Source organism: Citrobacter sp. Cs237, assembly GCF_030332325.1.
Lineage (GTDB): Bacteria > Pseudomonadota > Gammaproteobacteria > Enterobacterales > Enterobacteriaceae > Citrobacter_A > Citrobacter_A sedlakii.
In genome coordinates, this window is the sequence record NZ_JAOWIB010000109.1 from 57,672 (window position 1) to 285,920 (window position 228,249).

230 protein-coding genes, 2 tRNA genes, 1 other RNA gene, 1 pseudogene and 1 other annotated feature (2 of these 235 running past the window's edge) are annotated in these 228,249 nt (G+C 53.8%); of the genes and pseudogenes, 106 read left to right on the forward strand and 128 right to left on the reverse strand.

Features of this window, described 5'->3' with window-relative positions; all coding sequences use genetic code 11:
- Together OGY07_RS20345 and OGY07_RS20350 are read left to right on the forward strand one after the other, a co-directional pair.
- Positions 1-177 carry the 3' portion of a type II toxin-antitoxin system RelE/ParE family toxin gene (locus OGY07_RS20345; protein WP_286602794.1) on the forward strand. It extends 27 nt beyond the left edge of the window, so the window shows 177 of its 204 coding nt (coding positions 28-204); its start codon lies off the left edge, out of view; the stop codon is at positions 175-177.
- Entirely contained in the window at positions 164-478 is a 315-nt protein-coding gene (locus tag OGY07_RS20350) for a hypothetical protein (protein ID WP_042282983.1), read from the forward strand. The genes OGY07_RS20345 and OGY07_RS20350 overlap by 14 nt, the downstream gene beginning before the upstream one ends.
- Positions 479-1,059: 581 nt before the next feature.
- On the opposite strand, the gene OGY07_RS20355 is transcribed toward OGY07_RS20350, so the two are convergent.
- From OGY07_RS20355 to pdxR, 9 genes are all read right to left on the reverse strand, one after another.
- The gene (locus tag OGY07_RS20355) at positions 1,060-1,551 is read right to left on the reverse strand and encodes a FidL-like protein (RefSeq protein ID WP_286602795.1); all 492 of its coding nucleotides are present in this window, start codon (positions 1,549-1,551) and stop codon (positions 1,060-1,062) included.
- A gap of 3 nt (positions 1,552-1,554) precedes the next feature.
- Complete coding sequence (locus OGY07_RS20360) at positions 1,555-2,448, reverse strand: winged helix-turn-helix domain-containing protein (RefSeq protein ID WP_286602796.1); 894 nt, start codon at positions 2,446-2,448, stop codon at positions 1,555-1,557.
- Between the two features lie 216 nt (positions 2,449-2,664).
- Positions 2,665-3,816 carry a fimbrial protein gene (locus OGY07_RS20365; RefSeq protein ID WP_286602798.1) on the reverse strand — a complete coding sequence of 384 codons (1,152 nt, stop codon included), beginning with the start codon at positions 3,814-3,816 and terminating at the stop codon, positions 2,665-2,667.
- A gap of 69 nt (positions 3,817-3,885) precedes the next feature.
- The gene (locus OGY07_RS20370; RefSeq protein ID WP_286602800.1) at positions 3,886-4,980 is read right to left on the reverse strand and encodes a fimbrial protein; all 1,095 of its coding nucleotides are present in this window, start codon (positions 4,978-4,980) and stop codon (positions 3,886-3,888) included.
- Between the two features lie 53 nt (positions 4,981-5,033).
- Positions 5,034-7,436 carry a fimbria/pilus outer membrane usher protein gene (locus OGY07_RS20375; protein ID WP_286602802.1) on the reverse strand — a complete coding sequence of 801 codons (2,403 nt, stop codon included), beginning with the start codon at positions 7,434-7,436 and terminating at the stop codon, positions 5,034-5,036.
- Between the two features lie 98 nt (positions 7,437-7,534).
- Positions 7,535-8,242, reverse strand: a complete 708-nt coding sequence (locus tag OGY07_RS20380; protein WP_286602804.1) for a fimbrial biogenesis chaperone — start codon at positions 8,240-8,242, stop codon at positions 7,535-7,537.
- Positions 8,243-8,296: 54 nt separating this feature from the next.
- The gene (locus tag OGY07_RS20385) at positions 8,297-8,827 is read right to left on the reverse strand and encodes a fimbrial protein (protein ID WP_286602806.1); all 531 of its coding nucleotides are present in this window, start codon (positions 8,825-8,827) and stop codon (positions 8,297-8,299) included.
- A 32-nt stretch (positions 8,828-8,859) separates the two neighbouring features.
- Positions 8,860-9,456, reverse strand: a complete 597-nt coding sequence (locus OGY07_RS20390) for a helix-turn-helix domain-containing protein (protein WP_286602808.1) — start codon at positions 9,454-9,456, stop codon at positions 8,860-8,862.
- Between the two features lie 808 nt (positions 9,457-10,264).
- Positions 10,265-11,743: a MocR-like pyridoxine biosynthesis transcription factor PdxR gene (pdxR, locus tag OGY07_RS20395; protein WP_286602810.1), complete on the reverse strand. Its 1,479-nt coding sequence runs from the start codon at positions 11,741-11,743 to the stop codon at positions 10,265-10,267.
- A gap of 108 nt (positions 11,744-11,851) precedes the next feature.
- Here pdxR and OGY07_RS20400 point away from each other — a divergent pair, with 108 nt between their 5' ends.
- Both OGY07_RS20400 and tam read left to right on the forward strand, forming a co-directional pair.
- Positions 11,852-12,583, forward strand: a complete 732-nt coding sequence (locus tag OGY07_RS20400; protein ID WP_286602812.1) for a GNAT family N-acetyltransferase — start codon at positions 11,852-11,854, stop codon at positions 12,581-12,583.
- A gap of 158 nt (positions 12,584-12,741) precedes the next feature.
- A complete protein-coding gene (gene tam, locus OGY07_RS20405) occupies positions 12,742-13,500 on the forward strand; it encodes a trans-aconitate 2-methyltransferase (RefSeq protein ID WP_286602814.1) in 759 nt (252 codons plus the stop codon).
- A 44-nt stretch (positions 13,501-13,544) separates the two neighbouring features.
- Here tam and OGY07_RS20410 read toward each other — a convergent pair whose 3' ends face one another.
- From OGY07_RS20410 to sad, 8 genes are all read right to left on the reverse strand, one after another.
- On the reverse strand, positions 13,545-14,459 hold the full coding sequence (locus tag OGY07_RS20410; RefSeq protein WP_286602816.1) for a bestrophin family protein: 915 nt from the start codon (positions 14,457-14,459) through the stop codon (positions 13,545-13,547).
- Between the two features lie 211 nt (positions 14,460-14,670).
- Complete coding sequence (locus OGY07_RS20415) at positions 14,671-16,122, reverse strand: tagaturonate reductase (RefSeq protein WP_286602818.1); 1,452 nt, start codon at positions 16,120-16,122, stop codon at positions 14,671-14,673.
- Between the two features lie 106 nt (positions 16,123-16,228).
- Positions 16,229-16,756 carry a GNAT family N-acetyltransferase gene (locus OGY07_RS20420; RefSeq protein ID WP_042282968.1) on the reverse strand — a complete coding sequence of 176 codons (528 nt, stop codon included), beginning with the start codon at positions 16,754-16,756 and terminating at the stop codon, positions 16,229-16,231.
- Positions 16,757-16,841: 85 nt separating this feature from the next.
- Positions 16,842-18,278: a GGDEF domain-containing protein gene (locus OGY07_RS20425; RefSeq protein ID WP_269535867.1), complete on the reverse strand. Its 1,437-nt coding sequence runs from the start codon at positions 18,276-18,278 to the stop codon at positions 16,842-16,844.
- Positions 18,279-18,458: 180 nt separating this feature from the next.
- Positions 18,459-18,818, reverse strand: a complete 360-nt coding sequence (locus OGY07_RS20430) for a DUF4186 domain-containing protein (protein WP_042282964.1) — start codon at positions 18,816-18,818, stop codon at positions 18,459-18,461.
- Positions 18,818-19,744 carry a glutaminase B gene (glsB, locus tag OGY07_RS20435; RefSeq protein ID WP_286602822.1) on the reverse strand — a complete coding sequence of 309 codons (927 nt, stop codon included), beginning with the start codon at positions 19,742-19,744 and terminating at the stop codon, positions 18,818-18,820. The genes OGY07_RS20430 and glsB overlap by 1 nt, the downstream gene beginning before the upstream one ends.
- A gap of 63 nt (positions 19,745-19,807) precedes the next feature.
- Positions 19,808-21,385, reverse strand: coding sequence for a methyl-accepting chemotaxis protein (locus OGY07_RS20440; protein ID WP_211935760.1), 1,578 nt, complete (start codon positions 21,383-21,385; stop codon positions 19,808-19,810).
- A gap of 148 nt (positions 21,386-21,533) precedes the next feature.
- Positions 21,534-22,922 (reverse strand): succinate-semialdehyde dehydrogenase, encoded by a 1,389-nt coding sequence (sad, locus tag OGY07_RS20445; protein ID WP_286602825.1) that lies wholly within the window; start codon positions 22,920-22,922, stop codon positions 21,534-21,536.
- 99 nt (positions 22,923-23,021) lie between these two features.
- On the opposite strand from sad, the gene ptrR reads away from it, so the two are divergent.
- Positions 23,022-23,891, forward strand: coding sequence for a putrescine utilization regulator PtrR (gene ptrR, locus OGY07_RS20450; RefSeq protein ID WP_286602827.1), 870 nt, complete (start codon positions 23,022-23,024; stop codon positions 23,889-23,891).
- Here the strand turns inward: ptrR and OGY07_RS20455 are convergent.
- Positions 23,888-25,105, reverse strand: a complete 1,218-nt coding sequence (locus OGY07_RS20455) for an MFS transporter (protein ID WP_286602829.1) — start codon at positions 25,103-25,105, stop codon at positions 23,888-23,890. The genes ptrR and OGY07_RS20455 overlap by 4 nt on opposite strands.
- A gap of 170 nt (positions 25,106-25,275) precedes the next feature.
- The gene (locus OGY07_RS20460) at positions 25,276-26,412 is read right to left on the reverse strand and encodes an alpha/beta hydrolase (protein WP_199957276.1); all 1,137 of its coding nucleotides are present in this window, start codon (positions 26,410-26,412) and stop codon (positions 25,276-25,278) included.
- A 172-nt stretch (positions 26,413-26,584) separates the two neighbouring features.
- Here OGY07_RS20460 and OGY07_RS20465 point away from each other — a divergent pair, with 172 nt between their 5' ends.
- The gene (locus tag OGY07_RS20465; RefSeq protein WP_042282949.1) at positions 26,585-27,469 is read left to right on the forward strand and encodes a LysR family transcriptional regulator; all 885 of its coding nucleotides are present in this window, start codon (positions 26,585-26,587) and stop codon (positions 27,467-27,469) included.
- A gap of 137 nt (positions 27,470-27,606) precedes the next feature.
- Here the strand turns inward: OGY07_RS20465 and OGY07_RS20470 are convergent, their stop codons facing one another.
- Complete coding sequence (locus tag OGY07_RS20470; RefSeq protein WP_286602833.1) at positions 27,607-28,395, reverse strand: PhzF family phenazine biosynthesis protein; 789 nt, start codon at positions 28,393-28,395, stop codon at positions 27,607-27,609.
- A 194-nt stretch (positions 28,396-28,589) separates the two neighbouring features.
- Between OGY07_RS20470 and OGY07_RS20475 the strand changes: the two genes are divergently transcribed.
- The gene (locus OGY07_RS20475) at positions 28,590-29,786 is read left to right on the forward strand and encodes a sugar transporter (protein ID WP_286602835.1); all 1,197 of its coding nucleotides are present in this window, start codon (positions 28,590-28,592) and stop codon (positions 29,784-29,786) included.
- Between the two features lie 56 nt (positions 29,787-29,842).
- On the opposite strand, the gene OGY07_RS20480 is transcribed toward OGY07_RS20475, so the two are convergent.
- The gene (locus OGY07_RS20480; protein WP_042282942.1) at positions 29,843-30,508 is read right to left on the reverse strand and encodes a MarC family NAAT transporter; all 666 of its coding nucleotides are present in this window, start codon (positions 30,506-30,508) and stop codon (positions 29,843-29,845) included.
- Positions 30,509-30,765: 257 nt separating this feature from the next.
- On the opposite strand from OGY07_RS20480, the gene marR reads away from it, so the two are divergent.
- Genes marR through marB form a run of 3 tightly spaced genes read left to right on the forward strand, consistent with a single transcriptional unit; the run spans position 30,766 to position 31,852 of the window.
- Positions 30,766-31,200: a multiple antibiotic resistance transcriptional regulator MarR gene (gene marR / locus OGY07_RS20485; protein ID WP_042282939.1), complete on the forward strand. Its 435-nt coding sequence runs from the start codon at positions 30,766-30,768 to the stop codon at positions 31,198-31,200.
- 20 nt (positions 31,201-31,220) lie between these two features.
- Entirely contained in the window at positions 31,221-31,601 is a 381-nt protein-coding gene (gene marA / locus OGY07_RS20490; protein WP_148365360.1) for an MDR efflux pump AcrAB transcriptional activator MarA, read from the forward strand.
- A gap of 32 nt (positions 31,602-31,633) precedes the next feature.
- Positions 31,634-31,852 carry a multiple antibiotic resistance protein MarB gene (marB, locus tag OGY07_RS20495; protein WP_042282936.1) on the forward strand — a complete coding sequence of 73 codons (219 nt, stop codon included), beginning with the start codon at positions 31,634-31,636 and terminating at the stop codon, positions 31,850-31,852.
- Between the two features lie 30 nt (positions 31,853-31,882).
- On the opposite strand, the gene OGY07_RS20500 is transcribed toward marB, so the two are convergent.
- The gene (locus OGY07_RS20500) at positions 31,883-32,494 is read right to left on the reverse strand and encodes a LuxR family transcriptional regulator (RefSeq protein WP_286602839.1); all 612 of its coding nucleotides are present in this window, start codon (positions 32,492-32,494) and stop codon (positions 31,883-31,885) included.
- Between the two features lie 328 nt (positions 32,495-32,822).
- Here OGY07_RS20500 and OGY07_RS20505 point away from each other — a divergent pair, with 328 nt between their 5' ends.
- Positions 32,823-36,950: an autotransporter outer membrane beta-barrel domain-containing protein gene (locus OGY07_RS20505; protein ID WP_286602841.1), complete on the forward strand. Its 4,128-nt coding sequence runs from the start codon at positions 32,823-32,825 to the stop codon at positions 36,948-36,950.
- Between the two features lie 40 nt (positions 36,951-36,990).
- On the opposite strand, the gene eamA is transcribed toward OGY07_RS20505, so the two are convergent.
- Complete coding sequence (gene eamA / locus OGY07_RS20510; protein ID WP_286602842.1) at positions 36,991-37,890, reverse strand: O-acetylserine/cysteine exporter; 900 nt, start codon at positions 37,888-37,890, stop codon at positions 36,991-36,993.
- Between the two features lie 205 nt (positions 37,891-38,095).
- Here eamA and ydeE point away from each other — a divergent pair, with 205 nt between their 5' ends.
- The gene (gene ydeE / locus OGY07_RS20515) at positions 38,096-39,307 is read left to right on the forward strand and encodes an efflux MFS transporter YdeE (protein ID WP_286602845.1); all 1,212 of its coding nucleotides are present in this window, start codon (positions 38,096-38,098) and stop codon (positions 39,305-39,307) included.
- Here the strand turns inward: ydeE and urtE are convergent.
- The 6 genes from urtE to OGY07_RS20545 all read right to left on the reverse strand — a co-directional run bounded on the left by urtE (position 39,300) and on the right by OGY07_RS20545 (position 46,080).
- Entirely contained in the window at positions 39,300-39,998 is a 699-nt protein-coding gene (gene urtE, locus OGY07_RS20520) for an urea ABC transporter ATP-binding subunit UrtE (protein ID WP_042282932.1), read from the reverse strand. The genes ydeE and urtE overlap by 8 nt on opposite strands.
- A 9-nt stretch (positions 39,999-40,007) precedes the next feature.
- On the reverse strand, positions 40,008-40,805 hold the full coding sequence (gene urtD / locus OGY07_RS20525) for an urea ABC transporter ATP-binding protein UrtD (RefSeq protein ID WP_042282931.1): 798 nt from the start codon (positions 40,803-40,805) through the stop codon (positions 40,008-40,010).
- Positions 40,805-41,878, reverse strand: a complete 1,074-nt coding sequence (gene urtC / locus OGY07_RS20530) for an urea ABC transporter permease subunit UrtC (protein WP_200033193.1) — start codon at positions 41,876-41,878, stop codon at positions 40,805-40,807. The genes urtD and urtC overlap by 1 nt, the downstream gene beginning before the upstream one ends.
- Positions 41,878-43,452 carry an urea ABC transporter permease subunit UrtB gene (gene urtB, locus OGY07_RS20535; protein ID WP_286602849.1) on the reverse strand — a complete coding sequence of 525 codons (1,575 nt, stop codon included), beginning with the start codon at positions 43,450-43,452 and terminating at the stop codon, positions 41,878-41,880. Before urtB ends, urtC begins: the two co-directional genes overlap by 1 nt.
- A 45-nt stretch (positions 43,453-43,497) precedes the next feature.
- Positions 43,498-44,769: an urea ABC transporter substrate-binding protein gene (gene urtA, locus OGY07_RS20540; protein ID WP_286602851.1), complete on the reverse strand. Its 1,272-nt coding sequence runs from the start codon at positions 44,767-44,769 to the stop codon at positions 43,498-43,500.
- 207 nt (positions 44,770-44,976) lie between these two features.
- The gene (locus OGY07_RS20545; protein WP_042282925.1) at positions 44,977-46,080 is read right to left on the reverse strand and encodes a cobalamin-independent methionine synthase II family protein; all 1,104 of its coding nucleotides are present in this window, start codon (positions 46,078-46,080) and stop codon (positions 44,977-44,979) included.
- 440 nt (positions 46,081-46,520) lie between these two features.
- Between OGY07_RS20545 and mgtS the strand changes: the two genes are divergently transcribed.
- Both mgtS and OGY07_RS23520 read left to right on the forward strand, forming a co-directional pair.
- The gene (mgtS, locus tag OGY07_RS20550; RefSeq protein ID WP_000901367.1) at positions 46,521-46,616 is read left to right on the forward strand and encodes a protein MgtS; all 96 of its coding nucleotides are present in this window, start codon (positions 46,521-46,523) and stop codon (positions 46,614-46,616) included.
- Positions 46,616-46,741, forward strand: a complete 126-nt coding sequence (locus OGY07_RS23520; RefSeq protein ID WP_420247951.1) for a Rieske (2Fe-2S) protein — start codon at positions 46,616-46,618, stop codon at positions 46,739-46,741. Before mgtS ends, OGY07_RS23520 begins: the two co-directional genes overlap by 1 nt.
- A gap of 100 nt (positions 46,742-46,841) precedes the next feature.
- Here the strand turns inward: OGY07_RS23520 and OGY07_RS20555 are convergent, their stop codons facing one another.
- Both OGY07_RS20555 and OGY07_RS20560 read right to left on the reverse strand, forming a co-directional pair.
- Positions 46,842-47,939 carry a serine hydrolase domain-containing protein gene (locus tag OGY07_RS20555; RefSeq protein ID WP_407208843.1) on the reverse strand — a complete coding sequence of 366 codons (1,098 nt, stop codon included), beginning with the start codon at positions 47,937-47,939 and terminating at the stop codon, positions 46,842-46,844.
- 272 nt (positions 47,940-48,211) lie between these two features.
- Positions 48,212-48,604 carry a YdeI family stress tolerance OB fold protein gene (locus OGY07_RS20560; RefSeq protein ID WP_042282922.1) on the reverse strand — a complete coding sequence of 131 codons (393 nt, stop codon included), beginning with the start codon at positions 48,602-48,604 and terminating at the stop codon, positions 48,212-48,214.
- A gap of 139 nt (positions 48,605-48,743) precedes the next feature.
- On the opposite strand from OGY07_RS20560, the gene OGY07_RS20565 reads away from it, so the two are divergent.
- From OGY07_RS20565 to OGY07_RS20575, 3 genes are read left to right on the forward strand one after another with little or no spacing between them, the layout of a single operon-like run.
- Entirely contained in the window at positions 48,744-49,253 is a 510-nt protein-coding gene (locus OGY07_RS20565; protein WP_286602858.1) for a hypothetical protein, read from the forward strand.
- Between the two features lie 9 nt (positions 49,254-49,262).
- A complete protein-coding gene (locus OGY07_RS20570) occupies positions 49,263-49,715 on the forward strand; it encodes a DUF421 domain-containing protein (RefSeq protein ID WP_042282918.1) in 453 nt (150 codons plus the stop codon).
- A complete protein-coding gene (locus tag OGY07_RS20575) occupies positions 49,715-50,236 on the forward strand; it encodes a 2-oxo-tetronate isomerase (protein WP_286603408.1) in 522 nt (173 codons plus the stop codon). Before OGY07_RS20570 ends, OGY07_RS20575 begins: the two co-directional genes overlap by 1 nt.
- A 37-nt stretch (positions 50,237-50,273) precedes the next feature.
- On the opposite strand, the gene dcp is transcribed toward OGY07_RS20575, so the two are convergent.
- Positions 50,274-52,316: a peptidyl-dipeptidase Dcp gene (gene dcp / locus OGY07_RS20580; protein ID WP_286602860.1), complete on the reverse strand. Its 2,043-nt coding sequence runs from the start codon at positions 52,314-52,316 to the stop codon at positions 50,274-50,276.
- Between the two features lie 137 nt (positions 52,317-52,453).
- Between dcp and ydfG the strand changes: the two genes are divergently transcribed.
- From ydfG to ydfZ, 3 genes are all read left to right on the forward strand, one after another.
- Positions 52,454-53,200, forward strand: a complete 747-nt coding sequence (gene ydfG, locus OGY07_RS20585; RefSeq protein WP_042282911.1) for a bifunctional NADP-dependent 3-hydroxy acid dehydrogenase/3-hydroxypropionate dehydrogenase YdfG — start codon at positions 52,454-52,456, stop codon at positions 53,198-53,200.
- A gap of 87 nt (positions 53,201-53,287) precedes the next feature.
- Positions 53,288-53,974: a GntR family transcriptional regulator gene (locus OGY07_RS20590; RefSeq protein ID WP_181823206.1), complete on the forward strand. Its 687-nt coding sequence runs from the start codon at positions 53,288-53,290 to the stop codon at positions 53,972-53,974.
- Positions 53,975-54,158: 184 nt separating this feature from the next.
- Entirely contained in the window at positions 54,159-54,362 is a 204-nt protein-coding gene (gene ydfZ, locus OGY07_RS20595; protein WP_042282907.1) for a putative selenium delivery protein YdfZ, read from the forward strand.
- Between the two features lie 103 nt (positions 54,363-54,465).
- Here the strand turns inward: ydfZ and OGY07_RS20600 are convergent, their stop codons facing one another.
- From OGY07_RS20600 to OGY07_RS20630, 7 genes are all read right to left on the reverse strand, one after another.
- The gene (locus OGY07_RS20600) at positions 54,466-55,932 is read right to left on the reverse strand and encodes a mannitol dehydrogenase family protein (protein WP_286602866.1); all 1,467 of its coding nucleotides are present in this window, start codon (positions 55,930-55,932) and stop codon (positions 54,466-54,468) included.
- A 161-nt stretch (positions 55,933-56,093) separates the two neighbouring features.
- Entirely contained in the window at positions 56,094-57,638 is a 1,545-nt protein-coding gene (locus OGY07_RS20605; RefSeq protein ID WP_286602868.1) for an MFS transporter, read from the reverse strand.
- Positions 57,639-57,660: 22 nt separating this feature from the next.
- Complete coding sequence (gene uxaC, locus OGY07_RS20610) at positions 57,661-59,067, reverse strand: glucuronate isomerase (protein WP_286602870.1); 1,407 nt, start codon at positions 59,065-59,067, stop codon at positions 57,661-57,663.
- A 32-nt stretch (positions 59,068-59,099) separates the two neighbouring features.
- Positions 59,100-60,314: a starvation-sensing protein RspA gene (gene rspA / locus OGY07_RS20615; RefSeq protein ID WP_042282900.1), complete on the reverse strand. Its 1,215-nt coding sequence runs from the start codon at positions 60,312-60,314 to the stop codon at positions 59,100-59,102.
- Positions 60,315-60,493: 179 nt separating this feature from the next.
- Positions 60,494-61,867 carry an MFS transporter gene (locus OGY07_RS20620; RefSeq protein WP_060569738.1) on the reverse strand — a complete coding sequence of 458 codons (1,374 nt, stop codon included), beginning with the start codon at positions 61,865-61,867 and terminating at the stop codon, positions 60,494-60,496.
- 75 nt (positions 61,868-61,942) lie between these two features.
- Entirely contained in the window at positions 61,943-62,962 is a 1,020-nt protein-coding gene (locus tag OGY07_RS20625) for a Zn-dependent oxidoreductase (RefSeq protein ID WP_181823211.1), read from the reverse strand.
- A 105-nt stretch (positions 62,963-63,067) separates the two neighbouring features.
- Complete coding sequence (locus OGY07_RS20630; protein WP_205611989.1) at positions 63,068-63,394, reverse strand: YnfA family protein; 327 nt, start codon at positions 63,392-63,394, stop codon at positions 63,068-63,070.
- A gap of 153 nt (positions 63,395-63,547) precedes the next feature.
- Here OGY07_RS20630 and OGY07_RS20635 point away from each other — a divergent pair, with 153 nt between their 5' ends.
- Together OGY07_RS20635 and speG are read left to right on the forward strand one after the other, a co-directional pair.
- Positions 63,548-63,889, forward strand: coding sequence for a DUF1283 family protein (locus OGY07_RS20635; protein ID WP_181823213.1), 342 nt, complete (start codon positions 63,548-63,550; stop codon positions 63,887-63,889).
- Positions 63,890-63,922: 33 nt separating this feature from the next.
- Positions 63,923-64,483 carry a spermidine N1-acetyltransferase gene (speG, locus tag OGY07_RS20640; RefSeq protein ID WP_042282890.1) on the forward strand — a complete coding sequence of 187 codons (561 nt, stop codon included), beginning with the start codon at positions 63,923-63,925 and terminating at the stop codon, positions 64,481-64,483.
- A gap of 16 nt (positions 64,484-64,499) precedes the next feature.
- On the opposite strand, the gene OGY07_RS20645 is transcribed toward speG, so the two are convergent.
- Positions 64,500-65,210, reverse strand: a complete 711-nt coding sequence (locus OGY07_RS20645; protein ID WP_286602877.1) for a YnfC family lipoprotein — start codon at positions 65,208-65,210, stop codon at positions 64,500-64,502.
- Positions 65,211-65,316: 106 nt separating this feature from the next.
- Between OGY07_RS20645 and OGY07_RS20650 the strand changes: the two genes are divergently transcribed.
- From OGY07_RS20650 to clcB, 7 genes are all read left to right on the forward strand, one after another.
- Positions 65,317-65,622: a DUF1161 domain-containing protein gene (locus OGY07_RS20650; protein ID WP_407208844.1), complete on the forward strand. Its 306-nt coding sequence runs from the start codon at positions 65,317-65,319 to the stop codon at positions 65,620-65,622.
- Between the two features lie 138 nt (positions 65,623-65,760).
- On the forward strand, positions 65,761-66,375 hold the full coding sequence (dmsD, locus tag OGY07_RS20655) for a Tat proofreading chaperone DmsD (protein WP_181823215.1): 615 nt from the start codon (positions 65,761-65,763) through the stop codon (positions 66,373-66,375).
- Positions 66,376-66,678: 303 nt separating this feature from the next.
- Positions 66,679-67,389, forward strand: a complete 711-nt coding sequence (gene osmY, locus OGY07_RS20660; protein WP_042282882.1) for an osmoprotectant ABC transporter permease OsmY — start codon at positions 66,679-66,681, stop codon at positions 67,387-67,389.
- A gap of 28 nt (positions 67,390-67,417) precedes the next feature.
- Complete coding sequence (gene osmX, locus OGY07_RS20665) at positions 67,418-68,320, forward strand: osmoprotectant ABC transporter substrate-binding protein OsmX (RefSeq protein WP_060569730.1); 903 nt, start codon at positions 67,418-67,420, stop codon at positions 68,318-68,320.
- Positions 68,321-68,329: 9 nt separating this feature from the next.
- Complete coding sequence (gene osmW, locus OGY07_RS20670) at positions 68,330-68,977, forward strand: osmoprotectant ABC transporter permease OsmW (protein WP_042282879.1); 648 nt, start codon at positions 68,330-68,332, stop codon at positions 68,975-68,977.
- Positions 68,977-70,125 carry an osmoprotectant ABC transporter ATP-binding protein OsmV gene (osmV, locus tag OGY07_RS20675; protein WP_286602883.1) on the forward strand — a complete coding sequence of 383 codons (1,149 nt, stop codon included), beginning with the start codon at positions 68,977-68,979 and terminating at the stop codon, positions 70,123-70,125. The genes osmW and osmV overlap by 1 nt, the downstream gene beginning before the upstream one ends.
- Positions 70,126-70,240: 115 nt before the next feature.
- Positions 70,241-71,530 (forward strand): voltage-gated ClC-type chloride channel ClcB, encoded by a 1,290-nt coding sequence (gene clcB, locus OGY07_RS20680; protein WP_269535883.1) that lies wholly within the window; start codon positions 70,241-70,243, stop codon positions 71,528-71,530.
- On the opposite strand, the gene bioD is transcribed toward clcB, so the two are convergent.
- The 3 genes from bioD to ynfL form a co-directional block, all read right to left on the reverse strand.
- Positions 71,486-72,181 carry a dethiobiotin synthase gene (gene bioD, locus OGY07_RS20685; RefSeq protein WP_042282874.1) on the reverse strand — a complete coding sequence of 232 codons (696 nt, stop codon included), beginning with the start codon at positions 72,179-72,181 and terminating at the stop codon, positions 71,486-71,488. The genes clcB and bioD overlap by 45 nt on opposite strands.
- 125 nt (positions 72,182-72,306) lie before the next feature.
- Positions 72,307-73,527, reverse strand: a complete 1,221-nt coding sequence (gene mlc / locus OGY07_RS20690; protein ID WP_286602887.1) for a sugar metabolism global transcriptional regulator Mlc — start codon at positions 73,525-73,527, stop codon at positions 72,307-72,309.
- A gap of 128 nt (positions 73,528-73,655) precedes the next feature.
- Positions 73,656-74,555: a multidrug efflux transcriptional activator YnfL/SxtR(Kp) gene (ynfL, locus tag OGY07_RS20695; RefSeq protein WP_286602889.1), complete on the reverse strand. Its 900-nt coding sequence runs from the start codon at positions 74,553-74,555 to the stop codon at positions 73,656-73,658.
- Positions 74,556-74,676: 121 nt separating this feature from the next.
- On the opposite strand from ynfL, the gene ynfM reads away from it, so the two are divergent.
- The 4 genes from ynfM to OGY07_RS20710 all read left to right on the forward strand — a co-directional run bounded on the left by ynfM (position 74,677) and on the right by OGY07_RS20710 (position 77,406).
- The gene (gene ynfM / locus OGY07_RS20700) at positions 74,677-75,930 is read left to right on the forward strand and encodes a multidrug efflux MFS transporter YnfM/SxtP(Kp) (protein WP_199957299.1); all 1,254 of its coding nucleotides are present in this window, start codon (positions 74,677-74,679) and stop codon (positions 75,928-75,930) included.
- 135 nt (positions 75,931-76,065) lie between these two features.
- The gene (gene asr / locus OGY07_RS20705; RefSeq protein ID WP_286603410.1) at positions 76,066-76,314 is read left to right on the forward strand and encodes an acid resistance repetitive basic protein Asr; all 249 of its coding nucleotides are present in this window, start codon (positions 76,066-76,068) and stop codon (positions 76,312-76,314) included.
- A gap of 89 nt (positions 76,315-76,403) precedes the next feature.
- Entirely contained in the window at positions 76,404-76,484 is an 81-nt protein-coding gene (ydgU, locus tag OGY07_RS23525) for a small membrane protein YdgU (protein WP_455580437.1), read from the forward strand.
- Between the two features lie 100 nt (positions 76,485-76,584).
- Positions 76,585-77,406 (forward strand): trypsin-like serine peptidase, encoded by an 822-nt coding sequence (locus OGY07_RS20710; RefSeq protein ID WP_042282864.1) that lies wholly within the window; start codon positions 76,585-76,587, stop codon positions 77,404-77,406.
- 35 nt (positions 77,407-77,441) lie between these two features.
- On the opposite strand, the gene mdtI is transcribed toward OGY07_RS20710, so the two are convergent.
- The 3 genes from mdtI to OGY07_RS23530 all read right to left on the reverse strand — a co-directional run bounded on the left by mdtI (position 77,442) and on the right by OGY07_RS23530 (position 78,402).
- Entirely contained in the window at positions 77,442-77,771 is a 330-nt protein-coding gene (gene mdtI, locus OGY07_RS20715; RefSeq protein ID WP_042282862.1) for a multidrug/spermidine efflux SMR transporter subunit MdtI, read from the reverse strand.
- Positions 77,758-78,123 (reverse strand): multidrug/spermidine efflux SMR transporter subunit MdtJ, encoded by a 366-nt coding sequence (gene mdtJ, locus OGY07_RS20720; RefSeq protein ID WP_286603413.1) that lies wholly within the window; start codon positions 78,121-78,123, stop codon positions 77,758-77,760. Before mdtJ ends, mdtI begins: the two co-directional genes overlap by 14 nt.
- Positions 78,124-78,231: 108 nt before the next feature.
- On the reverse strand, positions 78,232-78,402 hold the full coding sequence (locus tag OGY07_RS23530) for a protein YdgV (RefSeq protein WP_080949895.1): 171 nt from the start codon (positions 78,400-78,402) through the stop codon (positions 78,232-78,234).
- A 136-nt stretch (positions 78,403-78,538) separates the two neighbouring features.
- Between OGY07_RS23530 and OGY07_RS20725 the strand changes: the two genes are divergently transcribed.
- Entirely contained in the window at positions 78,539-79,573 is a 1,035-nt protein-coding gene (locus tag OGY07_RS20725) for an AI-2E family transporter (protein WP_181823221.1), read from the forward strand.
- 84 nt (positions 79,574-79,657) lie between these two features.
- On the opposite strand, the gene pntB is transcribed toward OGY07_RS20725, so the two are convergent.
- Positions 79,658-81,046 carry a Re/Si-specific NAD(P)(+) transhydrogenase subunit beta gene (pntB, locus tag OGY07_RS20730; protein WP_286602893.1) on the reverse strand — a complete coding sequence of 463 codons (1,389 nt, stop codon included), beginning with the start codon at positions 81,044-81,046 and terminating at the stop codon, positions 79,658-79,660.
- Positions 81,047-81,056: 10 nt separating this feature from the next.
- Positions 81,057-82,586 carry a Re/Si-specific NAD(P)(+) transhydrogenase subunit alpha gene (pntA, locus tag OGY07_RS20735; RefSeq protein WP_199957302.1) on the reverse strand — a complete coding sequence of 510 codons (1,530 nt, stop codon included), beginning with the start codon at positions 82,584-82,586 and terminating at the stop codon, positions 81,057-81,059.
- A 527-nt stretch (positions 82,587-83,113) separates the two neighbouring features.
- Here pntA and ydgH point away from each other — a divergent pair.
- The 3 genes from ydgH to folM all read left to right on the forward strand — a co-directional run bounded on the left by ydgH (position 83,114) and on the right by folM (position 86,433).
- Complete coding sequence (ydgH, locus tag OGY07_RS20745) at positions 83,114-84,058, forward strand: DUF1471 family protein YdgH (RefSeq protein ID WP_042282850.1); 945 nt, start codon at positions 83,114-83,116, stop codon at positions 84,056-84,058.
- A 211-nt stretch (positions 84,059-84,269) separates the two neighbouring features.
- Complete coding sequence (locus tag OGY07_RS20750) at positions 84,270-85,652, forward strand: amino acid permease (protein ID WP_042282848.1); 1,383 nt, start codon at positions 84,270-84,272, stop codon at positions 85,650-85,652.
- A 58-nt stretch (positions 85,653-85,710) separates the two neighbouring features.
- Complete coding sequence (gene folM, locus OGY07_RS20755) at positions 85,711-86,433, forward strand: dihydromonapterin reductase (protein WP_042282846.1); 723 nt, start codon at positions 85,711-85,713, stop codon at positions 86,431-86,433.
- On the opposite strand, the gene OGY07_RS20760 is transcribed toward folM, so the two are convergent.
- Positions 86,430-86,765: a GlpM family protein gene (locus tag OGY07_RS20760; RefSeq protein WP_060569721.1), complete on the reverse strand. Its 336-nt coding sequence runs from the start codon at positions 86,763-86,765 to the stop codon at positions 86,430-86,432. The genes folM and OGY07_RS20760 overlap by 4 nt on opposite strands.
- Before the next feature lie 126 nt (positions 86,766-86,891).
- Between OGY07_RS20760 and rstA the strand changes: the two genes are divergently transcribed.
- The 3 genes from rstA (at position 86,892) to tus (ending at position 89,943) form a co-directional block, all read left to right on the forward strand.
- Positions 86,892-87,626 carry a two-component system response regulator RstA gene (gene rstA / locus OGY07_RS20765; protein ID WP_042282841.1) on the forward strand — a complete coding sequence of 245 codons (735 nt, stop codon included), beginning with the start codon at positions 86,892-86,894 and terminating at the stop codon, positions 87,624-87,626.
- 12 nt (positions 87,627-87,638) lie between these two features.
- Positions 87,639-88,940, forward strand: a complete 1,302-nt coding sequence (gene rstB / locus OGY07_RS20770; protein WP_286602898.1) for a two-component system sensor histidine kinase RstB — start codon at positions 87,639-87,641, stop codon at positions 88,938-88,940.
- Between the two features lie 73 nt (positions 88,941-89,013).
- Positions 89,014-89,943 (forward strand): DNA replication terminus site-binding protein, encoded by a 930-nt coding sequence (gene tus, locus OGY07_RS20775; protein ID WP_199957305.1) that lies wholly within the window; start codon positions 89,014-89,016, stop codon positions 89,941-89,943.
- On the opposite strand, the gene fumC is transcribed toward tus, so the two are convergent.
- Positions 89,940-91,343 (reverse strand): class II fumarate hydratase, encoded by a 1,404-nt coding sequence (gene fumC, locus OGY07_RS20780; protein WP_042282834.1) that lies wholly within the window; start codon positions 91,341-91,343, stop codon positions 89,940-89,942. The two genes, tus and fumC, sit on opposite strands and share 4 nt — an antisense overlap.
- Before the next feature lie 139 nt (positions 91,344-91,482).
- A complete protein-coding gene (gene fumB / locus OGY07_RS20785) occupies positions 91,483-93,129 on the reverse strand; it encodes a class I fumarate hydratase (protein ID WP_060569717.1) in 1,647 nt (548 codons plus the stop codon).
- Positions 93,130-93,345: 216 nt separating this feature from the next.
- Here fumB and manA point away from each other — a divergent pair, with 216 nt between their 5' ends.
- Positions 93,346-94,521 carry a mannose-6-phosphate isomerase gene (manA, locus tag OGY07_RS20790; RefSeq protein ID WP_286602902.1) on the forward strand — a complete coding sequence of 392 codons (1,176 nt, stop codon included), beginning with the start codon at positions 93,346-93,348 and terminating at the stop codon, positions 94,519-94,521.
- Positions 94,522-94,622: 101 nt separating this feature from the next.
- Positions 94,623-96,125, forward strand: coding sequence for a YdgA family protein (locus OGY07_RS20795; RefSeq protein ID WP_286602904.1), 1,503 nt, complete (start codon positions 94,623-94,625; stop codon positions 96,123-96,125).
- A 30-nt stretch (positions 96,126-96,155) separates the two neighbouring features.
- On the opposite strand, the gene OGY07_RS20800 is transcribed toward OGY07_RS20795, so the two are convergent.
- The gene (locus tag OGY07_RS20800) at positions 96,156-97,184 is read right to left on the reverse strand and encodes a Mal regulon transcriptional regulator MalI (protein ID WP_286602906.1); all 1,029 of its coding nucleotides are present in this window, start codon (positions 97,182-97,184) and stop codon (positions 96,156-96,158) included.
- A 177-nt stretch (positions 97,185-97,361) separates the two neighbouring features.
- On the opposite strand from OGY07_RS20800, the gene malX reads away from it, so the two are divergent.
- From malX to add, 3 genes are all read left to right on the forward strand, one after another.
- Complete coding sequence (gene malX / locus OGY07_RS20805) at positions 97,362-98,954, forward strand: PTS maltose transporter subunit IICB (protein ID WP_042282825.1); 1,593 nt, start codon at positions 97,362-97,364, stop codon at positions 98,952-98,954.
- Between the two features lie 10 nt (positions 98,955-98,964).
- Positions 98,965-100,137, forward strand: a complete 1,173-nt coding sequence (locus tag OGY07_RS20810; protein WP_286602910.1) for a MalY/PatB family protein — start codon at positions 98,965-98,967, stop codon at positions 100,135-100,137.
- A 103-nt stretch (positions 100,138-100,240) separates the two neighbouring features.
- Positions 100,241-101,242: an adenosine deaminase gene (add, locus tag OGY07_RS20815; protein ID WP_286602912.1), complete on the forward strand. Its 1,002-nt coding sequence runs from the start codon at positions 100,241-100,243 to the stop codon at positions 101,240-101,242.
- An 87-nt stretch (positions 101,243-101,329) separates the two neighbouring features.
- On the opposite strand, the gene OGY07_RS20820 is transcribed toward add, so the two are convergent.
- Positions 101,330-102,370 carry an oxidoreductase gene (locus tag OGY07_RS20820; RefSeq protein ID WP_286603416.1) on the reverse strand — a complete coding sequence of 347 codons (1,041 nt, stop codon included), beginning with the start codon at positions 102,368-102,370 and terminating at the stop codon, positions 101,330-101,332.
- 241 nt (positions 102,371-102,611) lie between these two features.
- Here OGY07_RS20820 and blr point away from each other — a divergent pair, with 241 nt between their 5' ends.
- From blr to gstA, 12 genes are all read left to right on the forward strand, one after another.
- Complete coding sequence (gene blr, locus OGY07_RS20825) at positions 102,612-102,737, forward strand: division septum protein Blr (RefSeq protein WP_042284684.1); 126 nt, start codon at positions 102,612-102,614, stop codon at positions 102,735-102,737.
- A gap of 297 nt (positions 102,738-103,034) precedes the next feature.
- Positions 103,035-103,250 (forward strand): transcription modulator YdgT, encoded by a 216-nt coding sequence (ydgT, locus tag OGY07_RS20830; protein WP_042282818.1) that lies wholly within the window; start codon positions 103,035-103,037, stop codon positions 103,248-103,250.
- Between the two features lie 78 nt (positions 103,251-103,328).
- Positions 103,329-103,769: a DUF2569 domain-containing protein gene (locus OGY07_RS20835; protein ID WP_042282816.1), complete on the forward strand. Its 441-nt coding sequence runs from the start codon at positions 103,329-103,331 to the stop codon at positions 103,767-103,769.
- Positions 103,770-103,845: 76 nt separating this feature from the next.
- Complete coding sequence (gene rsxA, locus OGY07_RS20840; RefSeq protein ID WP_042282814.1) at positions 103,846-104,427, forward strand: electron transport complex subunit RsxA; 582 nt, start codon at positions 103,846-103,848, stop codon at positions 104,425-104,427.
- A complete protein-coding gene (rsxB, locus tag OGY07_RS20845; RefSeq protein ID WP_042282812.1) occupies positions 104,427-105,005 on the forward strand; it encodes an electron transport complex subunit RsxB in 579 nt (192 codons plus the stop codon). The genes rsxA and rsxB overlap by 1 nt, the downstream gene beginning before the upstream one ends.
- Complete coding sequence (gene rsxC / locus OGY07_RS20850) at positions 104,998-107,136, forward strand: electron transport complex subunit RsxC (protein ID WP_286602917.1); 2,139 nt, start codon at positions 104,998-105,000, stop codon at positions 107,134-107,136. The genes rsxB and rsxC overlap by 8 nt, the downstream gene beginning before the upstream one ends.
- Positions 107,137-108,195: an electron transport complex subunit RsxD gene (gene rsxD, locus OGY07_RS20855; protein ID WP_286602919.1), complete on the forward strand. Its 1,059-nt coding sequence runs from the start codon at positions 107,137-107,139 to the stop codon at positions 108,193-108,195. It abuts the gene before it with no gap.
- Between the two features lie 3 nt (positions 108,196-108,198).
- On the forward strand, positions 108,199-108,819 hold the full coding sequence (gene rsxG / locus OGY07_RS20860) for an electron transport complex subunit RsxG (RefSeq protein WP_042282807.1): 621 nt from the start codon (positions 108,199-108,201) through the stop codon (positions 108,817-108,819).
- Between the two features lie 3 nt (positions 108,820-108,822).
- Entirely contained in the window at positions 108,823-109,521 is a 699-nt protein-coding gene (locus OGY07_RS20865) for an electron transport complex subunit E (protein ID WP_042282805.1), read from the forward strand.
- Positions 109,518-110,153, forward strand: coding sequence for an endonuclease III (gene nth / locus OGY07_RS20870; protein WP_060569707.1), 636 nt, complete (start codon positions 109,518-109,520; stop codon positions 110,151-110,153). The genes OGY07_RS20865 and nth overlap by 4 nt, the downstream gene beginning before the upstream one ends.
- A gap of 606 nt (positions 110,154-110,759) precedes the next feature.
- Entirely contained in the window at positions 110,760-112,265 is a 1,506-nt protein-coding gene (gene dtpA / locus OGY07_RS20875; protein WP_042282802.1) for a dipeptide/tripeptide permease DtpA, read from the forward strand.
- A gap of 105 nt (positions 112,266-112,370) precedes the next feature.
- Entirely contained in the window at positions 112,371-112,976 is a 606-nt protein-coding gene (gene gstA, locus OGY07_RS20880; protein ID WP_181821383.1) for a glutathione transferase GstA, read from the forward strand.
- A gap of 58 nt (positions 112,977-113,034) precedes the next feature.
- Here gstA and pdxY read toward each other — a convergent pair whose 3' ends face one another.
- The 5 genes from pdxY to anmK all read right to left on the reverse strand — a co-directional run bounded on the left by pdxY (position 113,035) and on the right by anmK (position 117,615).
- Positions 113,035-113,895 carry a pyridoxal kinase PdxY gene (pdxY, locus tag OGY07_RS20885; RefSeq protein ID WP_042282799.1) on the reverse strand — a complete coding sequence of 287 codons (861 nt, stop codon included), beginning with the start codon at positions 113,893-113,895 and terminating at the stop codon, positions 113,035-113,037.
- Positions 113,896-113,961: 66 nt separating this feature from the next.
- Positions 113,962-115,236 carry a tyrosine--tRNA ligase gene (tyrS, locus tag OGY07_RS20890; RefSeq protein WP_042282796.1) on the reverse strand — a complete coding sequence of 425 codons (1,275 nt, stop codon included), beginning with the start codon at positions 115,234-115,236 and terminating at the stop codon, positions 113,962-113,964.
- Positions 115,237-115,361: 125 nt separating this feature from the next.
- A complete protein-coding gene (gene pdxH / locus OGY07_RS20895) occupies positions 115,362-116,018 on the reverse strand; it encodes a pyridoxamine 5'-phosphate oxidase (protein WP_286602926.1) in 657 nt (218 codons plus the stop codon).
- A gap of 58 nt (positions 116,019-116,076) precedes the next feature.
- Complete coding sequence (mliC, locus tag OGY07_RS20900) at positions 116,077-116,400, reverse strand: C-type lysozyme inhibitor (protein ID WP_042282791.1); 324 nt, start codon at positions 116,398-116,400, stop codon at positions 116,077-116,079.
- 93 nt (positions 116,401-116,493) lie between these two features.
- Entirely contained in the window at positions 116,494-117,615 is a 1,122-nt protein-coding gene (gene anmK, locus OGY07_RS20905) for an anhydro-N-acetylmuramic acid kinase (protein ID WP_042282790.1), read from the reverse strand.
- Between the two features lie 269 nt (positions 117,616-117,884).
- Here anmK and slyB point away from each other — a divergent pair, with 269 nt between their 5' ends.
- The gene (slyB, locus tag OGY07_RS20910) at positions 117,885-118,352 is read left to right on the forward strand and encodes an outer membrane lipoprotein SlyB (protein WP_042282788.1); all 468 of its coding nucleotides are present in this window, start codon (positions 117,885-117,887) and stop codon (positions 118,350-118,352) included.
- 42 nt (positions 118,353-118,394) lie between these two features.
- On the opposite strand, the gene slyA is transcribed toward slyB, so the two are convergent.
- On the reverse strand, positions 118,395-118,835 hold the full coding sequence (gene slyA / locus OGY07_RS20915) for a transcriptional regulator SlyA (protein ID WP_082636795.1): 441 nt from the start codon (positions 118,833-118,835) through the stop codon (positions 118,395-118,397).
- A gap of 194 nt (positions 118,836-119,029) precedes the next feature.
- On the opposite strand from slyA, the gene OGY07_RS20920 reads away from it, so the two are divergent.
- The 3 genes and pseudogenes from OGY07_RS20920 to OGY07_RS20930 all read left to right on the forward strand — a co-directional run bounded on the left by OGY07_RS20920 (position 119,030) and on the right by OGY07_RS20930 (position 122,200).
- Positions 119,030-119,266: a DUF1656 domain-containing protein gene (locus OGY07_RS20920; protein ID WP_120714876.1), complete on the forward strand. Its 237-nt coding sequence runs from the start codon at positions 119,030-119,032 to the stop codon at positions 119,264-119,266.
- Between the two features lie 2 nt (positions 119,267-119,268).
- Positions 119,269-120,126, forward strand: coding sequence for an efflux RND transporter periplasmic adaptor subunit (locus OGY07_RS20925; protein ID WP_286602931.1), 858 nt, complete (start codon positions 119,269-119,271; stop codon positions 120,124-120,126).
- Positions 120,127-122,200 (forward strand): annotated as a pseudogene (locus tag OGY07_RS20930) (FUSC family protein).
- On the opposite strand, the gene sodC reads toward OGY07_RS20930, so the two are convergent.
- From sodC to OGY07_RS20945, 3 genes are all read right to left on the reverse strand, one after another.
- The gene (sodC, locus tag OGY07_RS20935; RefSeq protein ID WP_042282781.1) at positions 122,143-122,664 is read right to left on the reverse strand and encodes a superoxide dismutase [Cu-Zn] SodC; all 522 of its coding nucleotides are present in this window, start codon (positions 122,662-122,664) and stop codon (positions 122,143-122,145) included. The pseudogene OGY07_RS20930 and the gene sodC sit on opposite strands and share 58 nt — an antisense overlap.
- A gap of 79 nt (positions 122,665-122,743) precedes the next feature.
- A complete protein-coding gene (locus OGY07_RS20940; RefSeq protein ID WP_181821389.1) occupies positions 122,744-123,640 on the reverse strand; it encodes an aldo/keto reductase in 897 nt (298 codons plus the stop codon).
- Between the two features lie 49 nt (positions 123,641-123,689).
- Positions 123,690-123,929 carry a DUF1289 domain-containing protein gene (locus tag OGY07_RS20945; RefSeq protein WP_042282778.1) on the reverse strand — a complete coding sequence of 80 codons (240 nt, stop codon included), beginning with the start codon at positions 123,927-123,929 and terminating at the stop codon, positions 123,690-123,692.
- Positions 123,930-124,031: 102 nt separating this feature from the next.
- On the opposite strand from OGY07_RS20945, the gene OGY07_RS20950 reads away from it, so the two are divergent.
- The 4 genes from OGY07_RS20950 (at position 124,032) to rnt (ending at position 127,039) form a co-directional block, all read left to right on the forward strand.
- Positions 124,032-124,631 carry a TetR/AcrR family transcriptional regulator gene (locus OGY07_RS20950; RefSeq protein ID WP_286602935.1) on the forward strand — a complete coding sequence of 200 codons (600 nt, stop codon included), beginning with the start codon at positions 124,032-124,034 and terminating at the stop codon, positions 124,629-124,631.
- A gap of 58 nt (positions 124,632-124,689) precedes the next feature.
- The gene (locus OGY07_RS20955) at positions 124,690-125,787 is read left to right on the forward strand and encodes an alkene reductase (RefSeq protein ID WP_042282773.1); all 1,098 of its coding nucleotides are present in this window, start codon (positions 124,690-124,692) and stop codon (positions 125,785-125,787) included.
- Between the two features lie 97 nt (positions 125,788-125,884).
- On the forward strand, positions 125,885-126,292 hold the full coding sequence (gloA, locus tag OGY07_RS20960) for a lactoylglutathione lyase (protein ID WP_042282771.1): 408 nt from the start codon (positions 125,885-125,887) through the stop codon (positions 126,290-126,292).
- Between the two features lie 102 nt (positions 126,293-126,394).
- Positions 126,395-127,039, forward strand: a complete 645-nt coding sequence (rnt, locus tag OGY07_RS20965; RefSeq protein ID WP_042282769.1) for a ribonuclease T — start codon at positions 126,395-126,397, stop codon at positions 127,037-127,039.
- 106 nt (positions 127,040-127,145) lie between these two features.
- On the opposite strand, the gene grxD is transcribed toward rnt, so the two are convergent.
- Positions 127,146-127,493: a monothiol glutaredoxin 4 gene (gene grxD, locus OGY07_RS20970; RefSeq protein ID WP_042282768.1), complete on the reverse strand. Its 348-nt coding sequence runs from the start codon at positions 127,491-127,493 to the stop codon at positions 127,146-127,148.
- A gap of 334 nt (positions 127,494-127,827) precedes the next feature.
- Here grxD and OGY07_RS20975 point away from each other — a divergent pair, with 334 nt between their 5' ends.
- A complete protein-coding gene (locus tag OGY07_RS20975) occupies positions 127,828-128,658 on the forward strand; it encodes a C40 family peptidase (RefSeq protein WP_199957323.1) in 831 nt (276 codons plus the stop codon).
- A 125-nt stretch (positions 128,659-128,783) separates the two neighbouring features.
- A complete protein-coding gene (sodB, locus tag OGY07_RS20980; protein ID WP_286602942.1) occupies positions 128,784-129,365 on the forward strand; it encodes a superoxide dismutase [Fe] in 582 nt (193 codons plus the stop codon).
- Between the two features lie 54 nt (positions 129,366-129,419).
- On the opposite strand, the gene OGY07_RS20985 is transcribed toward sodB, so the two are convergent.
- Both OGY07_RS20985 and cydH read right to left on the reverse strand, forming a co-directional pair.
- Entirely contained in the window at positions 129,420-130,586 is a 1,167-nt protein-coding gene (locus OGY07_RS20985; protein ID WP_042282763.1) for an MFS transporter, read from the reverse strand.
- A gap of 168 nt (positions 130,587-130,754) precedes the next feature.
- On the reverse strand, positions 130,755-130,844 hold the full coding sequence (gene cydH, locus OGY07_RS20990; protein WP_086512609.1) for a cytochrome bd-I oxidase subunit CydH: 90 nt from the start codon (positions 130,842-130,844) through the stop codon (positions 130,755-130,757).
- A 294-nt stretch (positions 130,845-131,138) separates the two neighbouring features.
- On the opposite strand from cydH, the gene purR reads away from it, so the two are divergent.
- Positions 131,139-132,164, forward strand: coding sequence for an HTH-type transcriptional repressor PurR (purR, locus tag OGY07_RS20995; protein ID WP_042282761.1), 1,026 nt, complete (start codon positions 131,139-131,141; stop codon positions 132,162-132,164).
- Here the strand turns inward: purR and punR are convergent.
- Positions 132,161-133,093, reverse strand: coding sequence for a DNA-binding transcriptional activator PunR (punR, locus tag OGY07_RS21000; RefSeq protein ID WP_042282759.1), 933 nt, complete (start codon positions 133,091-133,093; stop codon positions 132,161-132,163). The two genes, purR and punR, sit on opposite strands and share 4 nt — an antisense overlap.
- A gap of 123 nt (positions 133,094-133,216) precedes the next feature.
- Between punR and punC the strand changes: the two genes are divergently transcribed.
- Both punC and cfa read left to right on the forward strand, forming a co-directional pair.
- Entirely contained in the window at positions 133,217-134,422 is a 1,206-nt protein-coding gene (gene punC, locus OGY07_RS21005) for a purine nucleoside transporter PunC (protein WP_286603420.1), read from the forward strand.
- Between the two features lie 290 nt (positions 134,423-134,712).
- Complete coding sequence (cfa, locus tag OGY07_RS21010; RefSeq protein WP_060569696.1) at positions 134,713-135,861, forward strand: cyclopropane fatty acyl phospholipid synthase; 1,149 nt, start codon at positions 134,713-134,715, stop codon at positions 135,859-135,861.
- A gap of 37 nt (positions 135,862-135,898) precedes the next feature.
- Here the strand turns inward: cfa and OGY07_RS21015 are convergent, their stop codons facing one another.
- The gene (locus OGY07_RS21015) at positions 135,899-136,540 is read right to left on the reverse strand and encodes a riboflavin synthase (RefSeq protein ID WP_042284678.1); all 642 of its coding nucleotides are present in this window, start codon (positions 136,538-136,540) and stop codon (positions 135,899-135,901) included.
- A gap of 216 nt (positions 136,541-136,756) precedes the next feature.
- Here OGY07_RS21015 and mdtK point away from each other — a divergent pair, with 216 nt between their 5' ends.
- The 3 genes from mdtK (at position 136,757) to OGY07_RS21030 (ending at position 138,449) form a co-directional block, all read left to right on the forward strand.
- The gene (gene mdtK, locus OGY07_RS21020) at positions 136,757-138,130 is read left to right on the forward strand and encodes an MdtK family multidrug efflux MATE transporter (RefSeq protein ID WP_199957325.1); all 1,374 of its coding nucleotides are present in this window, start codon (positions 136,757-136,759) and stop codon (positions 138,128-138,130) included.
- A 151-nt stretch (positions 138,131-138,281) separates the two neighbouring features.
- Positions 138,282-138,358, forward strand: a tRNA-Val gene (locus OGY07_RS21025).
- A gap of 14 nt (positions 138,359-138,372) precedes the next feature.
- Positions 138,373-138,449: transfer RNA gene (locus OGY07_RS21030), tRNA-Val, on the forward strand.
- A gap of 157 nt (positions 138,450-138,606) precedes the next feature.
- Here OGY07_RS21030 and OGY07_RS21035 read toward each other — a convergent pair.
- On the reverse strand, positions 138,607-139,077 hold the full coding sequence (locus OGY07_RS21035; protein ID WP_084588962.1) for an Hsp20 family protein: 471 nt from the start codon (positions 139,075-139,077) through the stop codon (positions 138,607-138,609).
- A gap of 228 nt (positions 139,078-139,305) precedes the next feature.
- Positions 139,306-140,049, reverse strand: coding sequence for a sulfite exporter TauE/SafE family protein (locus tag OGY07_RS21040; protein WP_181821396.1), 744 nt, complete (start codon positions 140,047-140,049; stop codon positions 139,306-139,308).
- Between the two features lie 107 nt (positions 140,050-140,156).
- Here OGY07_RS21040 and OGY07_RS21045 point away from each other — a divergent pair, with 107 nt between their 5' ends.
- The 4 genes from OGY07_RS21045 to OGY07_RS21060 all read left to right on the forward strand — a co-directional run bounded on the left by OGY07_RS21045 (position 140,157) and on the right by OGY07_RS21060 (position 143,814).
- Positions 140,157-141,041: a LysR substrate-binding domain-containing protein gene (locus tag OGY07_RS21045; protein WP_286602953.1), complete on the forward strand. Its 885-nt coding sequence runs from the start codon at positions 140,157-140,159 to the stop codon at positions 141,039-141,041.
- Positions 141,042-141,207: 166 nt separating this feature from the next.
- The gene (locus OGY07_RS21050; RefSeq protein ID WP_042282750.1) at positions 141,208-142,326 is read left to right on the forward strand and encodes a mechanosensitive ion channel family protein; all 1,119 of its coding nucleotides are present in this window, start codon (positions 141,208-141,210) and stop codon (positions 142,324-142,326) included.
- Between the two features lie 32 nt (positions 142,327-142,358).
- On the forward strand, positions 142,359-142,664 hold the full coding sequence (locus OGY07_RS21055; protein WP_042282748.1) for a monooxygenase: 306 nt from the start codon (positions 142,359-142,361) through the stop codon (positions 142,662-142,664).
- A gap of 160 nt (positions 142,665-142,824) precedes the next feature.
- Positions 142,825-143,814 (forward strand): SDR family oxidoreductase, encoded by a 990-nt coding sequence (locus OGY07_RS21060; protein ID WP_042282747.1) that lies wholly within the window; start codon positions 142,825-142,827, stop codon positions 143,812-143,814.
- On the opposite strand, the gene OGY07_RS21065 is transcribed toward OGY07_RS21060, so the two are convergent.
- Together OGY07_RS21065 and OGY07_RS21070 are read right to left on the reverse strand one after the other, a co-directional pair.
- On the reverse strand, positions 143,811-145,439 hold the full coding sequence (locus OGY07_RS21065) for an alpha-amylase family protein (protein WP_286602957.1): 1,629 nt from the start codon (positions 145,437-145,439) through the stop codon (positions 143,811-143,813). The genes OGY07_RS21060 and OGY07_RS21065 overlap by 4 nt on opposite strands.
- Positions 145,440-145,486: 47 nt before the next feature.
- Entirely contained in the window at positions 145,487-146,278 is a 792-nt protein-coding gene (locus tag OGY07_RS21070; RefSeq protein ID WP_042282742.1) for an MBL fold metallo-hydrolase, read from the reverse strand.
- Positions 146,279-146,561: 283 nt separating this feature from the next.
- Here OGY07_RS21070 and OGY07_RS21075 point away from each other — a divergent pair, with 283 nt between their 5' ends.
- A complete protein-coding gene (locus OGY07_RS21075) occupies positions 146,562-146,702 on the forward strand; it encodes a hypothetical protein (RefSeq protein WP_120714875.1) in 141 nt (46 codons plus the stop codon).
- A 123-nt stretch (positions 146,703-146,825) separates the two neighbouring features.
- On the opposite strand, the gene ydhT is transcribed toward OGY07_RS21075, so the two are convergent.
- The 11 genes from ydhT to OGY07_RS21130 all read right to left on the reverse strand — a co-directional run bounded on the left by ydhT (position 146,826) and on the right by OGY07_RS21130 (position 156,242).
- Complete coding sequence (ydhT, locus tag OGY07_RS21080; protein WP_286602960.1) at positions 146,826-147,635, reverse strand: protein YdhT; 810 nt, start codon at positions 147,633-147,635, stop codon at positions 146,826-146,828.
- Between the two features lie 3 nt (positions 147,636-147,638).
- On the reverse strand, positions 147,639-148,424 hold the full coding sequence (gene phsC / locus OGY07_RS21085; protein WP_060569689.1) for a thiosulfate reductase cytochrome B subunit: 786 nt from the start codon (positions 148,422-148,424) through the stop codon (positions 147,639-147,641).
- Complete coding sequence (locus tag OGY07_RS21090) at positions 148,421-149,089, reverse strand: 4Fe-4S dicluster domain-containing protein (protein ID WP_072014927.1); 669 nt, start codon at positions 149,087-149,089, stop codon at positions 148,421-148,423. The genes phsC and OGY07_RS21090 overlap by 4 nt, the downstream gene beginning before the upstream one ends.
- Positions 149,090-149,138: 49 nt before the next feature.
- A complete protein-coding gene (locus OGY07_RS21095) occupies positions 149,139-149,786 on the reverse strand; it encodes a YdhW family putative oxidoreductase system protein (protein WP_286602963.1) in 648 nt (215 codons plus the stop codon).
- Between the two features lie 10 nt (positions 149,787-149,796).
- Positions 149,797-151,899 carry an aldehyde ferredoxin oxidoreductase gene (locus OGY07_RS21100; RefSeq protein WP_042282735.1) on the reverse strand — a complete coding sequence of 701 codons (2,103 nt, stop codon included), beginning with the start codon at positions 151,897-151,899 and terminating at the stop codon, positions 149,797-149,799.
- A 20-nt stretch (positions 151,900-151,919) separates the two neighbouring features.
- Positions 151,920-152,546: a ferredoxin-like protein gene (locus tag OGY07_RS21105; protein WP_060569687.1), complete on the reverse strand. Its 627-nt coding sequence runs from the start codon at positions 152,544-152,546 to the stop codon at positions 151,920-151,922.
- A gap of 464 nt (positions 152,547-153,010) precedes the next feature.
- Positions 153,011-153,220 (reverse strand): fumarate hydratase FumD, encoded by a 210-nt coding sequence (gene fumD, locus OGY07_RS21110; protein WP_042282732.1) that lies wholly within the window; start codon positions 153,218-153,220, stop codon positions 153,011-153,013.
- Between the two features lie 158 nt (positions 153,221-153,378).
- The gene (locus OGY07_RS21115) at positions 153,379-154,191 is read right to left on the reverse strand and encodes a MetQ/NlpA family ABC transporter substrate-binding protein (RefSeq protein WP_286602967.1); all 813 of its coding nucleotides are present in this window, start codon (positions 154,189-154,191) and stop codon (positions 153,379-153,381) included.
- Positions 154,192-154,210: 19 nt separating this feature from the next.
- A complete protein-coding gene (locus OGY07_RS21120) occupies positions 154,211-154,879 on the reverse strand; it encodes a methionine ABC transporter permease (RefSeq protein WP_181821403.1) in 669 nt (222 codons plus the stop codon).
- Positions 154,872-155,894: a methionine ABC transporter ATP-binding protein gene (locus OGY07_RS21125; protein ID WP_060569684.1), complete on the reverse strand. Its 1,023-nt coding sequence runs from the start codon at positions 155,892-155,894 to the stop codon at positions 154,872-154,874. The genes OGY07_RS21120 and OGY07_RS21125 overlap by 8 nt, the downstream gene beginning before the upstream one ends.
- A gap of 144 nt (positions 155,895-156,038) precedes the next feature.
- Positions 156,039-156,242 carry a hypothetical protein gene (locus tag OGY07_RS21130; protein WP_131729035.1) on the reverse strand — a complete coding sequence of 68 codons (204 nt, stop codon included), beginning with the start codon at positions 156,240-156,242 and terminating at the stop codon, positions 156,039-156,041.
- Between OGY07_RS21130 and ynhH the strand changes: the two genes are divergently transcribed.
- From ynhH to lpp, 3 genes are all read left to right on the forward strand, one after another.
- Positions 156,216-156,410, forward strand: a complete 195-nt coding sequence (gene ynhH / locus OGY07_RS21135; protein WP_248316086.1) for a protein YnhH — start codon at positions 156,216-156,218, stop codon at positions 156,408-156,410. The two genes, OGY07_RS21130 and ynhH, sit on opposite strands and share 27 nt — an antisense overlap.
- Positions 156,411-156,417: 7 nt before the next feature.
- Positions 156,418-157,830, forward strand: coding sequence for a pyruvate kinase PykF (gene pykF, locus OGY07_RS21140; protein ID WP_042282731.1), 1,413 nt, complete (start codon positions 156,418-156,420; stop codon positions 157,828-157,830).
- Between the two features lie 309 nt (positions 157,831-158,139).
- Positions 158,140-158,376, forward strand: coding sequence for a murein lipoprotein Lpp (gene lpp, locus OGY07_RS21145; RefSeq protein ID WP_001082307.1), 237 nt, complete (start codon positions 158,140-158,142; stop codon positions 158,374-158,376).
- Positions 158,377-158,444: 68 nt separating this feature from the next.
- On the opposite strand, the gene ldtE is transcribed toward lpp, so the two are convergent.
- The 8 genes from ldtE to OGY07_RS21185 form a co-directional block, all read right to left on the reverse strand.
- On the reverse strand, positions 158,445-159,440 hold the full coding sequence (ldtE, locus tag OGY07_RS21150) for a L,D-transpeptidase LdtE (protein ID WP_286602975.1): 996 nt from the start codon (positions 159,438-159,440) through the stop codon (positions 158,445-158,447).
- A gap of 131 nt (positions 159,441-159,571) precedes the next feature.
- Positions 159,572-159,988, reverse strand: coding sequence for a cysteine desulfuration protein SufE (gene sufE, locus OGY07_RS21155; RefSeq protein WP_286602977.1), 417 nt, complete (start codon positions 159,986-159,988; stop codon positions 159,572-159,574).
- A gap of 12 nt (positions 159,989-160,000) precedes the next feature.
- Positions 160,001-161,221 (reverse strand): cysteine desulfurase SufS, encoded by a 1,221-nt coding sequence (gene sufS, locus OGY07_RS21160; protein ID WP_060569681.1) that lies wholly within the window; start codon positions 161,219-161,221, stop codon positions 160,001-160,003.
- Entirely contained in the window at positions 161,218-162,489 is a 1,272-nt protein-coding gene (sufD, locus tag OGY07_RS21165; protein ID WP_286602979.1) for a Fe-S cluster assembly protein SufD, read from the reverse strand. The genes sufS and sufD overlap by 4 nt, the downstream gene beginning before the upstream one ends.
- Positions 162,464-163,210: a Fe-S cluster assembly ATPase SufC gene (gene sufC, locus OGY07_RS21170; RefSeq protein ID WP_060569680.1), complete on the reverse strand. Its 747-nt coding sequence runs from the start codon at positions 163,208-163,210 to the stop codon at positions 162,464-162,466. The genes sufD and sufC overlap by 26 nt, the downstream gene beginning before the upstream one ends.
- A 9-nt stretch (positions 163,211-163,219) precedes the next feature.
- Positions 163,220-164,707 carry a Fe-S cluster assembly protein SufB gene (gene sufB / locus OGY07_RS21175; RefSeq protein ID WP_060569679.1) on the reverse strand — a complete coding sequence of 496 codons (1,488 nt, stop codon included), beginning with the start codon at positions 164,705-164,707 and terminating at the stop codon, positions 163,220-163,222.
- An 8-nt stretch (positions 164,708-164,715) separates the two neighbouring features.
- Entirely contained in the window at positions 164,716-165,084 is a 369-nt protein-coding gene (gene sufA / locus OGY07_RS21180) for a Fe-S cluster assembly scaffold SufA (protein ID WP_042282717.1), read from the reverse strand.
- Positions 165,085-165,547: 463 nt separating this feature from the next.
- The gene (locus tag OGY07_RS21185; RefSeq protein WP_286602983.1) at positions 165,548-166,429 is read right to left on the reverse strand and encodes a LysR family transcriptional regulator; all 882 of its coding nucleotides are present in this window, start codon (positions 166,427-166,429) and stop codon (positions 165,548-165,550) included.
- A gap of 122 nt (positions 166,430-166,551) precedes the next feature.
- On the opposite strand from OGY07_RS21185, the gene OGY07_RS21190 reads away from it, so the two are divergent.
- Entirely contained in the window at positions 166,552-167,400 is an 849-nt protein-coding gene (locus tag OGY07_RS21190) for a Vmh family MBL fold metallo-hydrolase (protein ID WP_286602985.1), read from the forward strand.
- Between the two features lie 72 nt (positions 167,401-167,472).
- Here the strand turns inward: OGY07_RS21190 and OGY07_RS21195 are convergent, their stop codons facing one another.
- From OGY07_RS21195 to ydiJ, 3 genes are all read right to left on the reverse strand, one after another.
- Positions 167,473-167,661 carry a YdiH family protein gene (locus tag OGY07_RS21195; protein ID WP_042282711.1) on the reverse strand — a complete coding sequence of 63 codons (189 nt, stop codon included), beginning with the start codon at positions 167,659-167,661 and terminating at the stop codon, positions 167,473-167,475.
- A gap of 99 nt (positions 167,662-167,760) precedes the next feature.
- Positions 167,761-168,171: a 1,4-dihydroxy-2-naphthoyl-CoA hydrolase gene (menI, locus tag OGY07_RS21200; protein WP_060569676.1), complete on the reverse strand. Its 411-nt coding sequence runs from the start codon at positions 168,169-168,171 to the stop codon at positions 167,761-167,763.
- Positions 168,168-171,224 carry a D-2-hydroxyglutarate dehydrogenase YdiJ gene (gene ydiJ / locus OGY07_RS21205; RefSeq protein WP_269535916.1) on the reverse strand — a complete coding sequence of 1,019 codons (3,057 nt, stop codon included), beginning with the start codon at positions 171,222-171,224 and terminating at the stop codon, positions 168,168-168,170. Before ydiJ ends, menI begins: the two co-directional genes overlap by 4 nt.
- A 213-nt stretch (positions 171,225-171,437) precedes the next feature.
- Between ydiJ and ydiK the strand changes: the two genes are divergently transcribed.
- Positions 171,438-172,550, forward strand: coding sequence for an AI-2E family transporter YdiK (gene ydiK, locus OGY07_RS21210; RefSeq protein WP_042282704.1), 1,113 nt, complete (start codon positions 171,438-171,440; stop codon positions 172,548-172,550).
- Positions 172,551-172,736: 186 nt separating this feature from the next.
- Positions 172,737-172,844: antisense sRNA RprA (gene rprA, locus OGY07_RS21215), an RNA gene on the forward strand.
- On the opposite strand, the gene OGY07_RS21220 is transcribed toward rprA, so the two are convergent.
- Both OGY07_RS21220 and OGY07_RS21225 read right to left on the reverse strand, forming a co-directional pair.
- A complete protein-coding gene (locus OGY07_RS21220; RefSeq protein ID WP_286602991.1) occupies positions 172,841-175,210 on the reverse strand; it encodes a glycoside hydrolase family 3 N-terminal domain-containing protein in 2,370 nt (789 codons plus the stop codon). The genes rprA and OGY07_RS21220 overlap by 4 nt on opposite strands.
- Before the next feature lie 6 nt (positions 175,211-175,216).
- Positions 175,217-175,435, reverse strand: coding sequence for a hypothetical protein (locus OGY07_RS21225; RefSeq protein ID WP_060569673.1), 219 nt, complete (start codon positions 175,433-175,435; stop codon positions 175,217-175,219).
- A 291-nt stretch (positions 175,436-175,726) separates the two neighbouring features.
- On the opposite strand from OGY07_RS21225, the gene aroD reads away from it, so the two are divergent.
- Complete coding sequence (aroD, locus tag OGY07_RS21230) at positions 175,727-176,485, forward strand: type I 3-dehydroquinate dehydratase (RefSeq protein ID WP_042287424.1); 759 nt, start codon at positions 175,727-175,729, stop codon at positions 176,483-176,485.
- Positions 176,486-176,536: 51 nt separating this feature from the next.
- Here the strand turns inward: aroD and ppsA are convergent, their stop codons facing one another.
- Positions 176,537-178,915, reverse strand: a complete 2,379-nt coding sequence (ppsA, locus tag OGY07_RS21235; protein WP_042287426.1) for a phosphoenolpyruvate synthase — start codon at positions 178,913-178,915, stop codon at positions 176,537-176,539.
- A gap of 335 nt (positions 178,916-179,250) precedes the next feature.
- Here ppsA and ppsR point away from each other — a divergent pair, with 335 nt between their 5' ends.
- From ppsR to hemP, 3 genes are all read left to right on the forward strand, one after another.
- On the forward strand, positions 179,251-180,084 hold the full coding sequence (gene ppsR / locus OGY07_RS21240; RefSeq protein ID WP_060569670.1) for a posphoenolpyruvate synthetase regulatory kinase/phosphorylase PpsR: 834 nt from the start codon (positions 179,251-179,253) through the stop codon (positions 180,082-180,084).
- Between the two features lie 155 nt (positions 180,085-180,239).
- A complete protein-coding gene (gene aroH, locus OGY07_RS21245; protein ID WP_205611951.1) occupies positions 180,240-181,286 on the forward strand; it encodes a 3-deoxy-7-phosphoheptulonate synthase AroH in 1,047 nt (348 codons plus the stop codon).
- A gap of 139 nt (positions 181,287-181,425) precedes the next feature.
- Positions 181,426-181,617, forward strand: a complete 192-nt coding sequence (hemP, locus tag OGY07_RS21250; RefSeq protein ID WP_199957342.1) for a hemin uptake protein HemP — start codon at positions 181,426-181,428, stop codon at positions 181,615-181,617.
- Between the two features lie 44 nt (positions 181,618-181,661).
- Here hemP and selO read toward each other — a convergent pair whose 3' ends face one another.
- From selO to thrS, 14 genes are all read right to left on the reverse strand, one after another.
- Positions 181,662-183,104, reverse strand: a complete 1,443-nt coding sequence (gene selO, locus OGY07_RS21255; protein ID WP_286602997.1) for a protein adenylyltransferase SelO — start codon at positions 183,102-183,104, stop codon at positions 181,662-181,664.
- 61 nt (positions 183,105-183,165) lie between these two features.
- Positions 183,166-183,879, reverse strand: coding sequence for an EAL domain-containing protein (locus tag OGY07_RS21260; RefSeq protein WP_286602999.1), 714 nt, complete (start codon positions 183,877-183,879; stop codon positions 183,166-183,168).
- A 223-nt stretch (positions 183,880-184,102) separates the two neighbouring features.
- The gene (locus OGY07_RS21265) at positions 184,103-184,567 is read right to left on the reverse strand and encodes a C40 family peptidase (RefSeq protein WP_042287438.1); all 465 of its coding nucleotides are present in this window, start codon (positions 184,565-184,567) and stop codon (positions 184,103-184,105) included.
- A 78-nt stretch (positions 184,568-184,645) separates the two neighbouring features.
- Positions 184,646-185,395 carry a vitamin B12 ABC transporter ATP-binding protein BtuD gene (gene btuD / locus OGY07_RS21270; RefSeq protein WP_200033095.1) on the reverse strand — a complete coding sequence of 250 codons (750 nt, stop codon included), beginning with the start codon at positions 185,393-185,395 and terminating at the stop codon, positions 184,646-184,648.
- Positions 185,395-185,946 (reverse strand): glutathione peroxidase, encoded by a 552-nt coding sequence (locus tag OGY07_RS21275; protein ID WP_042287441.1) that lies wholly within the window; start codon positions 185,944-185,946, stop codon positions 185,395-185,397. The genes btuD and OGY07_RS21275 overlap by 1 nt, the downstream gene beginning before the upstream one ends.
- Positions 185,947-186,008: 62 nt before the next feature.
- Entirely contained in the window at positions 186,009-186,989 is a 981-nt protein-coding gene (gene btuC / locus OGY07_RS21280; protein WP_286603004.1) for a vitamin B12 ABC transporter permease BtuC, read from the reverse strand.
- Positions 186,990-187,097: 108 nt separating this feature from the next.
- Complete coding sequence (ihfA, locus tag OGY07_RS21285; RefSeq protein ID WP_001229265.1) at positions 187,098-187,397, reverse strand: integration host factor subunit alpha; 300 nt, start codon at positions 187,395-187,397, stop codon at positions 187,098-187,100.
- Positions 187,398-187,401: 4 nt separating this feature from the next.
- Positions 187,402-189,789, reverse strand: a complete 2,388-nt coding sequence (gene pheT, locus OGY07_RS21290; protein ID WP_286603009.1) for a phenylalanine--tRNA ligase subunit beta — start codon at positions 189,787-189,789, stop codon at positions 187,402-187,404.
- 15 nt (positions 189,790-189,804) lie between these two features.
- On the reverse strand, positions 189,805-190,788 hold the full coding sequence (gene pheS, locus OGY07_RS21295) for a phenylalanine--tRNA ligase subunit alpha (RefSeq protein WP_181821420.1): 984 nt from the start codon (positions 190,786-190,788) through the stop codon (positions 189,805-189,807).
- 230 nt (positions 190,789-191,018) lie between these two features.
- Positions 191,019-191,142 (reverse strand) — a sequence feature (Phe leader region).
- Positions 191,093-191,137: a pheST operon leader peptide PheM gene (gene pheM / locus OGY07_RS21300; RefSeq protein WP_001386830.1), complete on the reverse strand. Its 45-nt coding sequence runs from the start codon at positions 191,135-191,137 to the stop codon at positions 191,093-191,095. (Overlaps the previous feature by 45 nt.)
- A gap of 120 nt (positions 191,143-191,262) precedes the next feature.
- Positions 191,263-191,619, reverse strand: coding sequence for a 50S ribosomal protein L20 (gene rplT, locus OGY07_RS21305; RefSeq protein ID WP_000124849.1), 357 nt, complete (start codon positions 191,617-191,619; stop codon positions 191,263-191,265).
- 117 nt (positions 191,620-191,736) lie between these two features.
- Positions 191,737-191,934, reverse strand: coding sequence for a 50S ribosomal protein L35 (gene rpmI, locus OGY07_RS21310; RefSeq protein ID WP_001124225.1), 198 nt, complete (start codon positions 191,932-191,934; stop codon positions 191,737-191,739).
- 98 nt (positions 191,935-192,032) lie between these two features.
- Positions 192,033-192,575 (reverse strand): translation initiation factor IF-3, encoded by a 543-nt coding sequence (gene infC / locus OGY07_RS21315; RefSeq protein ID WP_042287453.1) that lies wholly within the window; start codon positions 192,573-192,575, stop codon positions 192,033-192,035.
- 3 nt (positions 192,576-192,578) lie between these two features.
- Positions 192,579-194,507 (reverse strand): threonine--tRNA ligase, encoded by a 1,929-nt coding sequence (gene thrS, locus OGY07_RS21320; protein ID WP_042287456.1) that lies wholly within the window; start codon positions 194,505-194,507, stop codon positions 192,579-192,581.
- 302 nt (positions 194,508-194,809) lie between these two features.
- Between thrS and yniD the strand changes: the two genes are divergently transcribed.
- Positions 194,810-194,920 (forward strand): small membrane protein YniD, encoded by a 111-nt coding sequence (yniD, locus tag OGY07_RS21325; RefSeq protein WP_120714873.1) that lies wholly within the window; start codon positions 194,810-194,812, stop codon positions 194,918-194,920.
- A 144-nt stretch (positions 194,921-195,064) separates the two neighbouring features.
- Here yniD and OGY07_RS21330 read toward each other — a convergent pair whose 3' ends face one another.
- Together OGY07_RS21330 and OGY07_RS21335 are read right to left on the reverse strand one after the other, a co-directional pair.
- Positions 195,065-195,298, reverse strand: coding sequence for a YdgH/BhsA/McbA family protein (locus tag OGY07_RS21330; protein ID WP_042287459.1), 234 nt, complete (start codon positions 195,296-195,298; stop codon positions 195,065-195,067).
- Between the two features lie 264 nt (positions 195,299-195,562).
- Entirely contained in the window at positions 195,563-196,321 is a 759-nt protein-coding gene (locus tag OGY07_RS21335) for a DUF481 domain-containing protein (protein WP_042287461.1), read from the reverse strand.
- 287 nt (positions 196,322-196,608) lie between these two features.
- On the opposite strand from OGY07_RS21335, the gene pfkB reads away from it, so the two are divergent.
- The 3 genes from pfkB (at position 196,609) to OGY07_RS21350 (ending at position 198,896) form a co-directional block, all read left to right on the forward strand.
- The gene (pfkB, locus tag OGY07_RS21340) at positions 196,609-197,541 is read left to right on the forward strand and encodes a 6-phosphofructokinase II (protein WP_042287463.1); all 933 of its coding nucleotides are present in this window, start codon (positions 196,609-196,611) and stop codon (positions 197,539-197,541) included.
- A 97-nt stretch (positions 197,542-197,638) separates the two neighbouring features.
- On the forward strand, positions 197,639-197,947 hold the full coding sequence (gene ghoS, locus OGY07_RS21345) for a type V toxin-antitoxin system endoribonuclease antitoxin GhoS (protein WP_060569664.1): 309 nt from the start codon (positions 197,639-197,641) through the stop codon (positions 197,945-197,947).
- 88 nt (positions 197,948-198,035) lie between these two features.
- Positions 198,036-198,896, forward strand: a complete 861-nt coding sequence (locus OGY07_RS21350) for a fructosamine kinase family protein (protein WP_286603027.1) — start codon at positions 198,036-198,038, stop codon at positions 198,894-198,896.
- 67 nt (positions 198,897-198,963) lie between these two features.
- Here the strand turns inward: OGY07_RS21350 and OGY07_RS21355 are convergent, their stop codons facing one another.
- A complete protein-coding gene (locus OGY07_RS21355; RefSeq protein ID WP_060569662.1) occupies positions 198,964-199,500 on the reverse strand; it encodes a YniB family protein in 537 nt (178 codons plus the stop codon).
- Between the two features lie 126 nt (positions 199,501-199,626).
- On the opposite strand from OGY07_RS21355, the gene hxpB reads away from it, so the two are divergent.
- From hxpB to tcyP, 4 genes are all read left to right on the forward strand, one after another.
- Positions 199,627-200,295, forward strand: a complete 669-nt coding sequence (hxpB, locus tag OGY07_RS21360; RefSeq protein ID WP_181821422.1) for a hexitol phosphatase HxpB — start codon at positions 199,627-199,629, stop codon at positions 200,293-200,295.
- Positions 200,296-200,443: 148 nt separating this feature from the next.
- Positions 200,444-201,205 (forward strand): 2-dehydro-3-deoxy-D-gluconate 5-dehydrogenase KduD, encoded by a 762-nt coding sequence (kduD, locus tag OGY07_RS21365; protein ID WP_060569660.1) that lies wholly within the window; start codon positions 200,444-200,446, stop codon positions 201,203-201,205.
- A gap of 95 nt (positions 201,206-201,300) precedes the next feature.
- The gene (locus OGY07_RS21370; RefSeq protein ID WP_042287473.1) at positions 201,301-201,888 is read left to right on the forward strand and encodes a metal-dependent hydrolase; all 588 of its coding nucleotides are present in this window, start codon (positions 201,301-201,303) and stop codon (positions 201,886-201,888) included.
- A gap of 134 nt (positions 201,889-202,022) precedes the next feature.
- Positions 202,023-203,414, forward strand: coding sequence for a cystine/sulfocysteine:cation symporter (tcyP, locus tag OGY07_RS21375; protein WP_286603031.1), 1,392 nt, complete (start codon positions 202,023-202,025; stop codon positions 203,412-203,414).
- Between the two features lie 61 nt (positions 203,415-203,475).
- Here tcyP and cedA read toward each other — a convergent pair whose 3' ends face one another.
- Complete coding sequence (gene cedA / locus OGY07_RS21380; protein ID WP_072014981.1) at positions 203,476-203,730, reverse strand: cell division activator CedA; 255 nt, start codon at positions 203,728-203,730, stop codon at positions 203,476-203,478.
- Between the two features lie 201 nt (positions 203,731-203,931).
- Between cedA and katE the strand changes: the two genes are divergently transcribed.
- A complete protein-coding gene (gene katE / locus OGY07_RS21385; RefSeq protein ID WP_286603042.1) occupies positions 203,932-206,190 on the forward strand; it encodes a catalase HPII in 2,259 nt (752 codons plus the stop codon).
- A gap of 50 nt (positions 206,191-206,240) precedes the next feature.
- Here the strand turns inward: katE and chbG are convergent, their stop codons facing one another.
- The 7 genes from chbG to osmE all read right to left on the reverse strand — a co-directional run bounded on the left by chbG (position 206,241) and on the right by osmE (position 212,148).
- On the reverse strand, positions 206,241-206,999 hold the full coding sequence (chbG, locus tag OGY07_RS21390) for a chitin disaccharide deacetylase (protein ID WP_269535927.1): 759 nt from the start codon (positions 206,997-206,999) through the stop codon (positions 206,241-206,243).
- 11 nt (positions 207,000-207,010) lie between these two features.
- A complete protein-coding gene (locus tag OGY07_RS21395; protein WP_042287485.1) occupies positions 207,011-208,366 on the reverse strand; it encodes a 6-phospho-beta-glucosidase in 1,356 nt (451 codons plus the stop codon).
- Between the two features lie 121 nt (positions 208,367-208,487).
- On the reverse strand, positions 208,488-209,336 hold the full coding sequence (gene chbR / locus OGY07_RS21400; protein ID WP_082636792.1) for a transcriptional regulator ChbR: 849 nt from the start codon (positions 209,334-209,336) through the stop codon (positions 208,488-208,490).
- 7 nt (positions 209,337-209,343) lie between these two features.
- Positions 209,344-209,694, reverse strand: a complete 351-nt coding sequence (gene chbA, locus OGY07_RS21405; RefSeq protein WP_042287495.1) for a PTS N,N'-diacetylchitobiose transporter subunit IIA — start codon at positions 209,692-209,694, stop codon at positions 209,344-209,346.
- 52 nt (positions 209,695-209,746) lie between these two features.
- On the reverse strand, positions 209,747-211,105 hold the full coding sequence (chbC, locus tag OGY07_RS21410; protein ID WP_042287498.1) for a PTS N,N'-diacetylchitobiose transporter subunit IIC: 1,359 nt from the start codon (positions 211,103-211,105) through the stop codon (positions 209,747-209,749).
- A gap of 82 nt (positions 211,106-211,187) precedes the next feature.
- On the reverse strand, positions 211,188-211,508 hold the full coding sequence (gene chbB, locus OGY07_RS21415) for a PTS N,N'-diacetylchitobiose transporter subunit IIB (protein ID WP_042287501.1): 321 nt from the start codon (positions 211,506-211,508) through the stop codon (positions 211,188-211,190).
- 298 nt (positions 211,509-211,806) lie between these two features.
- On the reverse strand, positions 211,807-212,148 hold the full coding sequence (osmE, locus tag OGY07_RS21420) for an osmotically-inducible lipoprotein OsmE (protein WP_042287504.1): 342 nt from the start codon (positions 212,146-212,148) through the stop codon (positions 211,807-211,809).
- 219 nt (positions 212,149-212,367) lie between these two features.
- Between osmE and nadE the strand changes: the two genes are divergently transcribed.
- The gene (gene nadE, locus OGY07_RS21425) at positions 212,368-213,195 is read left to right on the forward strand and encodes an NAD(+) synthase (RefSeq protein WP_042287506.1); all 828 of its coding nucleotides are present in this window, start codon (positions 212,368-212,370) and stop codon (positions 213,193-213,195) included.
- A gap of 120 nt (positions 213,196-213,315) precedes the next feature.
- Positions 213,316-214,203: an excinuclease Cho gene (gene cho / locus OGY07_RS21430; RefSeq protein WP_181821429.1), complete on the forward strand. Its 888-nt coding sequence runs from the start codon at positions 213,316-213,318 to the stop codon at positions 214,201-214,203.
- A gap of 113 nt (positions 214,204-214,316) precedes the next feature.
- On the opposite strand, the gene spy is transcribed toward cho, so the two are convergent.
- From spy to astC, 6 genes are all read right to left on the reverse strand, one after another.
- Positions 214,317-214,802, reverse strand: coding sequence for an ATP-independent periplasmic protein-refolding chaperone Spy (gene spy / locus OGY07_RS21435; protein ID WP_042287508.1), 486 nt, complete (start codon positions 214,800-214,802; stop codon positions 214,317-214,319).
- Positions 214,803-215,151: 349 nt separating this feature from the next.
- Positions 215,152-216,120, reverse strand: a complete 969-nt coding sequence (astE, locus tag OGY07_RS21440; protein WP_286603047.1) for a succinylglutamate desuccinylase — start codon at positions 216,118-216,120, stop codon at positions 215,152-215,154.
- Entirely contained in the window at positions 216,113-217,456 is a 1,344-nt protein-coding gene (gene astB, locus OGY07_RS21445) for an N-succinylarginine dihydrolase (protein WP_286603049.1), read from the reverse strand. The genes astE and astB overlap by 8 nt, the downstream gene beginning before the upstream one ends.
- On the reverse strand, positions 217,453-218,931 hold the full coding sequence (gene astD / locus OGY07_RS21450) for a succinylglutamate-semialdehyde dehydrogenase (RefSeq protein ID WP_286603051.1): 1,479 nt from the start codon (positions 218,929-218,931) through the stop codon (positions 217,453-217,455). The genes astB and astD overlap by 4 nt, the downstream gene beginning before the upstream one ends.
- Complete coding sequence (astA, locus tag OGY07_RS21455; protein ID WP_042287518.1) at positions 218,928-219,962, reverse strand: arginine N-succinyltransferase; 1,035 nt, start codon at positions 219,960-219,962, stop codon at positions 218,928-218,930. Before astA ends, astD begins: the two co-directional genes overlap by 4 nt.
- Positions 219,959-221,179 (reverse strand): succinylornithine/acetylornithine transaminase, encoded by a 1,221-nt coding sequence (gene astC, locus OGY07_RS21460; protein ID WP_286603053.1) that lies wholly within the window; start codon positions 221,177-221,179, stop codon positions 219,959-219,961. The genes astA and astC overlap by 4 nt, the downstream gene beginning before the upstream one ends.
- A 202-nt stretch (positions 221,180-221,381) precedes the next feature.
- On the opposite strand from astC, the gene OGY07_RS21465 reads away from it, so the two are divergent.
- The 7 genes from OGY07_RS21465 (at position 221,382) to OGY07_RS21495 (ending at position 227,814) form a co-directional block, all read left to right on the forward strand.
- Positions 221,382-221,519 carry a hypothetical protein gene (locus OGY07_RS21465; RefSeq protein WP_286603055.1) on the forward strand — a complete coding sequence of 46 codons (138 nt, stop codon included), beginning with the start codon at positions 221,382-221,384 and terminating at the stop codon, positions 221,517-221,519.
- Positions 221,520-221,622: 103 nt separating this feature from the next.
- On the forward strand, positions 221,623-222,429 hold the full coding sequence (gene xthA / locus OGY07_RS21470) for an exodeoxyribonuclease III (RefSeq protein ID WP_286603057.1): 807 nt from the start codon (positions 221,623-221,625) through the stop codon (positions 222,427-222,429).
- 9 nt (positions 222,430-222,438) lie between these two features.
- Entirely contained in the window at positions 222,439-223,113 is a 675-nt protein-coding gene (locus OGY07_RS21475; RefSeq protein ID WP_042287524.1) for a TVP38/TMEM64 family protein, read from the forward strand.
- Between the two features lie 2 nt (positions 223,114-223,115).
- Entirely contained in the window at positions 223,116-224,279 is a 1,164-nt protein-coding gene (locus tag OGY07_RS21480; RefSeq protein ID WP_286603061.1) for an ABC transporter substrate-binding protein, read from the forward strand.
- Positions 224,252-225,787 carry an ABC transporter permease family protein gene (locus tag OGY07_RS21485; RefSeq protein WP_286603063.1) on the forward strand — a complete coding sequence of 512 codons (1,536 nt, stop codon included), beginning with the start codon at positions 224,252-224,254 and terminating at the stop codon, positions 225,785-225,787. Before OGY07_RS21480 ends, OGY07_RS21485 begins: the two co-directional genes overlap by 28 nt.
- Complete coding sequence (locus tag OGY07_RS21490; RefSeq protein WP_286603064.1) at positions 225,787-226,419, forward strand: ATP-binding cassette domain-containing protein; 633 nt, start codon at positions 225,787-225,789, stop codon at positions 226,417-226,419. Before OGY07_RS21485 ends, OGY07_RS21490 begins: the two co-directional genes overlap by 1 nt.
- A gap of 87 nt (positions 226,420-226,506) precedes the next feature.
- On the forward strand, positions 226,507-227,814 hold the full coding sequence (locus OGY07_RS21495) for a rhodanese-like domain-containing protein (protein WP_286603065.1): 1,308 nt from the start codon (positions 226,507-226,509) through the stop codon (positions 227,812-227,814).
- A gap of 42 nt (positions 227,815-227,856) precedes the next feature.
- On the opposite strand, the gene OGY07_RS21500 is transcribed toward OGY07_RS21495, so the two are convergent.
- Positions 227,857-228,249 carry the 3' portion of a CDP-alcohol phosphatidyltransferase family protein gene (locus OGY07_RS21500; protein ID WP_286603066.1) on the reverse strand. 231 nt of this gene lie beyond the right edge of the window, so the window shows 393 of its 624 coding nt (coding positions 232-624); its start codon lies beyond the right edge, outside the window; the stop codon is at positions 227,857-227,859.

Sequence of the window (228,249 nt, forward strand, 5' to 3'; positions counted from 1 at the left end):
ATCGGTGAATACAGGATAAACTGGGGCGCCGGTTTGCGTGTGTATCTGATGCAGGACGGCGACGAAATTGTCATTTTACTGTGTGCCGGTTTCAAGGATCGGCAAAATAACGATCTGGACGCCGCCGAAAAATACCGCGCTGACTATCTTAGGAGTAAAAAACATGGCCGCGCATGACATCGAAAAAATGTGGGAAAACCTGCTTAAAGAGGATATCGGGTCGCGTGTTCAGATTATCCAGGAGATACACGAATTAATACTGTCCGGTGAAATCGAAGTCGCCAAAGGTATGCTGCGCACGCTGATTAAGGTCACGTGCGGTTATCCTGCGATTTCTGACGAGGTCGGCAGAAATTCCAAATCAATTATGCGCATGTTGTCGCCTGATGTGGATCCGGGTGTTAAAGCGTTTATGGCCGTTGTCAGAGCAGCCGAACGTCAGTCAGAGAAAGCAGCGGCCCAGGGGAAAATCCACTGAGTCGAAACGCGACGCAACGAACCGGTCACAATGGCCGGTTTTTTTACGCCTGCGCGGTGTGCTGCGTGAAATCCTGTGCAGGATAACGGGTGCAAATCTGCAGAATTCGCGCAGCGTCACGACAGGGAAGGGATCAAACGGGTTGCAATGTCATTACCACTTGCGCAGTGCTATACATCACAAAGCAATGTAGTAATACATGTGTAGAGTTTTTTTTAACATGCACCAATCCAAGCGCGTTAACACGTCTTTTAACAAGCTCTGATTGATTTAACATAATATACATTATGCGCACCAAGGTTGTAGTGGCTAAATTGAGATGTCCGTCTCTGGCCAAATGCGCTACAGTCTCACGGCAGCGATCACTGCTTCCAAAGGATGAGACTCATGACGGCATACGGAACGGAGCTTTTCTCAATGAACGATGTAAACCGACTCAGGATCTTTCAGGACGTTATCGACCGTCGTCTTACCACACGGCTTCCAGCCACCTGTTTAGTGATGGTAATTTTCCTGTTATACAGGATCAAAACCTTGTGCCATGGAGACTTCTGAATGGATGACATCCGATTGTCATTGATTCACGTTTTCGCACATATAAAGAGCGGCTCATTTATTGAACTAATCACATGGGCATCCTGAGAAAGAGGTTTGATAAACAGCATCATTTTTTCCGTTCCCTGTTTTACCGCTGGAATAACTCTTCTGAATTCATTCTCACTTGCATTATCGGCAACTCCTTTTACTGTCCTGATTTTCTCAAGAAGATACTCCTTCACTTTACCAGACTGCTTCACTTTATAATCAAAAAAAATATACCTGTTTGTTCTTATATTATCGCTTTCAGGTTTAATAAAACCATCCGCATGAAAATACCCGCTCCCGTCTTTATTTATATCTAATGTATAACGCCCCGTAAAATACATAGGCGTGTTTTTATTACCAAACCGGGTGATTTGCGTTGAACAATGTAAATCGGTGGCAATATCAATCGTTTTTATTGCATATATTGTCAGAGAGAATATAAACAGACAAAGAGACAAGCATAAAAATAACTGACTTTTCTGTATCATAACTCATATCCAGTTTTCATAATAATAGTTCTCACAATAGCCCACAGGATTCTTTCCGCGACTGGTGCACTGGGTTAATAAAGTTTTCCCAAGCCCTTTTTTTTTGATTCTGGAATGATTATAAAAAAAGAATTGGGTATTATTTGCACACCCAAGATCAAGATTTTTATTTACTGCCATAAAGTCACTGCTCATTTCCTGTACATAAGAAGGACGCACCTCTTCCAGAGCAACAACATGACACCCTGACACTGGCAACTTACTGTAAATAATCTCATTATCTTTTGTATGCTCCTGAAGATACAGCATCAGTAACAACGAAAACGAAAAAAGTATAATAAACAGACTTAGAACATAACAACGGGCCGATGAAGATGGAATCAAATTATGGTATATATATTTCCAGCAAAACCTGTTACTTTGAGCTAATCTATATTTCTTAATTGTAACCTTATGGGCTCTCAGTAAAAAACGCTGTTCTTCGGAAGGTTCGTTAACCACCCTTTTTAATCCCGGTGCTAATATTGCTCCATTCTCCGCCCGCCCCTCTGAAGCAACAGACGTAACGCTGATATCTGGATTTAACTGATATCCTTTTCGTGGTACAGTTATCACTATGTTAACCAGTCCCAGTTGACGAAATGACCGTCGTATGATACTCAGATATTGATTAAGGCTACTATAAGATCCCTGTTGCCCCTGTGCATCCCAGACTTTTTCAAGTAAAGTATTTCGTGAAATAACTCCCTGCTCTGTAAGAAGCGTTACCAGCAGAAGGCACGCTGTGCGCGTTAGCTGAATCATTTCGCCGTTATCTGAAATTAAATAACCCTCACCGGCATCAAACTGAATTTTTTGCTGTATAAGGTACTTCATTTGTAAGGTCTCATATTTCATTCGAAATGAATGTCGCCCTGCATTGTATAAAATGCAATCACTTGTTACTGGCGACAATAATCATTATCATTTTATCAATAGTGTTACCGGGTGTTTATTGACATACAGATATAGCGACAATATACCCTGATTATTGTGCGCTGTCATATTTATTGTTTTTTCTTTACAGTAAATATACATTAAAAATAGTTTGTGCAGAACTTCTGTACTTTGTTATCATCTGTAATTAACTGTTAAAATAACCACGCCGTTAGCTACTCCAGGGGTTATTCTCTTTTCTGTTTGTATATAACGCCCCCACAAAGGGATTGTAAAAGAATCCCCCTCCAAAATTCTCGCTCGCCATTCTTGATCAAAATCAAAAAAATCATTATATATATCTGAGTGCGCCAGCTGTATACCAACCCCCGTTGCAGACTGGCTGCCGGGCTGGATATTGATAATCCCTTTTTTTCTGTCAATAATCCCATTCTGTGGATTCAGTGATGCTATCCACTCATTTCTGACTAAATTTTTATCTAAGACTCTGCCTGTATTAGCGTACAGCTGTCTGGAATTCGCGGGGCCATAAAACGTATCACATCCGGTGAAACGAATGGAGGCATTACGCCATTCGGTTGCTTTATCAGGACCTTTAAAGTCATTGATATCCCACTTCCCCATTTGTACCTGAACGTCAGGCGTGGTGCATGTGGGTTTATTAATAGTCACCGTTCCAGTTAAAGTTATATAGGCTATGGGTACCATGGAGTCTTGTTGCCCGGCCAGGACAGTGAATTGTGGAAGAGAACTGGCGCGAAATATGCCTGGCTGTATTGCAGTATCGCCGTACTTAGCAAGACTGACACGCTCGAGTAATACATAAAAAAAATCTTTTGGCTGATTAAAAAAACATGTATCCGAATAAGGACAATATTTTAAATACGTCTTGTCTATTTGGGGAGAACGCAATGCCAGGCCTTTATATCCAATGTCATATAACATATTGGTTAAAGCCGGGTATGGTGTAGTATTCGGAAGTGAAGTTAATGATTTAGAGCTTCTCACTTCCCGAAAAAAATCACCTGGTTTATCGCAGGATATTTTGTGTGTAGAACTCCCCTCTAAAGTAACCACAAACGATATAAACTCCACTCCAGGGTCAGCATTATAGGGGGCTATGGAGGCACCCATGGTCATGTCACCATTTATTATGAACGGCGCTGCAGGCTTGCTATCACTTGTCTGCAACTGACATGCCGCCTTCCCGTCCATCATCCACAGGGAGCCTGATAATAACAATAATCCATTACATGCCTTTTTCATTTTCGCTTGAACTTTCTGTAATTTGGCAATATAACATTTTAAACTGTCAGTAAGGCCACTCATGCAGGAAATACCTCAGCTGTTGTCGCTTCTTTTCTGATATGGTTTGTACAAAATTTCTGTACTTTGTTATCATCTGTAAGTGAAGGTTATTGTCGCTCTTCCGTCAGCGATGCCGGGGGTTATGCTATTTTCTGTCTGAATATATCGTGCTAAAAACTGTATTCTAGGACGATCAGTTGGAGTAGGAATTTCGCTAGACCACTCCTGTTCAAAATCAATAACCTTTATCACCCCAAGCTTGTTCGTTGCTAACTGTATTCCCACTCCCGTTGCAGACTGGCTCCCGGGCTGAATATTGATAATACCTTTTTTTCTGTCAAAAAAACCATTCTGTGGATTCAGGGTTTTTACTAAGAACTGGGGACCCCAGGAATACTGCCGCCAGCCTGTATCAACGAATAAACTAATATATCCCGTTTTTTCGTAAAACATACCACATCCCTCAAGATAATAATTAACATATTGCCATTCTGTTGCTTTATCCGGACCTTTGAAATCATTGATATCCCATTTCCCCATTTGTACCTGAACATCAGGCGTGGTGCATGTGGGTTTAGTGATTGTAAAGGCTCCGGAAAAGGTTACATATCCTATAGGTATCATAGAGTCTGGTTGCCCGGCCAGGACAGTGAATTGTGGAAGTGAACTGCCATGAATAATACCTGGCTGTACTACTGCCGGTTTTGCTTTACTGCCATTTGCTACAAAAGCGGCCTGCAGATAAAATACTCTGTTCTCACCTTCTAAGTTATTAAAAACACATTCCTTCCCCTTACTTCCGATCCGATTACACTGAAGTAACCGAGGGGTATCTAATGTGAGAGGCACAAAAGCAACATCCTTAAGCTCTGTAGCATAATACCCGTCGTGTTCAGAAGGAAGCGGAATTAACGGTTTAGAGGTTTTATATTCTCTAAATATATAATCCTCCTTATCACAGGATATTTTGTGCGTATTTGCTCTTTCAAGATCAATTTGGATGAATCCGAGTTGCTCACCACTTTCATGATAAGTGGTAAAAGAAGCATTACCGGTTATATCAAGATTTGCCACAAATGGTGCTGCAGGCTTGCCATCTATTGTCTGTAACTGGCAGGCCGCCTCTCCGTCCATCATCCACAGGGAACCGGTTAATAGCAGTAACCCATTACATGCTCTTTTCATTTTCACTCCAGAGTTATGTCATAGCCGTATCATGTTTTATGCTGTTACGTCGGTTATGTGCGGTCATTCAGGCAGGACGTAACTCTGCTGATACTCGTTCCTTTTTTATTTACAGACGTTCCCTTATAAGTTAACCGGCACTGCTGCTCTTTCCCCGCACCCCATTTTATGGTCAACGTGTCCTCCGGCTTACTGACCAGAGCATATAACTGGCCTGACTGCCCGGTATACCCCACGATAATCCCTGCAGAGTCCGTCACTGTTGAACCAAACGGAACGGGCGTTCCGTCACCACGCCGGATCTCAAGCAACAGCGTATTTCCCACTTTTGTACCGAAATCCAGCTTTACAATTGAGCCCGAATACGGGGCCACTTTCTTACGGGTGGTGCTGAATTCAACGCCGTCTGCCGCATCTTTTGGATCAATATTCACATTATTAATCTGGTACGGCGTCAGGTTTGGAACCAGTGCATATCCGCGACTGTTAATGCTTACCCCGGGCAGGCCATTAACTGTTGCGCCTTCAGCACCCCGGGCCTCAACCAGAGCAAAAGTTTCACTCCTGTACGGTGATAAACTGATGCCATTTCTGTGTCCAACCAGAGTCCCGCTCAGGCCTGCTGAAATGCTCTGGTAATCTCTGCTATGGCTATAACCTGCCGACACTGATGTCCAGGAATTCCGGTAGCTGGAAGATAGTGTGCCGGCACTGTTGCCGTAAGGATCTCTCCGCGCATCCAGGCTATAGCTGAACTGTTGCGTATCGCCCAGATTTCCTGACAGGGAGAGCTGCTCACTGGTTCCTCCTGAATCCCGGCTTATGCTGCTCATCAGCCATGGGATTCGACGGTTATTCGTATTTCCCAGTGGCATGCTGAGACTCAGCATCCAGGCATTATTGAATCTGCCGGTATAATCCCTGGTCCGGGTTAAGGACAGCCCCCATGTCAGACTCCCCGTACTGACAGAATATCCAGCCTGATACTGCTGGTCATGCCCGGCTCTTCCCCAGTAATCCTGAACCGAGCCGCTTAAATAAAACTGACCCCAGTCACCTAACGTCTGGTTAAACGTTAATGTGGCCCGGTTTCGGGGACGGATACGTGTATCAGCCGGAACATTATAATCACGCAGATACATGGCATCCTGAACGCTGAAATACCCCTGCGTTGAGTAGCGGTAGGTTGCTAATGAAAAATTACTGCCGGTCTCTGGCAAATATTTACTGTATGTGAGCCGGTAACTCTGCCCCTGCTGATTGTCCCCCTGCTTCATATGCAGCCCACTTTGGGTGATATCAGCCGACACCGCGCCAATGCGGGTGCTGATGGCGACACCGGCCAGTAAGGCATAATATCCCGGGGCAAGCTGGGCACCTCCATAGCCTGTAAGGCTGTTTGTCATTCCCTGCTGCCATGTCAGCTCGGCAAAACCCGGTTTCGTTTTATAAAAGCCGCCCCGAAGGTAGCCGCCAGTAAAGCTGTAGCGCGAATTACCCGGGCGTAACAGCTGTGCAACCGCAGCATAGGGAACTTCAAACCGTTGCACTCGCCCGTCAGCCTCCTGAACGGTGACATCGAGTGTTCCGCCGTATCCTGTGGGATACAGATCGGCGATGACAAACGCCCCCGGGGTGACGGTCGTTTCGTATATAACCTGTCCATTCTGACGAACACTCACCAGGGCATTTGTCTGCGCGATTCCTCTGATCTCAGGCGCATAGCCGCGAAGTGACTGTGGTAACATGCGCTCATCACTGGTCAGTGACGCACCTGTAAACGATACAGTATCAAAAAGGTTTCCCGGGGTGCTGCTTTCCCCGATGATTAATCTGCCGTTAAGCGCCGGAATATCGCGTTGCAGGTATGTGTTAATTGCCTCATAAGACTGTTTACCGTTCTTATTCCTCTGATAGCTGCCATTGTGCCGGAGATACCATGCACCTGTATTGATGCCGGAATTAAGTGTTCCAAATACCTGCTGATAATTCGTACCGTACGATTTGTTCGCCCAGAACCCCAGGTTATATCCCAGCATTGCGGCAGTAATACCGCTGTCCCACTCTGACGGAGGAACAGTCCCTGCCGGAATATTGCGGACCATAATTTGCGGCAAAGTCAGATCCAGACGCTGACGGCTGCTGTCATAATCCCTTGACGCCTCCGGAATACGTACCTGTAAGTCCTGGCAGTGGGTTTCAGTCGCAGGTTTCAGTACCCCTTCTGCAAGCGGCAACGAGAGTAAAATGTTCTCAGGAACACAGATAAACATTCCACCGTCGGGTCTGTCCTTAAATATAATCTTGTCGGTAATAATAAACTTTCCATTTAACCAGACATCAACGTCATATTCACCTGGTAAAAATGAGGCACCCTTATTGAAACGGGAGAGATCTATTTGAGCCGGATCCTTCAGCCTGAGAAACTCAGGATCAAATTCCACGATGTCAGCCATATTCGCCATAACACTACAGGGTAACAGTAATGCACCGCATGCTAGACTTATAGTAAACAGGCATGTCTGGTTACGGGGATGCATTTTCCTCTCCTCTGTTATTTGCCTGTATATTCCCGGATGGCGCCATAATCATTGACGCTGTACCATCTGGTGACGTTGCCGGCCTGACCGGGTGCGGTGGTGAAGGCCCGGGTACTGTATGGCGAAACAGTATCTGCTTCAGTCACAAACCTTTTCCCCTGAGCCGAGGTTTCAACCTCAACCAGTGATACATGCCAGGGACTATCATTCGTGGCAATTAACTGGTTTCCACGTACCTGCCAGCGCAAATGTTGTGCCGCTTCTTCAGGGGAACCCTGTAAATTTTCTGGCCGGAAGAACAGTTTGATGCGCGAGCGAAAGGCCATCTGGAGCAAATTACTGTCTGTACGCTCCTGTACTTTGGGTGGGATCTCCAGGGCGTTGAACCACAATAATGACTCTCTGTCTTTTGGTAATTCACTGCCGGCATAACGGATGCGAATGGACTGGCTTTTGCCGGGATCAAGCCGGTTAACCGGCGGTGTCAGCACGAAAGGAACTTTAATGGTATCCGGTAATTCATCTATTTTTCCGCTGTCGATCCAGGTCTGCAACAATACGGGACCCCGCCCCTGATTGCTGATTTGCACAGTGACCTCTCTCTCTTTAGCCGGATAAATAATTCTGGTTGCCGAAATTACCGTTGCCGATCTGACTGGCGGAGCCAGGCACACTGAAATACATAAAAAAACTGGTAACAGAAATGCATATCCATATTTCATTCGCTTTCCCCGGGCAATTCTGATATGCGGGTATAAATACCCGCATGCTGATAATTATTTATACTGAATACTGTAAGTAACTGCAGTTTGTACCGTGCCGGGGTCCGATTTTCCGGTTGCATAATAACGAGAAATATAAGGAACCAGAGCTGAACCGCCAGCAACATCCACATAGCCTGCATTATTGATTTGTTCAGGACTACCAATGTTTATGACTGAACTATTTTTAGTGACATCCAGCAACTGGATATCAACATTTTTAGCGCTTCCGGTATTGGTAAGGCGGCCATTGGTATTGACATTGGTTCCTGCCTCAAAAAACGCAGAAGCTGTTTTCAGTATCCCCGTACAATTACTTAATGAAATGTAAAAAGCCGTATCACCGGCGGTTTTTGCATCTGCATCCAGATTTGCGGCAGAGATAGTGGGCATAGTAATCGTTGCGCTTGGACCATTACCGTCAATATCAACGTCACAGGTGCTGGCTGTTATTTCACCCGTAAAAGTTATTGTTCCGGTACTGGCGCTGACGCCAAATGAAAATGTTGTAGCGATAAGTAATGAAAGTATTGATAACTTATGCATAATTAAATCCTATCTTAAATCAAAATATATATTCATCTGCATATATTGACAGGGGGAATTCTAAGTTCCTCAATGTCCCTGAAGAGCAACAGAAACCTGTTATTGACCTTTTCCATTCCAATTTTCAACTTTGCTGTCCTCTTGAGGTTAAGTACTGTGTCTGTTTTAATGTTCAGTAAGCGCGCAATAAAATTTGCGTGGCAACCCGCACTCAACAGCCTGAGTACGTTAACTTCAGTTAAGGATAAATCATTGAGTGTCCTCCTTAGTTTATTGTGACGAATAACATAATCGATATCATCAATAATACTTTCAAGTGGTGATGTTGACGACAGAATCCCGACAGACCGTCCTCCTGATATATTATACTTTTTATTATCAATGATAAGGCAGAGCCCTGTCCTTTTCATTCTGATGATTTTTATTACTGATTTTAATAAGCGCGCGCAGGAAACAGCGATAACCAGTACATCATGTGGTTTTAATTCAGATAATATCCTTGCGGATTCTGATAATATGCAGGGTAACACCACCACCGTTCTTTGCTCGCGCCTTAAAAGCGAGGACAGACCTGATGAAAGAAAGTTATCGTCACTCAGGACATATGTCATCGTTGTCGTTGTCGTCATCGTCTTACTCTTCCAGCCTGATCGTGTGGTTCCCGCTTCTTAAGCCCGGTTGTTATTATGCCAGCAACAAACCAATCCGGAACAAAATACTTAAAAAATAGGCAAAAACAAACATAAACACCAAATGTGGTTGTTTCGTAATCTTATTTTTAGTTGTTATATCTATAAGTTAGATGGCGATAATCGGTTTTACCTGGAAGGAGGGACGCTGTATTCAGACCGTTTTTATTAAAAGACATGTAAGTGCGGAAATAGTGAATAGTAACAAAGGAAAATATACATGTGAGGCAACCATGAGAAGCGTTAAATGGCGGTGGTATAATACTCTATCTCGAATGAAGCATTTCAGGCGTAAGCGCTGATATTAATTTATGTGATAAGGTATACTCATGTTCTGAGAGTCTGCGTTCTTGGCTATTTCACTGAAAGTCTATAATCTGTTGTTTTCTATTCAAACAACAGAGTATTCATGACTCCCTATGCCTAATGAACAGTTAGAAATTTTTCAGCTTTCTGGCCCTACTCTTCTTCAAGTTATTGGGTTTGTGATTCATTTGTAACTCATACCTGAAGGGAAATCCTTCCTGAAATTGATATTTTCATTTCTGAACATCATACTTACCAGCAAAAATTTTTATGTTTAAGCATAAGTTTATATCTGGATAAATATCTTCATCCATTATATAAATATCAATGTTGTCAGTGCCTGGGGAGGTGTGGTTTTCCCTCTGAAACTTAATCAGACTTCTGGAGTTTTTCAAATTCTGAGTGCAAAAAAATAATGGTATTCTAGGGCCTTAACTTTCGTTTATACGGCTGAGCTGAAGCGACGTTCCTGTTTGCTTAGGGCTGCCAGCACACTAACAGCCTCTGGGATAACCTCCGCTGGCGTATTTCCATAGCCGATAACCAACCCTGCGGCGGCATCGTTGCTGACGCTGTATGAAGAAAAGGCCTGAACACCTATGCCATGCTGTCGTGCGAGTGAGACAATTTTCTTATCGTCGGTGCCAGGTGCAAGCAAAAGCGTCAGATGCATACCTGATTTCCCGCCAAGCACTTGTTCCGGTGAAAAATGTTCTGTCAGGGCCTGCCGCAAGATCCGCTGACGCTCACGGTAAAGTCGGCGCATACGGCCCAGGTGACGACCAAACTCACCACTTTTCATAAAGTCTGCCAGGGCAAGTTGCTGAAGCTGCTGACCACTGCGCATAATTTCATTCAGCACCGTGCTGGCCTGCTTCATCACGTTCGGCGGAAATACCACATAACCGAGCTTTAGCGACGGAAACATTGTCTTACTGAACGAGCCGATATAAAAAAACACAGGTGCGTCTTCCGTAAGGCCCTGCATGCTGGCAATTGGGCCACCGGAGTGCCTGAAGTCGCCGTCATAGTCATCTTCAATTAGCCAGGCGTTCTTCCTGGCTGCTTGTGTAATCAGCGACAGCCTTCGTGAAACAGATAAGACGGCGCCGGTGGGATACTGATGAGCAGGTGTAAGGTAGATAAGTTTTGGCGCACGGTTCTGCCAGGCATCCTCCGGTATACATACCCCTTCCCCATCCACCTTCATCATTTCCATGTGCAGATTACCTGCAGAAAATGCCGCTTTAGCGCCCCGGTAGCCAGGTTCCTCCATCCAGACCGTGTCTCCCGGATCTGTGAGCAGGGTCACGCAGAGTTCCAGCGCCTGCCTGGCACCTTCTGTAATGACGATCCGGTGCGGATCGCAGCGGACTCCTCGCGCAACATGAAGATGCGTCGCTATAGCGTCACGCAAGGCGTACTCGCCAGTTGGAGCGCCATAACCCAGCATGCGAGGCATAAACTGCCGGTTTGCCCGCTCGATGGCGCGACGCCAGACAGTAATCGGAAATTCTTTTATCGCGGGCATACCGGGAGATAGCAACGCATCAGACTCCGGTTGCAATGGATTAGTGATAAAGGGAGTCAGACGGGTAGCAAGCTGAACAGTACCGGGTCTGGATTGCATTGGTGCAGTGGCCTTACTGGCCAGGCCGGATACAGGCGCCACGCGCGTGCCCTGCCTGTCAGCCAGAATATACCCTTCAGCCGCAAGGTGCTCATAGACATTCACCACGGTGTTTCGCGATATGCCGAGCTCTTTCGCCAGCGCGCGGGAGGACATCAGCCTGGTGTCTGCAGGCAAGTAACCGCTCAGTATCGCCTGCTGTATACGTTCGGTCAGTTGCTTCTGTAGGGATACCGGCCTGCCGTCCGGGCTGATGGCATCTGGCTTCAGGGGCTCGGTAATATCAAACATGTATCGTGGACCTGTAAAAAATAGATCTTGTGGACCTTTCAAGAGTACCACAAGAACGTCATGATCCCGCGACGGTAACATTTATTGGTTGAGGAGCAGACAATAGTCATGACACAGAGACTAAATACTTTTAATCAACCGGTAGGCGTGGAGCTTACGGGTTGGAAAGGTGCCATTTTCCCTGACGAAAGACGCCTTGAAGGACGCTACTGCCGACATGAGCGCATCAACACCGCCCGCCATGCGGCAGAGCTTTATGCGGCCTACCGCGAAGCGCCTGACTGGCGTGACTGGACCTATCTTCCTTCAGGGCCTTTTGAAACGTTTGATTCTTATCGCGCTTATTTGCTGAATATTGAAAAAAAGACGGATCCGATGCATTACGCCGTGATTGATTCCACCAGTGGCAAGGCGGTGGGTACGGTTGCCCTTATGCGGATTGACGCTTACAACGGTGTAATCGAGATAGGCAGCGTGACGTATTCACGACACATGCAGCGCACGCGCATTTCTACCGAGGTGATGGCGCTTTTTTTGCGCCACGTGTTTAAGGATCTCGGCTACCGTCGATTTGAGTGGAAATGTGACTCGCTGAATGCCCCGTCCCGGGCGGCTGCGGAGCGTTTTGGCTTCCGGTTTGAAGGTATTTTCCGGCAGGCGTTGGTTTACCACGGACGTAACCGTGATACTGCCTGGTACTCAGTCATTGACAGCGAATACCCTGCGCTGCGCGTTGCCTATGAAAAGTGGCTCGCACCCACCAGTTTCGATGAAAATGGATGCCAGCGGGAAAAGCTCAGCCAGCTTATTAATGAGGCACGCGCTAGGGATAGCGTCTGAAAATTTTTCAGATCATCTCTTTCTGTCAACTTAACGCCGATTATTTTTAACAAGCGTATAAAATTACAGAATGAAGGGCTGACAATTTCAGATAAAGGTCCAGGGTTTAAGTGTAGGAACAAACATCAATCACTCATCTCATCTACAGGAGACTGCCAATGTCCGACTGGAATCCTTCGCTCTATATGCAATATGGCGCTGAACGTTCGCGGCCTGCGGCAGAACTGTTGACGAGAGTAATGCATGAGCACGTCCAGTCAGTTGTCGATTTAGGATGTGGACCGGGCAATAGCACCGCTCTACTTCGCCATCGCTGGCCAGAAGCCGGGATCGTTGGCGTGGATAGCTCACCGTCGATGCTGAACGAAGCGCGAAAAGCGTTGCCGGATTGTCAGTTTATCGAAGCCGATATCCGCGACTTTCATGCTGCCACAGCGCCTGATGTGCTGTATGCCAACGCTTCGCTTCAGTGGATCGACGATCACTACACGCTGTTCCCCCGCCTCGTTTCTTTGCTTAATTCACATGGCGTCCTGGCCGTGCAAATGCCCGATAATACGCTGGAGCCATCGCATGTTCTGATGCGCGAAGTGGCTTATGAGCAAAATTATCCCAACCGCGGACGCGAACCGCTTCCTGGCGTTCACGCTTATTACGATATCCTAAGCGAAGCCGGTTGCGAGGTGGATATCTGGCGCACAACCTACTACCACCAAATGCCATCCCATCAGGCGATAATCGACTGGGTCAGTGCGACCGGGCTGCGGCCCTGGTTACAGGATCTTAATGAGCCAGCGCAAAAACGCTATCTTGCCCGCTATCACGCGCTGTTACAGGAGCAGTACCAGCTTCAGGAAGATGGGCAGATACTGCTGGCATTCCCACGATTGTTCATGGTCGCCCGTCGCCTGACATAACGATCGAGCGCGCGCCGCGTTTAACAACGATACAGCCAGGAAGGTTATGTCAGTTGATAGTGCTTGTCCGGAACGTGCTTCGCCGGAATGGCTGTTTCATTGTTCATTTGAAGCAGATCGATCTCGATGGCATTACAGATAGCATCAAGCGGCAAGTCGTTGTTTTCCGTACCGAACGGATCTTCCAGTTCTTCCGCCAGCGCATCCAGGGAGATAAAGGTATAGGAGATCAGTACCGAGATAAACGGCGTCATGTAATGCAGGTCAACAACCAGCGCAAACGGTAGCATGATGCAAAACAGGTACACCGTGCGATGCAGGATCAACGTATACGCAAATGGCACCGGCGTATTGGCGATTCTCTCGCATCCTGCCAGCACCGCTGACATATCGTTTAACCGATTGTTTGAACTGTGAAATAATATATCAGACAAACGTCCGTCGCGCCGACGAACAGCCAGCCACTCCCCCATCAGCAGCAGAATGCGGTTTGCCGGAGAGTGCGCGGCGAAGACCTGTTTCAGATCTTCCCCGTTGAGGTATTTCGCCAGAGGTTCGGCCTGCGGTTTTCGCCGCAGCGTCATGCGCAAACAATGGGCAAAGGCAATTTGCAGGCGAACAAATTCTCCAGACTGCGTGTCGTCCGGGAGCGTGGTTTTGACTTCCCGCAACAGCGACCGTGAGGCAATCATTAACTGTCCCCACAGTTGTCTCGCTTCGACGTAACGTGCGTAGCAGGCGTTGTTGCGAAACCCTAAAAATATCGCGATGGCCACACCAAGGATGCTGAACGGCGCAAGCGTGAACTTGATACCGAGCATGGTGTACCACGGAAGCATGATGATAACAGCGATGGAAAGCAGGAAATTCAGCAGTAAACGGGAAGAGATTTTAGCTAAAACGGAGCCATGCCAGACGAATATCAGGCGTAGCCAATGCTGTTGAGGACGAACAATCATGACGGTTTTCAGAAAAGAAGCGAATCCCGTTATTAAACGTGATCTGGATCAAACTTACAACTTTCTTGAAACGGGCCCTGATATATCTGTCAGACTGTTAACGGCTCAGGAGTCACAGATCGACAGGTATAAAAATAGATTGTATGTTGTAACTAATGAGCATAAACAATAAACCCGGCCTTCGCCGGGTCAATCTTATCGCACACTTATTTTAGCATAGCGGTTTTACCGCTTCGCGCATGCCTTTGCTCAGGATGTTGTCGAGATCGCTGGTCACCTGCTCCACCAGTCCAGGGACATTGGTCAGGTCCTGCTCCCAGTGTTCCTCTGCGGCCAGAACGGCGCTAACCAGTTGCTGCGTACTCACTTGGCGATCGCCATGCTGGCTCCAGAGCTGCTGGAAACGGGTGATCCAGTGCGCGTCATCCTGCACCGGATACGCTTCACCGCCACGTTCCCCGCGGTAGAAGGCAATCAGCGCGGCTAAAGCAAACGTCAAACGCGCCGGTAATTTACCGTTGGCCCTCTGCCCTGCCAGCAGTTGCGGAAGAATACGGGTGCGGAATTTCGTCATGCCGTTCAGAGCGATCGACAGTAACTGATGCTTAATGTACGGGTTACGGAAACGTCCGGTGACCGCGCTGGCGAACGATTCCAGCTCATCACGCGGCAAATCAAGCACTGGAATGATTTCCTGATAGACAGCCTTTTCCACAAAAGCGCAGATGTCGCTATCATTCATCGCCTCGCCGACCGTATCCAGACCCGCCTGGAACGCGACCGGAACCAGCGCGGTGTGCGCGCCGTTCAGAATGGCTACCTTACGCTCTTTATAAGGCTTGATATCATCGACGATCAAAACATTCAGCGGGTATTTGTCGAGGCGTAGCTCGGAAGCCAGGGTCTTCGGTCCCTGGATAACAAACAGGTAGAAATGCTCGGCGGTATCCAGGAAGCCATCGTGATAACCCAGTTCTGCTTCCAGTTGTGCCACTTCATCTCGTGGGTAACCCGTAACAATACGGTCCACCAGCGTCGAGCAAAACACATTAGCCTCATCCAGCCAGGTAACAAAGGCCGCCGGCAGTGACCATTCCTGCGCATAGCGCAGCACCAGTTCACGCAGCGCGTCGCCGTTATAGTCGATCAGCTCACAAGGAATAATAATCCAGCCTTTATCCTGCGCGCCGTTGAAATGACTAAAGCGCTCAAACAACAGGCGCGTCAGCTTCGCCGGATAGCTCACCGCCGGGGCATCATCGAACTTATCGCCCGCATGGTAGCTGATGCCCGCTTCGGTGGTGTTAGAGAAGACAAAACGCATGTCCGGGTTGTGCGCCAGCTTCAGGAACGCATCGTACTCACCATAAACACTGATCTCACGGTTCACTGAACGAATCAAACGCGCATCGCTGACGGCCTCGCCCTGCTCATTCAAGCCGCGAATGATTGTTGTATAAAGCCCATCCTGCGTGCTGAGCGATGGCGGGAAAGCGCTGTCGATGGGACGGACAATCACCACACCGGCGTTCAGATCGGTATGTTCATTGAGCAGATCGATCTGCCAGTCAACAAAGGCGCGCAGAAAGTTACCTTCACCAAACTGAATGATGCGTTCAGGATAGTGGGCACCGGGAAAATCGCTACGGTTTAGAGTTTTCACAATGGGTTCCCTTTCGATTAGTCATACAACCTGATTAAATTGGTAGAACAGGTTAGCAAAACTTTACGCCAGTAAAACCCCGTTTTGATCAAGTGATAGCGATAAATCAAAGCGCTTTGTAGAAAACTGTGGTGCCGGTCAGCGTTCCATCAGGCATTAGCGCATAATCAGGTATCACACCCGCTTTTTGCCACCCGCACGAGTGGTAGAACAACTCGGCGTCGCTACCGGTGGCGGTGTCCAGCACCAGTTGTGTTTTACGCTGTTCCCGTGCGCACGTTTCAAGCGCCTGCATCAGATGGCGGGCCAGTCCCTGCCGCCGCGCCGAAGAGTGAACGAGCAGTTTAGCGACATCCGCCCGATGAGGCTGGTTTTCGGGTTGCCGGGTAATAAGCTGCACGGTGCCGACAATCACGCCCTGCTGATTTTCAATAACGAGAACCTGTCGCTCGCCTCTGCCCACGCTTTGGGCGACATCGTTCCAGAAAACATTCGCTTTTTGCCGATCGAAGGGGGAAAGAAAACTGACCGACGCGCCGCGATTGACGCAGTCAGTCAGAAGATCACTGAGTTCATCCTGTCGCGCGAGAAGCGTCTCAGCGCTCAATAACATACAGGGGGGTAATGGCATTATAAGGGCTCCTTGAGTAGACCTTGATACCATGCACTTAACATTGTGATAACACAACATGCCGGTCATAGCAGTTTGTTATGACGTCTTACGCCAGATCGCTTTCCGACAGTATCGCCAGGTCAGCCTGGCGAGCGCTGGTACGATTACGCCCCTCTCTCTTCGAGCGGTAAAGACACTCATCCGCTTCCACCATCAGCGTGTTGAAAAGCTCCGTCAGCGTGCGTCCTGCCACCCTGCCGTTCCCCAGACCAATACTGACCGTCAGATAGACGCTTTGCTGTTGCCAGTTGAAAGGTTGTAGCGCTACGGCTTTACGGAGAGTTTCAGCGATACGCATTCCTTCTTCAGGATGCAGTGTCGGCATGACCACAGCAAATTCTTCGCCGCCCATGCGGGCAATGAGTCCTTTGCCGCCAACAATTTTTTGCAGTTGTTGAGCAAACACCCGCAGCACCCGATCGCCACATTCATGACCGTGGCTGTCATTGATGCTCTTGAAGAAATCGATGTCCAGAAGCATAACGGTAAAATGCTGCGTTGCTGGCGCATCCTGCCGCTTCAGCGCCTCGTAAAGGCCCGAGCGCGAGTAAACCTGAGTCAGAAAATCAAAATCGGCGCGTAAAGAAACCTGCTTCATCAGGGAATTAATTGCCGCTACGCTAACTGAAACCATAATGGGGCAAATGGCCATGGTGGCAATCCCCAGCCTCGCGGAAAACATTTGCGGGATCGAGAATGGCGACGCAACGGCGATATCGATAATTGAATTTGCCACCAGCACGATTTCCACCGCACCGGTAATAAAAGTTAACAGACAGGTCACCTGAGGCGTATAGCGTACGGCGCACCAGATAAGCGCAGGAAGGGGAAAGGCAAGGCTCCCTGCTCCGCCAATGATCACCGAGGCCAACACCGAGACGATCAGCGCGATAACCGGCATCATCTGTTCCGGCTTGAAGCGTGTAACGACGCCCGGCATGCCGAGAGTCAACATACAGGGGATAATTAACACGCCCGTTGAAAATTGCTCGCTAAACCAGTCAGCAAACAACGGCCAGAAAGAAAGACGATCAATGCCTACCGATCCTGTCGCGCCGACCAGGGCACAGATCAATGCGGCGATCAGACAGTAATTAAATAAGCGTAAAGCGCTAATCGGCTGATATTTATTTTTCCCCAGTCGTTTATCACGAATGACCAGTTGGGCGACAATAACAATAAACACCATATTGGAGAGATTAATCACCAACGACACCCAACCCCATTGCGTGGTGAGCGCATCATAGCCAAGCATCGCAACATAACTTACCGCGTAATAATGCAGTCGGTTTAACCAGACGAAGCGAGCAAAAATCCCGGCCAGTACGCCATTTAGCGGCCAGAACAGCGACAGTTCATGAATCAGGCGCAGCTCTGCGCCGATAAAATAGAACAGTGTGGTGAACGCAAATACCGCGACCGCATTACGCAGTGGACGATCTTCCTGAAACAGGCGGAAAGAAGGAATGGGAAGTGATTGCATTAACTCTCTGTCCATATCACTGCCGGGGGCAATTATCTCTGCGGCGTAATGGTAATCTTTTGAGAATAGCATGAATTATTCTCAAAGATAGTCATTACCGGCAGCGTTAACCTGTTATTTTCCCGGCTGGAATAAAATAAACCGTGGCAATTTTACGGTTTTACACTACGCCGTTAATTATCAGGTTTTATTCATTTGAATAACCAGCCAGTGATGAATAACCGCAACAATATAACGTTGTTGCTCTTCAGTCAGCGCGTCGCCTTGCGGGATCGCATGCCATTTAGCAAGACAGCCGCGACAGCAGGTCGCCGTGGCATGCTGGGCAATAAAAACGGGATGGCCGCGCATCGGGGTTTGTTTGCCGTCGTTCAGCGGAATGGCGGGCGCAAGTCGTTTTGCCACAAAGTCTGCGGCGTGCTGGTCAATAACCTCTGCGCCTTTATCCCAGCAGTACTGCCGCTCTTTCGGCCCGAGACGAAAACGGGAGCGAAACGTTGAACGGGAAAGTCGTGCAAACAGGGAATCAAATGTATTCATCAGTACACCGAACGACCTAACCGCTTTGTCAGTTGCTCCAGCGCGGCGATGCCCGCCAGCGAATTACCGGTCGGGTCCAGCTCAGGACTCCAGACGGCTATTGCCATTTCGTGGGGAACGATCGCCACGATCCCGCCGCCGACGCCCGACTTCGCCGGTAGACCGACGCGCCAGGCAAATTCGCCGGCGTTCTGATACATTCCACTGGTCGCCATCAGCGCATTGATCTGCCGGGCCTGTAAAGGCGTCACCACCGGTTCATCAAGGTGAAACGCCTTTCCCTGATTTGCAAGAAAGACAAAGGTCCGCGCGAGCTCAACGCAATTCATCTTTAGCGCGCAGTAATGGAAGTAATTTTGCAGCACCGTCGTGACGTCATGATGGAAGTTACCGAAGGACTTCATCAGCCAGGCGATAGCGGCGTTACGGGCGGAATGCTCGAATTCAGAACGAGCGACCACCGTATCGTAACCGACGTCCGAAACGCCGCTCAGCGCACGGACAATTTCCAGCATGCGCTGACGCGGCGCGCTCAGCCGCCCCTGTAACATATCGCAGACCACCAGCGCGCCCGCGTTGATAAACGGATTGCGCGGGATCCCCTGCTCCATCTCCAGTTGCACCAGCGAGTTAAACGGCGAACCGGAAGGATCTTTTCCAACGCGCTGCCAGATCTCATCTTCCGCATAGTGGCGCATCGCGACCACCAGACTGAGCACCTTAGAGATAGATTGAATCGAAAAGCGTTCAGTCGCGTCCCCCGCCTGCCAGCGCTGACCGTCAACGGTACAAATCGCAATGCCCAGCCGGGCGCCGTCAACGGAGGCGAGCGCAGGGATGTAGTCAGCCACTTTTCCCTGGCCGATCAGTGGACGAACCTCAGCCAGAATGGTCTCTAAAATTGAATTGTCCAGGGCGATTACCACCGTCTGCTCCTTGCCTGCCAGTCAGAAAAGGCCTGGGAGTATAGCAGAGCGAAATGTGTCACGTCAGGCCGGAAGGCGAAATCGCGCCACGGCGTTGATCAACTGATGTGACTCCGCATGCAATTGCTGTGAGGATGCCGACGCGGTATCCACCAGCTCCCGCGTATCGCTCGCCGCCCGGTTAAGCGCCTGCAACTGACGCGTCATCTCATGAATGCGGCTACCCTGATGCAGCGTGGCGGTAGAAATATCCTTTAACGACGCGCCCAGGTTATCCACCAGAGCCATCACCTGCTGAAGGTTTTTTTCCAGATGGTTTACCGCATCGGAACCCTCTTCAATCCCCTCCAGCGAATGATGGATCAGCGCCTGGATATCCTGCGTTGACTGACTGCTCTTACGCGCCAGCAACCCCACTTCCCTGGCGACGACCGCAAAGCCTCGCCCCTGCTCCCCGGCATGTGCCGCCTCAATTGCCGCATTCAGCGCCAGAATATTGGTCTGGAACGCAACGTTATCGATAAGCGCGACAATCCCGCGCATTTCTGAAGAGCGATCGACAATCGCCTGCATCGAACGGTTGACCGTATCCATCATTCTGTCGCCGCCGGCAGCAATCGTCCGCGCGTCTTCCGCGCGCTGATTTGCCCGCTGCGCGATCCCGCTGTTATCTTCAACGTGATTTTCCAGTACAGACACCTGCGCCGTGACGTTGTTCAGTTCTTCGCTTTGCCGGGCGGACTGCTGGTACAGCCGCTGATTGTTCTGCGCCAGTCGATCAATGTTATCCGCCATTGCCGCCGTCGCATCGCTCACCTGTTGAACAAGCTCGCGAAGTCCCTGCTGCATTGCGCCAATACGTTTCGAAAGCTGTGACACTTCACGATTAAACTGCGGCACCGCGGGTACTGTCAGAGAAAGATCGCCTGCCGCCAGAATATTAATATGCCCGATAAGCTGACGCAGCGGCGTTATAACCCAGCGTGACATTCCCCACCACACGGCCACCGCAATCACCAGCAGCATGACAGGCAGCGCCCAGAACAGGCGCTGAAGGTTAAGCAAGCGATCAAGCAACTGCTGGCGTCCTTGCTCTCTCGCTTGTGCGTTAACCTTTTGCACCCGACTATAGTTTTCATTGAAATCGGCCTGGAATGCCTGTACCGGCACCGCAAAGAAGGCATCGATCGATTGTGTTTCGCTTAATCCCTCCACCTGCTCCGCTATCCCGCCGCTGAAGCGCTGATAGCTTTCCACCAAACCGGTATCCGCACGCGGATCCATCTTTCGCCAGGCGTCCCACGCCGCGCCGGACTGCTGAAGCGCCAGCCTTGCCTCATCAATAAGCGCTTGCCAGCTTCCTTCTGAGCCTGTCGCGGCATCCTGCATAAAGTACACTCCCGCGCGGTTAAGCAGGTCGCTTGCCGTCAGCAACGCGATACGCGACGCCTCCAGCGTTGCCTGCTGGCGTAGCGCCAGTTGATTGTGCTGTTCGTTCTCCCGCGCCTGACTGACGGAAAATGACAGCATCAGCGTGGAAGTCACCTGCAGCACGCTGAATAGCGCAATAATGCAAAAAATGCCGGTAAGCAGGCCAAACTGACGGCGGACAACACGGCGTAAAATTTGAGTTAAGTTCATAATATTCTTCAGTATCAACACGTTACACGCGAGTCTACGAAGCGTAAATGACAAAACTATGGCAGAAATATGACAGGTCGAATTGGATTACGCAGACGCCGGGTAGGCAGTGCTACCCGGCTGAGACAGGTTAGCTAACGCAGCGGGATTAAACGCGGTTCTTCCACACCGTCTGGACGTTGCAAAACTCATGCAGGCCAAAGTGAGAAAGCTCGCGACCAAAACCGCTCTTTTTCACGCCTCCAAACGCCACGCGGGCATCGCTGGCGCTGAAGCCATTAATAAAGACGCCGCCGCATTCAAGGCGAGCGGCCATTTCCCTGGCGCGAACCTCATCCGCCGTAAAAAGGGTCGCAGACAGGCCAAAATCGCTATCATTGGCCAGTTCCAGCGCGTGTTCAGCATTTTTCGCTACAGTAATGGCGGCAACCGGCCCGAACAATTCCTCACGGAACGCGGTCATTTCAGGCGTGACGTTAGCCAGCACCGTCACCGGGTAATAATTCCCCTTTCCGGCCATTTTCTCACCACCCAGCAGCAGTTGCGCCCCCTGCGCAAGCGAGGCCTGTACTTGCTCATGCAACTCGTCACGCAGATCGAAACGCGCCATCGGGCCAAGATCGTTGTGCTCGTCAAGCGGATTCCCCATTTTCAGCGCCGCGGCAGCGGCCACAAAACGTTCGGTAAACGTATCGGCAATCCCTTCTTCGATAATAAAACGTTTCGCTGCCGCGCAAACCTGCCCGGTATTCTGGTAACGTCCGGCCACAGCCGCTTTCACCGCCAAATCCAGATCGGCGTCGTTAAGGACAATAAACGGATCCGAACCGCCCAGTTCAAGTACACATTTTTTCAGCGCCGCCCCGGCCTGAGCGCCGATTGCCGCGCCGGCGCGAACGCTTCCCGTGACGGTCACAGCGGCAATTCGTCGGTCCTGGATGACAGCGCTGACGCCAGCGTTATCGGCGTTCAACCAGCCATAAACGCCCGTCGGGATCTCCGCTTCCGCAAACACTTGCGCGATGATTTGCGCGCAGCCCGTCACGCATGGCGCGGGTTTTAACAGGTAGCCATTCCCCGCCAGCAAAATCGGCACCGCCCCGCGCAGCACCTGCCAGAGCGGAAAGTTCCAGGGCATCACCGCCAGAATGGTGCCGAGCGGTCGGTACTCAATCACCGCCTGCTGATTTTCCACCAGCGTCGGCTCGGTCGCCAACATCGCCGGACCGTGCTCTGCATACCAGTCGCAAAGCGCCGCTGACTTAGCGACTTCGGCGCGCGCCTGTTTAACAGGTTTGCCCATTTCACGGGTAATGCACTGTGCCATTTCTTCACCATGGACACGCAGCGCCTGACCGAGATCACGCAGCTTTTGCGCGCGAAACGCCACACTGGTGCGCTTCCATGTCGCGAAGCCCTGCTCAGCAAGCGATAAAGCCCGCTCGATATCGTGCTGGCTGGCCCACGGTAACGCGGACAGCTGTTCGCCAGTATCGGGATTAACAGAAATGGCATGTGTTGCAGATGAAATCGTCACAGGGTTTCTCCATTGTTGGTTTTATCATCATCATGGACGCGTTTACTCTTTCCTTAAAATGAATAATATTGAGCAGGGTATTCACAAAATGAGAAAACTATGGACCTGACGCAACTGGAAATGTTTAACGCAGTGGCCGAAACGGGCAGTATCACGCAGGCTGCAGCCAGGGTGCATCGCGTGCCGTCGAACCTGACCACCCGGATACGCCAGCTTGAAGCCGATCTTGGCGTCGATCTGTTTATTCGCGAAAACCAGCGCCTGCGTCTTTCTCCCGCCGGGCATAACTTTTTGCGCTACAGTCAGCAGATCCTGGCGCTGGTCGACGAAGCGCGAATGGTAGTGGCAGGCGATGAACCGCAGGGCCTTTTTACCCTCGGTTCGCTGGAAAGCACCGCCGCGGTACGCATTCCGGCGACGCTGGCGGAATTTAACCAGCGTTACCCTAAAATTCAGTTCTCGCTGGCGACCGGCCCTTCCGGAAAAATGCTTGACGGCGTACTGGAAGGTCACCTTAACGCCGCGTTTATTGACGGTCCCGTTCCCCACCCGGGACTGGAAGGCATTCCTGTGTATAAGGAAGAAATGATGGTGGTCGCGCCACACGGTCATCCGCCGGTATCGCGCGCCAGCGATGTCAATGGAAGCAACCTGTTCGCCTTCCGCGCCAACTGCTCGTACCGTCGGCATTTCGAAAGCTGGTTTCACGACGACCAGGCCATGCCGGGCACAATCCATGAAATGGAGTCATATCACGGCATGCTGGCCTGCGTGATCGCCGGTGCAGGGATTGCGCTAATTCCCCGCAGTATGCTGGAAAGTATGCCCGGTCATCACCAGGTGGAGGCATGGTCGTTGCCAGAAGAGTGGCGGTGGCTTACCACCTGGCTGATATGGCGGCGCGGCGCCATGACGCGCCAGCTGGAGGCGTTCATCACGCTCCTGAAAGGGACATCAACGCCGGGTTAGGGGTCAGTTTGGTTAAGGTGATTCTTTGTATCTGTGTTTTGGCGGGATGTGAGAACTGTCATCACTCCCGCCCCAAGAAGTAACACTGCGCTCAGGAAAAAAGTACTTTTCCATCCCATACTGTCGAACACAAGCCCTCCGACCGTTGAGCCAAGCGCAATTGAGAGCTGGATGACAGCAACCATGAGACCACCACCCGCTTCAGCATCTTCGGGCAGCGTTCGCGCTATCCATGTCCACCATCCCGTGGGCGCTGCCGTTGCAAACATCCCCCACAGGCTTAGCAATAAGGCAACTGTCCACGGGCGTTGTCCGGTCAGAAGCAATAAGCCGACAATGATAGCCATAAGTAACGGAATGGTGATTAATGTCGGGTAAAACCTGGCATTGAGGAAGGTTGACACGAGCATGGTGCCGATAAAACCAGCCACGCCAATGGACAGCAAAATCAGGGAGAGACCGGAAGTATTAACTCCGGTCACGGTTTCCAGAAAAGGCCGCACGTAGGTAAACAGGGCAAACTGCCCAGTAAAGAACAGCCCACAGGCTAGCAGACCCACGGGTACAACAGAAACGCGGAACAGGCGCAGCACAGACCTCTGCGGTTTTTGTTCTTTCGCGCTTTCCATTGATGGCAGACTGACGCATTGCCAGATGAACGCGGCTATCGCAAGGGGGACAAGGCACAAAAAGGCGCCTCGCCAGCCGATGTTTGCCCCCAGGTAGCTACCAAGCGGTGCCGCCAAAACGGTAGCCAGCGCGTTTCCGCCGTTAAATATCGCCAGGGCGCGGGGAACCTGGTGGTACGGCACTAACCGAATCGCAGTTGCCGCCGACATTGACCAGAATCCGCCAATGACGATACCAATCATCCCCCTCCCCAGCATATAAATCGGATAACCGGGCGCCAGTGCAATAGTAATTCCTGATATGGCCATCAACACTGTCAGCCCCAGCAGAAGATATTTACGATTCATACCTCTGGCGAGGCGAGAAATCGTCAGGCTGGTAAGCACCGCCAGTGCGCCAGAGATGGCAATACCTTGCCCCACCACCCCCTCCGTAACATTCAGATCGCGGGCTATGGGCGTAAGCAGGCTGACTGGCATAAATTCAGATGCAATGAGCACAAAAACGCAGAGCGTCATAGCAAAGATACCGCCCCAGTAAGCATGTGGTTTTGAATATGACGATGCAGGATTTAATACAGACATTATTAACTTCTCTTTATCACGTTCCGGGTAAATTCAGGCTCAGTAGGTATGGCGTTATTCAAGGAATAACGCCATCAAACGAGAGTGAAAGATGACATATTATTTTGAGTATCAGTCAGTTAAAAACCATCCGCCTATAGCGGATGGCCCGGCAACGTGTGCTCAGTGGATTATCTTAAGTTGGTCTTAAAGAACTGTTCAAATTTAGCAAATGGGATCTTACCCGCAGCGTTGTCGTATAAATCTACATGGTTTGCATTCGGAATAATCACCAGTTCTTTCTCTTTGCTGCCGATAGCCTTAAAGGCATCTTCCGCAAAATAGCGTGAATGGGCTTTTTCGCCGGTCACGATGAGTGTCGGGATAGTCACTTCATTGGCGTAACTCAGCAGTGGCATATTCATAAACGACAGAGGCATTGTCGCATTCCATGCGCCGGTTGAATTGACCGAACGCTCATGGAAACCACGCGGCATGCGGTAATAATCAAAGAATTCTTTTAAAACCGGGTTCGGATTAGCAGGCAAGGTTTCCGGCAAAATACGCTCAGAAGTGGTTGCCTGGCCCTTCTCGTCGACATAAATATCATGTCCGCCGGGAGCGACAGTGCCGTTTTCGGCGTCTTTCCAGCGCTGGGCATTCAGATACTGCAATACGGTACGACGATCGGCGGTCGTGTAGCGGTCTTTACCCTCCCCCACGCCATGCCCCATCGCGCGGCTCATGTCATACATAACGCTGGTCGCCACGGCCTTAACGCGGGTATCCATCGCGGCATCATTTAAGGCCATGCCGCCCCAGCCGCAAATCCCTAGCAGGCCGATACGGTTGCGATCCACCTCTTTTTGCAGCCCCAGGAAATCAACCGCCGCGCTAAAATCCTCGGTGTTGATATCCGGCGACGCGACGTTACGCGGTTGGCCGCCGCTTTCGCCCGTATATGAAGGGTCGAAAGCCAGAGTAATAAATCCCTTTTCAGCCAACGTCTGAGCGTACAGGCCACTGGATTGCTCTTTGACCGCACCGAAAGGTCCGCTTATGGCAATAGCTGCCAGCTTACGCTCGCCGCGCTCTTTCGGCACGTAAAGGTCCCCAACTAAAGTGATCCCGTAGCGGTTCTGAAAGGTCACCTTACGGTGATCGACCTTGGTACTTTCGGCAAAGGTTTTATCCCACGTATTGATAAGCGAAACGGGGCTGTTAGGGTTGGATGTGTCAGCATAACTCATCGTCGTTACTCCACTTAATGACGCACATAGCAGCATGGCGGGGATCGTGGCCGTTAGTTTTTTGGTGAAAATGGTCATCAAAATACTCCTGAAAACGTTTTAGAAAACAGGTTTCATACGGACAACTCTGCTGTGCTTTGTTGCAATGCGAATATTATAATCAGCATAATTAGTGCTGATTAGAGGTTAAAAATTGCTAAAATTAATACCATATTGTTATGAATAGTGATGATGTTACGAGGGTATAAAGGTGGCAAAACGAGAAAACTACAACGATCTCTACCTTTTTATGCTGGTTGTTCGGGAAGGGAGTTTTACCGCCGCAGCAAAGCGTCTTGGCCTGGCGCAATCAGGAATAAGCCGCTCTGTACGTGAACTTGAAGATCGGCTGGGTATCCGACTTCTTGTTCGCACGACACGGAAATTATCGCTTACCCATGCCGGTGAGCAGCTCTACCGCACTGTCGAGTCAGGATTCGATGCACTTGATATGGGGCTTGCCACGCTGGCCCACTACCGCCAGACTCCATCGGGTTTAGTGCGCATCAATGCCAGCCAGCACGCTATCGATAAAGTGCTCTTGCCGAAGCTTGCGGTGTTTAAGCAGCGCTACCCTGATATCAGGCTGGAACTCATCAGTGAAAGTCGGTTTGTAGATATCATTACAGAGAGGTTCGATGCGGGGGTACGTCTGGGGCCAGAAGTTGGCAGCGGCATGATTGCAGTGCGTATCTCTCCCGATATGGAGATGGCCGTTGTCGGTGCGCCAGAACACTTTCGTCGCTACGGGTTTCCGCACACCCCGGAGGATTTAGTGGTTCATCCCTGCATCGCCTACCAGTTCGGCGACGGCAGTTTGTATGACTGGGAACTCCATCAGGAGGGTAAAAAAATCACCCATCGGCCACAGGGACAATGGGCTTTCGCTGACAGTTATATGGAAGCCAAAGCCGCCAGACTAGGATTAGGGCTGGCTTATGTCCCCGAAGAACTGGTTTCCGATGATTTAGAATCGGGGACGCTCATCAGAGTCCTACAACGTTATAGTCAGCGTCTGGAAGGATCATTCCTCTATTATCCACATCGTAATGTGTCGCCTGCTTTACGAGCGGTGATTGATGCCTTGAGAATTTAAGGGGGAAAGAGGATAGTTAACACAAGGCCGGGACATGAACGGGTGAATAGCGTCCGTATTTGGCGCACAGTGGAAAGTAGAAAGGTCAAAAAACAACCTTAACGTACGATCATTTTCGATATCCAAACTGACCCCGGTTAACCCGTTATAATCTTACCCGTTAAATACGTTCTCGCCTTCCCGCCCATCAGTACCCGATCGTTTCGCCACTCGCATCGCACGTCGCCGCCGCGAGCGGAGACCTGACGGGCGAGCATTTGCGTTTTATTGAGCTTTGCGCCCCAGTACGGAATGAGCATCGTATGCGCAGAGCCCGTGACCGGATCTTCCCATACCGCCTCGCCAGGGGAGAAAAAGCGACTCACAAAATCATATTCGCCGTCACCTGCCGCGGTTACCGAGACTTTATGTTCGCCGGGTCGCATTGCGCCAATCGCCGGGGTGAGCGACTCCACCTGTTGACGGCTTGCCAGCTCAATCATCCAGGCGCGTCCTTTGCGGGCGTGGAGATACTGTTCTATCCCCAGCGCGTGAAGCATTTCCGGCGGCGGCGTCTGTTCTTCTGTCGCGCCAGCGGGAAAGTCCAGTGTTAACCATTCGTCGCACCGCTCCACGGTCAGACGACCGGAAAGCGTATCAAAATGAAGTCTACTATCAGGATAATTAAGGTGACTGAAAATGACATGCGCGCTGGCAAGCGTGGCATGGCCGCAAAGATTAACCTCATTACGGGTGGTAAACCAGCGCAGGGAAAAACCGCTTTGCTGGCGGACGATAAAGGCGGTTTCCGATTGATTATGCTGCTGCGCCATCTTCTGCAGGATGGCGTCAGGCAGCCAGCCATCAAGCAGACAAACTGCCGCGGCATTGCCCCCGAATGCGCTATCGCTGAACGCATCAACCAGATAAAAATCAATCTCTTTCATGCCGTTGCCCCGTCTATCATTGCTTTCTTGCAAAGTGGCATAAATACAGAATATTCACAAGCGTCGATCTCTTTAGTGTGACAACGTCACTTATCCAGTAAAAGGAGATCTGAATCACAAAATGATTGTCTTTTCGCCAATAAACGTTTTAAGATCGCCTTCTCATCCTTTCGCAACTAACCCGACTCATTTCTATGACAACTCACACTGTTTCCCGCAAGGTCGCGTGGCTACGGGTAGTTACGCTTGCCATTGCAGCGTTTATTTTTAATACCACGGAATTCGTCCCTGTCGGTCTGCTGTCTGATATCGCGCAGAGCTTTCATATGCAGACCGCCCAGGTCGGGATTATGTTGACCATCTACGCATGGGTCGTGGCGCTGATGTCGCTGCCGTTCATGCTGCTGACCAGCCAGGTTGAACGACGCAAGCTGTTAATTGGTTTGTTCGTGTTGTTTATTGCCAGCCATGTCCTGTCGTTTCTGGCGTGGAATTTCACCGTGCTGGTGCTTAGCCGTATCGGTATCGCCTTTGCGCATGCGATCTTCTGGTCGATTACCGCCTCACTGGCGATCCGTCTGGCCCCCGCCCGGAAGCGCGCGCAAGCGCTGAGCTTAATCGCCACCGGCACCGCGCTGGCGATGGTGCTTGGCCTGCCGATCGGACGCATTGTCGGTCAGTATTTTGGCTGGCGTTCCACATTTTTCGCGATCGGTATGGGCGCGTTGGTCACCCTCGTTTGTTTGATAAAACTGTTGCCGACATTACCCAGTGAACATTCCGGCTCGTTAAAAAGCCTGCCGCTGTTATTTCGCCGGCCGGCGCTGGTGAGCCTTTATCTACTGACCGTTGTCGTGGTAACCGCTCATTATACCGCTTACAGTTACATTGAACCGTTTGTTCAGACCGTCGCCGGGTTGAGCGCCAATTTCGCTACCGTGCTGCTGTTGGTGCTGGGCGGAGCAGGCATTATTGGCAGCGTCGTGTTTGGTAAGCTAGGCAACCAGCACGCGTCGGCGCTGATTAGCGTCGCAATCCTGTTGCTGACGGTATGTCTCTTGCTGCTGTTGCCTGCGGCGGGCAGCGAAATGCATCTCGCCGTTCTGAGTATTTTCTGGGGGATTGCCATTATGGTGATTGGTCTCGGGATGCAGGTAAAAGTGCTGGCGCTGGCGCCCGATGCCACCGACGTGGCAATGGCGTTATTCTCTGGCATCTTCAATATCGGCATTGGCGCTGGCGCGCTGCTGGGCAATCAGGTAAGCCTGCACGGGTCAATGTCGTCCGTGGGGTACGTCGGCGCCGTCCCGGCGCTGGCCGCGCTGATTTGGTCGATCATCATCTTTCGGAAATGGCCTGTCTCGCTGGAAGAACAACCTCAGCATAGCTGATAAAGCGTGAATCCGTCCTGACCGGAAGGACCGACCAGGACGGTATGACGTGCGCATTAGGGGTAGGTTTTAATAATTTCCAGAACGCCGTTAATAATAAACTGCACGCCCATACAAACCAGCAAAAAGCCCATCAGGCGGGAAATCGCTTCAATACCGCCCTTACCCACCAGGCGCATAATGGCGCCGGAACTGCGCAGACAGCCCCAGAGGATCACGGCGACGGCGGCAAAGATAATGGGCGGCGCAACGGTAATCACCCAGTCCGGGAAATCGGCGCCGTGGCGTACCGTGGATGCCGAACTGATGATCATCGCAATCGTTCCCGGACCTGCAGTACTCGGCATTGCCAGCGGCACAAAGGCGATGTTAGCGGTGGGCTCATCAACAAGCTCTTCCGACTTACTTTTCGCTTCCGGCGATTCATGCGCCTTCTGCTGCGGAAACAGCATCCGAAAACCAATAAACGCCACAATTAACCCACCGGCAATACGCAGACCGGGAATGGAGATGCCAAACGTATTCATCACCAGTTGACCGGCATAGTAGGCCACCATCATGATGGCAAACACATAAACCGAGGCCATCAGCGACTGGCGGTTGCGCTCTGCGCTGTTCATGTTTCCGGCGAGGCCAAGAAATAACGCTACGGTCGTTAACGGATTCGCCAGCGGCAGAATCACCACCAGCCCCAGTCCTATCGCTTTAAACAACTCCATCATAATGGCTTCAGTTCCTGTTTCGATCGTCTGGCGGCAAGTATAAGTGGAAACCCGTCTCCTTCGCCATTCCGCGGCTGTAAGCATTCATGAGCGTCAAAAACTCATAATGTCTAATTATCATTAACATATTTGAATGTGATGCAGATCACGCAAAACGGCTTTTAGCAAATCGTGTGATCGGCCAATTCATTCGTTTGACTTATAGTTGCCTGGGCAATATTATCTGCCGTAACTAAATACTTGCCAGGGCAACCATTGTGAAAAGCACCAGTGACTTATTCAACGACATCATTCCGCTGGGTCGCTTGATCTACATGGTTAATCAGAAAAAAGATCGCCTGCTGAACGAGTACCTCTCGCCGCTGGATATCACGGCATCGCAGTTTAAGGTGCTTTGCTCGATTCGCTGCGCAGGTTGTATCACCCCGGTTGAGTTGAAAAAAGTGCTGTCCGTCGATCTTGGCGCGCTAACGCGAATGCTCGACCGTCTGGTCTGTAAAGGCTGGGTCGACCGACACCCTAACCCGAATGACAAGCGCGGCGTGTTGGTCACACTGACCGAACACGGCGCGGCAATATGTGAGCAATGTCATCAATTAGTAGGGCAAGACCTGCACCAGGAATTAACAAAAAACCTAACGGCTGACGAAGTGGCAACGCTTGAGTATTTGCTCAAGAAAGTTCTGCCGTAAAAACAAAAAGAGGTATGACGATGTCCAGACGCAATACTGACGCTATCACCATTCATAGCATTTTGGACTGGATCGAAGATAACCTGGAATCGCCGCTCTCACTGGAAAAAGTGTCTGAGCGTTCAGGTTACTCCAAATGGCACCTGCAGCGGATGTTTAAAAAAGAGACCGGCCATTCGTTAGGTCAGTACATCCGCAGCCGTAAGATGACGGAAATAGCGCAGAAATTAAAGGAAAGTAACGAGCCGATTTTATACCTGGCCGAACGTTACGGTTTCGAGTCGCAGCAAACGCTGACCCGGACCTTCAAAAACTATTTCGACGTTCCGCCGCATAAATACCGTATTACCAATATGCACGGGGAATCACGGTATCTGCACCCGCTAAACCATTGTAGCTAAAATCGCCTGTAAACGACGTAATCGAGGAAATCATGAAACTGTTGTCTTCTGTAATGCTGGCCCTGCTGCTGGTTATTTCCGGCCAGAGCGTTGCAGAGCAACCTGCCCAGCTTTCGACATCAGATAATCGCGACACGATGCTGATTCCAACCGCTCAGGAACAGTCACCGTTCGATCTGAACCATATGGGCACGGGAAGCGACAAGTCCGACGAACTGGGCGTGCCTTATTACAACCGGCACCGACTCTGATTCGTCTTGCCCCGCCTGCGCGGGGCTTTTTTAGTCCTTCTCCTCAATCTTGTGATACAGTCCAGCCAGATTCTCCACCGCGAATTTTTTGTAGATATTCCTGCGATGATAGCAAACGGTCTTTTCGCTCAGATTAAACTGTCGCGAAATTTCTTTATTCTTCTTACCAAACATGATGTAAGGCAGCAGACTCACCTCTTTTTGTGACAGCTGGGCTTCCTTTTCCAGATGATACAATTTCATGTTTTTGGTAATGACGATTTTTTGATTTCCTTCTTTAAAATTCTCCAGAAAGCTGCTGATTTTTTTGATCACAGCCTTACAGTCGATACTGAATTCCGAGATTGAATTGATAATAATATTATCAATGGTGCTTTCGTAGCACCGCTCTCGGGTAATCAATACGATATAACTCTCAGGATAGTGAGATTTAAAATCGAACAATTCACTCAACAGTTGGGTATTGCTTTCGCCATAGTCCACAATAATGGCTTTGATCTTAGCAATACTTTTTTTGTGAATCTCGCGAATATGATTAACATAGCGGACTTCTGAAAATGAATGATGCTCTCTTCTGATTTCTTCAATAATATAGCCAAATCCTTTCTTAAAGTATCCACACGATGTGATAACAACAATCACGTTTCCATTCCTTTGACATGGTTTTTATAAAACTATTTACAGCATATTTTAAATGGCCCGCAAATCAGAAGGCTCCCGGCAGTATAAGATAATTCTTAATCCCGGAGTAACAAAATGTGCTACCACGCACAGTTTTGGTGATGAATTTAATTTTAAGAACCATATAAAACAAAGCGTTATGCCAATATTAGGATTTTTCTTAAGTCGTAATCTGACGTCCTATATCACTCATTCTCGTCGTTTGCTAAATTTCGAAATGTAACTAAGGGTAAATAGTTTCCTGGTTCACTACTTTTCAAGGTTCCTCAGCAACTGGATGGCAAATATTATGGAAAATAAATTAAGCCTTACCCCTCTGGCTAAAAGTATTAGCCTGATTGTCGGCAGTAGCATGGTGCTTTTTGCCGCGCCCGCAGCTGCTGATTGCACAACATACACGGACGGGATCTGTAATTTGAAAGAATTTCAGATGACCTCCCCTGTTAAGCCGACACCGACTGCCTGGTATTTTACGTTGCCTACCCAGGAGGCGGCCATCAATGCCCAGGCACAAAAACAAAACGTCTATTTTGCCAGCGGTACATCGTCGCGTAGCGCAAACGACATTCAGCATCTGGTCGTCGATGGCGCAAATTTAAGCGGTTATTACATTAACGCCAGTAAAAATGGTACAGCGGGAATTCACCTGGTAAATAACGCTACCGTTGACTGGCTGGAAGCGGGCGGGAGTCTCACAAATAAAACCAACGCGATCATCACGGTCGATAAATCCACATTGAATGGCGCTAATGCGAATACGGATTATGATGAGACGCAGAAAGCGCCCCAGCGCAGTAAATATTACGCCCGCGGTTCGGCGATCTACCTCTCGTATTACGATACCGGCGATAACACCATCGACATCCGCAACGGCAGTGTGCTGAATGGCCGGATCCTGACCGGTAGCGCAGGAAAAAATAGTATTTCGGTCAGCGACAGTGCGATCAACAAAGGCAATATCAACGTCGCCTACGCGAAAGACGATATCACCATTGCCGTAGATAACAGTGCGATCGATACCCGCGATGCAGCAATAGCTAATGAAAATGCGATTCTTATTTCCGGCGGCAATACCAATAAAACCAACAGCGTCACGCTGAAAAATAAAAGCCAGCTAACCGGCTCGCTGAAAATTGCCGCGACCGGCGGTCTGAATACGGTGACGGTTGATGACAGCACCTTAAAGGCCACCACTGCCGCAAATGCTATTGATATCGCCAAAGGTAAGACCCTCGACCTGACGCTGGCAAACAGCCAGGTGACAGGCATAACCGCACTGGCCGCCAGCGACCGTCTCAACGCAGCGCTGACGGCCAGTCAGATGACCGGCGATCTGCTGTTGAACACGGCTACAACCACTTCCGTCGGTCTGGTGGGCTCCGTGTTGACCGGTTCTGTTAACGCCAGCGCGCTTAGCGGCGAAGTGGATCTGCTGCTTAAAGACAGCCAGATCTCAGGCGACGTGACGTTAAAAGACGGGGATATTGTGCGTGGCAATGTGATTCTCGATAACGCCCAGGTCGGCGGACAGCTATATGGAAACGCCAACAGCACCCTGACGCTCATGGAATCGATGACTCAACTGCAGGGCGATAAATTCAGCCGCTTCGGTAAACTCAATGTGCGCGCCACCACCACCCTCGGCGGCGGTTTTAGCGACAATAACGTTGGAACCCTGCTGGAGGTTACAGGTGGCGTGATTAACGCGCCCGTGGCCCTCACCGCCGGCAAACTGATTTTTAACCAGGCCAGACTGATTGCCGATTCCCTCTCTTTGCGCGACAGCGCGTCGCTGGAGTTGACCCAAAACAGCCAGCTGGAAACCCACTCCAGCCAATTGTTCAGTACTGTCGCCAACGTTGATGGCGCAACGCAGTTTAATGAGACCGGCAGTCGCCTGACCCTGAGCGAGAGTACCCTGACCCTGACTGACGACACCTACCAACTTGCGTGGCTGAAGTCGGTTAACCAGTTGCTTGGCAGTCAGTCCAACGCCTCGCTTGTCATGACCGGGCAACTCATGAATAACGACACCGTCACCGGCGAAGCGACAGTGACTGACGCCGCCACCGCCGGCGCAGTTCTCGCGAACGTCGACGTCGTGGCGGACAAAAACCGGGTCGTTGTCGGTAGCGCACAGGCGATGTCAAACCAGGAAATCGCTGTCGCCAACAGCTTTGGCGCCGCCAGTCTGCGTCTTGAAGGCGCAGGCGATGCTTCCGTCGCTATCGTTGGTGGGAAGTCGTTAACCCTGACCGGCGCATCTGGCGGCTCGCTGATCAGCGTGGCGGGTAATCCCGACGCGGAGGTTAACGTTGACGTGGAAAGCGGAAGCCTGAATCTCGGTACGCTGGCCACCGCGAATACCACTGATTACCTTCGCGGACAGCTGAATATTGGTCAGGATGGCGCGCTGAACGTGGTGTCCGGCGATCATACGGTCACCAGCGCCGCCGCGTCGGGGATCGTCAGCCAGGGGGAAATCAGTATCGGGAATCAGGCTGTACTGCACGCGAACGTCGAGCTGGTCGGCAGCGGCGCAATGGCCGTTGACGGTACTCTCGACGCCGGGAAACTTCTCGCCACCGCCGACGCTGACGGACTCAGCCAGGCGAAAATCTTTGTCGGTCACGATGCTGCTGCGGGCAAATTGATTGCCAGCGAGGTGGATCTCCACGGCGCCAGCGTTTTCATCGACCCTCAATGGCAACAGAACGCCACCATCGACACGGCGTCTCAGGCCGCGTTTGGCGGGGAGAACGTTAACGGTCGTCTGACGGTCGGGCAAAACGCGTTGCTGGTGCTGGGCGACACCCGCCTGCAACCGGCGATCGATGACTTCGCCAGCACCGGGCTGGCATGGTCGCCAACCGGCGTCACCGCAGCGCTGGCTGTCGCAACGCCGCAAACCCTCATCGCCTCTCAGGGGGGGATACGGGTGGACGGTTCGCTCAGCCAGCCGTCCTCTGACTATGCCGCAACGCTGAACCGGGCGCAGTTTGGCGAACAGTCACTGCTGATGGTGAACAGCGAAAGCACAACGCGCGGTAACGCCGCGTTGAACGCCACCGACGGCAACCTGGACGTGGCCTCCTCCGCGCAATTGTATGTTAAAGACGCCAAAGCGAATCAGAACTACACGATTGCGCACGGTTTCAACAACATAGAGATCGCCGGTTCCGGCTGGCAGGACAATAACCTGATCCTCAATAAACTGCTGAGCGCGAAGACCACCTGGCAGGAAGGCGATGTGATTGTCAGCACAGTCGCAAAAGCGGCCCAGGACGTTCTGCCCGGCGTGGTGACAACATATGCGCTGGATACCATGATCGCTCAGGGCATCAACGACACGCAAAGTGGCGCTGCGGGATTGCGCTTCCTTTCACAGGCGGTAGAAAGCCCGCAGATTGGCGTCCAGGAGGTGGTAAACACCGTTAACAGCGCCGCGCAACTGGCCGTCGCCGCAGGGGTTCAGGCCACGACGCTGGCAACCGGACTTGCCGCTTCCCGGACGATACAGCAACGCATGTCGCTGGCCCATCCTGAATTCGCCGCCGGAGACGGTACCGTCTGGGTCCAGGCCCTCTACGGCAACCAGCGGGCGCGCGACTTTTCTGCCGGACAGGCGGACTATGGCTTTGATACCGACTACTACGGCGTGATGCTTGGCGGTGAAGGGTCCTGGGACTCCGCGATTGGACCAATGCGCACCGGGATCGCCGCCCATGCCGGTCGTGGTAACACTGATTCTTCCGGCGACTTCAACACCACGCATAACGACTTCGATTTCTGGGGCGTTTCGCTGTACCAGAACTGGCGTCGTGATGCGGTTAACGTCACCGCGGATATCGGCTTTAGCGCGAACAGTAACGATATCGAACAGGATCTGCCCGGCTGGATGAATCAGGGGCGCAAACTGAATGGCGATGTAGACTCACAGTTGCTGACCGCAGGCTTAACCGCCGAGTACCGCGTTGAAAATCAGGTTGTGGATGTCATTCCTTATGCAGGCGTACGTTACAACCAGCTTAAAACCAAAGGCTTTACTACACGGAACGCGAATCATGAAACGGTCTTTAAAACGGACGAAGAAACCCAGAACATCTGGCAGTTCCCGGCGGGGGTAAAATTGAGTAAAACCTTCGCCCTGGATTCAGGATGGGATCTGTCCACCCAGGCGGATGTCGCGGTCATCACCCGTGCAGGCGATACCCATTCTGACACCCGGATCCGTGCCCAGGGCATCAGCGCGACAGACGCCATTACGGCGAACATCACTGATAAAACCGCCTTTGCCGGACAGTTAGGCATGACGCTGCATAAAGGCGATATGGCCTGGGGCGTGGGTTACGGCGCCAATGTGTCTGACCATAGCAGCGATCAGAAAGTGATAGTCAGTTGGCAACTGACGTTCTGACTGGTAAGCCGCATGGAAACATGCGGCTTTTCTGCGTCTGCTATCCCCTGACCTGCGCGATATTGCGCCAGCGAAAACCAAACACGTTAATGTAGAGTCCCGCCATAATCAGCACCGCGCCCAGGCATTGCAGTCCGCTCAACGTCTCGTCAAGCAATACCGCGGCGCTCGCCAGGCCAACCACCGGCACCAACAGCGACAGCGGCGCCACGCGCCAGGTTTCATAACGCCCAAGCAGCGTGCCCCAGATACCGTAACCCACAATTGTGGCGACAAACGCCAGGTAGACCAGCGACAGGACCGTCGTCAGGTCAATGTCGACGAGGCTCTGGATCATGTGGGGCGCGCCATCAAGAAGTAATGACGAGACAAAGAATGGCATAATCGGAATGAGCGCGCTCCATACCACCAGTGACATCACTGGCGGTCGCGACGCATGCTGCATAATCTTTTTATTAAAGATATTGCCGCAGGCCCAGCAAAAGGCTGCCGCTAACGTCAGCATAAAGCCGAACAGCGCCACGTGCTGACCGTTGAGGCTGGCTTCAATCAGCACCAGCACGCCGAATACAGCAAGCGCGATCCCGGCGATTTGCCTGCCGTGTAAACGCTCGCCAAAGGCAAACGCGCCGAGCACGATGGTGAAAAAGGCCTGTGCCTGCAGCACCAGAGACGCCAGCCCGGCAGGCATACCAAAATGGATGGCGCAAAACAGAAACGCGAACTGGCCGAAGCTAATCGTCAGACCGTATCCCAGCAGCAGCGTGAGCGGAATGTTAGGCCGCGCAACAAAGAAGATCGCAGGAAAAGCCACCAGCAAGAAGCGTAACCCCGCTAACATCAACGGCGGCATATTGTGCAGACCCACTTTGATCACCACAAAGTTAAGCCCCCAGACCACCACGACCAGTAACGCTAACAGTCCGTCTTTTCGCGACATACCACCGCCCTGAAATATTAAATTTTTGTAAACAAGTTAAAGTAGCGTAAAACATTAGCACGCAACAGATCATTAATTCTGGTAGGGATAACAGTGCACGATCGAACAATTTATCCGCTATACATCACATTTTTGCCGTGCTATTCCTTAAAAGTCATTGAGCACAAAAATATAACGAAACGAGAACCCACTGTCGGGCATAGACATGAACAAAACGCTAAGACGATCCACCCTGGCTTTACTTGCTTCTTCCCTGTTACTGACGATTGGTCGCGGCGCAACGCTGCCCTTCATGACCATCTATTTGAATCGCCAGTATCATCTGAGCGTGGACGTGATCGGCTATGCCATGACCATTGCGTTAACCATCGGCGTTATCTTTAGCCTCGGTTTTGGCATTCTGGCGGATAAGTTCGACAAAAAGCGCTACATGCTGCTGGCAATCTCCGCCTTTGCCTTCGGTTTTATCGCTATACCGCTGGTACATAACGTGGTGCTGGTCGTGCTGCTGTTCGCGCTAATTAACTGCGCTTACTCAGTGTTTGCTACCGTTCTGAAGGCCTGGTTTGCCGATAACCTGTCACCCGCCGCGAAGGCGAAGATTTTCTCGCTTAACTACACGGTACTGAACATCGGCTGGACCGTCGGGCCGCCGCTCGGCACCTTACTGGTGATGCAAAGCATTAATCTGCCCTTTTGGCTTGCCGCAATCTGTTCCGCCTTCCCGCTGGTGTTTATACAGCTTTTGGTTAACCGTTCGACCGCGCGCGCTGAGGCAGATACCAGCGTGGCCTGGTCGCCGTCTGTACTGCTCCAGGATAAAGCCTTGTTCTGGTTTACGCTGTCAGCGTTTCTCGCGTCATTCGTCAGCGGCGCATTCGCGTCCTGTATCTCTCAGTACGTCATGGTGGTCGCAGACGGCGATTTTGCGGAGAACGTGGTGGCTGTCGTCCTGCCCGTTAACGCGACGGTGGTTGTCGGTTTGCAATATGCCGTTGGCCGCCGACTGACGCCCGGCAACATTCGCCCCCTGATGGCTTTCGGGACCGTCTGCTTTGTCATCGGTCTCGCCGGTTTCATGATCGCCGGCGAAAGTCTCTTGCTTTGGGGGATCGCCGCCGCAATCTTCACGCTTGGCGAAGTCATTTATGCGCCGGGCGAATATATGCTTATTGATAACATCGCGCCGTCGGGCATGAAGGCCAGCTATTTTTCTGCGCAATCGTTGGGCTGGCTCGGGGCGGCGGTCAACCCCCTCGCCAGCGGCGTGATCCTAACAGCCTTCCCCGCCTGGACGCTGTTTGCTGTGCTGATGGTGGCGATCGTCATCGCCTGGGCGCTGATGCTGAAAGGCATGCGCGCCGGACCCTGGGGCCAGCCTGCGCTGTGTAAATCACCTGCGGGCGGTATCAGATAGCGACCAGCCCGCGCACCCCCTCCGTTTCCATGTTTTCTCCGCGCCCGCGCTGAATAATGCTGCCCCGCGACATCAGCAAATACTGGTCCGCCAGTTCGGCGGCAAAGTCATAAAACTGTTCGACCAGCAGTATTGCCATATCACCACGGCGCGCGAGCTGGCTGATGACCTGACCGATCTCTTTTATCACCGAAGGCTGGATACCTTCCGTGGGCTCATCGAGGATCAACAATTGTGGACGACTCGCCAGCGCGCGTCCGAGTGCCAGCTGCTGCTGCTGTCCGCCGGAGAGATCGCCCCCCCGGCGATGCTTCATCTCATGCAGAACCGGAAAAAGCGCATAGATATCCTCCGGTACCGTTCTCGCCTCGCGCCCTGAAAAGCGGGAAAGTCCCAGTAACAGATTCTCTTCCACCGTCAGGCGCGGGAAGATCTCTCGCCCCTGCGGCACATAGGCCACGCCCGCCTGCACCCGCTGATGCGGCTTGCGATGGGTGATGTTTTTTTCCTGCCAGGTGACCGTACCGGTGCGCGCCGGGATCAGCCCCATCAGGCATTTCAGCAGCGTCGTTTTACCCACGCCGTTGCGCCCCAGCAGACAGGTCACTTCGCCGATTTTCGCCTCGAAGGACACGCCGCGCAGGATATGGCTTCCACCGTAGTATTGATTCAGTTCATTTACCTGTAGCATTTGCGTTCCTTAGCGTCCGAGATACACATCAATGACCTGTTCATTGGCCTGCACGTCGCGCAGACTGCCTTCCGCCAGAACGCGTCCCTGATGCAGCACCGTGACGCGATCGGCAATGGTTTCGACAAAGCCCATATCGTGTTCCACCACCATCAATGAATGTTTTCCCGCCAGCGTCCGGAACAGTTCCGCGGTGTACTCCGTTTCCGCATCGGTCATACCTGCCGCGGGCTCGTCGAGTAATAGCAGGTGCGGCTCCTGTACCAGCAACATGCCAATCTCCAGAAATTGCTTTTGTCCATGAGAGAGCCGCCCGGCGTGACGCCCGCGTTCAGTCCGTAACCGCAATAGCCCGAGCATTTCATCGATCCGATCATGTTGTTCGCTGTTTAGCGTGGCGCGCAACGACGCCCACACCGATTTATCGCTTTTCATCGCCAGCGCCAGATTGTCCGCCACCGTCAGAGCTTCAAACACCGTGGGTTTCTGAAACTTGCGGCCAATACCCTGGCGGGCAATGGCGATGGGATCCAGCGTCGTCAGATCCGTCGACTGGTCATACAACGCTTTTCCGCTTTGGGGCCGCGTTTTACCGGTAATTACGTCCATAAGCGTGGTTTTTCCAGCGCCGTTGGGGCCGATAATGCAGCGCAGTTCTCCTACGCCAATGTTCAGGGTGAGATCGGTAAGCGCCTTAAAGCCATCAAAGCTGACGTTGATGTTTTCCAGCTGTAATACCGGGTCGGTTTGCTGGCGATAGCGATCGCCCGGCACCTGGCGGGTGAAAAGCCCTTCGTCTGGCTGCATTATTTTTCTCCTTTACGAAACAGGCCAATCACGCCGCGCGGTAAAAACAAGGTGACAACAATGAAAATTAACCCGAGAAACAGCTGCCAGTATTCCGGCATGATGACGGTGAACAGGCTTTTCGCCCCGTTAACCAGTACCGCGCCAGTCACCGGCCCAATCAGCGAACCGCGTCCCCCCAGCGCAACCCAAATGGCGGCCTCAATGGAGTTGGTTGGCGACATTTCGCTGGGGTTAATGATGCCGACCTGTGGCACGTAAAGCGCACCGGCCAACCCGCAAAGCACAGCGGAAAGCGTCCAGACCAGCAGCTTGAAGCCCTTCGGATCATAACCACAAAACATCAGCCGATTTTCTGCGTCGCGAACGGCGGTCAGGATGCGCCCAAATTTACTCCGCGCCAGCGCGAATCCCAGCCACAGCGCCAGCACCAGCAGAAGCACCGTCGCCAGAAACAGCCCAATTCGCGTGCTGGTGGCGGTGATCGGCAGTCCCAACAGGGTCGTGAAGCCAGTAAAACCGTTGTTGCCGCCAAAGCCGGTTTCGTTACGAAAGAACAGCAGCATCCCGGCGAAGGTCAACGCCTGCGTCATGATCGAAAAATAGACGCCTTTGATCTTCGATCGAAACGCAAAGTAACCAAAGATGAGCGCCAGCACGCCCGGCGCCAGCACCACTAGCGCCAGCGCCCAGGCGAAATGTTGCGTTCCCCACCAGAACCACGGCAGCTCGGTCCAGGAAAGAAAAGACATAAACGCCGGTAATCCCTCCCCGGCGGCCTGGCGCATCAGGTACATCCCCATCGCGTACCCGCCCAAGGCAAAGAAAATTCCGTGTCCGAGCGACAGCATACCGGCATAGCCCCAGACAAGATCCAACGCCACCGCCACAATCGCATAGCAGAGGATTTTGCCGGCAAGCGTAAGCGTCCAGACGGATATCGCCAGCGGGTGGTCGGCAGGCAGCAGCGCCAGAAACGGCAGCGTCACCAGCATCAGCAGGACAAGCGAACCTGTCACGAGGCTGGCGCGCGGCGCTTTGCGCGCCAGCGTTAAGGTCATTGGCATAGTCATTAGTCAGCCACCCTCCCTTTTAAGGCAAACAATCCCTGGGGTCGCTTCTGGATAAACAGAATGATCAACACCAGAATGACGATCTTCCCGAGCACCGCCCCCATCTGCGGCTCAAGGATCTTATTAAATACCCCGAGGCCAAACGCCGCCGCCACGCTGCCAGCAAGCTGACCAACGCCGCCCAGCACCACCACGAGAAAGGAGTCGATGATGTAGCCTTGCCCCAGCTCAGGTCCGACATTACCAAGCTGCGACAACGCCACGCCGCCCAGACCGGCAATGCCCGATCCCAGACCAAACGCCAGCATATCCACCCTGCCCGTCGGGACGCCGCAGCAGGCCGCCATGCTGCGGTTTTGCGTCACCGCCCGTACCCGTAACCCCAGCCGCGTTTTAGCGAGCAGCAGCCAGGTAAAGACCACCACCAGCAGCGCAAAGCCAAACACCACTATCCGGTTCCACGGCAGTACGAGGTTCGCATACACCTGCACGCCGCCGGACAGCCAGGTCGGATTCGCCACTTCCAGGTTCTGTGCGCCAAAGGTCATGCGCACCAGTTGGATCAGCATCAGGCTAATACCCCAGGTCGCCAGCAATGTCTCCAGCGGACGACCATAAAGATGGCGGATCACCCCACGTTCGAGAATCATTCCCACGCTGGCGGTGAACAGAAAGGCTACCGGTAACGCGATGAGCGGATACATCGCCAGCCACTGCGGCATGAACTGCGCCATCAGGTGTTGCACCATCCACGTACAGTAAGCCCCAAGCATCAGCATTTCACCGTGGGCCATATTGATTACCCCGAGCAGGCCATAGGTTATCGCCAGGCCGAGGGCCGCCAGCAGTAACACCGAACCTAATGACAATCCCATAAACGCCTGCCCGAGCAGTTCGCCTGTCGCCATACGATGTTGAATCCGCGTCACGCTCTCAGTTGCCGCTTCACGTACGCTGGCGTCAGGCTCGTGCGCATGGTCGGTAAAGGGTTGCAGACGCGCCTGCATTTCCGGATCGCTGGAATCGCCGAGCAGCGTAATGGCCTGACGACGAACGTCCGCGGAAGGACTGGTCAGTTGTAGACTCGCCAGCGCGCCGGTCAGACGCGATATCACAACGGGATCGCTTTCTGCGGCCAGACGCTGCTGGATAAGCGGCAGCATGGCAGGCTGCGCGCCGCGCTGTAGCGCCGTGGCGGCGGCGCGCCTTTCCGTGACACTGTCACTTATAAGTTGATGCGTGGCCAGCGCGCCAGCCACCAAATTACGCAACCGGTTAGTCAAGCGCAGCTTTTTAAGTGTGCCGGTTGGCGTACTGGCTGCGCCCAGCGTCGTCAACTGTGTCCCGTTTTGCGTGAAAGCCCGTTTTTTGCTGTCAAGCAGCACACTTTCCTTGCTTAATGCCGCCAGCAACGGCAGCCGCTGCGGTTCAGGCGACGCCGTCCACTGCTCCAGCAACTGCGCCTGTTGGTTGCGGCTGGCGGCGACAAACGTGTCGGCATCGCTGGCCTGAACCAACCACGGCAGCAACCCCAGCGCCAGCACGACACCGTGAATAAAGCTCATGGCTTTCATGTCCTGTTCTCCCGTTATCCTGCCCTCCCGCCGGAGGGCGTCGTCTCAGTTACTCGCCGTTTTCACCGGCTGCTCTGATTTTTTATCGTTACCGGCAATGAAGGGACTCCATGGCTGGGCGCGGACCAGTTCTTCAGTCTGCCACACCACATTAAACTGACCGTTGCCTTCGATTTCGCCGATCATCACGGGCTTATGCAGATGATGGTTGGCGGCATCCATCGTCAGGGTAAAGCCTGATGGCGCCTGGAAGGATTGTCCTGCCATCGCCGCACGGACCTTATCAACATCGGTCGTTCCGGCCTTCTCAACCGCCTGCGCCCACATGTGCAGGCCGACGTACGTGGCCTCCATCGGATCGTTTGTAACGACCGTCCCGGCGTTCGGTAAATTGTGCGCTTTCGCGTAGGCGCGGTAGTCGGCGACAAACTTCTGATTTACAGGGTTATCGACGGACTCGAAATAGTTCCAGGCGGCAAGGTTGCCGACCAGCGGCCTGGCATCGATACCGCGCAGTTCTTCTTCACCAACCGAGAACGCCACAACCGGTACATCGGTCGCTTTCAGCCCCTGATTAGCCAGTTCTTTATAGAACGGTACGTTTGAGTCGCCGTTAATGGTGGAGACCACCGCCGTTTTGCCGCCAGCGGAGAATTTTTTGATGTTGGCAACGATAGTCTGGTAATCGCTGTGACCAAACGGGGTGTAAATCTCTTCGATATCTTTATCTGCCACCCCTTTTGAATGCAGGAAAGCGCGCAGGATCTTGTTGGTGGTACGCGGATATACGTAGTCGGTACCGAGCAGAAAGAAGCGTTTAGCGCTACCGCCATCTTCACTCAGAAGATACTCGACGGCGGGAATAGCCTGTTGGTTGGGCGCGGCGCCGGTGTAAAAAACATTCGGCGACATCTCTTCGCCTTCGTACTGTACCGGATAAAATAGCAGGCCGTTGAGTTCTTCAAATACCGGTAACACTGACTTTCGGGAAACGGAGGTCCAGCAGCCAAACACGACCGCCACCTTATCCTGGCTCAGCAACTGCCGCGCTTTTTCGGCAAACAGCGGCCAGTTGGACGCCGGGTCGACCACCACCGGTTCCAGTTTTTTCCCTAATACCCCGCCTTTTGCGTTGATTTCCTCAATCGTCATCAGCGCAACGTCTTTCAACGGGGTTTCCGATATCGCCATAGTGCCGGAAAGCGAATGCATAATGCCGACTTTAATGGTGTCGGCGGCCTGGACGCTGAAGCTAAGCCCCATGGCAACCACCGAGGCAGAGAGGGCAAAAGCTTTAAGTAATGTACGACGCTGCATAGTTTCACTCCTGAAAAGAAAGATGCTGTGCGATCCGACAAACAAAACGGCGCAAAAATGACGTTCAGGAGGAATAAGGCAAAAAAGATGCCAGAACGGCGAAGGAGAAAAAGACGCGCCGAGTGGCGCGATATAAAGGGGTAATGAACCACAATGGCACAGCGCTGCATTACGAGCGTGCAGCGTCGTGCTCAGTCATGAAGCAATTTACCAGACCTGCCGGGCAATTTCGGTGATTAGTTTAATTTTGCTCCATTGTTGGGCTTCCGTCAGCGTATTTCCTTCTTCAGTCGAGGCGAAACCACACTGCGGACTCAGGCAGATTTGCGCCTTGTCGACATAATGTGCGGCTTCCTCAAGGCGCGCTTTCACCCCTTGCGGATTTTCCAGTTCGCCGTGTTTGGTCGTGATCAGCCCCAGCACGACCTGCTGATGGCCAGGGCGAATAAAGCGCAGCGGCGCGAAGTCACCGGAGCGATCGTTATCGTATTCAAGGAAAAACGCATCCACATTCACGCTGCCAAACAGGATCTCAGCGACCGGCTCGTAGCCTCCTTCCGAAATCCAGGTAGACCGGAAATTACCGCGACAGACATGCAAGCCAATCGTCATATCAGCGGGCTTATCACGCAACGCGCGATTAATTACGTCGGCATAGATGCGCGCCAGGGCGTCCGGATCGTCTCCCCGCTCACGGATCTGTTGGCGCTGCGCATCGGAACATAAGTAAGCCCATACGGTATCGTCCAGTTGCAGGTAGCGGCACCCGGCAGCATAAAATGCGTGAATAGCATCACGCCAGGTGGACGCGAGATCGTCGAAATAAGCATCGAGGTGTGGATACACCGTCGCGTCAATGTCCTTACGCCCGCCACGGAAGTGCAATACGCTGGGGCTGGGGAGGGTCATTTTCGGCTGCGCATTGCCGCTGATGCTTTTCAGATAGCGAAAATCCTCCAGCATCGGATGATCGCCGAACGCCAGCTTCCCGGTGACGCGAACGCCGTGGGCTTTAGTCTGAACGCCGTTGAACTGAATACCTTGCGCTGCGTCGTAACGCTCTACGCCCTGCAGTCCGTCAAAGAAATCAAAATGCCACCAGGCACGACGAAATTCCCCGTCCGTCACAACGTGCAGGCCGCAGGCGCACTGTTGCTCTACCACGTGACGTATCGCTTCATCTTCAACCGCGCGCAGCTGACTGGCGCTTAACGCCCCGCGGGAATACTGTTGGCGAGCCTGTTTAATTTCATCCGGGCGTAAAAAGCTCCCAACGACTTCTGCACGAAACGGGGCCTGTTGTCTTTGCATGCGATCTCCTTTGTCATCCGGCAATGATTACCGGAGGTGATAGTTTCTTATTTGAACATTAAGACTTCTGGATGGCTATACGTCCAAACTGACATACCACAGGCCGTCGGGCAAACGAGAAAAATTCATGCCCGTTGAAATTAATTCAGGTTGTCGCCGGGGGAAAGCTAAAGCGCAGGTTACGTTCGCCCATCCGGAAGTGCCGCCTGTCATGCTTTTCACTGCCAGTCCTATGTTGCCCACAGCAACGCCGCGTGATTGCGCCACCCTTTTCGACATGCTTATGTCGACCCTCTCTCGCAATATCGTTAAAAATTTACTTTTATCGGGAAATAATCACCTAATTCAGCTTTTGTTTAGATTAGAGCTGCTAATATCTCTGTCATCAACCGAAATTAAGGTAAGCGAGGAAACACACAATCAAATAAACGGAGGCAAACATGCTGGGAAATATGAACGTATTTATGGCAGTTCTGGGAATTATCTTGTTTTCCGGATTTCTCGCCGCGTACTTCAGCCACAAATGGGATGACTAATGAACGGAGATAATCCTGCACCGCGAAGGCCCCTTGTCGCATTACAGCACAAGGGGCCACTTTTTTATCTGTCGCCAATAAAAAAAAACCGCCGGATAACCGACGGTGAATGCTTGCATGGATAGATTGTTTTTACTCTTTTCGTTGTCATGCGATTCCTTGCTCAACAACGAATCACAGCCAACTTACCACGCCTTTTCTCAATGGAAGTTAAACGGCGAAGATTTACCCGTCCGCCGGTCGCGTTTCTAATTTTGTCAAAATGGCGTGTCCAAAGTAATTACTCCAGTTGAAGCTGTTTTGCAAAACCACCACTGCATTTTGATTTTTCTTGTCGTAGCCAATATAGCTCGAATAGCCGCCAATATAACCAACCTGATAGGTAATGGTACGGTCAGGTAACGTATCACTCACCCATGCAATGTTTGCCGCCTCTTTTTCCTGAGCGAAATAAACGCGCGAAACCTCGGCGAACGCCGCGCTGAGCGCGACGGGTTGACCTGGGGCAAAATGGGCACGAGCATAGGTCGCCAGATCGCGGGCGCTGCTGTACAAACTTGCCGCCCCCACCATATTGTTTTTAAACACCCAGTCCGGCGTCAGATGACCACGCGATATAAACTTTGGCTGATCGCCTGCGTGACCGAGGGCGCGATAAGGGTATGCCTGAAGCTGCGCCGGAATGAAACTGCTGTTATTCATCGCCAGCGGCTGAAACAGTAGCCGGTTTGCCAGCGACTGGATGGTCTCCCCGGTTTTACGTTGCACACTGTAGCCCAGTAAGGCATAGCCAATATTCGAATACTGCGGTATTCGCGCGTCCGGCGCGCTGAAATCGGCGAGATAACGTAGCACATCGTCACTGTCCAGCTGCGTATAAAAGTTTTCGCCGTTGCTGAAATAGCGCAACACGTTTTCCAGCGTCAACAGATCGATAGGTTGTCTGGGTAAGCCCGACGTGTGGGTCGCCAGCTGTAACAACGTGATCTTTTTCGCATCGTCACTGAGCGGCGTGTTAACGGGTAAAAGCTGTTCCAGCGTGTCGTCCCAGCTAAACACGCCCTGTTGGACCAGCATGGTTAACACTTCTGCCGTTACCCCTTTACTAAGCGAACCCAGCGCAAACAAGGTGTCTGGTGTAATGGGATATCGATGACGCGCGTCGGTAACACCATAACAGTGAAATTCTACCGGCCCGTTATGCTGGATCACCGCGACAACCATGCCGGATACCTGCTTTTCCTGCATGTATCGGGTCACCATTGGGTCGATGCCGCGCGCGTAATAGCCCACCACGGCCTGCGCGCTTTTTTGCGCAGGCATATCCATCTGAGAAAGCGTACTGTTTCCGCAGGCGGACATTAAAAAGATCGAAGCGAGGATCAGCGGCTTGCCCGGATTCATCGTCAACCCGCCGCCCGTACAGTCATCGTATGCCACGGCGATGACGAAACAGAGAGCATGAGGGAAGAAAATGCGGACATAATGAGGACGGGCTCCAGAAAAAGAAGCCCGCATTGTACATCAGTCACCTGACGTATTGAATGTCAGCGTTGTCTTAATCCTTGACCTCCGCCGACATGACTAAGCGTGTTCTATTTTTGGAGACGGGTTACCCGCACGACTGGCGGCGTCGACTTTTTGTCCAAGCTGCCATTAATATTGATCATCTGGTCCGGCTGCACTTCACGTCCATCAAATACGGACGCAGGGATCACCGTATCGATTTGCCCCGATTTGTCGCGGAACACGTAGGTATCATTGCCTTTTTTGTCGATCAGATTGCCTCGCAGAGAGACCGTAGCCCCATCATGCATCGTTTTAGCAAATTCAATCGTCATTTTTTTAGCATCCTCCGCTCCGCGGTAGCCATCTTCAATCGCGTGAGGCGGTGGCGGCGCAGCATCTTTTTTTAACCCACCTTCATCAGCCGCTAACGCGTAAGGCATTATAAGAACACTCGTTAATACGATAATGTTAAATTTCATTTTTTCCCCTTTCGGCGTTCGGTTTGACTTATTAAGTCTGGTTGCTATTTTTAAATTTTACAAATTAGCGTCCTGCTGAGGAGTAGATTGGTGTGAAATCAAGCAGGTACGGCAACCTCAATTTACAGGCAGGTAGACTATGCCCGGTTCTGACGATACCAAACACCCTATTCCGTTTGTTGAAGAAAGTCGTAAGGCGCTTAACTTTGAAGATAAATTCAGACGAATCGGCTTTACATGTTTGCTGTTAATAATTATCGCGGCATTAAGCGGTTTATTTTCCAGCGGTTACTTTAGCAGCAGCAAACTCGTCGCCGATAACCCAAAGTTGCAGGTGGAATATGAAAAATTCGGACGTCTGAAGAAAGATGACACGCTCAAAATTAGCTTGCCTTCCCCACCTTCCGGCCCCCTTACGCTGCAATTAGGCAAGGATTTTACCGCTTCCTTCCAGATAGAAACCATCACCCCTGAGCCAGACAGCATGCGCAACGTCAACCATCAACTGGTCATGGAGTACGCATCAACGCCAAACGCGGAGACCACCGTCTGGCTAACGGTTAAACCGCTCCGACCCGGCTTTTTTCAGACCACTCTTTCGGCCAATTCCGGGGCGGAAAAAGTGATTTCTCAATTCGTTTATCCGTAGGAGACGCGTATGGACATGGTTCTCAGAGCGATCGCCATCTACCTGATTTTGCTGATCGTGATTAAAATTGCCGGTAGACGGACGCTCATGCAAATGACGAGTTTTGATCTGATCCTGTTGCTGATAATCAGCGAAGCGACACAACAGGCTTTACTGGGAGAAGATTTTTCCGTTACCGGCGCCATGCTAACCATTATCACCCTTGTGGTGGTTGATATTTTGTTTGGCTATCTGAAAAAGAAAATACCCGGCGCAGAAAATCTTATTGACGGCGCGCCCGTTATTCTGGTGGCTCACGGTGCCGCTAATCAGACAAAATTGCAGAAAGTCAGCGTATCGTGTGACGATATTATGCTCGCCGCACGTCAGAATCATGGCATTCTGGAAATGAAGGAAATTAAATATGCCATACTGGAAAGAAACGGACAAATTTCTATTATTCCAGAGACTGAAAAATCATGATGCCAATACCGACAAATAAAATTATTACGCTGCAAAATACCCAGACTGTCGCCGCCCTGACAAACCGCCTCGGCACGTTGCTCAGTCAACGACAATTACGCCTGACAACAGCGGAATCCTGTACCGGCGGGAAGCTGGGATCGGCGATCTGCGCAGCCGAGGATACGCCGACATTTTACGGCGTCGGCTTTATCACCTTTACCGATGAAGCGAAAACAAGGATCCTCGGCGTGGCGGAACGCACGCTGGAAATACATACTGCGGTCAGTGAGGCGGTCGTGGCGGAAATGGCGACGGGCGCGCGCGAACACGCCGATGTTGATATCAGTATCGCGATAAGCGGCTACGGCGGCCCGGAAGGCGGTGACGACGGAACGCCTGCGGGCACCGTCTGGTTTGCCTGGGATATAGACGGCGCGGTTTACACCGTTGTGCAACAATTTAGCGGGGAGTGCGAAGAGGTGCTGGATCAGGCCGTTCGTTTTGCTCTTGCCCAGTTGCTGCGTCTGCTTGAGGATTAAAAATGAGCGGTGCCCTCTGACGGGCACCTCCTGTTGGTTACGCCAACCCGCGATGTTTCAGCATCGGCGTGATGGTGGGTTCACTTCCCCGCCAGGCCGGATAAAGGCGGTCGAGGTCTTCACTGTTACCGCGTGAGAGAATCGCGTCACGAAAACGTTGCCCGTTCTCGCGCGTCAACCCGCCCTGCTCCTCAAACCATTGATAGCCGTCATCTGCCAGCATTTGCGTCCATAAATAGGCGTAATACCCTGCGGCATAGCCGCCGCCGAAAATATGGGCAAAATAACTGCTGCGATAGCGCGGGGGAACGGCAGGCAGGGCGAGATCCTCTGCAGCCAGCAACTGCGCTTCAAAATCGCCGACGTCCTGCGCGTCGCATGCGCCGGGTAAACTGTGCCACCCCATATCCAGCAGTGCGGCGCTGAGCAGTTCGGTCATGTCATAACCTTTGTTGAACAGGCTTGCCCTGCGCATTTTCTCCTGTAACGCTTCGGGCATTTTTTCCCCGCTGGCGTAATGGCGGGCGAAACGCGCAAACACTCCGGGATGGCTTGCCCAGTGCTCGTTAATTTGCGACGGAAACTCCACAAAATCACGCGGCGTATTCGTACCAGACAGTGTGGCGTAGCGTTGTGTGGCGAACAGACCGTGAAGCGTATGGCCAAACTCATGGAATAAGGTGATGACATCATCCCAAAAGAGCAGCGCGGGTTGTCCGGCGGCTGGCTTCTGATAATTACAGACATTGTAGATGACCGGGCGGCTATCAGTGAGCGTTGATTGCTCGACAAAATTGCCCATCCATGCCCCGCCGCTTTTCGAATCGCGCGCGAAGAAATCACCGTAAAACAGCGCCAGCCCGACGCCGTCATGGTCGAAGATCTCCCAGACGCGGACATCCGGGTGATACACCGGAATATCAAAGCGTTCAACAAACGTAATGCCAAAGAGTTGGTTCGCCGTCCAGAACACCCCTTCGTGAAGTACCGTGTTGAGTTCGAAGTACGGCTTAAGCTGAGACTCATCGAGGTCGTATTTCGCACGCCGGACCTGCTCGGCATAATACGCCCAGTCCCAAGCCTCGGCGGTAAACCCGCCCTGTTCCTCGTCGATGACCTTCTGAATATCAGCCAGTTCATTCTGCGCGCGTTGACGCGCCGCCGGGACAATGGCGCGCATGAAAGCCAGCGCCGCTTCCGGCGTTTTTGCCATTTGATCGGCGATTTTCCACGACGCGTAATCCGCAAACCCTAACAGTTTCGCCTGGGCGGCGCGAAGGCAGACCAGCCGCTGAATGATCGTCCGCGTATCGTTTTCATCTCCCTTCTCAGCCCGCTGCCATCCGGCGGTAAATAAATTCTGCCGTGTCTGGCGGTCACGTAACGCGCTGAGCGCCGGTTGCTGCGTCGTGTTCAACAGAGGGATCAGCCAGCCTTCATTCAGCCCTTTCTCCTGAGCCGCGTCGCGGGCAGCAGCGATTTCAACGTCGCTCAACCCATCAAGCTGGTGTGCATAATCCACCACCAGACCGCCGGACTTATTGGCCGCCAGCAGTCGTTGGTTAAACTGACTGGTCAGGGTCGCCGCCTCGGTATTAAGGGCTTTGAGCTGCGCCTTGTCTGAATCGCTGAGCCTTGCGCCCGCGAGAACAAAACGCTGATGGAGCACCTCAAGCAGCCGTCGCGACTCGCTATCCAGTTGCAGCGAGGCCCGCTGCTGCCAGAGGCTGTCGACGCGAGAAAACAGCGCTGCGTTCAGCCAGATATCATTCGCCAGCTCTGCCAGTTCAGCTGAAAACGCTTCGTCCAGCCGCTGTAATTCTTCGTTGGTGTGCGCGGAGGTCATGGCGAAGAAGACGCTGGTTACCCGGCTTAGCAACTCGCCGCTTTTCTCCAGCGCCACGACAGTATTGTCAAAGTCTGGCGCGGCATCGTTTTCAATAATGGCGGCAATTTCAGCGCGCTTCTGGCGCAGTCCTTCGTCAAAGGCCGGGCGATAATGCGCGATTTCTATCTGATCAAATTGGGGTGCCTGATACGGTAGCAGGCTCGGTTTGAAGAACGGATTCGTTAACGACATCTTTCACTCCTGAAAACGATTTGTTCACTAGAGTAGGCTTCCGTGGAAAAGACCGCAATCCTGTTAACGAGCATTACCCGCCAGCGTTGATCGCGTGCTATGGTAGTACGACGTAAAAAGCGTTGAGGAACAGTGAGATGATCGTTTTAGTAACCGGAGCAACCGCAGGTTTTGGTGAATGTATTACACGTCGTTTTGTTGAGAATGGGCATAAAGTGATTGCCACTGGCCGTCGCCAGGAACGCCTGCTGGAGCTAAAAGAGTCGCTGGGCGAAAACGTCCTGACTGCGCAACTGGACGTGCGCAACCGCGCGGCCATCGAGGAAATGCTGGCGTCGCTGCCTGCGCAATGGCGCGAAATCGATCTGCTGGTTAACAATGCCGGGCTGGCGCTGGGGATGGAACCGGCGCACAACGCCAGCGTTGAAGACTGGGAAACCATGATCGACACCAACAATAAAGGCCTGGTTTATATGACCCGCGCGGTCCTGCCAGGCATGGTTGAACGCAATCGCGGCCATATCATTAATATCGGCTCCACCGCCGGGAGCTGGCCGTATGCCGGAGGCAACGTTTACGGGGCGACTAAAGCCTTCGTTCGTCAGTTCAGCCTGAATCTGCGCACCGATCTGCACGGCACCGCCGTCCGCGTGACCGACATCGAACCGGGTCTGGTGGGCGGCACAGAGTTTTCTAACGTGCGCTTTAAGGGCGACGATCAGAAAGCGGGGAAAACGTATGAAAATACCACCGCCCTGACACCGGAAGATGTAACGGAAGCGGTCTGGTGGGTGGCGACGTTACCTGCTCACGTCAACATCAATACGGTAGAAATGATGCCCGTCACCCAGTCCTTCGCCGGACTGAGCGTGCATCGCGGCTAATTTCTTCTCCCGGCCTGCGGGCCGGGTATAGCGCATCACAAAAAAGTGGTAGAATTTGTGGGTTAACTTTCTAAAAAGTAAGAGCGAATGACCGTCGAAACGCAACTCAACCCTACACAGCCCGTAAATCAGCAGATTTATCGCATTCTTCGTCGTGATATCGTGCACTGCCTGATCGCGCCAGGCACGCCGTTATCAGAAAAAGAGGTCTCGGTTCGCTTTGATGTGTCACGCCAGCCGGTACGCGAAGCCTTCATTAAACTCGCGGAAAACGGATTGATCCAGATCCGTCCCCAGCGCGGCAGCTACGTCAATAAGATCTCTTTATCACAGGTACGAAACGGCTGCTTTGTCCGTCAGGCCATTGAGTGCGCGGTCGCGCGTCGCGCGGCAGCGATGATGACTGACAGCCAGTGCTATCAGCTTGAGCAGAATCTCAACCAGCAGCGCATCGCCATTGAGCGTAAGCAGCTCAATGATTTCTTTGAACTGGACGATGACTTTCATCAGAAACTGGCGCTGATTGCCGACTGCCAGCTGGCCTGGGACACCATCGAAAACATCAAGGCGACTATTGACCGCGTGCGCTACATGAGCCTCGATCACGTTTCGCCGCCGGAGATGTTGCTTCGTCAGCATCTGGATATTTTTGCGGCGCTGGAGAAGCATGACGCCGATGCGGTCGAAAAAGCGATGACGCAGCATTTGCAGGAAATTGGCGAGTCGGTGCAGTTGATTCGTCAGGAAAACAGCGACTGGTTTACTGAAGAATAATTCCTCTCCCTCACCCTCCAGGGGTGAGGTTTCACATTTACACCACTGCACGTCTGCATCAAAAAAGATGTGAGCTTGATCAAAAACAAAAAAACTCCGGACTGATGAGCGTATTTATATAGCGCCCGTTACGTGGGACCAGAGCCCACGGGCTTTGACGGTAAGTTAGAAAGGAGAAAACACCATGATGACATACGATCGTAACCGTAACGCAATCACCACCGGCAGCCGCGTCATGATCAGCGGTACCGGCGTCACCGGTCGCATTAAAGCTATCGCGACAGAGGGTCTGGACGCCGCGCAAATCCGTCGCGAAAAAACCGTGGAAGTGGAAGGTTGTGAAGGTAAGTTTGCGCCCGTCGAACTGATTCGTCTTGGCATGAACTGATGGTGTGAATGCCAGATGGCGTTTCACTTTTCCGGCCTGGTCTGAGTTTGGCTGAAAATCCCAGGTCGGATAAACAAAGCGCCATCCGGCAACCGCGTTGCTGTTACTTCAGATTTGCAGCATAGCGAGCCACGGTTTTTTTCGCCCCTTCCGCCAGCAGAGCCTGGTAGGCTTCTTTCACCGCGTTGGTGAACAACGCCACGTGTGGCAGTTCGTTTCCGAAGATCGCCTCAATCCCTAACAGGGCTTCAACGCGGCTTTCCCCTTCCGCACTGGTTTGCACCGCCTGTTGAATCACCGGCAGTAACGGATCGTTGACTTCAATCGCCTTCCCCTGTTCGTCCACACCGCCGACATAGCGCATCCAGCCAGCCACGCCCAGCGCCAGCAGGTCGAAACGGCTATTATGGGCCAGGTGCCAACGCACCGAGTCCAGCATACGCTGCGGCAGCTTCTGACTACCATCCATCGCGATCTGCCAGGTACGGTGGCGTAGCGCCGGATTGCTGTAGCGCTCAATGAGCAGATCGGCGTAGCGCGTCAGATCAACCCCCTGCACTTTTAGCGTTGGCGCCTGCTCATTGAGCATCAGCCCACGGGCCGCAATGCGGTAATGTTCATCCTCCATGCAGTCGTTAATGTGCTGATAGCCCGCCAGATACCCCAGGTAAGCGAGGAAAGAGTGGCTACCGTTCAACATACGGAGCTTCATTTCTTCAAACGGGATAACGTCAGCAACCAGTTCAGCGCCTGCTTTTTCCCATTGTGGACGCCCGGCGACGAAGTTGTCTTCAATTACCCACTGACGGAACGGCTCACACGCGACACCCGCCAGATCGCGCACGCCGGTCAGTTGTTCGATTTTATCCAGCGTTTCGGTGGTCACTGCCGGAACAATGCGGTCAACCATGGTTGACGGGAACGTCACGTGTTGCGCGATCCATTCTGCCAGCTCCGCATCAACCGCGCGGGCATAGGCCGTGACCACGTTTCGCATGACGTGTCCGTTCTCCGGCATATTATCGCAGGACATAACGGTGAAGGCGGGCAGCCCTGCCGCTTTGCGTCGCGCCAGCGCTTCAACCACCACGCCCGGTGCAGTTTTAGGCTGATGAGGATTCCGGAGATCGGCTGCGATCATTGGGTGATCCAGCATTAACTGCCCGGTGGCGGGAGAATGGCAATACCCTTTTTCGGTGATGGTCAGTGAAACAATCGCCACCTGCGGTTCGCACATTGCCGCTAGCACCGCTTCCAGTCCATCCACCTGGGCATGCAGCGCGTTCTTCACCACGCCAACCACTCTTGCCGTCCAGGCATCGGCAGACATTTCCGCCACGGTGTACAGGTTATCCTGCTGTTTCAAATCGGCAATTTGCTGCTCGCCGCCGATCAGGTTCACTTCACAGTATCCCCAGTCGCTGTTGTGCTCAGCCGCCAGGATGTCGGTATAAACGCCCTGGTGCGCACGATGGAACGCGCCAAAGCCGAGATGAACGATACGCGGAATCAACGTGTTGCGATCGTAGCCAGGTAACGTCGCTTTTGCCGTTAAGAGCTTGTTTTGCATTGTATGACCTATTTGGAATGAAATCAGGACCGTTTCAGAGTAACGCCTGTATGGTTGTATGTTTTGATTTGAATTAAGCTTTCGCTAATTGGTATAACATCATTTTTAAGTTATGTGACAGCCCTGACTTAACGTACGTTCTGCGACAGAGCTGCCCTCGTTTAGCTCACTGTTACCGTTGATTTCGCGGGGTTCGTGCCCTGTTGGGCTTCCTCGCACCATAATGTGTCATAGCTGTATCCCGTCAGGTCTTCGACGATCCGGCGTGTTTCAGGATCGACATCTTGTTTTGCGCCGTCGGCTTTAAGGCGATCGACCTCATCGACAAATATTTTATGGGTGCGCTTATTCAGGTGGAACGTCACAGCCTGCCAGAGCGCAATCAGCAATAGCCCCGCCGTACCAACAAACAAGAGAGTGGCAATCGTGTTAATGGCCTGTTCGGGCTGGACCTGGCTGCCTTTAACAAAGCCGCCGTTCTGTAACATGAGCCCAACGATAAATGTGGCGATGGCAACGGTCGTTTTGCGTGAGAATGTCATTACCGCCGCGAACAGACCTTCACGACGCTGCCGGGTAATCATTTCATCAATATCCGGAATGAAGGGAAATACGTTCCATGGTGTGAATTCCAGTACACAACGCCCAACCTGATATAGCGCCGCCAAGATCACCAGCAAGGTGACTTTATTTTCTGTCGGGAACTGGTACACCACAAACAGGCCGAGCAGACACAGCATCATCAAGGTGTAGGCGAAAACGTAGAGGCGTGACGGGCCATATTTGATGATCCCAACCCCTGCCAGCAACGTCACCGGCAGGCCCACAATACTCATCGACAGAAGCGTTCCCGCAAGCGACGAGGAAACATTCAGACAATAGACGCAAAAGAAGACGAAAACAGTGTTGTAAACATCTTTCGCCGTAAAGGAAAACAGATAGATTGCTAAGTGCTTACGAAAGGCTCGAACTTTAAGCGTTGAGGCATAATCTTTAAACAGCCGCCCTACTTTCGCCCATTTTTCCCCCAGCGTGGATGGTTGAACGCTACGTTCCAGTTCTTGCAGCATTTCTGGCGTTAAATCTCGTTCCCAGGTGACTTTCCAGGAAATAAATACACACAACATAAACATGACAGCAAAGACGACGCCGTTGATGAAATACGCATTTGGATCGTGCTCACCAAAATAACCAATTAGCAGCCCAGGAATAAATGTTGCTAAAAAGGTGCCGGAGGCTGATAGAAACATACGGCAGGTGGATAATTTTGTGCGGGAATTAAAGTCTTTTGTCATTTCAGAAGGCAATGTTTCCCACGGAATAAGTACCATCGCCGCAATAACTTCGAAAGCCAGATAAACGCCAAGATAAAACCAGAAGTTCATTCCGGTAACCCATAGCAATATATAAACCAGCATGAGCGGCGCACCAATAAGCAGAAAGAAACGTCTTCTTCCAAACCGCTTACCTAATGCATTTTTATAGAAATGATCGGTAAATGAGCCCATGAATAAGCTCACAATCGCATCCACTATCCTTGCAATAGCTACAATTGACGCTGCTTCGACCGGCGAAAGGCCCACGAAGGTTGTGTAAAAGAAAAGCAACCATGCGCCAATAACGGTAAACGCACCGCCCCCCATGATATCCGTCAGTCCATAACCGATACTGACTGGAATCGTTATTTTTCTGTTGGTACGAGTCATGTTCTATCCTCAGCAGATAGTATTAAAATTTAAAATAGTTTTTAGCATTATCGTGACAGATATTTCTAATCATTCGCGTCAGAATATCTTTATTGTTAGGTACTTCTCCTTTCTCAACCCATCCGCCAATAAGATTGCAAAGGATCCTGCGAAAATAATCGTGGCGAGTATAAGAAACAAAACTTCGTGAATCCGTTAGCATGCCGACAAAATGCATTAGCAATCCCTGATCGGCCAGGCTATTCAGTTGATTTTCCATGCCTCTACGAGTGTCGTTAAACCACCAACCAGAGCCAAACTGCATGGGCGATTTCACACCAAACTCCGCGCTCTGAAAATTGGCGATGGTAGTCGCGACAATATCGTTATAAATAGCGTTCAGGTTATACAAAATGGTCTTAGGCAACGCATTTTCTTGCATCATTGCATCAAACAAATGATTAAGCGAAGACGCCAGACGTGACTGATCATTAATGGAATCAAATCCGGTATTTATTCCCAGTCGGTGATGCATTCGGCTATTAGTATTGCGGATTGCGCCAAAATGAATTTGCATCGCCCAACCAAACGCTTTGTAATGCCCTGCCAGCATCACGAAAATGGCGCTATTGAGTTGACGCTCTTCTTCAGCAGTTAATGTCTCTGCTGACGCTTTACGGGAGAACAGTGCGTTAACACGTTCAGGCGTTGCTGCCTGATAGTCAATACAGGCAGGACCGTGATCGGAAATTCGGCATCCAGCGTTGTGAAACCAGGCAATGCGTTGTCGGATAGCTTCAGAAAACTGTGCAAATGTCTTCACCTCTTCGTCTGTACTCTGCGCCAGTTTGGTCGTGAATTCCGCAAACCGGGCGGGGTCATCGCTAAACACATCGTCAGGACGGAATGTCGGCAACACCTTAATACCAAAAGAGTTGTCCTGTCGTAATAACCGATGATATTCCAGCGAGTCGAGGGGGGCATCGGTAGTACAAACGACCTCCACTTTTGAACGTTCCATCAGGCGACGCGGAGTAAAATCCGGCTGCCGGAGCAGACGGTTACAGTATTCCATCACCTCACGCCAGTTATGGCTGTCGAGCGTTAGATGACAGTCAAAATAATGACTGAGCTCCAGGTGCGTCCAGTGATACAGCGGATTACCAAATGAGGCTTCGACGGTTTCTGCCCAGGCCTGGAATTTTTCTTCCGAACTCGCGTCGCCTGTTATGCATCGCTCATCAATCCCGTTCGCACGCATTGCACGCCACTTATAGTGATCGCCCGCCAGCCAGAGCTGGGTAATATCCTCAAACGCGTTATTCTCGTAAATATCTTTTGCTTCAAGATGACAGTGATAGTCGATGATCGGCAGATCTTTTGCGATGTCCTGATAAAGCCGAACACCGACTTCATTATCGATCATGAAACGATCGTTAATGAAGCCCATGTTTTTTCTCCTGATTGAGTTGCAATGCGCCTTTACCAGTTCCACAATGTGCCATCTTCCAGTCGGGCGACCGGCAGATAAGCGGGGTCATAGGGATATTTCGCCGCCAGCTTTTCGTCGAACTCAATGCCCAGTCCCGGTTTGTCGCCCGGGTGCATATAACCGTTGTCAAAACGCCAGTTATGCGGGAAAACGTCCAGCATTTGCTCTGAATAGCCCATGTATTCCTGAACGCCGAAGTTGGGCACCCAGAGATCAAAGTGCAGCGCCGCAGCCATGCACACCGGAGAGAGATCGGACGGCCCGTGGGAGCCTGTGCGAACCTGATAAAGCGACGCGAAATCGGCGATGCGGCGCATTCCGGTAATGCCGCCTGCATGGGTGATGGTGGTGCGGATATAGTCGATCAGCTGTTCTTCTATCAGTTGCTTGCAGTCCCAGATACTGTTAAAGACTTCACCGACAGCAATCGGCGTAACGGTATGTTGTCGAATCAGGCGGAAGCATTCCTGGTTTTCCGCAGGCGTCGGGTCTTCCATCCAGAACAGACGATAATCTTCGATGCTCTTTCCAAAACGCGCCGCTTCAATCGGCGTTAAGCGATGATGCATGTCATGCAGTAAGTGTTCATTGAATCCGAACTTGTCGCGAACGGCTGCAAACAGCTTCGGCGTGAAGTCGAGGTATTTCTCGGTAGACCAGAGCTGTTCTTCCGGCCACTGTCCCTTGGTTGCGGGTTCGTAGGCCAGCCCTTTCCCTTTGGACATACCGTAAGTGGTTTTCATCCCCGGTACGCCGCACTGCACGCGAATCGCTTTAAAGCCCATCTCTTTATGGCGAGCGTAATCTTCCAGCACATCGTCAACGGTATGTCCGGTGGTGTGGCAATATACCATCACCCCTTCGCGGGACGCGCCGCCGAGCAATTGATACAGCGGCATGTTTGCCGCTTTGGCTTTGATGTCCCAGAGCGCCATGTCGACAGCAGAGATGGCAGACATCGTTACCGGGCCGCGACGCCAGTAAGCACCCTTGTAAAAAAACTGCCAGATATCTTCGATACGGTGCGCATCGCGACCGATTAACTGTGGGCAGAGATGATCTTTCAGGTACGACGCGACAGAAAGCTCGCGCCCATTCAGCGTGGCATCGCCCAGTCCGGTGATACCGTCTTCGGTGGTTATTTTCAGCGTGACAAAGTTACGTCCCGGACAGGTGACAAAAACCTCAGCCCCTACAATCTTCATTTTTCTTCCTACCTCTATGTGGTGATATTAAGAATTTACGCTTTACGCATACTACCATACAAGTATTACGAACCTGATTCTCCACTGAGATCACAAAAATCAGCGTCCACTGACGTGGGGTTTGTGCCGATGCGCAAAAAAAGCGGTCCGTGAATACGTAACCGCTTTGAACGCAGGGGTTAAATGCGGCTGGCGCTGGGCAGCCTCTGTTTACTGCCTGTAACCTCTGCCGCATCCTCAGGAATACGCAGATCGCGATCGCAGACTTCCGGCATCAGCAGCGCGGAAATGAGGCCTATCAGGGAATAAATGACGATCATCACCAGGATCGGTAGCCAGTTGCCGGTCATGTTGCAGAAAATGCCCGCCAGTACCGGACCGAACCCCACCGCGACCAGTCCCCCGGCCTCCTTCGATATCGCCATGCGGGTGAAGCGGTTACGGGAGCCGAAGATCTCCGCCATGGTGATATTTTCAAGCGCAAACAGGCCAAGCACCGCAAAGTTATGAATGACAATCAGCGCCGTCATGATGATCCCGGGGCTGTACGTTTTATCCACGACAATCGACAGCATCGGGTAAGCAAGAATGATGGCCGAGATGTTTAACAAAATGTAGGGTAAACGGCGTCCGTATTTGTCTGACAACCAGCCCAGAAGCGGGATAGTGATAAAACCGATAATCGAGCTTATCATCAGCGCATCCGTGGGTATCGATTTGTTGAATAACAGCGTCTGGACGAGGTAACCGGCAAGAAACGTCTGGATCAATCCCGAGTTACCGGCTTGCCCAAAACGTAACCCCGTTGCCAGCCAGAACGATTTACTGGTAAACATCGCGCCCAGAGAAACATCTGCCGCCGTCGGCGCTGCGGTGGTTTCACCTTCGTTGACCTGCTCAAACACCGGGCTTTCTTTCAGATTCAGGCGCAGCCATATGGCAAAGATCATGACCACTACGCTTGCGAGGAACGGAATACGCCATCCCCAGGCCAGCAACGCTTCACGGTCAAGAGCGAAAAACATCACCGCCCAGATCGCCGTGGCGCTTAACGTACCGCAGTTGGTGCCCATCGCCACCAGAGATGAAATGATTCCGCGTTTCCCTTTCGGCGCGTATTCCGCCAACATGGTTCCGGCGCCAGAAATTTCCGCCCCCGCGCCTAGTCCCTGAATAATACGTAAAGTGACTAACAGCACTGGCGCAAAAATTCCGATTTGCGCGTAAGTCGGCAAAACGCCAATTAAGGTGGTGCAGATGCCCATCATGGTGATGGTGATAAAGAGCACTTTTTTGCGCCCTATTCTGTCGCCCATCTTGCCGAATATAAAAGCGCCGACGATACGAGCGATATACCCTGCGCCGTAGGTGCCCATCGCCAGAATAAGCGCCATAGCCGCGGATTGTTCCGGGAAAAATATCTCATGAAACACCAGCGCGGCGCCAAGAGAATATAACTGGAAATCCATAAATTCCAGGGCAGTGCCTAACCAACCTGAAACGGCGGCGCGCACCAGATCCTGCGTACTTCTTTCATGTTTTAATGTATTCATATTAGCTATCTCTGAAAAGGAGATGCGTACCACAAAATACCCGCCGAATCGGGCATTTACCGCATTGTTCGTCTGTTATGCAGAAAAGGTCAGTAATACTTTGCAGCACTGACGCTGATCTTTTTCGAATATTTCAAGGGCGTCGGTAATATGGTGATAGTCAAACTGATGAGTAATTAATTTTTCAGGATCGATAAATCCCTTTTCCATCCATTCGATGACGGTGGGAAATTTGTGCGCATTCAGTCGCGATGAAAAAATAGAAAGCTCTTTACCGGTAATGCCCTGCTGCGTAATCACGCACGGGTCGCTGGAAAAACCCATTAACACGATACGCGCCGCAGGTGACGCAAGGCCAATGGCTTCCGGGAGAATGGCTGGATGACAGGCCGCGTCAACAATCAGGGTCGGCTTGATTCCTTTTTCTTCGAGCCAGGACTGCAGTGTAAGCTCGCTATTATTCAGGATCACATCAGCGCCGCATGTTTTTGCCATCGCCAGACGTTCTTCAATGCGATCGGCCACAATCACGGTGCCAACGTTATAAACACCTTTTAACGCCTGTAAAGTGGTTAACCCCATCGGACCGGCGCCGTAAATGAGCGCAATATCATTTTCTGTCGGCTCAACCTGTCCGGTAACATTTGCGGCAATCGTAAAAGGTTCAACCATCACGGCGTGACGATCGGGGATCGTCTCCGGAATAACGTAGGCATTCCTGGCTGGCGCAGTCACATATTCACTAAAACCGCCGTCCCGGTGCACGCCTAATACCACTAATGACGTGCAAACATTGGGTTTACCAATTGAGCAGGGATAGCATTCCCCGCAGCTAATAACCGGATCCAGCGCCACACGTTCACCAATACGGCGGGTATCTACGCCCTCGCCCACTTTATCTATCACACCAAAAACTTCGTGACCGATAACGCGTGGATATTTCGCAAACGGATTATGACCGCGATAAATATGACTGTCCGATCCGCATATTCCGGCGAGTTTAACCCGAACGCGAACGTCTCCTTTTCGCGGTTCGGGTAATTCCCGTTGTTCAATCACCAGATTATTGGGTTGCTGAATAACGACACTTTCCATGCGCTTTCCTTACATCAAATTAGTGATGCAAGAAATTTATTCATTCCCGAACTACCATACAAGCATGGTGATCAAAAAACCGACGGGCGATCACAAAAAAGCGAACTACGTCCGTCCCCATCCCGCAACAATGATCAGCATGCCACACAGCGCAACGACGGCCCCTGTCCAGTCATAAAGACTAAGTTTAACGCCGTCCACTATGCGTAACCATACGAGCGCAGTACATACGTAGACGCCGCCGTAGGCGGCATATACGCGTCCGCTGGCAGCCGGATGGAGCGTCAACAGCCAGACAAACAGGGCCAGAGCAATGCCAGCGGGAACCAACAGCCAGATCGTTGCCCCGCGTTTTAGCCAGAGCCAGGGTAAAAAGCAGCCGACGATTTCACACAACGCCGTGGCAATAAAAAGAAGTGTCGTTTTGATCATGGTTGTCGTTTATTGAGCTGAGGTTAAATCATGATACGCGATAATCGTCGTCGCTTATCCATGACCTTCAGGCGGGTATGCCCTGCGCCGTGATTAGTGTAGAATTTGCCTACAAGTGATGATTTTATACCCCACTCATGAAAGGAATTTGCCATGAACATTACACTTAGCAAGCGTCTGGGCCTGACGGCAATGCTGCTGCTTGGTGCTGTCGTGTATACCGCGTCTGCTCAGGCTGAGACCAGCAGGCTGGTGATCGAGTCCGGCGACAGCGCGCTGAGCCGTCAGCAAGCGACAATGCAAAAAGAACAATGGAATGACACGCGCAATCTGCGCCAGAAAGTGAATAAACGCGCTGAAAAAGAGTGGGACAAAGCAGATGCCGCTTTTGATAACCGCGACAGCTGTGAGCAAAGCGCTAATCTCAATGCGTACTGGGAACCGAATACCCTGCGCTGTCTGGACCGCCGTACAGGCCGGGTTATCGCGCCTTAATGTCGTGATGCGAAAAGACGCTAAGGAATCGGTATGACAAGCGCCCTCAGTGTAAAGTTGCGCCCGCTGGAGCGTGAAGATTTACGTTTCGTCCATCAACTCGACAATAACGCCAGCGTAATGCGTTACTGGTTCGAAGAACCTTACGAGGCATTCGTTGAGTTGTCGGATCTCTACGACAAGCACATTCACGATCAAAGTGAACGCCGGTTTGTCGTAGAGTGCGACGGCCAGAAAGCCGGACTGGTTGAACTGGTGGAGATTAACCACGTCCACCGCAGAGCCGAGTTTCAGATCATTATTTCCCCTGAATTTCAGGGTAAAGGACTTGCTTCACGCGCGGCCAGGCTGGCGATGGACTACGGATTTACCGTACTTAACCTGTATAAACTGTATTTAATCGTTGATAAAGAAAATGAAAAAGCGATTCATATCTACCGTAAGCTGGGCTTTATGGTGGAAGGCGAGCTAATCCATGAGTTTTTCATCAACGGCGAATACCGCAACACCATACGAATGTGTATTTTCCAGCATCAGTATCTGACGGAACTGAAAACGTCCGCACCCGCCATGTTGAAACCGACCGCGCAGTAAACGCTGCGCGGCAACGTCAGTAATAATCGATGGTATTTTTAATGGTGTAGTTATGCTCAACGGCGGGCTTGACGCTTTGATCGATAATCACCAGCGTGCAATCTGTAGGATTGGCGTGACTGTCGTAGTCACAGGTCTGCTTCACATTGCCTAACGGGCGATCGTTCAGCAGACTTACTGCCGTATAGTCGAGCTTCTTACGCGGGTCCGATGAAGGTTTCGCTTCCACCGATAATGTCTGATCTTTCGTCACGGTGGTTTTCCCCAGTGGATACCCTTCGGAATCATAGCGATAATGTACTTTCATCTCTTTGCCAACGGCGGTGACAATAAACCCATTGTCATCGGTGTCCCAGACCACACCCGCAGAGGGCAGCTCCGCTAGCTGGCATTTCCCTTGCAGGCGCACCCGCTTTTCCAGCGTTTCCGCGTCGCGGTAATAGTTAGCATCCAGAACAAGGGCAACGGCGGTATTATTTTCCAGGTCGTGCAACTCCAGCGTATCAAAGCAGCCTTCCTCAGAAAGCGAGCCATTTACCCGTTTCGCCACTTCGCCCTTTTCATTGAGTAATGTCTGGCTGAAGTCTTTCACCGGGCCCCGCAGCGGGTCAAAGTCGAACTCATTTGAGAAGCTGGCCATTTCAGGCGTAAAAGAAAGCGGCAGCGTGTTAGTGTCGCATCCTGCCAGCACAAGGCCGCAAAGCAAAAAAAGGCACTGTTTTTTCACACATTCCCCGTCAACCATGGATGATTCCCAATCATATTAGCAAATACAGTTATTTACACTAAGGGTGCTATGCTTATTTTAGCGCATCTCATAAAAGGAGCAGATGATGAAAGTCACCCGAGGAATACTGATGTGTTTATTGTTGAGCGCGTCCCCGCTGGTTTTTGCGGTTCCGAACTCGTGCGAACGCGTTAAAAGCGATATTGAACAGCGCATCATTAATAACGGCGTGCCGGAAGCGAATTTTACGCTCAGCATTGTGCCAAACGATCAGGCTGACCAGCCGGATTCCCAGGTCGTCGGACATTGCGCCAACGACACCCACAAAATTCTGTATACCCGCACCAGCAGCGGCAATGCGCCGGCAAATACTGCGACTTCGCAGGATGGCGCCAGCGCCGAACCGCAATAATGCGACCCGATGTTACCCGCCTTTCCCGGTGGGTAACGTCCTTTTGATTTGGATTAATACCCGCCGCGCCTGAACGGGTACACTCTCGCCCACTGATGCACGCATCGTGCAATACACCTGCATTGTTGGATACTGTTAATGACTGAATTTACGCAACGTGACGATTTCGCCATGACGGCGCGGGTACTGGGCGCGCTGTTTTACTATGCGCCGGACAGCAATGAGGCCGCGCCGCTGGTCGCATTATTAAAAACAGAAGAGTGGCAGGCCCAGTGGCCGCTGCCCGCGCATAAGCTTGCGCCTCTCGGTCAGTTGCTTCAGCGCGACGCGGAAGAAACGCTGGCGCAGGCATGGCAGCGTCTGTTTGTCGGACCTTACGCGCTGCCTTCGCCACCGTGGGGTTCCGTCTGGCTGGATCGTGAAAATGTGCTGTTTGGTGATTCCACGCTGGCCCTGCGCCAGTGGATGCGCGACAACGGGATTCACTTTGCGATGCAGCAAAATGAGCCGGAAGACCATTTCGGCGCCTTGTTGCTTCTCGCCGCCTGGCTGGCAGAAAACGGGCGCCATACGCAGTGCGCCGAACTGCTGGCGTGGCATCTGTTGCCATGGTCGTCGCGCTTTCTCGATGTTTTTATCGACAATGCCGGACATCCGTTTTACCAGGCCGTCGGCGAGCTGGCGCGTCTGACCCTTGCCGACTGGCAGTCGACTCTGATCGTCCCGGTGGCCGTGAAAAAACTGTATCGGTGAGCATAAAACCTCACTTTACGCTGGCCGGAAAGCAGAAGGATGGCGCTTCCGGCCCGACACGATTGTGACAACGTCACTTTTTATTGCCGCTTTTAAGACAATTCTTTACAGAGCGAACCACCCGTTGCGCCATAAGGCCTGATCCCCCTTACAGATCAGCAGCCTGGTTCACTTTTTACGCCGTCTGACTGGCGGCCTTCTCCCCCTGTTGCTATAGCTCAAAACACCCTGCCGATACATGGCATAACAACACGCAGCGGCAACCCGCTGCCATAACGCATGCAAACAGGGAGACACACCGCAATGCACACTTCCGCGTTAAAACGCGTCGCCGCCTTCACTTTCGCCATTATCATTGTGCTGGCGCTGGTGGTCTGGGGAGTCGGCCTCGACACGCTCCAGGCCCGACAGGTCGATCTGCTGTATCTCGGTAAACAGCACCTGTTTTTAGTGTTCAGTTCAATGTTTTTGGCTCTGCTGGTGGGGATCCCGAGCGGCATTTTACTGAGTCGTCCAGCCGCCAAAGGCATTGCCGAATACGTCATGCAGATCTTTAATGTCGGCAACACCCTGCCTCCGCTGGCTGTGCTGGCGCTCGCCATGGTGATTATCGGCATCGGCGATATTCCGGCGATCGTCGCGCTGTTCCTGGCTTCGCTGTTGCCCATCGTTCGTAACACCTACGCGGGCCTCTGCTCCGTCCCGGCCTCGCTGATTGAAGCAGCGAACGGCATTGGCATGACCAAATGGCAGCGGTTGTGGCAGGTGGAATTGCCGAACGCATGGCCGGTCATGCTTTCAGGGATCCGGATCGCCACGGCCATTAACGTCGGTACCGCCCCGCTGGCCTTTCTGATTGGCGCCAGCAGCTACGGCGAGCTGATCTTCCCCGGTATTTACCTGAACGACTTCCCGACGCTTATTCTGGGCGCGACCGCCACGGCGCTTTTCGCCCTGATCCTTGACAGCCTGCTCGCATGGCTTGGCCGGGCCCTGAGTCCGCACACGGCCTGAAGACAATGATAAGAACATGGAGCGCTAAATGAAGATTAAAAGACACCTGTTGGGCTGGCTTGCCTGTGTGCTGATTTTCAGCGCGCAGGCGCAAGCCGCCCCGATCGTCCTCGCCACGAAAGGCTTTACCGAGCAGCACATTCTGTCGGCGATGACGGTGCTGTATCTGCAAAAGAAAGGCTTTCAGGTTGAGCCTCGTACCAATATTGCGGCCGTGATTTCGCGTAACGCCATGGTCAACAACCAGATTGATGTGACCTGGGAATATACCGGCACTTCGCTGATCATTTTCAACCGTATCGATAAACGGATGACGCCGCAGGAGTCCTACGACACGGTGAAGCGGTTGGATGCAGAGAAAGGTCTGGTCTGGCTGAAACCCGCCGATATGAATAATACCTACGCCTTTGCCATGCAGCGCAAACGCGCCGAGGCGGAAAACATCACCACGATGTCCCAAATGGTGGCGAAAATTGACCACATTCGCCAGACCGATCCGGATAAAAACTGGCTACTGGGCCTCGACCTTGAATTTGCCGGTCGTAGCGACGGTATGAAACCTTTACAGCAGGCTTACCAGATGAATCTGGACCGCCCACAGATCCGCCAGATGGATCCTGGTCTTGTCTATAACGCCGTTCGCGATGGTTTTGTTGACGCAGGGCTGGTGTATACCACCGATGGGCGAGTAAAAGGGTTCGATCTGAAAGTTCTGGAAGACGACAAAGGCTTTTTCCCCAGCTACGCGGTCACCCCGGTGGTGCGCAAACCGATTCTTGATGCCAACCCGGGACTGGAAGAGGCGCTGAATACCCTTTCCGCTCTACTGAACAACGACGTAATAAGTACGCTCAATGCGAAAGTGGATATCGATCATCAGTCGCCTCAGCAGGTCGCGCGTGAATTCCTGCAACAGAAAAAGCTGCTGTAAGGAGCCAATATGGACACGATTCATTTCATGATTGATAACGCGGGCTATCTCGCCAGCCTTACCTTCCAGCATTTATGGCTGGTGCTGTTGGCCGTCGGCCTGGCAATAGTGATTGGCGTACCGCTGGGCGTGCTGATTGTTCGCCACAAATGGCTGGCCACGCCGGTACTCAGCTTCGCGACCCTGATGCTCACCATCCCGTCTATTGCGCTGTTTGGCTTAATGATCCCGCTCTTTTCGCTGATCGGTCAGGGAATCGGCGCGTTACCCGCCGTTACCGCGGTATTCCTCTATTCATTGCTGCCAATCGTGCGCAATACCCATACGGCGCTGGACAGTCTGCCGCCGGGGCTGCGCGAGGCCGGTCGCGGTATCGGCATGACCTTCTGGCAGCGCCTGCGCTGGGTTGAAATTCCGATGGCGCTGCCGGTGATATTTGGCGGTATTCGCACCGCTGTGGTCATGAACATCGGCGTAATGGCGATCGCCGCCGTGATTGGCGCGGGCGGTCTGGGCTTACTGTTATTAAACGGTATCGGCGGCAGCGATATTCGCATGCTGATCGCCGGTGCGTTGTTGATTTGTATTTTAGCGATTGTGCTGGACTGGCTACTGCATCGCCTGCAGGTCGTTCTGACACCAAAGGGGATTCGATAATGATAAAACTGGAAAACCTCACCAAACAATTTTCCCAGAAGAAGGGCCAACCGCTGAAGGCGGTAGATAACGTTAATCTGAACGTTCCGGAAGGCGAAATGTGCGTTCTGCTGGGGCCGTCAGGCTGTGGCAAAACCACCACGCTGAAAATGATTAACCGCCTGATCACGCCCAGCAGCGGTAATATCTTGATCAACGGCGAAGACACCAGCGGAATGGATACTGTCACCTTGCGCCGCAATATTGGCTACGTGATCCAGCAAATCGGCCTGTTCCCGAACATGACGATTGAAGAGAACATCACCGTGGTGCCGAGGATGCTGGGCTGGGACAAGGCCTGCTGTCAACGACGCGCGGAGGAGTTAATGGATATGGTGGCAATGGATGCGAAGAAATTCCTCCAACGCTATCCAAAAGAGATGTCCGGGGGGCAGCAGCAGCGTATCGGCGTGATCCGCGCGCTGGCAGCCGATCCGCCGGTACTGCTGATGGATGAACCGTTTGGCGCCGTTGACCCCATTAACCGGGAAGTGATCCAAAACCAGTTTCTGGAAATGCAGCGCGCGTTGAAAAAGACCGTTATGCTGGTGAGTCATGATATTGATGAAGCCCTGAAGCTCGGCGATCGGATCGCGGTTTTCCGGCAGGGGCGAATCGTCCAGTGCGCCAGCCCGGATGAACTGCTGGCGAAGCCGGCTAACGAGTTTGTCGGCTCGTTTGTCGGCCAGGACCGAACGCTTAAACGTCTGCTGTTGGTTTCAGCGGGGGATGTCACCGATCAGCAGCCGACGCTGACGGCGCGTCCCACTACCCCGCTGCAGGAGGCCTTTGCCATCATGGACGATAACGATATTCGCGCGATCACCGTGGTGGATGCCGATGGAAAACCCGTGGGCTTCGTTAAGCGCCGGGAAGCGCGGAACGCCACCGGGGTCTGTTCGGATATCATTCATCCCTTCCGCATCACCGGAAAGGCGGAAGATAACCTGCGTATCGTGCTGTCGCGTCTGTACGAGAGTAACACCAGTTGGATGCCCATTGTCGATGAAGACGGCCGCTACAATGGTGAAATTTCCCAGGACTATATTGCCGATTACCTGAGTTCGGGACGCACCCGCCGGGCGTTGAACATCCACGACAGTCATTAACCGCGTAACCTGACAGAGGGTTGCTGATCAGGCTACCCCTTTTCGCACTCACGGCTTTTGCTTCTGTGCCCTTTTCACCGCAAAATAGACGGTTTCAGACTTCCTGTAACCGTTTATGCATCGTCTTCATGCCTGGCCCGATCTACGCGCCATGTTTCGCCGTCTGTGCTTTGCCGCCCTCGTCGGCATCTTCGCCGCGCTGGCGGTCGCCTGCTTCCGTCATGCGATGCTATTGCTGGAATGGGTATTTCTCAGCAATGACAGCGGCAGTCTGGTCAACGCCGCGACGGGTCTGTCACCCTGGCGACGCGTCCTGACGCCAGCGTTGGGAGGACTGGCGGCCGGTTTGCTGCTGTGGGGATGGCAAAAGCGCAGCCAGTTGCGGCCGCACGCGCCCACTGACTATATGGAAGCCCTACAAACCGACGGTCGGTTTGATTATGGCGCGAGCTTAATCAAATCCCTGGCTTCGCTACTGGTGGTCGCCAGCGGTAGCGCGATTGGTCGTGAAGGGGCGATGATTTTGTTGGCCGCGCTGGCGGCCTCTTGCTTTGCCCGCCGGTTCGCACCTCAGCACGAGTGGAAATTGTGGATCGCCTGCGGCGCGGCGGCAGGTATGGCCAGCGCGTATCACGCCCCGCTGGCGGGCAGCCTGTTTATTGCGGAAGTCCTGTTTGGTACGTTGATGCTGGCGTCGCTCGGTCCGGTCGTTGTTTCCGCCGTGGTAGCGCTGCTGATCACCCATGCGCTGAACGGGGGTAACGATGTGCTCTACACAGTTCATCTGTCGCGGTCGTTGCATCTTACCGAGTACGGACTGATCGTCAGCACAGGCCTGCTTGCCGGTCTTTGCGGCCCCCTGTTGATGGGGTTGATGTCTGCCAGCCACCGCGCATTTCTTCTGCTCAAACTGTCACCGCCGTGGCAACTGGCGCTGGGCGGGCTCATCGTCGGCTTACTTTCCCTGCTCACGCCAACGGTATGGGGCAACGGCTACAGCGTGGTGCAGTCATTTCTGCTTTCGCCGCCGCTGATGGCGGTTGTCATGGGGATTTTTCTTTGCAAGCTGCTCGCGGTGCTGGCCAGCAGCGGTTCCGGCGCGCCTGGCGGCGTATTCACCCCGACGCTGTTTATCGGCCTGGCCGTAGGGATGTGTGTTGGACGCCTTTGGGGAATGTGGCTTCCCGGTTCCGACGAACTGGCGGTCTTGTTAGGCTTAACGGGAATGGCGACGCTGCTGGCAGCGACAACGCATGCGCCCGTAATGTCGGCGCTGATGATTTGTGAAATGACCGGAGAGTATCGACTGCTCCCCGGCTTGTTGATAGCCTGTGTACTGGCCTCGGTGCTGTCGCGAACCTTACGCCACGACTCGATCTACCGCCAGCACGCTGCCGAGCATTGACAGGCGAATGTACTGACCCAGTTCGCGCTGCTCAGCGCGCGGCAGATAAGGCAGCTCGCCAATCAGCGGCGCGGGCAGTTTTTTGCTCAGCACGTCGATAATTTCGGCGTAGTGCGCGAGGCCCGGGTTGATGCGGTTAGCGACCCAGCCGATCAGCGGTAAGCCGTCATTGGCGATCGCCTGGGCTGTCAGCAGCGCATGGTTGATACACCCTTCCTGAATGCCCACCACCATCAGTACCGGAAGCTGTTCCTGAACCACCCATTCGGAGAGCGGGCGCAGATCGTTCATCAGGCTGCGCCAGCCGCCGGTGCCTTCTACCACAACGTGATCGACCTTTTCAGTCAGGCTGGCCAGCCCGTCAGAAATCAGGGTGTAATTAATGGGACAACTGTGGGCGACGCTGCTTTCATCTTCGCTCAGCGCGATGGGATTCACCGCTTCATAGGGCAAGTCCAGCGTAGAGACGCTCTGCAGCACCAACGCGTCTTTATTGCGCAGACCGTCCGGGGTCTCTTTACTGCCCTTGGCGACAGGTTTATAGCCAGCCACGCTTTTACCACCCGACGCTAACGCTTGTAGTAATGCGCGGGAAACCACCGTCTTCCCAACAGAAGTGTCTGTACCTGTAATAAAGAAACGCTTCAGCATCACTAACTCCACCGTTATGCTTCGAAAATATAAGCCAGGAAAATAATACAGTGGAGAAAGTCTAAGGTATGCCAGAATAGCTCAGCTTGCGTTAGCGCAAATTTTGGTAGATCAAATCAAAAATGTTAACCCTGTAATAGACGAATCAGTAAAGAACCGTTATACATCGCGTCTTTTACCAGTGCGGCGCCCGCCATGGTGCCCTGGTTAGAAAACTGCGTACTCTCGACAACCATATTTTTGCTGTAGGCGGGTAGCGCCTGCTGCCGAATGCTGTCCGCGATGGCCGGAAACAGCACATCAGCGGCTTTGCTCAGCGGCGAGCCAATCAGTATTTTTTGCGGGTTAAATAAATTCACCATGATCGCCAGAATGCGCCCTACATGGGCTCCAACGCCCGCGATAATATCTTTTGCCAGTAGATCGCCCTGTAGCGCGGCCTGACACAGTGAATCCACGGTGAGCGGCTGCCCGTGCAGCGTGGAACTCATCGACTGCCCCAGACGAAGCTGGGCCAGCTCAAGTACGCTCTCGATACTGGCGATGGTTTCCAGACAACCGTGGTTGCCGCAATAGCAACGTTTACCGTAAGGGTCGACCTGCGTGTGCCCGATCTCCACCAGGCTACTGCTCCCTGCGTGTAGCAAATGCCCGTCGGTGATGACCCCTGCGCCAACGTTATGGTCAATGACCACCTGAATCACATCGCGCGCGCCGCGAGACGCGCCAAACAGAGCTTCCGCCATCGTCCATGCGCTGATGTCATGCTGAATGTACACCGGCACTCCGGTGTGCTGTTCAAGCGTTTCCCCCAGCGGCATCTCTTTCACATCTTCATAAAAGGGCATCCGGTGCACGATACCGTTTTCGGTATCGATAATGCCGGGCAGAGTAATGGCGATAGAGGTCAGGCGTTCGAGCAACTGCTGATGACGGATGAAAAACTGGTCGATCAACGTGATGATACGTTCGAGTAACGGCTGTTCGTCGTCCAGCGGCAGTTCCAGACACTCTTCGACGACCAGCTTACTGCTGAGATCGCGTAATGCGAGAAAGATTTCGCCCCGGCTGATACGCAGAGATAAATAGTGCCAGGCCTCGGTCTCCACCACCAGCCCTACCGCGGGTCGGCCCCGGCTTCCGGCCTCTTTGATTTCCAGTTCCTGAACCAAATGCGCTTCCAGCATTTCACGGACAATTTTGGTGATACTGGCTGGCGCAAGCTGCGCGAGACGAGAAAGGTCGATACGCGATACCGGCCCCAGCTGATCAATCAGGCGATAAACCGCGCCCGCATTGGTCTGCTTTATTTGATCGATGTGCCCAGGCTGACTATCAGCAACCACCTCTGACTCCCTTTATTTTCGCGCTCCGAAATAATCTGTAGGCTATGGTGAAGTACTTCAATACGCAACGTCAACTTTTTACTTAGCCGTGTGATTTACCGCACATTTTTAGCCGTTATTAAATTAATTTAAGCGCTTCTCACTGCCTGAAGTAACTGCTGGCGAAAACGGATCGCTGCCTGACTGTGTTCACGGTGGCGGGACCAGACCAGCCACATTTCGGAAACGGCATCTTCTTCCGCCAGCGGCACCCAGCACATTTCATTAAGCTGCACCTTTTTGAACGACGCCGGAAGAATGGAGACGCCTAAACCTGCGGCAACCAGGCCGATGATGGTCATCGCTTCCCCCACCTCCTGCGTAATGACCGGAGAAAGATTATAGCGGCGCATTAACCCGAGAATGTCGTCATAAAGGCCCGTGCCGACATGCGGGTCGAAAAAGACAAACTGCTCTTTTGCCAGTTCCGCTAATGTCACCACGGGCTTTTGCGCCAGTCGGTGCGCGCGCGGAATCATGGCCATTAAAGGTTCATGCAAGATCACTTCGTATTGTAACGTTTCCGGTAGCGGCGTGTTGCGCATGAGCCCCAACTCCAGCGCCCCTTCGCCAAGCGGCGTGAGCTGCTCGCGAGTATTCATCTCCCGGGTCTGAAGGTGCACGTCAGGATAATGCTGGCGGAACAGGGACAGCGTATCGGAGACGGCGCGGATAAACGGCGCAGAGGAGGTAAAGCCGATGCGTAACTCCCCCGCTTCTCCCTGATGGAGCCGCGCCGCGCGAGCGGCGGCATCGTCCACTTGCGCGAGGATCTGACGGCTGTCAGCGAGGAATTGCTTGCCCGCCGCGGTCAGCGCCACGCTGCGATTGGTACGCGCCAGCAGTCGCGCGCCAACATGCTGTTCCAGCATCTGAATTTGCTGACTTAGCGGCGGCTGCGAAATATTCAGACGGGCGGCGGCGCGTCCAAAGTGAAGTTCTTCTGCAACAGCCACGAAATAGCGCAGATGACGTAACTCAATATTCATATCTTTAACATATTATTTGAGATAATTAATATATTAGACAGAATATTGAGATTTTCCTACCCTGATCGTCAGGGTTGCGCCCGTCCCTTTTCGTCACGGGGCTATTGAGCAAGGATTTCAAGTGAGTCGTACAACTACGGTCAGTGACGCGTCGGCAGGCGACATTGAACCACAGCGCATTTCTCAGCCGGTTCAGTTTATCAAACGGGGGACATCCTCCTTCATGCGCGTCACGCTGGCGCTGTTCTCGGCAGGTCTGGCGACCTTTGCCCTGCTTTATTGCGTACAGCCTATTCTTCCCGTGCTCTCTCATGAGTTTGGCGTGTCGCCTGCAAGCAGCAGTATTTCACTGTCGATCTCTACCGGAATGCTGGCCGTTGGCCTCCTGTTTACCGGTCCATTGTCAGACGCGATTGGCCGTAAGCCGGTAATGGTTACCGCCCTGCTACTGGCCTCCTGCTGTACGTTGCTGTCAACCCTGATGACAAGCTGGCACGGCATTCTGATCATGCGTGCGCTGATTGGTCTTTCGCTCAGCGGCGTGGCGGCGGTTGGGATGACCTATCTGAGCGAAGAGATTCACCCCAGTTTTGTCGCTTTTTCCATGGGGCTCTATATCAGCGGAAACTCCATCGGCGGAATGAGTGGGCGCTTGATCAGCGGTGTGGTAACAGACTTTTTCAGCTGGCGTATTGCGCTGGCCGCGATTGGCTGTTTCGCTCTCGCGTCAGCCCTGATGTTCTGGAAAATCCTGCCGGAATCGCGCCATTTCCGCCCGACCTCTTTACGGCCTAAGACGCTGTTTATCAACTTTCGCCTGCACTGGCGTGACCGCGGGCTGCCGCTGCTGTTCGCGGAAGGCTTTTTGTTGATGGGATCCTTTGTCACCCTGTTTAACTATATTGGCTATCGGCTGATGCTGTCCCCCTGGGAACTGAGTCAGGCGGTGGTCGGCCTGCTGTCGGTCGCCTACCTGACCGGCACCTGGAGTTCGCCGAAGGCGGGCGCCATGACCGTCCGCTACGGGCGAGGTCCGGTCATGGTGGTTTCTACGGGCGTAATGCTGGTTGGCCTGTTGATGACCCTCTTCAGTTCACTCTGGTTGATTTTCACCGGTATGCTGCTCTTTTCCGCTGGATTTTTCGCCGCCCACTCAGTGGCAAGCAGTTGGATCGGTCCGCGCGCCCGCCGCGCAAAAGGTCAGGCGTCGTCTCTGTATCTGTTCAGCTACTATGTAGGATCAAGCATCGCCGGGACGCTGGGCGGGGTATTCTGGCATAACTACGGCTGGAACGGCGTCGGTGGGTTTATCGCTATTATGCTGGTGCTGGCGATTGTTGTCGGTCTGCGCCTGCATCGCCGTCTGCACGTTTGACCTGGTAGAATTGCGCTGTACATAGGGTTACACGCCGATACCAATGACTCACGGACGTCCTCGATTATCAGCGATAAAGTATTTTCAACGGCCCCGCAGTGGGGTTGAATGAAAAACCAAATCGAGGGTATGAAAATGAAAAACGTATTAGCTCTGGTTGTTGCCGCTGCTATGGGTCTGTCTTCCGCCGCGTTTGCAGCAGAGACGACAACCTCTCCCGCTCCGGCAACGCAAAGCGCCCCGGCGAAAACCACTCATACTAAAAAGCATCACAAAGCGGCCCCACAGAAAGCGCCAGAGCAAAAAGCGCAAGCGGCTAAAAAGCACAGCAAAAAAACCGCCACGCATCAAGCCGCTAAACCGGCTGCCCAGCCTGCAGCATAATTTCCGTTAAAACGTCGGCGCGCCCCTTTGCGCTAACGTACGCTGGCGCTGGACGCCCTGTTCAGCGCCTTTCTTCGGAGGGCTTCAGCGTGGTTCGTTATCGTTTTGAGGTCATTCTTATTTCATTAATTTTCTGCGCGCTTATCGCTATCCGCTTCTGGTTCGCCTGATCGTAGTTCGCTGATTTTCCTCTCACTTCTCCGTCGTTACGTCTATAGTATTTACTGAGGGTTTTCTTTTAATAATCATAATTACCCACCAGAGTGTGATATGCGTAAAACCGTTGCTGTATTACTGGGCTCGTTTTGTTTTACATCGGGTATGGCGTATGCGGACAAACCTGACGCGCAAGCCGATACCAGTGAAGTCAAAACGCTATTTTTCGGTCAGGACGATCGTGTTCCGGTTGAGGATCCAACCGATGCGCCGTGGGATGCGATTGGCCAACTCGAAACCGCCAGCGGCAATCTTTGCACCGCCACGCTTATCTCGCCACACCTGGCGCTCACTGCCGGACATTGTTTATTAACCCCGCCCAGAGGCACACCGGATAAAGCCGTCGTGCTGCGTTTTGTGTCCAAAAAAGGGATTTGGCGTTACGAAATTCACGGGATTGAAGGTCGGGTTGATCCGGGGCTGGGTAAGCGTCTGAAAGCCGATGGCGATGGCTGGATTGTCCCCCCTGCCGCGGCATCATGGGATTTTGGTCTGATCGTACTGCGTTATCCCCCCTCTGGCATCACGCCTTTACCTTTATTCGACGGGGATAAAGACGCCCTGACCGCAGCGCTGAAAGAAGCCGGACGTAAAGTCACCCAGTCAGGCTACCCGGAAGATCATCTCAACACGCTTTATTCCCATCAGGACTGTATCGTCACCGGCTGGGCGCAAAAGGCGGTGTTGTCGCATCAGTGTGATACCCTTCCCGGTGACAGCGGTTCTCCTCTGATGCTTAAAACGGCGACGGGCTGGCAGCTCATTGGCGTACAGAGTTCAGCCCCTGCGGCCAAAGACCGCTGGCGGGCCGATAATCGCGCCATTTCGGTGACCGGCTTTCGCGATAAGCTGGATGCGCTGGCTGAACAGCCATAAGACAATGCCGCCCGCGCGAGGCGGGCGGCAGAACATCAGGCAAGTTTAATCATCACCATACCGACCAGCAGTAGCGCAACGCCAATCCATCCTTTAGGGTTCAAACGTTGACCAAACAGAATCCAACCGGCGGCCAGCGTCGCGGCGATACCAAAACCGCCCCACAGCGCGTAGGCTACCGACAGGTCAATGCCCTTTACCGCCTGGGAGAGCGCGCTAAACGCCGCTAATACGGCGGCCAGCGACAGAATACCGTAGAATTTACGCCGGAAACCGTCAGAGAATTTTAAAAAGACGTTAGCCATAATTTCCAGCACGATCGCCACGGCCAGCCACGCGGCATGAACCCATTCAAACTGCTGCATAGTTCACCTCCTTCGTCGTGCGGCGTGGCTTACGGGTGCCGGATTTAATCAGCACAATCCCCAGCACCAGCATCGTCAACCCCGCAATTTTCATCGCCGGGAGCGCTTCGTCAAATAGCAGCACGCTGAACAGCGTAATAAACAAAATGCCAATACCTTCCCATAGCGCATAGGCGACGCCGAGGGCGATTTTTTTTACGGCAAATGAGAGGAAAATATATGACAACGTAATCATCACCAGCATCAAAATAAATCCGCCGTTGCCATCGCTAACACTTGCCCATTTCATCGACAGCGTCCCGGTAATTTCTGCCACAATGGCCAGGCCTAATAAAATCCAGTAAAACATGATGCTTCTCCTGCTTGAGAATATAATCCATTGGGCTTGCTGAAGGCAGCAAACCTGAAAATAAAAACAGTCAGCTCAGCGCATGACGCGAGCGTAAGCAGAAGAAAGGGACTAAAGCGCGTTGCGCCAGTGCTGCTCACCGGCAAGCAGGAAAGAGGAAGACGTGCGTAAAAGAGTCTGGGTGGAAAAAAACGTCCTGAACATATTGTCCATAATATTACAATTATCCGCAGTGTTGCTTCTCGTCATCGCGGATGATAATTGTCCTCGGTAGTTGAACACGCCTGATTTGTACCACAGCCTAAGAATTAACTCAAAACCTTTTCACTTCTTTACCCTCCCCGTTTGATTTCTGCCAGGACGACGCGACAGAAATCACATTATTATATCCGGCAAGACAAAAATTTCAGGAAAACGCATGGCTAAGCCAATCATTACGCTGAACGGTTTAAAGATCGTTATTATGCTCGGCATGCTGGTGATCATTCTTACCGGCATTCGCTTCGCGGCGGATATTATCGTCCCGTTTATTCTGGCGATATTTCTTGCTGTGGTACTCAATCCGCTGGTGCAGCGGATGGTAAAACTGCGCGTTCCGCGCGTGATGGCCATTTCAATACTGGTGTTAATCATCGTGATGGCGATGGTGCTGCTACTGGCTTATCTTGGAACCTCATTAAACGAACTGGCGCGCACATTGCCGCAGTATCGTTCCTCGCTGGTCGTTCCGCTAAAAAACCTCGAACCCTGGCTGGTTCGTTTAGGCATTGGCGTTTCCGTTGATGAACTGGTGAAGTATATCGATCCGAATGCGGCGATGACGCTGGTGACCAATCTGCTAGCGCAGTTGTCCAATGCCATGTCGTCGATTTTTCTGCTTCTGCTGACGGTGGTATTTATGCTGCTGGAGGTTCCGCAACTGCCCACAAAATTCCAGCAGATAATGACCCGCCCGGTGGAAGGCATGGCGGCAATACAGCGCGCGATTGACAGCGTGTCGCATTATCTGGTGCTTAAAACCGCCATCAGCATCGTCACTGGCTTAGTGGTGTGGGCAATGCTGGCAGCGCTTGAGGTGCGTTTCGCGTTCGTCTGGGGACTGCTGGCGTTTGCGCTAAACTATATTCCCAATATCGGTTCCGTGCTGGCAGCGATCCCGCCAATCGCGCAGGTATTGGTGTTTGGCGGTCTGTACGACGCACTGGTCGTACTGGCGGGGTATCTGATGATTAACCTCGTGTTTGGTAACATTCTGGAACCCCGCATTATGGGTCGGGGACTGGGTCTATCGACGCTGGTGGTATTTCTGTCGTTGATTTTCTGGGGCTGGTTGTTGGGCCCGGTAGGCATGCTGCTTTCAGTGCCGCTGACGATTATCGTGAAGATTGCCCTTGAACAAACCGTTGCCGGACAGAGCATCGCCATTCTGCTTAGCGATGTGAATAAAGCGTAAACCAGTAAAAGAAAACGGCCTCCGCAGAGGCCGTCAGGAGATCGGCGGGCCTGATAAACACAGTGGCATCAGGCGCCCCATATCTTAAAGCGCTTTCAGAATCGCATCCACGCTGGCTTTGGCATCGCCAAACAACATATGGGTGTTCTCTTTGAAGAACAGCGGATTCTGAACGCCTGCATAACCGGTGTTCATTGAGCGTTTAAAGACGATAACGTTCTGCGCTTTCCAGACTTCCAGTACCGGCATGCCGGCAATTGGGCTGCCCGGATCGTCCTGCGCCGCCGGGTTGACGGTGTCATTAGCGCCAATCACCAACACGGTGTCGGTATCGGAGAAATCATCGTTGATTTCATCCAGTTCCAGCACGATGTCATAAGGCACTTTGGCTTCGGCCAGCAGAACGTTCATATGGCCAGGCAAACGTCCGGCGACCGGATGGATACCGAAACGGACCTTGATGCCGCGTGCCCGCAGCTTCTCAGTGATTTCCGCCACTGGATATTGCGCCTGCGCCACCGCCATACCGTAGCCGGGGGTGATGATCACGGTGTGCGAGTTTTTCAGCATTTCTGCGGTGTCTTCCGCGCTGATCTCACGGTGCTCGCCGACTTCTTCGTCACCACCCGATGACGAACCATCGGTGCCAAAACCGCCTGCAATGACGCTAATGAACGAACGGTTCATCGCCTTACACATAATATATGACAGTATCGCACCGGAAGAACCAACCAGCGCCCCGGTCACAATCAGCAGATCGTTGCTCAGCATGAAGCCCGCCGCCGCCGCCGCCCAGCCCGAATAGGAGTTCAGCATTGAAACGACGACCGGCATATCCGCGCCGCCGATGGAGGCCACCAGATGCCAGCCAAACGCCAGGGCGATGATGGTCATCACCAGCAGCGCCAGCACCTGCAGACCGACGCTCTCGGTACGGACAAAAACGAGCAGTAACAGGAAAGACACGACCAGCGCCGCGAGGTTCATTTTATGCCGGTTCGGCAGCATCAGCGGTTTAGAAGAGATCTTCCCGCGCAGCTTACCAAACGCGACAACGGACCCGGTAAAGGTCACCGCGCCGATAAAGATACCCAGGAACACCTCCGTCAAATGGATGTTCACCAGAACTGGATCCAGGCCCGCTTCGTGATACAGATAACTGTTAAAGCCGACCAGCACCGCAGCCAGGCCAACAAAGCTATGCAGAATCGCCACCAGCTCGGGCATTTCGGTCATTTCGACTTTCTTCGCCAGACGAATACCAATCGCGCCACCGATGATCATCGCCACCAGGATCCAGGCGACGTTGCCGGTATCGGGGCCGAAGATCGTGGCAATCAGCGCAATCGCCATCCCGGCGATACCGAGGTTATTTCCCTGTTGGGACGTTTCATGTTTTGAAAGCCCCGCCAGGCTGAAAATAAACAGGATCGCGGCAACAATGTATGCAGCTGTAACTAATCCTCCAGACATGTGTTACCCCTTAGTTTTTCCGGAACATTTTCAGCATGCGCTGAGTCACGGTGAAGCCACCGAAAATATTAATGCTGGCAATCAGCACCGCGATAAAGCTGAGGAAGCTCACCCAGCCGCCCTGGCCAATTTGCAACAGCGCGCCCACCACGATGATCCCGGAAATAGCGTTGGTCACGGACATGAGCGGAGTATGCAGCGCGTGGGAGACATTCCACACGACGTAGTAACCCACCACACAGGAGAGCGCGAATACGGTAAAGTGACCGAGGAACTCTTTTGGCGCGACATCAGCCAGCCAACCGAACAGGATAATCGCCAGCGCCATCAGCGCATATTTACGCCACGGCGACGCCGGTTTCTCCGGCTCTTTCACTTCCGGCGCGGCTTTGACCGCGGCTTTAGGTTGCGCGGAAACCTGAATCGGCGGCGCAGGCCAGGTAATTTCCCCGTCACGCACGACCGTCACGCCGCGCACTACAACGTCGTCGAAATCGACATTGATGGTGCCGTCTTTTTCCTTACAAAGCAGTTTCAGCAGGTTAACCAGGTTGGTGCCGTACAGCTGAGAGGACTGCGTCGGCAGACGCCCTGGCAGGTCGGTGTAGCCAATAATCTTCACGCCATTCGGGGTGGTGACCACCTCATTTGCAACGGTGTACTCGCAATTGCCGCCATTTTGCGCCGCGAGATCCACTATCACGCTGCCCGCCTTCATTGAATCAACCATTTCACGGGTGATCAGCTTCGGCGCGGGTTTGCCGGGGATCAGCGCGGTGGTAACAATGATGTCCACCTCTTTCGCCTGCGCGGCGAACAGCGCCATTTCGGCTTTAATAAACGCTTCGGACATCACTTTGGCATAGCCGTCGCCGCTGCCCGCTTCCTCTTTAAAATCCAGCTCGAGGAATTCCGCGCCCATACTCTGGACCTGTTCTTTCACTTCCGGACGGGTATCGAAAGCGCGGACAATCGCCCCCAGGCTGTTCGCCGCGCCAATCGCGGCCAGCCCCGCCACCCCGGCGCCGATCACCATCACTTTGGCCGGCGGGACTTTCCCTGCGGCCGTAATCTGACCAGTAAAGAAACGACCAAACTCGTGAGCCGCCTCAACGATCGCGCGATAACCCGCAATGTTTGCCATCGAGCTTAACGCATCAAGCGACTGGGCGCGTGAAATGCGCGGCACCGAATCCATCGCCATGACCGTCACATTACGCTCGGCAAGCTTCTGCATTAACTCCGGATTTTGCGCCGGCCAGATAAAGCTCACCAGCGTGGTGCCCGGGTTGAGTAACGCAATTTCATCGTCCTGCGGCGCGTTGACCTTCAGAATCACCTCGGATTGCCAGACTGCGCTGCTATCCACAATGTCAGCGCCCGCGTCAGCAAAAGCCTTATCGTCAAAACTTGCCAGTCCACCCGCGCCGCTCTCTACCGCGACGGTGAAACCCAGCTTCAGCAGCTGTTCCACCGTCTTCGGCGTGGCTGCGACTCGGGTTTCATTGGTAAACCGTTCTCTTGGTATGCCAATTCGCATAATGTTCCCTTCCATCGTTATTTTTGATGATGGTTTGTCAGTGATCGTGAAGTTGCGCACGCAATTTCACGCGGGAGGTAAAGTCTTACCCCGGCTCAATAAAACAGTAACAAACTCCATATAACGTACTGAAAATAGCGCCTGTGATCTAGCGCCAAAAATCAGTATTTGTTAGGTAATCTGCAAAATATGAACGATTCAGCCCTCTGACCGGGATAATGACCTTCAAATCCTTGCCAAAGGCCCATAATTCGCTCAAGCGAAGCGGCAAAACATGATTTAGCGCCATCGCAGATCAATTAATTAACATTAAATTAACTTATGAAATTCTGTCTGTTCATTAGTTTAGGCCGCGAAGCGCCCATTTTTTCGACATATCACATTTTGTTATCGGCCTTGTGACCGCATTCGTTATGTTGATTGAAAAATGACGCAGACATTCACCAGGTTTAAATGCAATAATCAGCCACGTTTCTAGTCAATAACAATACCAGTACCTGGTTTGCGCAAGGCGAAGGATTATTTTTATGAAGCTTAAGAACACTCTCCTGGCGTCCGCACTGCTCTCTGCGACGGCTTTTTCTGCGAACGCAGCAACGGAACTGACGCCGGAGCAAGCGGCTGCACTGAAACCTTATGACCGCGTTGTCGTCACGGGCCGTTTTAACGCGATTGGCGATGCGGTCAAAGCCGTCAATCGCCGCGCGGATAAAGAAGGCGCCGCCTCTTTTTATGTGGTAGACACCTCCGATTTTGGTAACAGCGGCAACTGGCGCGTTGTGGCCGACCTTTACAAAGCCGACGCGGAAAAAGCGGAAGACAGCAAAAATCGCGTAATTAACGGTGTAGTGGAGTTACCGAAAGCTCAGGCTGTTCTGCTGGAACCGTACGATACCGTAACGGTCCAGGGCTTCTACCGCAGCCAGCCGGAAGTGAATGACGCCATAACCAAAGCGGCGAAAGAAAAAGGCGCCTACTCCTTCTATATCGTGCGTCAGGTTGATGCGAACCAGGGCGGCAACCAGCGTATTACCGCGTTTATTTATAAAGAAGATGCGAAAAAACGTATCGTTCAGAGCCCGGACGCCATCCCGGCCGATTCTGATGCTGGACGCGCAGCGCTGGCCGCGGGCGGCGCCGCCGCGAAGAACGTTGAGATCCCGGGCGTAGCCACCACCGCATCGCCGAGCGCGGAAGTAGGCCGCTTCTTTGAAACCCAGTCAACCAAAGGTGGACGTTACACCGTCACACTTTCGGATGGTACCAAAGTCGAAGAACTGAACAAGGCCACTGCGGCAATGATGGTGCCGTTTGACAGCATCAAGTTCACCGGTAACTACAGCAACATGACCGAAGTCTCTTATCAGGTCGCGAAGCGTGCGGCGAAGAAAGGCGCCAAGTATTATCACATCACCCGCCAGTGGCAGGAACGTGGTAATAATATGACCATCAGCGCCGATCTGTATAAGTAAGTTCCCACAGGCCCGGTACGCGAAAGCGCTACCGGGCAAGAGTGATTAACACCATCAGGCCGACTTTTCGCACAATCAGTCACAAATCTTTCCGCGAACATTGCATACAGCCCCTTCTCTCCGTAAAATCCCGCGCCTTAGTGGCTTTCACCATTTTTATGCGTTTTGCCATAATAATTATTCTCCACCGTTCCTTTGAAACTGGATAATCATGGAAAAAAAACTGGGACTGAGCGCGCTCACTGCGCTGGTTTTAAGCTCGATGCTTGGCGCTGGTGTGTTCAGTCTGCCGCAAAACATGGCCGCTGTTGCCAGCCCGTCAGCTCTGCTGATTGGATGGGCTATAACCGGCGCGGGTATTTTACTGCTGGCATTCGCCATGCTGATTCTGACCCGTATCCGTCCCGACCTGGATGGCGGCATCTTCACCTATGCCCGCGAAGGCTTCGGTGAGCTGATCGGTTTTTGCTCCGCCTGGGGTTACTGGCTTTGCGCCGTTATCGCGAACGTTTCTTATCTTGTCATCGTGTTTTCAGCGCTCAGTTTCTTCACTGACACCCCCGCACTTCGCCTGTTTGGCGATGGCAATACCTGGCAGTCGATCGTCGGCGCCTCGGTTCTGCTGTGGGTGGTCCATTTTCTGGTGCTGCGCGGAGTACAGACCGCCGCGAGCATCAACCTGGTAGCGACGCTTGCCAAGCTGTTGCCGCTGGGGTTATTCGTCGTGTTAGCGATAATGGCGTTCCGTCTGGATACGTTTAACCTCGACTTCACCGGCATAGCGCTGGGCGTTCCTGTCTGGGAACAGGTGAAGAACACCATGTTGATTACCCTCTGGGTCTTTATCGGCGTAGAAGGCGCGGTGGTGGTGTCAGCCCGCGCCCGCAACAAACAGGACGTCGGTCGCGCCACGCTACTGGCGGTACTTGCTGCGCTTAGCGTTTATCTGCTGGTCACCCTGCTCTCGCTGGGCGTGGTTGCGCGACCAGATCTGGCCGAAATGCGTAACCCGTCGATGGCGGGTCTGATGGTGCAGATGATGGGACCGTGGGGCGAAATTATTATTGCCGCCGGATTGATTGTTTCTGTCTGCGGCGCGTACCTCAGCTGGACGATTATGGCCGCCGAAGTGCCGTTCCTGGCCTCGACCCATAAAGCGTTTCCACGTATTTTCGCGCGCCAGAATGCCCAGGGCGCGCCGTCGGCGTCGCTGTGGCTGACTAACATCTGCGTTCAGGTGTGTCTGGTGCTGATCTGGCTCACAGGTTCCGACTACAACACCCTGCTGACCATTGCATCAGAAATGATTCTGGTGCCCTATTTTCTGGTTGGCGCGTTCCTGCTGAAAATCGCAACGCGTCCCCTGCACCAGGCTGTGGGTGTCGGAGCCTGCATTTATGGCTTATGGTTATTGTATGCGTCGGGCCCGATGCACCTGCTGCTTTCCGTGGTTCTGTACGCGCCGGGTCTGTTGGTGTTCCTGTACGCGCGTAAAACGCATACACATGATACTGTTCTGAATCGTCAGGAACTGATTTTGATTGGACTGCTGCTGGTTGCCGCGGTTCCGGCGACCTGGCTGTTGGTGGGGTAATTGTCATCCCATCGTTTAACGCGAATTGCCTGGCTTGCAGGCGCATAAGGAGCTTTCGATGGGAAACAAACACCCTTTGCCGATTCTGATCACCGGGGGCGGACGCCGCATTGGGCTGGCCATCGCCTGGCATTTTATTCATCAGCAACAGCCGGTAATCGTCAGCTATCGTACACCTTATCCGGCGATTGACGGACTGGCGAAAGCGGGCGCACTCTGTATTCAGGCCGATTTTTCCACCAATGAAGGCGTGTTAGCTTTTGCTGACAACGTGAAAGAAAGCGCCCCCGGGTTACGGGCAATCGTGCATAACGCCAGCGCATGGATGGCGGAAAAACCCGGTACGCCCCTGACCGACGTGCTGGCATGCATGCTACAGATCCACGTCAATGCGCCCTATCTGCTCAACCACGCTCTTGAAGGCATGTTGCGCGGCCACGGTCATGCCGCCAGCGACATTATTCATTTCACCGATTACGTGGTGGAGCGCGGCAGCGATAAACATATCGCCTATGCCGCCAGTAAAGCCGCGCTGGACAACATGACCCGCTCCTTTGCCCGCAAACTGGCTCCGGAAGTAAAAGTGAACGCTATCGCCCCGTCGCTCATTTTATTTAATGAGGGCGACGACGCGGAATACCGTCAGCAGGCGCTGAATAAATCGTTAATGAAAACGGCGCCGGGTGAAAAAGAGGTGATCGATTTAATCGATTATCTGCTGACCAGTTGCTTCGTGACTGGCCGCAGTTTCGCCGTCGACGGCGGCCGCCATTTGCGTTAGTGCAGCCTGACCCAGCAAAAAATCAGCAGCCAGGCGCTCAGGCACCAGCAGATGACCGCCCCGCCGAGCGCCATCGGTAGCTTCATCACCCCGGTGAAATACCAGAGCGACAGAAGATACACGAAATAGGGAATGATCGACCACATACTGAATATGATGGTGGTTCTTAACGCTTCGATACCGCGCTCGCTGGCGACGATGTAATGCGCGATCAACGCGAAAGTGGGAAATAGCGGAATCAACCCTGCAATATAATAATTTTTCGTTTTTGCCAGTAAGCCGATCACCACAACGACCAGCGCGCCGAGAGCGGCTTTTATTACGAGTCCCATTGCCTTGCCTTAACACATCAATAACATCGGCTGTTAGCATAACGGAAGCGCTTCCGTTTAGGAAAGATTAATGGAAGGCGGCGCCGCCGCGGTGTATGTTGGCGTTTTTAGTCTGGCAATAATGGCATGAACACGATTGTATTTGTCGAAGACGATCCTGAGGTTGGCGCGCTCATCGCAGCTTATCTGGCAAAACACGATTTTGACGTAGTGGTTGAGCCGCGCGGTGATAAGGCGGAAGCGCGTATTCTGGAAGTGCAGCCCGATCTGGTCCTGCTGGACATCATGCTTCCCGGCAAAGACGGTATGACATTGTGTCGTGATATTCAGGGGCGCTGGCAGGGACCGATTGTGCTGCTTACCTCTCTCGACAGCGATATGAATCACATCCTTGCGCTGGAAATGGGCGCCTGCGACTACATACTGAAAACGACGCCCCCTGCCGTGCTACTCGCCCGCCTGCGCCTGCATTTACGTCAAAGCGAACACGCCACTCTGGCGAAAGGCATTCAGAGTGGCGGCGCGACGCCGTACAACCCTTTACGCTTTGGCTCGCTGAGGGTCGATCCGATTAACCGTTCAGTGTCGCTGGGCGGCGAACAGGTCTCCCTTTCCACCGCCGATTTCGAACTGTTATGGGAACTGGCGACCCATGCCGGACAGATTATGGATCGCGACGCGCTGCTGAAAAATTTGCGCGGAGTCAGCTACGACGGACTGGATCGTAGCGTGGACGTCGCAATTTCACGTCTGCGTAAAAAGTTGCGTGATAACGCCACGGAACCCTATCGCATAAAAACCGTGCGAAACAAAGGCTACTTGTTTGCGCCCCATGCCTGGGATGATGAAACCGCATACTGAGTGGAGAATGGAATGAAAAAACTCTTTGTGCAGTTTTATCTCCTGCTGTTTGTCTGCTTTCTGGTGATGACCCTGCTGGTTGGCCTGGTCTACAAATTCACCGCCGAGCGCGCCGGAAGGCAGTCGCTGGATGATTTGATGAAAAGCTCACTGTACCTGATGCGCAGTGAACTGCGGGAGATCCCGCCCCGTGACTGGGGTAAGACCATCAAACAGATGGATCTCAATCTCTCCTTCGACTTACGCGTTGAACCGCTGACCCACTTCCGGCTGGACGCGTCCTCAATGGAGCGCCTTCGCAGCGGCGACATTATTGCGCTGGACGATCAGTACACCTTTATTCAGCGTATTCCGCGCAGCCACTACGTTCTGGCCGTCGGTCCGGTGCCCTATCTCTACTACCTGCATCAGATGCGCCTGCTGGACATCGCGTTGATGGCGATCATCGCCATTTCACTCGCCCTGCCGGTGTTTATCTGGATGCGTCCTCACTGGCAGGACATGCTGCGACTAGAAGCTGCGGCTCAGCGTTTCGGTAAAGGTCATCTGGGTGAGCGACTGAACTTCAACAGCGGTTCCAGCTTTGAGCGGCTGGGCATTGCTTTTAACCAGATGGCTGACAACATCACTGCGCTGATCGCCAGTAAAAAACAGCTGATTGACGGTATCGCCCATGAACTGCGCACGCCGTTGGTGCGTCTTCGCTATCGGCTGGAGATGAGCGAAAACCTCAGTCACCAGGAGTCGCTGGCGCTTAATCGTGACATCGGGCAGCTTGAGTCGCTAATCGAGGAGCTATTAACTTATGCCCGTCTCGACAGGCCGCAAAATGAACTGCACCTTAGCGAACCGGACCTCCCGGCGTGGATAACGTCCCACATTGAAGACGTACAGAGCGTCACTCCGGAACGCACGCTAACCCTCTCTCAGGTCGTTCGCGGGCACTACGGCGCACTGGATATGCGTCTGCTGGAGCGCGTTCTGGATAACTTACTCAACAACGCACTGCGTTACTGCAAAACGACCGTTGAAATTAGCCTGCTGCGGGACGGACACCTCGCGACGTTGATTGTCGAGGATGACGGCCCAGGCATCGCGCCCGATGCCCGGCAAAAGGTGTTCGAACCTTTTGTGCGCCTCGACCCCAGCCGTGATCGCGCCACCGGTGGATGCGGTCTTGGACTCGCCATAGTCCACTCCATCGCGATGGCGATGGGGGGGACGGTGAGCAGCGGCGTGAGCCACCTTGGCGGCGCGCAATTTCGTTTTAGCTGGCCTCTCCGGGCCCCCCTCGCGCAAGAATCCCTTGCCTGACGACGACCGCATTGTAGCCGCCGACGAAAAGTTGTGCTATAAAAAAGTATGTTGTAACTAATGAGAATCGATCATGGCACGCTACGATCTTGTCGACCGACTGAACAGCACGTTTCGTCAGATGGAGCAGGCGCTCGCGGCGCTGACGGAAGCGCTCAGCCAGCAACCCCTGACGATTGCCCGCGTTTTTTCCCTGCCGGAGATCAGTAAAGAAGATGAGCATAACCCGCTGGAGACCATTGCGGTCAAACAGCATCTGGGTAAAGAAGCGCTGTCGCTGGCGTTAGCGCATTATCGCCACCTGTTCATTCAGCAGCAGTCGGAGAAGCGCAGCAGCAAAGCGGCGGTTCGTTTGCCCGGCGTGATCTGCTTTCGGGTGGATAACGCCAGTCAGCAGGCGTTACAGCGTCAGGTTGAACAGATAAACCAGTTGAAAACCACCTTCGAATATATCGTTACCGTGGAGTCAGGCTTACCCTCTGCAGCACGATTTGAATGGGTGCATCGTCATTTACCCGGGTTGATCACGCTCAATGCCTACCGCGCGTTGACGGTGATTAACGATCCGGCGACGCTGCGCTTCGGCTGGGCGAATAAACATATCATCAAGAATCTCACCCGCGACGAGGTGCTGGCCCAGCTTGAAAAAAGCCTCAACACCCCACGTAGCGTACATCCCTGGACCCGCGAGGAGTGGCAGGCAAAGCTGGAGCGAGAATACCAGGATATCGCCGCGCTACCGCAGCGGGCGAAATTGAAAATTAAGCGTCCGGTCAAGGTCCAGCCCATCGCCAGGGTCTGGTATAAAGGGAAACAGAAGCAGGTGCAACACGCCTGCCCGACCCCGCTGATTGCGTTAATCAGCACGGATAACGGCGCGGGTGTGCCCGACATCGGCGAACTGCTGAATTACGATGCCGATAATGTTCAGCACCGTTTTAAACCCCAGGCGCAGCCGCTACGGTTGATGATTCCCCGGCTGCACCTGTACGTGGCGGATTAACGGCCCGGCTTCATGCTGCCGACCATCTGCTCTGGCCGCACCCAGCGATCAAACTCTTCTTCACTGAGGTGGCCCAGCGCCAGAGCGGCGGCTTTCAGCGTCAGCCCCTCTTTGTGCGCTTTTTTGGCGATCTCTGCCGCTTTATCATAGCCGATGTGGGTATTCAGCGCGGTGACCAGCATCAGCGACTCGTTAAGCAACTGGTTGATGCGCTCGCGGTTCGGTTCAATCCCTGTCGCGCAATGGGCGTTAAAGCTTTCCATGCCGTCGGCCAGCAGACGCACAGATTGCAGGAAATTATGAATCACCATCGGGCGATAAACGTTGAGTTCGAAGTTTCCCGACGCCCCTCCTATGTTGATTGCCACATCGTTGCCCATCACCTGGCAGCACAGCATCGTCAACGCTTCACATTGTGTCGGGTTAACCTTGCCCGGCATGATCGAACTGCCCGGTTCGTTTTCCGGGATAGCGATTTCACCAATGCCGCAGCGCGGACCGGAAGCCAGCCAGCGCACATCATTGGCGATTTTCATCAGTGAGGCCGCCAGCCCTTTCAGCGCGCCGTGAGCGTGTACCAGCGCATCACAGGTGGCAAGCGCTTCAAACTTATTGGGTGCGGTAACAAACGGCGCCTGGGTTATCACCGCCAGTTCATCGGCCACGCGACGCGCATATTCAGGATGGGTATTCAGACCTGTACCAACGGCGGTGCCGCCAAGCGCCAGTTCCGCCACGTGCGACAGGCTGGCCTCCAGGTGTTTATGGTTATGCTCAAGCATTGCCACCCAGCCGGAGATTTCCTGACCGAGCGTCAGCGGCGTGGCGTCCTGTAGGTGGGTACGACCAATTTTGACTATGTCGGCGAAGGCGTGGGATTTCTCGCGCAGGGTCTGGGTTAATATCGTCAGTTGCGGAATAAGTTGCTTACGTAACGCCAGCAGCGCAGCCACATGCATGGCCGTCGGGAAAACGTCATTTGAGCTTTGGCTCTTGTTGACGTCATCATTGGGATGCACTTTGCGATCCATTCCGCGCACCCCGCCCAACAGCTCGCTTGCCCGGTTCGCCAGAACTTCATTCATATTCATATTACTTTGCGTACCGGAACCGGTCTGCCAGATAGCCAGAGGAAACTCATCGGCATGTTTGTCTGCCAGCACTTCGTCGGCGGCCTGCATGATGGCAGAGGCCTTCTCCGGCGACAGCAGCCCTAAATCCTCGTTAACCTTTGCCGCTGCACGCTTAGTGAGCGCCAGCGCGTGGATCAGCGCGACGGGCATTTTTTCGGTCGAAATACGAAAATGCTCCAGTGAACGTTGGGTTTGCGCGCCCCACAGTTTATCTGCCGGGACATCAATTGCACCCATCGAATCTTTCTCGCGGCGTACCGTTACCATTACCTTCTCCTTACTTAATGCGTTGATGAGGTTATGTTCGACATTGCCCACTTGCTTGCGGTCTTATGAGTATTAACGATGACGTAACCGTCGTTTGGTGGTTCGTGCGAAAAAAAACCGCCCCGTAGGGCGGCTGACGTTATTTCACGCAGCGTGCGCACTGCGACGTCTGAATCTGCTGGAAAAAGTCATTTCCTTTATCATCCACCAGGATAAAGGCCGGGAAATCTTCCACTTCGATCTTCCAGATCGCTTCCATGCCCAGTTCCGGGTATTCCACACATTCGAGGCTCTTGATGCTGCCCTGTGCCAGCACCGCCGCCGGGCCGCCAATACTGCCGAGGTAGAAACCGCCGTGCTTGTGACAGGCATCGGTGACCTGCTGGCTGCGGTTCCCCTTCGCCAGCATTATCATGCTGCCGCCGGCGGCCTGAAGCTGATCGACGTAAGAATCCATCCGACCTGCGGTAGTTGGGCCGAGCGAGCCCGATGCGTACCCTTCCGGCGTTTTCGCCGGACCGGCGTAATAGATGGGATGATCTTTCACATACTGCGGCAGGCCTTCGCCCCGATCCAGACGCTCTTTCAGTTTGGCATGGGCGATATCACGCCCCACAATAATGGTTCCGTTCAGAGACAGACGCGTGGAAACCGGGTACTGCGACAGTTGCGCCAGTATATCTTTCATCGGGCGGTTCAGGTCAACGCGCACCGCTTCCCCTTCGCCTGCTTTGCGCAGCGCCTCGGGAATATATTTACCCGGATTATGCTCCAGCTTTTCGATCCAGATCCCATCGCGGTTAATCTTCGCCTTGATGTTACGGTCCGCGGAACAGGAAACCCCCATCCCCACCGGACAGGACGCCCCGTGACGCGGCAGACGAATCACCCGGATATCATGAGCGAAATATTTGCCCCCGAACTGCGCGCCCAGTCCCAGATTTTGCGCTTCCACCAGCAGCTCTTTTTCCAGCTCAACGTCGCGGAAAGCCTGACCGTGTTCATTTCCTTCCGTTGGCAGCGCGTCATAATATTTCGCAGAGGCCAGTTTGACGGTTTTCAGGTTTGCTTCGGCAGACGTGCCGCCAATAACAAACGCGATGTGGTATGGCGGGCAGGCCGCGGTGCCCAGCGTGCGCATTTTATCGACCAGATAATTTTTCAGTTTACCCGGCGTCAGCAGCGCTTTGGTTTCCTGATACAGATACGTTTTATTCGCCGATCCCCCGCCCTTGGCGATACAGAGGAATTTATACTCATCGCCATCCACGCTATAAAGGTCAATCTGCGCTGGCAGGTTGGTGCCGGTATTCACTTCTTTATACATGTCCAGCGCGGCATTCTGCGAGTAGCGCAGGTTATCTTCGATATAGGTGTTATACACCCCGCGCGCCAGCGCAGCCTCATCGCCGCCGCCAGTCCACACGCGTTGCCCTTTTTTGCCGACAATAATCGCTGTACCGGTGTCCTGGCAGGTCGGCAAAATGCCTTTCGCGGCGATGTCGGAATTGCGTAGAAACTGCAGCGCAACGTACTTGTCGTTTTCGCTGGCTTGTGGGTCAAGCAGAATATCGGCGACCTGCTGCTGATGCGCCGGGCGCAGCATGAACGAGGCGTCATGGAAGGCCTGTTGCGCCAGCAGCGTGAGCGCCTGTGGCGCAACTTTCAGGATCTCTTGTCCTTCAAATTCGGCCACGGAAACGTGTTCACTGGTCAGCAGATAGTATTCGGTATCATCCTTTTTAAGGGGAAAAGGATCCTGATAAAAGAAGGGTTTGTTTGACATTGATCTCTCACTTACTGCTCGGTCTGATTATCTTAGGCTTCAGGGCAGATGTTCCTTTGCCCTCGTTAAAAGCGAGTTACACTATCCTACACAATTTTTTAACAAAAACTGAGACAAGTACGACTTTTTGCGTGCACAGGTTACATCCCGCGGGTTTCTTGGTTTAATAACCGCATTCATTTCCACCTCATTTTAAAATTGAAACAGGGCATTGAAATGCAAAAACTTATCAACTCGGTGCAGAACTATGCGTGGGGCAGTAAAACGGCGCTGACGGAGCTTTACGGCATGGCTAACCCGCAGCAGCAGCCGATGGCGGAGCTGTGGATGGGCGCGCACCCAAAAAGCAGCTCTCAGGTGGTTGATGCTAACGGCCAAACCGTGTCGCTACGTGACGTCATCGAAAAGCATAAATCCACCCTGCTGGGCGATGCGGTTGCTGAGCGTTTTGGAGAGCTGCCCTTCCTGTTTAAAGTCCTTTGCGCCGCACAACCGCTGTCCATTCAGGTGCATCCGAACAAACGTAATTCTGAAACAGGCTTTGCCCGGGAAAATGCCGCCGGGATCCCGCTGGATGCCGCCGAGCGCAACTACAAAGATCCGAACCATAAGCCAGAGCTGGTTTTTGCCCTGACGCCGTTCCTGGCGATGAACGCATTTCGCGAGTTCTCTGAGATCGTCTCCCTACTGCAACCGGTCGCTGGCGCTCACACCGCTATCGCGCATTTTCTGGAAACCCCCAATGCTGAACGGCTGAGTGAACTGTTCGCCGGTCTGCTGAATATGCAGGGGGAAGAAAAATCCCGCGCGCTGGCGATTCTGAAAGCCGCTCTGGAAAATCAGCAAGGCGAACCGTGGCAGACGATTCGTCTTATCGCCGAGTTTTACCCGGATGACAGCGGCCTGTTTTCGCCGCTGCTGTTAAACGTGGTGAAACTGAATCCGGGAGAAGCCATGTTCCTGTTCGCTGAAACGCCGCATGCCTATCTGCAGGGTGTGGCGCTGGAAGTGATGGCCAATTCCGATAACGTTTTGCGCGCCGGACTGACGCCAAAATATATCGATATTCCGGAACTGGTCGCCAACGTCAGATTCGACGCTAAGCCAGCCAACCAGTTGTTAACAACGCCGGAGAAAAACGGTGCGGAACTGGACTTCCCTATTCCGGTAGATGATTTCGCCTTCTCGTTGCACGACCTGTCCGCGCAGGAAACGCCCGTCGCGCAGCAAAGCGCGGCGATTCTGTTCTGCGTGGAAGGCGAAGCTGTGCTCAGCAAAGGCGAGCAACGTCTGGTGTTGAAGCCCGGCGAGTCTGCGTTCATCAGCGCTGCGGAGTCGCCGATCATGGCCAGTGGCGTGGGCCGTTTAGCGCGGGTCTACAACAAGTTCTAGCAACTTACTGAATTTTTTAACAACTCTTGCTAAGCTAGTAAGAGGTCTTTGCGTTCTCCAGGCGGCCCGGGCTGCCTGGTTTCATTTTATGGATAAACAATATGAAAAAATCGCTGGTAGCTGCGAGTGTCATCGTCGCACTCGGTATCGTCTGGACGGGCGGTGCATGGTACACAGGTAAGAAGCTGGAAACCCATCTTTCTGAGATGGTCAGTCAGGCCAATGAGCAAATTAAGCGCAGCGCGCCGCAGGCGAATGTGGAACTTGGCTATCAAAACTATCAGCGCGGCGTGTTCAGCAGCCAGCTGCAACTGGTGCTTAAGCCGGTTGCCGGCAAAGAAAATCCGTGGCTGAAAGCGGGCCAGAGCGTGGTTTTCAATGAGTCTGTCGATCATGGTCCTTTCCCCTTCGCGCAGTTAAAAACCCTGAATCTCATCCCGTCAATGGCCTCGGTGAAAACCACCCTGCAAAATAACGAGGTCAGCAAGCCGCTGTTTGATCTCGCCAAAGGCGAAGCTCCCTTTGAGATCAACTCCCGTATAAGCTACAGCGGCGATACGCGTTCGGTGATGGCGGTGAAGCCGCTGAATTACGAGAATGAGACCGATAAAGTTGCCTTTAGCGGCGGCGAGTTCATCTTCAACGCCGACAAAGAAGGCAAAGAGGTGTCGCTTTCCGGTGAAGCGCAGAGTGGTCTGGTGAACGCAGTAAACGAATATGGTCAGAAGGTTCAGTTCACCTTCAACAATCTTAAGACCGAAGGTTCCAGCACCCTCGCGAGCTTCGGCGAGCGCGTTGGCGATCAGAAACTGACCCTCGATAAAATGGCGATCTCTGTTGAAGGCAAAGAGATGGCGCTGCTCGAAGGTATGGAAATTAACGGCAAAACCGATCTGGTCAACGACGGCAAAACCATTAACAGCCAGTTGGATTATTCGCTTAACAGCCTGAAAGTGCAGAATCAGGATCTGGGTAGCGGTAAGCTGACGCTGAAAGTGGGCCAGATAGACGGCGAAGCATGGCATCAGTTTAGCCAGCAGTATAATGCGCAAACCCAGGCGCTGTTGACACAGCCGGAAATCGCAGATAACCCGGAACTCTATCAGCAAAAAGTGACCGAGGCGTTCTTCAGCGCCCTGCCGCTGCTGATGAAAGGTGAACCGGTGGTGACGGTCGCGCCGCTGAGCTGGAAAAACGCAAAAGGTGAAACCACCTTTAACCTGTCCCTGTTCCTGAAAGACCCGGCAACCGCGCAGGGCGAGCCGAAGACGCTGGCCGATGAAGTCGACCGTTCGGTGAAATCACTTGACGGCAAATTAGCCATCCCCATGGATATGGCCGTTGAGTTCATGACGCAGATTGCCAAACTGGAAGGTTACCAGCAGGAGCAGGCGGAAAAACTGGCTACGCAGCAGGTCAAAGGTCTGTCAGCCATGGGGCAGATGTTCCGGGTGACCACCCTGGAAGACAACACCATTGGCAGCAGCCTGCAGTACGCTAACGGCCAGGTGACGCTGAACGGGAATAAAATGCCGCTGGAAGAATTTGTCGGCTTGTTCGGCATGGCGTCATTGCCGGTGCCAGACGCACCGACGCAGCCGTAAGGCCCCCTCTGAACCCCTCGTCTGAGGGGTTTATTTTTGTATCACCAGCCGCGCCGATAACGTCTGGTTACGGTTGTGTCCGTCATCATGGCCGATGCGTTGCAGTATGCGTTCCGCCAGGGAATACCCCATTTCGCGCGCCGGCGTTGTGGCCCAGACAATAGGCAAATCATCCAGCGCGTTTTCCGGAACGTCGGCAAACGCCCCCAGTGAAATCTGCTGTTCAAAGTAACGATCGACGCCGACCTCGCCGCTCTGGCGACCGGCGCGCATCAGGCCAAACCACGCGCCCATGGCGATCACTTCGTTATAGCAGACCACGGCGCTGATGGTCGGATTTCGTCGTAGCAACGTGGTGATGGCCTCAGCCGCCTGTTTTTGGCTGGTGGCGCACTCCAGCACCCAGTCACTGTGAAACGGCAGACCATATTTCAACAGCGTGGCGCAGTAGCCGCCCACGCGTTCGGCCCGGGTCAAAGAGGAGCTTTGCCCGCCTAACCAGGCAATACGCTGATGGCCGTGGCGGATGAGATGCTCCGTCAGCAACTGTGCCGCCTGCATATTGTCGGGGCGCACAGTATCCACGTCGTCGGGATAGCTGGCGCGAGAGGCAAACACCACGGGAATGCCCTTTTCTTCCGCCATCACGCGTAGCGTCTCACTGCTCCCCGCAGCGCCGGCGATGATCACCCCATCGACACCCTGATTCAGTAACATCGTAAAACGCTGTTCCAGCTGTTCGCCGTCATGTCCGCCATGCAGCAGAAAGACCATCCGTCCCTGCGACTCCAGCGCTTCGGTCAAGCCCGCGGTGAGCTCCGCGTAAAACCGGGCGGATAAATCACGAACGATCAGCCCAACAACGCCGCTCTGTCCTCCCCGCAGCGCGGAAGCCTGACGGTTGCGCACAAAGCCCAGTTCTTCGATCGCCGCATTGACGCGCTCGCCGGTGGCGGTTGAAATACGTCCTTTACCGCTGAGCACCAGCGAAACCGTACTGACCGACACCCCCGCCGCCAGCGCCACATCGTGGATAGTGATTTTTTTGGCTATAGCCATGGAAACAACAAACTCCCCTGCTAACGTGACAGATAAAACGTTTTATCAATCACTTATATTTATACGCCCTATTATCCTTCGATAATGTGATTTGCGCCGCACTAAAATAAGGTAAAACGTTTTATCTTTCCGCTCAAATTTACGCGTTACCGATGGATTTTCACAAGGAGTCGTTAGATGACGGCAAAAACAGCACCCAAAATCACGTTATGGGAATTTTTCCAGCAGTTGGGCAAAACCTTCATGCTGCCCGTCGCTTTACTGTCGTTTTGCGGCATTATGCTGGGCATCGGCAGTTCGTTAAGCAGCCACGATGTGCTGACTCTGCTTCCGGCGTTGGGCAATCCGGTCCTGCAGGCGATCTTCACCTGGATGAGCAAAGTCGGTTCATTCGCCTTTAGCTTCCTGCCGGTCATGTTCTGCATCGCGATTCCTTTAGGTCTGGCGCGCGAAAACAAAGGCGTCGCCGCGTTCGCCGGTTTCGTCGGCTATGCGGTGATGAACCTTGCGGTTAACTTCTGGCTAACCGCAAAAGGCATTCTGCCCGCCACCGACCCGGCGGTGCTGAAAGCCAATAACATCCAGAATATCCTCGGGATCCCGTCCATCGACACCGGGATCCTCGGCGCGGTCATCGCCGGTATTATCGTCTGGATGCTGCACGAACGTTTTCACAATATTCGTCTGCCGGATGCGCTGGCATTCTTCGGCGGGACCCGCTTTGTGCCGATTATCTCTTCCGTGGTCATGGGCCTGGTGGGTCTGGTCATTCCACTGGTTTGGCCGGTATTTGCGATGGGCATCAGCGGACTCGGTCATATGATTAACAGCGCGGGCGACTTTGGCCCTATGTTGTTTGGTACCGGCGAACGTCTGCTGTTACCGTTTGGTTTACATCACATTCTGGTTGCGCTGATTCGCTTTACCGACGCAGGCGGTACCCAGGAAGTGTGCGGTCATACGGTGAGCGGCGCCCTGACTATCTTCCAGGCGCAGTTGAGCTGCCCTACCACACAGGGTTTCTCTGAAAGCGCAACCCGCTTCCTCTCACAGGGTAAAATGCCCGCGTTTCTCGGTGGCTTACCGGGAGCCGCATTAGCGATGTATCACTGCGCCCGGCCTGAAAATCGCCATAAAATCAAAGGACTGTTGATATCTGGCCTGATCGCGTGCGTCGTGGGCGGCACCACGGAACCGCTGGAATTTTTATTCCTGTTCGTTGCCCCGGTACTGTATGTGATTCACGCGTTACTGACGGGTCTGGGTTTCACCATTATGTCGGTGCTGGGCGTGACCATCGGCAACACTGACGGCAATATTATCGATTTTGTCGTGTTTGGTATTCTGCACGGCCTGTCGACCAAGTGGTATCTGGTGCCAGTGGTAGCCGCTATCTGGTTCGCGGTGTACTACGTCATTTTCCGCTTCGCCATCACCCGCTTTAATCTGAAAACGCCGGGTCGCGACAGTGACATCGCCAGCACGATAGAAAAAGCCGTTGCCGGCGCGCCGGGTAAATCGGGCTATAATGTGCCAGCCATTCTGGCGGCGCTGGGCGGTGCCGATAATATCGTCAGCCTTGATAACTGCATCACCCGCCTGCGTCTGTCGGTGAAGGATATGTCGCTTGTGAACGTACAGGCGCTCAAGGACAACCGCGCCATTGGGGTGGTTCAGTTGAATCAGCATAATTTGCAGGTGGTCATTGGTCCGCAGGTTCAGTCGGTGAAAGACGAAATGGCGGGTCTGATGAATACCGTTCAGGCATAAGGGCTACGCTATGTTCGATTTTTCAACCGTTGTTGACAGGCATGGGACCTGGTGCACCCAATGGGATTACGTTGCCGACCGTTTTGGTTCTGCCGATCTGCTGCCGTTTACCATTTCCGATATGGATTTCGCGACGGCGCCCTGTATCCTGGAGGCGCTGCACCAGCGCCTCGCTCACGGCGTACTGGGCTACAGCCGCTGGCAAAATGATGCGTTTCTCGGCGCCATCGCCTCCTGGTTCGATCAACGGCACAACACCACGATCGACACCGGTTCGCTGGTGTATGGCCCCTCGGTGATCTATATGGTGTCGGAATTAATTCGCCAGTGGTCCGCGCCGGGTGACGGCGTGGTTGTCCATACGCCTGCCTATGACGCTTTTTACAAAGCCATAGAGGGCAATCAGCGCACCGTGATTCCCGTCGCCCTGGAAAACCCCCGTGCGGGATGGATCTGCGATCGGGATAAACTGGAAGCGGCGCTGGCGCGACCGGAGAGTAAAATTCTGTTGCTGTGCAGCCCGCACAACCCGACCGGTAAAGTCTGGACGCGCGGTGAACTGGAGATCATGGCGGCGCTGTGCGAGCGCCACGGCGTTCGGGTTATTTCCGATGAAATTCATATGGACATGGTGTGGGGAGAACAGCCGCACATTCCCTGGTGCAACGTGGCGAACGGCAACTGGGCGCTGTTAACCTCCGGCTCGAAGAGCTTCAATATTCCGGCGCTTACTGGCGCGTATGGCCTGATACAAGATGAACAGAGCCGTACTCGTTATCTCAATGCGCTAAAAGGTCGCGATGGTCTGTCGTCGCCTGCCGTCCTGGCGCTGACCGCGCACATCGCAGCCTACGAGCAAGGCGCGCCCTGGCTGGATGCGCTTCGCGGTTACCTGAAGGATAATTTGCGTTATGTTGCCGATACGCTTAACGGCGCCTTTCCGGAACTGGCCTGGCAACCGCCGCAGTCAACGTATCTGGCGTGGATCGATCTGCGTTCGCTGAAGATTGATGATCATGCATTGCAGTCTGCGCTTATTCATCAGCAAAAAATCGCCATAATGCCCGGCTTTACCTATGGCGATGAGGGGCGCGGCTTTGTGCGTTTAAATGCCGGTTGCCCGCGTTCGAAACTTGAACAAGGCGTCTCCGGCCTGATAAAGGCGATTCGTGCCGTCCGCTAACGCACCGTTGCGCAATGAAATTAATCATTGCGCAACATAGCTTTTCACCGGGATTTGTTTTTATAATAGCGCGCACTTTTCTATTCAAATAATGAGTGCGACCATGATTGATACTTCCCTGCCGTTAACTGACATTCATCGCCACCTGGATGGCAACATCCGCGCCCAGACCATCCTCGACCTTGGTCGCCAGTTCAATTTGACGCTTCCAGCCCAGACGCTCGACACGTTGATCCCCCATGTACAGGTGACCGCGACGGAACCCGATCTGGTCAGTTTCCTCTCTAAGCTGGACTGGGGAGTCAAAGTATTAGGCTCCCTGGACGCCTGCCGCCGCGTGGCGTTCGAGAACGTTGAAGATGCCGCCCGAAATGGCCTGCACTACGTTGAACTGCGATTTTCTCCGGGTTATATGGCCATGACGCATAACCTCCCGATCGCGGGCGTGGTGGAAGCGGTCATCGCGGGTGTACGCGAAGGTTGCGAAGCCTTCGGCGTGGCGGCGCGTTTGATTGGCATCATGAGCCGCACTTTTGGCGAAGCCGCCTGTTTGCAAGAGCTCGAGGCGCTTCTGGCGCACCGCGATCAGATCACCGCGTTGGATCTCGCCGGAGATGAACTGGGCTTCCCGGGCAGTTTGTTCCTGTCGCATTTTAACCGGGCCCGTGACGCTGGGTGGCGCATTACCGTTCATGCGGGAGAAGCCGCGGGCCCGGAAAGCATCTGGCAGGCAATTCGTGAGCTGGGCGCAGAGCGCATCGGACACGGAGTGAAAGCCGTTGAGGATCCTGCGTTGATGGACTTTCTTGCGGAGCAGCGCATCGGAATTGAGTCCTGCCTGACATCAAATATACAGACCAGCACCGTGGCATCGCTGGCGGCGCATCCGCTGAAAACTTTCCTTGAGCACGGCGTACTGGCCAGTCTGAACACCGACGATCCGGCAGTACAGGGCGTAGATATTATTCATGAGTATACCGTCGCGGCGCCGGCTGCGGGTCTGACGCGCGAACAGATTCGCCAGGCGCAGATCAACGGTCTGGAAATCGCTTTTCTGAGTGCGCAGGAAAAACAGGCGCTGCGCGAAAAAGTGGCGGCAGCGTAAAGGACGGTGCCGGATGGCGGTGATGCCTTATCCGGCCTACTGCATAAGCCTGCCCGGCGGGCGATAGCGCCGCCGGGCAGATAGCTCTTACGTCAGACTCAGCGTCGAACGGTGTTTAGCCGACTCAATACCAAGCTCAATCAATTCCATAATCTGAATCGCCTGGCTTGCAGGTACCGGGTTTTCTCCATTACCGTTCAGCGCGTCGCGGATCCCGGCGTAATACGCCGGATAATTCCCCGGAACGGTCAGCCAGGTCTCTTCGACGCGCGTTTCGCCTTCCACGCGGGTAAGCACGCCGTCGCGCATGTCGTAGCCCCAGTCTTCCTGTGGCAGACGCTCGCCGTTTTTCAGCCGCTCTTCCTGCGGGTCAAGGCCATATTTCACATAGCTTCCCCGCGAACCGTGTACGATATAGCGCGCCGATTCCGCCGCCGCCAGCATCGTTCCATGCAAAATCACCCGACGCTGGGGATAAGAGAGCGTGGCGTGAAAATAGTCGGTTGACTGGGCCCCCGGACGCAGTTGCGCCAGATCGACGGTCATACTGACCGGCAGACCAAACAGATTGATTGCCTGATCCAGCAGATGCGGCGCCAGATCGTACCAGATACCGCTACCTGGCCCGCCCTGTTCGCGCCAGCGATCGCGGACCTGCGGGCGGAAGCGGTCAAAGTGAGACTCAAAATAGGCCACTTCCCCCAGCACGCCCTCTGACAGCATCGCTTTCAGGGTCAGAAAATCGCTGTCCCAACGGCGGTTATGAAAGACGGAAAGCACCCGTCCAAGGCTACGCGCCAGCGCATCCAGTTCGCGAGCTTGTGACAGTGTCACGGTAAAAGGCTTATCAACCACCACGTGCTTACCGGCTTCCAGCGCGGCTTTCGCCAGCGGGAAATGGGTGTCGTTAGGGGTGGGAATGACAATCAGGTCAATATTGGGGTCGTTAAACAAATGCTTTGGCTCAGAGACAACGGCCACGGCAGGCCAGTCCGCCTTCACCTTGGCTGCATCGCTGCTGGAAATGACGGCCAGTTCCAGACCGGGTGTACCATCAATTAACGGCGCGTGGAACGTCTTGCTGGCGTATCCATAGCCAATCAATCCTACGCGGATATTGTCACTCATCATGTTGCCTCTCGTTTCAGTCTGTGACCATTTCACACTATCCATAATCGTCTAACAATAGTTTACTTCGCCCCGCAGCAGAAAGGCGAAGAGTTAACTTAAGTCAAACAACCGTCATTTAAGCGCCGTCCGGGGTAATAAAGTGACTGAAACCGTTCCCGAAACCCTTGCTGGCTTAACTTTCGCTAAGTAAAATTCGCCGTCTGTGTTTAAGGATAAATCAAAGCAAATGTCGTCAGTGATCAATCGTATTATCGAATTAACGGGTTGGGTGGTTCTTGCATTTTCCGTGGTGCTGCTGGGCGTGGCTAATCATATTGATAATTACCAGCCGCCAGAGCAAACCGCAGTCGTTCAGAAAAAATGATGCTCTCCCGCCAGGCGGCTTGCGTCGTCTGGCGTTCAGCAACGGGCTTTTAAATACAGAAAAGGCTGAAAAAGTATCTGAAAAAGGTAAATCTGCCGCTTACCGCGCCTGCGCATATTGCCAGTTTCAATGAAGCAGGATAACCTTCTGGCCAGTGCCGTCTGGCACGGCTTTAGCTGTTAAGAAATCACTTATTTTGCATTGGTATCCCGGGCGACCTGGTCAGGGATCGTTTGTTTATTTTTTTTTACGTTCGCAACTCAATAGGCATTATTTTTATATTAGGGATCCCTGTTTATGACCGTTCAGGATTATTTATTAAAATTCCGCAAAATTAGTTCACTTGAAAGTCTGGAAAAGTTGTTCGACCATCTCCATTACACGCTTACCGACGATCGGGACATCATCAATATGTATCGCGCTGCCGATCACCGTCGCGCGGAACTGGTATCCGGCGGTCGCCTGTTTGATGTGGGTCAAGTGCCAAAGTCCGTCTGGCGTTACGTCCAATAAGAAAGTAGCGCTTGCCAGCAAAAGCTTTATAATAACCGCCCCAAAAAGAACGGTACGTCTGGCAATTCCGGAGATTTTATGACCACAACCCCGGCACAACGCATTGGAGGCTGGTTACTTGGCCCACTGGCCTGGCTTTTAGTCGCGTTGTTAAGTGCTTCACTGGCCCTTTTTCTTTACGCTACGGCGCTCGCAACGCCGCAAACGTTCAGAATGTTGTCAGAACAAAGCGGGGGCAATCTGGTTTTATGGGGCGTTTCTTTTCTTACCGCGATCGCCATGTGGTATTACACCCTGTGGTTGACGATTGCGTTCTTTAAGCGCAGACGTTGTGTGCCAAAGCACTATATTGTCTGGTTGCTGGTGTCGGTTTTGCTGGCGATCAAATCCTTTGCCTTTTCGCCCGTGCCCGATGCTCTTGCCGTACGTCAGCTGCTGTTTCCGCTGTTGGCGGCAGCACTGCTGGTGCCCTATTTCAAACGCTCTGCGCGCGTGAAATCGACTTTCGTGAACCCGTAATAACCATACAGTTAACCTGTTGTCGCCTGCTGTAGATTGTCAGATAATAGGCGGCTTTTTTATTTCAGGCCGAAATATGACTGATTACCTGCTGCTGTTTATCGGAACTGTGCTGGTCAATAACTTTGTACTGGTGAAGTTTCTGGGGCTTTGTCCGTTTATGGGGGTGTCCAAAAAACTGGAAACCGCCATGGGAATGGGCCTCGCAACGACGTTCGTGATGACCCTGGCCTCGATCTGCGCATGGCTGATTGATACCTGGATCCTGATTCCGCTCAATCTGATTTATCTGCGCACGCTGGCCTTTATTCTGGTTATCGCGGTTGTTGTACAGTTCACCGAAATGGTGGTGCGTAAGACCAGCCCGGCGCTTTATCGCCTGTTGGGGATTTTCTTACCGTTGATCACCACCAACTGTGCAGTACTGGGCGTCGCGCTGCTGAATATCAACCTTGGTCACACTTTTTTACAGTCGGCGCTGTACGGATTTTCCGCCGCCGTCGGTTTTTCGTTGGTCATGGTGCTGTTTGCCGCCATTCGCGAGCGCCTCGCCGTGGCGGATGTCCCTGCCCCCTTTCGCGGTAACGCGATTGCGCTGATCACGGCAGGGTTAATGTCTCTGGCTTTTATGGGCTTTAGTGGTTTGGTGAAGTTGTAATGAATGCTTTCTGGATTGCCGTTGCCGCCTTGAGCCTGCTGGGCCTGGTGTTCGGCGCCATTCTGGGCTATGCCTCCCGCCGCTATGCGGTGGAAGATGATCCGGTCGTCGAAAAAATTGATGAAATTTTACCGCAAAGCCAGTGTGGGCAGTGCGGTTACCCCGGCTGTCGTCCCTACGCGGAAGCTATCGGTAGCCAGGGTGAGAAAATCAACCGCTGTGCGCCCGGCGGCGAAGCGGTGATGCTTAAAATCGCTGAACTGTTGAATGTCGATCCGCAGCCGATAGACGGCGATGAACAGGCCATTGCGCCTGTGCGTATGCTGGCCGTAATTGATGAAGCCAACTGTATCGGCTGCACGAAGTGCATTCAGGCCTGCCCTGTTGACGCGATTGTCGGTGCGACGCGCGCCATGCACACGGTGATGAGCGATCTCTGTACCGGCTGCAATCTCTGCGTCGATCCTTGCCCGACACAGTGTATCGAACTGCGCCCGGTCGCCGAGACGCCTGACAGTTGGAAGTGGGATTTAAACACGATCCCCGTGCGCATTATCCCCGTGGAACAACATGCTTAAGTTATTCTCTGCTTTCAGAAAAAATAAGATCTGGGATTTCGATGGCGGTATTCATCCGCCAGAAATGAAATCGCAGTCCAACGGAACGCCGCTGCGTCAGGTCCCCCTGGCGCAGCGCTTCGTTATTCCCCTAAAACAGCACATTGGCGCCGAGGGCGAACTGTGCGTTGCTGTCGGTGAGCACGTATTGCGGGGACAGCCGTTAACCCGTGGGCGCGGAAAAATGCTGCCGGTACATGCGCCCACCTCCGGAACGATAGCGGCAATTGCCCCGCACTCCACCGCCCATCCCTCCGCCCTCGCTGAACTGAGCGTGATCATTGATGCCGACGGCGAAGACCGCTGGATTGAGCGTGAAGGTTGGTCGGACTACACCTCGCATAGTCGCGAAGAATTAATCACCCGCATCCACCAGTATGGCGTTGCGGGTCTTGGCGGCGCGGGCTTCCCAACCGGCGTAAAACTGCAGGGCGGCGGTGATAAAATCGAAACGCTGATCGTCAACGCGGCGGAATGTGAACCTTACATTACCGCTGACGATCGCCTGATGCAGGACTGTGCCGCGCAGGTCGTCGAGGGGATCCGCATCCTTGCGCATATCCTCCAGCCACGCGAGGTTCTGATTGGTATTGAAGATAACAAACCGCAGGCCATTTCGATGTTGCGCGCCGTGTTGGCCGACGCTCATGACATCTCCCTGCGCGTGATCCCCACTAAATATCCCTCAGGCGGCGCGAAACAACTTACCCAGATCCTGACCGGCAAACAGGTGCCCCACGGCGGTCGTTCTTCCGATATCGGCGTGCTGATGCAAAACGTCGGTACCGCCTATGCCGTTAAACGTGCGGTAATTGATGGTGAACCCATTACCGAACGCGTGGTGACGCTGACAGGCGAAGCCGTCAGTCGCCCCGGCAACGTCTGGGCGCGACTGGGTACGCCGGTGCGTCATCTTCTGAACGACGCGGGATTCTGCCCATCAGCCGATCAAATGGTGATCATGGGCGGCCCGCTAATGGGCTTCACTCTGCCCTGGCTCGATGTGCCGGTGGTCAAAATCACTAACTGTCTGCTGGCGCCTTCCGCAACCGAAATGGGCGAACCCCAGGAAGAAAAAGGCTGTATTCGCTGCAGCGCCTGTGCGGACGCCTGCCCGGCCGATCTACTGCCGCAACAGCTTTACTGGTTCAGTAAAGGGCAGCAGCATGATAAAGCCACCGCGCACAACATTGCTGACTGCATTGAATGCGGCGCCTGCGCATGGGTATGCCCGAGCAATATTCCTCTGGTGCAATATTTCCGTCAGGAAAAAGCCGAACTGAACGCCATAAGCCAGGAAGAAAAACGGGCGGCGGAAGCCAAAGCGCGATTTGAAGCACGTCAGGCGCGTCTGGAACGCGAAAAAGCGGCACGCCTTGAGCGCCATAAAAAAGCGGCGGTCCAGCCAGCGGCGAAAGACCAGGACGCCATCGCTGCAGCCCTTGCGCGAGTGAAACAAAAACAAGCTCAGGCAACTCAGCCGGTTATCATCCAGGCCGGGGAAAAACCGGATAACAGCGCGGTCATTGCCGCCCGGGAAGCGCGTAAGGCTCAGGCGCGCGCAAAACAGGCGGAAAATAGTGTCACCACGGATACCGACCCGCGTAAAGCGGCGGTCGAAGCCGCTATTGCCCGCGCGAAAGCGCGTAAGCTGACACAGCAGGCAACGGACGAACAGGCCGCGCCCGCCGAACCGGTGGACCCGCGTAAAGCGGCGGTTGAGGCCGCCATTGCCCGCGCGAAAGCGCGTAAGCTGGCGCAGCAGGCAACGGACGAACAGGCCGCGCCTGCCGAGCCGGTGGACCCGCGTAAAGCGGCGGTTGAAGCCGCCATTGCCCGCGCGAAAGCGCGTAAGCTGACACAGCAGGCAACGGACCAACAGGCCTCGTCCGCCGAACCGGTCGATCCGCGTAAAGCGGCGGTTGAAGCCGCCATTGCCCGCGCGAAAGCGCGTAAGCTGGCGCAGCAGGCAACGGACGAACAGGCCGCGCCCGCCGAACCGGTCGATCCGCGTAAAGCGGCGGTTGAAGCCGCCATTGCTCGCGCGAAAGCCAAAAAAGCCGCTCAGCAGCAGGTTGTCAACGAGGAATAAATGGTATTCAGAATCGCAAGTTCTCCTTACACGCATAACCAGCGTCAGACATCACGCATTATGCTGCTGGTTTTACTCGCCGCCGTACCGGGTATTGCCGCACAGCTGTGTTTTTTTGGCTGGGGCACGCTTTTTCAGATTGTGCTTGCAGGCATCAGCGCCGTTCTCGCAGAAGCCGCGGTGCTCAGACTGCGTAAACAGCCGGTTCTGTCCGTTTTAAAAGACAATTCCGCTGTGTTGACCGGATTGCTGTTGGCCGTCAGTATTCCGCCGCTGGCCCCCTGGTGGATGGGGGTTCTCGGTACCGTTTTTGCCGTGATTATCGCCAAACAGCTGTATGGCGGCCTGGGTCAGAATCCGTTTAACCCGGCAATGATTGGCTACGTTGTCCTGCTCATCTCCTTCCCCGTTCAGATGACAAGCTGGCTACCGCCACATGAGATTGCCGCGCTATCGCCAGGCCTGATGGATGCGCTTCAGGTGATCCTGACCGGTCATACCGCCAGCGGTAACGATATGAATAGCTTGCGGATGGGCATTGACGGGATCAGTCAGGCCACGCCGCTGGATACCTTTAAAACTGCGCTGCATGCGGGGCGCTCTGTTGATCAGATCCAGCAATACCCTATTTACCGCGGCGCGTTTGCGGGTGTGGGCTGGCAGTGGGTCAATCTGGCATGGCTGGCTGGCGGTGTCTGGTTGCTGTGGAAAAAAGCGATTCGCTGGCATATTCCGGTCAGCTTTCTGCTCTCGTTAAGTGTCTGCGCAACGCTGGGCTGGTTTTTCGCCCCCGACGCCCTGGCCTCACCGTCAATCCACCTGCTTTCCGGTGCGACCATGCTCGGCGCGTTCTTTATTTTGACCGATCCGGTAACGGCCTCGACCACAAATCGGGGTCGTCTGGTGTTCGGCGCGCTTGCGGGGCTGCTGGTTTGGCTCATCCGCAGCTTTGGCGGTTATCCGGATGGCGTAGCCTTCGCCGTGCTGCTGGCGAATATTACGGTTCCGCTGATCGATTATTACACCCGTCCGCGGGTGTATGGCCATCGCAAAGGATAATCCATGCTGAAAACGATTCGTAAACATGGCATCACGCTGGCGCTGTTTGCAGCAGGCTCAACCGGACTGACCGCCGCCATCAATATGATGACCAAAACGACCATCGACGAGCAGGCCGCTCTCCAGCAAAAAGCGCTTTTTGATCAGGTGCTGCCCGCCGATCGCTATAACAATCAGCTACAGAACCGTTGTTTCATCGTTAGCGCCCCGGCGCTGGGGAAAGGCGAGCACCGCGTTTATATCGCCGAGAAAAACGGCACTCCCGTCGCGGCGGTAATGGAAGCGACGGCGCCTGATGGTTACTCCGGCGCGATTCAACTGCTGGTTGGCGCAGACTTCAACGGCACGGTTTTAGGCACGCGGGTTACCGAACATCACGAAACGCCAGGGCTGGGCGATAAAATCGAACGGCGCTTGTCAGACTGGATCACGCATTTCAGCGGTAAATCGATCCAGGGCGCAAACGACAGTCGCTGGGCAGTAAAAAAAGATGGCGGCGACTTTGACCAGTTTACTGGCGCGACCATTACGCCTCGCGCAGTGGTTAACGCCGTGAAGCGCGCTGGACTTTATGCACAAACGTTGCCCGCGCAACTTTCACACCTTCCCGCCTGTGGAGAATAGACCATGAGCGAAATCAAAGACGTTATTGTCCAGGGGTTATGGAAAAACAACTCCGCGCTGGTTCAGCTGTTGGGCTTATGCCCTCTACTGGCGGTGACCTCAACGGCAACCAATGCGTTGGGCCTGGGACTTGCCACTACACTGGTGCTGACGCTCACCAACCTGACCGTTTCAGCGTTACGCCGCTGGACGCCAGCGGAAATTCGTATCCCGATTTATGTCATGATCATCGCGTCGGTGGTGAGCGCCGTGCAGATGCTGATCAACGCCTATGCCTATGGTCTATACCAGTCGTTAGGCATCTTTATTCCGCTTATCGTGACCAACTGCATCGTGGTGGGCCGCGCGGAAGCTTTTGCGGCGAAGAAAGGACCGGCGCTTTCGGCGCTTGACGGTTTCGCTATCGGCATGGGCGCCACTGGCGCGATGTTCGTGTTGGGGTCACTGCGTGAGATCCTCGGTAACGGCACCCTGTTTGACGGCGCGGACAGCCTGCTGGGAAGCTGGGCGAAAGTGCTGCGGATTGAAATTTTCCACACCGATTCCCCTTTCCTGCTGGCGATGTTGCCGCCGGGCGCCTTCATTGGGCTTGGCCTGATGCTGGCAGTGAAATACCTTATTGACGAGAAAATGAAAAAACGCCGCGCCAGCGTGGCGGTCGCAACGGAACTGCCCTCTGGCGAAACAGGGAATGCCTCATGAACAAAACGAAACGGCTGGAAATTTTAACCCGCTTGCGTGACAACAATCCGCACCCGACAACGGAACTGAACTTCAATTCGCCTTTTGAACTGTTGATCGCGGTCCTGCTGTCGGCCCAGGCCACCGACGTGAGCGTTAATAAAGCCACCGCGAAGCTTTACCCGGTCGCCAATACCCCTGCCGCCATGCTCGCGCTTGGCGTGGAGGGCGTTAAGTCATACATCAAGACAATCGGCTTGTTTAACAGCAAGGCCGAAAACGTCATCAAAACCTGCCGTATCTTGCTGGAAAAACATCAGGGTGAAGTACCCGAAGATCGCGCTGCGCTGGAAGCTCTGCCGGGCGTTGGTCGCAAGACCGCTAACGTCGTGCTTAACACCGCATTTGGCTGGCCCACCATCGCCGTAGATACGCATATTTTCCGCGTCTGTAACCGAACCCAGTTCGCGCCAGGTAAAAACGTTGAGCAGGTAGAAGAAAAGCTGCTGAAAGTGGTTCCCGCAGAGTTTAAAGTTGACTGCCATCACTGGCTGATTCTGCATGGCCGCTACACCTGCATTGCGCGTAAACCGCGCTGCGGCTCCTGCATTATTGAAGATCTTTGCGAATACAAAGACAAAGTCGACTTTTGACCGACCGGGGCGTCAGCCCGCCCCGTCATAACCCTTTGTTATCCTCTCCATGTCCGGTTCGTTGCCGACAATCCTATCGCCTGACATCCAGACCCTAATGGAATATGCGGGTGTTTAAACACTTATCCAGGTTAATCATTTTTTTGATAGCAAAAATTTCTATCCAATTGTGATCGCGATCAAACTGATAACCCTATGTAAATTATTTTATTCATTCTGGTTAAATTCAGCTGCAAATGCCCCGCTCAAAACTTTTATTGACAATACAATACACTGGCTATTTTTCAGATATTGGCCTATATCACTGCCTTAATCGTCAAATAGCAGAACATATTGCCACCGTCCCCTTTCACGCCCTCTTCATTAGCGTAAAAATCTGCCTTTTTACGATTAAAGAAATTTAACGCTGGATAACATTTCTTATGCCCGTTGAATTCACCACTTCAGATATATGTAACAGATTATTACAAAGGACTTGTCTGAAAGTGCAAGATAGTGAACATTACTTGCCGTTTCCCCTCCCACTATAACAATTTCACGGCTGCGTAAGACGCATCACGTGACAGAACACCCCCGTTAATATGGGATGTAAAAAAAGAGGTATAAGTGTCTACTGCAAACAATAAACCAACGGAAAGCGTCAGTCTGAACGCTTTCAAACAACCGAAAGCGTTCTATCTCATCTTCTCGATTGAGCTCTGGGAGCGTTTTGGTTATTACGGCCTGCAAGGGATCATGGCCGTTTACCTGGTTAAACAACTGGGTATGTCTGAAGCGGATTCTATCACCCTGTTCTCCTCCTTTAGCGCCCTGGTTTACGGTCTGGTCGCCATTGGTGGTTGGTTAGGGGATAAAGTACTGGGCACCAAGCGCGTGATTATGCTTGGTGCGATCGTGTTGGCTATTGGTTATGCGCTGGTCGCCTGGTCCGGTCACGATGCCGGGATCGTTTATATGGGGATGGCAGCCATTGCAGTGGGTAACGGCTTGTTTAAAGCCAACCCGTCTTCCCTGCTGTCTACCTGCTATGCCAAAGATGACCCGCGTCTTGATGGCGCATTTACCATGTACTACATGTCCGTCAACATCGGTTCATTCTTCTCCATGCTGGCGACACCATGGCTGGCTGCGCGTTACGGCTGGAGCACCGCGTTTGCACTGAGCGTTGTCGGTATGCTGATCACCGTTGTTAACTTCGCCTTCTGCCAGCGCTGGGTGAAAAACTACGGTTCGAAACCTGACTTCGAGCCTGTCAACTATCGCAACCTGCTGCTGACCATTGTTGGCGTTGTCGCGCTGATCGCCGTTGCGACCTGGCTGCTTCACAACCAGGAAATCGCGCGCATGGCGCTGGGCGTGATCGCCCTCGGTATCGTGATTATTTTTGCGAAAGAAGCCTTTTCCATGCAGGGCGCGGCACGCCGAAAAATGATTGTCGCCTTCATTCTGATGCTGGAAGCGATCATCTTCTTCGTTCTGTACAGCCAGATGCCAACCTCGCTGAACTTCTTCGCGATCCGTAACGTTGAGCACTCCATTCTGGGTATCGCGTTCGAGCCGGAACAGTATCAGGCGCTGAACCCGTTCTGGATCATCATCGGTAGCCCGATCCTCGCCGCTATCTATAACAAAATGGGCGACACCCTGCCGATGCCGATGAAATTCGCGCTGGGTATGGTGCTGTGCTCCGGTGCGTTCCTCGTGCTGCCGCTGGGTGCGAAATTCGCCACCGACGCAGGCATCGTCTCCGTTAACTGGCTGATTATTTGCTACGGCCTGCAAAGTATCGGTGAACTGATGATCTCCGGTCTGGGTCTGGCGATGGTGGCGCAACTGGTTCCGCAGCGTCTGATGGGCTTCATCATGGGGAGCTGGTTCCTGACGACCGCTGGCGCGAATATCATCGGCGGTTACGTCGCGAACATGATGGCTGTACCAGAAAACGTTACCGACCCGCTGATGTCTCTCGAAGTATACGGTCGCGTCTTCCTGCAGATTGGTGTGGCTACCGCCGTTATTGCAGCGCTGATGCTGCTTACTGCGCCGAAGCTGAACCGCATGACCCTGGACGACAACAACGACCAGAAAGCGTCTAAAACCGCTACCGCGTAAGACGTTGGGAAACACAAACGAGAGCCGCTAACTTTGCGTTAGCGGCTTTTTTTTTGTTCGCTCTCGCACTAGGATACGGTAAACCTCAGTTGAAAGGAGTAACCGATGAAACTGTTCTATAAGCCAGGCGCCTGTTCTCTTGCTTCCCATATTACCCTTCGCGAGAGCGGCAAAGATTTCACCCTTGAAGGGGTGGACTTGATGAAAAAGCGGCTGGAAAACGGCGATGACTTTTTCGCGGTTAACCCAAAAGGGCAAGTTCCGGCGCTATTGCTTGACGATGGCACTTTGCTGACGGAAGGCGTGGCGATCATGCAGTATCTCGCAGACAGCGTGCCGGATCGCCAACTGCTGGCGCCGGTGGGCAGTATTTCACGTTATAAGACGCTGGAATGGCTTAACTATATCGCTACTGAGCTGCACAAAGGCTTCACCCCGCTGTTTCGCCCGGATACGCCAGAAGAGTACAAACCCGCCGTCCGCGCTTTGCTGGAGAAAAAACTGCAGTACGTCGATGAATCACTCAAAGAGGGTCAGTGGATTTGCGGTCAGCGTTTTACCATTGCCGACGCCTATCTTTTTACCGTACTGCGCTGGGCAAGCGCGGTGAAGCTGAATATGGCGAGCTTAAACCATATTGCAGAGTATATGCAGCGAGCGGCAGAACGTCCGGCCATTGCCGCGGCGCTTAAGGCGGAAGGGTTGAAATAGCCGGACTGGCTTAGCCGGGTATCGCTAGCGCTTACCCGGCCTACGTTACGACAACCGCTTATAAGCGGGTCGCGCTGAAATAGTGCTCTGGTCTGGCGATACGATCCTGCGCCGCCACCACCTGCAGTTCATATTCCTGCATTTCCCGGGTTGCGATCATAATCTCATACACCGCCGCGGTGACATGTTCCAGCGCCTGCTGAAGGGTTGCTCCCTGCAACAGTTTTACCAACAGCAAACCGCTGGTGACGTCGCCAACCCCCACCGGCTGGCGCGTGCCGAAATCGACCAACGGACGGCTGATGTGCCAGGCTTCTTCTGCCGTTACCAGCAGCATTTCAAAACGCTCCATGCTGAAGCCTGCGCGCGCCAGATGTTTCACCAGGACAATCTGTGGACCCTGCGCGATTAACTCACGGGCTGCCGCGACAGCGTCTTCTACGCTGTTCACCGCATGTTCGCACAGGATTTCCAGCTCAATCAGGTTAGGCGCAATGATGTCGCTTGCGGGAAGCGCATGACGAACGTGAAACTCAGCGACGCCTGGCGCCACGATGCAGCCCTTTTCCGGGTGTCCCATGACCGGGTCGCAAAAATATTTTGCCGCCGGATTCGCCGCTTTCACCTGGCGGACGATCCCCAGAATATGCTCACCTTGCTCCGCAGATCCCAGATAACCGCTCAGCACTGCATCACAGCGCTTGAGCTGATCGATATCGGCGATACCCTGCACAATTTCGCTCAGATGCGACGGTGGCATAACACACCCCGTCCATTTGCCGTACTGCGTGTGATTAGAGAATTGTACCGTATTGAGGGGCCAGACGTTGGCGCCGAGGCGGCGCATTGGGAACTCCGCAGCGCTGTTGCCAGCATGTCCAAAAACCACATGGGACTGGATGGCGAGGATATTCTTCATTTTTTGCTTACCACAACCCTGAAAAAAGAAAGGGGCGTAGTTTCCCACGCCCCTGCTGACTTATTGTTACTTCCAGCACACCAGACAGTAATTCTTCTTGCCGCGACGCAGCAGCGTGTAGCGGCCATACAGACGATCGCTTTCCGCGAAGACATACTCCGGATCGGACTGCTTTGCGCCGTTAATGGTGATCGCGTTCGAGGCGATAGTTTTACGCGCCTGACCGCGAGAAGGCTGCAGCTCGGCATCCACCAGCGCCTGCATCAGATCCGCGCCCTTTTCCATCTCAACCATCGGAACGCCGTCCTGCGCAAGCTGTTCGAAGTCCGCTTCGCTCAGATCGCTCAGCGTCCCGTTGAACAGACTCTCGGTGATGCGTTTCGCCGCCACCAGACCTTCTTCACCGTGGACCAGACGCGTCACCTGCTCAGCCAGCACGTACTGGGCGCGAGGCGCTTTGCCGCTGTTTTTGTCTTCTTCTTCCAGCGCGTTGATCTCTTCAATATCCATAAAGGTGAAGAATTTCAGGAAGCGATACACATCGGCATCGGCGGTGTTGATCCAGAACTGGTAAAATTTGTAAGGACTGGTTTTCTTCGGATCCAGCCACACTGCGCCGCCTTCGGTTTTACCAAACTTGGTGCCATCGGCTTTGGTGATCAGCGGAACGGTCAGCCCGAACACCTGGTTCTGATGCAGACGACGGGTCAGGTCGATACCGGAAGTAATGTTGCCCCACTGGTCCGAACCGCCAATTTGCAGCGTCACGCCGTGAAGTTTATTCAGGCAGGCAAAGTCGTAACCTTGCAGAAGATTGTAGGAGAACTCGGTAAACGAGATACCCTGATCGTCACGATTCAGGCGCTGCTTCACCGCTTCTTTGTTGATCATCTGGTTAACGGAGAAATGCTTACCGATATCGCGCAGGAAGGTCAGCACGTTCATGTTGCCGAACCAGTCATAGTTGTTCGCTGCGATGGCGGAATTGTCGCCGCAGTCGAAATCGAGGAACGGCGCAACCTGTTTACGGATTTTGTCTACCCACTCCTGAACGGTGTCTTCCGTGTTCAGTTTACGCTCGGCGGCTTTGAAGCTCGGGTCGCCAATCAGACCCGTTGCGCCGCCAACCAGCGCGACGGGCTTATGACCAGCCTGCTGGAAGCGTTTCAGGCATAACAAGGGAACCAGATGCCCCAAATGCAAGCTGTCAGCGGTAGGATCGAAGCCGCAATAGAGCGCGATCGGGCCTTGCGCCAGTCGCTCTGCTAACGCTTCCTCGTCCGTCACCTGGGCTACCAGCCCCCGCTCTTGCAATTGTTTAATCAAGTTACTGCTTGCCATCAAAATCTCCATGTATAAAACGACTGCACCTTTGCCGGTACACGACTTTTCGCCAGACGCGAAAGCTCTATAGAATAAAGCGCCGGGGCACGCAGCGCTAGCGCTTAAAACAACATTTTCGGGGTTTACGGGGCGAGCCGATCAATTTTCCACGCGTTATTTTCCCGCTGATAGAGAAAGCGATCATGCAGACGGTGCTCACCACCCTGCCAAAACTCCATTTGCTCGATGCTGATGCGGAATCCGCCCCAGAAGCTGGGCAGCGGTACGTCGCCCTGTTGGAACTTCTGTTTCAGCTCAAGGAATTTACTTTCGAGGATCCCGCGTGCGGAAATTCGGCTGGACTGCTTAGAGACCCAGGCGCCTATCTGGCTGTCTCGCGGACGGCTGTGGAAATACTTGATCACTTCGAGCGTCGACAACCGTTCTGCCTGACCGGTAACCATCACCTGACGTTCCAGCATATGCCACGGGAACAGCAGGCTGACGCGCGGATTATTTTCAATTTGATGCGCTTTGCGGCTTCCGAGGTTGGTGTAGAAGACCAGCCCTTTTTCATCATAGTGCTTGAGGAGGACGATACGCTGGTACGGTTGGCCATTTTCATCGACCGTGGCGACGACCATCGCGGTGGGATCGGCCAGTCTGGCTTCACATGCCTGAGCCAGCCAGCGTTCGAAAAGGGTTAATGGTTCAGCGGGGAGATCGTGGCGACGCAGGCCACCTTTCGTGTATTCACGGCGCAGGTGCGCGATTTGCTGCAATTCGTCGTTATCAGACATGGTGTTCGCTACGGATTGTCAGTGGGTGGCGCTATTGTGCGCCGCCCTGTTGAAAATCTCAACGCTTCGGGTTTTGTAACTGACAGTTATTCAACACGATGCGGTCGCGCTTATAAACGGTGGCGCTGTCGCCCTTCGACCAGAAAACATAAATGCCGTCGGTGTACCGCGCGCCGGAGGCTGATACGCCCTGCTTGAGAGTCAGCAGCTTATTATCATAAATAAAGCTAACGTCCTGGCGGGTGTTATTCGATTTAACGGTTAGCGGTTTTTCGTCGCACTGGTATTCCAGCGTGTCCGTTTGCATCCGCTCGACAAACTGGTTATAGACGCTGCAGCCTGACAGCATAAGCGGAAGGCAGAGGAGTAAGAGTTTTTTCATAGCCGTATCCTGAAGACTTTCCTGGTCATGGAGGGTGAAAATACCCTCCCTAATGTTCCGATTGTAACGTCAGACGCCGCCAGAAAAATTCAGTTAACTCTGAGTTCGCGGGTTAGCCGGAAAAATCCCGCCCAGCACACTCGCTTCGCGCGCGCCGGTCACCGACGGTAAATTACCCGGCAGTCCGGCTACCGTTCGCCACGCCAGCCAGGCGAAAGCCAACGCTTCCATATCATCACCGCTGACGCCCGCGGTATCGGTGGTGGTCACTTCCGTTCCCGGCAGTAACGCAGCCAACCTCGCCATCAGCAGCGGGTTGCGGCTTCCTCCGCCACACACCATCAGACGGTCGCAACCCCCGTTCAGCAACACTTGTTCAGAAATTGTCACCGCGGTCAGCTCGGTAAGCGTCGCCTGTACGTCCTGCGCTTTCACGCCGGGAAAGGCCGCCAGTTGACGTTCTATCCAGCCATAGTTGAAATACTCCCGCCCGGTACTTTTCGGCGCAGGAAGCGCGAACCACGGATCGCTGAGCATCGCCTGCAGCAGAGGAATGATTACCGTTCCGCCGCGCGCCCATTCAGCATCTTTATCATATGGCTTCGCACACTGCCGCCAGATCCAGGCATCCATCAGCATATTGCCGGGCCCGGTGTCATGCCCGCGCACCGGCTGATCCGGTATCAACAGCGAGAGATTGGCGATTCCGCCGATATTGAGCACCATTCGCCGCTCCGTCGGATGCGCCAGCAGCGCCTGATGAAAAGCAGGGACCAGCGGCGCGCCCTGTCCGCCCAGCGCGATATCCCGACGGCGAAAATCGCCCACCACCGTAATACCGGTGCGCGCCACAATCTGGTTGTTATCGCCTATCTGCATCGTATGCGGGAATGCGCCCGTCGGCTCATGCCATACCGTCTGCCCGTGACAGCCAATCGCCACAATGTCCTGAGGGCGAAGCTTTTCCTGAGCAAGCAGTCCGTTAACCGCGTCAGCGAAGAGTTGGCCAAGTTGCACATCAAGCTGGCCTAACCGGGAAAGGGTCAGGGGCTGTCCCTGGCAAATGTCGAGAATCGCGTGTTTAAGCGCGACGGGCATCGGCCAGCTCACGCTCGCCTGTTGCGCCACCATTGTGTCATCTATCGTCGCCAGTACCACGTCAACACCATCGAGGCTGGTGCCTGACATCACGCCAATATAGCGGCCCGATTTCATACCTGTTCCTTATTAAGCCTGACTTTGCGTCACACTCCATCATAAACCCGCGGGCAATGCTACGCTTCATTAACGTTTTGTTCCGAAATTCCGTATAGCGTCCTTTTTAATAAACTGACTGAATAGTTCGTTTAAAGTTGGTTAACGAGCCTGTTATTATGATTTCTGTTTAGTCTGGACAGAATATGTGACCTCAAACGCACAAATGCCATATAATTGAACCATGGGAGATGCCTGGATGGCGTTTCATGGTGAACAGGAGATTTTAAATGATTAAACGTGTGCTGATCGTTTCACTGGCTGGCCTGTCCTTAGTGGGCTGTGCTAACACCGATAGCCTTTCAGGTGATGTGTATACCGCTTCGGAAGCAAAACAAGTGCAGAACGTCACTTACGGTACCATCGTAAACGTTCGTCCGGTTCAGATTCAGGCGGGTAACGATGAAAACGTGATCGGTGCGATCGGGGGTGCGGTTCTCGGTGGTTTCCTGGGTAACACCGTTGGCGGTGGTACGGGCCGTTCACTGGCTACCGCAGCAGGCGCAGTCGCCGGCGGCGTCGCAGGCCAGAGCGTTCAGGGTGCGATGAATAAAACCCAGGGCGTGGAACTGGAAATCCGTAAGGATGATGGAAATACCATCATGGTCGTACAGAAACAGGGTAACACCCGTTTCTCTGCGGGTCAGCGCGTGGTGCTGGCAAGCAACGGTCGTCAGGTTACCGTCTCTCCGCGCTAAACGAATTACGTGTGGTCAGGGCTGGCCACACGTCTCCCCACCTCAGTCTCGCGACTGTAACTCGATAATATTGCGCTCAAGTCGGGCGATGAGTTTAATCAGCAGATCAATTTCCTGCGTTGAAATCCCTTCCAGAATTTCACCACGCGTTTTGTTGATGACCGCTTCCATGTCGGCAATCAGCGGTTCAGCCTTTTCAGTCAGCTTGATACGTTTTGCCCGACGATCGCTGGCGCACGTCTGTCGTGAAATCAGGCCTTTTTCTTCGAGCTGATCCAGCGTACGTACCAGTGATGGCTGTTCAATGCCGATCGCTTTTGCCAATTGAATCTGTGATTGATCGGGCGGCAATTGGTGAATATTATGCAGCGTTACCCAGTGTGTCTGCGTCAATTCCAGAGGCTTAAGACGGTGGTCTATCAAAGCACGCCAAATGCGCACCAACCGTGCCAGATCAGAACCTAATGGCGATTCCAATTTCATCTCCTTATAATTAGCTTGCTAAGATATTATACTGATTTTAGAATAGTGTGCAGCATTTGCATTCCTAAAACAAATGTATTGCTGCATTTGCTTACGTGTTGACATATTTTTCAGACATTACGCGAAAAAAGCGCGTTCTGAGGTTTTTTTTGCTAAACCTGTAGTAACGCGACCTGACGCAAAGGATTTTTGCTGTGACCATCGCACTTAATGCAACGGGAATGCCCTTACAAGACATGGTGATTGGCGCATCCATTTATTTCCCTCCCCTTTTCAAAGCCTTTGCGCTGGGCTTTATCCTGTGGCTGTTCATTCATCGCCTTCTGCGCGACCGCCTCTATTCCGGCGAATACTGGCATCCTTTGTTGCTGGATCTCTCTCTTTTTGCCCTGTGCGTCTGCGCTGGCCTGTTATTGTTGGTGGTGTTCTGATTATGTCACTTAAAACGTTAAAATATTTTTCGACGATCGTCATCGCCACTGCCGCGGTGCTCGCCGGTTGGTGGATGTGGAATTATTACATGCAGTCTCCCTGGACGCGTGACGGTAAAGTCAGAGCCGAACAGGTCAGCGTTACCCCGCAGGTATCCGGGGCGATAGTCGACCTGAAAGTGAAAGATAACCAGTTTGTTCACGCCGGCGACCTGCTGTTCAGCATCGACAAAACACCTTTTCATATCGCAGAGCTCAATGCGCAAGCTCAACTGGCAAAAGCACAGTCCGATCTGGCTAAAGCCAATAACGAAGCCAACCGCCGTCGCCATTTAACCCGTAACGTAATCTCCGCCGAGGAGCTTGACACGGCTAACCTGAATGTCAAAGCCATGCAAGCAAGCGTTGGCGTCGCCCAGGCAACGCTGAAACAGGCCCAGTGGCAGCTCAGTCAGACGGAAGTACGCGCCCCGGTTTCCGGCTGGATCACCAACCTTTCCACCCGAACGGGGGATTTCGCCGCCACCGGACAGCCGCTGTTTGCGCTGGTCGACAGCCACTCTTTTTACGTGATGGGGTATTTTGAAGAGACCAAATTACGCCACATTCGTCCTGGCGCGCCTGCGCAAATAACGCTTTATAGCGGCAACGTAAAGTTACAGGGTCACGTTTCCAGTATCGGTCGCGCCATTTACGACCAGAGCGTGGAAAGTGATTCAGGTCTGGTGCCAGACATTAAACCCAATGTGCCCTGGGTTCGGCTGGCGCAGCGAGTGCCAGTGCGGATTGAATTTAACGCATTGCCGAAAGACCTGACGTTTGTCTCTGGCACCACCTGCAGTGTGGCGATTGGGCAGTAAATGACGTTCCCTCGTCTCTCACTGCGCAATACGCCATGGCTGAAAGCCACCGCCGGACAATGGCGCTATGCGCTGCGTAACACCCTTGCCATGTGCCTGGCGCTGACCTTTGCCTATTACCTGAATCTCGATGAACCCTACTGGGCGATGACCTCCGCTGCGGTTGTCAGCTTCCCGACCGTGGGCGGCGTGATCAGTAAAAGCCTGGGCCGTATCGCGGGGAGCCTGCTTGGCGCTACCGCAGCGCTGATTCTCGCCGGACACACCCTTAATGAACCGTGGCTTTTTCTGCTTAGCATGGCGGCGTGGATCGGCTTTTGTACCTGGGCCTGCGCGTATTTCAGCAATAATGTCGCTTACGCCTTTCAACTGGCGGGTTACACGGCGGCGATTATCGCCTTTCCAATGGTAAACATTGTCGAAATAACCCAACTGTGGGATATCGCCCAGGCGCGAGTCTGCGAAGTGATTGTCGGGATTTTATGCGGCGGCATGATGATGATGATCCTGCCCAGTACCTCAGACGGCACCGCCCTGTTGACGGCGCTGAAGAAGATGCATGCGCGCCTGCTGGAACATGCGAGTTTGCTGTGGCAACCGGACACAACCGATGCCATTCGCGCCGCTCACGAAGGGGTGATCGGGCAAATACTGACGATGAACTTATTGCGTATCCAGGCGTTCTGGAGCCATTACCGCTTTCGTCGACAGAACGCGCTGCTTAATGCCCTGCTGCACCAGCAACTGCGTCTCACCAGCGTCATCTCCAGCCTGCGAAGAATGTTGCTGAACTGGCCCAATCCGCCCGCCAATAGCCGGGAGATTATTGAGGCGCTACTGCTCGCCCTGGCCCGACCGCAAACTGACAGCTATACCGTCGCCAGGATCCTTGCCCCGCTTGCACCGCCAGATAGATCAGATTTTCGTCACGTCGCCTTCTGGCAGCGGCTGCGCTATTTTTGCCGTCTTTATCTGCAAAGCAGCCGCCAGCTACGGCTTCTGGAAACAGACACGCTACAGGCGCACATCAGCATCCCGCGGGTCCCTGCCCTTGCGCGCCATACTGACAGCGCGGAGGCAATCTGGAGCGGCCTGCGCACCTTCGCTACGCTAATGGCTATCGGCGCGTGGAGTATCGGCGCGCAGTGGGAATCGGGCTCGGGGGCGCTCACGCTGGCCGCCATCAGTTGTGTGCTCTATTCGGTAGTGGCGACACCGTTTAAATCGCTGTCGCTACTGATGCGTACGCTGGTGTTACTGTCGTTGTTCAGCTTTGTGGTGAAGTTTGGTTTGATGGTTCAGATCAGCGATCTCTGGCAATTTTTGCTGTTCCTGTTTCCGCTACTCGTCACCATGCAACTGTTCAAACTGCAAATGCCAAAGCTGGCGGGCCTGTGGGGACAACTGATTGTGTTTATGGGCTCATTTATCGCGGTGACGAACCCGCCCGTTTATGACTTTGCCGATTTTCTTAACGATAATACGGCCAAAATTGTTGGCGTCGCCCTGTCATGGCTGGCATTCGCCATTCTGCGTCCCGGTTCTGATGCGCGTAAAAGCCGGCGGCATATCCGCGCGCTGCGTCGCGATTTTGTCGATCAGTTAAGCCGTCGCCCCTCACTCAGCGAACATGAGTTTGAGTCGCTGACTTATCACCACGTCAGCCAGTTAAGCAACAGCCAGGACGCGCTGGCGAGGCGCTGGCTTCTGCGATGGGGAGTGGTGTTACTGAACTGTTCACACGTTGTCTGGCAACTGCGCGCCTGGGAATCGCGCTCCGATCCGCTGTCGCGGGTGAGAGATATCTGTATCGCTTTGTTGCGTGACGTGATGAGCGAGCGCGGCGTACAACAGCGGCCGCTGGCGGCGTCCCTGGCGGAACTGCTGCGCATCTGCGAAACGCTTTCGCGTCACCCGCAGCCTGCCGCGCAGGAACTGGCCGCTCTTCTCTGGCGGCTACACTGCTCGCTGTCACAACTCGAGCAGGCGCCGCCAGAAGGAACGCTGACAACCTGATTATTTGATGACACCACAGGCAAACCGTGCCCCGCCGCCGCCCAATGGTTTTGGCTGATCGGACATATTATCGCCGCCAACGTGGATCATCAGCGCCTTATCTTTGATTTCATCGAGGGATTTCAGGCGTGATGCGGTCACAGGAATAACGGCTTTCCCTTCGTTGTTGACCACCAGTACGGGCAAGTCGCCTAAATGCCCTTCACCGTCTGGCCCGGCGTGCTTGCCGGTTTGGTGGGGGTCGAAGTGCCCGCCCGCGGCTTCTGCGGCCGATGCTTTACCGTCTTTCATCGCCGGTTCGCAACTGCCATTCGCGTGGATGTGAAAACCATGCTCGCCCGGCGGCAACGCTTTCAGATCCGGCGTAAACTCCAGCCCTTTATCGGTTTCATTAATGGTCACCTCACCGATGGATTGCCCAATACCTTGTGCGGTGACCAGATTCATTTCCACTTTCTCACTGGCGGCCTGCGCCCCGGTACAGGCTAACAGGGTTAACACGGCCAAACTTAATCGTTTCATAGGACCTCCGTTTTGTGTGCATTTGGCTTAAGTGTAAACCAGAGACGCAATTTTGAACGGAAAATCCAATATTTAGCGATTACGGCACGTCATACCCGAGCGCGGCTTTACGAATACGGAACCATTGCTGACGGCTCATGTTCAGCGACGCCGATCCCACGGCGGCCCTGACGCGCTCAATTTTGCCGGAACCGATAATTGGCAACGGCTGCGATGGCAAACGAAGCACCCAGGCGTACACGACCTGCTCAATCGTCTCTGCGTTTAGCTCCTCCGCCACTACCGCCAGCTCATTACGTAGCGGCTGAAACGCATCGTCGTTAAATAAACGACCGCCGCCGAGGCACGACCATGCCATCGGACGAATACGCAGTTGCTGAAGTTGATCGAGCGTGCCATCCAGCAGCAGCGGCTGATGCACCGGAGAAATCTCCACCTGATTCGTTGCCAGCGTGAACGGTAAACGGGACTGCAGCAGCGTAAACTGCGCGGGAGTAAAGTTTGACACGCCAAAGTGACGTACTTTTCCGCTCTGGTGCAGATGCTGGAAGGCTTCTGCCACCTCGTCGGCGTCCATCAGCGGATCGGGACGATGAATCAGCAGCAGATCCAGACGATCGGTGGCCAGATTGACCAGCGACTGCTCGGCACTCTTCACGATATGGTCACGATCGGTGATGTAGTGGCCGAGGGCGTTTTCTGCCCGCGCGGTGGTGGCGATACCGCATTTTGTGACAATCTCCATTTGCTCGCGCAGATGCGGCGCCAGCTTCAGCGCGTCACCAAAGGCCGCCTCGCACTGGTAGCCGCCATAAATATCCGCGTGGTCGACGGTGGTGATACCCAGTTCCAGGTGCTGCTCGATAAAGCTTACTCGCTCCTGGGGGGACATGTTCCAGTCCATCAGTCGCCAGTAGCCCATCACAAAGCGGGAAAAGGTCGGGCCTTGCGGCGCAATTGTCGTACGCTGAACCATAACTGCTTCCTCGTGAAATAAAGTGTTCCGAGTATATACAATTCGTCGGTTAAAAGAGTGAAGGCTGTTGCGGTTCTTCAGGCTCTGCGGGTTTGTTTGCGCGCAATTTACGCAGCAGGCGCTGGCGGCACAGCCTCAGCACGTCCTGCTTCTGGGCGTCACTCATTTTCTGCCAGTTGAAGCGTTCGTCACGGCTGCGAAAACAGCCGCGACAAAATCCCCTCTCGTCGGACTGACAGATGCCGCGACACGGACTCTGGACGGGAAAAAATTCTAACTGCTCTGCCACATCCCCTCCTCATCTTTCGCCTGTACACACTATTGAAGACGGAAACCTGCTATCTGGCAACCCGGCTTGCATTAGACCGACTGGTCTATTACACTCTGCCCTATGAACAAGCATACTGAATGCGATACCCGCGAACACTTACTGGCCACCGGCGAGCGTCTGTGCATGCAGCGCGGATTTACCGGGATGGGCCTTAGCGAACTGTTGAAGACCGCCGAAGTGCCAAAGGGCTCGTTTTACCACTATTTTCGCTCCAAGGAAGCTTTTGGCGTCGCGATGCTGGAGCGCCATTTTGCCGCTTATCATCAGCGATTAACGGAGCACTTTACTTCGGGCGCCGGAAATTACCGTGACCGCATTCTGGCTTACTATCAGGAAACGCTGAATCAGTTTCGTCAGCAGGGGACCATCAGTGGTTGTCTGACGGTCAAACTGTCCGCTGAGGTGTGCGATCTGTCTGAAGACATGCGTTCCGCGATGGACAAAGGCGCGAGCAATATTATCGCCATTCTTGCCCAGGCGCTGGAAAAGGGTCGCGAAAGCCATTGTCTGACATTTCCCGGCGAACCGTTACAACAGGCGCAAATCCTTTACGCGCTCTGGTTGGGCGCGAATTTACAGGCCAAGATTTCGCGCAGCGCCATGCCGCTCGAAAACGCGCTGGCGCATGTGCGACGTATCATCACAACGCCTGAGGGTTAACAGGCGTTTTTATTTACTCAATCACTAGACGACCGGTCTATTCAACACTGGAGCCATTATGTCCTCTGAAAAACTGTTTACCCCACTGAAGGTGGGTGCGATCACCGCAGCTAACCGTGTATTCATGGCCCCGCTGACGCGTCTGCGCAGCATTGAGCCTGGCGACATCCCGACTCCGTTAATGGCAGAATATTACCGCCAGCGCGCCAGCGCCGGTCTCATCATCAGCGAAGCGACGCAAATTTCCGCCCAGGCGAAAGGCTATGCGGGCGCGCCGGGTCTGCACAGCGACGAGCAGATTGCCGCGTGGAAAAAAATTACTGCCGGCGTTCATGCAGAAAACGGGCATATTGCCGTACAGCTGTGGCACACCGGGCGTATTTCCCATGCCAGCCTGCAACCTGGAGGGCAACCGCCGGTTTCCGCTTCCGCGCTCAGCGCCGGGACGCGCACCTCTCTACGTGACGAAAACGGCAATGCGATCCGCGTTGACACCTCCATGCCGCGCGCGCTGGAAACCCATGAAATCCCGGGTATCGTGAATGATTTCCGCCAGGCCATCGCCAATGCCCGCGAAGCCGGTTTCGATCTCGTTGAGTTGCACTCCGCCCACGGATATCTGCTGCATCAATTCCTTTCACCTTCGTCTAACCACCGTACCGACCAGTACGGCGGCAGCGTTGAAAATCGCGCGCGTCTGGTTCTTGAGGTAGTGGATGCGGGGATTCAGGAATGGGGCGCTGACCGTATTGGTATTCGCATCTCCCCTATCGGTACCTTCCAGAACGTGGACAATGGCCCCAACGAAGAAGCAGATGCGCTGTATCTGATCGAAGAACTGGGTAAACGTGGCATCGCTTATCTGCATATGTCCGAGCCGGACTGGGCAGGCGGCGCGTCTTATACTGAAGCCTTCCGCGAAAAAGTACGCGCGCGTTTCCAGGGTCCCATCGTTGGCGCTGGCGCATACACCCGTGAAAAAGCGGAAACCCTCATTGAAAAAGGCCTGATCGACGCGGTTGCGTTCGGTCGCGATTACATTGCCAACCCGGATCTGGTCACCCGACTGCAACGTAAAGCCGAGCTAAACCCGCAGCGCAGCGAGAGTTTCTACGGTGGCGGCGCGGAAGGTTATACCGATTACCCGACGCTGTGATCCCGCCTGCGGCATTCCTCCATTGATAGCGGCGCGAAAACGCCGCTATACTAAAACAACATTTTGAATGTATTGACCATTTTTAAGGGGATAAACAATGCGTTTACTTCATACCATGCTGCGCGTCGGCGATTTGCAGCGTTCTATCGACTTTTACACTAACGTTTTAGGCATGAAACTGCTGCGTACCAGCGAAAACCCGGAGTACAAATATTCTCTGGCATTTGTCGGCTACGGTGAAGAGAGTGACGAAGCGGTGATCGAACTGACGTATAACTGGGGTGTCGATCGCTATGAACTGGGGACCGCCTATGGTCACATTGCGCTGAGCGTTGATAACGCAGCGGAAGCCTGCGAGCGGATTCGCCAGAACGGCGGTAATGTCACGCGCGAAGCGGGTCCGGTAAAAGGCGGCACCACCGTGATTGCGTTTGTTGAAGATCCGGACGGTTACAAAATCGAACTGATCGAAGAAAAAGACGCCGGTCGCGGTCTGGGTAATTAATCCCTTCCGGGCGCGGCTTCTCTGCGCCCGCAGTTTTACTGCAATGAACGCCTTTTTTTGGCATACTACGCGCTGCATTTTTTCTGTATTTAAGAGACCCCGATGTCCGATAACGCTCAACTTACCGGTCTGTGCGACCGTTTTCGCGGTTTTTACCCTGTCGTCATTGATGTTGAAACGGCCGGGTTTAATGCCAGAACCGATGCGCTGCTTGAAATTGCCGCCATCACGTTGAAAATGGATGAACAGGGCTGGCTGATGCCGGACACTACGCTGCATTTCCATGTCGAACCGTTCGAAGGCGCGAATTTGCAGCCCGAAGCGCTGGCGTTTAACGGCATCGACCCCAGCAACCCGCTGCGTGGCGCGGTGAGTGAATATGACGCCCTGCACGCCATTTTTAAAATGGTGCGGAAAGGAATTAAAGACAGCGGCTGTAACCGCGCGATCATGGTGGCGCATAACGCTACGTTCGATCACAGCTTTATGATGGCGGCGGCCGAGCGCGCCTCGCTGAAGCGCAACCCTTTTCATCCGTTTGTCACTTTCGACACTGCCGCCCTCAGCGGACTGGCGCTAGGCCAAACGGTTCTGTCGAAAGCCTGTCTGGCGGCAGGTATGGAGTTTGACGGCACGCAGGCTCATTCGGCGCTTTACGACACGGAACGTACGGCAGTGCTGTTTTGTGAAATCGTCAACCGCTGGAAACGACTGGGCGGCTGGCCGCTGGCCATGCCCGAGGCTTAACGCCGTACGTAAAAAAGCGACCTTTCGGTCGCTTTTTAAGTGAGTGCCGGATGGCCGCGCGTTGGCGACTTCTCCAGCCTGTCACCTCAATCCCGCAGGCGTCACCTTACTCGGTATCTGATTCTTCAGACTTGTACTTCGCCGCGGTCTCTTTGATAAGTTGCTGCAATTCGCCACGCTGATACATTTCGATCAGGATGTCGCAGCCGCCAACCAGTTCGCCATCAACCCACAACTGCGGGAAGGTTGGCCAGTTAGCATACTTCGGCAGTTCGGCGCGGATGTCCGGGTTCTGCAAAATATCGACATAAGCAAAACGCTCACCACAGGCAGAAAGCGCCTGCACAGCCTGGGCAGAGAACCCGCAGCTTGGCAGTTTTGGCGAACCTTTCATATACAGCAGGATTGGGTTTTCAGCGATCTGGCGCTGAATTTTTTCGATAGTGGTGCTCATTGTCTTGCTTCCTTAACTTCTTTTACGGCAGTCGTCTGACATTGTAGCGGCTCAGGCCGACATCGGAAAATAACATTTTCATTACGCTTTACTATTTTATCGTCTGAAGCCTTAAGTTGCATTGCAAATCACTGTTCAGGCCGCCCTTTTCAGCCAATTGTCTATTGAATAAGCAAATTTACCTTTGGTTGCTGCTTTTTTTGGCACTTATGCGCGGAACACTTTTTTTAACAATAAAAGCTATTAACTTTCTCCAATTCTATAGATTAGAATCATCAGGTTTTGTAAATCACATGCAGGCATGATTGCGCCTGCCTTAACCGAGGAATGCTCAGTGGCGCGGATTAACCGACTCTCCATCACGCTCTGTGCTTTACTGTTTACAACGATTTCCTTTATGTCCGTGGCCCAGGCTTCCCGGCAGGCCAGGACAACGTCTGATATTTCTCATAGCAAGAAAACCGCAGACAAGAAAAAAAGCACCGCAACAGCGAAAAAGACCACGAAAAATTCCCAACGCACCGCAAAAAAAACAACCGCTAAAAACGCAGTGAAAACGGCATCGGCCAGCAAAAAACGTGTAACCCCCTCCAGCAAAACCTCCCGAACGACCAGTCGCCGCACAAAATCTGGCGTTTCGAAGACAGCCGTCGTGAGCTGGACGGAAAAATGCACGCCACGCAAAGGCCGCAAGCCACACTGCGTGAAGGTGAAAAGCGCAGCGGCCAGCACCCTTGCGGACGCGCATAAGTTAAAAGTCCAAAAAGCCACCAGTACAGCAATGAATAAACTGATGAGCCAGATTGGTAAACCCTACCGCTGGGGCGGTACATCGCCGCGTACTGGCTTCGACTGTAGCGGTCTGGTCTATTACGCCTATAAGGATTTGGTTAAATTCCGCATACCCCGCACGGCAAACGAGATGTATCACCTGCGTGATGCGGCGCCGATCGAACGGGGTGAGCTGAAAAATGGCGATCTGGTGTTCTTCCGTACCCAGGGTCGCGGCACAGCCGATCACGTTGGCGTCTACGTCGGTAACGGCAAATTTATTCAGTCGCCACGCAGCGGTCAGGAAATCCAAATCACCTCTCTCAGCGAAGACTACTGGCAGCGCCATTATGTCGGCGCCCGCCGGGTGATGACGCCGAAAACCATTCGCTAAAACTTTACCCTGTTGTTACACAACAGGGTAAGTTCTTCTTTTGCCACACCTTTCAATTTGCTACCCTATCCTTACGTACAATAAGGTTATTGTGCGAATCAATATTAATAATAAGGAGAGAAGCAATGTCGTTCGAATTACCTGCATTACCGTATGCCAAAGATGCGCTTGCGCCGCATATTTCCGCTGAAACGCTGGAATACCACTATGGCAAACACCATCAGACCTATGTGACAAACCTGAATAACCTGATCAAAGGCACCGCATTTGAAGGCAAATCGCTGGAAGAGATTGTGCGGAGCTCTGAGGGGGGCGTGTTTAACAACGCCGCTCAGGTCTGGAACCATACCTTCTACTGGAATTGCCTGGCGCCGAATGCCGGTGGGGAACCCACGGGTGAACTGGCTGACGCTATCGCCGCCGCGTTTGGCAGCTTCGCCGACTTCAAGGCCCAGTTTACCGATGCCGCGACCAAGAACTTCGGCTCCGGCTGGACCTGGCTGGTTAAAGACAAAGACGGCAAGCTGGCTATCGTGTCCACGTCTAACGCGGGGACGCCGCTCACCACAGACGCCACGCCGTTAATGACCGTCGACGTATGGGAACACGCCTATTACATTGACTATCGTAACGCGCGTCCGGGTTATCTGGAAAACTTCTGGGCGCTGGTTAACTGGGCGTTTGTGGCGAAAAACTTTGTCGCATAACTGAAAAATGCCCGACAGCACATTCGTGCGTCGGGCATTAAAGAGTTTGCCGTTTTAGCTGGCGACGCACTCTGTCTGCGGCTGTTTTCTGGCGGAAATAAACACCAGCAGTAGCGCCAGCCCCGCCACGATCGCCCCCATAACCGGAACAAATGCGTAGCCCAGACCGCCGGAAATGACCGCCCCGCCCGCGGCAGCGCCCAGCGCATTACCCAGGTTGAAAGCGCCAATATTCACTGACGAAGAAAGGCCCGGCGCCTCGTGCGCCACACGCATCACCCGCATTTGCAGTGGAGGTACCACCGCGAAGGTCGCCGCTCCCCAGACCACCATAGCGATCGCTGCCCCCAGAGCATTTTGCGCCAGAAAGGGGATCGCCAGCATAATCACCATCAGAAGCAACAGAAAACCTTTCAGGGTGCCATTCACCGAACGGTCAGCCAGTTTTCCGCCAAAATAATTACCGATGGAAAACCCAACGCCAATCAGCACCAGCATACCGGTGACAAACGCTGGCGAGGCATGCGTAATGCTGTGCAATACGGGCGCGATGTAGGTATACAGCGTAAACATCGCCCCAGCCCCCAGAACAGTGGTTAATAACGCCGTCAACACCTGCGGACGCATCAGCACCGCCAGCTCCTTTTTTACCTCCGGACGCGTTCCAGCGCTGCCCTTCGGCAAGGAGAAGAACAGGCTCGCCATCGCGATAACGCCCAGCCCGGCGGTCGCCATAAACGACATTCGCCAGCCGATAGTTTCACCGAGCCAGGTGGCAGCCGGAACACCGCCGATGTTGGCGATCGTCAGTCCCATAAACATTGTTGCCACCGCGCTTGCTTGCTTATGCTTTGGCACCACGCTTGCCGCCACGACGGAGCCCAGCCCAAAAAAGGCGCCATGGTTCAGACTGGTCAGAACGCGAGAGAGCATCAGGGTGGTGTAATCAGGAGAGATAGCGGAAAGCACATTGCCCACGGTGAAAATGGCCATCAGAAAGATCAGCGCATTGCGACGTCCGCGATGTGAAAGCAGTAGCGTCATTAACGGCGCGCCGACCATCACCCCAATGGCATAAGCGCTGATCAGCATTCCTGCGGCGGGAATCGTCACATCAACGCCGCGAGCGATGACCGGCAATAATCCCATGGGAGAAAATTCAGTGGTGCCGATCCCGAACGCGCCTATGGCCAACGCCAGTAAAGGGTAATTTATTTTCATACGGTAATGACTCCGCCTGTTCGCGCTTAAACGCGGTGGACAAGAAAAGCCAAAAGCATGACATCAATCACAAAAAAAGAGAAGTTAACAAATTTACAAAAGACTTTTGCATTTTTGATAACAATTGGCAAAGGGAATGTGAGGGAGCGACACTCCCTCAGCGGTAAATCAGTGCAGTGCTGCGGTTAAACCACCTGCCACGATCAGAGCCAGAACAATAAACGTGGTCACTAATGAAAATTTCAGATCGGTGCTCATCAACTTTTCTCCTTTTTATTCCCACACAAAAAGTGATATAGCGCATTTTTACACACTTGAAAGCAAAAATCTCCCACGATTTAGGGTGATATCTGTTTTTAACACTTCCCCTTTTCGTTAAGATCAGCCAAAATTCGACGCTTACTTGTTTAGCGTACCGGCCATTGACCCCTTCCTGACGTTCCGTGTCGTTTTCCCGGCGTGCCGCAACCCTGATGTTGCGATCAGGGTGTGTAAAGGCAAACGTTTACTTAGCGTATTTTACTGTTCAGGTTGGGTCTGGAGTGAGATGTAATGGCAACAATTAAAGATGTAGCGAAACGAGCAAACGTTTCCACTACAACCGTATCACACGTTATTAACAAAACGCGTTTTGTTGCAGAAGAAACGCGTAACGCGGTGTGGGCGGCAATCAAAGAATTGCACTATTCCCCCAGCGCCGTCGCCCGAAGCCTGAAGGTCAACCATACCAAGTCCATCGGCCTGTTGGCGACCAGCAGCGAAGCCGCCTACTTTGCAGAAATTATAGAAGCCGTTGAAAAAAACTGTTTCCAGAAGGGTTATACCCTCATCCTCGGCAACGCGTGGAATAACCTGGAAAAACAGCGCGCCTATCTGTCAATGATGGCGCAAAAACGCGTGGATGGCCTGTTGGTCATGTGTTCTGAATATCCGGAACCTCTGCTTTCTATGCTCGAAGAATACCGTCACATTCCCATGGTAGTGATGGACTGGGGCGAAGCCAAAGCCGATTTCACGGACACGGTGATCGATAACGCCTTTGAAGGCGGCTATATGGCAGGCCGATACCTGGTGGAGCGCGGACATCGTGAAATCGGCGTGATTCCCGGTCCGTTGGAGCGGAACACCGGCGCAGGCCGTCTGGCTGGCTTTATGAAAGCGATGGAAGAAGCGCTGATCAACGTGCCGGAAAACTGGATTGTGCAGGGCGATTTTGAGCCGGAGTCCGGCTACCGCGCAATGCAGCAAATCCTGTCGCAGTCACACCGTCCGACAGCGGTATTCTGCGGCGGCGACATCATGGCGATGGGCGCGCTCTGTGCTGCCGATGAAATGGGTCTGCGCGTCCCGCAGGATGTCTCGCTGATCGGTTATGACAACGTGCGAAACGCGCGCTTCTTTACGCCAGCGTTAACCACTATTCATCAGCCGAAGGATTCTCTGGGTGAAACGGCGTTTAATATGCTGTTAGACCGTATCGTCAATAAGCGCGAGGAATCTCAGTCGATCGAAGTCCACCCGCGACTGATTGAACGTCGCTCTGTTGCGGACGGCCCGTTCCGCGACTACCGCCGTTAAGTCGCGCCTGCGGGAGTCTCATCAGGCTCCCGCAGCCACTCTCTGTTCAGTGTTTCACTGTCTCCCAGATACTCCAGCAGCCACGCCAGCGCCGGCGAGGTATCGTTTTGTTGCCAGGTAAGACAGCAGGCGGCATCCGGGAAAGGATTTTCCAGCTCCAGCGCAACCCACTGCCCCGTGTTAAGACGAGGTTTTGCAAAATGCGTCGGCACCATGCCAATACACAATCCAGCACTGATACAGGTTGCGGAAGAGTCCCAGTCCGGCACGACCATACGGCGTTGATTATCCAGTAACCATGTGACGCGTTTGGGCAGGTTTCGGGAGGTATCCTCCAGCACCAGCGACGGCCAGTTTCGCAGCGTGTCGTCGCTCAACGGCCCCATTATGCTCGCCAGCGGATGGGAACGCGCCACCACGCAACTCCAGCTCAACATTCCCATATCGCGAAAGGCATAGCGACCGCCCACCGGAATAGCGCGCGTCGCGCCAATGGCCAACTCCACCCGACCATCGGACAACGCGTCCCAGACGCCGTTGAAAACTTCCTGAAAAACCAGCAGCTCTACATCATCAAAATGACGGTAAAAGTCGACGACCATCTGGCGGGTCCGTTCCGGACGCACGATATTATCCACCGCAACAGGCAACTGCCCGCGCCAGCCATTGGCGATTTGCTGACACTGTTGCCGGGTGTCCTGCATTTTTTTGATAACAGAACGCCCTTCTTTTAAAAACCAGGCCCCGGCGGGCGTCAGTACCACGTCACGGTGGCGGCGTTCAAACAATGGGACCGCCAACCACTCTTCCAGTTGCCGTACCGTGTAGCTGACCGCAGAAGGCACCCGGTGCAATTCCTGAGCCGCTGAACTGAAGCTGCCGTTACGCGCAACGGCGTCGACGACTTCCAGCGCATATTCTGACCACATAATCTGCCTGCAAAATTTTTGAATGCAATAACCAAATATTACCGTTTCACAAGGAGAAAGACACTCCCTACACTCTGCGCGAAGATTATTCATTAAAATAAGAGAACAACTATGCAAGCAGCGATGCAACCTGGAAAAGGGTTTTTAGTCTGGCTGGCGGGACTGAGCGTACTGGGCTTTCTGGCCACCGACATGTATCTCCCCGCTTTCGCCGCCATTCAATCCGACCTGCAAACGCCCGCATCGGCGGTCAGCGCCAGCCTCAGCCTGTTTTTAGCGGGTTTTGCCGTTGCGCAACTGCTGTGGGGACCGCTTTCAGACCGCTATGGACGCAAACCGATCCTGCTGTCAGGTTTAGCCATTTTTGCCCTCGGCAGCCTGGGGATGCTGTGGGTAGAAAGCGCCGCCGCACTGCTGGTTTTACGCTTTGTGCAGGCGGTAGGCGTCTGCGCCGCAACGGTGATCTGGCAGGCGCTGGTAACGGACTATTATCCTTCGCAGAAAATTAACCGCATTTTTGCGACCATAATGCCGTTAGTGGGCCTTTCCCCTGCGCTGGCGCCCTTGCTAGGTAGTTGGATCCTGACCCATTTTTCCTGGCAGGCGATTTTCGCCACCCTGTTCGCGATTACCCTGGTGTTGATGCTACCCGCTCTGCGTCTGAAACCGACTCAAAACGCCCGTAAGGATGGCCAGGATAAGCTGACGTTCGCGACGCTGCTGCGTACCCGGGCTTATCGTGGCAATGTGCTGATCTACGCGGCCTGCTCTGCCAGCTTCTTTGCCTGGCTCACCGGTTCGCCGTTTATCCTGAGCGAAATGGGCTATAGTCCGGCGGTCATTGGCCTGAGCTATGTGCCGCAGACCATCGCATTTCTGGTTGGCGGTTATGGGTGTCGCGCAGCGCTGCAAAAATGGCAGGGGCAGCAGCTTCTTCCCTGGCTGCTGGTCCTCTACGCGCTAAGCGTTATCGCCACCTGGGGCGTGGGTTTTCTGAATCACGTCTCGCTGACGGAAGTGCTGATCCCCTTCTGCGTCATGGCGATTGCGAACGGCGCGATCTACCCGATAGTCGTGGCCCAGGCGTTACGTCCGTTTCCCCAGGCGACGGGGCGCGCTGCGGCATTGCAGAATACGCTTCAGTTGGGATTATGCTTCCTGGCAAGTCTGGTGGTTTCGTGGTTAATCAGCACCCCACTTCTCACCACCACCAGCGTTATGCTGGCCACCGTGGTGCTGGCGGCATTGGGTTACAAAATGCAGGCGCAGGCGGCTGTTGTGGAACGTCAGCAGGACAATACGGAGATGGCCCACGGCGAATCCCATTGATAACGCTAATATATTTTATTCGTTAGGAAGCTAACAATTTTTGGTTGTATCATCGGTTTTTGAGGCCTATACTAAATTTCGGTTGTTAAAAATACGATAATAATTATGTGTTAACGGGAACCGGAGCGTTCCCGCTTCACCATGGATGGCCTTTTCGGCAAGGGTTTCTCCCTTCCTCTGTTCTACGTCGGATTATAGACTCGCGGAATATTTCCGTGAGATTTCTCACAAAGCCAAAAAGCGTCTACGCTGTTTTAAGGTTCTGATCACCGACCAGTGATGGAGAAGCTATGAGTTCATCGTGTATAGAAGAAGTTAACGTACCGGATGACGACTGGTACCGTATCACCAACGAATTATTAAGCCGCGCAGGCATAGCCATCAACGGTCCAGCCCCCGCTGATATCCGCGTCAATAACCCCCGTTTTTTTAAACGCGTATTACAGCAGGGCTCGCTCGGTTTGGGCGAAAGCTATATGGATGGCTGGTGGGAATGCGATCGTCTGGACATGTTTTTTAGCAAAGTCCTTCGCGCCGGACTGGAAAATCAACTCCCTCATCATTTCAAAGATACTCTCCGCATCGCTGGCGCTCGCCTGTTTAATTTACAAAGCAAAAAACGCGCCTGGATTGTCGGCAAAGAGCACTACGATCTGGGTAATGATCTGTTTAGTCGAATGCTCGATCCGTATATGCAATATTCCTGCGGATACTGGAAAGAGGCCGGAACGCTTGAGGCGGCACAACAAGCCAAACTCCAACTGATTTGTGAAAAGCTGCAATTACGCCCCGGCATGCGCGTGCTGGATATCGGCTGCGGTTGGGGCGGTCTGGCGCAATATATGGCGACCCACTTCGGCGTCAGCGTGGTCGGCGTGACGATTTCCGCTGAGCAGCAAAAAATGGCGCAGGCGCGCTGTACCGGACTCGATGTCACCATCCTGCTTGAGGACTATCGTGATTTACGCGATCAGTTTGACCGCATTGTCTCGGTTGGGATGTTTGAACACGTCGGCCCGAAAAATTACAACACCTATTTCGAGGTGGTGGATCGGAATTTAAAGCCGGACGGCATTTTTCTGCTGCATACCATCGGTTCGAAAAAAACCGACAATAACGTCGACCCGTGGATCAATAAGTATATTTTCCCGAACGGTTGTCTGCCTTCGGTTCGCCAGATCGCGAACGCCAGTGAGTCGCGCTTTGTGATGGAAGACTGGCATAACTTTGGCGCGGACTATGACACAACCCTCATGGCATGGTATGAGCGATTCCTCGCGGCATGGCCTGATATTGCCGATAACTACAGCGAGCGCTTCAAACGGATGTTCAGCTATTATCTGAATGCCTGTGCGGGCGCGTTCCGCGCGCGGGATATTCAGCTGTGGCAGGTCGTGTTCTCACGCGGCGTAGAAAACGGTTTGCGGGTGGCCCGTTAAGTACCAAGCCCCTGTTCTGATACAGGGGCTTTACGGGTTACGCTTCGCTTGTCGACCGGACTGTCGCCGCTTCCCGCGCCGCCAGTACCCGTTCTACCGTATCAACCACCGCCTGGGTTTGCGGGTCAATTTCGATATTCACCCGCGCGCCCAACTTTTTCTTGCCAAGCGTTGTGCGCTCAATCGTTTCCGGAATCAGGTGAACGCAAAAGCGCGTCGCGGTCACTTCGCCTACCGTCAGACTGATCCCGTCAATGCCAATAAATCCTTTGTAGAGGATATATTTCATTAAGGTCGGATCCTGAACTTTAAACCAAATCTGGCGATTATTTTCTGAGGTCAAAATCTTAGAAACCTCTGCCGTGGTCATGATATGACCCGACATCAAATGACCGCCAATTTCATCGCTGAATTTCGCCGCACGTTCAACGTTTACCCGATCCCCCGCTTTCAGCTCGCCAAGATTGGTAATACGCAACGTCTCTTTCATCAGATCAAAACTGATGTGGCTGCCGTTAATGTCGGTCACGGTCAGACAACAGCCGTTATGCGCGACCGACGCGCCCGTCTCCAGCCCGTCCAGCATGTATTCAGGTAATTCCACGACATGGGTGCGAAAGTTTGGTTTTTCATCAACAGACACCACTCTGGCGGTGCCTTGCACAATACCCGTAAACATAACTGCAACTCCCAAATTCAGTTCAATCATTTCTGCCTGCCACAATAGCAGTTGGAAAATCAGGTTGCCAGCGAAGCGCCCCCCGCGCCTGTTTTTTCACTGGAGAAATATCCATTCCTCGCTACAATAGACTGAAATTTCCCCGCATCTTCTTCTTGCTGCCCTTGCTGGCGGCTTTTTTAGTCTCTCTTATAACAACAAAATATAGGTGTTAACGTGCAGAAGTATATTAGCGAAGCGCGTCAGTTATTGGCTCTGGCAATACCGGTGATTCTTGCGCAAATCGCCCAAACCGCAATGGGTTTTGTGGATACCGTCATGGCGGGAGGCTACAGCGCTACCGACATGGCGGCAGTGGCGATTGGTACCTCCATCTGGTTGCCGGCCATTTTATTTGGACATGGACTGCTGCTGGCGCTAACGCCGGTTATCGCGCAGCTTAACGGCTCAGGTCGACGCGAGCGCATCGCCCATCAGGTCCGTCAGGGTTTCTGGCTGGCAGGCTTTGTCTCGGTTGTCATTATGATTGTGCTGTGGAACGCCGGATACATTATCCGTGCCATGCATAACATCGATCCTGCGCTGGCGGATAAAGCCGTCGGCTATCTCCGCGCGCTGCTGTGGGGCGCACCGGGGTATCTGTTCTTTCAGGTGGCGCGTAACCAGTGCGAAGGTCTGGCAAAAACCAAACCGGGGATGGTGATGGGATTTATCGGCCTGTTGGTCAACATTCCGGTGAACTATGTGTTTATTTATGGCCATTTCGGGATGCCAGAACTGGGCGGCGTCGGTTGTGGCGTGGCGACAGCGGCCGTTTATTGGGTGATGTTTGTCGCCATGATTTCGTGGGTTAAACACGCTCGCTCCATGCGTGACATTCGGAACGCCGAACGCTTCAGTAAGCCCGATGGCGTAGTGATGAAACGCCTGGTACAACTAGGATTGCCTATCGCGTTGGCCTTATTTTTCGAAGTGACGTTGTTTGCGGTCGTGGCGCTGCTGGTGTCCCCCCTGGGCATTGTCGACGTGGCAGGCCATCAGATTGCGCTCAACTTCAGTTCGCTGATGTTCGTGCTACCGATGTCGCTTGCGGCAGCGGTTACCATTCGTGTGGGCTATCGTCTGGGGCAAGGTTCGACACTGGATGCGCAAACCGCGGCGCGTACCGGGATCGGTGTGGGCGTTTGCATGGCCTGCATCACCGCCATTTTCACCGTATCGCTGCGTGAGCAGATCGCCCTGCTGTATAACGATAATCCTGAGGTGGTGACACTGGCTGCCCAACTGATGCTGCTGGCGGCAATCTACCAGATTTCTGACTCTATTCAGGTGATCGGCAGCGGCATCCTGCGTGGTTACAAAGACACGCGTTCGATTTTTTATATCACGTTTGTCGCTTACTGGGTTCTGGGTCTACCCAGCGGTTACATCCTTGCGCTGACCGATCTGGTGGTGGACCGTATGGGTCCTGCGGGATTCTGGATGGGCTTTATTATCGGTCTGACGTCAGCCGCCATTATGATGATGTTGCGTATGCGCTTCCTGCAGCGTCAGCCCTCGACGGTTATTCTTCAGCGCGCTGCGCGTTAAATCTGCAATAGCCGCCTTCTGGCGGCTATTCTCTCGTCACTTTGCGCACTTCCTCCGCAATCGAGCGAAAACCGAAAGAAAATAACCCTTTCCCTCTTGCCTCATTCCATCTCTGCCGCTAATATTCGTCCCCGTTGTCACCTACAACGTTGCGTTCATAGCTCAGTTGGTTAGAGCACCACCTTGACATGGTGGGGGTCGTTGGTTCGAGTCCAATTGAACGCACCATCTTTCTGTACAGTGCGTCCGTAGCTCAGTTGGTTAGAGCACCACCTTGACATGGTGGGGGTCGGTGGTTCGAGTCCACTCGGACGCACCATTCAGCTATCTCTCTGTTATTCCCGTTACTTTCTCTCTTTTTCTTTCTTTACGCTCACTCTGTTTTTCTCCTCACGCTTCCGTGTCGCGTTAGCATCAGACCGCATTGATGAAAAACGCCCGACATGCGCCGGGCGTAAAACAACGTCAGTTAACGATTACGGCTTATGTTCAAGCACCGGGTTCGCGTTTATGGCGATACGCTGAGGTTTCTCCTCTTCCGGTATATCCTGTAGCAACGCGATTGTCAGCAAACCGTTTTCCAGCGACGCGCCGGTGACATTGACATGCTCCGGTAGACTGTAGCTGGCGCGGAAGTCGCTGCGGCTGATCCCCCGGTGGATCCATCCCTCTTCGCCGTGTTCTGTTTTCTCCTCTTCACGTTTACCGCTGATATTCAGCTGACCGCCGACGGTTTCAATTTCCAGCTCGCTCTCTTTCCAGCCCGGCACGCTGAGGGTGAGCTCATAGCGGTTATCCTCCAGCCGCCGGATATTGTACGAAGGCGTGGAGGGCAACGGCGTGCTGCCGGTTAGTTGGCTGAAAAGGCGATCGATGCGGTTAAAGCGGTCCGCAAACAGAGAGTCGGAGAGATCGTGTAATACGGGAAACGTTCTGAGCGTCATCATGTACCTCCTGAACAGTAAAGAAAATATTCAAAAAGTTCATGTCTTACGGGCAGGTGTTGTTTACCCTCACCCGTTTTTCATATATGTCCGTAGCGTTGATTTTCAATACGACAAAGCGGAATTTTGCGATCTCCATCACGCTACCGGTTTCTTACTCGCCACTTCGCTGAAAAGCAGACTCTCCGTCGAAAAAACCGTCAGATTTACTGGAGTATCCGTTCTGACGGATCACGCAAGTAGCGGACGTGAGATCATCTCCAGCCCCAGCACTGTCAGAAACAGCAAGAAACATAGCCTGAACAGCCGCAGGCCGATCCGTGCCCGAATTTTTTGTCCCAGCCACATCCCAAGGAGAGCGGGGATAATCGCCATCCCCGACAGGGACAGTTGCCTGACATGAAAAGCATCATGCAGATACAGACCTGCAGCTAGCGCAATCGTCGAGACGGTAAACGAGAGGCCCAACGCCTGAACCAACTCATCACGCCCGAAACGCAGCGACTGAAGCCATGGCACGGCGGGCATGACAAAGACACCGGTGGCGCCGGTGACAAAGCCAGTGACCAGTCCCATGACAGGCGACAACCGACGTTCTAACCGCGCTGAGACGTGCATTGCAGGACGGCATAGCGCATAGCTGGCGTAAATGATAAGCGCGACGCCCAGGCCAACGCCTGCCCACAGCGGCGGAATACTGACCAGCAGAAACGACCCCACAACCGTGCCGATGACGATAAACATCATCATCAGCCAGAGACGCTGGAATACCTCTTGTAAGATAGGCCCCGAAAACAATTGCCAGAGATTCGTCACCAGCGAAGGGATAACCAGAAGCGCCGCCGCTTCAGCCAGCGGCATAACCGTACCAAGCAGCCCCATCGCCACCGTCGGCAACCCCATGCCAGTCACACCTTTGACCCAGCCTGCGGCAATAAATATCAGGAAACAATACAAATAAAGGGGTTCATTCATCTTGCTGGCCCACATTGTTGAACAGAGCGGCATTGGAACATCTGGCCGGAGCCGCCACAATGCGGTATTTTCCTCGGCAACTACGGAAAAACCGAAGGCGGAAATAAATGCGTTTTGATCTGGCCGACCTGCAACTGTTTATCTGTATCGTGGATGCCGGCAGCATCACCGACGGGGCCTCTGCAGCCAACCTGGCACTGGCGTCCGCCAGCGAACGACTCCGAAAAATGGAAGGAAACTCTGGAATGCCCTTGTTGCTGCGTCATCCGCGCGGGATCTCATTAACGACAGCAGGAGAGGCAGTGGAGCGCCATGCCCGCATCATCCTTGAGCAACATCGGCGGTTGCGCGAGGAAATGGTCGCCCTTGCCGCGGGTCATCAGGAGACGCTTCGGCTTTATGCTAACAGCTCAGCGCTGACCACATTTCTGCCGGGTAAACTCGCCGCCTGGCTGACCTCCCATCCGGGGATACATATCGAAACCGAAGAACGCGCCAGCACCGATATTGTCAGCAGCTTACTGTCAGGTGAGGCAGATGTCGGCATTGTTTCAGACGCCGTGGCCGCCGGCATGCTCAAACGGGAGCCCGTCGCGGAGGATCCGCTCGTGCTGATCGTCCCGCTAACGCATCCGCTTGCGGATAAGGAGGCGCTTTTTTTCGTGGATATTATTGCGGCGCCAATGGTGGCGCTTTATTCCACTCGTGCCCTGCAACGCCATATTGAACAAAACGCAGCACATGCTGGCCTGGCGCTTAATATCCGCATTCGGTTGAATCACTATGAGGGATTATGCGAGATGGTGGCACACGGCACCGGCGTGGCGATTCTTCCCGCCGTCATCGCCGCGCGTTATCAGAGCCGCTATCCTTTTGCGATCGTTGCGCTACGTGATGGCTGGGCGTTGCGCAGGCTGTGTCTGTGCTACCGAAACGACGTCGCCTTTAGCCCCGCCATACGATCCTTATTTGACTGTCTGAGACAGCCCTAACGGCTGTTTCATAACAGCCGTCGCGTCCTGCTTCCCCCGCGGGCGATGTTCAGCAGGCTTACCGTCTTTCAGTAAATTCTGTTAACAGGCGAATTGCCCGGAGATCCGTGCCACCCGGTCTATGCTGTCTATACTTTACCGTTAACGTTTTGTTATGGGAGGTAAGATGGAGTATCTGGCACGGCTTAACGTCGTTACTGTACTAATGTCAGCGACATTCTGGATCAATCTTGGCATCGTTTTCGTTGTCACCTTAATCACCTACTGGCTCATCAACTGGCTGCTGAATTTCATTTACAGAACCATTGAGCGTCGCGATCACAAGGAGATTAAGCATCCGGGGTTACGGGTGATCGTGTTTGACATGTTAAAGCGAACCAGCAAATTGCTGATTTTCTTTGCCGCATTCCTGTTCAGTTTGCGCTTCGTCGCCCTCCCCGATCGGCTGTTTGCAAGCCTGAGCCACGCATGGTTTCTCGTGATCGCCATTCAAATCGCCATCTGGCTGGATCAGGGGGTACAGTCGTGGATGCGCCATCTGCTACACGCGCCCGGGACGCATAAAAATCCGGTCACCCTGGTTATTCTTGGGATGATTCTGCGCGTGGTTGTCTGGTCCATGATGCTGCTGTCGATTCTGGCAAACGCTGGGGTGGATATTACCGCGCTGGTAGCAAGTCTCGGGGTTGGCGGTATCGCCATCGCGCTGGCGGTGCAGACCGTTCTCAGCGACGTCTTCGCCTCGCTATCGATTGGTTTTGATAAGCCTTTCGAGATTGGCGACTTCGTGGTGTTCAATGACGTCGCAGGGACAATCGAGCATATTGGCCTGAAAACAACGCGTATCCGCAGCCTCAGCGGCGAGCAGATTGTTTGCGCCAACGCGCAGCTGCTGCAGCAAACCATTCACAACTACAAGCGCATGCAAACGCGCCGCATTGTTTTTACCTTTGGCGTCGCCACCTCCACGCCGCCTGAAAAGCTGCGCCTGATTGGCGATACGGTAAAAAAAATCATTGAAGATGTCGGCGAAACGAAATTCGACCGCGCGCATTTTCTCGCCTTTAATCAGGATCGCCTGACCTTTGAAGTCGTGCATATTGTAAACACAGCCGACTACAACAAATATATGGATATACAGCAGGAGATTAATATTCGTATTATTGAAGCGCTGAATGAGCTAGAGGTGGAGCTGGCGTTGCCAAGTCTGGTGGTACGATCGCCGGTACAGGTCGCAGGCTCGGACAATCCTCTTCACGTTGAGCATTTGCAGGCTGAGAAATAGCGTTATGATGGTCTTTTCAAAAGGAGAGTACGATGGCCAAATTATTACAGCTTCACTTTGCGTTTAACGGCCCGTTCGGGCAGGAAATGACGGAACAACTGCGCGGACTGGCCGAATCCATTAACCAGGAACCCGGCTTTATCTGGAAAGTATGGACTGAAAGTGAACAAAATAAAGAGGCTGGCGGCATCTACCTTTTTGAAAGCGAAGAGACCGCCCTCGCGTATCTGGAAAAGCATAGCGCGCGTTTAAAGAATCTTGGTGTCAATGAAGTCATCGCCAAAGTCTTTGATGTTAACGTGCCGCTAAGCCAGTTAAACCACAGCCACGTGGCGTAAATGACGCATCCAGAGGGGGCTATGCCCCCTTTCTTCTCTTTCCTGTGCATTTTCCTTTCCGTCCTTTAAACCTCGCATCAGATAGACAGACAGCCAACCAGGCACTACATGTTAAGTCATGTCTGTCGCCACTGGCGCGTTTTGCGGATGAGAGGTGTGTATGTCTGTTGTGGTTATTACCGGAGGTAGCGCCGGAGCAGGAAAAGCAATCTCTGTGCGTTTCGCACAGGCTGGATATGACGTTGCGGTGATAGCCAGAGATGACGAAGGTCTTCAGGAAACCTGTGAGGAGTGCGAAAAATATGGCGTGAAAACGCTGGGTATTAGCGTCGATGTCTCCAAAGCCAATGCCACTCACGACGCAGCGGAAATGATTGAAAGTCGGCTGGGCGCCATTGATGTGTGGGTTAACAGCGCCATGACAACGGTACTGTCACCGTTTCGGGAAATCACCCCCGCAGAGTTTCAGCGCGTCACCGAAGTGACCTATCTGGGCTTCGTTAATGGTACCCGCGCGGCACTGGCGATGATGGCGCCGCGAGACAGAGGCATTATCATCCAGGTCGGTTCCGCGTTAGCCTACCGCTCGATTCCCCTTCAGTCTGCTTACTGTGGCGCCAAAGCGGCAATCCGCGGCTTTACTGACGCCGTACGCACCGAACTGATGCATGAGCACAGCAAGGTGCATATCACGATGGTACAAATGCCGGGAATGAATACCCCGCAGTTTGGCTGGTCGCGCAACAAAATGGACGCGGCGATGCAACCTGTGCCACCGGTGTACCAGCCCGAAGTCGCCGCAGAAGCGGTTTTTAGCGTGGTGAAACGTCCGGTTCGCGAACTGTGGGTTGGGAAAAGTACCGTACAGTCAATCGTCGGCCAGTTTTTCTTTCCCCGCTGGCTCGACCGGCTGATGGTAAAGAAAGCCTGGGAAGGCCAGCTTACCGATGATCCCAGTCCCCATGACAGTGCGGACATTCTCTACACGCCCCGACGGGGTAATCATCCCACTCACGGTGAATTCAGCGAAGGCGCAAAAACACGCGCGTTCACCCTGTCATCTGACTTCCCCGGTAAGCTCGCCGCAGGCGCCGCGCTGACCACCCTTGCGCTGGTGATCGGCCTGATAGCGCGGCGTAAAAAACGCTAATCGCGCCGACGGGAAAACCAGCGGTAGCCGTAGCCGTTCAGGAGGAGCGGCACGGCCTTCCCGCCCCGAAGCGTATCGTCATACCCCTTGTCTGCCAGGCAGGCTTCCCAGTAGCCGTCCGCAATGTCTTTTAGCGCTGCCTTAACCGGCTTTTCGCTGAAATTGGCCAGCGCCAGAACATCACGCTGCTCGCCACGATAAAGAATGGCGAACACGGCCTCCTGTTTGAGCGGAATAATCTTCCACGGCGCCTGACAAATTTCATGCAGTTCCGCCCGAATATTCACCATATGACGCACCCGGTGCAACAAAGAATGGCGGCTTAGCTGCGACCGTTCTACGTTGACTTTTTTATAGCGCCACGGGCCGGACGAAATCGGTTGTCTGAATAAGCGCGACGTATCCGCAGTGGAAAATCCGCCATTTTTATCTGCCGACCACTGCATCGGCGTTCTGACCGAATAGCGCTCTTTCAGGCTAAGATCGTCGCCCATTCCGATTTCATCACCGTAGCGGATCACCGGTACACCAGGCAGCGACAACAGCACCGCGTGACAAAACGCCAGCCGTTCGATATTCCCTGACAGCATCGGCGCCAGCCGTCTGCGTAACCCTCGCTGGTAAACATACATATCCTCGTCAGGGGCAAACGCGTCCAGCACCTTTTGCTTATTTACCTCGCCGATCCCCTCGAGATCCAGCTCATCGTGATTTCGCAGCCAGTTGGCAAAGCAGCAGCCATCCGGCGGCACAATCATCTTACTGAGCGCCCCGGCAAGCGGCAGTGCTTTTTTCTCCGCCAGGCTGACATAAAAATATTTATTCACCCAAAAGTTCAGCGCAATATGCAGCCGATCGTTTTTGCCGAAGTAGTTGCGATACTCCTGCGGGGCAACATCAACTTCGCCCAGCAGGATCGCTTCCGGATTCACGCTTTCTATCAGCCCGCGCAACTGCTCAAGGATCCAGTACCCCTTTTTGTCGTTACCGCCTCCGGCCTGTTTGGTTAAGTGAGAGGCCGCGTCGAGGCGAAAACCAGACACGCCAATCTTCAGCCAGAAGCGCACGATATTTTCGATTTCGTGGATAACCGCCTTTGAGGTGAGATTGAGATCGGGCTCATGACGATAGAACATATGCCGGTAGAATTGTTGAGCCTGTTCATCCCAGCGCCAGACGGATTCCTCCACCCCTGGAAACATGGGCGGATCGTCTTTTTCCGGGGGGGTATCGGCCCACAAATAAAAGTCCCGATAGAACGAATCGGGACTGCGTCTGGCCTCCTGAAACCACATGTGTTCAGAAGAGGTATGCTGAATCACCAGTTCGATGATCACATGCAGGCCCAGCGCCCGGGCCTGTTCGATAAACTCAATCACATCAGCAATCACCCCAAAACGAGGATCCGGTTGCAGATGGTCTGCGATATCGTAGCCTTCATCGCGAAACGGCGTAAGGTAAAACGGCGTGATCCAGATGGCTGTCGCGCCAAGACTGCGGATGTAATGCAGCTTTTCAGCGATCCCGGCAATATCGCCGAAGCCATCGCCATTCGCATCATAAAAGAGTGAAGTATCGACTTGATAGATCACCGCCTGGCTGTACCACTTCTGTTTTTTCTTCATAAGCTCGCTCCCAACGCGTGCTGGCAATGTTGCAAAAACGTCTGGTGTTATTGCAGACAGGAGAGATATTTCTCTGCCGAGCGCAGCACAATCTCATGCGCATGAGCCGTAATGTCCTGACCTTCAAACGCGCCGTACAGCTGTTCAAATGAAACGTCTTGCAGTCGCCGGGCAATCGCCGCGACACAAGCTGCGGACAGCGGCAGCATGTTGGGGTAGCTCCACATAAAGGAGACGGCGTTCGCGCCGGGTGTGACCTGAAGAATATCGCCTGCAAGGATCGTTCCGGCGCCCTCTCGCCAGTGCAGGACGGTGCCGCCTGCAAAATGGCCGCCGAGCCGCAGCAGCGTCACGGACGGCAGCACGTCGAGAGTGTCGCCTTCCCATCGCTGTATAAACGGGCTGTCGCGCATGATCCAGCGCCGATCGTCGGCATGAAGATAAACCGGGGCGTTAAACTCTGCCGCCCAGTCCTGCATGGTGGTGTAGTAGTGCGGATGCGAAATGGCGATGGCGCGCAGACCGCCCAGGGCGGCAATCAACGTCCGGGTCGCCGGATCGAGATTGGCGATACAATCCCAAAGGATATTCCCCGCGGGCGTTCTGAGCAGAAACGCCCGCTGGTTTATCGCAAATGAGGGAACCGTTTTGAGGGTAAAAAGCGACGGTGTGACCTGACGCCATTTGTTGGCGTGGCTGGACACCAGCGCGTCAAAATCCGTCCACTCCTGCCCTGATACCGGCACATACTGCCGTTCATCATCACAAACAGGACAGCGCGCTACGTTACGCTGGCTGTCGTCATACGATGTGCCGCAGGCTTTACACAGTATAATCATCTTCACTCCCGTTCCGGTTTGAACAAAAGTAAGTATGGCAGAGGATGCGCGAAGGAATAGCAATCGTCCGGTATCGTTACGTCTGCACTTTACACCGTGGCGGCATTACCGCTTACCCGGAAATCGGTGTGGCGATAGCGAAAACCGTCTCGTCCCCGGCAGGCCGCATTTGCCGCCGTCTCTATTTCTTCGATCGTTAACATCGCAGATTTTGCACATGCAACCCCCGGCATTCTTGTCCTATACTGGTCGCACCTCAAAAATGAAATCATGCAGGTGAGTAATGGAAATTGATCTCGACAATCTGGTGTTTGACGGACTGGATGAAGCACAAACGCGCAACGCGGAACGTCTGGAAGATGCGGACAAAAAAGCAGAATCGGTGATCGCCGATGATGACTGCGGCGATGCGTGCAAAATCTGACATAAAAAGCGACGTAATATCAGGGTCGGAAAACGCCCGAAAGTAACACGGTTGCGTCGGATAGCAGCGTAACGTGCTATCCGACCAACATCCTGCTGCATCAGCATATCTGTCAGGAGTGACTCAGCACTCGACAAACTGATGCGTATCGTCGAGACGGTATTTCACCCCTGCCCGAATTCCTTTTTCACCTTCCACGGCCACCGCAAAACGCATTCGCTCACCGTCATGATAAGCCAACGCCGCACACCCGCCTGGCCCAAGCACGATGGCGTCGACCACGCCTGTACTGGCTATCACGGCGTTGTCGCCGTTGCAGATAATGTGTACATTGTCGCCGCTGTTGGCAATTCTGGCGCTGGCGCCGAAGCTGACGATCTGCGTGAGATCGCCATTGCTGACAATATGGCTTCTCTCTCCCACCGCGCTGACCCGAACGCGCATCCCGCTACTGGCGATACGCGTGCCGTTACCTGCGCTGCTAATTCGCGTGGAGTTTCCCGCGGCTGCGATTCTGGCGCGATCGCCCGAACTGCTGATATGACTGTTATAGCCCATGCTGCCAAGCCGCACACAGTCGCCCGCACTGGCGATCTGCGCCGCGTAACCCACACTGGCGATTTTCATGTTATCGTCCGCGCATCCCAGACGGGCGTTATCCGCGGCGTTGGCAATCTGCCGACCACTCGTTACGATGTCAGGCAGCATCGGTGAGGACATGGCGAAAATATCCTGCCGGACAAAGTTTTCTTCGTCTATCCAGCGTGACCAGGCGTACTCCACCAGGCTGTTTGCCCAGTCGATATACCCGTCACGGCTTAACGCACGATGTACGTCAGCATAACTGCCGCCTTCCGGAAAACGCCGCAGGAACCAGCGGTACATCACTTTTCCAACCCGCCAGTTGCGTAAATCCTCTCGCGTCACAATCATCGGTTAATGCCGGTGATAGCCATCGACCATGCAACGGAATGTCTCCCCGGGCGTTCGTCCCGTGGTGCACAGATACAGATGTCCAAAGATAAAAAACAGGCTAACGATGGCCAGCGCGAAATGCGCCTGAAGCAGCCAATAGCGTACGCCGGGAAGGACATCCCCTGTGGCCTGTGGATACAGCGAAAGAAGACCGCTCAGTAACAGCAGCGGCAGCAAGCCGTACATCACCCCGACATAGGCAGCCTGCTGTAACGGGTTAAACTTCGACCGTGGCGTAGCCGGAAACGGGTGCGCATCTCCTTGTAAAATGCCGTACAGATAAAAACGGGTTTGTTTCTTCGCTCTCGCCAACCAGCCATGCGGCTGAATGAGATAATGATGACCATTGCCGCCCAGGGCGTTAATCAACACAAAGCCCACCCAGCATGCCAGTAGCATAAATCCACAGATTTCATGTACCGCCAACACGCTTTTAGTCACCAACGGACTGACCAGCGAAAAGTGGTTAATGAGCCCACTGGCAAGCAAAAGGATAAACAATAACGCGTTAGACCAGTGCCACAAGCGCACCGCTTTTGAATACAAATAAACTTTCTCGCCATGCGCGGCCGCGACCTTGCGAACGGCGCGAAAACGAAGCCAGGCGTGCAGCCCCAGCACCAGCCACATCACTACCAGCAACACGCCCGCTATAACCAGCCAGACTGGCCAGTACTCCGGGGAAAACAGCGGCACGTAGCTCGCCAGTTGGGCGTGAAATTGTTCGGCACTCTGCGACGCGTTCATACATTTTCCTTCTTAATCAAATGTTGACCGAACCGACGATAAAGATGAGGCTCGCCTGCGCCAGGAAGCTGATACTGATAATATTTATTGTCCTGCAGCCAGCGCTGGATTTCAGGGCTATCTTCGCGTCCAAAGAGCAGTGCATGTTCCGGACAAGACGAGACGCAGATGGGCGGGAACCCTTTCGCCAGTCGCGACTCTGCGCAAAAATCGCATTTATCCGCCACTTTGGTGTGAGGATTCAGATAGCGCACCTGGTACGGACAGGCGCCAATACAATAGCTGCAACCAATACAGCGTGACGCATTTACGCGAACAATCCCCTGCTCATCACGCCAGGACGCGCCGGTTGGGCAGACGTCAATGCACGGCGCCTCGTCGCAGTGCTGACAAGACTGGCGGAAAAAATGATACAGGGTTTCGTTTTCATCCTCGGTGACAGGGATGTGCGCGATCGATAAGCGGCTTCCCTGCGCAGGAACATGATTGGTTTTGCGACAGGCGCGGGCGCAAATGTTACAACCGTTGCAGCGCGTTTCGTCGTGGATCATGACATAGCGCGCCGTTCCGCCTTGTGTCGTATTCGCCAGCAGCGACTGGCCCGGTCCGCTGAAAAAAATGACCGTTCCCATGCCAAGCACAAATTTTCGTCGAGTGAAGGACATCTTGTTATCCTCTAATGCGGTGGTCGCCCTCGCCACGCTATCCATGAATTCAGGGATTCTGAAACCGTTCAACTTCCAGCCATTCGCACAACCCATAGGCTTTGCCATAACGCATATAGCGCTCGCTAAAGAGATACGGAACGCCGTTGGATGACGTCACCGGGCGAATATCGGCATAGTCGGGATGTGTTTCGATCGCCGCCAGCGCGGCGGCGATCTGCGCAGACTCGAAGTGGTAAGGCGACTGTTCCAGCATAGCGACCTTGTACGGGCGCGGATACGTCTGACATTCAAAACGCACCGCCTGAGCGATTGCCCGACAAAGATCCTTTTCCAGCACCTGCACACACATGTCGGCATAGTTGGCGCTCATGCTGTCCGTTGAGTAGAAATAAACCTCCTGGGCGCCGTGCACACACGCGATATCCGCGCCCACCTCCCCTTCAACGAGAGCGGCCAATAATGGCGCAAGCTCGGCTTCTTCCATCGAATACGGCGGCTGTAGAAACAGTGCGCGCGCCACAAGCTGTCCTGCCGACGTATGCTGGCGAATAAAATCAGCCATTATCTCTGCGGGGCTTGCCGGTTCAACAGGCGCACTATCCGCGTCATGCAAACGTAGCGCCTGCAGCCACTGCCGTTTTTCGAGATCCACGTCCGTCGTCGCTTCCGCGCCGACTTCCTCCAGATGGCTCATAAGGCTTTCCTTACGCTGGCAGCAAATTCTGCGCGGCCAGGTCAGCCGCCACGTCATCCAGTCCAAGCCGAATCAACGTGTCACGCGTTGGGCAACCCAGCTCAGGATCCCAGCCCATTTCCTGATAAAACAGGGTCAGCGACTCGCGCATATCGTCTCGATCCATCTTATCGGTGCCTTCAGTAAAGACCGGAATAGCCGGGTCTTTGTCGAATACCCATGAACAAATAAGATCGTGTTCGTTGCGCATATCTTTGGTCTGCATCAGTTTCACCGTGTATGCCCGATGCAACGTAAAGATACGTTCAGCGGCCAGATCGAGGCTTGCCTGGGTGGTTTCGTCACCGGTTACCGCCTGAAAGAATTTCGCTTCCAGATCCAGATCGCCCCGGTAGTTACGGCTTTTCAGCGGCGATACCGTCATCGGCCAGACCCAGTTACAGAGCGTGACAGCGTTATGAAGACAGACTTTCAGCAGGGTCCATTTGGCGTAACGGATTTTAGCCGGGTTAATCGGCGTATAATTTTTGGTTTCGTCGTAAGCATCTTCAGAGCCAAACAGCTCTGCCGCCACCTCTCGCTGAAGTTTCAACGGCAAACCGGAGCCAATAAAATTAATGTGCGTATGGGTCATGCAGTCGCGGTTGAACATGCAATTAGTAATCGCCCCGACCTGCGCGGAGGCTTCGTTAGCGTGATGTACCGGATACCCAAACGGGGACCACAGTTTGTTTTTCGCATAGCCCCAATATTCCTCGCCCAGTTGCCAACGCTCTGCGATGGCATATGAACCATCCGCGAGATGACTGAGTTCGCCGACACGGTGAGCCAGACGATAATAAAAATCCTTGATGAAATGAGGATCGCCCGCCTCCAGTTGATCCCACGGAATTGACGCATATTCTTCGGCGGGTAATACGCGTTTAAAGACCCCTTTGCTGTAGCAGTAGGTAAAATCACGGTGCAGCTGGCCGTAGTTGCACCAGATACCGTAGTCATCGAACAGGTTCAGGCCAATAAGATTACCGATGACGCGCCCATCGTCTTTGTCCTCAAAATCCTTCGGTCCGTTCGGAAAAATGGTGGTGTGCACAAAGTTTGCCACGCAGGTGTTGCCGCCGGTGCTCGGTACGCCGAAATCTTTCACCCGGGGAATATTCATCTGCGTCATGCAGCGGATTGGACAGGAGTGACAGCCGCTCATTTTGACGGTGTACTTTTCTGCGGCCGGACCCAGATCGAAGACGGATTTGTAGGTACGGAAACCGACGGTATTTTGATTCCCCGGGGGAATTTCGCCTGTCTCGATAGGCCCGCCTTCGGCGGCCCCCCAGTAAAGCCCCTTCCTCGCCGTCCAGCGCGAGGCTGGAGAAGAATATTCCGCCCACGCTTGCGGAGTGCTTGGTACAACGTGGTTGTTATTCGCGCCAATCAGTTCCGTCATCATATAATCGTTCAGACGTTTCATCTCTTTGCGATCGGCGATATTTACGCCTTTTGTGCCCTCAACCGCAATGGCTTTCAGGTTCTTCGATCCCATGATCGCCCCGGTTCCGGCGCCGCCGCTATGGTTGCGGCTGTTGAGCATGCAAGAGAGCGGAACGAGGTTTTCACCTGCCTGGCCAATTGCCGCCACGCAGGTTTCCGCGGAGGTCATGCGGCAAATTTCTTCGGTGGTCGCGCGAGTGCCTTTCCCCCATAAAAAATCGGCTTTCTCGATCGTCACCTTTTCGTCTTTGATATTAATCCACACAGGAGACGCCGCCTTGCCCTCGATAATAATGGCGTCATAACCGGCAAATTTCATTTGCGCCGCAAAAAAGCCCCCCATATGGGCATCAACAACCAAATTTCCCTTAGTGAATGTGGAAAGCGATGTGATATTCACGCGAGAGCTACAGGGCGCTCCGGAACCGGTTAACGGTCCCGTCGCAAATACCAGTTTATTACTTTCGTCAAAAGGCTTCGTACCCGGAGGCACTTCGTCATACATTATCTTATAGCCGAAGCCCATTCCGCCGATGAATTTTTTAAATTTACTGGAATCTTCAAGGGTAATATCGCCTGTAGTAAGATTGACCCGTAAAATATTACCTGTCCAACCGTTAGCCATAATGTTTTCCTTTGTAAGACTCAAACAGTAATATCTTTCCACTCAATGATTTTTAATGCCCCGGTCGGGCAGGCATTGGCGCATTCACCGCATAAAATGCATTTTGACGATTTTTTCGTTTCGCTATTGACGGTGGCCATCATCCAGGGACAAGCGGTGGTGCAAGCGCTACAGCCAATACAACGTCGATGATCAACAGCAATGCAGCCGTCTTTCTGCTGCCAGGTGATCGCCCCGACAGGACAAACATTCATGCATTGTGGATCTTTACATTGGCGACAGGTATCCGGTGTATAGTTCAGATCGCCATACAGGCCGCCGCCGGAACCGACACCCTCATCACCGAAGAAATAATTCCGGTGAATTTTGATGCGGGAAAAGAAGGTCCCCACCGCGCCATCGTTATAATTGGTGCAGGAAATTTCACAGCGGTGACAGCCGGTACAACGCGCACGCTGCGTCACCAGTACTCCTTTCGGCGTGTTAATCAACCCGACGGTGCCGCTGTCCACATCTTCCTGCTTACAGCCAAAAAGCGACAGCAGCGCTGGGGCAATGGTTAGCCCCGCCAGACCTTTTCCCGTCAAACGCAAGAATTCCAGCCGCGTTAAACCTGGATTTAATATTGGACGATCAACCTGGTTCATTAATTTCGCATCCTCTTCGTAAACGCAGTGTTGACAACCGTAACCAGGCCAATTTCTCATACGTCAAACAGCGCCCTGACGTTGTCTCCCACAGCTGAAGTTCCTGCCATAACCGAATCGAATAAATGACATGATTTAATGCAAACTTACTAATCCTTTAGGGTTAGGCGAAATAAATAATGGGTTTATTCGGTATGTATAACTTTGATCGTTATCAACTAAATTGGGGAAGGGAAATAATAAAAAAGAAGTGATATTTATTCTCATTTAGATGAGATGAAGCGGCATTTCATTATTTTCAAATTAAATGTGAAGCGGTTCCCAATATTAACTCTGACAGCCAAAAATAGTGTTATGCTCAGTTTAAACGTTGACGCATTATATTATTAACATTCGATACAGTATTGCTGCTTAAAATTTCCAGTAATTTTGATAAGGGATGCCGCCATCCCTTATTATATGGATTATCCTGCCAGCGCGTTGATCACCGTTTCCATAGCCCGTTTTTCCAGTTCAGAGCGTTGAATACGCTGATTAGCCAGTGAGGTACGTAAAACACCGGCGATGACAATATGCTTCGGTTCTTGACCCAGATCGCGCATTTCCAGCACCACTTTTCCCACGACTCTGCACATCTCCCGGTACAGTTCATCATCTTTTGTCAGGTTTCCCATTTTTGTCTCTCCGTTGCAGGCTACATGCTTACAGCATATAACACCTGGCGAATGAAGACAAAAAGCTAAAGAAAATCAATTAACTAACTGGAGCGCTATTCCGGCTTCCGCCAGGGTCTGCACAGACCGCTACTGGCGGATGCCGATCGGAGACATTTTTACTGATTAACCGGAATCACCGCGCCTTTGTACTTCGTGCGGATCCAGTCCTGAATCTCTTTCGAATGAAGTACATTAACCAGCGCCACGATATCTTTTTTCTTCTCGTCGCCGCGATGTACAGTAATGATGTTGGCGTAGGGGTTATTTTCGCCGCTTTCTACGGCGATCGGATCGTGGACCGGATCCAGACCTGCATCAATAGCGTAATTTGCATTGATAACCACCGCGTCACCCTCATCATTGTTATACATCTGCGGCAGCAGCGCGGCTTCAACGTTAGGCAGGAATGTCAGCTTTTTGGGGTTCTCCACGATATCACTGATACGTGCGCTGACCTTATCCACACCCGGCTTCAACTTTATAACGCCTTCTTTTTCGAAGATTGACAGAATACGCCCTTCTTCCGATACCGCGTCACGCATAATGATTTTGCCGCCTTCCGGCAGTTCCTTCAGCGTTTTGACCTTTTTTGAATAAATCCCAATCGGCTCAATGTGAATAGCACCGGCGCTAACGAAGTCGTAGGTTTTATCATCCGCATGGTCCTTCAGGACGCTGTTAAGGTAAGGAACATGCTGGAAGTAATTGGCGTCAATTTCGCGCCCGGCCAGCGCGGTATTTGGCAGGATATAATCCTGAAACGGTTTGATCTCTAATTCGATGCCTTGTTTAGCCAGAATCGGCTTCGCCTGTTCGAGAATTTCAGCATGTGGCACGTTAGATGCCCCAACGGCCAGGGTTTCCGCCCAGGACGCAAAGCTCATAGCGCTCAGGGTGGCTGCAGCCAGTAATGTCAGCGATTTTTTCATGATGAGGGTTTCCGTATTTTTAGCGTTTATCTAACAGAGAAGTGATCACATCGCCGCAAAACTGAATTATGAAGACGATTGCCAGAATGGTAATCGTCGCCACCAGCGTGACGTCGTTGTGGTTGCGCTGGAATCCTTCCAGATAAGCGAGATTCCCTAAACCACCAGCCCCAATCACCCCAGCCATTGCGCTATAGCTAACCAGCGCGATCAGCGTCACGGTGATACCTGACACCAGAGCGGGTGATGATTCAGGCAGCAAAACCCGAAAAATGAGGGTACTCAAACGCGCTCCCATTGAACGCGTTGCTTCAATCACCCCTTTGTCCACTTCGCGCAGCGCAATTTCGACCAGGCGGGCATAAAACGGCGCGGCGCCGACGATCAGTGCAGGCAGCGCGGCGTTTGCGCCAAGAATAGTACCAATCAGTGCCTTCGTGACGGGGATCAGCAGGACGATCAGAATGATGAACGGGATTGAGCGAAAAATATTCACCACCAGTGAAATGATGCTATACAGCGCGCGATTTTGAAAAAGCCCGCCGCGAGCCGTTAAGAACAGCGCCAGACCCAACAGGAGTCCAAGCGCAAAGGTCGCAATGCCGGAAAGCGCGGTCATATAGAGCGTCTCCAGGGTGGCGGCAAAAAGTTGCTCCCATTTCAGATGCGGAAACAGTGTCTCAGTCATGTTGAATGACCTCACCTTCAATGCCGCTGTTTTGCAGATCGGTCAGGATATTCGCCAGTTGCTCCCCGGAAGCCGCCACGTGCAGCCACAGTTGTCCAAATACGCCGTGCGCCGTCTGCGTCATCTTTCCGTGCAGGATATTAAACGGCAAACCATAACGCAGGGTCAGCTCGCCGACGATGGGTTGATGGGTGCTGTGCCCGGTAAACGTGAGTTTAATGACCGTACCGCCCAACCCACCTGCCAGTTGGGGATTAAAGGTTTCTTCATCAGCGTACTGCCCTACCTGACGGACAAACTGACGGGTAATGGGTCGCTGCGGGTGAGTAAATACGCTGAGTACGTCACCTTCCTCCACCACGTTGCCGTTCTCCATTACCGCGACGCGATCGCAGATTTTGCGCACCACATGCATTTCATGGGTAATAAGGACAATCGTTAGCCTGAAGCGACGGTTAATATCGAGTAACAGTTCCAGAATCTGATCGGTGGTCTGCGGGTCGAGCGCGGAAGTCGCTTCATCGCACAGCAGAACGTCCGGATTGTTTGCTAACGCGCGTGCAATACCGACCCGCTGCTTTTGACCACCGCTGAGCTGTGACGGATAGGCATTTTCTCGCCCGGCCAGCCCTACCAGCGCAATCAGTTCAGCCACTCGCGCCTTGATTTTGGCTTTTGGCGCACCCGCAATTTGCATTGAAAATGCGATGTTTTCACTGACGGTGCGCGACCACAGCAGATTAAAATGCTGAAACACCATACTGATTTTAAGGCGTGCCTGGCGCAAGGCTTCACCGCTGGCGGCGGAAATATCATGACCGTTAATCGTCACGCTGCCGGTCGTGGGTTTTTCCAGCCCATTCAACAGGCGTATCAGTGTGCTTTTCCCGGCGCCGCTGTAACCAATAATGCCGTAAATTTGCCCCTGTTCGACCTTCAGATTAACGTTATCGACAGCGGTAATAGTTTGCCTGCCTGGCGTAAACACTTTTGAGATATTTTTCAGGACAATCATAAGGTTCCGGTATCCGCTGCGGAGAATGGTTTTCCCGACAACGTGTTCGCTATTTAGCAGTATGGATGTCCAAACGAGTGTAGTGAGGCCGCTAATAAATTGAAATGAATAAAAAAGAATTTGGTTATAACCAGGAGGAATATCTCATTGTTGCGCAACTGAACCATAAATTGCGCGAATGATTTTGGGCAATACGTTTCCTTTAAATACAGTTTGTTGTGAAACTGCCCAGATGTATTTTGAAACGCTGTTTTCATTTTCCTTTTTGGAAAAAAACAGCGTATAATGCGCGCCAACTGTCTCTTGAATGGTTTCAGCACATTGGCCTGTAAAACTCAGCGTACACAAAACGTCCCTTTCCGTTGGGCTGAAACACAAGCACACATTCCTCTGCACGCTTTTTCGATGTCACCTATCCTTAGAGCGAGGCACCATCACTTTCGTAATACCGGTTTCGCTTCCTGGCGGTGCGCGCCGGAAGCCAGCTTCCCATATCCTTCTCAACTTAAAGACTAAGACTGTCATGAAAAAGACGAAAATTGTTTGCACCATCGGCCCGAAAACCGAATCTGAAGAGATGTTAACCAAAATGCTGGACGCGGGCATGAACGTCATGCGCCTGAACTTCTCTCACGGTGATTATGCAGAACACGGTCAGCGTATCCAGAACCTGCGCAACGTCATGAGTAAAACCGGCAAGAAAGCCGCGATTTTGCTGGATACCAAAGGTCCGGAAATCCGTACCATCAAGCTGGAAGGCGGCAACGACGTGTCCCTGAAAGCAGGCCAGACCTTCACTTTTACCACCGACAAATCCGTTGTGGGTAACAGCGAAATCGTCGCTGTAACTTACGAAGGTTTCACCGCTGACCTCGCCGTCGGCAACACCGTACTGGTCGACGACGGTCTGATCGGCATGGAAGTGACCGCCATCGAAGGCAACAAAGTGATTTGTAAAGTGCTGAACAACGGCGACCTGGGCGAGAACAAAGGCGTAAACCTGCCGGGCGTCTCTATCGCCCTGCCAGCCCTGGCGGAAAAAGATAAACAGGATCTGATCTTCGGCTGCGAGCAAGGCGTTGACTTCGTTGCCGCATCCTTTATCCGTAAGCGCTCTGACGTGGTTGAGATTCGTGAGCACCTTAAAGCGCACGGCGGCGAAAACATCCAGATCATCTCCAAAATTGAAAACCAGGAAGGCCTGAACAACTTCGACGAAATCCTCGAAGCGTCCGACGGCATCATGGTTGCCCGTGGCGACCTTGGCGTAGAAATCCCGGTCGAAGAAGTGATCTTTGCGCAGAAGATGATGATCGAAAAATGTATCCGCGCGCGTAAAGTGGTGATCACCGCGACGCAAATGCTCGACTCCATGATCAAAAACCCACGCCCAACCCGCGCAGAAGCTGGCGACGTGGCGAACGCCATCCTCGACGGAACCGATGCCGTCATGCTGTCCGGCGAATCCGCGAAAGGCAAATACCCGCTGGAAGCGGTCTCTATCATGGCGACCATCTGCGAGCGTACCGACCGCGTGATGACCAGCCGTCTGGACTTCAACAACGACAGCCGTAAGCTGCGCATCACTGAAGCCGTGTGCCGTGGTGCTGTTGAAACCGCTGAAAAACTGGAAGCGCCGCTGATCGTGGTCGCGACCCAGGGCGGTAAATCTGCACGCGCCGTGCGTAAGTACTTCCCGGATGCAACCATCCTGGCGCTGACCACCAATGAAGTGACCGCACGTCAGTTAGTGCTCAGTAAAGGCGTTGTGCCGCAGCTGGTCAAAGAAATCAATTCTACGGATGATTTCTACCGCCTGGGTAAAGAAGTTGCCCAACAGAGCGGTCTGGCACAGAAAGGCGACGTGGTCGTGATGGTTTCTGGCGCGCTGGTTCCGAGCGGCACCACTAACACCGCCTCTGTTCACGTGCTGTAATAATTCCTGAGTGAATTAATTGGTTTAAAAAAGCGCCCTCGCGGCGCTTTTTTTATTTCATCAATAGCCGCTATTAATAAAAAAGCAAATCGGATTTCACTATCTAATTGCCGATTATCTAAGACGAATCCGATGGAAGCAGCCTGTTTTCCCTCAGTTTTTTAGATACATTCCGACATTTCGATGCTTCTTTGAGCGAACGATCAAAAATAAGCATCTTCTCATCAAAAAAATATTCTCAACCTAAAAAACTTTGTGTAATACTTGTAACGCTACATGGAGATTAACTCAATCTAGAGGGTATTAATAATGAATCGTACTAAACTGGTACTGGGCGCGGTAATCCTGGGTTCTACTCTGCTGGCTGGTTGCTCCAGCAACGCTAAAATCGATCAGCTGTCTTCTGACGTTCAGACTCTGAACGCTAAAGTTGACCAGCTGAGCAACGACGTGAACGCAATGCGTTCCGACGTTCAGGCTGCTAAAGACGACGCAGCTCGCGCTAACCAGCGTCTGGACAATCAGGCTACTAAATACCGTAAGTAATAGTACCTGCGTAATAAAAATGGCGCACATTGTGCGCCATTTTTTTTGCCCTTCATTTGCCTTTCCTGCTACTGCGTTTGCGTTTCTTGCGTTACCCCACCATTCTGCGCTGACTGTACCACGGGGGTTGCCGCCACCGCTGGCGTCTGTCCGGAAGAAACGGCTACCGGATATCCGGCGCGCCGGTACAATGCTTTGTCCACCAGCGTGTTGTCGACCTCTTTCATCGCTTTGAACTGGGTGAAACCGGCAGGCAGAACATACGGCATGGTCTGCACATTCTGTTCCTCTTCCGGCGACAGCGGTCGGTGAACTTCAACATACCGCATACCGTTCGGCTCAACGGCGTATTTCACCGGCTCGTTGATGACCTTAACCGGCGTTCCGGTTCGTACGGAAGCGAACAGCGCTTTAATGTCTGGCGCATTCATACGAATACAGCCGGAGCTGACGCGCAGCCCGACGCTGTCCGGCTGGCTGGTGCCATGGATAAGGTATTCACCGTTTCCATGCGCCAGACGCAGCGCAAAGCGTCCAAGCGGGTTATTCGGCCCGGCAGGGACGACCGCAGGCAGGGTTATTCCCCGCTCAAGAGAGCGCTTGCGGATGCCCGCTGTCGGCGTCCACGTCGGGTTCGGTATTTTCTGCCCTACCCGCGTTTCCATCACCGGCGTTTCCAGCCCCTCCAGACCAATACCGATAGGATAGACCTGCACGATATTTTCCCCCGGCGGGTAATAGTACAGACGTAGCTCTGCGAGATTCACGATGATCCCTTCACGCGGCGCGTCGGGCAGCAGCATTTGCGACGGGATAGTGATTAACGTACCGGGTTTCGGCACCGGAGCGATGGTATTGTTTGCCTCCAGAATGAGCATCGCGGCGGTATCAAAGCGACGGGCGATGGCCTGGAGATTTTTATCCCCCGCCTGCACCGTATACGTTTGATTCTGACCAATGAGACGACTTCCTGCCGGCGGCAGTGGATAATCCACCGCCCAGGCAGCCTGTAAAGCACCGTAAGCGCCGATAAGCATAAGTGTTAATAAAGACGCGCGTTTCATATGTCACCCCCCTGGCGTTGATGCCGGACGGCAGTGAATGCCGCATCCGGACTACGAGGCTCGCGAACCTGCAAGCCTGACAAGACGCACCTGCGTCCTGTCAGGTATTTTACAGCGTGCGTCTGTTAAGTTTAGCTAAGAGTTGCAGCTTTCGTGCGAATCGCGCGGATCATCGCTTCAAGCCCCTGGGAGCGGGACGGGGTGAGATGTTGGGTGAGCGCCATTTTTTCGAACCACGGGCGGACATCAAAATTAACAATATCCTGCGGCGTCATCTGGTGATACAAAATAAACACCACCGCAATCAGCCCCTTTACGATGGCCGCATCGCTGTCGCCCTCAAGCTCAATCATTCCCTGCCCGTTCTGGCGCATCACAATCCAGACATGGCTCTGACAGCCCTCAATTTTATTATCAGCAACGCGATCGTTTTCAGACAGCATCGGTAGTCGCTGACCCAGCTCGATAATATACAGGTACTTTTCTTCCCAGTTCGCGCAACGTTGAAAATTACGTAATAGCTTCTCTTTATCCGGCAACGCGGCCATAGTGCCTCCCTGTTATCCCAGTAAGCGATGAATACGCTGCAGCCCGGTCACCAGACGATCCACTTCTTCATGGGTGTTATACATTGCCAGTGACGCGCGACACATCGCCGGAACCTGATAAAACGCCATCAGCGGCATAGCGCAATGGTGTCCGGTACGGACAGCAATACCGTAGTTATCAAGGAAACTACCGACATCATAGGCGTGATGGTGACCGAGATTAAACGCGATCACGCCAAGCCGGTTAAGCGGGCCGTACAGCGTTAGGTCAGGCACCGCCGCCAGTTGCGCCAGCGCGTAATGCATCAAATTCTGTTCGTACTCGCCGATGTTTTCCAGCCCCAGCGCTGAGACATACTCCAGCGCGGCGCCCAGACCGATAATTCCTCCGGTATTCGGCGTACCCGCCTCAAAACGCCACGGCGCTTTCGTCCAGGTGGTGCCCTGGGTCAGGCTGACCGTAGCGATCATTGAGCCGCCCCCTTCCCACGGCGGCATCGCCTGCAGGATGACGTCTTTTACGTACAGCACGCCGATACCGGTCGGGCCGTACAGTTTATGCGCGGAAAAAACGTAGAAGTCGCAGTCCAGCGCCTGAACATCGACCGGGTGGTGCATGACCGCCTGCGCGCCGTCCACCAGGACTTTAGCCCCGTACTGATGGGCCAGCGCGGTGATTTCAGCGATCGGGTTCTCGGTGCCTAACACGTTCGAAACATGGGTAATGGCCAGCAGGCGGGTTTTCTCGTCCAGCAGCGATGGCAGACTTTCAAGCTGGAGCGTTCCGTCAGTATTGAGCGGGATTACCCGCAGTTCAGCCCCCACGCGCGCGCATAGCATCTGCCAGGGCACAATATTAGCGTGGTGCTCCATTTCGCTGATAATGATGTTATCGCCACGGTGAACGTTTTCCGGCCCCCAACTGTTGGCCACCAGATTGATGCCTTCCGTGGTGCCGCGAACGAACACCAGTTCCTCCGCTGAGCGGGCGTTAATAAACAGCGACGCCAGTTTGCGAACGTTCTCCATTCGTTCCGTCGCCTGGGCGCTCAGAGTATGAATACCGCGATGCACCGCCGCATAGCCATGGCGGTAGAATTCCGCCTCCGCGTCGATAACCTGACTGGGCTTCTGCGCGCTGGCGGCGCTATCAAGGTACGCCAGCGGCAGACCGTTGACTTCTCGCGTAAGCACGGGAAAATCCGCACGCACGTTGTCGATAGAAAATGTCATGCTCTGCCTCCCGGCAGGCGCTGGCCGATTCGCGCCAGAACCTGTTGCTTCAGCGCCTCGTCGCCGATGGCTTCCGTCAGTTCAGCGGCAAAGGCATAGAGAATCATCTGCTGGGCGTCCTGCTGGCCGATCCCGCGCGAGCGCAGATAGAACATCTGTTCATCGTCAATGCGCCCCACCGTCGCGCCATGGCTACACTTCACGTCGTCGGCGTAAATCTCAAGCTGCGGTTTGGTATCCACCTCGGCGAGTTTACCCAGCAGCAGGTTATTGTTGGTCATCTGACCGTCGGTTTTGATCGCGTACGGGGCAACGTTAATCAGACCGTTGAAGACCGCGCGCCCTTTATCGCTGACAATGGTTTTATGCAGCTGACGGCTGTTGCAATAGCCTTTGTTGTGCTCAAGCCAGGTGCGGGTATCACAGACTTCATTTTTCACCGGCATCGCGAGGCTGTTGATTCGTAGCGTCGTGTTCTCACCGTTCAGCCGGGTGCTGGTGTTATGACGCAGTACCGCATCCCCCAGCAGAAAACTGTGGCTGTGCGCCGAGGCGTCCGCCGCCATTAAAATATCATTATGGGCGAAGTGATGGCTTAACGGATTTTCAAACGCCAGCTTCACGTGATGCAGATGCGCGTTGGCTGCCACATTCATTGTCAGACGCGCGCCGGTAAAGTGTCGCGCGTCATTGAGGCTCACGTAATGTTCAATGACCGTTGCTTCTGCCCCTTCCGCCAGTTCCAGATGATGACGATAATGAGCGGTGTTCACCTCATCGTCGCCCACGCCCTGCGTAATGTGCATCAATAGCAGCGGCTTGTCAGGACGCTGATTACGCTTAACGTGGATATGGGTTACGCTGTGCGCCAGGCTTTCGGTGAGATGCAGAAACACCTCCGGCTGCACCGCGTCAGGCAGCGTCTGGCGCTCATCGTTGATCGCAACGTCAAAGCCGCTATTTTCACAGCTGTCGCTCAGCGTCGGACTGAATTTCCCATCAACAAAAACCAGACGCAGCGCATCAATTTGTAGCGCCAACGCATCCCGCTGCGCCGTCCCAATGTCCGCGAAGCGGCTGACGAACTGGCTGTTGATTAATCCTTCCAGCGGCGTGTATTTCCAGTTTTCATGTTTCCGCGTCGGCAGGCCCAGTCGCAGTAATTGCTGTAAGTGCTGTTGCGCCTGGGTGGAACGCGACTCGCCCTCGGCTTCAAACAGATGATGCCACTGCTGCAACGCATTACTGCTGTTCGGTAAGCCAGCCATATCCCTGCTCCTCCAGTTGTTTGACCAGAGTGAAATCGCCAGACTTCACAATCCGCCCCTGATACAGGACGTGGACAAAATCAGGTTTGATATAGTCAAGGATGCGCTGATAGTGCGTAACGATGATGAATGCGCGCTTGCCGTCCCGCAGGGAATTCACGCCATCGGCGACGATTTTCAGGGCATCAATATCCAGCCCGGAATCCGACTCATCCAGAATGCACAGCTCCGGCTCCAGCACCGCCATTTGCAGAATGTCGTTGCGTTTTTTCTCGCCGCCGGAAAAACCCACGTTGACCGAGCGGGTCAACAGATCTTCCGGCATTTTCAGCAGCGCGATTTTCTCTTCCATCAGGTCCTGAAAATCAAAACGGTCCAGCGTCTCCTGGCCGCGATAGCTGCGCACCGCGTTTAGCGCCGTTTGCAGGAAAAACTGATTGCTGACGCCGGGAATTTCCACCGGGTACTGAAAGGCCATGAAAATGCCTTCACCGGCTCTCTCTTCCGGCGCCAGCGCCAGCAGATCTTTACCTTTAAACGCGACGGAACCGCCGATTACCTCGTAATCTTCGCGTCCTGCCAGCGTCGCGGAAAGCGTGCTTTTACCGGAACCGTTCGGTCCCATGATCGCGTGCACTTCGCCGGGACGAACCTCAAGGTTCAGCCCACGCAGGATCGCTTTATCTTCGACACTGACCTGTAAATCTTTAATATTTAACATGATACTTCCTTAACCGACGCTGTGTTCAAGGCTAATAGCTAATAGTTTTTGTGCTTCGACGGCAAACTCCAGCGGCAATTCGGAGAACACGTCTTTACAGAAGCCGTTGACGATCATCGAGATCGCATCTTCTTCGCTGATACCGCGCTGCAGGCAATAGAACAGCTGATCTTCACCGATACGCGATGTGGTCGCTTCGTGTTCGAGCTGGGCGCTGTTATTACGGCATTCGACGTACGGGAAAGTATGCGCCCCGCAATCCGCGCCGATCAGCATTGAATCGCACTGGGTAAAGTTGCGGGCATTGGTCGCCGTCGGCATGATTTTCACCAGCCCACGATAGCTGTTCTGGCTGTGTCCGGCGGAGATCCCTTTCGAAATGATGGTCGAGCGGGTATTTTTGCCGATATGGATCATTTTGGTGCCGGTATCGGCCTGCTGGTGCCCGCTGGTCAACGCCACGGAATAAAACTCGCCAATCGAGTTGTCGCCACGCAGAATACAGCTCGGGTATTTCCAGGTGATCGCCGAGCCGGTTTCCGACTGGGTCCACGACATTTTGCTGTTTTCCCCTTCGCACAACGCGCGTTTGGTAACGAAGTTGAGGATCCCGCCGGTATTGTTATCACCCGGGAACCAGTTCTGCACCGTGGAATACTTCACTTCGGCGTCTTTATGGATGATCACTTCCACGACTGCGGCGTGTAGCTGATAGCTGTCGCGCACCGGTGCTGAACATCCCTCGATATAGCTGACGTAGCTGCCCTCATCCGCCACAAGGATGGTGCGTTCAAATTGCCCGGTTTTTTCCGCGTTAATGCGAAAATAGGTGGAAAGCTCCATGGGGCAACGTACGCCCTTCGGCACATAAATGAAGGTACCGTCTGACGCCACGGCGGCGTTTAGCGCGGCAAAAAAGTTATCGTTCGCGGGGACTACCGTACCAAGGTATTTCTTCACCAGTTCCGGGTGATCATGGATCGCCTCGCCGAAAGAACAAAAAATAATGCCTTGTTCCGCCAGCTTTTCCCGGTAGGTGGTGGCGACTGAAACGGAGTCAAAAATAGCGTCGACCGCCACTTCCCGCCCTTCGCGCACAGGCACGCCAAGCTGCTCAAACGCGGCCTCCACCTCTTTACTGAGGAACGCATTGGCGCCCGTTTGCTGAACCGCTCCCGGCTGTGATGCGCAGGTGTCGTCGCAGTGACCGCATGACGGCGCAGAGTAATAGCTGTAATCCTGATAATTCAGCTTATCGTAGTGGGCTTTCAGCCAGTGCGGTTCAGCCATTTCTACCCATGCCCGGTAGGCATTGAGGCGAAAGGTCAGCATCCACTCTGGTTCGTTACGTTTTGCAGAAATCGCGCGCACCACGTCTTCGTTAATTCCTTTCGCCAGCTCATCAGTTTGTAACTGGGTAAAGAAACCTTCTTTGTAGTTCAGCGGGCCGCCGGTCCAGGTTTTGACATCGTCAGTTGCTTCAGTATTACGAGACATAGTACCGCCTATACCCCAAAGCTTTCGCCACAGCCGCATTCGTTCTGGGCTTTCGGGTTATGAAATTTGAATAACTGGTTTAATCCTTCCCGGACATAATCGACTTCCGTCCCGTCGATAAACGGCATCGCCTGAAGCGGGACGTAAAGCTTCGCGCCCTCGTATTCGAACAGCAGATCGTCCTTTTCAGGCTCACTGACCGTATCCAGCACGTAACCAAAGCCAGCGCAGCCGGTCTGTTTAACGCCCAGGCGCACGCCCAGCATTCCCGGCTGTTTGGCCACCAGTTCGCGAATATGCGCGGCCGCCGAAGGGGTTAGCGTTAATCCGCGCCAGGCAAAATCGTCTGGGTTAAATGTTCCTGAATGCAATTCCATAGAATGACCTCGCGTAATGAGCCATCAGGCTATAACACCATGTTAGTGATAATGATTATCACTTCAACCCCTCAACAGCAGGGGCATTCCCCTTAATCACCCTTTTTAACGGCTTTTATTAAGCATAGACCTTGCTACGCGGGTTATAAGTCAGGGTGAGTTTTTTGCAATTATTTGAAAAATAAAGCGTTCAGAAAAAATCATCGACCAGGGTGGTCAAAAAGGGAAAGATGTATAGAAAATGTCTATTTCACGGATAGGCAGTGGCGCGTGATTGTCGCAAAGAAAAAAACCCTTAAGGCTGTTCATCACAGCCTTAAGGGTTCCCGCCCCATCCGGCGCTTATCTCCGGCACTCGCAATGGCTTAGCTCTTGAAGGGGCTTTAAGAATATTCTCATATCGTCAGCGATCAGTTTTAACACTAATTGCGATCCGCGCATTTTGTATGGCGGATCAATTTCTTCAGTTTACTGAGAATATGTCTTTCACCGCGTCCAGCAGCAGTCGTAGCCCCGCCGACTGGTGCGCGCGGGAAAGATACAAGCCGTACACCGGCAAAGGCCGGGGTTGATGCCCGGGCAGCAAAGGTACCAGCGCACCGCTTGTTAACCCTTCTCGCGCCTCTTTTTCCGGTATCAACGCCACGCCCATTCCTGCCAACGCCGCCTCGCCTAAAAGCGAGGAAATCCCGGCGCTGAGGTTACCTTTTATCGCGACAGAAACCGCCTCACCGCGGGCATCAAGAAAGCGCCAGGATTTCCCGGCAAACCCGCTGTAATAAAGGCAGTTATGACGGGTAAGGTCGTCCGGTGTTTGTGGCGTACCATGCTGTTTCAGATAAGCAGGCGATGCGCAAAGCACTGACTCACAGCTGCCAAGACGACGAGCGATAGTACCCGGCTCCGGCGCGTCGGTAATACGAATAGCGAGATCGATTCGTTCCCCAACCAGACTCACGGGCTGGTTATTAATCTCGACTTCAATCCGCAGATCCGGGTAGCGGGTTAAAAATGCTGGCAGTACCGGCGCAAGAATATGCATCGCCGTAAAATGGGCACAGGCGACACGCAAGGTTCCGGAAGGCATACCTCCCGCCGCAACCGCGCCAATGCCCTGAGAAAGCTGCGCCAACGTGCGGGTCTTTAGCAGGACCTCTTCGCCAGCAGGTGTGATGGTGAGCCTGCGTGAAGAACGGTGGATCAGTCGTGCGCCAGCCCATTTTTCCATTTCCTCAAGATAGCGGCTGACCATCGGTCTGGAAAGTCCGAGCGCTCGCGCCGCGGCGCTCATACTGCCTAAATCACAGATGTGATTAAATACCGTCGCCGCCATCACTCTGTCCACTTTACCTCCATCCGATCGTTTTATGAAACTCAGCATGTCCTGTTTAAGGAATTCTAACAGATCGGGATTGACTTAAAATGCGTAGCCTTAAGACAACACTTCATCTGCAAAAGGTTACTGTCATGAAAATAAAAACCCTGACGGCACTGACGCTGCTCGCTTCACCGGGCTTTGCCGCCCCACTGCATCTTGAGGTGTATAACCCTCAGGAGAACGCCATTTTCCCGGTCTCTTCCACCCTGGTATCCGGACCAACGGAAGCCATTTTGTTTGATGCGCAGTTCAGCACTAAAGATGGCGAAAAATTACTTAAGATGATTCAGGCCAGCGGTAAGTCACTGAAAGCCGTGGTCATTACCTCGGGCGATCCGGACTTTTACTTCGGTCTTGAGCCGATTGTGAAAGCCTATCCTCAGGTAAAAGTGCTGGCGACGCCTGAAGTGGTCAAACATATTCAGGAAACAAAAGACGCAAAGCTGCAATACTGGGGACCGCAGATGAAGGACGGCGTGCCGAAAACCATCACCGTACCGCAGGTCACTACCGCGACGCGTTTTCACATTGACGGAGAAACACTGGAACTTCGCCATCCTGGCAACTATGCGGCTTATGTCTGGATCCCGGCAAATCGGGCGATTCTGGGCGGTACCGGCGTCGCGTCCGGGATCCACGTCTGGACCGCTGACACTCAATCTGAAAAGCAACGTACGGCCTGGCGCGACGTGCTGAGCGAAATGCGCAGCCTGCAGCCGACTCAGGTGATCCCGGGTCATTACCTCGGCGCACGACCCGCCGGTGATACGGCGATCCGCTTTACCCAAAATTATCTGCAAACGTTTGAACACGCGCTGGAGGCGAAAAAAGGGTCAGCTTACGTTATCGCAACCGTAAAGGCCGCGTGGCCCGGACTGGCAGATGAAAGCTCGCTGGCATTGAGCGCAAAGGTGAACAGTGGTGAAATGACGTGGTAATGGCGTTTATTCGCCGACAAAAAATAACCCCGACCAGAGGCCGGGGCATTCGCTATGAGGTACATCGCTGAATCAATGAACGCCAAGGCGCCAGGCAAAATAGATCTCTTCCTTCAGTTCAGTCGAAGAAAGCGTCAGTAAATCGGCAAACTCCAGCTCAAGCTGTTTCAGTCTTTTAAGGTATTGGGCTGGTGAGAGCTCGGTTTTATCACGACGTAAAAATTCAATTGCCAGTTGGGCCGGGTCTAATTGGCTAGTCATATCATCCTCGCTTATGGTCAAAACATGCACATTGTATCACTTTCCGCTGCGCAAATAATGACCAAAAGCAATATAGATCACATTTTTTTGGTGACAACGTCACACAATAGCCGTCGTTAAGCGTGATGTGCAGCATAAACGCTGCTGCTCATCATAGATATCGATTTGCCAGACCTGATGGCGTGAACCGGTGTGTATCGCCCTACAGACCCCTTTCACGCGTCCTTCCCGGGCAGAACGAACATGGTTGGCGTTTATTTCCAGTCCGACCACTTTTTGTTCGCCCTCAGTGCAGAGATACCCGGCGACGGAGCCAATGCTTTCGGCCAGCACGACAGACGCGCCGCCGTGCAGCAGACCAAACGGCTGCTTTGTTCGGCCGTCAACAGGCATAGAGGCTTCAAGCGTATCCGCGCCGATCTTTTCAAAGCGAATGTCCAGTAACCCAACCATGTTGCCCTCGCCCATTGCGTTGAGCGCGTCGAGTGTGACGTCACGTTTCCAGATCATCCCATTATCTCCAGTAGTGCCTGTACAGGATGGCGTACGCCCGTGCCTTCCACCCGCTTCACCTGGCTGCGGCAGGAATACCCCGTCGCCAGGCAGCGGTTACGGGGCAGTCGCTCCATCGCCTGATGCCAGGACAGTTCATAAATCCCCAGGGAACTGGCATGATTCTTTGCCTCATGCCCGTAAGTTCCGGCCATACCGCAGCAGCCGACGCTGACATTTTCCAGTTTCGCGCCAAAGCGAGCAAAAATTGACGCCCACTGCGCAGGCGCGCCGGGAAGCGCGGTGACCTCGGTACAGTGGCCAAAGAAGTACCACGGCTCGCCGCTGATTTCTCCCATAGCCTTCGGAGCCAGCGCTGTCGCCAGCCACTCGTTGGCCAGCTGTACGTGAAAATCACCGCGCTGCTCGCCGAGCGCGAGCCTATATTCATCGCGGTAGCAAAGCACCAGCGCCGGATCGACCCCCACCATCGGCATCCCCAGTTGCGCCACACGATTTAAAAACTCAGAGGTCTTTTTAGCCGTTTTCGCAAAACGGGTCAGGAAGCCTTTAATATGTTGTGCCTTACCGTTTGGCGAAAACGGCAGCAGTACCGGCTGGAAACCTAACTTTTCGATCAGGCGTACAAAATCCGCCACAACCCGAGCGTCGTAGTAACTGGTGAACGGATCCTGCACCACCAGCACTGTATTCGCTTTTTGCGTATCGCTAAGCGCCTCAAGCTGCTCAAGCGTCATGTTGGCCGAACGGTGTCCTACCATTTGCTGCTGCAACGACGGCGTCGACAGTAGCGGCAGATCCACCATGCCGATGTGTTTTGCCGACAGCTTGCGCACCAGCGGCTGGTTAATAAAGAAGTTGAAGGTCTTTGGCGCGCGCGCCATCAGCGGCGCATAGGTTTCGACTGTCGCCACCAGATGATCGCGCAGCGGACGTAAGTAGCGCGTATGGTAAAGCTGCAGGAAACGCGAACGGAATTCCGGTACGTCAATTTTGATCGGACACTGGGTCGAACAGGCTTTACAGGCCAGGCAGCCGGACATCGCCTCTTTGACTTCATGCGAGAAATCATATTCGCCCTTACCCGCGTGCCAGGTATTACGGGTCCGGGCGATCAGCGAGCGTAAGCTGGGACGTTTATTCGCCAGCGCAGTTTCGAGGCGCACCGGATCAACACCGCGATCCGCCAGCAAACGCAGCCACTCACGCACCAGGGTCGCTCGCCCTTTCGGTGAATGGATACGGTTGAGACTGATTTTCATCGACGGACACATCGGGCTTTTCGCATCGAAGTTAAAGCACAGTCCGTTTCCGTTGCACTCCATCGCCCCGCGCCAGGTTTGACGCACCGCCAGCGGGATCTGCCGGTCATACGTGCCGCGCTTGACGGCGTCCACTTTCATCATCGGCGCGTCCACGCCTTCCGGCGGACAGATTTTCCCCGGATTCAGGCGGTTCTGCGGATCAAATACCGCCTTCACTTTACGCAGTTCCGCATACAGCGCGTCGCCAAAAAACGCCGGGCTGTACTCGGCGCGAAACCCTTTGCCGTGCTCACCCCAGAGCAGGCCGCCATACTTCGCCGTCAGCGCCACCACTTCATCGGAGATTTGCTTCATCAGCACTTCCTGCTGCGGATCGCACATGTCCAGCGCCGGACGCACATGCAGAACGCCCGCGTCTACGTGGCCAAACATGCCGTAGCTCAGACCATGACCGTCGAGCAAGGCGCGAAACTCTGCAATGTAATCGGCAAGATGCTCCGGCGGTACGCAGGTATCTTCGGCAAATGGGATGGGTTTCGCCGCCCCTTTCGCGTTGCCCAGCAGACCCACCGCTTTTTTGCGCATCGCATAAATACGCTCTACGCCCGCCAGATCGGCGCAAAGCTGCCAGCCAATCACCCCGGCCTCTCCATGAGCGATTAATCCGTCCAGCCGCTCACACAGTGCCGCCACCTGGCCGTCAATTAGCGCTTCGTCGTCACCGGCGAATTCAACGATGTTCAGGCCAAGCATCTCTTTGTCCGGCACATCGGTGATTAATTCGCTTACCGAATGCCAGACGATATCTTCCCGTGCCAGGTTCAGCACTTTCGAGTCGACGGTTTCGACGGAAAGCGCTCTTGCCTCTACCATAAACGGCGCATTGCGCAGCGCGGAGTCAAAAGAGTCGTATTTGACGTTCACCAGTCGACGAACCTTCGGCAACGGCGTAATGTCCAACCGGGCTTCGGTAATAAAGGCCAGCGTCCCTTCCGAACCGGTGAGAATTCGGGTCAGATCGAACTCGGTCATGTCGTCGTTAAAAACATGCCGTAAGTCGTAGCCGGTAAGAAAGCGGTTCAGTTTGGGGAAGTTATCCATGATAAGCTGGCGATTGTCGCGGCAGCGTTCAAGGACCGTGCGATAGATACGTCCAATGGTGGTATGACTTTCCCCCAACGTTTCCGCCAGCGCTACCGGCAGCGGCTGCGTGTCGAGAATATCGCCGCCCAGCAGCACAGCGCGTACGCCCAGAACGTGATCGGAGGTTTTTCCGTAGACCAGCGATCCTTGTCCGGAGGCATCGGTATTGATCATCCCGCCAAGGGTGGCCCGGTTGCTGGTTGAAAGCTCCGGAGCAAAGAAATAGCCGTACGGCTTGAGGACCTGGTTCAGTTGGTCTTTAATCACCCCCGCTTCGACCCGCACCCAACCTTCTTCCGGATTGATTTCAATGATCCGGCTCATGTAGCGGGACATGTCCACGATAATGCCCTGGTTCAACGCCTGCCCGTTGGTTCCGGTACCGCCGCCGCGAGGGGTAAACACCAGCGAGGTGAAACGCGGTTCGGCGGCCACTCGGGCTATCAGCGCCACATCCGCCGTTGAACGCGGGAAAACGACGGCATCGGGAAGAAGTTGATAAATACTGTTATCTGTCGACATCGTCAGACGATCGGCGTAGCTCGTTGCCGTATCGCCAGTAAACCCTTGTTGCTCCAGCTCTTGCAAAAAATTGAGCACCAGTTGAACGACGCCAGGTGCCTGAGAAATTTGTGGAATCATTATTCTGACCCTTTCCTGCGGTCTGTGTTGTGAGGTTATCGTTTGCCTTGGTTGATTCATTTGTTGTATCACATTTTTTTCTTATACGCTCAACAGAAATACTGGCAGAATCCGCCTGTTAAAACGCGCTTAAACTGCGCATGATTATGTGATGCGTTTCGCGTGTTCACGTCGCGTCAACGTTCTGACGCACTACAAAGGTGAAAAGAGTTTATGGTCAATGTTCGTCAGCCCAGGGATATCGCGCAGGTGCTGCTGTCGGTGCTGTTCCTTGCCATCATGATTGTGGCGTGTCTCTGGATTGTTCAACCTTTTATTCTGGGCTTTGCCTGGGCCGGTACGATAGTTATCGCCACCTGGCCGGTTTTACTACGCTTGCAAAAATTACTCTGGGGCCGCCGTTCTCTGGCGGTGCTGGTCATGACGCTTTTACTGGTGTTGTTATTCGTCATTCCTGTCGCACTTCTGGTGAACAGTATCGTCGACGGTAGCGGCCCGCTGATCCACGCCATAACCGGTGGCGACATGACGTTGCCGGATCTTGCCTGGTTGAACAGCATTCCGCTGGTTGGCGCAAAATTGTATGCCGGGTGGCATAACCTGCTGGAGATGGGCGGCGCGGCGATCATGGCGAAGGTTCGTCCTTATATTGGCGCAACGACCACCTGGTTTGTCGGACAAGCGGCGCACATCGGCCGTTTTATGATGCATTGCGGACTGATGCTGTTGTTCAGCGCCCTGCTGTACTGGCGGGGTGAACAGGTGGCGTTGGGTATTCGTCATTTCGCCTGCCGTCTGGCAGCCAAACGCGGCGACGCGGCCGTGCTGCTCGCCGCACAAGCGATCCGCGCGGTGGCGCTGGGCGTGGTGGTTACCGCTCTGGTTCAGGCGGTGCTGGGCGGGATTGGCCTAGCGATTTCCGGCGTACCGTATGCGACGTTGCTGACGGTGGTGATGATCCTCTCCTGCCTCGTCCAGCTTGGCCCGCTTCCGGTATTGATTCCGGCCATTATCTGGCTTTACTGGAGCGGCGACACCACCTGGGGAACCGTACTGTTAGTATGGAGCTGCGTGGTAGGTACGCTTGATAACGTCATCCGCCCTGTGCTGATTCGTATGGGCGCGGATTTACCGCTTATTCTGATCCTTTCTGGCGTAATTGGCGGCCTGATCGCCTTCGGCATGATTGGCCTGTTTATCGGCCCGGTTCTGCTGGCGGTTACCTGGCGACTGTTCTCCGCGTGGGTACATGAAGCGCCACCGCCAACGGATGAGCCAGAAGAAATCCTCGAAGAACTGGCGGAAATCAACGATCTCAACAAGTAACTCTCTTTCGGGCGACAGATGTCGCCCGAATGTTTAGTATTGCTTATTAATAGGCTGCTGAATTTTTCACATCACCCCTATTACGGCTTCCACTCTCCGGGTTTCTGTCGCAAATTCTTTACAGTTTTTAAACTATTGAGACGAATCTGATCGACGCTAAAACGTCGCATGCCCTACTATTAGCTCACGGTTATAGATCAACACATTGATTTATAAGCATGGAAATCCCCTGAGTGAAACAACGAATTGCTGTGTGTAGTCTTTGCCCATCTCCCACGATGGGCTTTTTTTTAACCATGATTCACTTCACACCGGCTCAGCATCCGCCAGTTCTCTGGCATGACTCGCGTTTCGCCCGAGACGTTCACCGTCGCGCTTTCCCAGATCCTGGCGGAGGAATTGCCGATCATCAGCTCAAACTCGCCTGGCTCGACCACACGTTTGCCGTCCCTGCGGGTAAAATTGAGCATATCGACAGGCACATAAAAGGTTAACGTCGCCCGTGCGCCAGCATCCAGCTCTACGCGCTGAAAGGCTTTCAGTTCTTTTATCGGCCTGACCATGGAAGCCACTTTGTCGCGAACGTAGAGTTGTACCACCTCGCTTCCCCTGTGTATCCCATCGTTGCTTACAGTGACCGCAATCGCGATTTCGCCATCCATCCCCACCGCCGGGGTCAACAGAGTGACGGCTTCACTGGAAAACTCGCTCCAGCCCTTACCATAGCCAAAGGGATAGCGGGAACCAAAATGAAAGGCAAACGGTGTTCCGCCACTTTTCAACTTGTGATTGTAATAATATGGCATAGCGCCCGCGCTTTTCGGCACGCTCACCACCAGTCTTCCCTGTGGTTCAGCGCGTCCGGTCAACACGTCGGCGATGGCCCATCCCCCTTCCTGACCCGGCGCCCAGGCCATTAGCAATGCAGCGATCTTATCCTCCAGCCCCTGCAGGTTGTAGGGTCTGCCACCGGTCATCACGACCACCACGGGTTTTCCGGTCGCCACCAGCGCCTCGAGCAACTGCTGCTGAACACCGGGCAGAGTAAGACTATCAGTATCGGACCCTTCACCTACCGTGCCGCTCTGAAACAGGCCAGCCAGATCGCCAACGCAGGCAATCACCACTTCACTCCGTTGTGCCGCGCTCACTGCGTCTGGAATAAGGGACGTGTCGAACGAAACGGGCGAGGCCTGCATTGGCTTACCGCTGCTGTCGCCCGGAAATACGGGAGCGCCTGCCAGCCGTTTTTCAATAATATGACACCCTTTGGCATACAGCACAGCGTCTTCACCGTAATAGCAACGCAGCGCGGCAAGGGGTGTGGTCACCTGCGCAGTCTTATCCATCTCATCGCTAATGATCAGATGCACCGGGAAGCTGTAGCCGCTGAGCAACGCCAGCGGGTCGTCTGCCGTTGGGCCCACTACCGCAATTCGCGGCTGCCCCTGCAACGGCAGGATGCCGTTATTTTCCAGCAGGGTCAGCGAACGGGTTGCCACTTCCCGGGCAATCTGGCGCGTCCCCGCGGACTGTAACGCAAGCGCCGTTTCATCAGCATAAGGCTGTTCAAACAGGCCCAGGCGGAATTTTTCCGTCAGAATGCGCGAAACGATTTCATCAATTTTCGCCATACCGATCAGTCCCCGTTCAACCGCCTCCGCCAGATGGCGGGCGCAGTCGTCTTTTGGCAGCTCCACATCCAGTCCGGCATTAAAGGCCAGCGCCGCCGATTCCGCCGCATCGTGAGAAACGCCATGATGCTGATGCAATAAACTTACGCCGCCATAATCCGCCACGATAATGCCGTCAAATCCCCATTGCTCACGTAGCAGCGTGGTAAGCAAAAAAGCGTCGCTGTGACCGGGTTGATTATCAATGTCATGGTAGGCGGGCATCACAGAGCCTGCATTGGTCAGCTTCACGGCCATTTCGAAGGGAAGCAGGAACGTATCGTTCAGTTCACAGAAGCCCAAATGTACCGGCGCATGGTTACGGGCCCCTTCGCTGAAGGAGTGACCGACATAATGCTTCAGGGTGGCTAACAGATCGCGCTTTTCGCCCTGTAACCCTGCGACATACGCGCAGCCCATAACGCCAACCAGCCAGGGATCTTCGCCAAAAGTCTCTTCGGTTCTTCCCCACCGCACATCGCGTGAAACATCCAGAACCGGAGCCAGCCCTTGCCGGCAGCCGGTCGCGCGCGCTTCAAGGCCGATCTGCCGGGCCGCTCGCCTCACCAGTTCGGGATCCCACGTCGATCCGTAATTGAGCGATGAAGGAAACAGTGTGGCGCCCTTACACAGCAATCCAACCAGACACTCTTCATGAAACAACGCCGGAATACCCAGCCGCGTTTCTTCTACAAGCATTTTCTGTAAGCGGTTTGCGGCGCGTACCCCCGTTTTCGCGTCAACAATATGCGTACCCAGTGGACGCGTTATCTGCCCGACGCCGATCTTCAGTCGCTCATTCAACGCCGCCTGTTTACTCACGCCGGCAAACTCATCGCTCATATCGCTACGCTCCTGATGATGGCCCTCCTCCGACAGCACCAGCCAGTAAGCGTGCAGCTGGGCAAATTTTTCTTCCGGCGTCATACGTCCCAGCAGGTCGGCGACACGCGCCTGTACCGGGCGATTTGCATCCTTATAGATCATCCTGGTTTACTCCTGTATCGCGTTATTCAGAGCGGGAGAGGACAGACTCTCCCCTGCGTTGTTGAGGTCGCGCTTCCGCGCCAGTTCGCGCGCAATGCGATCGGCGGTTTGGCTGTTGAGTTTGTAAAATATCAGTAACAGCGCCATCCCCAGGAGCGCACTGGCCATATCGCCAAGACCGTAACCGATTTTATCGCGGGCAGAGAGAACAGAGGTTATTGTCATTGTTGTGCCTTAATGTCAGAAAATACCCCATTAACCAGGAATATCATTAACACTGCCGAACACGTTGCAGAATTCAGTATTGGAGGGAGAAGAAAAGGTCACAATTGCGGAAATAAACAGCGTTATTACGTTATTTGATTAATGTGAGCTGCCGCACTACAGCGCCGAAAGCGCGACGCTTTCTTCCTTTTTCCTTCGCGATAGCGAATAATCATTAGCGCCTTTATCGCACGACGGGCGAAGGGGCTGTGGCCTGGCGGATCGGGTTCCGTAATTGATAAAAGGTATTTAATGAAAACCGTAACCGTAAAAAACCTTGTGATTGGCGAAGGAATGCCAAAAATTATCGTGTCGCTGATGGGCAAAGATATCGACAGCGTGCGTTCCGAGGCGCAGGCCTATCGCGACGCGCAGTTTGATATCCTCGAGTGGCGCGCCGACCATTTTACTGCCATCACCGAAAAAAACGCGGTTCTTGACGCGCTCAGCGCTATCCGTGACGCGCTTCCGGACACGCCGCTGCTGTGTACCTTCCGCAGCGCGCAAGAAGGCGGTGAGCAGGCGATCTCTACCGAAGCGTATGTCGCACTGAACCAGACTTTCATAGACAGTGGGCGCGTGGATATGATTGACGTGGAACTGTTCACTGGCGATGCCCAGGTACAACGCCTGGTCACCCATGCCCATGCGCGAGATATACGGGTGGTGATGTCTAATCATGATTTTAATAAGACGCCCGCCGCTGAAGAGATTATCCAGCGTTTACGCAAAATGCAGGCGCTGGACGCCGACATTGCCAAAATCGCCGTGATGCCGCAAAGCACGCGGGATGTGTTGACACTGCTCAGTGCGACGCTGGAGATGCACGAACGCTATGCAGATCGGCCTTTGATTACGATGTCGATGGCAAAAGACGGTGTGATTTCACGTCTGGCGGGAGAAACGTTTGGATCCGCCGCGACGTTTGGCGCGGTGAAAAAAGCCTCGGCGCCGGGGCAGATTTCGGTGCAAGACCTGCGCACCGCGTTAACCATTTTGCACAATGCCTGAGCAGGCATTGTGCCTGTTACGGATGGCGGCGAACCGCCATCCGACTTCCGTTTACTTCTTCAGTTCGGCCAGACTCAGCCAGGTCTGAACGACGGTGTCCGGGTTCAGCGACAGGCTGTCGATCCCTTCTTCCATCAGCCAGGCGGCAAAGTCTTCATGGTCGGACGGTCCCTGACCGCAAATGCCGACGTATTTACCCTGCTTCTTCGCTGCGCGAATCGCCATCGACAGCAGTGCTTTCACCGCATCGTTACGCTCATCAAACAGCTCAGACACCACCCCGGAGTCACGATCCAGACCCAGCGCCAGCTGCGTCATGTCGTTTGAACCGATGGAGAAGCCGTCAAAGTATTGCAGGAACTGCTCTGCCAACAGGGCGTTGGAAGGGATCTCGCACATCATGATGATCTTAAGCCCGTTCTCGCCGCGCTTCAGTCCCTGACGTTCCAGCTCCTCCACTACCGCTTTCGCCTGTTCAACGGTCCGGACGAACGGAATCATGATCTCAACGTTGGTCAATCCCATGTCGTTACGTACGCGTTTCACCGCTTCACATTCCAGCGCGAAGCAGTCACGGAAACTATCCGACACGTAACGGCCTGCGCCGCGGAAGCCCAGCATCGGGTTCTCTTCATCCGGCTCATAGCGCTCGCCGCCGACCAGGTTCGCGTATTCGTTAGACTTAAAGTCCGACAGGCGCACGATGACGCGCTTCGGATAAAACGCCGCCCCCAGCGTGGCGATGCCTTCCGTCAGGCGGCCCACGTAGAATTCACGCGGGGAATCGAAGCCCTTCATCATCCCGCGGATTTCGTTCTGAAGCGCGGCGTCCTGATCGTCAAACTCCAGCAACGCGCGGGGATGCACGCCAATCATGCGGTTAATGATAAATTCCAGACGCGCAAGGCCAACGCCTTCGTTGGGCAGGCAGGCGAAGTCAAAAGCGCGATCCGGGTTACCCACGTTCATCATCACCTTCAGCGGCAGATCCGGCATCGTATCGACGCTGGAACTTTTCACGCTGAAGTCGAGCAAATCAGCATACACATAGCCGGTGTCGCCTTCAGCGCAGGAAACAGTCACCTTTTCGTCATCCTTCATGCGCTCGGTAGCATCACCGCAGCCAACGACCGCCGGGATCCCCAGTTCGCGGGCAATGATCGCCGCGTGACAGGTTCGACCGCCGCGGTTGGTAACAATAGCCGCGGCTTTTTTCATGATCGGTTCCCAGTCCGGGTCGGTCATGTCGGTGACCAGCACGTCGCCGGGCTGGATGCGGTTCATCTCACTGATGTCATGGATGACTTTCACTGTACCCGCACCGATGCGGTGACCAATGGCGCGGCCTTCGGCGATGATTTTGCCCTGCGCGTGAAGCGTGTAGCGCTCCATCACCTGACCGCGGGAGCGTACAGTTTCCGGGCGCGCCTGTACGATAAACAGCTTGCCGGTGTGACCGTCTTTCGCCCACTCGATGTCCATCGGACGACCATAGTGCTTCTCGATCTGCACCGCCTGCTTCGCCAGTTCCTGTACTTCCTCATTCGTCAGAGAGAAAACGTCACGCTGTTCCTGCGGCACATCCTCGATAGTGACCTGCTTGCCATGCTCCTGAGTCGGCGCATAGATCATGCGAATTTTTTTCGAGCCCATGGTACGGCGCACAATCGCCGGGCGGTTTGCCGCCAGCGTCGGTTTATGCACGTAGAATTCATCCGGGTTCACCGCGCCCTGCACCACCATCTCGCCAAGGCCCCAGGCGGAAGTGATGAACACCACCTGATCGAATCCGGATTCAGTATCAATGGAGAACATTACCCCGGACGAAGCGAGATCGGAACGCACCATGCGCTGAACGCCCGCAGAGAGCGCCACGCCACGGTGGTCATACCCCTGATGGACGCGATATGAAATTGCGCGATCGTTAAACAGCGAAGCAAAGACGTGCTTCACCGCCACCAGTACTGCATCAAAGCCCTGGACGTTGAGGAAGGTTTCCTGCTGGCCGGCAAACGAGGCGTCCGGCATATCTTCCGCCGTCGCCGAGGAGCGCACGGCAAAAGAAGCCTGGTCGTCATCCGCAGAAAGCTGTGCGTAAGCATCGCGGATGGCGTTTTCCAGCTCTGGCTGGAAAGGAGTGTCGATAATCCACTGGCGGATCTGCGTACCTGCCTTCGCCAGCGCGGAGACATCATCAATATCCGTTTTATCCAGCAGTTCATAAATGCGCTGGTTTACACCGCTTTGGTCGAGAAACTGATTAAACGCATCGGCGGTTGTGGCAAAACCATTCGGCACGGAAACACCCATACCGGAAAGGTTAGTAATCATTTCACCCAGGGAGGCATTTTTGCCCCCAACTCTGTCTACATCATTCATGCCGAGTTGGTTATACCAAAGCACCAGCGGTGACGAGCCATTGTTGGACATCGAACAATCCTTTTGTGATAAATGAACGAGTATAGGAAACGCTTAACTACATATTTATCTTTGCATACTTAACCGGATGAAAAAAACGGTGAATCGTTCAAGCAAATATATTTTTTATTTTTTCGGACAGTTTACCCGTTTGCGCAAACCCGCGTACGACACGGGATCTCCACAGAAATTGTCGGTATAAACATCCGTTCCATAAAATGAAATGCGCTTTTCATAAAATATAAAAATAGCATTTCATTTTATAATTCGGGCGCAATTTCCTACGCTTTAGGATAATTTTAATTTATGCTTTCAGAGAATTATCGCTGCTATTCAGGAAGGACAAAATGGATAATGCTGTAGATCGTCATGTCTTTTATATATCCGATGGAACGGCGATCACCGCCGAAGTGTTAGGCCATGCGGTGATGTCACAATTCCCGGTCACGATTAGCAGCATTACGCTGCCGTTTGTTGAAAATGAAAGCCGCGCTCGCGCGGTGAAAGATCAAATCGACGCGATTTTCCAGCAAACGGGCGTGCGGCCACTGGTGTTTTATTCCATCGTCTTACCCGAAATTCGCGCCATCATTCTGCAAAGTGAAGGCTTTTGCCAGGACATTGTGCAGGCGCTGGTTGCGCCGCTACAGCAGGAGATGAAGCTCGATCCCACGCCGATTGCCCATCGTACTCATGGGCTGAATCCTGGCAACCTGAACAAGTACGACGCGCGCATCGCAGCGATTGATTACACCCTCGCCCACGATGACGGTATTTCGTTGCGCAACCTCGATCAGGCACAGGTGATTCTGCTCGGCGTCTCCCGCTGCGGTAAAACGCCGACGAGTCTTTATCTGGCGATGCAGTTTGGTATCCGCGCGGCAAACTACCCCTTTATTGCTGACGATATGGATAATCTGGTACTGCCCGCATCGCTGAAACCCCTTCAGCATAAGCTGTTCGGCCTGACGATTGAGCCTGAGCGTCTGGCGGCGATTCGCGAAGAGCGCCGTGAGAACAGCCGCTATGCCTCACTGCGCCAGTGCCGCATGGAGGTTGCCGAAGTGGAAGCCCTTTACCGTAAGAACCACATCCCCTGCCTGAACAGTACCAACTACTCGGTAGAAGAAATTGCCACCAAGATCCTTGATATTATGGGGCTGAATCGCCGTATGTACTAATAAACTAGTTCACTGGTTTTGTTTTTTTGCTATGATGCCGTTCTGCTTGCGAGGTGTGACACACCTCGCACTTGAATTCGGCAGAGATTGGTTTAAGGTTGTGCCCATCACTTCCCGGCCCCTGCCGTAGAAGCACTCCATTTCTGAGAAAAGTCATGAACAGAACCGATGAACTGCGTACCGCGCGGATAGACAGTCTGGTAACGCCCGCTGAACTTGCGCACCGGCATCCCGTTTCCGCCGCCGTCGCCCGTCACGTTACCGACGCCCGCCGCCGGATTGAAAAAATTTTGAATGGCGAAGATCGCCGCCTGCTGGCCATTGTCGGTCCCTGCTCGATCCACGATCTTGACGCCGCCATGGAATATGCCACCCGCCTGCAGACGTTGCGTGACAAGCATCAGGCGCGTCTGGAAATCGTCATGCGCACCTATTTTGAAAAACCACGCACCGTCGTGGGCTGGAAGGGCCTGATTTCCGATCCCGACCTCAACGGTAGCTACCGTGTGAATCACGGCCTTGAGCTGGCGCGCAAGCTGCTGCTCCAGGTGAATGAGCTGGGCGTCCCCACCGCCACGGAATTTCTGGATATGGTGACCGGACAATTTATTGCCGACCTGATTAGCTGGGGAGCGATCGGCGCGCGAACCACAGAAAGCCAAATCCACCGCGAGATGGCCTCGGCGCTCTCCTGCCCGGTGGGCTTTAAAAATGGCACTGACGGCAATACGCGGATCGCGGTGGACGCTATTCGCGCCTCCCGCGCCAGCCATATGTTCCTGTCACCGGATAAAACCGGTCAGATGACCATTTATCAGACCAGCGGCAACCCGTACGGCCATATCATCATGCGTGGCGGGAAGAAGCCGAACTATCACGCGGACGATATCGCCGCCGCCTGCGATACGCTACATGAATTCGACCTGCCCGAACATCTGGTCGTCGATTTCAGCCACGGTAACTGTCAGAAACAGCATCGTCGTCAATTGGACGTTTGCGATGATGTTTGCCAACAGATCCGTAATGGCTCTACGGCCATCGCCGGGATTATGGCGGAAAGTTTCTTGCGTGAAGGCACGCAAAAAATCGTCAGCGGACAACCGCTGGTTTACGGTCAGTCAATTACCGATCCCTGCCTGAACTGGGAAGATACCGAACGGCTGCTCGATAAACTCGCCTCGGCGGTAGACACCCGCTTCTGACCTCCCCTTGCCCATTCCCCCCGGAATGGGCGCTTGCTCGCATTTTTTCGCTCCTCCCCTGATTTATCACTTGTCGTCGTCGGGTATATTATTGATAATAATAATCATTGTTACATTAATTATTATTAATTCACGCGCAATGTCATCTATGGATACCTTTGACTCTTCTCACCCCAAGGAAAGAGAAAGCATCGCCCCTTCTCACACGCCGCTTCGCAAAATCAGTAGCCAGAACCTGCTGGGAGAAGACGGTAAAGTTATCATTGATCATAATGGACAAGAGTACTTGCTGCGCAAAACGCAGGCGGGGAAATTATTACTGACCAAGTAATGGCAAACGCCCGACACGTTTTGCGTATACGGGCGATTTAGCCGTTAGCTGGAACAACTGATCTCCAGTCGCCGTCCCCAGTCTGGCGGGCGGTGGGTATAGTCGTCGTTACGGTCGTTGAAAGGATGGCGCAGTACGTGATGTAAACGATGCAGTTCGTCCATCTCCCCCTTTTCTGCCGCGTCGATGGCCCGCTGCGCGAGCCAGTTACGCAACACGACAGCGGGATTCACGCTCTGCATCGACGCCTGGCGGGTGGCATCATCTACGCCGTCTAGTTGCAGACGTGTTCGGTAACGCGTGTACCAGGCGTCGAACGCATCACGATCGATAAACTCATCGCGCAGCGGTGAAACGGCACTCCGCTGTTCGGTGACGCTTAACATACGGAACGTTCGGCTGTAATCGCTTTTTTCACGCGCCATCAGTCCAAACAACGCATTCAACAGCTCGTTATCTTCTTTCTGTTCACTCAAAAAGCCGAGCTTCTGACGCATCCGCTGACCATAGCGCGTTAACAATGCCTGCTGATAGGTATCCAGCGCCTCATTCAGCGCATCAACGCGAATAAACGGCGACAGGCTCTGGGCGAGGCGCTGGAGGTTCCACAGACCCACCGCAGGCTGATTGTCAAAGCGGTAACGCCCCTGGTGATCGGAATGGTTACAGATAAACCCCGGGTCGTAATCATCCAGAAAACCGAACGGACCATAATCCATCGTCAGTCCCAGAATCGACATGTTATCGGTATTCATCACACCATGCGCAAAGCCTACTGTTTGCCAGTCAGCGATAAGCGTCGCGGTACGGCTCACCACATCCCGGAACCAGAGGACATATTTGTCGTTCTCGTCACGCAGATGCGGCCAATAATGGCGAATGGCGAAGTCGGCAAGTTGCTGAACCTTTTCTGGCTCACGGCGATAATAAAAATGTTCAAAATGGCCGAAGCGCATATGACTTTGCGCCACACGTACCAGCATTGCGCCAGCTTCCACCGTCTCGCGATAAACCGGTGTGTCGCTGGTGACGATGGTGAGCGCCCGGGTAGTTGGAATGCCCAAATAGTGCATCGCTTCGCTGGCGAGGCTTTCACGAATGGTTGAGCGCAGCACTGCTCGCCCATCGCCCATACGTGAATACGGCGTCAGGCCCGCTCCCTTAAGATGCCAGTCCACGGTGCTGCCATCGGCGAGTAACTGTTCGCCAAGCAAAATGCCACGCCCGTCGCCGAGCTGCCCGGCCCATACGCCGAACTGATGGCCACTGTACACTTGCGCCAGCGGCGACATACCGGGCAGCAACGTCTCGCCCCCCCACACGCCTGCGGGACGGTCGGTACTGAACAGCGCAGCAGGAATATTCAGCTGTTGGGCCAGGGCGTCGTTATGCCATATCAGCCGGGAATGGGTCAGCGGCGTCGGAGAAAGTGCGGTATACGTTGCCGGCAATTCATCATGCCAGCGGGCTGTAAAAGACAGGGTCATAGGGCCTCCTGTCTGTAGTGTAGTCGGTTAACGCCATCCTAAACACCAGCAAACCGAGGGGTTATCCCTGAATTAAGCGGGTCACCTGATCCGCCGTGACGGCAGGCCACAGCGCGCCCTGCATCCCACCGAAACCAAAAGGCGTGATGCGTGTCAGCAGTTCCTCGCTATCGATCCCGGCTATCAACAAAGAGTCGCAATAAGGCGAAATTTGCGTCACGATTGCCCGCATAAAGGGGTCGAATGAAAGGCTCATTGCGCGTCGCTGCACAAAACCACGGTCGAGGGCGACACGTTTAAATAATCCCTCAAATATGGCTTTCGTCGAACTCTCCCCGGCGCCAAAGTTGGCAAGTACCACGGGGAAACGTTCGGCCAGGGCGGCAAGCGCCGGATCCGCTTTCCCTGCCGCGAGTGCGGGAAAACTTTCATTAAGGGTGAGTTCAATAAATGAAAAACGTTTGATGGCCTGCAACCGTGACGTATTGATTAATAATAACGGTACGATTGCCGGGGTGATATTAATCCATGCGATCAGTTTATGCTGAATAAAAAAGTGTTGGCAGGTTTCCAGTAGCGCCAGTTTTTCTGCAAATAACTGGCACTGTTCGTCAGGCGAAAGTCGCGGTAATACCAGTTCTGTCGGAAAGCGCACCTTGCCGTCATCGCTGACAAAGTTCGCGGTCACTTCCAGACCGATAAGTTTTCGTTGTACATTTCGGGCGGGGAGAAAATAAAGTTCAGAATGATAAATATTATCCAGCGTGACGTCCATCAGGTCCGCCCCTCAGTCAGGGAGTGATACGGCAACCTGCTACAAAGGACGTGAACGCACGTCTTTTCTGCTGCTAACGGGGAAACGTTCATCATGTCCTTTTTACCCGGAATCCGGTTCCTTTGTATTCGGCTAGCGATATTATATACGCTAATTCAGTTTTATTCTTTTTTCTGTAATAACCGGAGAGTATACCGTTAATGACAGCCAGGCATTAACGGCGTCAGATTCGTCGCGCTTGCCAAAAGTTTTTTCGCCAGTAGACATTATCCAACGATGATCGCATCACGCCACGGCTGGTGGAAGCATGAATAAACTGACCGTCGGTATCGTAAATACCCACATGCAACCCGCTGTCCCCTGAACCGGTTTTAAAAAAGACGAGGTCGCCTGGCAGCAGGTCGTCTTTATCAATTTTGGTGCCGATTTTGGCCTGTTGCCGCGTATCGCGCGGCAGCTGTAGCGCGAATTGATCGCGCATCGTCATGAGGACAAATCCGGAACAATCGACGCCGCGACGGCTCATCCCGCCATAACGATACGGCGTACCGCGCCACGTCCGAAGCTGATCGTTTAGCCCGGCTATCACGGTAATGGAGTCTGAAAGCCGGGCGTTTGGCGGCGGCGCCCGGTGGCTACTGCATCCTGCCAGAACCAGAGCTGTAAAAAGAAGAAACCAGAAACGCATTCAGGACGAATCCTCTGTTTTTTTATTCTTGTACCAATTTAGCGGGTATTTGCCCCGTTTTTCAAGACGCCGTGTCGTTTAGGTCGTGGAAATAAGCATTCGGTGGCCCTCAATGTCCAGACGGCGGAAATTCAGACCGTAAGCGCGCGCCAGATTCGCCGGGGTCATGACCTCATCGCGCGGTCCGCTGGCGAGCAGTCTCCCTCCCTTAAGCAACCAGGCTCGATGCGCATGACGCAGCGTATGATTGAGATCGTGGCTGCTCATCACAATGGCGATGCCCTGCGCGCACAGGGCGCTCAGAATACGATCCAGCGCATTCTGCTGCGCGACGTCAAGACTGTTCATGGGCTCGTCCAGCAGCAGCAATTGTCCCTGCGGATTGGTTTCCGGGGCAATTTGCAGGATAACCGCGGCCAGACGTACGCGCTGCCATTCCCCGCCCGAAAGCTGATTCGCATTTCGTCCGAGCTTATCTTCCAGCCCCAGCGACGCCGCCACCTGCTGAAGCTGATGAGTATGCGATTTGTCAGCCTGATGCAGCGTCAGAAAATGCCATACCGGCATTGCAAAAGGAGGATTTTGCTGCTGCGCCAGATATGCCCGATGGCGCGCCAGCCTGTTCGCGGGCCAGGACGCCAGCGCTTCGCCGCCAAATTTGATATGACCTGAGCCGGTGGTAAGTCCCGCCATACGCGCCAGCAATGTACTTTTTCCGGCGCCATTTGGCCCCACAAGGTGAAGGATCTCCCCGGCGCGAACTTCCGCACTCAGTGGGCCAAGCCGGGTGGTGTCGGCGACATCCTGTAGCTGCATCAGTGAAGACATTATTTTGCCAGTGCGATTTTGATACTTTCCATTACGATAGGATCTTCAGGCGTCATATCAGGTGAAAAACGCTGGACCACCTTTCCGTCCCTGCCCACGAGAAATTTTTCGAAATTCCATAAAATATCGTCCGGATAAAGCGGCGCGCGTCCTTTGCTTGCCATGCGCTCATAGAAGCCGCTGTTTTCCGGGGCCACTGCGGTTGGCGCAGCGGCAATCAGTTTCTGATACAGGGGATGCCGCCCTTCTCCGTTAACCTCAATTTTACTGAACATCGGAAACGTCACGCCCCATGTCGCGGCACACCAGGTTTTGATCTCTTGTTCGCTGCCTGGCTCCTGGCCGAGAAACTGATTGCACGGGAATCCCAGCACCAGAAACCCCCGGTCAGCCCAGGCTTTCTGAATATTCTCCAGTTGCTCGTACTGCGGCGTCAGCCCGCATTTTGAGGCCACGTTGACCACCAGCAGCACATTACCGGCATATTTCTCCAACGAGATAACGTCCCCATCAATCGTCGTGACTTCAGTATTCAGAATCGAGTCTTGCATAGCGTCTCCAGAAAGTGAGTGATTTCAATGCCAGCTTTTAAGCATAGTTCGTCATGCAAGGTCTATCGTCCAACTTTCAACAGTAACCAGATAAAGACCGGCGCGCCAAGCGTGGCGGTGACGACGCCGATAGGCAGCTCGGCGGAAGCCAGCGCCAGACGCGCAACCACATCGGCCAGCAATAGCGCAATGGCGCCCGCCAGCGCGCAACCGGGCAGAAGCACGCGATGATCGGTTAATCCGCATAACCGTAAAATATGCGGGATCACCAGGCCAATAAAACCAATCGCCCCTGCCAGCGCGACGCTCACGCCAACCATCCAGCCTGTCGCCACCACCAGCAGATTACGCCAAAACCACAGCGGTAATCCCAATTGGCGGGCCGAGATTTCGCCCAGCGCCAGCATATTCATAGGCTGTGACTGACAGCAGATCCAGAGCAGAACCGGCACCAGCGCCAGCATCAGCCATGACTGTCCCCAGTCCACGCCGCCAAATCCCCCCATCATCCAGTACATCAACTGGCGAAGATCAAAAGAGGTAGAAAAATAGATGGCCCAGGTCATCAGGGCGCTGCAGATAATTCCCAGCGCGACCCCGGCAAGCAGCAGGCGGCTGGTGGAGAGATGGCGGCGAGCAAAGCGCAGGAGAATCAGTGTGATGATCAGTGCCCCGGCAATGGCGCAAAGACCTAACGACCACTGCGGCAACGTTCCCTGACCCAACAGAACAGCTGCAATCAGTCCAACGCCAGCGCCATTCGACACGCCCAGCAATCCGGGCTCCGCAAGAGGGTTTTCGAATAAAGCCTGCATCACCGCGCCGGAGAGCGCCAGCGCAGCGCCCACCAACAGCACCGCCAGGGTACGCGGCAGACGGATCTGCCAGACAAACAGTTCACCACGCGGGGTCAGCCAGTCAGCAGGCCAAATCCACTGTTCTCCCGCACACAGGCTTAAAAGCAGCGCCAGTACCATCAGTACTGTAAGACTCAGGAGCCAGCGTACATTCTGTCGCTGTTGTTGACGGGCAAAAGTCAGCATGTTTTCCATTCAGCTGCAAAGGATGTGATTGATTCTACGGTGCCGCGCGAGGACAGAAAAGAAAAAAGGCCGCATTGCGGCCTTTTTTGTTATTTAAGACGGTTCTGATCACTCGTCTTTGGGCGAAGCGTTTTCAACCCGGCTCTTTAACTTCTGTCCGGGTCTGAAGGTCACCACGCGCCTTGCTGTAATGGGAATATCTTCACCCGTTTTCGGGTTACGTCCCGGACGTTGATTCTTATCACGCAGATCGAAATTACCAAAACCAGAGAGTTTTACCTGCTCACCGTTTTCCAGAGCACGACGGATCTCTTCGAAAAACAGTTCGACCAGTTCTTTGGCATCCCGCTTGCTAAGCCCAAGCTTATCAAACAGATATTCTGACATTTCAGCTTTTGTAAGCGCCATAGGTTCAATCCCTCAATGATGCCTGGAATCGCTCTTTTAATGCCTCTACACATTTGGCGACGGTAGCGGCAATCTCCTCTTCTTCGAGTGTACGGCTGGTATCCTGAAGGATCAGGCTAATGGCGAGGCTCTTATACCCCTCCGCAACACCCTTACCACGGTACACGTCAAATAAGTTTACGCCAACTACCTGATTTACGCCAACTTTCTTACATTCGGATAAAACATCTGCAGCGGGAACGTTTTCTGCGACCACCACGGCGATGTCGCGGCGGTTTGCCGGGAAGCGAGAAATCTCACGCGCCTGAGGCACCACGCGGTCTGCAAGCTTGTTCCACTCCAGTTCAAACACCAGCGTACGCCCGTTGAGATCGAGCTTACGCTCCAGCTCCGGATGAACAACGCCAATGAAACCAATGCGTTCACCTTTCAGATAAATCGCTGCAGACTGTCCCGGATGCAGCGCCGGATTCGCTTCGGCTTTGAACTGCACATCGCCGAGCTTACCGGTGAGATCCAGCACGGCTTCCAGATCGCCTTTCAAATCATAGAAATCAACGGTCTCTTTTGCCAGGTTCCAGTGTTCATCGTAACGGTTGCCACAGATAACGCCAGCCAGCATCAGATCCTGTCGAATCCCAAGGTTCGCCTGGGTGTCCGGCACGAAGCGCAGACCGCTTTCAAAGATGCGCACGCGGTTCTGCTGACGATTCTGGTTATACACTACCGTGGCTAACAGCCCGGTCCACAGCGACAGACGCATCGCGGACATGTCGACAGAAATGGGGCTTGGCAGCAGCAACGCTTCTTCAGCCGGGTGAATCAACTGTTGTACTTTTGGATCCACAAAGCTGTAGGTAATAACTTCCTGATAGCCTTTGTCGTTGAGCAACGTTTTCACGCGTTTAAGCGACAAATCCGCTTCACGGTGCGTTCCCATGATCAGACCAGCCTGAACCGGTTCGTCAGGAATATTGTTGTAGCCGTACACGCGTGCGACTTCTTCTACCAGATCTTCTTCGATCTCCATGTCGAAGCGCCAGCTCGGCGCAACGGCCTGCCACTCGCCCTCGCTTTCGGTTACTTCGCAACCGAGACGACGCAGAATATCGCTGACCTGTTCGTCAGCAATATGATGGCCAATCAGGCGATCCAGCTTGCTCCGGCGCAGAGTGATCGTGGCGCGCTTCGGCAGCGTCGCATCGTTCGTCACGTCAATAACCGGACCAGCCTCACCGCCGCAAATGTCGATCAGCAGGCGGGTCGCACGCTCCATCGCTTTATACTGCAAAGCCGGATCGACGCCGCGCTCATAGCGATGAGAGGCATCGGTGTGCAGGCCATGACGACGCGCGCGGCCAGTGATCGACAGCGGGCTGAAGAAAGCACATTCCAGCAGCACATTTTGCGTTTCATCGTTCACGCCGGAATGCTCGCCGCCGAAAATACCGCCCATGGCCAAGGCTTTATGGTGGTCGGCAATAACCAGCGTGTCCGCGCTCAGCGTCGCTTCGGTCCCGTCCAGCAGCACCAGGGTTTCGCCTTCTTTCGCCATCCGGACAACAATGCCGCCTTCAATGCGATCTTTGTCGAAAGCATGCATTGGCTGGCCCAGTTCGAGCAGCACATAGTTAGTGACGTCAACCACCGCGTCGATGGAGCGAATACCACAACGACGCAGTTTTTCCTTCATCCACAGCGGCGTAGGCGCTTTAACGTTGATGCCTTTCACCACTCGACCCAGATAGCGCGGGCATGCGTCGGCCGCTTCTACGGTAATCGGCAGCACATCGCTGACGGTCGCCGCCACCGGAGCAATTTCAGGCTCAACCAGCGGCGCTTTATTCAGTACCGCCACGTCGCGGGCGACGCCAATGATGCCTAAACAGTCGGCACGGTTGGGCGTTACGCTAATTTCGATGGTGTTATCATCGAGTTTCAGGTATTCGCGAATATCGGTTCCGATCGGCGCATCCGCGGGCAGTTCGATAATGCCGCTATGGTCGTCGGAAATGCCCAGTTCAGAGAATGAACACAGCATCCCTTCGGACGGTTCGCCACGCAGTTTTGCCGCTTTAATTTTGAAGTCGCCCGGCAGCACCGCGCCAATTGTCGCGACCGCCACTTTGAGCCCCTGACGGCAGTTTGGCGCCCCGCAAACAATATCCAGCAGACGATCGCCGCCCACGTTCACTTTTGTTACGCGCAGTTTGTCTGCATTCGGGTGCTGGCCGCACTCAACCACTTCACCAACAACCACGCCGTTAAACGCGCCAGCCACCGCTTCAACACCGTCAACTTCCAGGCCGGCCATGGTGATTTGATTCGACAGCGCGTCGCTGTCGATTGCCGGGTTAACCCACTCGCGTAACCACAGTTCACTGAATTTCATTATGTTGTCCTGCCCTTATTTAAACTGTTTGAGGAAACGCAGATCGTTTTCGAAGAAGGCGCGTAAATCGGTGACACCGTAACGCAGCATGGTCAGACGTTCCATCCCCATGCCAAACGCGAAACCGGAATAGATTTCCGGGTCGATACCGACATTGCGCAGCACGTTCGGATGCACCATGCCGCAGCCCAGGACTTCCAGCCATTTGCCGTTTTTGCCCATCACGTCAACTTCGGCGGAAGGCTCGGTGAACGGAAAATAGGACGGGCGGAAGCGAATTTGCAGATCTTCTTCAAAGAAGTTACGCAGGAAGTCGTGCAGCGTCCCTTTCAGGTTGGTAAAGCTGATGTTGGTATCCACAATCAGGCCTTCCATCTGATGGAACATCGGGGTGTGGGTCTGATCGTAGTCGTTACGATACACACGGCCCGGCGCGATAATACGGATCGGCGGCTGCTGCTCTTTCATGGTGCGAATCTGCACGCCGGAGGTCTGGGTGCGCAGTAAACGGGTGGCATCAAACCAGAACGTATCGTGGTCAGCACGCGCCGGGTGGTGGCCCGGAATATTCAGGGCGTCAAAGTTATGATAGTCATCTTCAATCTCGGGCCCCGTCGCCACCGTAAAACCCAGCTCGCCAAAGAAACTTTCGATACGGTCGATGGTACGGGTTACCGGATGCAGGCCGCCATTTTCGATACGACGACCGGGCAGCGACACGTCAATCGTTTCTGCCGCCAGACGCGCATTCAGCGCCGCATTTTCCAGATCCGCCTTGCGCGCGTTCAGCGCCTGCTGCACCTGCTCTTTCGCTTCGTTAATAACCGCACCGGCTGCAGGACGCTCCTCAGGAGGCAGTTCACGCAGGGTCGTCATTTGAAGGGTCAGGTGCCCTTTTTTGCCCAAATATTCGACGCGTACATTGTCTAACGCGGCAACATCTGACGCCTGGTTAATGGCTGCCTTCGCACTGGCAACCAGCTCTGCGAGATGTGACATGGTTTTCCTCATTATGTGGCGATAATCATAAGTCGCTCGTCTATACGCAAAATCATTCAGGTTGTATCACAAAACACGTAAGTGTTTTAACAGCGCTTGCGCTGCCCCCACAGGGCGAGGCTGCAAGCCGAGTCACGCGGCAAGAGAGCGAATCCTCAGAAGCGTACATCAGTACGTGCCTGGGGTGAGCGAATGCAGCCAACACAACGACAACTTGAAGGATAAAGCGTATAAAAAAAGCCTCCACCAGGGAGGCTTTATGCGCTGTTTTTCGTTTCTTCTTTCACGCGCTAGCCTCCTGGAGTCAGGTGCTAAAGTAAAAAAAGAAGCGGAAAATAGCAGCATTCATGCTTGCGTTACCTTGTAGGGTAAAAACCGGAGAACCTTTATTGAAAAGGGTTACGGATGAATTGTCAACTCATTGACGACGTTACAAATAAAAGAGAGGGAGCCAGGCTCCCTCTTTTCACTGGCTTATGCCAGAGCTGCTTTCGCTTTTTCAACCAGCGCGCTGAACGCTACTTTGTCGAATACGGCGATGTCAGCCAGGATCTTACGGTCGATTTCAACAGAGGCTTTTTTCAGGCCGTTGATGAATTTGCTGTAAGAAATACCGTTCTGACGTGCTGCTGCGTTGATACGCGCAATCCACAGTTGACGGAACTGACGCTTACGCTGACGACGGTCACGGTAAGCGTACTGACCTGCTTTGATAACAGCCTGGAAGGCAACGCGGTATACGCGAGAACGCGCACCGTAGTAGCCTTTCGCTTGTTTCAAAATTTTCTTGTGACGTGCACGTGCAATTACACCACGTTTTACGCGAGCCATGTTGCTCTCCTGTATCTATTCTGATTTGCCCTTTACCGCTGTCAGCCCAGGACCTGAATTGCCTGGCGTTGAAGCGCGTCGATTGGGCGTAAAAAAGTTAAAAAAATCGTTAACGGCTTATGCGTACGGCAGGCACGCGATAACCAGGCCCAGATCGCCTTTGGAAACCATGGCTTTCGGACGCAGGTGACGTTTACGTTTGGTCGCTTTTTTGGTCAGAATGTGACGCAGGTTAGCGTGCTTGTGCTTAAAGCCACCTTTACCGGTTTTTTTGAAGCGCTTAGCAGCACCGCGTACGGTCTTAATTTTTGGCATCTTAATAACTTCCACTTCGCATTGTTAATTAAACGAAACGTAGGGCGAACAAAATCTGTGAAGCCCGAAGGCTTCACAGAAATGGTTACTTGAAGGCCTTACTGTTTCTTCTTAGGAGCGAGCACCATAATCATCTGGCGGCCTTCGATCTTCGATGGGAAGGATTCGACCACTGCCAGTTCTTGCAAATCGTCTTTCACGCGATTAAGCACTTCCATACCGATTTGCTGGTGGGCCATCTCACGACCGCGGAAACGCAGCGTGATTTTGGCCTTATCGCCATCTTCGAGAAAGCGAATCAGGCTGCGGAGTTTTACCTGATAGTCACCTTCATCAGTACCAGGGCGGAATTTAATTTCCTTCACCTGGATAACTTTCTGCTTCTTCTTCTGTTCCTTAGAAGACTTACTCTTTTCATAAAGGAACTTGCCGTAGTCCATGATACGACAAACTGGCGGTTCGGCGTTAGGGCTGATTTCAACTAAATCTACTCCAGCCTCTTCAGCCTTTTCGATCGCTTCTCTCAGACTCACAATTCCCAGTTGCTCACCTTCCAGACCTGTTAAGCGAACTTCCTGGGCGCGAATCTCGCCATTGATACGATTCGGACGTGCCGTTTGAACTCGTTTTCCGCCTTTAATACCTTATTCCTCCAGTTGTTGAAGACTGCGGCTGCGAATCTCTTGTTGCAGCTTCTCGATCACTTCATTTACGTCCAGGCTGCCCAGGTCTTTACCACGGCGGGTGCGAACGGCCACTTTGCCAGCTTCCACCTCTTTGTCACCGCAGACCAACATATAAGGGACACGACGTAAAGTGTGCTCGCGGATTTTAAAGCCAATCTTCTCATTTCTCAAGTCTGCTTTTACACGAATGCCCGCATTTTGTAGTTTCTGCGTCAATTCGTTAACGTATTCAGACTGCGAATCGGTGATGTTCATCACCACGACCTGAACCGGCGCCAACCAGGTCGGGAAGAAGCCAGCGAACTCTTCGGTCAGGATACCGATAAAACGTTCCATTGACCCAAGAATGGCGCGGTGAATCATCACCGGCACTTTACGCTCGTTGTCTTCGCCGACATAGGACGCGCTCAGACGGGACGGCAGTGAGAAGTCCAGCTGTACAGTTCCGCACTGCCACGCACGATCGAGGCAGTCATACAAAGTAAATTCAATTTTCGGACCGTAGAAGGCGCCTTCACCCAGTTGATACTCAAACGGGATGTTGTTTTCTTCCAGCGCCACCGCCAGGTCCGCCTCAGCACGATCCCACATTTCGTCGCTGCCGATACGTTTTTCAGGACGAGTGGACAGTTTGACAACGATCTTCTCGAAGCCAAACGTGCTGTACATATCGTAGACCATACGAATACAGGCGTTAACTTCATCGCGGATCTGCTCTTCGGTACAGAAGATGTGCGCATCATCCTGCGTAAAACCACGCACACGCATCAGACCATGCAGCGCGCCTGACGGTTCGTTACGATGGCAGCTACCGAATTCCGCCATACGCAGAGGCAGATCGCGGTAGGACTTCAGGCCCTGGTTAAAGATCTGCACGTGACCCGGGCAGTTCATCGGCTTGATGCAGTATTCACGGTTCTCAGACGAGGTCGTGAACATCGCATCTTTATAGTTTTCCCAGTGCCCGGTTTTTTCCCACAGCACGCGGTCCATCATAAACGGACCTTTCACTTCCTGATACTGGTACTCTTTCAGCTTGGAGCGGACGAAAACTTCCAGTTCACGGAAGATGGTCCAGCCGTCGTTATGCCAGAACACCATGCCCGGCGCCTCTTCCTGCATATGGTAGAGGTCGAGTTGCTTACCGATTTTACGATGGTCGCGTTTCGCCGCTTCTTCCAGACGTTGCAGGTACGCATTAAGGGCTTTTTTATCTGCCCATGCGGTACCGTAAATACGCTGCAGCATCTTGTTGTCGCTGTCGCCACGCCAGTATGCGCCCGCGGTTTTCATCAGTTTAAAGTGATGGCAGAAACGCATATTCGGCACGTGCGGACCGCGGCACATATCAATATATTCTTCATGATGATACAGGCCAGGCTGATCGTCATGAGCAATGTTCTCATCAAGAATAGAGACTTTGTACGGCTCGCCGCGTTTCACAAAGGTTTCGCGCGCTTCGTGCCAGCTCACTTTTTTCTTGATGACGTCGTAGTTTTTCTCCGCAAGCTCGTGCATCCGCTTCTCGAGCGCGTCGACATCTTCCTGGGTCAGGGTGCGGTCAAGATCAACGTCATAGTAGAAACCATTGTCGACAACCGGGCCAATCGCCATTTTGGTATTTGGCCAGAGTTGTTTGATCGCATGGCCCAGCAGGTGCGCGCAGGAGTGACGAATGATCTCCAGCCCTTCTTCATCTTTCGCGGTGATGATAGACAGCGAAGCGTCATTTTCGATCAGATCGGAAGCATCCACCAGTTCACCGTTAACACGGCCAGCGATGGTAGCTTTTGCCAGACCCGGACCGATATCCAGGGCAACATCCATGGGGCTTACAGCGTGGTCGTAATGGCGTTGACTGCCATCAGGAAGAGTAATAACAGGCATGTTATGTCCTTATTTGCAGTGGTGACCCATACGCAAGATCACATACAAAGTTTCGATATTTAAAATTACCAAAAAGTAATGGGCTGATTCCCGCTTCACTCTGCGAAATATGTCACGGGTCACCGGAATGGCGACACTGGGCCTACACCCGCTTTTTGATAACACCGTCTGACAGTGTACACGGCATTGCCTGCCGTTCAAAGTCGCAATCACCCTGCCTGGTATGACGTAAATCAATTCACTGAAGCGCAGCAAGTTTTGTTACACTGCCACCACGAACAAAGACAGACAGGACATGAATGATGCCAACGCAACGCTTCGCAAAAAAACACTGGAAAATGGTGGTGGTGCTTATTGCCATTTGTGGCGCCATGCTTCTTCTGCGCTGGGCGGCAATGATTTGGGGTGAGTGACGGGCGACTTGTTTCAGACTGGCCACGCTGCGAGACACTTAGAATAATTTACGTTTCATCACGAAAATAAAAAAACCGGTACATCAGGATCCGGTTTTTATAAAGAAAAATAACGAGTAGAACACACGTTGCGGTAATGAAATATTAAGACCATTCACCCGCAACCAACGTATGCACATTAAACGCATCATTCATGCTTTGCCCCGTAGACTGCGAACCCGGTGCGATATTCGAGCCGGCTTCTACGTCAGACGCCTGGGTAATGCCCACGCGCGAGGTGTTGTCTGCGTGCGTTGCTGTCACAGGTTCGGCAGCGAAAGCGCCGAAAGAGAGTGCGGAAAGCACGATCGCCGCACTGGCTGTTTTGATATTATTCATATTGTTTTATCTCTTACTTGAATTAAAACCTGGTATTAAAGGCAATAATCTGCCTGTATCGCTAAGTGTAGATCTGGATCACACTTTTGCCTAGTCAAAATAATTAACAATTCGTGTCAAATAAATTGTATAAAGCAAGGATGTGATAAAGATGGAGAAAATATGAAGAAATGAAAATTTCGAAAAAAATAAAACTCCGGTTGAAAAATAATAATACGGTAGCGCAATTTTAAACGCCAGACTGCATAACAGCCTGGCGGAGTATTACATCTTGTATCCGAGCGATACGGTCGTGCGGCGATCCGTATGCTCCGGTGCTGTTGCTGGCGGTTCGGAGTTCCAGGTAACGTTATACGCCACCTTCAGACCAAAGTGTTCGTTGATGGCGACGTTGAGCGCCGTTTCAGAGTTCAGCGTAGTGTCCTCCGCACCGAACACCGACACACCCTGAGTGAATTTGGTGGTATCGGTCATCTGCCATGCATAAGCGCCTGACGCGTAACCCAGCGGCTGTGTCTCGGTGGTGCCATCGGTGTGCTCGTCGTATCGAACGCCCGGACCGAATTCGAAACGGAAGCTGTGTACGGGGCCATTCAGGAACTGCCGTCCGTAACCGGCGGTGAGCACATCACGTTCGCGATAGCCGTTATAACGATCCGTCAGCCAACTGGCCTGACCAAAGAGATAATCGTAGTCGCTTAAGTTAAAACGGCTACGCCCGCCAACGGCATATTTTTCTGAAGAACGCTCATCGTTAGAAGAGGTATTGCTTGCGTTGCCCCACAGCGACCAGGCGGTGGTTTGCCCGTACCATGTCATCGTTGTGTCCGCCGTTAAGGACGAACTTTTGGTATTACCCGACTGCGCCAGATAGCCAGCGTTGAGGTTACCTTCGAAGGGTTTCTTCGCACTTGAGGGATCGTCCATGACAGTAAAAACGGAATCATCGGCAGCTGCATACATTGACGCAAACACGCCACCCGCCAGCAGAAACGCAGCGGGAACTGTCTTTAAAAGCTTCATTTATAAAGAGTCCGTACAACAAAAAAAGAGACCGTTACGGTCCCGGAAACTTTCAGAGGGATCAATGACAAACGCCTCAGGAAAGGTAACAAATTATAAAAAGGCTCGAATAACATAGCAATGAATTCTTATTTCATTTTTTGAATAAGAGAGTTCCCAAAGCATTAAATTGTTTATATATCTTTAAGGCAAACAAATTTAATAAAGAGCCAATAAATCAGCTTGTTATTGACTTCACTTTATGCCTGTTCGGTGCCAGACTGAAATAAGCCTAACAGGAGGAAAAGATGGTACGTATCTACACGTTAACACTTGCGCCCTCTCTCGATAGCGCAACGATCACGCCGCAGATCTATCCCGAAGGGAAGCTTCGCTGTACGGCGCCCGTTTTTGAGCCTGGCGGCGGCGGCATTAATGTCGCCCGCGCCATTGCCCATCTGGGCGGCACCGCTACCGCCATTTTCCCGGCAGGCGGCGCAACTGGCGAACACCTGGTATCGCTGCTGGCTGACGAACAGGTTCCAGTGTCGACCGTCGACGCCAAAGACTGGACCCGGCAAAACCTTCATGTTCATGTTGAATCCAGCGGTGAACAGTATCGCTTTGTGATGCCCGGCGCGGCACTGAATGACGATGAGTTTCGCCAGCTTGAAGAGCAGGTTCTGGAGATAGAATCCGGCGCGATCCTCGTTATTAGCGGCAGTTTGCCGCCAGGGGTGAGCGTGGACAAGCTGACTCAGCTTATTACCGCAGCCCAAAAACAGGGCATTCGCTGCATTATTGATAGCTCCGGCGAGGCGCTGACCGCGGCGCTGGCGATCGGCAATATCGAGCTGGTAAAGCCCAATCAGAAGGAACTGAGCGCGCTGGTTAACCGTGAGCTGACCCAACCCGATGACGTGCGTAAAGCGGCGGAAGAGATCGTTCGTAACGGTAAAGCCCGTCGCGTCGTCGTTTCTCTTGGTCCTCAGGGGGCGCTGGGCGTGGACGGTAAAAGCTGCGTGCAGGTCGTTCCACCGCCGGTAAAAAGCCAGAGCACCGTTGGCGCAGGCGACAGCATGGTGGGCGCCATGACCCTAAAACTGGCGGAAGACGCTTCGCTGGAGGATATGGTGCGCTTTGGCGTCGCGGCAGGTAGCGCGGCGACAATCAATCAGGGAACGCGGTTGTGTTCTCATGAGGACACACAAAAAATCTACGCCTGGCTCTCACAAGCCTGATGCTCTCCCCCTCGTCCTGAGGGGGATGCGTTACACCTGTCGGCATCCGCATTCACCGACTATGCTAAAAAAGCATGTATTTACAAAGAGGTGTCAAATGGCCAGTGGGGATATCACCCGGTACATCGTTACCGTCAAGTTTCACGAAGATTCATTAACCGAAATCAACGAGCTTAACAACCATTTCACCCGCGCGGGTTTTCTGCTCACGCTAACCGACGAAGACGGCAATGTGCATGAACTGGGCACAAACACGTTTGGGGTGATCAGCGCGCAAAGCCCGGATGAGGTAAAAGCTCTCGCGACCGGACTGGCGGAAAGCGCGTTAAACAAAACGCCCGATATCACAATAATGACCTGGGACGAATGGCAGAACGGGGAAAAATCATCGCCATTAGCCCGTTAACGCGTCCACGTTGTGCGTTAGTTCGTGTTTTTTCACCGCATTATTGCGCTAACCTTATGATCTGGCAGACAACATGGGGAGAGACATCATGTGGCAGGCTATCAGTCGTCTTTTAAGCGAGCAACTCGGTGAAGGCGAAATCGAACTGCGTAACGAACTGCCTGGCGGAGAAATTCATGCCGCATGGCATGTGCGCTATGCCGGACGTGATTTCTTCGTTAAATGTGATGAACGGGAAGTGCTTCCAGGCTTCACCGCCGAAGCCGATCAACTGGAACTGTTATCGCGCAGCCATACTGTCACCGTACCAGAAGTCTGGGCGGTGGGAGCCGATCGGGATTACAGTTTCCTGGTGATGGATTATCTCCCTCCCCGTCCGCTGGACGCGCACAATGCGTTTATTCTGGGGCAGCAGTTGGCCCATCTTCATGAGTGGAGCGATCAGCCGCAGTTTGGTCTGGATTTTGACAACGCCCTTTCCACTACGCCGCAGCCCAACGCCTGGCAACGACGCTGGTCGACCTTTTTTGCAGAGCAGCGCATCGGCTGGCAACTGGAATTAGCCGCCGAGAAAGGCATTGCCTTCGGTAATATCGACGCCATTGTGGAACATATTCAGCAACGTTTGTCATCGCATCAGCCCCAGCCCTCTTTGTTGCATGGCGATTTGTGGTCCGGCAACTGCGCGCTGGGGCCGGACGGCCCGTACATTTTCGATCCTGCCTGCTACTGGGGAGACCGCGAGTGCGATCTGGCGATGCTGCCGCTACATACGGAACAACCGCCGCAAATTTATGATGGCTATCAGTCGGTCTCGCCGCTGCCGCTCGATTTTCTCGACAGGCAGCCGGTTTATCAACTGTACACGCTGCTTAACCGTGCCAGACTGTTTGGCGGTCAGCATCTGGTAACGGCACAGAAGGCGCTGGACCAGATTTTAGCGGCCTGACGATAATACCCAGCGACACTGCGCAGCCCTGCCGGACAGGCGTAAACCGCCCTCCGGCAGGGTTGTTTTATAAAAAGCCGAGCAGAGAAAAAAAGACGTAGCCAAGCGCGATAATAATCACCGGCAGGATATAGAGCGGGAAAATCTGCAGAAAAATGGTGTGGTGCGGTACGACAATGCGCGACTCGATTTGCTCGCGGGTTAGACCTTCACTGCCCTTCGCTTTTTCCAGAATAAGTTGATCCTCAACGCCCTCCCGCAGAAAACGGGCCTGGCGGCTCATTCTGGCCCCCGAATCCTGCATTGCCAGTCCCACGAAAATCAGAATAAAAATCAACCAGAACATAATGTTCAGGCTATTCTGGAAATCAGGCGTCGGCGAGTTGTACCAGAACAGATTAAGAAACGGGGTGTTCACCCGCATCATGTCTATCATGACATGGGTAAAATCGAGCATGACGGCATTAATGCCTTCCTGCTTTTCGCTATGCGCATACATAAATTTCAGCGCGGAAATCAAAGTAGAAAGTAATGCTGGTATAAAAATCACCCATCCCAGGATCCGTTTTAGCACCGCTATGCGTCCCGCTTGTTGATACGTCATGAGCTCCCCTTGATAAAGACGCGTCGTTTTGGCTTAAGTCTACCCGCTGATGACTGTTTTCGCTCGATCTTTAAAGACGCTATGATTATTCTCTGACCCCTGAACGCTCTATAAGGAGAGGTGGTAATGACAATTCCGCGTCAAATTCTTGCGGCAATATTCGATATGGATGGCTTGCTGATTAACTCCGAACCACTATGGGATCGGGCTGAACTGGACGTGCTGGCAAGTGTAGGCGTAGATATCACCCGCCGCCATGAACTTCCCGATACGCTTGGACTGCGCATCGACATGGTGGTTGATCTTTGGTTCGCCCAGCAACCCTGGAACGGCCCGAGCCGTCAGGAGGTGACTGAGCGCATTATTCGCCGCGCGATCACGCTGGTCGAAGAGACGCGCCCGCTGCTCCCCGGCGTAAAAGAAGCCGTGGCGCTGTGTAAAGAACAGGGGCTGCTCGTGGGTCTGGCATCGGCATCGCCGCTGCACATGCTGGAGAAAGTGCTGACCATGTTTGACCTGCGCGACAGTTTCGACGCCCTCGCCTCGGCGGAAAAACTGCCTTACAGTAAGCCACATCCGCAGGTCTATCTCGACTGTGCGGCAAAACTGGGCGTGGATCCGCTTACCTGTGTCGCGCTGGAAGACTCCGTCAACGGCATGGTGGCCTCTAAGGCGGCGCGAATGCGCTCCATTGTCGTGCCTGCAAAAGAGGACCAACACGACCCACGTTTCGCGCTTGCCAACGTTAAGCTGACCTCACTGACTGAACTTACCGCCGCCGATCTGCGCGGTTGATCACGCACGGGCAGTGTCAGGCATTGCCCGTTTTCCCACCCACCAACAAAAATAAAACATTGTTTCATTTTGTATTGTGTTCTGTGTCTTCCTCTTCTATCCTTTTCTGCGGGCAAATAACGAATAACAGCGGGTCGCCGAGGTCACTATGATTTTGAATGCGTTTTCTCTTACAGGTAAAGTCGCTCTTGTTACCGGTTGCGATACCGGACTTGGCCAGGGAATGACCGTCGCGCTTGCCGAAGCGGGCTGCGACATCATCGGGGTGAACCGTAAAATACCCCATGACACCGCCGCCAAAGTCGCGGCGACCGGTCGCCGTTTTTTCGCTATTCAGGCCGATCTCAGTCAGCAAGACCCTCTTGCGGATATCGTCGCGCAAGCCGTCGGGCAGTTTGGTCGTCTCGACATTCTGGTGAATAACGCCGGCACCATTCGCCGCGAAGACGCGCTCAGTTTCAGCGAAAAAGACTGGGATGACGTGGTGAATCTGAACCTGAAATCCGTCTTCTTTCTCTCGCAGGCCGTAGCCCGCCAGTTTATTGCCCAGGGTGATGGCGGAAAAATCATTAATATCGCGTCAATGCTGTCGTTCCAGGGCGGGATTCGCGTTCCCTCATACACCGCGTCAAAGAGCGGCATCCTCGGGATAACCCGGCTGCTGGCGAATGAATGGGCGCAATATGGGATAAACGTCAATGCCATTGCTCCCGGCTATATGGCGACCAATAACACGCAGCAGCTGCGTGACGACGCAGAGCGCAACAAAGAGATTGTCGATCGCATCCCCGCCGGACGTTGGGGTACGCCGGAGGACCTGCAAGGCCCGGTGGTTTTCCTCGCGTCTCGAGCCTCGGATTACGTCAATGGCTACACACTGGCGGTGGATGGCGGTTGGTTAGCGCGCTAATCGCGCAATATTGACAAAGAGTTACAACGTCACCACTTCCGCCTACTGTATAAAAATCCTATACTGTACGAATTAACAGTTTATTGGGTTGTATCATGACGGCGGAAGGTCACCTTCTCTTTTCTATTGCCTGCGCGGTGTTCGCCAAAAACGCCGAGTTGACGCCCGTGCTTGCACAGGGCGACTGGTGGCATATCGTTCCTTCCGCCATCCTGACCTGTCTGCTGCCGGATATCGATCACCCGAAGTCGTTTCTCGGGCAACGGTTGAAGTGGATCTCAAAACCGATCGCCCGGGCGTTCGGGCATCGCGGATTCACGCACAGCCTGCTCGCCGTCTTTGCCTTGCTGGCGACGTTCTATCTGAAAGTGCCAGAGACCTGGATCATTCCGGCGGATGCCTTACAGGGTATGGTTCTCGGCTATCTGAGCCATATTCTCGCCGACATGCTCACCCCGGCAGGCGTTCCACTGCTCTGGCCGTGTCGCTGGCGTTTCCGGTTACCGATCCTCGTCCCGCAGAAAGGGAATCAACTGGAGCGTTTTCTCTGCATGGCACTGTTTGCCTGGGCGGTGTGGATGCCCCAGTCGTTGCCCCAGAACAGTGCGGTACGCTGGTCATCCGACATGATCAATACGCTGCAAATGCAGTTCAACCGCTTTATAAAACATCAGATCGATTAGTAAATCAGCGAAATTGTCATTTTTGGCATAAACAATTCCATTTGAATATAAGAGCCGGTTCACACTTCTGCTACTCTTGCGCCAACAGGCTCGCTCCAGATAGCGAGACGAATAATAAAATCAGGAGAACGGGGATGAATTTTCCATTAATCGCGAACATCGTGGTGTTCGTCATTCTGCTGTTTGCGCTGGCGCAAACCCGTCATAAACAGTGGAGTCTGGCAAAGAAAGTACTGGTTGGTCTGGTCATGGGCGTGGTCTTTGGCCTCGCCCTCCATACTGTTTATGGTTCTGACAGCCAGGTACTCAAAGATTCCGTACAGTGGTTCAACATTGTCGGTAATGGCTATGTACAACTGCTGCAAATGATCGTGATGCCGCTGGTGTTCGCCTCTATTTTGAGTGCGGTAGCCCGCCTGCACAACGCTTCACAGTTGGGAAAAGTCAGCTTCCTGACCATCGGCACGCTGCTGTTTACTACGCTTATCGCCGCACTGGTGGGTGTGCTGGTGACCAACCTTTTCGGTCTCACCGCAGAAGGGCTGGTACAGGGCGGCGCCGAAACGGCGCGCCTTAACGCTATCGAAACCAACTACGCCGGAAAAGTCGCAGACCTCAGCGTCCCGCAGTTGGTGCTGTCGTTTGTACCGAAAAACCCGTTTGCCGATCTGACTGGCGCGAATCCGACCTCTATCATTAGCGTCGTGATCTTCGCTGCGTTCCTCGGCGTGGCTGCGCTTAAGCTGCTAAAAGATGACGCGCCTAAAGGCGAGCGCGTATTAACCGCTATCGACACCCTGCAAAGCTGGGTAATGAAGCTGGTCCGCCTGGTGATGCAGTTAACCCCTTACGGCGTACTGGCGTTGATGACCAAAGTCGTGGCGGGCTCCAACCTGCAGGACATCATTAAGTTGGGCAGCTTTGTGGTGGCCTCCTATCTGGGGCTGGCGATAATGTTTGTTGTCCACGGCGCGCTGCTGGGCGTTAATGGCGTCAGCCCGTTGAAATACTTCCGTAAGGTCTGGCCGGTGCTCACTTTCGCTTTCACCAGTCGCTCCAGCGCCGCGTCTATTCCGCTGAATGTTGAAGCGCAAACCCGTCGTCTCGGCGTGCCGGAATCCATCGCCAGCTTCGCCGCCTCGTTTGGCGCGACCATTGGTCAGAATGGCTGTGCCGGTCTGTATCCGGCTATGCTGGCGGTGATGGTCGCCCCGACGGTAGGAATTAACCCGCTCGATCCGGTATGGATTGCCACACTGGTTGGCATTGTCACCGTCAGCTCCGCTGGTGTGGCGGGAGTTGGTGGCGGCGCAACTTTCGCCGCACTGATTGTTCTGCCCGCAATGGGCCTGCCAGTCACGCTGGTGGCGCTGCTGATCTCCGTTGAGCCGCTGATCGACATGGGCCGTACCGCGCTGAACGTGAGCGGCTCCATGACCGCTGGTACGCTGACCAGCCAGTGGCTGAAACAAACCGATAAAACCATTCTGGACAGTGAAGAAGACGCCGAACTGGCGCATCGCTAAGCAAAAAACGCTCTTCTTTAACGATAATAACCGCCTTTCGGGGCGGTTTTTTTATGGCGCATTAGTCAGCGATTTCATTTTCCTGCCGTACCTGGTTTGCCCAGCGTTGAGCGGACTCCGGTACGGTAAAGGCGGGCGATCGCTGGAACGACTCACCCAATAAGACAAACGCGACATATTTTCCACGCAAAATCCACACGTCACGAAACGCTTCCATTTTTATCGCATGTTCAGGCGGCGCGGGTTCCACTCGCGGGACATAGCTAATAACCGGGCGATTTTGTTGGCGTAGAGGTTTCATCATTAATTGCTTCACTAAGACCGATGCTAAAAATCAGAAAAGAACTATCTTAGCCGATTTTTCCCCTGCCCGTCCTGCTCTGCACGTGCGCTTTGCGCGTCGGCTCGCCGTAACCATGCCGTGGTCTTCCGATAGAATCTCCGTGGTGGTCTATAGTTAGTGGGGTTTTAACAAATAAAACGGTCTTTTCAGCCATGAAAAATGGAGACGAGTTCAATGTCGCATAATGAGAAAAATCCCCATCCTCATCAGTCCCCTGTCCACGACACCCGTGAATCGCAGCCGGGACTTGACTCTCTGGCGCCTGAGGACGGCTCGCATCGCCCGTCCCCGGAACCCACTCCGCCGGGCGCACAGCCAACGGCCCCCGGCAGCCTGAAAGCGCCGGATACCGGAAATGAAAAGCTGAACGATCTCGAAAGCGTGCGTAAAGGCAGCGAAAATTTCGCGCTCACCACCAATCAGGGCGTGCGTATCGCCGATGACCAGAACTCCTTACGCGCCGGTAGCCGCGGTCCTACGCTGCTCGAAGATTTTATCCTGCGCGAAAAAATCACCCACTTTGACCATGAACGTATTCCGGAACGTATTGTTCACGCGCGTGGGTCCGCGGCGCACGGCTACTTTCAGCCCTATAAAAACCTGAGCGATATCACCAAAGCCGCTTTCCTTTCCGATCCGGACAAAATCACGCCAGTATTTGTGCGCTTCTCCACGGTACAGGGTGGCGCTGGCTCAGCGGACACCGTACGTGACATCCGTGGATTCGCCACCAAGTTTTATACTGAAGAAGGCATTTTCGACCTGGTGGGCAATAACACCCCCATTTTCTTTATACAGGACGCGCATAAGTTCCCGGATTTCGTCCACGCCGTTAAGCCCGAACCGCACTGGGCGATTCCGCAAGGTCAAAGTGCCCATGACACGTTCTGGGACTATGTTTCGCTACAGCCTGAAACACTGCACAACGTCATGTGGGCGATGTCGGATCGCGGCATCCCACGGAGCTATCGCACCATGGAAGGTTTCGGTATTCATACCTTCCGACTGATTAACGCCGAAGGGAAAGCGACGTTTGTACGCTTCCACTGGAAACCGCTGGCGGGCAAGGCTTCGCTGGTATGGGACGAAGCGCAGAAACTCACCGGTCGCGACCCGGACTTCCATCGCCGCGAACTGTGGGAAGCTATCGAAGCCGGTGATTTCCCGGAATATGAATTAGGATTCCAGCTAATTCCGGAAGAAGACGAATTCAAATTCGACTTCGACCTGCTGGACCCAACCAAGCTTATCCCGGAAGAGCTGGTACCGGTGCAGCGCGTAGGGAAAATGGTGCTGAACCGTAATCCGGACAACTTCTTTGCCGAAAACGAGCAGGCCGCGTTCCACCCGGGCCATATCGTTCCCGGTATTGATTTCACAAACGATCCGCTGCTGCAGGGCCGACTGTTCTCGTATACCGACACACAGATCAGCCGCCTCGGCGGGCCCAACTTCCATGAAATCCCTATCAACCGTCCAACCTGCCCGTATCACAACTTCCAGCGTGACGGTATGCATCGGATGGGCATCGATACTAACCCGGCTAACTATGAGCCCAATTCGATCAACGACAACTGGCCGCGTGAAACGCCGCCAGCGCCTAAGCGCGGAGGTTTCGAGTCTTATCAGGAGCGCGTTGAAGGCAACAAAGTACGCGAACGTAGCCCATCCTTTGGCGAATATTACGCTCACCCGCGCCTGTTCTGGTTGAGCCAGACGCCGGTTGAGCAGTTGCATATCGTCGATGCCTTCAGCTTTGAGCTCAGTAAAGTGGTTCGCGCTTATATACGCGAACGGGTTGTGGATCAACTGGCGCATATTGACATAACGCTGGCGCAAGCAGTGGCGAAGAATCTGGGCATTGAACTGACGCCGGAACAAACGCAAATCGCCCCGCCGCCGGACGTCAACGGACTGAAGAAAGATCCATCGCTGAGTCTTTATGCGACCCCCGACGGCGATATTAAAGGCCGCGTGGTGGGGATTTTACTGAACGGTAAGGTAAAATCCGCCGACCTGCTGGCTATCCTGCAAGCGCTGAAAGCAAAAGGCGTTCATGCGAAACTGCTTTACTCACGCATGGGTGAAGTGGTGGCCGACGACGGTTCTACCCTGACCATTGCCGCCACCTTCGCTGGCGCGCCATCCCTTACCGTCGATGCCGTCATTGTGCCGTGCGGCGATATCGCGGATATCGAAAACAGTGGTGACGCCCGTTACTATCTGCTCGAAGCCTATAAACACCTCAAGCCTATCGCTCTGGCGGGTGATGCACGACGCTTTAAAGCCGTGCTGAATGTCGACAGTCAGGGGGAAGAAGGTCTTGTCGAAGCAGACAACGTGGACGGTCAGTTTATGGACGCGTTGTTTACGCTGATGGCCGCGCACCGCGTGTGGTCACGAACCGGTAAAGTGCCGCTAATCCCGGCGTAATCAATAAGTAAAAAATGCGGCGCATTATGTATGCGCCGCAAACTCAGGCACTACACATCAAGAAAACTGCCCAGACGGTAGCCGCGTTCCATAATCGCCTTCCTCAGCGACGGGGCCGTCAGTACCTCCAGTTCAGTCAGGCGGGGATAACAGTAGGCGCTTTGACGAATCACATTGTCGATAAACGCCGGATGACACATCACTTCCAGTGAAGCCTCCCCACGCGCCGCAGAGGCGTCCAGAACGTGCAGAAACAACGCTTCGGATATCGCTTCACCGTAAAACTCGCTGCTAAACCCTTGCGAACTTCGCAACGTTGCCGGCAGGTCCGCGGCATTAAACACCGGCTGGCGGTCGATACGCAGCGCCACTCCCCGTTCGGCGGCAAAACGCGCGACGACAGGAAAAATTTGCGGGAACATATGCACGTGATGATGGCTGTCCAGATGCGTAGGCTCCCGCCCAAACAGATCGATAAAACGCTGATACTGACACTCCAGTTCGCGGGCGATTTCATCCAGCGGCAGCGTATCCTCTTCCGCCATCTGCCAGATCCATTTCCCCAGACGCCCTTCCCGGGTCAGCCCTGGCATCCGGGTTAACGGGGCGCCGAGCGTCAGAACAAAGTGCATCCCGACGGCCAGCGACGGATGTTCGCGGCTTAACTGCGCCGCATGCTCAATGGCCTCGCCGTTCACCAGCGCCGTGGTGGAAGTCACCACCCCATGGCGACAGGCCTCAATGATGCCGTAGTTTTGTCCTTTGCTCAGGCCAAAATCGTCCGCATTGACAATCAGTACGCGTTCCATAGTCAACCTCTTTAGTGTTGTGCGCCTTTCAGTTTTTCAATACAGCCAGCAAAGTTAGGCAGCCACTTTTCATGTGCCAGGATCAGCTCACGCGCCAGGGTTTCCGCATCGCGATCCGAATGGACCAGCGGGCTGAGGTTAAGCGCCAGCAGCACGTCGTTAAACTCACCGCTCAACGCTGCCTTGCTGGCCGCCACTTCAAAGCCCTTGATGGTATAGATAAGCCCCAGCACTTTTTCGTCAAAATGGGTGATTCGCGGATGCGGCTTCGCGCCGTCGCGGCCCAGCGTACAGGTCATTTCCACCGCCCAGTCCGCCGGAATGTTATCAACGTGCCCGTGATGCGGAACGTTGACATAATGCTCAGTCTGTTTGTCGTTGAAAATGGCGTTAATCACTTCGCACGCAGCATCAGAGTAGTAAGCGCCGCCGCGCTGCTCCAGCTCTTTCGGCTTCACGTTCAGCTCCGGATTTTTGTACAGATCAAACAGCTGTTTCTCAACTTTCTGCACTACCTGCGCGCGCGCGCCGCCCTTGTAGTATTCGCCCATTTCAATGGCCAGCATCTCTTTCTGCTTGAAGTAATACAGCAGATACGAGCACGGCAGCAGATTCAATGAGCGAATCAGACCTTCACTGAACGGCAGATCAAAAATGTTCTTCACGCCGGACGCTTTAAGCTGACCGGAAGCGACGCCATCCAGCAGTTCAGCAAAGCGCGACTCCCCGTTGACGAACACATCTTTGATGAACACCATGTGGTTCAGGCCAAACAGATCGATAGACAGCGCATCGCTCTCTTTCAGTCCCAGCACATCGCCGATGAACATTTTCATGCCGACAGGAATGTTGCACACCCCAATGAAGCGCTTAAAGTTGGTGTGGCGATACACCGCTTCGGTCACCATACCCGCCGGGTTAGTGAAGTTAATGACCCACGCATTCGGGCAAAGTTCTTCCACATCCTTAATGATGTCAAAAATCACCGGAATGGTGCGCAGGCCCTTAAACAGACCGCCTGCGCCATTGGTTTCTTGTCCCAGGTATCCCTGGCTCAGCGGAATGCGTTCATCCAGCTCGCGGGCTTTCAATTGTCCGACGCGCAGCTGGGTGGTTACAAAGTCTGCGTCTTTCAGCGCTTCGCGGCGATCGAGGGTTTTAAAGACCTTCATCGGCACCCCCGCTTTCTCAACCATGCGCTGACACAGGCGGTAGATGATATCCAGCTTCTCTTCGCCGCCTTCCACGTCAACCAGCCACAATTCAGAGACCGGCAGCTCATGATAGCGCTTAATAAAGCCTTCGAGTAATTCTGGGGTGTAGCTGCTCCCGCCACCAATAGTGACGACTTTTAATTTCTGGCTCATAATTTCTCCCTTCAGTGTCAGACACTGGCGTGAATTATGCTCGGCCCTTTTTTCAGGTGTAACGCGGGGGTCCCGCGTTAATATTGGGCAAGCTTTAAAATCAGGTTATTGAATAAAGTTTTTACTGATTATATTGCGTCAGTTTTTTTCGATAGCTGTTTGGCGTAAACGACGTCATTTTTTTAAACGTTTTAATGAACAAACTTGGGCTACTGTATCCGGCCTCGTAGGCGATATCCGTTACGGAGTAGTTCGTCATCTCCAGCTGTTTTTTGGCAAAATTAATACGAATTTCGTTAATTAACTGCATCGGCGTTTTTCGATAATAACGCTGCGTCGCTCGCGTCAGGTATTCCTGGGATTTTGCGGACAGGGAAACCATATTTTCCAGCGCGTTTTCGCCAAACTGCTCTTTATTGTGCATGGTTTCGACAGTGGCTTTTAACCACTGCGGAATATCATCCAGCACCTGTTCCTCACGATAATGACGCAGGCGGTTGATAATGTAGAAGGTGACCACTTCTACAAATTCCTCCAGCCCAGTATCTCGAAAGTTGAGCGAGGCAATCACTGTTTCGACATAGGTTAAAAATGCGCTGTTGGTGCGATAGACCTGCGATGCCACAAAACAGTACGGCATGAGCGGGCTATAGTGCTGTTCAAAAAAACGTTTGCTGATGCCGACGTTAAGAATACGCGTGGCGCCGAACTCGTAAAAACTCTGGTGATGAGAACCCAGCGGGACAAACACAAAGTCCCCCCGCTCCAGCAGCACACGCTTACCATTAATCTCCTGGTAATAGCGGCCGGTGAGCACCAGCGTAAACTCATAGTAGTCGTGCTGATGCAAGCCGCAGGCGCTCTCTGTCTTGTTATAGATAAAGACGTGGAAATTTTTGCCATTAAACAGTTGCTGTTCGCGGGCAACGGTGATTTCCGGTACGGTAGCGGTAGCCTGCAGTTGCATCATCAACTCCTTACTTGCTCAGCTTCTCGTGAAGCTCTATCAATTCTGACACCAGTTCGCGCGCCAGCATTGAGGTCATCAGGTGATCCTGCGCATGCACCAGAACCAGACTGACTTTCATTTTACCTTCACCCTGATCGCCTTCAATCAGTTTCGTTTGCACCAGATGGGCTTCATTCAGCGCCATGCGCGACTGTTCCATCATCGTCTTCGCCGCCGCAAAGTCGCCCTGCTTTGCCTGCTTCAACGCTGCGTAGGCCAGGCTGCGCGCCTGTCCAGAGTTGATGATGAGTCCCATCACCACTTCTTCAAGCTCTTCAGCCTCGGTTTGCGCATCGGTAATGCTATCAAGATCCATCATAAATCATTCCTCTTTGACGACCCGGCATGCGTAACCACATGCCGGTTAAAATTTAGAATTTCAGGGCGTTGGCGATGTCTTCTTCGCTTTCTTCTTCATCAATGACGTTCTGCGCTTTGTTAGCCACCACAACAAACGGCAGGTAAATCAACGTCGCCACACCCAGGTTGAACAAGGCCACCAGCAGCGCAGCGACGCTGCCGTTGGTGTTAAAGAAGGCGCCCAGGCCGGTGGGCATGGTCCACGGCGCGATGTTGGTAATCGGCGGGATAATGCCCAGGTAGTACGCCACCAGCGTAATCGCGGCAAGAATCGGTTGTACCAGAATGAACGGGATAAACATCACCGGGTTCATGATAATCGGCAGACCAAACAGAATCGGTTCGTTAATCTGGAAGATGCCTGACGGCAGCGCGAGTTTGGCGACCTGACGATAATCGGCGCGACGAGACGCGATGAAGATAGCGATGATCAGGCCAAGCGTTGCGCCACTGCCGCCGAGGAAAATATAGGAGTCCAGCATCGGTTTTGCCCAGATGTGGAAGGTCTTACCGGCGGCCAGCGCGGCGTCAACGGAACCGTACTGCTGGTAAATAGCGATGTTCTCTAGCGCCCACGGGGTCATAATGCCGCTGTCCAGCGCGGTCAACGCCAGGGAGCCGTGAATACCGAAGAACCACAGCAGCGGAACGAAGATAACATAAGCCCAACCCACCACGCTGCCCAGCGACGCCAGCGGCGTAGAAATGGTATCCATAATGATCTGGTGGAAGTTCGTTCCCCAGGTGGTCAGCGCCCAGGCGATGATCCCCATGATAGAGAGGATAATAAAACCTGGAATTAACGCGGAGAATGAGCGGGAGACAGATGCTGGTACGCTATCGGGTAATTTGATCACCCAGTTACGGCGGACAATGAATGTGAACATTTCCGCAACCACCAAACCGATAATAATACCGGAAATGATATTCGCGCCGCCCAGCCAGTTTGCGCCCACCGCATAGGCTTCACCGACGCTATAGGGCGTAACGGTCATAAATGCCGCGACAGATAATAAGCCGGCTGCCAGGGCGTCGACTTTACGTTCTTCTGCCAGCGCCATACCGATAAAGAACGGCGCCATCAGGGACATAATGCCTAACGTACCGTTGTAGACGTTCCCACCGATGCCTTTCAGACTATTGAGATTCTCAATGGTAGACGCATCCAGCCGAATGCCGAGGGAATAAAAAAACGACCCCTCCCCAAAGCTCAGGAAAACGTTATTAATTAATACAAACATGGCCCCAGCGAGGGTCAACGGCATTAAACGAATAAAACCATTTTTGATTGCATTAACGTGTGGCTGCTTTCCTATTTTTACAGCAAAAGGAAGGAGTACCTTTTCAAGTGAAGCAATGACGTTACTCATAGAAAAATACCCTTAAAAACCGCAATGTGACATTGCGGTATATGTAAATGAAATAACTCTTTGACGGGAAAAAATTAAAATATTAATTCGCAGCGGCTTTTTTAATTGCTGCAACCGCAGCCTTAAGCACGCCTAAACCATCGACTTTGCCATACAGCAGCGAGTCAATCACTTCTACAGGTTTGTCAGGTAACAAACGCTGAATTTCGGGCAACATATAAGCAATTTGCGGTCCTAATAATACGACATCTGCCGCCGGGCCTTTTTCTCCGGCAAGGGTTTCCGGGAATGCTTCGATAATAACCGGTACTTCGTATTTCTCAGCCTGTGCGCGCATTTTCGACACCAGTAAAGAGGTAGACATGCCCGCAGAGCAAAACAGATAAATGTGTTTCTTTTCCATAAAACGTTCCTCAAGTGCGATTATCTGTTAACCAGACACGCCGCAAGTCTCAAACCTGCATCCATGCACTGGACAACTTGCGTAATCGAAAGACTTATTTCTGTGTCTGAAATGAGTATACGGTATCGGACCCGCGGATGGTATTTCCTTGACCAACTAAATTGTCTCTCATTGACCTGACGTTATGACCCCCTTCACATTTCAGGCAAATAATTCGCTCCAATAATTAAGATCATGCCGCTATAAAAAAACCGGCGCAATGGCCGGTTCTTCGTGCTGTTCAGGCTTTAGACAGTCATTACTGCTTCGGAGCCTGGGGGTCGGTGTCATACTCGGCGCAGGTTTGATAGCCAGAGTTAATGACATGCCCGGTATCGTCAAGGGCGACGAAATAGGTTTCAGCTTTACCATCACGTTGACCCAGAATGTAGGTCTGGCAGGTACCGCGAGCATGGATCATGCTGACTTCAGAAGAAGGTTTACCGGCAATCTGTTCAACCTGTGAACGGCTCATGCCTTTTTTCACGTCTTTTACTACCGGCTGAACGAATTGGTCTTTTGTACGATCGTAAGCCGTACAGCCTGCCAGCATAGTCAATACCGCCGCTGCGCTCAGAATTCCTGCTACGTTCTTGTTCATTTTCCGTCCTCTTGTTTTTCAGCGTGTTAAGTAAGCCTGGAATACATCTCCACTTTTTTCAAGCGACCACTCCACACGAAGTTGGTTTCGGATGATTCTAATAAGTCACCAGGATGTCGTTTTAAACGCCACACGGCCCGCCCCGACTTGTCGTTTGCGCGACAAAGGGTTAGCTTTATTACAGACTGCTTTTTTTATTTCATATTGGGGAGGGGTTACATGTCTCTGCAACAAGAGATCATCCAGGCGCTGGGCGCAAAGCCGCACATTAATCCAGAAGAAGAAATTCGCCGCAGCGTGGATTTTCTGAAAGCGTATCTGCAACGCTATTCCTTCCTGAAAAGCCTGGTGCTGGGAATCAGCGGCGGGCAAGACTCCACGCTGGCAGGAAAACTCTGTCAGATGGCGATCAGCGAACTGCGCGAAGAAACAGGTAATGACGCGCTGCAATTTATTGCAGTCCGCCTGCCTTTCGGGGTGCAGTTCGACGAGCAGGACTGCCAGGACGCGCTTGCTTTTATCCAGCCGGATCGTGTGTTGACGGTCAACATTAAGGGCGCGGTGCTGGCGAGTGAACAGGCGTTGCGCGACGCGGGGATTGAACTGAGCGATTTTGTGCGCGGTAACGAAAAAGCCCGCGAACGTATGAAGGCACAGTACAGTATCGCCGGAATGACCAGCGGAGTCGTGGTAGGTACCGACCATGCGGCGGAAGCTATTACTGGCTTCTTTACGAAATATGGCGACGGCGGCACCGACATTAATCCCCTGTTCCGCCTGAACAAACGTCAGGGCAAACAGTTGCTGGCCGCGTTAGGCTGCCCGGAACATCTTTACAAGAAAGCCCCGACCGCCGACCTGGAAGACGATCGCCCTTCTTTGCCGGATGAAACCGCGCTCGGCGTCAGCTACGACAATATTGATGACTATCTGGAAGGGAAAGCCGTCGATCCCGCCGTTGCCAATATCATCGAAGGCTGGTACCTGAAGACGGAACATAAACGCCGTCCGCCCATCACGGTGTTTGACGATTTCTGGAAACAGTGATTTTACCTGGCCGGATCATGACGCCACGCGCGCTGTCCGGCCAGCCTCCACAAAATCGCCTCTTTTTTACTCTCCGCTGCGCTGCTATACTGGATGAATAACCAGCATCCGGAGTTAACCGTGGTACGGCGTCAATCAGCCCCTCGTCCAGAATTTGAAGCAGCAGCAATTTACAAATACCCCGAACATCTGCGCCCTTTCCTTGATGCGTTGCCCAGCGTACCCGGCGTGTATCTGTTCCATGGCGACAGCGACGCCATGCCTCTGTACATAGGCAAAAGCGTGAATATTCGCAGCCGGGTACTGTCACATCTGCGCACCGCCGATGAAGCCGCCATGCTGCGTCAGTCCCGACGCATTACCTGGATCTGCACCGCAGGAGAAATCGGCGCGCTGCTGCTGGAAGCCCGGCTTATTAAAGAACAGCAGCCGTTGTTTAACAAACGACTCCGGCGCAACCGCCAACTCTGCGCCCTCCAGCTTCGCGGGCAAAACGTTGACGTCGTTTATGCACGCGACGTCGACTTTTCTCACGCGGCCAACCTGTTTGGTCTTTTTGCCAATCGTCGCGCCGCGTTGCAGGCCTTACAGACCCTCGCTGATGAACAAAAGCTGTGTTATGGGCTACTCGGTCTTGAGCCGCTGAGTCGCGGTCGCGCCTGTTTTCGCTCAGCGCTAAAGCGCTGCGCGGGGGCCTGTTGCGGCAAAGAAAGCCCTGACCAGCATGCGACCCGCCTGCTGGATTCGTTGGAAAAACTGCGTGTTGTTTGCTGGCCGTGGAAAAACGCTATTGCGCTCAAAGAGAGCCGACCGGGGATGACGCAGTACCACATTATTAATAACTGGCTTTGGCTGGGCGCGGTTGACTCTCTGGATAACGTGTCGACGCTGGTACAAACGCCGGCAGGCTTTGATCATGATGGCTACAAAATCCTCTGCAAGCCCTTGATTTCCGGTACCTGCGAGATCATCGACCTCAGCCCGGATGCTTTAATGAACAGCAGGTAACTGGCGTCAGGGTGGAATGGCCTACTGCGGTAAAAAAAACCGCCGGGCCTGTCCATCGCCTCATGGGAGAGGATGAACAAGACCGGCGGTTTTCGGATCCGTTTGCTCAGCGATTACTCAGCAGGTACGGGCATTTTACCGTCTCGCGCCGGACGTTCTGTCAGACGCTTCTCAAAATTGGCATTAAACTGCTTTTTCTGTTCCGGGGTCAGAATGTTGTAGATCTTATTCTGTGTTTCCATATGCGCCAGCATGTTGGCTTTACGCTGCTCTTCCATTTTTGCGATCTGCGCTTCAGCTTTGGCTTTATCGAAGCTGTCGCTGGCAATGATCGCGTGCATTGCGCGGCGCTCATCTAAAGACGGGCGTTTCATGTCAGCGCGTTTCTCTTTCATGATGTCGCGAATCTGCTGCTTTTGCGCATCGGTCAGATTCAGGTCTTTGAACATCATGTCATGATGCGGACCAAATTTGCCTTTATGGTGCATCATGGGTTTTGCATCCGCTGGCGCGGCGGCGGTGGTTTCGGCTGCGTGAGCCAGGTTAGCAGCGCCCAGAGCCAGGGTAGAAGCAACAAACAGTGCAGTTAATTTACGCATATTCTTTATCCTTCCTTTCAGTTATTTTTTACGGCTTTCTTAACTCTTACCAACCAGAGCCGTGCCGTGTTGACGAGATTAACTTTAGCGGCTTTATCGTCAATTAGTCAGAGTATCGGTAAAACAATGAAAGTATAAAAAACAATTTTTCGCCAATTGTGGAGAAAAAAAGAAATTATGGCGAAGAATGGCAAGGAAAAATGACAAGCGGATGATTTTGCAGGAAATATGAAGAACTATAACTCAGCAATGATGAATAATAAAGCAATTTGCCAGGAATAATCCGTAATATTTCACAGACGCACGATATAATAAGAACCGCAGGCAAAGAGAGCCTGCGGTAAATAGGTCAGTTGATTTTTTCCAGCATCAGTCCGGCGCGTAAACCGGGTGCGACGGCAGGGTTGGGAAAAAGAACGTACTCAACTTCGTGGTGTACAATAACGCGCTCGGCGCCGTCTTCGGCTAACAGTGTGCCTTTTTGAAACGGTGTAAAGTTCAGCGTCTGACGGTCAATATGCAGCACAAATGCTTCGCTGCGTCGCGTAATTTGTGATACTACACGATAGCGAACCGGCTGCGCGCCGCTGCGCTTTTCTCCCTTCCCGGCCAGCAGAGCGGACAACGCGTCTGCGGTAGGCGCAAACTGGCGTAGATCGTTTTGCCCGAACGGTAATGCCTTTCCCAGCTCCAGCGTGCAGGAAAGCGCGCCGAAATGCGCTGCGCTAAAATGCGTAAACGTACCGCCTGGTGTTTGATGAAAGACCAGCGCCTCAAGCCCGGCGGCGCCGAGCCAGTCGAGAAAACCGTCATCCCACGGAATCGGACGCTGCGGCAACACGCCAAACCGCAGATGATGAGAACCACGGATGGCGGTATGAAGATCGAGATGCCAGCGGGTCGGGGTTGCTTCCCGACACCAGAAATCCTCCAGGCATCGTTCCAGTTGCCGCGCGCGTAGCGTTTCACCACTTTCTTCAAACTGCTGCCAGCGCCCGCCGAACATCCGGTTCATATCACTGTGACAGTAGCGCTTGCCCTCTGCCAGCGCCTGCGGGTTGCCCAGAATCAGCAACAGCCGCCAGCGCAGAGGGATCTCACCCGCCATTAATCTCGTCAGCAGCGCGTTAAGCATTTCCACCGGCGCCGTTTCATTACCGTGAATACCGGCCGAAATCACTAACGCCCGATCGGTCGCCTCTTCCGGGATCAGTTCAAGGATGCCCGGCGCCGTCTGACGCCAGTGAAAGCCCGGGCCTTTCCCTTCAGAGACCTCCGGTATCACGCCTGCCAGGGTAACAGCAAGGAAATCATCCATGTCGCTCTCCTGCCTGCTGAAACGGATAGACAGAACCAAGTTTCAGCAACTGCGTCAGGGTGTCCAGCGCTTCGCGACCTTCCCGCAGCAACTGCGGGTCCGCCAGGTCTGCGGCGGTCAGCCGATCGCGATAGTAACGATCCACCCAGTCGTTGAGGGCGGAAAACAGGGTGTCGTTCATCATCACCGCCGGATTCACCGCCCGCAACTCCTCATCGGTCAACACGACCCGCAGGCGCAGACACGCAGGACCGCCGCCGTTGGACATACTTTCACGCAGGTCAAACACACGCATATCGCGAATCGGGTTGTCGCCTTCCAGCAGGTTTGTCAGATAACGCCATACCCCCGCATGTTCACGACACTCCTGCGGCAGCACCAGCATCATCGAGCCATCTTCACGGCTCAGCAGTTGGCTGTTAAACAAATAGGTGGCAACCGCATCGGAAACAGATACTTCTGACGCAGGCACCACGACAGGCGTAAAACCCGGCACCTGGGCGCGCAGTTGGTCCAGTACCTGATCCTGGCTGGCGAAAGCCTGCTCATGGCAAAACAGCACTTGCCGATTCGACACCGCAATAACGTCGTTATGGAAAACGCCGAGATCAATCACATCAGGATGCTGCTGGGCAAAAATGCACTGCCGCGGATTAACCTGATTCAGCCGCGCGACCGCCTCGCTGGCCTCACGGGTCTGGCGCGCCGGATAATGAGAAGGCCGGGTCTGATTGCCCTCTTCACGCCCGTACACAAACAGCTGGATGCCAGGATCGCCATAGTTAGCCCCCAGACGACTGTGATTCGCCGCGCCTTCATCGCCAAGCATCGCCACCTGCGGCAGCGCCGAATGAAGCGAAAAATAACGATCGTCGTGAAAAATGGCTCGCAGCAGCGCTTCGGTCGTCGGAGCCTCCAGCGATCGGTGAAACTTATTGTTGAGGTTTGCCACCGTCAGATGAACTTTACCATCCAGAGTATCAGCAGACGGTGCGACCGTGGCCGCATTGGCGACCCACATCGGCGACGCTGAACTGACGCTGGAAAGCCACTGCGGCGCGTGCCGGGCCACCTTTGCGAGGATCTGCTCATCGCTACCGCTAAACCCGAGCTGGCGCAGCGCCGGAATAAATGGCCGTTCATGCGGCGGGATCACTGCCTGCGGGTACCCGACATCGGCCAGCGCTTTCATTTTCTGCAATCCTTGCTTTGCGGCCAGACGCGGATTCGATACCTGAAAGCGGTGCTGCGTGGACGCCACGTTACCAAACGACAACCCGGCATAATGGTGCGTCAGCCCCACCAGCCCGTCAAAATTAACCTCGCGCGCGTTCATAATCCTTCCTCACGAGAGAAATCAAGCCCGGGACTCAGGACACCCGGCAGCGTCAATGTCGGTGATTCGAGGCTCGCCATCGGCCAGGCGCAGTAATCCGCGGCGTACCACGCGCTGGCGCGATGGTTACCGGATGCCCCCACACCGCCAAACGGCGCGGTGCTCGCGGCTCCGGTCAGTGGTTTATTCCAGTTGACGATCCCCGCGCGCGCTTCCAGAAGCAACTGGTCAAACTGTGCACGATCGGGCGAGATAAGTCCGCATGACAGGCCAAAGCGTGTCTGGTTCGCCAGCGCTATCGCGTCCTCAAAACGGTCATAACGCCAGACGCCCAACATTGGGCCAAACACTTCGTCGTCGGGCACATTTGCCACATCGGTCAATTCCACTATCCCTGGCGACAGCAGCGACGTGCCTTCCTCAATCAGACGCGGCGTCAGCAACGTCTTACCGCCAAGCGCCGCCAGACGCTGCCAGGCCGTGTAGACGTGCTTCGCCGCCTGCGCTGAAATCAGCCCACCGAAAAAAGGCTGCGGCTCAGCGTCCCAGCGCCCCGGCTGTAACCGCTGACTCACCTCGACCAGCCGCGCAAGAAAGGCATCGCCCTGCGCCCCTTTTTTGACCAGTAAACGGCGCGCGCAGGTGCAGCGCTGTCCGGCAGTGATAAACGCCGACTGTAAAGTCAGGTGCACGGCGGCGTCGATATCTGCCGGGTTTTCGACGATCAACGGATTATTTCCCCCCATTTCCAGCGCGAGAATTTTTTCCGGCTGTCCGGCAAGCTGGCGGTGCAGTTGATAACCCGTATTCGCGCTACCGGTAAACAGCAGACCATCCAGATCGTCCTGCGCGCTCAGCGCTTGTCCCGTTTCGCGACCGCCCTGAAGCAGATTCACGACGCCGGGGGGCAATCCGGCCTGCTGCCAGAGTTTGATTACGGCTTCACCGGTCCACGGCGTGAGTTCACTGGGTTTAAAAAGCACCGTATTGCCAGCCAGCAGCGCCGGGACGATATGGCCATTCGGCAGATGCCCGGGGAAATTGTAGGGGCCAAACACCGCCAGCACGCCATGCGGACGATGGCGCAGCGTCGCTGCGCCGTCCGGCAACGCACTCTGCTGCTCTCCGGTACGAGCGTGGTACGCGTTGATCGAAATGGCGATTTTATTGATCATCGCCGTCACTTCCGTGGCCGCTTCCCACCGCGGCTTACCCGTTTCGCGGGCGATAATCGCGGTGAGCTGCGTTTTATTGTTTTCCAGCAGCCCGCCAAACGCCTCTACAATCGCCTGACGCTCGCTAAAAGGACGTTTTGCCCATGCCGGAAACGCCGCGCGGGCAGCGCGAACGGCCTGCAACACCTGATCGGCATCCGCGTCGTGACCTTCCCAAAGCACGTCCCCCTTCACCGGATCGCGTTTTACCCGACGCTCCCCCTGACCGCTCAGCCAGTCACCATTAATCCATAACGTCATACCGTTTTCTCCTCAGCGCAAAGACGGACAAAGCGCACGCTTTCCCCCGCCTGACATTTCAGGGCATCCAGTTGTGCTGCCGTGAGCACCAACCGCTGCGTATCCGGGTCCGCGCGCACCAGCATGACGCGGAAGTTCTGGTAATTCTCATTAGCCACCAGGCAGGCCGGATAATCCCCAGGGGCAGGCTGTCCTTCGACAACCTCCACCAGCCGACTTTTACGAATGGCGCGTACCCGGTCGATGTCACACTCGAGTGTCGGCCCGCCATCGAAAATATCGATGTAGTTACGGTAGCGAAATCCCTCTTTTTCCAGCACCGCGCGGGCAGGCGCCGTCTGCGGATGGACCTGACCTATCACCGCCTGCGCCTCATGGCTGAGAAAATGGGTATAAATAGGATGTTTGGGCATAAGTTCCGCGATAAACGCTTTTTGCCCGGTACCGCACAGGAAATCCGCGCGGCTAAATTCCATTGAGAAAAAGCGCTTGCCCAGGCTTTCCCAGAACGGAGAGTAGCCGTTCTCATCAATGACGCCGCGCATTTCCGCAACCACCTTTTCATTAAACCTGTCGCGAAACGCCGCCATAAACATAAAGCGCGATTTTGACAGCAGATAACCGTTGCCTTCTTTACGCCAGTCCGGATCGAGAAATAGCGTACACAACTCGCTGCTGCCGGTGTGGTCGTTACTGAGAAACAGCGTCGGCAGCGCGTTATAGACGTTCAGCTCTTTCGAGGCATGCACCAGCGTCCCTACACGGTAGTTGTACCACGGATCATTCAGCCCGACCGCCACCTCGATGGCGCAAATCCCGCCCACCTCCCCGGTTTCGCTGTCTTCCAGTACAAACACGAACCCTTGTTCACTTTTCGGCAGTTCTCCCCGCCAGGTCTTAATTGAGCGATCGATGCGCGCTGCCAGCGTCGCTTCATTCGCCGGTAACGACGTCAGGCCGCCGCCGGTTTTACCGGCAAGCTGCATCAGCGCAGCGACATCACCCTGTTCAGCAGGACGGATTACTCTCATGAGGAACCTCCAGCCTTGATCTGTGCGCAGGCCTGCGCGAAGCGATCCAGCCCAGTGGTCATTTCTTCTTCGGTGACGTTCAGCGCAGGGGCGAAACGCACCACGTTAGCCCCGGCAATCAGCACCATCACGCCCGCTTTCGCCGCTTCCAGCGCTATCTGTTTGGCTTGACCGGCATACCCGGCGTTCAGCACGCAGCCAATCAGCAGACCCAGACCGCGAATTTCGCTAAACAGGCCGGTATGCTGGTTAATGGCGTTCAGGCGCTCAACAAACCCGTCGTGGCGCTGTTTGACGCCGTTCAGCATCGCCGGGGTATTCACAATGTCCAGCAATTTCCCGGCGACTGCGGTCGCCAGCGGATTGCCGCCGTAAGTGGTTCCGTGCGTACCGACGGTCATCACGCTGGCGCAGGCCTCACGTGCCAGCAGCGCGCCGATGGGGAATCCGCCGCCGAGCGCTTTCGCCGTGGTCAGCAGATCGGGCGTAACGCCGTAATGCATATAGGCGTACAGCTCACCGGTGCGACCGACGCCGGTCTGGACTTCGTCAAAAATCAACAGCGCGTTGTGACGATCGCACAGCTCGCGCAAGCCCTGCAGGAACGCAGGCGTGGCGGGTAACACCCCGCCTTCGCCCTGCATCGGCTCAACGATCACCGCGCAGGTGGTATCGTCGATCAGGGTGCTGGCGGAGTTAATGTCGTTATATACCGCGTGGCGGATATCCGGCGGCAGCGGCGCAAAGTCCTGAGAATAGGCCGGTTGCCCGCCAGCACTGACGGTAAACAACGTGCGGCCATGAAAAGCATTTTTGAACGCCACAATGCCGCTCTTCTCGCTGCCGTAGCGATCGTGGGCGTATTTTCGCGCCAGCTTCAGCGCCGCTTCATTAGCTTCCGCCCCGGAGTTACAAAAGAAAACGCGATCGGCAAAGGTGGCGTCGATGAGTTTTTTCGCCAGCCGCAGCGCCGGTTCGTTAGTGTAACCATTCCCGGTGTGCCAGAATTTGCCAGCTTGTTCATTTAGCGCTTCTCGCAGTTCCGGGTGCGCATGACCAAGGGCATTGACCGCAATCCCCCCGGCGAAATCGATATACTCTTTACCCTGCTGATCCCACAAGCGTGAACCTTCGCCACGTACCGGAATAAAAGGCGCCGGGGCATAAACGGGCATCATCCATTCATCAAAATTTTCACGCGTAAATGACTGAGACATAGCAACCTCAACGGTAAATAAAAAGTTATTTATATGTTAATAAATAGTGTGTTTGCGCTGTAAATGTAGATTGCAGGCTTCATGCCAGCCAGAGAAAAAATGCATAAATGGGATGGAGAAACACAAAATCAATGGGTTATAGCCTGTCGATATTCACTTTTACTGCATAAAAAGTGAATATGTTTGCTGGAAAGGTGAATAAATGGATGAAAATCCGCAATATTATGCACATGCCAAATATAATTCTGGAAATGTGATCGTCTGCGAAATTTACCGGAAATTGCTGCGCCATTCTGGCGCAATGCGCCCTGGAAGCGGGCAAATGTTGCACCATCGTTAACACCATTCGCATTCATTGCAGGAATCTGGCGACAAGTGGCAGTCAGCCAACGTAAATTCTGCTACCATCCTTGCACTATTCACCCAGCAAAGTGGCAGCGACTATGAAATTTGTCTCTTTTAATATCAACGGCCTGCGCGCCAGACCTCATCAACTGGAAGCCATTGTCGAAAAACACCAACCTGACGTCATCGGCCTTCAGGAGACAAAAGTTCACGATGACATGTTTCCGCTTGAGGACGTGGCGAAACTCGGCTACAACGTGTTTTATCATGGTCAGAAAGGCCATTACGGCGTGGCGCTACTGACAAAAGAGACGCCTGTCGCCGTCCGTCGCGGATTCCCTGGCGACGGTGAAGAAGCGCAGCGCCGCATTATCATGACGGAACTCCCCTCGCCTCTGGGCAACGTGACGGTGATTAACGGTTATTTTCCGCAGGGTGAAAGCCGCGACCACCCCGTCAAATTTCCGGCGAAAGAACGGTTCTATCAAAACCTGCAGCAGTATCTCGACACTGAACTGAAGCGCGATAATCCGGTATTGATCATGGGCGACATGAACATCAGCCCGACCGATCTGGACATCGGTATCGGCGAAGAAAACCGTAAGCGCTGGCTGCGCACCGGAAAATGTTCGTTCCTGCCGGAAGAGCGTGAATGGATGGGACGTTTGCTGAACTGGGGACTGGTGGACACCTTCCGCCACGCGCACCCGGAAACGGTGGATCGGTTCTCGTGGTTTGATTACCGTTCAAAAGGCTTTGATGACAACCGCGGCCTGCGCATCGACCTGCTACTGGCAAGCCAGCCGCTGGCGGAACGTTGCGTCGAAACCGGCATCGACTACGATATCCGCAGTATGGAAAAACCCTCCGATCACGCGCCGGTGTGGGCGAAGTTTCACGTTTAATAGAGACCGGTGAACAGCCGAAAATACCTGTTAGCGGGTATCCTTGTCCTTTTCATAGCCGGGTTGATGTGGCTCACGCCCCCCGGCTTTCTCACGCTTGATACGCTCAGGCGCAACCACGCTCTGCTGGTGGACTGGCAGCGCCAGTGGCCGTTGCTTTGCGCGACGCTCTATTTCCTGCTCTATACCGCCGTAGCAGCCCTGTCTGTACCCGGCGCGGCGCTGTTAACCCTGCTCGGCGGCGCGTTGTTTGGTCTGTGGCAAGGGACGCTGTTGGTCTCCTTTGCCTCGACGCTGGGCGCCACGCTCGCTATGCTCACCAGCCGTTATCTGCTGCGTGACTGGGTATCGCACCGTTTTTCCCGCCAGATGATGCCGGTGAATCGCGGGATCGCGCGCAACGGCGTCGGCTATCTCTTTGCGCTGCGCCTGATGCCGCTGTTCCCGTTCGTGGTGGTGAATCTGCTGGCGGGAGTCACATCCATTAGCGTGCGCCGCTACTGGTGGGTCAGCCAACTGGGAATGCTGCCCGCCACGTTGGTGTATCTCAATGCCGGCAGGCAACTGGGTCATCTGACATCCATGCGTGACATTATCTCACCCGCTATGCTGGCCGCGTTTGCGCTGCTCGGGCTTTTACCGTTGGCCTCGCGCTGGCTGGCAACACGTTTTTTTCAGGAGTAACTATGCGTTGGGGATGCATTATTGCAGGCCTGCTGTTAAGCGCTCAGGTTCATGCCGCTGACAGCTGGCAGCAGGTTAAAGAAGAAGCCAAAGGCCAGACAGTCTGGTTTAACGCCTGGGGAGGCGATCCGGCGATCAACCGGTATCTGGACTGGGTCAGCGGTGAAATGAAAACCCATTACGCTATTGACCTGAAAATCGTCCGTCTGGCCGACGCTGCGGACGCGGTAAAACGTATTCAGACCGAAGCCGTCGCCGGACGGAAAGACGGCGGTTCGGTAGATCTCTTGTGGGTAAACGGCGAAAATTTCCGCACGCTGAAAGAAGCGGGACTGCTGCAAACTCAGTGGGCGGAGACGCTGCCAAACTGGCGTTATGTCGATACGCAAAAGCCGGTGCGGGAAGATTTCTCCGTGCCTACCGACGGTGCGGAATCGCCCTGGGGCGGCGCACAGCTCACCTTTATTGCGGATCGAAACGTCACGCCGCAGCCGCCGCAAAGTCCGCAGGCGCTACTGGCGTTCGCCAAAGCCCACCCGGGTACCGTAAGCTATCCGCGTCCGCCGGACTTCACCGGTACGGCATTTCTCGAACAGTTACTCATCTCGCTGACCCGCACGCCGACAGCGCTAACCGTTGCGCCCGATTCCGCCCGTTTTGCGGAGGTAACCGCGCCATTGTGGCGCTATCTCGACGCGTTGCACCCGTATCTGTGGCGTCAGGGGAAAGACTTTCCCGCTTCGCCGGCGCGCATGGATGCGTTGCTGAACAGCGGTACGCTGCGCCTGTCGCTGACCTTTAACCCTGCCCACGCGCAGCAAAAAGTCGCCAATGGCGAACTGCCGGACAGCAGCTACAGCTTTGGCTTTTCTGATGGCATGATTGGCAACGTTCATTTTGTGACGATTCCCGCCAACGCCCGTGCCGAAGCAGGTGCGAAGGTGGTGGCAAACTTCCTGCTCTCGCCGCAGGCGCAACTGCGCAAAGCTGACCCGGCAGTCTGGGGCGATCCTTCGGTACTGGACCCGCAAACGCTGCCTGTTGCCGAACGAGAAGCGCTGGCTGCGCGCTCGCCGGGCGGCCTGCCTGCCGTGTTACCTGAACCTCACGCCGCCTGGATCAACGCCCTGGAGCAGGAATGGCTGCGCCGTTACGGTACGCGCTAACGCTGCTGGCCTGGCTGTGCATGCTGGTTGTCTACGCGCCATTAGTGCCCGCCAGCGTACTGCTGATCTCCCCGGCCCTGTCATTCGCGCACTGGCAGGCGCTGTTTGCCGATCCGCAGTTACCGCAAGCGCTGCTGGCCACCGTGGTTTCCACGATCGTCGCCGCCGTCGGCGCGCTGTTCATCGCGCTGGCGATCGTCGTGTCGCTCTGGCCCGGCGACCGATGGCGCCGCCTGGCCGGTCGACTGCCGTGGCTGCTGGCCATCCCTCACGTCGCCTTTGCCAGCGCAACGCTCCTGCTGTTTGCCGAAGGCGGTTTACTCTGGCGCGCACTGCCGGCGTTCACGCCGCCGATGGACAGCTATGGCATTGGACTGGGGGTCACGCTTGCAGTGAAAGAGAGCGCTTTTGTACTGTGGATTTTGACGGTCCTGCTGAGCGAAACACGTCTCAGCGGTCAGGTCATTATCCTCGACTCACTGGGCTACAACCGTTACCAGGCGATGCGTTGGTTGATCCTTCCCTCAATGGCCCCGGCACTGGGCGTGGTGATGCTGGCAGTGGTCGCGTGGACGCTTTCGGCAGTAGACGTCGCGATGATTCTCGGCCCTGGTAACCCGCCCACGCTGGCCGTACTAAGCTGGCAATGGCTAAGCCAGGGCGACAGCGACCAACAGAGTAAAGGGGCATTGGCCAGCCTGCTGCTGGTCATGTTACTCGCCCTCTTTGCGCTGGTTGGGTATCTGATCTGGCGTATCTGGCGGCGAACATTGCCCTCCGTCAACGGTCTGCGTCAGCCTCACGTTCCGGCCCTGAGCGGAAAGGCGCTGTCGCGCGCACTGCCGCTGACGGGACTCGTGTGCGCGCTTTTATTGGCTGTGCTCGCGCGAGATGCCACGCCCGACGTCGACGCGTTGATCAACAGCCTGCAAATAGGCGCGCTCGCCAGCGTACTGGCGCTGGTTATGTTACTGCTCTGGCTGGAATGGGGGCCACGGCACAGGCATCGTTGGGTCTGGTTACCGATCCTGCTGCCCGCGCTACCGTTGGTGGTCGGTCAGTATGCTGTCGCATTGCGCACCGGGCAGGACGGACAGTTTTCTACCCTCATCTGGGGCCACCTGCTGTGGGTTGCGCCATGGATGCTTTTCGTACTGCAACCGACCTGGCGGCGCATCGACCCGCGATTGATTCTGGTGGCGCAAACGCTGGGCTGGTCGCCAGTAAAAATTTTCTGCTACCTGAAATGCCCGCTGATGCTGCGCCCGGCGCTGATTGCGCTGGCGGTCGGTTTTTCTGTGAGCATTGCGCAATATATGCCGACGCTGTGGCTGGGCGCAGGGCGCTTTCCGACCCTGACGACAGAAGCCGTTGCCCTCAGTAGCGGCGGCAGCACCGGCATCCTGGCGGCGCAGGCGCTGTGGCAACTGTTGTTACCGTTGCTGGTGTTTATGCTGACTGCCGGCATCTCAACCTGGGTCGGTCGTGCCCGTCAAGGAATGCGATAATGCTAACTGTTCGTCATCTTTCTCTGTACCTGAAACAGACCCCGTTGTTCGGCCCATTAACGTTTGAGGCGGCTAAAGGTGACATTGTCACGTTAATGGGCCCTTCCGGCTGCGGAAAATCCTCGCTGTTGGCCTGGCTGGTTGGTGCGCTGTCACTGCCGCTGACGGCTTCTGGCGAACTGTGGCTGGACGATCGGCGACTGGATCAGCTGCCCACCGCCGCGCGGCAGGTGGGTATATTATTTCAGGATGCCTTGCTGTTCGATCACTTCACTGTAGGACAGAACCTGCTGCTGGCGCTCCCGGCTGCCGTGAAAGGCGCGGCGCGCGAACAGGCGGTACAACATGCGCTGGAACGCGCGGGAATGGCGGGATTCGCGTCACGCGATCCAGCGACGCTCTCCGGTGGCCAGCGTGGCCGGGTGGCGCTGCTCCGCGCCCTGCTGGCACAGCCACGGGCGCTACTGTTAGATGAACCGTTCGCGCGTCTTGACGCCGACCGGCGCGCTGATTTTCGCCAATGGGTCTTTGAAGAGGTCCGCCGCCTGAAGATTCCCGTGGTTCAGGTCACCCACGACCCGGAAGATGTGCCGGCCGGCGGACAGATTTTGCGGCTGACCAGCGCCGTATAAATATGCGCGCATCCTGTGTTAACGCAAAGTTTTTCGCCTCCAGGAAGCAGAAAATGTCGCCCTCTTATCTCAACGTCGGGCAATTCGATGAAACGTGTTTCTCAACTGACCGCGCTGGCAATGGCTTTAGGGCTGGCTTGCGCTTCCTCCTGGGCTGCTGATATGACGCAGGCGCTCACTTTCCACCAGCTCATGCAGAAAAATGGCATCGCCATTGACACCCGCCCCAGCGCTTTTTATAACGGCTGGCCGCAGAGCGCCAACGGCCCTTCCGGCCATGAACCATCGGCACTGAATCTCTCCGCCAGCTGGCTCGACGCCATGAGCGATGAACAGATCGAAGCGTGGATCCAACAACATCACCTTAGCGCCAACACCCCGGTCGCGCTCTATGGCAGTGAAACGGCGATTCAGGCGGTGAAAAACCGACTGGAAAAAGCCGGTCTTAACCCGGTTTCTACGCTCACCGACGCGCTTCAGGATCCCGCTCGCCTCCAGCGGCTGGCGCATTTTGAACAACTGGTGTACCCGCAGTGGCTGCACGAACTGCAACAAGGCAACGCGGTCGCCGCTAAACCTGCCGGTGACTGGAAAGTGATCGAAGCCGCCTGGGGCGCGCCGAAGCGTTATCTTATCAGCCATATTCCGGGCGCGGACTATATCGATACCAACGAAGTGGAAAGCGAGCCACTGTGGAATAAAGTCTCCGATGCCGATCTTAAGGCGATGCTGGCCAGACACGGTCTTCGTCACGACACGACGGTGATTCTCTACGGGCGCGATGTCTATGCCGCCGCCCGCGTGGCGCAAATTCTGCTCTACGCCGGGGTGAAGGACATTCGCCTGCTCGACGGCGGCTGGCAGAGCTGGTCTGACGCCGGGCTACCGGTGGAACGCGGGATGCCAGCGAAAGTCAAACCCGCGCCGGATTTCGGCGTGACTATTCCGGCGCAGCCACAGCTGATGATCGACACGCAGCAGGCGCGCGGACTGCTGCACAGGCAGGACGCCTCGCTGGTCAGCATTCGCTCCTGGCCGGAATTTATTGGCGCCACCAGCGGGTATAGCTACATTAAGCCAAAAGGCGAAATTGCCGGCGCGCGCTGGGGTCATGCGGGCAGCGACGCCACGCATATGGAGGATTTCCATAACCCGGACGGCACCATGCGCAGCGCAGACGACATTGCCGCAATGTGGAAGCAGTGGAACATTCTGCCGGATCAACAGATCGCTTTTTATTGCGGCACCGGCTGGCGCGCTTCGGAAACGTTTATGTACGCCCGGGCGATGGGGTGGCAGAACGTGTCGGTGTACGATGGCGGCTGGTATGAATGGAGCAGCGATCCGAAAAACCCGGTTGCCCGTGGCGAACGGGGTCCTCAAAGCAGCCTGTAACCGCAAATGGCCGGATGCGCGCATGGCCCATCCGGCGCAACCTTATTTCTGACGCTGAATCGCTTTCAGGGTCTGGTATCCACTCCAGATTCTGGTGAACGTGGTCAACCAGCAGAGCGAGCCAAAGATCCACGCCAACGGCGCAAAACAGGCCGGAAACAGACAGCACAGCACAAAAAGCGACAGGGTTTCCGTCCCTTCCGTTAGCCCGCCCAGATAATAAAACGATTTATGCGCGTAACCGGGATTATCGATATTGTGTTTCGCCGCGAGGGCGGCAAAGGCAAGAAAACTGCTGCCGGTGCCAATAAATGCAAACAGCAGCCAGCCGCCCGCCAGCGCGTTTTGCTCCGGCTGTGCGAGGATAAAACCAAACGGCACCAGCGCGTAAAACAGAAAATCGAGCGAAATATCGAGAAATCCCCCCGCGTCGGT

Excerpts from the sequence above, each read along its gene's own strand:
- OGY07_RS21370 (WP_042287473.1), top strand. The coding sequence starts at position 201,301 with ATGACGGCGGAAGGTCACCTTCTCTTTTCTATTGCCTGCGCGGTGTTC.
- osmX (WP_060569730.1), top strand. The coding sequence starts at position 67,418 with ATGAAGATTAAAAGACACCTGTTGGGCTGGCTTGCCTGTGTGCTGATT.
- speG (WP_042282890.1), top strand. The coding sequence starts at position 63,923 with ATGACAAGCGCCCTCAGTGTAAAGTTGCGCCCGCTGGAGCGTGAAGAT.
- sufC (WP_060569680.1), bottom strand. The coding sequence starts at position 163,210 with ATGTTAAATATTAAAGATTTACAGGTCAGTGTCGAAGATAAAGCGATC.
- OGY07_RS20625 (WP_181823211.1), bottom strand. The coding sequence starts at position 62,962 with ATGGAAAGTGTCGTTATTCAGCAACCCAATAATCTGGTGATTGAACAA.
- OGY07_RS20380 (WP_286602804.1), bottom strand. The coding sequence starts at position 8,242 with ATGAAATATGGATATGCATTTCTGTTACCAGTTTTTTTATGTATTTCA.
- pdxY (WP_042282799.1), bottom strand. The coding sequence starts at position 113,895 with ATGAAGAATATCCTCGCCATCCAGTCCCATGTGGTTTTTGGACATGCT.
- chbR (WP_082636792.1), bottom strand. The coding sequence starts at position 209,336 with ATGATGCAACTGCAGGCTACCGCTACCGTACCGGAAATCACCGTTGCC.
- pdxR (WP_286602810.1), bottom strand. The coding sequence starts at position 11,743 with ATGTTTGATATTACCGAGCCCCTGAAGCCAGATGCCATCAGCCCGGAC.
- asr (WP_286603410.1), top strand. The coding sequence starts at position 76,066 with ATGAAAAACGTATTAGCTCTGGTTGTTGCCGCTGCTATGGGTCTGTCT.
- sodB (WP_286602942.1), top strand. The coding sequence starts at position 128,784 with ATGTCGTTCGAATTACCTGCATTACCGTATGCCAAAGATGCGCTTGCG.
- OGY07_RS20390 (WP_286602808.1), bottom strand. The coding sequence starts at position 9,456 with ATGACGACAACGACAACGATGACATATGTCCTGAGTGACGATAACTTT.
- OGY07_RS21330 (WP_042287459.1), bottom strand. The coding sequence starts at position 195,298 with ATGAATAATATCAAAACAGCCAGTGCGGCGATCGTGCTTTCCGCACTC.
- mdtI (WP_042282862.1), bottom strand. The coding sequence starts at position 77,771 with ATGCAGCAGTTTGAATGGGTTCATGCCGCGTGGCTGGCCGTGGCGATC.
- OGY07_RS21485 (WP_286603063.1), top strand. The coding sequence starts at position 224,252 with ATGGCTGCGCCGTTACGGTACGCGCTAACGCTGCTGGCCTGGCTGTGC.
- astB (WP_286603049.1), bottom strand. The coding sequence starts at position 217,456 with ATGAACGCGCGCGAGGTTAATTTTGACGGGCTGGTGGGGCTGACGCAC.
- clcB (WP_269535883.1), top strand. The coding sequence starts at position 70,241 with ATGCATCGTCTTCATGCCTGGCCCGATCTACGCGCCATGTTTCGCCGT.
- urtC (WP_200033193.1), bottom strand. The coding sequence starts at position 41,878 with ATGACTATGCCAATGACCTTAACGCTGGCGCGCAAAGCGCCGCGCGCC.
- OGY07_RS21070 (WP_042282742.1), bottom strand. The coding sequence starts at position 146,278 with ATGATTATACTGTGTAAAGCCTGCGGCACATCGTATGACGACAGCCAG.
- fumD (WP_042282732.1), bottom strand. The coding sequence starts at position 153,220 with ATGGGAAACCTGACAAAAGATGATGAACTGTACCGGGAGATGTGCAGA.
- OGY07_RS20835 (WP_042282816.1), top strand. The coding sequence starts at position 103,329 with ATGACCACAACCCCGGCACAACGCATTGGAGGCTGGTTACTTGGCCCA.
- ydfZ (WP_042282907.1), top strand. The coding sequence starts at position 54,159 with ATGATGACATACGATCGTAACCGTAACGCAATCACCACCGGCAGCCGC.
- OGY07_RS21125 (WP_060569684.1), bottom strand. The coding sequence starts at position 155,894 with ATGATTGTCCTGAAAAATATCTCAAAAGTGTTTACGCCAGGCAGGCAA.
- OGY07_RS20750 (WP_042282848.1), top strand. The coding sequence starts at position 84,270 with ATGGAAAAAAAACTGGGACTGAGCGCGCTCACTGCGCTGGTTTTAAGC.
- rsxG (WP_042282807.1), top strand. The coding sequence starts at position 108,199 with ATGCTGAAAACGATTCGTAAACATGGCATCACGCTGGCGCTGTTTGCA.
- pheS (WP_181821420.1), bottom strand. The coding sequence starts at position 190,788 with ATGTCACATCTCGCAGAGCTGGTTGCCAGTGCGAAGGCAGCCATTAAC.
- rstB (WP_286602898.1), top strand. The coding sequence starts at position 87,639 with ATGAAAAAACTCTTTGTGCAGTTTTATCTCCTGCTGTTTGTCTGCTTT.
- nadE (WP_042287506.1), top strand. The coding sequence starts at position 212,368 with ATGTCTCTGCAACAAGAGATCATCCAGGCGCTGGGCGCAAAGCCGCAC.
- OGY07_RS20590 (WP_181823206.1), top strand. The coding sequence starts at position 53,288 with ATGACCGTCGAAACGCAACTCAACCCTACACAGCCCGTAAATCAGCAG.
- ydfG (WP_042282911.1), top strand. The coding sequence starts at position 52,454 with ATGATCGTTTTAGTAACCGGAGCAACCGCAGGTTTTGGTGAATGTATT.
- OGY07_RS20565 (WP_286602858.1), top strand. The coding sequence starts at position 48,744 with ATGCCCGGTTCTGACGATACCAAACACCCTATTCCGTTTGTTGAAGAA.
- rpmI (WP_001124225.1), bottom strand. The coding sequence starts at position 191,934 with ATGCCAAAAATTAAGACCGTACGCGGTGCTGCTAAGCGCTTCAAAAAA.
- chbA (WP_042287495.1), bottom strand. The coding sequence starts at position 209,694 with ATGATGGATCTTGATAGCATTACCGATGCGCAAACCGAGGCTGAAGAG.
- uxaC (WP_286602870.1), bottom strand. The coding sequence starts at position 59,067 with ATGGGCTTCATTAACGATCGTTTCATGATCGATAATGAAGTCGGTGTT.
- OGY07_RS21190 (WP_286602985.1), top strand. The coding sequence starts at position 166,552 with ATGAAAATAAAAACCCTGACGGCACTGACGCTGCTCGCTTCACCGGGC.
- OGY07_RS20365 (WP_286602798.1), bottom strand. The coding sequence starts at position 3,816 with ATGAGTGGCCTTACTGACAGTTTAAAATGTTATATTGCCAAATTACAG.
- OGY07_RS20725 (WP_181823221.1), top strand. The coding sequence starts at position 78,539 with ATGGCTAAGCCAATCATTACGCTGAACGGTTTAAAGATCGTTATTATG.
- OGY07_RS21075 (WP_120714875.1), top strand. The coding sequence starts at position 146,562 with ATGGAAATTGATCTCGACAATCTGGTGTTTGACGGACTGGATGAAGCA.
- OGY07_RS20425 (WP_269535867.1), bottom strand. The coding sequence starts at position 18,278 with ATGCAATCACTTCCCATTCCTTCTTTCCGCCTGTTTCAGGAAGATCGT.
- ydhT (WP_286602960.1), bottom strand. The coding sequence starts at position 147,635 with ATGATTGTGACGCGAGAGGATTTACGCAACTGGCGGGTTGGAAAAGTG.
- OGY07_RS20375 (WP_286602802.1), bottom strand. The coding sequence starts at position 7,436 with ATGGCTGACATCGTGGAATTTGATCCTGAGTTTCTCAGGCTGAAGGAT.
- sufE (WP_286602977.1), bottom strand. The coding sequence starts at position 159,988 with ATGGCCGCGTTGCCGGATAAAGAGAAGCTATTACGTAATTTTCAACGT.
- folM (WP_042282846.1), top strand. The coding sequence starts at position 85,711 with ATGGGAAACAAACACCCTTTGCCGATTCTGATCACCGGGGGCGGACGC.
- OGY07_RS20370 (WP_286602800.1), bottom strand. The coding sequence starts at position 4,980 with ATGAAAAGAGCATGTAATGGGTTACTGCTATTAACCGGTTCCCTGTGG.
- spy (WP_042287508.1), bottom strand. The coding sequence starts at position 214,802 with ATGCGTAAATTAACTGCACTGTTTGTTGCTTCTACCCTGGCTCTGGGC.
- OGY07_RS21490 (WP_286603064.1), top strand. The coding sequence starts at position 225,787 with ATGCTAACTGTTCGTCATCTTTCTCTGTACCTGAAACAGACCCCGTTG.
- aroH (WP_205611951.1), top strand. The coding sequence starts at position 180,240 with ATGAACAGAACCGATGAACTGCGTACCGCGCGGATAGACAGTCTGGTA.
- pdxH (WP_286602926.1), bottom strand. The coding sequence starts at position 116,018 with ATGTCTGATAACGACGAATTGCAGCAAATCGCGCACCTGCGCCGTGAA.
- dcp (WP_286602860.1), bottom strand. The coding sequence starts at position 52,316 with ATGTCGTTAACGAATCCGTTCTTCAAACCGAGCCTGCTACCGTATCAG.
- ppsA (WP_042287426.1), bottom strand. The coding sequence starts at position 178,915 with ATGTCCAACAATGGCTCGTCACCGCTGGTGCTTTGGTATAACCAACTC.
- osmV (WP_286602883.1), top strand. The coding sequence starts at position 68,977 with ATGATAAAACTGGAAAACCTCACCAAACAATTTTCCCAGAAGAAGGGC.
- ydgT (WP_042282818.1), top strand. The coding sequence starts at position 103,035 with ATGACCGTTCAGGATTATTTATTAAAATTCCGCAAAATTAGTTCACTT.
- katE (WP_286603042.1), top strand. The coding sequence starts at position 203,932 with ATGTCGCATAATGAGAAAAATCCCCATCCTCATCAGTCCCCTGTCCAC.
- OGY07_RS21040 (WP_181821396.1), bottom strand. The coding sequence starts at position 140,049 with ATGAATGAACCCCTTTATTTGTATTGTTTCCTGATATTTATTGCCGCA.
- urtD (WP_042282931.1), bottom strand. The coding sequence starts at position 40,805 with ATGCAGCCAGACGAAGGGCTTTTCACCCGCCAGGTGCCGGGCGATCGC.
- marB (WP_042282936.1), top strand. The coding sequence starts at position 31,634 with ATGAAACTGTTGTCTTCTGTAATGCTGGCCCTGCTGCTGGTTATTTCC.
- OGY07_RS20410 (WP_286602816.1), bottom strand. The coding sequence starts at position 14,459 with ATGATTGTTCGTCCTCAACAGCATTGGCTACGCCTGATATTCGTCTGG.
- OGY07_RS20400 (WP_286602812.1), top strand. The coding sequence starts at position 11,852 with ATGACACAGAGACTAAATACTTTTAATCAACCGGTAGGCGTGGAGCTT.
- osmE (WP_042287504.1), bottom strand. The coding sequence starts at position 212,148 with ATGAACAAGAACGTAGCAGGAATTCTGAGCGCAGCGGCGGTATTGACT.
- yniD (WP_120714873.1), top strand. The coding sequence starts at position 194,810 with ATGCCAACGCAACGCTTCGCAAAAAAACACTGGAAAATGGTGGTGGTG.
- rsxC (WP_286602917.1), top strand. The coding sequence starts at position 104,998 with ATGCTTAAGTTATTCTCTGCTTTCAGAAAAAATAAGATCTGGGATTTC.
- OGY07_RS21095 (WP_286602963.1), bottom strand. The coding sequence starts at position 149,786 with ATGAGCCATCTGGAGGAAGTCGGCGCGGAAGCGACGACGGACGTGGAT.
- sufD (WP_286602979.1), bottom strand. The coding sequence starts at position 162,489 with ATGGCTGGCTTACCGAACAGCAGTAATGCGTTGCAGCAGTGGCATCAT.
- aroD (WP_042287424.1), top strand. The coding sequence starts at position 175,727 with ATGAAAACCGTAACCGTAAAAAACCTTGTGATTGGCGAAGGAATGCCA.
- tus (WP_199957305.1), top strand. The coding sequence starts at position 89,014 with ATGGCACGCTACGATCTTGTCGACCGACTGAACAGCACGTTTCGTCAG.
- pntB (WP_286602893.1), bottom strand. The coding sequence starts at position 81,046 with ATGTCTGGAGGATTAGTTACAGCTGCATACATTGTTGCCGCGATCCTG.
- OGY07_RS21275 (WP_042287441.1), bottom strand. The coding sequence starts at position 185,946 with ATGCAAGACTCGATTCTGAATACTGAAGTCACGACGATTGATGGGGAC.
- malX (WP_042282825.1), top strand. The coding sequence starts at position 97,362 with ATGACGGCAAAAACAGCACCCAAAATCACGTTATGGGAATTTTTCCAG.
- ptrR (WP_286602827.1), top strand. The coding sequence starts at position 23,022 with ATGGACCTGACGCAACTGGAAATGTTTAACGCAGTGGCCGAAACGGGC.
- dmsD (WP_181823215.1), top strand. The coding sequence starts at position 65,761 with ATGACTGAATTTACGCAACGTGACGATTTCGCCATGACGGCGCGGGTA.
- bioD (WP_042282874.1), bottom strand. The coding sequence starts at position 72,181 with ATGCTGAAGCGTTTCTTTATTACAGGTACAGACACTTCTGTTGGGAAG.
- astD (WP_286603051.1), bottom strand. The coding sequence starts at position 218,931 with ATGACGTTATGGATTAATGGTGACTGGCTGAGCGGTCAGGGGGAGCGT.
- OGY07_RS20475 (WP_286602835.1), top strand. The coding sequence starts at position 28,590 with ATGACAACTCACACTGTTTCCCGCAAGGTCGCGTGGCTACGGGTAGTT.
- OGY07_RS21015 (WP_042284678.1), bottom strand. The coding sequence starts at position 136,540 with ATGTTTACGGGTATTGTGCAAGGCACCGCCAGAGTGGTGTCTGTTGAT.
- purR (WP_042282761.1), top strand. The coding sequence starts at position 131,139 with ATGGCAACAATTAAAGATGTAGCGAAACGAGCAAACGTTTCCACTACA.
- slyA (WP_082636795.1), bottom strand. The coding sequence starts at position 118,835 with ATGAAATTGGAATCGCCATTAGGTTCTGATCTGGCACGGTTGGTGCGC.
- OGY07_RS21115 (WP_286602967.1), bottom strand. The coding sequence starts at position 154,191 with ATGAAAAAATCGCTGACATTACTGGCTGCAGCCACCCTGAGCGCTATG.
- OGY07_RS21045 (WP_286602953.1), top strand. The coding sequence starts at position 140,157 with ATGCGTTTTGATCTGGCCGACCTGCAACTGTTTATCTGTATCGTGGAT.
- OGY07_RS20760 (WP_060569721.1), bottom strand. The coding sequence starts at position 86,765 with ATGGGACTCGTAATAAAAGCCGCTCTCGGCGCGCTGGTCGTTGTGGTG.
- OGY07_RS21120 (WP_181821403.1), bottom strand. The coding sequence starts at position 154,879 with ATGACTGAGACACTGTTTCCGCATCTGAAATGGGAGCAACTTTTTGCC.
- OGY07_RS20440 (WP_211935760.1), bottom strand. The coding sequence starts at position 21,385 with ATGAACTTAACTCAAATTTTACGCCGTGTTGTCCGCCGTCAGTTTGGC.
- OGY07_RS20545 (WP_042282925.1), bottom strand. The coding sequence starts at position 46,080 with ATGCAAAGACAACAGGCCCCGTTTCGTGCAGAAGTCGTTGGGAGCTTT.
- OGY07_RS20355 (WP_286602795.1), bottom strand. The coding sequence starts at position 1,551 with ATGATACAGAAAAGTCAGTTATTTTTATGCTTGTCTCTTTGTCTGTTT.
- slyB (WP_042282788.1), top strand. The coding sequence starts at position 117,885 with ATGATTAAACGTGTGCTGATCGTTTCACTGGCTGGCCTGTCCTTAGTG.
- OGY07_RS20630 (WP_205611989.1), bottom strand. The coding sequence starts at position 63,394 with ATGATCAAAACGACACTTCTTTTTATTGCCACGGCGTTGTGTGAAATC.
- OGY07_RS23520 (WP_420247951.1), top strand. The coding sequence starts at position 46,616 with ATGAACGGAGATAATCCTGCACCGCGAAGGCCCCTTGTCGCATTACAG.
- fumC (WP_042282834.1), bottom strand. The coding sequence starts at position 91,343 with ATGGTAACGGTACGCCGCGAGAAAGATTCGATGGGTGCAATTGATGTC.
- ydgH (WP_042282850.1), top strand. The coding sequence starts at position 83,114 with ATGAAGCTTAAGAACACTCTCCTGGCGTCCGCACTGCTCTCTGCGACG.
- cydH (WP_086512609.1), bottom strand. The coding sequence starts at position 130,844 with ATGAGCACCGATCTGAAATTTTCATTAGTGACCACGTTTATTGTTCTG.
- OGY07_RS21335 (WP_042287461.1), bottom strand. The coding sequence starts at position 196,321 with ATGAAGCTTTTAAAGACAGTTCCCGCTGCGTTTCTGCTGGCGGGTGGC.
- rspA (WP_042282900.1), bottom strand. The coding sequence starts at position 60,314 with ATGAAGATTGTAGGGGCTGAGGTTTTTGTCACCTGTCCGGGACGTAAC.
- OGY07_RS20620 (WP_060569738.1), bottom strand. The coding sequence starts at position 61,867 with ATGAATACATTAAAACATGAAAGAAGTACGCAGGATCTGGTGCGCGCC.
- OGY07_RS20940 (WP_181821389.1), bottom strand. The coding sequence starts at position 123,640 with ATGGTTCAGCGTACGACAATTGCGCCGCAAGGCCCGACCTTTTCCCGC.
- anmK (WP_042282790.1), bottom strand. The coding sequence starts at position 117,615 with ATGAAATCGGGCCGCTATATTGGCGTGATGTCAGGCACCAGCCTCGAT.
- astE (WP_286603047.1), bottom strand. The coding sequence starts at position 216,120 with ATGGATGATTTCCTTGCTGTTACCCTGGCAGGCGTGATACCGGAGGTC.
- tcyP (WP_286603031.1), top strand. The coding sequence starts at position 202,023 with ATGAATTTTCCATTAATCGCGAACATCGTGGTGTTCGTCATTCTGCTG.
- tyrS (WP_042282796.1), bottom strand. The coding sequence starts at position 115,236 with ATGGCAAGCAGTAACTTGATTAAACAATTGCAAGAGCGGGGGCTGGTA.
- mliC (WP_042282791.1), bottom strand. The coding sequence starts at position 116,400 with ATGAAAAAACTCTTACTCCTCTGCCTTCCGCTTATGCTGTCAGGCTGC.
- OGY07_RS21465 (WP_286603055.1), top strand. The coding sequence starts at position 221,382 with ATGGATGAAAATCCGCAATATTATGCACATGCCAAATATAATTCTGGA.
- OGY07_RS21480 (WP_286603061.1), top strand. The coding sequence starts at position 223,116 with ATGCGTTGGGGATGCATTATTGCAGGCCTGCTGTTAAGCGCTCAGGTT.
- mgtS (WP_000901367.1), top strand. The coding sequence starts at position 46,521 with ATGCTGGGAAATATGAACGTATTTATGGCAGTTCTGGGAATTATCTTG.
- OGY07_RS21265 (WP_042287438.1), bottom strand. The coding sequence starts at position 184,567 with ATGCGTTTCTGGTTTCTTCTTTTTACAGCTCTGGTTCTGGCAGGATGC.
- btuD (WP_200033095.1), bottom strand. The coding sequence starts at position 185,395 with ATGTCTTCACTGATGCAGCTACAGGATGTCGCCGACACCACCCGGCTT.
- sodC (WP_042282781.1), bottom strand. The coding sequence starts at position 122,664 with ATGAAACGATTAAGTTTGGCCGTGTTAACCCTGTTAGCCTGTACCGGG.
- chbG (WP_269535927.1), bottom strand. The coding sequence starts at position 206,999 with ATGGAACGCGTACTGATTGTCAATGCGGACGATTTTGGCCTGAGCAAA.
- OGY07_RS20555 (WP_407208843.1), bottom strand. The coding sequence starts at position 47,939 with ATGCCTGCGCAAAAAAGCGCGCAGGCCGTGGTGGGCTATTACGCGCGC.
- punR (WP_042282759.1), bottom strand. The coding sequence starts at position 133,093 with ATGTGGTCAGAATATGCGCTGGAAGTCGTCGACGCCGTTGCGCGTAAC.
- pheT (WP_286603009.1), bottom strand. The coding sequence starts at position 189,789 with ATGAAATTCAGTGAACTGTGGTTACGCGAGTGGGTTAACCCGGCAATC.
- OGY07_RS21225 (WP_060569673.1), bottom strand. The coding sequence starts at position 175,435 with ATGACAATAACCTCTGTTCTCTCTGCCCGCGATAAAATCGGTTACGGT.
- osmY (WP_042282882.1), top strand. The coding sequence starts at position 66,679 with ATGCACACTTCCGCGTTAAAACGCGTCGCCGCCTTCACTTTCGCCATT.
- OGY07_RS21395 (WP_042287485.1), bottom strand. The coding sequence starts at position 208,366 with ATGAGCCAGAAATTAAAAGTCGTCACTATTGGTGGCGGGAGCAGCTAC.
- hemP (WP_199957342.1), top strand. The coding sequence starts at position 181,426 with ATGTCATCTATGGATACCTTTGACTCTTCTCACCCCAAGGAAAGAGAA.
- sufS (WP_060569681.1), bottom strand. The coding sequence starts at position 161,221 with ATGACATTTTCTATCGACAACGTGCGTGCGGATTTTCCCGTGCTTACG.
- OGY07_RS20820 (WP_286603416.1), bottom strand. The coding sequence starts at position 102,370 with ATGAGTGACAATATCCGCGTAGGATTGATTGGCTATGGATACGCCAGC.
- OGY07_RS21220 (WP_286602991.1), bottom strand. The coding sequence starts at position 175,210 with ATGATCTATAAGGATGCAAATCGCCCGGTACAGGCGCGTGTCGCCGAC.
- nth (WP_060569707.1), top strand. The coding sequence starts at position 109,518 with ATGAACAAAACGAAACGGCTGGAAATTTTAACCCGCTTGCGTGACAAC.
- rsxA (WP_042282814.1), top strand. The coding sequence starts at position 103,846 with ATGACTGATTACCTGCTGCTGTTTATCGGAACTGTGCTGGTCAATAAC.
- OGY07_RS20925 (WP_286602931.1), top strand. The coding sequence starts at position 119,269 with ATGTCACTTAAAACGTTAAAATATTTTTCGACGATCGTCATCGCCACT.
- pykF (WP_042282731.1), top strand. The coding sequence starts at position 156,418 with ATGAAAAAGACGAAAATTGTTTGCACCATCGGCCCGAAAACCGAATCT.
- osmW (WP_042282879.1), top strand. The coding sequence starts at position 68,330 with ATGGACACGATTCATTTCATGATTGATAACGCGGGCTATCTCGCCAGC.
- OGY07_RS20480 (WP_042282942.1), bottom strand. The coding sequence starts at position 30,508 with ATGATGGAGTTGTTTAAAGCGATAGGACTGGGGCTGGTGGTGATTCTG.
- ynfL (WP_286602889.1), bottom strand. The coding sequence starts at position 74,555 with ATGAATATTGAGTTACGTCATCTGCGCTATTTCGTGGCTGTTGCAGAA.
- astC (WP_286603053.1), bottom strand. The coding sequence starts at position 221,179 with ATGTCTCAGTCATTTACGCGTGAAAATTTTGATGAATGGATGATGCCC.
- OGY07_RS20360 (WP_286602796.1), bottom strand. The coding sequence starts at position 2,448 with ATGAAATATGAGACCTTACAAATGAAGTACCTTATACAGCAAAAAATT.
- gloA (WP_042282771.1), top strand. The coding sequence starts at position 125,885 with ATGCGTTTACTTCATACCATGCTGCGCGTCGGCGATTTGCAGCGTTCT.
- pntA (WP_199957302.1), bottom strand. The coding sequence starts at position 82,586 with ATGCGAATTGGCATACCAAGAGAACGGTTTACCAATGAAACCCGAGTC.
- gstA (WP_181821383.1), top strand. The coding sequence starts at position 112,371 with ATGAAACTGTTCTATAAGCCAGGCGCCTGTTCTCTTGCTTCCCATATT.
- OGY07_RS20575 (WP_286603408.1), top strand. The coding sequence starts at position 49,715 with ATGCCAATACCGACAAATAAAATTATTACGCTGCAAAATACCCAGACT.
- xthA (WP_286603057.1), top strand. The coding sequence starts at position 221,623 with ATGAAATTTGTCTCTTTTAATATCAACGGCCTGCGCGCCAGACCTCAT.
- OGY07_RS21100 (WP_042282735.1), bottom strand. The coding sequence starts at position 151,899 with ATGGCTAACGGTTGGACAGGTAATATTTTACGGGTCAATCTTACTACA.
- OGY07_RS20795 (WP_286602904.1), top strand. The coding sequence starts at position 94,623 with ATGAAAAAATCGCTGGTAGCTGCGAGTGTCATCGTCGCACTCGGTATC.
- OGY07_RS21090 (WP_072014927.1), bottom strand. The coding sequence starts at position 149,089 with ATGTCCTTCACTCGACGAAAATTTGTGCTTGGCATGGGAACGGTCATT.
- thrS (WP_042287456.1), bottom strand. The coding sequence starts at position 194,507 with ATGCCTGTTATTACTCTTCCTGATGGCAGTCAACGCCATTACGACCAC.
- OGY07_RS20460 (WP_199957276.1), bottom strand. The coding sequence starts at position 26,412 with ATGACCATTTTCACCAAAAAACTAACGGCCACGATCCCCGCCATGCTG.
- kduD (WP_060569660.1), top strand. The coding sequence starts at position 200,444 with ATGATTTTGAATGCGTTTTCTCTTACAGGTAAAGTCGCTCTTGTTACC.
- hxpB (WP_181821422.1), top strand. The coding sequence starts at position 199,627 with ATGACAATTCCGCGTCAAATTCTTGCGGCAATATTCGATATGGATGGC.
- OGY07_RS21050 (WP_042282750.1), top strand. The coding sequence starts at position 141,208 with ATGGAGTATCTGGCACGGCTTAACGTCGTTACTGTACTAATGTCAGCG.
- OGY07_RS21035 (WP_084588962.1), bottom strand. The coding sequence starts at position 139,077 with ATGATGACGCTCAGAACGTTTCCCGTATTACACGATCTCTCCGACTCT.
- ldtE (WP_286602975.1), bottom strand. The coding sequence starts at position 159,440 with ATGAAACGCGCGTCTTTATTAACACTTATGCTTATCGGCGCTTACGGT.
- OGY07_RS21350 (WP_286603027.1), top strand. The coding sequence starts at position 198,036 with ATGTGGCAGGCTATCAGTCGTCTTTTAAGCGAGCAACTCGGTGAAGGC.
- OGY07_RS20605 (WP_286602868.1), bottom strand. The coding sequence starts at position 57,638 with ATGACTCGTACCAACAGAAAAATAACGATTCCAGTCAGTATCGGTTAT.
- OGY07_RS20570 (WP_042282918.1), top strand. The coding sequence starts at position 49,263 with ATGGACATGGTTCTCAGAGCGATCGCCATCTACCTGATTTTGCTGATC.
- ydiJ (WP_269535916.1), bottom strand. The coding sequence starts at position 171,224 with ATGATTCCACAAATTTCTCAGGCACCTGGCGTCGTTCAACTGGTGCTC.
- OGY07_RS21195 (WP_042282711.1), bottom strand. The coding sequence starts at position 167,661 with ATGACTAGCCAATTAGACCCGGCCCAACTGGCAATTGAATTTTTACGT.
- ydiK (WP_042282704.1), top strand. The coding sequence starts at position 171,438 with ATGGTCAATGTTCGTCAGCCCAGGGATATCGCGCAGGTGCTGCTGTCG.
- eamA (WP_286602842.1), bottom strand. The coding sequence starts at position 37,890 with ATGTCGCGAAAAGACGGACTGTTAGCGTTACTGGTCGTGGTGGTCTGG.
- OGY07_RS21060 (WP_042282747.1), top strand. The coding sequence starts at position 142,825 with ATGTCTGTTGTGGTTATTACCGGAGGTAGCGCCGGAGCAGGAAAAGCA.
- OGY07_RS20600 (WP_286602866.1), bottom strand. The coding sequence starts at position 55,932 with ATGCAAAACAAGCTCTTAACGGCAAAAGCGACGTTACCTGGCTACGAT.
- menI (WP_060569676.1), bottom strand. The coding sequence starts at position 168,171 with ATGATCTGGAAACGTGACGTCACACTCGACGCGCTCAACGCAATGGGC.
- OGY07_RS20385 (WP_286602806.1), bottom strand. The coding sequence starts at position 8,827 with ATGCATAAGTTATCAATACTTTCATTACTTATCGCTACAACATTTTCA.
- chbC (WP_042287498.1), bottom strand. The coding sequence starts at position 211,105 with ATGAGTAACGTCATTGCTTCACTTGAAAAGGTACTCCTTCCTTTTGCT.
- phsC (WP_060569689.1), bottom strand. The coding sequence starts at position 148,424 with ATGAACGCGTCGCAGAGTGCCGAACAATTTCACGCCCAACTGGCGAGC.
- OGY07_RS20950 (WP_286602935.1), top strand. The coding sequence starts at position 124,032 with ATGAACAAGCATACTGAATGCGATACCCGCGAACACTTACTGGCCACC.
- urtA (WP_286602851.1), bottom strand. The coding sequence starts at position 44,769 with ATGCAGCGTCGTACATTACTTAAAGCTTTTGCCCTCTCTGCCTCGGTG.
- OGY07_RS21065 (WP_286602957.1), bottom strand. The coding sequence starts at position 145,439 with ATGAAGAAAAAACAGAAGTGGTACAGCCAGGCGGTGATCTATCAAGTC.
- add (WP_286602912.1), top strand. The coding sequence starts at position 100,241 with ATGATTGATACTTCCCTGCCGTTAACTGACATTCATCGCCACCTGGAT.
- ppsR (WP_060569670.1), top strand. The coding sequence starts at position 179,251 with ATGGATAATGCTGTAGATCGTCATGTCTTTTATATATCCGATGGAACG.
- ihfA (WP_001229265.1), bottom strand. The coding sequence starts at position 187,397 with ATGGCGCTTACAAAAGCTGAAATGTCAGAATATCTGTTTGATAAGCTT.
- OGY07_RS20710 (WP_042282864.1), top strand. The coding sequence starts at position 76,585 with ATGCGTAAAACCGTTGCTGTATTACTGGGCTCGTTTTGTTTTACATCG.
- marA (WP_148365360.1), top strand. The coding sequence starts at position 31,221 with ATGTCCAGACGCAATACTGACGCTATCACCATTCATAGCATTTTGGAC.
- OGY07_RS20650 (WP_407208844.1), top strand. The coding sequence starts at position 65,317 with ATGAAAGTCACCCGAGGAATACTGATGTGTTTATTGTTGAGCGCGTCC.
- chbB (WP_042287501.1), bottom strand. The coding sequence starts at position 211,508 with ATGGAAAAGAAACACATTTATCTGTTTTGCTCTGCGGGCATGTCTACC.
- pfkB (WP_042287463.1), top strand. The coding sequence starts at position 196,609 with ATGGTACGTATCTACACGTTAACACTTGCGCCCTCTCTCGATAGCGCA.
- astA (WP_042287518.1), bottom strand. The coding sequence starts at position 219,962 with ATGAGAGTAATCCGTCCTGCTGAACAGGGTGATGTCGCTGCGCTGATG.
- ghoS (WP_060569664.1), top strand. The coding sequence starts at position 197,639 with ATGGCCAGTGGGGATATCACCCGGTACATCGTTACCGTCAAGTTTCAC.
- selO (WP_286602997.1), bottom strand. The coding sequence starts at position 183,104 with ATGACCCTGTCTTTTACAGCCCGCTGGCATGATGAATTGCCGGCAACG.
- OGY07_RS20810 (WP_286602910.1), top strand. The coding sequence starts at position 98,965 with ATGTTCGATTTTTCAACCGTTGTTGACAGGCATGGGACCTGGTGCACC.
- OGY07_RS20470 (WP_286602833.1), bottom strand. The coding sequence starts at position 28,395 with ATGAAAGAGATTGATTTTTATCTGGTTGATGCGTTCAGCGATAGCGCA.
- OGY07_RS20350 (WP_042282983.1), top strand. The coding sequence starts at position 164 with ATGGCCGCGCATGACATCGAAAAAATGTGGGAAAACCTGCTTAAAGAG.
- OGY07_RS21055 (WP_042282748.1), top strand. The coding sequence starts at position 142,359 with ATGGCCAAATTATTACAGCTTCACTTTGCGTTTAACGGCCCGTTCGGG.
- lpp (WP_001082307.1), top strand. The coding sequence starts at position 158,140 with ATGAATCGTACTAAACTGGTACTGGGCGCGGTAATCCTGGGTTCTACT.
- OGY07_RS21355 (WP_060569662.1), bottom strand. The coding sequence starts at position 199,500 with ATGACGTATCAACAAGCGGGACGCATAGCGGTGCTAAAACGGATCCTG.
- OGY07_RS20455 (WP_286602829.1), bottom strand. The coding sequence starts at position 25,105 with ATGTCTGTATTAAATCCTGCATCGTCATATTCAAAACCACATGCTTAC.
- OGY07_RS20800 (WP_286602906.1), bottom strand. The coding sequence starts at position 97,184 with ATGGCTATAGCCAAAAAAATCACTATCCACGATGTGGCGCTGGCGGCG.
- cfa (WP_060569696.1), top strand. The coding sequence starts at position 134,713 with ATGAGTTCATCGTGTATAGAAGAAGTTAACGTACCGGATGACGACTGG.
- OGY07_RS21105 (WP_060569687.1), bottom strand. The coding sequence starts at position 152,546 with ATGAACCAGGTTGATCGTCCAATATTAAATCCAGGTTTAACGCGGCTG.
- OGY07_RS20985 (WP_042282763.1), bottom strand. The coding sequence starts at position 130,586 with ATGAAAATAAATTACCCTTTACTGGCGTTGGCCATAGGCGCGTTCGGG.
- rsxB (WP_042282812.1), top strand. The coding sequence starts at position 104,427 with ATGAATGCTTTCTGGATTGCCGTTGCCGCCTTGAGCCTGCTGGGCCTG.
- punC (WP_286603420.1), top strand. The coding sequence starts at position 133,217 with ATGCAACCTGGAAAAGGGTTTTTAGTCTGGCTGGCGGGACTGAGCGTA.
- sufA (WP_042282717.1), bottom strand. The coding sequence starts at position 165,084 with ATGGAATTGCATTCAGGAACATTTAACCCAGACGATTTTGCCTGGCGC.
- rsxD (WP_286602919.1), top strand. The coding sequence starts at position 107,137 with ATGGTATTCAGAATCGCAAGTTCTCCTTACACGCATAACCAGCGTCAG.
- btuC (WP_286603004.1), bottom strand. The coding sequence starts at position 186,989 with ATGCTGACTTTTGCCCGTCAACAACAGCGACAGAATGTACGCTGGCTC.
- OGY07_RS20560 (WP_042282922.1), bottom strand. The coding sequence starts at position 48,604 with ATGAAATTTAACATTATCGTATTAACGAGTGTTCTTATAATGCCTTAC.
- fumB (WP_060569717.1), bottom strand. The coding sequence starts at position 93,129 with ATGTCAAACAAACCCTTCTTTTATCAGGATCCTTTTCCCCTTAAAAAG.
- OGY07_RS20505 (WP_286602841.1), top strand. The coding sequence starts at position 32,823 with ATGGAAAATAAATTAAGCCTTACCCCTCTGGCTAAAAGTATTAGCCTG.
- rstA (WP_042282841.1), top strand. The coding sequence starts at position 86,892 with ATGAACACGATTGTATTTGTCGAAGACGATCCTGAGGTTGGCGCGCTC.
- ydeE (WP_286602845.1), top strand. The coding sequence starts at position 38,096 with ATGAACAAAACGCTAAGACGATCCACCCTGGCTTTACTTGCTTCTTCC.
- OGY07_RS21495 (WP_286603065.1), top strand. The coding sequence starts at position 226,507 with ATGAAACGTGTTTCTCAACTGACCGCGCTGGCAATGGCTTTAGGGCTG.
- manA (WP_286602902.1), top strand. The coding sequence starts at position 93,346 with ATGCAAAAACTTATCAACTCGGTGCAGAACTATGCGTGGGGCAGTAAA.
- OGY07_RS20635 (WP_181823213.1), top strand. The coding sequence starts at position 63,548 with ATGAACATTACACTTAGCAAGCGTCTGGGCCTGACGGCAATGCTGCTG.
- OGY07_RS20955 (WP_042282773.1), top strand. The coding sequence starts at position 124,690 with ATGTCCTCTGAAAAACTGTTTACCCCACTGAAGGTGGGTGCGATCACC.
- grxD (WP_042282768.1), bottom strand. The coding sequence starts at position 127,493 with ATGAGCACCACTATCGAAAAAATTCAGCGCCAGATCGCTGAAAACCCA.
- sufB (WP_060569679.1), bottom strand. The coding sequence starts at position 164,707 with ATGTCTCGTAATACTGAAGCAACTGACGATGTCAAAACCTGGACCGGC.
- OGY07_RS20430 (WP_042282964.1), bottom strand. The coding sequence starts at position 18,818 with ATGAATACATTTGATTCCCTGTTTGCACGACTTTCCCGTTCAACGTTT.
- urtB (WP_286602849.1), bottom strand. The coding sequence starts at position 43,452 with ATGAAAGCCATGAGCTTTATTCACGGTGTCGTGCTGGCGCTGGGGTTG.
- tam (WP_286602814.1), top strand. The coding sequence starts at position 12,742 with ATGTCCGACTGGAATCCTTCGCTCTATATGCAATATGGCGCTGAACGT.
- rplT (WP_000124849.1), bottom strand. The coding sequence starts at position 191,619 with ATGGCTCGCGTAAAACGTGGTGTAATTGCACGTGCACGTCACAAGAAA.
- urtE (WP_042282932.1), bottom strand. The coding sequence starts at position 39,998 with ATGCTACAGGTAAATGAACTGAATCAATACTACGGTGGAAGCCATATC.
- OGY07_RS21260 (WP_286602999.1), bottom strand. The coding sequence starts at position 183,879 with ATGGACGTCACGCTGGATAATATTTATCATTCTGAACTTTATTTTCTC.
- OGY07_RS20865 (WP_042282805.1), top strand. The coding sequence starts at position 108,823 with ATGAGCGAAATCAAAGACGTTATTGTCCAGGGGTTATGGAAAAACAAC.
- rnt (WP_042282769.1), top strand. The coding sequence starts at position 126,395 with ATGTCCGATAACGCTCAACTTACCGGTCTGTGCGACCGTTTTCGCGGT.